Raw genomic sequence first — 166,020 nt, 5'->3', positions numbered from 1 at the left:
GAGGACGAGTTGGTCGCACTTCTCATCCTGCCGCTGAAAGACCCGTCCCTCGTCTCAGACCCTGGCCAGCGTCACCAACGTCATGACCCGCAACAGCTAGTTCTTCCCCGCCAGCTCTTCTTCGCGACGGGTCAGCACGATCGGGTCCCCGTCGGTGATCGCCACCGTGTGCTCCGAATGCGCGGTGCGCGAGCCGTCCGCGGAACGGATGGTCCAGCCGTCCGGGTCGTAGACGATCTTGTCCGTCGTGCGCGCCAGCCACGGTTCCAGCGCGAGCGTCAGGCCGGGCCGGAGTTTCCTGCCGCGGCCTGCCTTGCCGCGGTTGGACACGTGCGGTTCGCCGTGCATGGTGCGGCCGATGCCGTGGCCGCCGAACTCGGTGTTGACCGGGTAGCCGTAGCCGGTCGCGACTGCCTCGATCGCGGCCGAGATGTCGCCGAGCCGGTTGCCTGCCCGGGACGCCTCGATGGCGGCTTCCAGCGCTTCCTCGGTGGCCCGGATGATCCGCTGGTCCGCTTCGGCGGGCGTGCCGACGATGACCGTGCGCGCGGAGTCGGCCGCCCAGCCGTCGATCGTCACCGCGATGTCCGCGGTGAGCACGTCACCGTCACGGAGGGTGTAGTCGTGCGGCAGGCCGTGCAGGACGGCGTCGTTGACCGACAGGCAGATGACGTTGCGGAACGGGCCTTCACCGAACGACGGCGCGTAATCCCAGTAGCACGAGACGGCCCCGCGCCGCTTGATCATGCCGCGCACGTGGTGCTCAAGGTCCATCAGGTTGACGCCGACGTCGGCGAGTTTGCCGACCTCGGTCAGCACCTCGGCGATGAACCGCCCGGTCACGTGCATGCGGTCGATCTCCGCAGGCGTCTTCAGCTCGATCACGACTACCTCGCGTCCTCAGGTTCCGGTATTTCTATACCGGAAACGCTAGCACGGTACCGGGATACAAATACCACCCTGGCCGCTAGTCCGTCCGGCCGAGCACGTGGTCCCGGAACGCTTGAACGGCGGGCGAAAGCGGCTCCCCGGCGCGCCAGGCCATCCCGATCGTCCGGTGGACCGGCGGGTGCAGCGGCACCTCCGCGACCCCGGCCGGGGAACCGGGTTCGAAGCGCGGCAGGAGCGCGACGCCCAGGCCGGCCCCGACGAGTCCGCGGACGGTGTCGGATTCCTGGCCCTCGAAGGCGACCTTCGGCGTGAAACCGGCGGCGGCGCAGAGGTCGTCGGTGATCCGGCGCAGGCCGTAGCCGGGTTCCAGCAGCACGAACGGCTCGTCGGCCAGCTCCGCGACGCGCACGCTGCGCCGTGCGGCCAGCCGGTGCCCGGCCGGGACCGACAGATGGATCGGCTGCCGGTCGAGGACGACGGTCTCCAGTCGTTCGTCCTCGACGACCGGGGCGAGCAGGGCGAGATCGAGTTCCCCGGACACGAGCCGGTCGACCATGTCCCGCAGCGACCCCTGCACGAGGGAAAACCGCGCGCACGGGGCCTGTTCGCGATACGTGCGCAGCAATTCCGGCACCAGCGACCGGCCGAGCAGGTGCAGAAATCCGAGCACGACGCGGCCGCTCGCCGGTTCGATCTCCTCGCGCGCGAGGCGGACCCCGGCGTCGACCACGGGCAGTGCGCGTTCCGCCGCGTCGGCCAGGAGTTCGGCGGCGCGGGTGAGCCGGACGCCCCGGCCGTCGGGCACGGTCAGCGGCGCGCCGAGGGCCTGTCCGAGCGCGGCCAGCCGCCTGCTGACTGTGGGTTGCGGCACGCCGAGGATCTCGGCCGTGCGAGTGACGTTTCCGGTGCTTCGCAGCGTGGCCAGCAAACACAGGTGCGGGACGAGCTGCGCGGTAAGGCTCTCATTCGGCATAGTATGAATAATGGCAGATATGTGTATTGGACGTATTGATTAGCGAAGCTTACTTTCACGGTCATGCTTTCCTCCGCCCGCCGGGTCAAGGTCGCGGTCGCCGCCGCGGGTTTCACGTCGTTCGCCCTGCTCTACGCCCCGCAGGCGGTCCTGCCGCAGCTCGCCGGCCAGTACCACCTCGACCCCGGCGGCGCGGCGCTCGCGGTGAGCGTGGCGACCGGCGCGCTCGCGATTTCCGTGCTGCCTATCGCCGCGCTGTCCGAGGCGATCGGACGGCGGCCAGTGATCATCGCGTCCGTCGTGCTCTCCTCGGTGCTCGGGCTTCTGCTGCCGCTGATGCCGAACTACTCGCTGCTGCTGGTGCTGCGCGCGGTGCAGGGCGTGGCGATCGCCGGATTCCCCGGCGTGGCCACGGCTTATCTGGTGGAACGGCTCGGGAAGACCGGCGTCGCGGCCGCGGTCGGGGCGATGATCGCGGGCAACACCATCGGCGGCATGACCGGCCGATTGGCCACCGGGTTCACCGCCGGTCCGTTCGGCTGGCGGGGCGCGCTGTACGTGGTGGCCGGGATTTCGCTGGTCTGCGCGGTCGTGACCGTGGTGATGCTGCCGCCTTCGCCGGTCCGGACGGGGGAGCGGCAAGGCCTTCGTGACATCGGCGTCGGACTGCTTTCCGCGGTGCGGCGGCCGGTGTTGCTCGCGCAGTACGCCGTCGCGCTGCTGGCCATGGGCGCGTTCGTCGCGCTGTACAACGCGGCCGGGTTCCGGCTGACCGGCGAGCCGCTGAACCTGTCGCCGGCCATCGCGTCGTTGGTGTTCGTGTCGTACGCGCTGGGTTCGGTTTCCTCGGCCACGGCTAACCGGCTGTCCGCGCGGATCGGGCGTCGGCAGGCGCTGGTCGGCGTGCTGCTGCTGACCGCGATCGGTGCGCTGCTGACGATCCCGGATTCGCTGCCGCTGATCGTCGTCGGTTTTCTGGTGCTGACGACGGCGTTCTTCGCCGCGCATTCGATCGCGAACAGTTGGGCCGCGGCTGAGGCACCGGAGAACGCGCGCGGCCAGGTTGGCGGGCTGTACATGCTCATGTACTACCTGGGCAGCAGCGTCGGCGGCGGGGTCGGCAGTGTGGTCTACGGGTCGGCTGGGTGGAGCTGGTTGATCGTGGCTGTCGTGGTGTGGCTGGGGCTGGCTGTGGCGGCAGTGCGGGTGGGCACGCGGGTGCGGAGCGAGAAGCGGGTGTTGGTGGGGTCGTGAGTGCTGATCGCGGTTCTAACCGTGATTGCCGCTCACGAGCACGCCGTGGCCACCAGCAGCCCGCCGCCGACCGGCAGCAGCGCCGGGATCAGCCGACCGTCCTCGCGGACCGCTCGCGCGACCTCGCGCAAGGCCATCGTCTCCGGGTCGCGCCGGGCCGGGTCGGTGAGCCGCCCGCCCGCCAGGACCTGGTGGAACACGATCACCCCGCCGCGGCGCAGCAGGGCCACGCCCTGCTCGTAGTAGCCGGGGTACTCGATCCGCGCGGCGTCGACGAACACCAGGTCGTAGCCGCCCGGCGTGAGCCGGGGCAGCACGTCCAGCGCGCGGCCGACGATGAGCCGCATCCGGCCCGGCGGATAGCCCGCTTCGAGGAAGGTCTTGCGCGCTGCGCGCTGGTACTCCGGTTCGACGTCGATCGAGGTCAGCACGCCGTCGACGGCCATCCCGCGCAGCAGGTACAGCCCGCTCACGCCGGAGCCGGTGCCGACCTCCACGACCGCCCGCGCGGCGACCGTCGCGGCGAGAAACCGCAGCGTCGTGCCTGCTCCGGGGGCCAGCGGGGCGCAACCGAGGTCGACCGCGCGCAGCCGCGCCGCGGTCAGCACGTCGTCGTCGGGCAGGTACCCGTCGACCTGCTCGGCGCCGACCGCCCCGGTCTCGGCCGCCGCCTCTGTCCCCGAACTCACGCGCGAAGGTTAGCGCTGGTTGTCGATAAATCAGCGAAGGCTCCCTGGTAAGCGACCTCCGGCCCCGGGAAAGCCCGCGAAAACCCTGGAAAGGCCCTCGTCCGCCAACTTCTCAGGCTGCTCTCAGATCGGTCTCATGAGTTCCATAAGGAAGCTCGGCAGACTGAGTCTCAACCACACGGGAACACCGTGTGCCCGGCCCGCGTTGGCAGAGGTGAAGAGGAGTTGACCCAGATGGAGGTGCCTGCTCCCCTGATGCAGAACGCCGAACTGCCGGAAGCCGCTCCGGTGACCGTGGACGCAGCCGAGTCGGCTTGGACGCCGCCCTCGTGGGACGAGGTCGTGCGCGAACACGCCGACCGCGTGTACCGGCTCGCCTACCGCCTCACCGGCAACACGCACGACGCCGAGGACCTGACCCAGGAGACGTTCATCCGCGTCTTCCGGTCGCTCGCGTCCTACAAGCCCGGCACTTTCGAGGGCTGGCTGCACCGGATCACCACGAACCTGTTCCTCGACATGGCGCGCCGCCGCTCGCGCGTGCGCATGGAGGGACTGCCCGAGGACACCGACCGGATCGTCGGCGACGACCCGAGCCCCGAGCAGCACTACAGCGACACCCACCTGGACCCGGACCTCCAGGAGGCGCTCGACGAGCTGCCCCCGGAGTTCCGGGCCGCGGTCGTGCTGTGCGACGTCGAAGGACTGTCGTACGAGGAGATCGGCGCGACGCTGGGCGTCAAGCTCGGCACCGTGCGCAGCCGCATCCACCGCGGCCGCTCGGCATTGCGCGCGTCGCTCGAGCGCCGCCGCGCGACCCGGGAGGAATCTGCGAAGGTGTCTGTATGAGCGGCTGGCGTTTCGCCGAATCCCATCTCATGCCCGACGCGGTAGTCGCACTGGTCGACGGCGAGCTGACGCCGGGAGCCCACGACCGTGCCCTCGCGCACCTCGCGCGCTGCCCGGACTGCGCGGCCGAGGTGACCTCGCAGCGGCAAGCCGTCGCGGCGGTGAAGGACGCGGGCGCGCCGTCGATGTCGGCGGGCTTCCTGGCCAGTCTGCGATCCATTCCGGAGCACACTGATCTGCCGGGTTCGCCGGACAATCTCGCGGTCACCGCGGACGGCCAGCTGGTGGCGATCCAGCGGCCGGACCGGGTGGCCGGATTGCGTGACGCGGGAGTGCTCGGGGGTGCCGCGCCGTTGGGAACAACCGCGCCGCTCGGGCAGTCGGCGAACGTGCTCGGCGGCGGCCGGTTCGCCTTCAGCCGGAAGCGGGCGGCGCAAGGAGCCGGGGTCGTGGTGTCCGGGCTCGTGCTGAGCGCACTCGCACTCGTCGGGACCGCGGCGGATAGCGGGGACGGGTCCGGCGGGACCGGGCCGGTTCGAGCGCCTAACGCGGATGTGCTGCCGGCGAACATGAATGTGCCCAGGACGGCTGCCCCCTCTTCGGAGCCGGAGGCTGCGGTGCAAGGGGAGCCGGACGTGGTGCGGGCCGGGGCTGCTGTCGCGGCTCGGTAGGTCGCGTCTCGGTTAGGTCGCGGGCGGCTCGTCGCCTGGCGGCGACATTGCGCGCGGTGGGGCACCCCGAAGCTTGGTGCTGACGGACGGCGGGTGCTTGTCAAGGCGGGAAAGATGCCTTGACAAGCACCCGCCGTCCGCATGGGGGCTTCGTATCGGGGTGCGGGGGTGGTGTGGGTGCACCGCTGGTTGGGTGCGCTGGTGCGGACACGTATCCACAGCGCCCCGCGCAGCGGCGGCACGCTCCGCGTGTGAGACAGCGCGGGGGCTTGGAAAGCCTTCACAGCCGGGGCTGTGGCAGCGGTGGGGGAGTGCAGGCAACAGGCATTTCACTGCGGTCTGGGCACACTTCTCCCCAGGCTTGGGTATCGTCGACTCCCAGCCGAACTGAACCGCATCCCGGGGAATGATGACCGACCAGCCGAACGCTAACTCTGATCAGTCCGGTGCCGTCGGAACGGACCGGTTGGGGCCTCGGCCGCTTGAGCGGCCCGCGGTCGACCAGCAGCAGGCGGCTGTCTTCGGGCGGCCGCACGGGGTCGAGGGGGCGTTCGACAAGCTTTACACCCCGGCGCCCAACGGGAACGGGCAGAAGCTCACTCTCGCGCCGCCTACGCCGGAGTCGCTGGCGGAGGCGTTCAGCCGTCCTGCGGGGGCTGAAGGCGTGCGGTTGCAGCGGCCGCTCGAAGCCTCCGGGGAGACCGGTGCCGCGGAAGATCCGTTGTGGACTGATACCAGCGATCCGTGGCGTGATCCGGCGGCTGGAGCGGTGCTGGCCGGGCCCGCGGTCGTTCCGGAGGAGGACGAGGCCGAGAAGCCGAAGCTGCCCAAGGGCGCGCAGCTGAGCTTGCCTGAGGTGTTGTTCGGGCGGCGGGTGCAGCCGAAGGCGCTGGCGCTGCTCGGCATTGTCGCGTTGGTGATCGGCGCGGTGGGCGGGCTGGTCGGCTGGTGGGTCGCGGACACGGGGTCCGCGTTGACCGGCAGCGCCACGATTTCCGAGGCGGAGGCGGCCAAGGAACGGCCGCCGGGGTCGCTGGCGGACATCGCGCGGCGGGTGTCGCCGGCGGTGGTTTCGCTGGAAGTGGTCAAGCCTGGCGCGGACAGCGGCGAGCAGGGCTCCGGCGTGGTGATCGATCCGCAGGGGTACGTGCTGACCAACGAGCACGTGGTCACGGCGGCGGTCGGCGACGCGGCTGCGAAGATCACCGCGGTGTTCAACGACGGGACGCGCACCGAGGCCAAGATCGTGGGGGCGGATCAGAAGACCGACCTCGCCGTGGTGAAGGTCAACGTGACCAACCCGGTCGTGATGCAGGTCGGGAAGTCGTCCGAGCTGCAGGTCGGGGACGCGGTGATCGCGGTCGGCTCGCCGCTCGCGCTGCAGAACTCGATCACCGCGGGCATCGTCAGCGCGGTCGACCGGCCGGTCACCGCGGGCGGCGACAACGGGGCGGCTCCGGTCACCTATTCGGCCATCCAGACCGACGCGGCGATCAACCACGGCAACTCGGGCGGTGCGCTCGTCGACTCGACCGGGGCGCTGGTCGGGATCAACTCCGCGATCCGCTCCTCCAGTTCCGACGGCGGCAGCATCGGCATCGGGTTCGCCATCCCCAGCGACTACGCCATGAAGATCGCCAAGGCGCTGATCAAGGACGGCAAGGTCAAGCACGCCGACATCGGGATCAACGCGGCTTCGACGGTCGCGGGCTCGTCCACGATGGGCGCGCAGGTGCGCAATGTCGCCCCGGGCGGGCCGGCGGCGTCCGCGGGGGTCAAGGAAGGCGACGTGATCACCAAGGTCGGCGACCACGTCGTGCGCGACTCCGCCGAGCTGACCGTCGCGGTGCGCAGCCACGACCCCGGCCAGGTCGTCCCGGTCCAGCTGGCCCGCGACGGTGCGCTGCTCGTAGTGGACGTCACGCTCGGATCGGACTGACACGGCACAGTAGCTCCCGTGCGACGTTCGGGCCTGCCGGGACGAGAAACGGCCCGGGTAGTCTTGGACGGGGCAGCACCGAGCGGAGGTTCCACGGGTGTTCGACAGTGTCGGCTGGGGCGAGATCCTCGTGATCATCATCGCGGGGCTTTTCATCCTCGGACCCGAACGGCTGCCCGAAGCGGCGGCCTGGATGGCGAGGAGCGTCCGCAAGGCCCGCGATTTCGCGACCGGCGCGCGCGAGCAGCTGCGCGAGGAAATGGGTCCCGAGTTCGACCAGCTGCGCAAACCCCTCGAAGACCTGCGCGGCCTGCGCAATCTCGACCCGAAGCGGGTCGTCGCGCAGCATTTGTTCGACGGGGATTCGGATCCGCTGGGGCTGAACGGCTTCAAGAACGAACTCAACGGGTCCAGCGGCTCGAATGGTTCGAACGGGGCGCCGGCGATCAAGCCGCAGAGCGCGCTGCCGCAGCCGGAGCCGTTGAAGCCGGGCGAGCGTCCGCCGGTCGACCCGGACGCCACCTGACAACCTCGTGCCCGGCGATGCCGGTGAGAACCGGCTTCGCCACTCACGACCGGCGCGCGTAGCGCTGATCAGGCTGGGTAGCCTCGGGGTATCAGCTCACCCGACCCTGGAGGTTCCCGATATGTCACGCCGTGCGGCTGCGCTGGCCGGAACGATCGCTGCGGCCGCCGTCGCCGTCGCCGGGTGCAGTGCCGACGACGAGCCCAGCGCCAAGGCACCCGCCACCTACACCTCCGTGCCCGCCCCGGCGATGCCGTCCGCGACGGTGGCTCCGTCGAGCGGTGCCCCGGCCAGCGAGAACGGCAGTGCCACCGGCGAGCAGCCGAACGTCAAGCGCGGCGCGGAAACCGGTGAGGCAGGCGTGGACGTGCTGGTCACCGTCGCCTACCAGGGCGGCAAGGTCACCCCGCCGGCCGACGTCGTCGACGTCAAGGTCGGCAACAAGGTGAAGATCAAGGTGACGTCCGACCAGTCGCAGAACATCGATGTCGAGGGCCTGCCCGACAAGTCGGCCGACGTGTCCGCGAAGGAGCCCGAGGACATCGACTGGACCGTGACCAAGCCGGGCGACACCAAGGTGACGCTCCGCGAATCCGGCGCGCTCCTGGTGACCGTGCACGCCTCCTGAATGACGTGGTGAGTGGTTTATGCCGGTTCTAACCGGCATAAACACTCACGCGCCCTCACCGTCCGGCGGGACTGACGTTCAGCATCATCCCGGCCAGCCCGCGCGCCCGGACCGACAGCTGCTTCGCCGCGTCCTTCAGCACCAGCGACGCCGGCGCCTCCGGATCGGACAGCACGATCGGCGTGCCCTCGTCGCCCTGTTCGCGCAGGCGCGGGTCCAGCGGGACCTGGCCCAGCAGCGGCACCGTCGAGCCGACCGACTTCGACAGCGAATCCGCCACCGTCTGGCCGCCGCCCGCGCCGAAGACCTCGATGCGTTCGCCGGTCGGGGTTTCCAGCCACGACATGTTCTCGATCACGCCCGCGACGCGCTGCCGCGTCTGCATCGCGATCGCGCCCGCGCGTTCGGCCACCTCGGCGGCGGCCTGCTGCGGCGTGGTGACCACGAGGATTTCCGCGTTCGGGATCAGCTGCGCCACCGAAATCGCGATGTCGCCGGTGCCCGGCGGCAGGTCCAGCAGCAGGATGTCCAGGTCGCCCCAGAACACGTCGGCCAGGAACTGCTGCAGCGCGCGGTGCAGCATCGGGCCGCGCCACACGACCGGGGCGTTGCCCGGGGTGAACATGCCGATCGAGATGACCTTCACGCCGTGCGCCTGCGGCGGCATGATCATCGTGTCGACCTTGGTCGGCTTCTCGCGCGCGCCCAGCATGCGCGGCACCGAGTGGCCGTAGATGTCCGCGTCCACCACGCCGACCGACAGCCCGCGCTCGGCCATCGCCACGGCCAAGTTCACCGTCACCGACGATTTGCCGACGCCGCCCTTGCCGGACGCCACGCAGTACACCCGCGTCATCGAACCCGGCTGCGCGAACGGGATCACCGGCTCCGCCGCGTCGCCGCGCAGAGACTTGCGCAGCTCGGTGCGCTGCTCGTCGCTCATCACGTCCAGCTCGACCCGCACGTCGGCGACGCCGGGGAGCTTCGAGACGGCCTTCTTCGTGTCCGCGGTGAGCGTCGCTTTGAGCGGACAGCCCGCGACCGTCAGGTAAATCCCGACGTCGACCACCCCGTCGTCGCCGATCGCCACGTCCTTGACCATGCCGAGGTCGGTGATCGGTTTTTTGATCTCCGGGTCGTACACGTCCTTCAGCGCGGTGCGGACGTCGTCGACGCTGGGGAGCTGCTGTGTACCAGTCACGCTTCCATCGTACGTACTGCCCAGTTCAGCCTTGTTTCGCCTTGCGTGGCTTGGAGTCCACGTCGAGATCATCGCGCAGCCGGTCGAGTTCGCTGCGCAGGTAGTCACGGGTCGCGACCTCGCCGATCGCCAGCCGCAGCGCCGCCAGCTCGCGGGCGAGGTACTCGGTGTCCGCCTTGGTCTGCGCGGCGCGCGTGCGGTCTTCGTCCAGCGACACCCGGTCCCGGTCGTCTTGGCGGTTCTGCGCGAGCAGGATCAGCGGTGCGGCGTACGCGGCCTGCGTCGAGAACGCCAGGTTGAGCAGGATGAACGGGTACGGGTCCCATCGCAGCGACACCGCGGCCAGGTTCAGCACGATCCAGACGACCACGATGAGGGTCTGCCAGAACAGGTACTTCCCGGTGCCGAGGTAACGGGCGATCCGCTCGGTGAACCGGCCGAAAGTGTCCGGGTCGATGTTCAGCCGCAGACGGGCCTGGCCGCGCGGCTGGTCGAGCCTGCGGCCGGTCCTGAGTTCAGCCACGGTCGGCCTCCTCTAGAACAGCGCCGTCGGCGCCATCAGTGACGTCGTGCAGTCCGGTTTCGCGCCAGTCGTCGGGCAGCAGATGGTCGAGCACGTCGTCGACGGTGACGGCGCCGAGCAGATGGTCCTCGGCGTCGACCACCGGGCCGCACGCCAGGTTGTAGGCCGCGAAATACCGGCTGACCTCGGACAGTGTCGCCTCCGGGCGCAACGCGGTGAGGTCGGTGTCCACCGCGCTGGCCACCAGTTCGGCGGGCGGTTCGCGCAGCAGCCGCTGGAAGTGCACGACGCCGACGAACCGGCCGGTCGGCGTTTCGGTCGGCGGACGGCACACGAACACCATGCTGGCGAGCGCGGCGGGGAGGTCGGCGTTGCGGATGTGTGCCAGCGCCTCGGCGATCGTCGCGTCCGGCGTCAGCACGACCGGTTCCGGCGTCATCAGCCCGCCCGCGGTGTCCGCCGAATACGCCAGCAGCCGTTTGACCGGCGCGGATTCCTCCGGCTCCATCAGTTCCAGCAGCCTGTTCTGCTCGGCCGGGGCGAGTTCGGCGAGCAGATCGGCCGCGTCGTCCGGGTTCATCGCCTCAAGGATGTCCGCGGCGCGTTCCTCGGCGAGGTAGGACAGCAGTTCCTTCTGATCGTCCTCGGGGAGCTCCTCGATGACGTCCGCGAGCCGTTCGTCGTCCATCGCGTCGGCGACCTCGTGCCTGCGCTTCATCGGCAGGTCGCGCAGGGTCGCGGCGACGTCGACCGCGCGCATCGTGTCGAACAGCATCAGCAGCTGGCCCGCGCCCTGGGGCTGTCCGGTCAGGTCGGTGAGCCCGAGCCCGGCGACCTCGTTCCACGGCAGCACCCGCATCGCGGTGCGCCGCCTGCCCAGTGCCAGCCGGGTCGACCGTTCGCGGACGGCGAGTTTCGCCAGCACCCAGTCCCGCGTGCGGGTCGGCTCCATCGCCGCGTCGACCACGGTCACCCGGGTGTCCGCGCCGGTGAGCGTCGCGTGCGCGTCGAGAAGCTGGCCGCACACCAGCACCTCGTTGGGCCGCTGGTGGAAATGCCGCATGTTGACCGAACCAGTGGCCAGCGTCACGGCGTTCGGTTCGATCGAGGTGACCCGCAGCATGGGCACGAACACCCGCCGCCGGGTCGCCAGCTCCACGACCATGCCGAGGATCCGCGGCGGCTGCTGGTCCAGCCGCAGCCCGGCGACCACGTCGCGGACCTTGCCGATCGACTCCCCGTCGGGCCCGAACACCGGCAGACCCGCGAGCTGTGCCGCGTAAACCCGGTTTATGCCTGCCATGGCGCCGACACTATCGGCTGCCGCCCTCGCGCGCTCGGACCGCGACTTGGCGAATTCTCAGCCAGCGATGGCCCACCGGGTGAGCACGGGCAGCGCGTCGGCGGACGGGCCGTCGTCGTCCTCGGGCAATCCGCCGAAATCGACCAGATCCTGGGCGTGCCACAGCCGGTTCTGCACCGCCCGGACGAGCGTCCAGGCCTTGGCGCGGTCGCGGTCCAGACCGCTCGCGGCGAGCTTCGAGTCCAGTGTGGATTCGCTGAACCGGTTCCACAGCAACGAAAGCGCGCCGTATTCGAGGTCGCCGGCGAGCGGCTTCGGGTCGATCACCAGCCACGGTTCGCGGGTGCCGGACAGCACGTTCTCGTAGTGCAGGTCCTCGTTCACCAGCGCGTTTCCCGCCGCCGGACCGAGGTCGCGGCACACTTCCAGTGCCGCGTCCAGCTCCCGGCGGGGGAGCGGTTCGTCCAGCTCCCGCCACGATTTGGGCAGCTCTTCGAGCAGTTCCTCCGCGACGGCGGACAGCGTGCGGGTGAGCCCGGCCGGCGCGGGCACGGCGAGCCGCCGGGCGAGTTCGCTCATGATCTCGACGGCGGGCAGCAGCGGTTCGCCGTCGAGCGTGCGGCTGTCGTCGAGGCGTTCCAGCAGCATCGCACCGTCCTCGGGCACGGATTCGTGCAGCAGCACCGAACCTCGACCGGCCCATGTGGACAGTGCGAGCGGCTCGTCCCGCGATTCCTCCTCTACCCAGCCGAGTTTCAGCACGACGCGGGAACCGTCCGCGCGCCGGGCGGGCTGGACGACGCCGACGTAGCCGTGCCGGGCGGTGTCCTCGAACTCCAGCTCCCACTTCCGGGCGTACCGCTGCGCGAGCGAGGGCAGCGACGCGAGCCACGGGACGGCTTCGGGACCCAGCACCTTGGGGGCGCGTTCGGCGAAGAACGGCGGGATTACCAAAACGGTCACAACACTCATCGTGGTCGGCCGTGCAAGCCGTTTCCGGCGCTGCTGGGCGCGCGTACAGTGAACGGATCAGGGTTTGGCGAACCCGGGAGCTGCCATGATCGTCGAGATTGTCAGCGCGGTGGTCGTCGTGGGCGGGGTGTGGCTCGCCTCCGCGGTGCGCGTGGTCAAACAGTACGAACGCGGGCTGGTGTTCCGTTTCGGCCGGGTGCGCCCGGCGGTCCGCGACCCCGGGCTCGCGCTGCTGCTGCCGGTCGCCGACCGCATGCAGAAGGTGAACATGCAGGTCGTGACGCTGCCGGTGCCCGCACAGGACGGCATCACCCGCGACAACGTCACCGTCCGGGTGGACGCGGTCGTGTACTTCAAGGTGGTCGACCCGGTGCTGGCCGCGGTCCACGTGCAGGACTACCGGTCGGCGATCGGCCAGGTCGCGCAGACCTCGCTGCGGTCCATCATCGGCAAGAGCGACCTGGACGACCTGCTGTCGAACCGCGAACGGCTCAACGAGGGCCTCGAGCTGATGATCGACAGCCCGGCGCTGGACTGGGGCATCCACATCGACCGGGTGGAGATCAAGGACGTCGCGCTGCCGGAGTCGATGAAACGCTCGATGTCGCGCCAGGCGGAGGCCGAACGCGAACGCCGCGCCCGGGTGATCTCCGCGGACGGCGAACTGCAGGCGTCGCACAAGCTCGCCCAGGCCGCCGCGGCGATGGCGGATACCCCGGCGGCGCTGCAGCTGCGGCTGCTGGAGACGGTCGTGCAGGTGTCGGCGGAGAAGAACTCGACGCTGGTGCTGCCGTTCCCGGTGGAGTTGCTGCGCTTCCTGGACGCGCGGACCGACCCCGCGGCTCCGGCCGCGAAACCGCCGGAGCCGCGATCACCCTCGGCCTCAGAAGCGGCCGGCAACGGAAAGGTCGCTCCGCGCGAAGACGAGGCGAGCGACGTGCCGGATCAGCGGTCGAGATAGCCGTTCAGGCCGAGGACCAGCAGAGTCACGAAGAAACTGCCCCACAGCGCGGCTGTGACATAGCCGAGCACGACGGCCGACAGCGCCATGGTGCGGCCGCCTGCTTCGTTGCGGTTGGCCTTGGCCAGCGCGACGTGCCCCATCACGACGCCGGGGATCGCGAGAACGCAGGTCACCAGGCCGAGCACGGAACACACCAGCGCGCCGGTCGCGAGCCCGCTGTCGCTGGTGTTCGGGTACGGCTGGTAGCCCGCGCCGTACGGCGGTGGAGCCGGGAAGCCCTGGTACGCGGGCGGCGGTGCGAACGGATCTGGTTGCGCCGCAACGGGATACGGCGTCGCGGGCGGTGCTGCGGCGGGAGTCGGCTGCTCGCCCGGCAGCACCGCGACCGGGCCAGGGTCGGGTGCGGTCCAGCCCGGCGGCGGAGCCGGCGAGTCAGTCTCCGAAGTGGGCGAGACGGCGTCCGCCGGAGCCCCGTACGGCGCGGGATCGGCGGTGGCCGGCGGCTCGTACGGCGCGGGGTCCGCGGTCGGCGGCGGCTCGTACGGCACCGGATCGCGGTCGGACGGAGTGGTCATCGGGGCTCCCTCACGGTGCCGGGTTCGGAGGACGACGCTACCGGGTTCCGGGGCGGCATCAGCCGAAGACACCGGACTGGGCCAGCGCGTGCACGATCAGCGGGACGGCGATGCCCCAGACGATCAGCGCGGCGTAGCCGATCACGAACCCGGCGACCGCCAGCGCGCCGCCGGTGCCGCGGCCACGGCGGGCCCGGTAGAACGCGAGGTGCCCCATCACGATCCCCGCGACGGCCATCGGTCCGCACACCACGAACCCGGCGATCGAGCAGATCAGGGACCCGATCGCGAGCCCCGCGCCGGGCGGCGGGCCCTGCGGCGGATAGGGCTGGTGCTCGTACGACGGGTGCTCGTAGCTGTCGCGGCCAGCAGGCTCGTCGCTGCCCTCGCTCATCGGGATCCTTCTCGCGGTTTCGGGTGGATCAGCACCTTATCCGCACCTTAACGGGGGAAACCGGGGGCTGGCGTGAGCACCCTCATAGCCGCCCGGACGCGAACCAGTCATACTCCCCGGTAACCCAGCGCCGGGAGCCGGCGTCGCCGCCGAAGGGAGCCCAGTGATGGCCCGTCTTGCCCGGACCGCCGGCCTGACCGACGTGCAGCAGGAGATTCTGTCCACCGTGCGGTCGTTCGTGGACAAGGAGATCATCCCGCACGCGCAGGCGCTGGAGCACGCGGACGAGTATCCGGCGGAGATCGTCGAGGGGATGAAGGAGATGGGCCTGTTCGGGCTCACCATCCCGGAGGAGTACGGCGGCCTTGGCGAGTCGCTGCTGACGTATGCGCTGGTGGTGGAGGAGATCGCGCGGGGCTGGATGAGCGTGTCCGGGGTGATCAACACGCACTTCATCGTGGCGCACATGATCACCCGGCACGGGACCCCGGAGCAGAAGCGGCATTTCCTGCCCCGGATGGCGACCGGCGAGGTCCGCGGCAGCTTCTCGATGTCGGAGCCGGACCTGGGTTCGGACGTGGCGGCGATCAAGACTCGCGCTCAGCGCGAGGGCGACGACTATGTGATCGACGGCGCGAAGATGTGGCTGACCAACGGCGGCTCGTCGAATCTGATCGCGCTGCTGGTGAAGACCGACGAGGGCGCGGAGAAGGCGCACCAGAACCTGACGACGTTCCTGGTGGAGAAGCCGTCGGGGTTCGGCGAGGTCCTTCCCGGACTCACCATTCCCGGCAAGATCGACAAAATGGGCTACAAGGGCGTGGACACCACCGAGGCGGTGTTCGACGGTTTCCGGATCGGTGCGGACAAGGTCCTGGGGGAGGCTCCGGGCAAGGGCTTCTCGTACATGATGGACGGCGTCGAGGTCGGCCGGGTGAACGTGGCCGCGCGGGCGTGCGGGATCGCGATCCGGTCCTTCGAGCTGGCGATCGCTTACGCCCAGCAGCGTTCCACGTTCGGCAAGCCGATCGCGCAGCACCAGGCGATCGCGTTCAAGCTCGCCGAGATGGCCACCAAGGTCGAGGCCGCGCACCTGATGATGGTCAACGCCGCCCGGCTGAAGGATTCCGGCGCGCGCAATGACGTCGAGGCCGGGATGGCGAAGCTGATCGCGAGCGAGTATTGCGCCGAGGTGACCCAGGAAGCGTTCCGGATCCACGGCGGCTACGGCTACTCAAAGGAATACGAGATCGAGCGCCTGATGCGCGAGGCCCCGTTCCTGCTGATCGGCGAGGGCACCAGCGAAATCCAGAAAACCATCATCAGCCGCGGCCTCCTGCGGGATTACCAGGCCTGACCCGCGCTTCGCCGGAGTTCGCGCGCTCCGCCGGTTCTTGACAAGATAGAGCCCTCGGACCGGACGAGCGCAGGTGATGATGGTGAGCAGTCCCTTTGGTGGCGGTCAGAGCCCGGCCGGGCTGCCGCGGCTCCCGACGCCGCCCACCGGCTGGCCGATCGGGTCGTACTCGACCTACGGCGAGGCACAGCAGGCGGTCGATTTCCTGGCCGAAAGCGAGTTCGCGGTCACCGACGTGACGATCGTCGGCGTCGACCTGATGCTGGTCGAACGCGTCATCGGACGGCTGTCATGGGGCCGCGTGCTCGCCGCGGGCGCGATGTCGGGCGCGTGGTTCGGCCTGTTCGCCGGGCTGTTGCTGGGGATGTTCGTCAACCAGGGCGGATTCACGCTGCAGCTGCTGACCGGGCTGGTGCTGGGCGTGCTGTCCGGGCTGGCGTTTTCCGCGATCGGCTACCGCACCTCGCGCGGCCGCCGCGATTTCTCGTCGGCAAGCCAGCTCGTGGCGGGCCGGTACGACGTGCTGTGCCAGCCGCGCAGCGCGGAGCAGGGTCGCGAGCTGCTCGCGAAGCTGGCGCTGCGCCCGCCCCCCGCCACTTTCTCGTGAGTGGCAATCCCGGTTCCAACCGGGATTGCCACTCACGACGCCAACCGTCGCGTCCGCCGCCAGCTTCTGCCCTGCCTGGCTCCGCCCCGCCTGGCCTGGCTCCTCCCGACCCGCCACCGCATAACTACCCACAAGACCCGTCTTCCCGATGGTTCGCGCGCACCTGGCTGAATCGTTACCGACCCTGCTTGCGGCCGGTGATCGCCGGGCATAGGTTGTCCGACACCGGTTGGCCGGTCGTGTCCTCCAGCGCGGCCTGCCGGCAACTGGCACGTCGGGGTGCTGGCTCGGGTCCGCCTCGTCGCGGCGTGCTGTCTGGGGGCGGTGCCGGACGGTGCCGTGTGCACATGGGCGAGGAGGCTTGGATGGGGAAGAAACGGCCCAGCGGAAAGAAACGAGGACCTACCCGCGCGACGGCGTTGCTCGCCGCGGGCTTGGTGGCGGGCGGGCTGATGGCGGGCTGCGGAACGGCTTCCGGGACGACGATCAACGTCTACTACTCCCCGGAGGACCATTTCCAGACGGTCGTTGACAACTGCAACAAGGCCGCCGCCGGGCGGTACCGGATCGTCTACAACAAGCTGCAGCGCGGTTCGGACGACCAGCGGATCCAGATGGCGCGCAGGCTCGCCGCCGGCGACACGTCGATGGACGTGCTCGGCCTCGACGTCACCTGGGTTTCGGAGTTCGCCGAGGCGGGCTGGGTCGACGAGTGGACCGGGCAGAACAAGGCGGCCGCGTCCGAGGGCGTGCTCAAGGGCCCGCTGGAAACCGCGACGTATCAAGGAAAGCTCTACGCCGCACCGAAGAACACCAACGTGCAGCTGCTCTGGTACGACGACCGCATCACCCCGACCCCGCCGAAGACGTGGGACGAGATGATGCAGATGTCGCAGAAGCTCAAGAGCGAGCACAAACCGTATTCGGTCGTCTTCACCGGCGCGCAGTACGAGGGCCTGGTCGTCATCTACAACACGCTGGTCGAATCGCTCGGCGGGCACATCCTGTCCGACGACGGGAAATCCGTCGTGATGGACGAGGGTGCGGTGCAGGCGCTGGACCTGCTGAAGAAGGTCACGTCGTCGGGCATCACGGATCCGTCGCTGACGAACCAGAAAGAGGACGACGTCCGGCAGGCGTTCCAGCGCGGCGACGCCGCGTTCGAGCTGAACTGGCCGTTCGTTTACGCCTCCTACGCCGAGGAAAAGCCGAAGGACCTGTCGCACTTCAAGTGGACGGTGTACCCGCAGGCGAAGGCAGGCATTCCGTCGAAGAGCACGATCGGCGGGTTCGATCTCGCGGTGAGTGCCTACTCGCAGCACAAGCCCGAGGCATACGAAGCGGCGTTGTGCTTGCGCAGCAAGGAAAATCAAAAGGTGTCCGCGATCAACGACGGGGTGCCGCCGACGATCGAGTCGGTGTACCACGACGACACGCCGCTGGATCCGGCGAAGCCCGCGTCGGCGGACAACCCGAACATGGCCGAGAAGTACCCGATGCGCGACTCCATTCTGTCGGCGCTGAAAACCGCCGCGGTACGGCCGCTCACGCCGGTGTACCAGAACCTGTCCACGGTGATGTCGAAGATCCTTTCCCCGCCCTCGGCGATCGATCCGCAGACGACCGCGCAGAAAATGCGGGAACAGCTCGATGACGCGCTCCAGTCGAAGGGAGTGATCCCGTGACCGTCCAGGATCCCGCCGCGGCCACGAAGGAAGCGGCGCACCGCAAGGGAAAGCCCGCGCTTTCCGAGGGCAAGAAGGCGGAACGGCGGCTCGGGCTGTGGCTCTGCGCGCCCGCGTTCCTTGTGATGATCGCGGTGACCGGATATCCGATCATCTATTCGGTCTGGCTTTCGCTGCAGCGTTACGATCTGCGCTTCCCGGCGAAACACGAGTTCATCGGCTTCGACAATTACGCCGCGGTGCTCACGAATTCCTACTGGTGGACCGCGTTCGGTACCACGATGTTCCTCACCGTCGTGTCGGTGGCGATCGAGTTCGTGCTTGGCATGGGTCTCGCGCTGATCATGCACCGCACGCTCGTCGGCCGCGGACTGGTGCGCACTGTCGCGCTGATCCCGTACGGCATCGTCACCGTGGTGGCCGCGTTCTCGTGGTATTTCGCGTGGACGCCCAAAACCGGGTACCTGGCGAATGCGCTGGGCGAGGGGGTCGCGCCGCTGACTGACCAGTGGCCGTCGCTGTTCATCATCATTCTCGCCGAGGTGTGGAAGACGACGCCGTTCATGGCGCTGCTGCTGATGGCCGGGCTGGCGCTGGTGCCCGACGACCTGCTGAAGGCCGCGGCGATGGACGGCGCGACCGCGTGGCAGCGGTTCACCAAGGTGATGCTGCCGGTGATGAAACCGGCGATTCTCGTCGCGCTGCTGTTCCGCACGCTCGACGCGTTCCGCATTTTCGACAACATTTACGTGCTGACCGGCGGCGCGCAGGACACCGGATCGGTGTCCATGCAGACCTATGACAACCTGGTCAAGGGGCTCAACCTCGGGATCGGCTCCACGATGGCGGTGCTGATCTTCATCACGGTGGCGATCATCGCGTTCCTCTTCATCAAGGTGTTCGGCACCGCCGCGCCCGGCACGGACGACGGGGGGAAGCGCTGATGGCTATCGGAGGTGCGGTCACGACCGGCCGCAAGGTCGGCTGGGGCCTGCTGGACATCCTGGTGCTGGTGTTCGCGATCGTCCCGGTGCTGTGGGTGCTGTCGCTGTCGTTCAAGACGAAGGCGACGCTCACCGACGGCAATTTCATCCCGGTGGAATGGACGCTCAAGAACTACGCGGACATTTTCCAGACCACGGAGTTCCTGCACGCGCTGGTGAACTCGATCGGTATCGCGGTGATCTCCACGGTCATCGCGGTGGTGCTGGGCACGATGGCCGCGTACGCGATCGCCCGGCTGGATTTCCCCGGGAAACAGCTGCTGGTGGGGCTTTCCCTGCTGATCGCGATGTTCCCGCAGGTTTCGCTGGTCACCCCGCTGTTCAACATCGAACGCGGGCTCGGCCTTTTCGACACCTGGCCGGGGCTGATCCTGCCCTACATCACGTTCGCGCTGCCGCTGTCGATCTACACGCTGTCCGCGTTTTTCCGGGAGATTCCGTGGGAGCTGGAAAAGGCGGCGAAAATGGACGGCGCGACGCCGGCCCAGGCGTTCCGGAAGGTGATCGCGCCGCTGGCCGCGCCGGGCGTGTTCACCACCGCGATCCTGGTGTTCATCCTCTGCTGGAACGACTTCCTGTTCGCCATCTCGCTGACCTCCACCGAGTCGTCGCGCACGGTGCCGGCCGCGTTGTCGTTCTTCACCGGGTCCTCGCAGTTCGAGGACCCGACCGGCCAGGTGTGCGCGGCCGCGGTCGTCATCACGGTGCCGATCATCCTGTTCGTGTTGTTCTTCCAGCGTCGCATTGTGGCGGGGCTGACGTCCGGTGCGGTGAAGGGCTGACCCATGGCTGAAATCGTTCTCGACAAGGTTTCCAAGCGCTATCCCGACGGCGCGCTCGCGGTGTCCGAAGTGGACATGACGATCGCGGACGGCGAGTTCATCATCCTGGTCGGCCCGTCCGGCTGCGGGAAGTCGACCACGCTCAACATGGTCGCCGGGCTGGAGGACATCTCCTCGGGCGAACTGCGCATCGACGGCAAGCGGGTCAACGAGAAAGCGCCGAAGGACCGGGACATCGCGATGGTGTTCCAGTCGTACGCGCTGTACCCGCACATGAGCGTGCGGGAGAACATGGCGTTCCCGTTGCGGCTGGCCAAAGTGGACGACAAGATCGTCCGGTCCAAAGTGGAGGAAGCGGCGCAGATCCTCGACCTGACCCAGCATCTCGACCGCAAACCGGCCAACCTGTCCGGCGGACAGCGGCAGCGGGTGGCGATGGGCCGGGCGATCGTCCGCAACCCCAAGGCGTTCCTGATGGACGAGCCGCTGTCCAATTTGGACGCCAAGCTGCGCGGCCAGATGCGGACGTCGGTGTCGAAGATCCAGAAGCAGCTCGGCACGACCACGCTGTACGTCACGCACGACCAGACCGAGGCGATGACCCTCGGCGACCGGGTCGTGGTGCTGCGGGCCGGGTACGTGCAGCAGATCGGTTCGCCGCAGTTCCTGTACGACAACCCGGCGAACCTGTTCGTGGCCGGGTTCATCGGCTCGCCGTCGATGAACTTCGTCCCGGCGACGCTCGAAAACGGCGAGCTGCGCAGTTCGCTGGGCACCACCCCGCTGACCGACCGGATCCGCCGGATGGCCGAGACGGCGAACGCCCCGCGCGAGGTGATCATGGGCATTCGCCCGGAACACTTCGAGGACGCCACGCTCGTCGAGCCGGGCCGGGAGGGCGCGTCGTTCACCGCGCACGTGGACGTGCTGGAGTCGATGGGTTCGGAAAAGTTCGCGCACTTCACCGTGGACGGCGAGGCCGCGACCTCGGCCGAACTGGCGGAACTGGCCGCGGACAGCGGTTCGGCCGACGTTCCCGGCGCGGAATCGCTGATCGTGGCCCGGCTGGCGGCCGAATCGGCGGCCGCGGAGAACCAGGACCTGCAAATCTGGTTCGACGCGGACAAGGTGAAGCTCTTCGACCCGTCGGACGGCCGAAACCTCACCTACTCCGACTGAGCTGCCGGTCCGTGAAGGGCGCCTTGACGGAATCAGATTCCCTCAAGGCGCCCTTCACGGACGTTCACGGGATCCGCGAAAAGATCGTCGCAGCGGCGGTGCGAGCGGCGGGGCAAGCCGCTTCCCCGCCCGCACCGCTGGTGTCGACCACGCTCACGGTCGCCTGCTCCGCGCGTCCCGGCGTGGCTGGAGAGGGCTGTACCGTCCGGACCCGGCAAAACGCCCCGTCCGTCGCGACCCGCGCCGTCCGGTTGCCGAGGGTTTCCGGCGGCCCCGCCGGAGCCTGCCGCACCACCGCGAACTCCAGGCTCACCTTGTCGAGGATGCAGGAATGCCCGGCGAGCCCGGCCGTCGCGTCGCCGCCCCGCGCCCCGGCCGCGCTGAGAATCGCGCAGGAATCCACCCGCCCCCAGGAGCGGTCCGGCAACTGCGGATGCCGCACCCGATTGCCGGTCACCGCGTCGAGCAGCCCGCCGACCACGTCGTCCGCCGCGGTGCACCGATCCTCCGCACTGCCGCGGTCGTCTTTGTCCGTGATCGAAACGGCCAGCCGAACCCCGTCGGCGAACGTGACGGCCCGCCCGCACGTCCGCTCGGGCACGAACCCGGCCTGCTGCACGGAAACCCCGTCCGGCACCTGGCCCGGGTACGCGTAGGCCTGCACATTGGGATCGCGATCGGCGGCGAGTGGCCCGATGGTGACCGTCCGGGGCCGCCCAGCCTGGACGAAGTCAGCCTGGCAAGCGGTGAACGAGGAATCGGGTGTGTCGGCGGTGGTGTTCTTGAGCCGCTTCGGGTCGAGAAGACTGCAGTAGTCGAGCGTGGCGAAGTCCCCGAGCGCCGCGATCGCGGTCAAGGGCGCCGGCGTGGACTGCACCTGCTGCGTCGTCGGGGCAGACTCCGCGGAACATCCGGCTACCGCGGCGAGAAGCACCGAACAGCCGACTGCGAGGACTCCGAGTGGGTTACGCACGGGGTGCAGTATCACCGTGGGTGGCGAAAAATCCAGCCCGCGCCGTGAAATCCCACACTTCGCTGTGTTATCACCGCTGGTCGGACGATTGCGGTGAACAAACGGGGAAGTTCGGCTGCTGTCGGCGGGCAGGCCGACCGTGCGTCGGTGGCGAGCGATCGGATTGTGGTCGGCGAACAGGGCTGTATCCGGATTCCATGCCGGGCGGTTTCGCCCGGAGGCGTCCGCTGCGCCCCAACGAGATTGTTGTGTTCGGCCTCTCCGCGACGGTGCGCAGCGCCGACCGGGCTGCGTGGCTTTCTCCGCTCGCGGACGTTCGCACCGGCGGGAAGCGAACGCTGGCCAGGGACAACTTCGCGCACTCCCGCTACTGAACATCCCCATGCCACGTTGGGTGCGTCAGACGCACCCAACGTGGCATGGGGGCGTCGGTTCCGCGTCCGGCCCGCTGGTCCCGCCCGAAGAAGAGCGCTGACCTGCGAGTTCCCGCCACGACCCTGATTCGGTCCCCGTGCCGCGCCCCCACCCCTTAGGGGTCCAGATCGACCCGCGGAGCGATGCGCCCCGGCGCCGGCCGTGGTGACATGGAGCTACGAACCCAAACGGGAGGGGAACACGATGACCGCACCTGTCACTCGCCGGTTGAGCCGGCCGCGGGAGGGGCGCATGATCGGCGGCGTCTGTGCCGGGCTCGCCCGCCGCTTCGGGACCACGCCGGGCAAGGTCCGGGTGCTCGCGCTGCTGTCGTGCCTGCTGCCGGGGCCGCAGTTCGTCGCGTACCTGATCCTGTGGGCCATCATTCCCAGCGACTGAGCAAGCCGCACTAGAGGCCCTCTCCCCTCCATCACCCGGGAGGGGGCCTGCTCATTTCCGCTCGGCGGAAAACCGCTCCCAGGCCGACTGCCGCGTCACTCCGAGCGCCTCACCGATCCGCGCCCACGCCACCCCGCGTGTCCGCAGCAGGTCCACCTGCTCCTGGATCCGCGCGTCCGTCTGCGCGCTGACCTTCGCCATCCGCGGGATGCTCTCCAGGATCTCCTCATCCGATTTCCGCTCCCACAGCGTCACCTCGGGCGTCCCCGGCTCGTGTTTCCCGGCCAGGATCTGGTCGCACAATCCGACGCAGCCCTCGCAGATGTAGACGCCGGAGCCGGCGATCAGTTTGGCCACCTCGCCGGCCGGTTTGAGGCAGAACGAGCAGTACGAAGTCATCACAACCTCCCGGTGTCAGGAACAGCCTGACACGTCAGGGGCTGCCTGACAAGTCACTGCTGGGAGCGCAGTGTCTCGATGACCTCCTCGTCCCAGCGGTGCGTCCGGATCAGCCGGTACCGCTCGCACGCGACCCACAGGTACGCCTCGGCTTCGGTGCGGTCGCCGATCAGATCCGCTTGCCGCAGCATCGCCACGACGGGCGTGAACTCCTCGTCGAACCAGCGTTGCGCGACGGTCGCGCGGTCGGTGAACCGGCCTTCGTCTTGCATGAGCCGGAAACCCCAGGCTTCGACGTGCTCGCCGAGCTGGGCGTAGTTCCACGGATCCGTCACCAGCACCGAAGCGCGGGCGTGCCCGGACAGCGGGACTCGCTCCAGGAACAGCCGCCGGTAGTCCTTCACGATCAGGTCGCCGCGATACCGGATGCCGCTCGGGTCCAGCTTGGTGCGCACGACCGTCACCGAAGCTTCTATTGTGGACAGTCCCTGCGCCAGCGCGACCGAAACCCGGTGGTGGCCATCGATGATGAAGTGCAGCTCGCCGATCCGGTACACCTCGATCGGCGGAATCGCTTCGCCGCGGCGGGCGGCCAGCGCGAGTCGTTCCCAGCGTTGCCGGACGCGGGCGGACGTCGGGCGGAAGCGGCGGTCGAAATCGCGGCTTCGGTCGACAGTGCCGACGATCGAGTCCAATGTGATCACTCGCGTCCCGATCCGCGCCTCGCTGACGTAACCGAGTGCCTGCACCACTTCATGGAAGGGCAGCATGATATTGACGTCGTCGGGTTCGCGGCGCAGCCACGTGGAAAGCCGTGACAGCACCTGCCTTCGGCGGGCTCGCAGGAAGTCGCTTTCGGCGTCGGCACGCGGGAAACCGGTCGGTCGGGTCATCGCGGGAACTCCATCACCTGATAGCCCACCACATTGCGGATCCGGGTACGGCCCGCCACGCGGTCGGGCACCGGTTCGCCGTTCGGGTGGATGTGTCCGTGCAGCAGCCACTGCGGCCGCAGGGTGTCGATCGTGCGGTGCAGACAGGTGAAACCTTGGTGCGGCGGGTCTTCGCGGTCGCCGAGATGCCGCGGCGGCGAATGCGTCAGCAGGACGTCGATCCCATTGCCGTCGCGCCGTTTCCGCCACCGGAACCGGCGCTCCAGCCGCCGGGCCCGGCGCGCCTGCTGCCGCTGCGTCCACTGATTCGGGCCGTCGCGGTAGCGGATCGAGCCGCCGAGCCCGGCGATGCGGAGCCCGGCGACGTCGACGATCCGGCCGTCGGCGTTGACTCCGCCTGCCGGGCCGGGCCACTCGGTCGGGAAACCGTCCTTCATGGACAGTCCGCCGTAGCGGGTGAAGCCGCTCAGGTCCGGGTCGTGATTGCCCGGAACGAACACGCACGGCACGTCGAGCATGCCGGCGAGGAACTCGAGATACGCGAACGGCAGATCGCCGGCGGCGAGGACGAGGTCGACCCGCAGCGAGCGGACCGCGGAGGTCCACAGCCGCTCGTCGGCCTCGTCGGCCACCACCAGCGCTTTCGGCATGCGCCAAGGTTACGGCGCATGCCGCGTCACTTCATGCCGTGCGCGAACCCGGGGTTGAGCGCGATCATCGCGACGATGCCGACGATCCAGATGAGGCAGAGGGCGAGAGCCCAGAACTTGAGGTTGGACAGCAACCGGGACATGGCGAGACAAACCTCCTGCAACCGGGGGAAGAAAGGGGGACCGCGAGGGCGGCTACAGCCAGCCGTTCTTCCGGAATATTCGGTACAGCAGCAGACAGATCGCGAGAATGATCGTGACCACGATCGGATAGCCGAACTGCCAGTGCAGTTCGGGCATGTAGTCGAAGTTCATGCCGTAGATGCCCGCGACCATCGTGGGCACCGTGATGATCGCCGCCCACGCGGTGATCTTGCGCATGTCGGTGTTCTGCTGCAGCGAGATCTTCGCGACGGTCGCGTCGACCAGGGTGCTGAGCAGTTCGTCGAACGCCGCTACGCGTTCGGACACGGTGGCGAGGTGGTCGGCGACGTCGCGGAAATACGAGCGGACCTCGTCGGGCACCAGCCGCGTGTAGCCCTCGGCGAGCCGCGACACCGGCGTGGCGAGCGGGACCACCGCGCGCCGCAGTTCGAGCACTTCCCGCTTCATCAGATAGATCTGCTCGGCGCTCACCGACGAGCGCGGCGCGAACACCTGCGCCTCGATCTCGTCGATGTCCGCCTCGATCCGGCTGGTGACCTCCAGGTAGTGGTCGACCACGTGGTCGGAGATCGCGTGCACGACCGCCGCCGCGCCGAGGGCGAGCCGCTCCGGATCGTCGTCGAGGTCGCGGCGCAGCCGGGCGAGTCCGGAGTGGTTGCCGTGCCGGACGGTGATCACGAAATCGCGGCCGAGGAACACCATCAGCTCGCCGGTTTCCACGATCTCGTTCGCCGTGGTCGGCGACTGGTGCTCGACGTAGCGGACTGTCTTCAGCACCAGGAACAGCGTGTCGTCGTAGCGCTCCAGCTTCGGCCGCTGATGCGCCTCCAACGCGTCCTCGACGGCCAGCTCGTGCAGGCCGAAGGTGTCCGCGATGCCCTGGATCTGGTCGGAATCGGGCTCGTGCAACCCGATCCAGACGAAACCCGTGTGCCGCTTGCGCACCTCGCGGATCGCTTCGGCGTGCGTCCAGCGCCCGGGCAGCCGCTTGCCGTCGACATACACCGCGCAATCGACGACATACGCCGACAGCGGCACCGGGATCGGCCGGTCGAGATTGGCCTTGGCCCGGTTGTTGCCGCGGCCGCGAAGGCCGCCGAGCGAGGGAATGGCAGGCATGGGTTCTCCTGGGCAGACGTCGTGGAACACGAAGACGACGGCCAGGCGGACTGGGTCCGTCCGGCGGCACCGTGGGTTCCCGGACGCGGGCCTACCAGGATCGAGAAGGGCTGGCCGGCGAGGTGGGAACACAGGGCAAAGCTGCGCGGCGCAGCCGCACCGTTGAGGGCGGGGGCGGGGCGGCAGCCGGGCTACTAGGGAGCGGACTATCACCACTGCTCATGGGCGGTTCCTCACCTCCTTTCGGCCGGGGCACGCCAGGGCGTGCGAAGTGGCAGGGGTCGCGTTGACGCGCGATCACCGATGGTCGAGGGTACTCCTCACCACGGATACGTGTCGCACCTGGTTCGGCAGGTGTTACCCGGACAGGAGGCGCAAGCGTGCAATTCGGCCGGTACTACGAGGAGTTCGAGGTCGGCGCGGTCTACCAGCACTGGCCCGGCAAGACCGTCACCGAATACGACGACCATCTGTTCTGCCTGATCACGATGAACCACCACCCCCTGCACCTGGACGCGCACTACGCGGGCGAGACGACCGATTTCGGCAAGAACGTCGTGGTCGGCAACTACATCTACTCGCTGCTGCTCGGCATGTCGGTGCCCGACGTGTCCGGAAAGGCCATCGCGAACCTTGAGGTCGAATCGCTCAAGCACGTGAAGCCGACGTTCCACGGCGACACGATCTACGGCGAGACCGAGGTGCTCGACAAGACCCCGTCGAAGTCCAAGGACGACCGGGGAGTGGTGTACGTCGAGACGCGCGGGTACAAACAGGACGGCACCATCGTGTGCATTTTCCGGCGCAAAGTGATGGTGCCGAAGCGGTCCTACGGCGACACCCGCGGCGGGGAGCAGCCCGGCCGTCCGACGCCGCACGAGTGATCGATCCGCCGCGAAGAGGAGCACGGGTGGCCATCGCCCTGGAAGAGATCAAGCGTCGATTGCGCAGGTTCGCCGAGGTGGAGGCGCGCGGTGTTTCGCCGCTGTACGACCACCTCGCCACGAACGCGGCCGAGGACGACGACGTCGCCGCGCTGCTGACCGACGCCCGTGGCGGCGAAGCGCGCGGGACGTTGCTGTTCGCCGCCGCGCACCGGCTGGTGCAAGCGGACCCGATCCATCCGCTGTCGCGGTATTACCCGTCAGTCGGCGGATTCGACGGTGTGGACAGCGAAACGTGGCCGTTGTTCCGCTCGTTTCTGCTGGAGCGCGCGGACCAGGCCCGTGAGATCATCTCGACCCGCTACACGCAGACGAACGAGGTGCGCCGCGCCGCGCTGCTGTACCCGGGGGTCGCGGCGGCGGCGAAAGAAGCGGGCGGCAAGATCGCGCTGCTCGAGGTCGGCTGCAGCGCGGGGTTGCTGCTGGGGCTCGACCGGTTCGGCTACCGCTACCAATGCGACGGCGGCGAACAGCTCACGGCAGGTCCGGCGAAGGCCGCTGTCGGACTGCACTGCGCGATCGACGTCGAGCCTGGTGCGAAGTTGCCCAAGCTGCCGAAGAAGGTCGCTGTGGCGGCCCGAGCGGGCCTGGACCGGGCTCCCGTGGACCTCTCGGACGAGGACGAGCTGGCGTGGCTGGAGGCGTGCGTCTGGGCCGACCAGGTCGACCGGATCCGGCTGTTGCGCACTGCTGCCGCGGAACAGCGGAAGCACGCGCCGGAGCTGATCGCCGGGGACGCGGTGGACGACCTTGCCTCGGCGGCGTCGCGGGTGCCCGCGGAACTGCCGCTGGTCGTCCTGACGAGCCACGCGCTGGCGTATCTCGGGGACCGGCGGGCGGATTTCGTGGCCGAGCTGGCGCGGTTGTCCTCGGCCCGGCCGGTGTGGTGGGTGAGCCAGGAGTTCTACCGGGCCGGGCTGGAGACCGTGCTGCCCGGCCGGGACGACCTGGCCGCGGACGGCTTGGTGCCCGGCGAGCCCGCGATGGCGGTGCTCGGGCTGACGAGCTGGGTGGACGGGGAACCCGAGGCCCGCGCGCTGGCCCGGACGACGCCGCACGGGCAGCGGATGACCTGGCTGGCGTGAAGGTGTCTCGTGAGTGGCGTCCCGGTTCTCGCCGGGGATCGCCACTCACGACGCCCCGGCACCCTGAGTAACGTGTGTCACACTCACCCCATCAGTCACACCGCCCCGCGCGCGCCCGCGCTGCCGGACCGATGCGCGTCCGGCGATATCGAATACGCGTTCCCCGCATTTTCCGTGCTCATCGCGGACGCTTGAACGATGGGGAAACTTTCCGGCAACTCCGCAATCGGTTCCGAATCGCGGACGCGGCCGGCGGCAATGCGGAAATAGCCGCTCCGGATTACGCGGTGGGCAACTCATTCCAGTCACTCAGGGTCACGAGGAGCTGGTCCACCAGGTGGCCCGCTTCGTCCAAATTGACCAGTTCGGCCGAGTTGACCCACAGTGCGTCGGTGGCGTCGTCGCCCGCGGTGAGGATTCCGCCGGTCCACGTGCATTCGTAGTCGTGGATGTCGTAGCGGCCGCGGACGACCGAACCGGCCAGTGTGTGCGGTCTCACGTCGAGTCCGGTCTCCTCGCGGAGCTCCCGGACCACTGCTTGGTAGTCCGTTTCGCCCGGTTCCGCCCGCCCGCCGGGCAGCGACCACTGGCCTTTCCCCGGCTCGTTCGCGCGCCGGATGAGCAGGAGTCTGCCCTGGTCGTCGAACACAATGCCGCCGACGCAGCGCTCGAGGCCGTCCATGCCGCGACGGTAGCCGACCCCGGCCAGGCCCCCTAGCGTCCGGGAACCTGTACACGGAGAGTAGCCGTACGGTACACTTCGAGCGCCTGGCTGACCCATGCGCGGGACTTTCCTCCCGCGTGAGTGGTCAGTGCGGTACAACGTAGAAAGTCAGTTTTCCGGGTGTCATGGAAGAGACGGGATTGATCGCTGTGAACGCGAAGAAGCTTGCGGGACTCGTGGGTATCGCGTTGGTGCTGTTCTTCGTGATCGCTCAGCCGGGCCATGCTGCTGGTCTTGTCAGCAACATCGTGGACTTCCTCCGCAGCTCGGCCGAATCGGTGATCACGTTCGTCAGCAACATCTTCCACTGACGACAGGGGATACCCTCGAACCATGTTCGCGCCACGCGACCCTGACGAGTACCTCCTCGACACCGAGCGGCGGGTCATCCGGATCCGCCGCCACTGGGCGGTGCTCCTCTGGGACACGTTCGAGGCAGCCGCGCTGCTGATCGTGTGCGTGCTGGTCTCGTATCTGCTGCCGCCCTCGCTGTGGGTGGTGCAGAACATCCTCTGGTACGTCGCGCTGGCGGTGGTGCTGCGGTTCGCCTACGTGATCATCGAATGGTGGGTCGAGCGGCTGGTCGTCACCGACAAACGGTTCGTGATGACCACCGGCGTCTTCACCACCAAGGTGCTGATGATGCCGATCAGCAAGGTCACCGACCTCACCTACCAGCGTTCGGCCTGGGGCCGGATGCTGGGCTACGGCACGATGGTCGTCGAATCGGCGGGGCAGATCCAGGCGCTGAACCGGATCGACTACCTGCCGCGGCCCGAGGAGTTCTACGACACGATCTCCGAGCTCGTGTTCGGCGACAAGCAGAAGCAGGCCGAACGGTTCTCGATGATCAAGGCGCAGCGCGCGGCGCGGGGCAAGAAGCCGGTCGGCTGACCTCGGCGCCCGTCGGCCCTGGTCCCGGTGCCGAGGTGACGCAGCGCATCGTCGAGAATGGGTCCGATGCGCATCGACCTGCACGCCCACTCCACGGCCTCCGACGGTACCGACAGCCCTGCCGAGCTCGTCGGAGCCGCCGCGCGTGCCGGTCTCGACATCGTCGCGATCACCGACCACGACACCACCGCGGGCTGGGAACCGGCCGCCGCGGCCCTGCCCGCCGGCCTGACACTGGTGCCCGGCGCGGAACTGTCGACGGTCTCGATCGACCCGGACACCGGCTACGAAATCAGCGTGCACCTGCTCGCGTATCTCTTCGACCCGGCCGCGCCCGCGATCGTCGCGGAACAGACGCGGCTGCGGATCGAACGGCGCGGCCGGTTGCGGCGGATGGCCGAGCGGATGGCCGCCGACGGCCTCCCGGTCGACGCCGACGAAATCCTGAGCCTGCTGCCGGAGGACTCGCCCGCGGGGCGGCCGCACCTCGCGCAGGCGCTCGTCCGCGCCGGGCTGGTCAGCTCCGTGGACGAGGCGTTCAGCGACTATCTGCACAGCCGCCGCGGCTACTACGTCGCGCGCCGCGACACTCCGGTCGAGGAAGCGATCGACATGGTCACCGCGGCCGGCGGGGTTACCGTGATCGCGCACCCCTTCGCGTTCAGCCGCGGCGCGACGATCAGCGAGGACACCCTGCGTGACCTGGCGGCGCGCGGGCTGACCGGCGTCGAGGTCAACCATCCCAACCACGATCGGGCCACCCGGGCGCGCACCCGCGAACTGGCCGACGAGCTGGGCCTGGTCCGCACCGGGTCCAGCGACTACCACGGCACGAACAAGACCATCGGGCTCGGCCAGGAAACGACCGAACCGGACCAGCTGGAGGAATTGGTGGGGCGGGCGACCGGCTTCTCAGTGGTGAAGGGCTGAGATGGCCGTCTCGGATTTCTTCGACGCGAAGCTCTTCATGAGCGCGACGATCACCCTCGTCGTGATCATGGACCCGCCGGGCACGGTGCCGGTGTTCCTGAGCCTGGTCGGCCGCAAACCGATGGCGACGCGGGTGAAAGCGGCCCGGCAGGCGGTGCTGGTGTCGCTGCTGGTCATCTCGCTGTTCGCGGTGGCCGGGCAGGCGATCCTGGCGTATCTGGGCATCGGCATCCCGGCGCTGCAGGGTGCGGGCGGCTTGCTGCTGTTGCTGATCGCGCTGCAGTTGCTCACCGGCAACGCGGGCAGCAACGAGCCCGAGGCGGCCGAGGATGTCAACGTCGCCCTCGTTCCGCTCGGCACGCCCCTGCTGGCCGGTCCCGGCGCGATCGCGGCGACCATCGTGTTCGTCCGGCAGGCCGACGGCCGGGTGGGCGCGTACATCGCGCTGGCACTGGCGATTCTGACCGTGCATTTCGTGCTGTACACCTGCATGCGCTTCTCCGGGGTGGTCATCCGGCTGATCAAGGAAAGCGGCATCACGCTCCTGGCGAAGATCGCCGGCCTGCTGCTCGCCGCGATCGCGGTCGAACTGGTCGCGAATTCGGTGCAGGGCTTCATCGCGGGCGGCTAGCCCACGCCGGAAAGTGTCGGTGGGGGTGCGTAGCGTGGGCGTCGATGGAAGGGGGCGGCGTGAAAGAACAGATGGGGTTCGACTTCGGCGTCGAGCAACCGCAGCGGCTCACCAAGGTGTCGCCGGCGCGGCTGAGCACCTTTGACGATTGCCCGCGCCGGTACCGGCTGGCTTATCTCGACCGGCCGACGCCGAAGCGCACCGGGCCGTGGGCGCACAGCACGCTGGGCGCGGTGGTGCACAACGCCTTGCGGGCGCTTTTCGACCTGCCGGTGGCGAAACGGACGCCGCAGCGCGGGATCGCGCTGGTGTCCGAGCACTGGAAGGACGCCGGTTTCGCCGACGACGACCAGGCCGCGCGCTACCGTGCGCGCGCGAAAGGCTGGGTCGCGGAGTACGTAGCGGACAACGACGTCAGCGACGACCCGGTCGGCCTGGAACGCTGGGTTTCCGCCCCGGTCAGCACGACCGGCGGCCGCCCGACGATGATCATCGAAGGCCGAGCCGACCGCATCGACCAGCGCGGCGGCGAACTGGTGATCGTGGACTACAAAACCGGCCGCCGAGCCCCGGACGACCATGAGGCCCGCGCGTCGCAAGCGCTGGCGATGTACGCCGTGGCGGCCAGGCGCACCTTGCGCATGCCGTGCACGAAGGTCGAGCTGCACCATTTGCCGTCCGGCACGATCGCCGCGGCGGAACACACCCCGGAAACCTTGAAGCGGCACCTGGAACGCGCCGAGCAGACCGCGGGCGATGTGCGGTTGGCAGCAGATACCCTTGACGCGGGCGGCGACGGAGACACGTTGTTCCCCGCCCGCCCCGACCGCCGCTGCGCATGGTGCGACTTCCGCCCGAGCTGCGTGGCGGGACAGCAGACAGCTCCTGCCGCGCAACCATGGGATTTGCTTGCGCCGTAGGGGATTTCCCGAGATGTGGATTGGACCCGAGGATCGTGGCGTCACCGGACAGTGAGGAAACGGCCCGTGGTGGGCCAGCTGGTGCGCGGGGGCGTGGTGTTGCTGGTGACGGGTCGGGTGCGCACGGCGTAGCGAGGAAGGATTCTGCCGCTGTGGCGACGAATTTTGCTGCGGAACCTGGCGGGGTTCGCGACGGCCGTCGTGCCAAGGACGCCAGTTCTCGCGCTGTCGATGCGGCGGGGGACCGGGAGGTGCGTGGTGCTGCGGCGTCGCATGGTGGGGGTGATGGTGTGGCATTGGGCAGTGGTGCCGCGGTGGGGGATCGGAAGGTGCGTGGTGCTGCGGCGTCGCATGGTGGGGGTGATGGTGTGGCATTGGGCAGTGGTGCCGCGGCGGGGGATCGGAAGGTGCGTGGTGCTGCGGCGTCGCATGGTGGACGCGATGGTGCGGCATTGGGCAGTGGTGCCGCGGCGGGGGATCGGAAGGTGCGTGGTGCTGCGGCGTCGCATGGTGGACGCGATGGTGCGGCATTGGGCAGTGGTGCCGCGGCGGGGGATCGGAAGGTGCGTGGTGCTGCGGCGTCGCATGGTGGACGCGATGGTGCGGCATTGGGCAGTGGTGCCGCAGCGGGGGATCGGAACGTGCGCAGTGCGGCGACGTCGCACGATGGGCGTGAGGGTACGGCAGTGAGCAGTGAGGTCGCGGCGGAGGATTGTGCCCTGGCTGGTCTTGCGGCGAAGCGCACCGCGATGGCCTCGGCGAGTTCAGCGACGGACGACAGCGCCGCGGTCGAGGTCGTCCATGACTCAACCGCCGCTGCTGGTCTTGCACCTGGCGAGGATGCGGTTATCCATGATTCGGTCCTGCCGGACAGCGCGGCCGACGGTGATGAAGCATCAGGTCAAGCGGTGCCAGAGCGTCATGAATCGTCAGCCAGGCGGAAGCCCCGTGGGCGGTGGTGGCGCGGGTTCACCGGGTCGGTCGCCGCGGGACTGGCAGTCCTGGCCGTCGGGGTGCTCGTGGTGGGCGTGTTGTGCCTCGTCAACGGTGCATCCGGGCCGGGCCCGCTCAAACTGGTCGGGCATTCCGTCGCCGCGGTGATCGCGCTAGTGCTGCAACGGGTTGCCGACCGCCGCGTCGGGAAAGCGGCAGTCGGTGCGGGGGTTGGGGTGCTGGTCGTCGCGGGTGTGGCGTTCAGCCTGTTGTGGTGGTTCTGAGGACTGTCAGCGCAGGGCGGCTAGGGTCGGGCCGCGTTGTTCCAGCAGTACCGGGCCTAGCGCGGTGAGGCGGACGGGGCCGGTGTAGGCACCGCGGTCGATGCCGACTGTGCGCAGCGTTGCGCCGTTCATTTCGTTCAGTACCGCCAGGCCGCCGCGGATGGGCACTACCAACTGGGTCGCGAAGGTGATTCCTGGGCCGAGCGTGCCGTCCAGGCTCCAGCGCGGAGACAGGTCGTCTCGGGACAGGGCAACGGTTTTGGAGCCGCTGTACCAGTAGATCCCCGCGGCGGTGCGGGTTGTGGCCTCGGTGCCGCCGACTGGATCGTTCGCGGTGTCCGCAGCGGGAAGGTCCATGGGGTAGGCGGCTTTTTGCGAACCGTCCGCGCCGTAGACGACGTAGAGCTTCTGGTCTGGCAGCAACACGCCGGTGAGGTCGCCTGACATCGCGATGACGCGGGCCCGCTTGCCGGCCAGCAGGGCGGTGTAGGTGACCTTCGGTTCGTCCTCGTGCTCGGCGGTTGCCTTGTAGACGGTCAGGCGGTCCGTGCGGTCGCCGGGGCAACGTTCGATCACGCCGATTTTGTCGGCGGCCGCTGCTACCGTTCCGTAGGTGCAGTCGGGGCGGGGTTGCTTGTTCGCGTTTTGCAGGAACGGGACTTTGCCGTACTCCATGCTCTTCACGAGGTCGTCGCGCCACGTGTCGAGGAGATGTTTGCCGGTCGTCGTGACGTGGCTGCCGTCGTTGACCAGACGGGTGCCCAGTTCGGCGTCGCCGTTGCGCTGAGCGGTGATGCGGCCGGTGGCGGGGTCGAGCTGAGTGACCTCGCTGCAGCCCATGGTCTTGTGGTACACCGCGTTCACCCGGCCCCATGCAGTGTCCACAGTGCACAGTTGCAGGTTTTCGCGGGTGTAGTGCCAGCGGATCTGCCCGGTGAGCGGATCGCGGCCGGCGACCTCGCTGCCGTCCGCGGTGGTGACGGTGTCGGCCTGCCCGATCGGGATCGGCGTCGCGGAACTCGGGGCCTGCCACAGCTGCGTCATCGACCCGGGCACGGAGGTCGGCGGCGTGGGGAGGGCGTGCGGCGGATCCGCCAGCGCGCGGCTGGTGTGCAGATTGTCGCTGTTCACGGCGACGATCGCGGCGACCACCGCGACCACGACGACGATCGCCCCCGCGATCAGCCGATCCCGCCCCCGGTTCCACGGCGAGCGACGGGCTTTCCCCGGCGGTGCAAGGGAATCCGCGGCGACGGGCGGACGGGGGAGGAGGTTTTCGGAACCGTAGGGCTGGGCGGGGGTGCTGCTGACCCCGGCGGGTTCATCGGTGACGCGCGCGATCGGGCCGGTTTGTTCCTCGGGGGTAACCGGTGGGATCGCGGCGTGGGCGCCTGCGGCGGAAGCTCTGTCCGCGGCTGGCGCGGCCGGGTTTCCGGCCTGCGGACCCGGAGCGGCGGGCGTGCTTCCGGCAGAGCCGAGGGCTGCTGCGGTCGATCCCGCGGAGGCTCTGCGGGGCTCGGAACCTTCTTCGGCGGCTGGCGCGACGGGGTCTGCGGTCTGTGGGTCCGGAGTGGTTCGGGCGGAGTCGGAGGTGGTGGGCCGGTGGTGCTCGGCGGGAGATTCTTCGTCGGCTGGCGCGACGGAGTCTGCGGCCTCCGGGCCCGGAGCGGTTCCGGCGGAGTCGGAGGAGGTGGGCCGGTGGTGCTCGGCGGAAGATTCTTCGTCGGCTGGCGCGGCGGGGTCTGCGGTCTGCGAGTCCGGAGCAGTTCCGGCAGAGGTGGGCCGGTGGTGCTCGGCGGAAGATTCTTCGTCGGCTGGCGCGGCCGAATCTGCGGCCTGCGGGCCCGGAGTGGTTCCGGCAGAGCCAAGGGCCGCTGCAGTGGAGTCCGCGGACGGCGGGACCGTGCGCCGGTCAGCGGAAGGTGACTCGCGCGGTTCAACCCCCGCAGCACCCTCGTCCGAGACACGCTCCCCGGCCGGAATATCCGGCCGGGGGCGTTCGTCGGGATTCGCGGGAGTGCCCGCTACGTTCGATCCGGGTTCGGGGGGCGTTTCGTCGGTGCCGTTCCCGTGGTCGTTCACGTAACTGACTCCCGGTGTGTCGCTCAGTCTGCCGACGCAGGTGTATCAGATGCGGACGGGCGGCGGCGACGGCGGCGGCGTGCCGGGCGGTCTCCGGTCTCTCCGGAGTCGGACGTCGTCGCGGGGGTGGCGTTGCCTGCGGAGGTCGCCGGGCCGGTCGCGTCGGCTCCCGAGCGGGTGCGGCGGCGGGTCCGGGGGCGGTCTTCCTGCTGGTCCGCGGCAGCCGAACCGGCGTCAGCGGCTTCGGAGCGGGCACCGCCGCGGGTCCGCTTGCGCGGGGCGCGGTTGCGCTTGCGCGGGGCTTCCTCTTCCGAAGGAGGCGAGGAAGGCCCGGAAGAACCGCGGCGGCCGCGGCGTTTGCCGCCCAGGTCCTCTTCCTTCTCGGCGGACAGGCCGGCTCGCGTGCGCTTCGACAGCGGCAGGCGGCCCTTCGTGCCCTCCGGAATGCCCAGGTCGCTGTACAGGTGCGGGGACGACGAGTACGTCTCCACCGGCTCCGCCAGGTCGAGGTTCAGCGTGTCCGAGATCAGCTTCCAGCGCGGTTCCTCGTCCCAGTCGACGAGAGTGACCGCGACACCCGTGCGGCCCGCGCGGCCGGTGCGGCCGATGCGGTGCACGTAGGTCTTCTCGTCCTCCGGGCACTGGTAGTTGATCACGTGCGTGACGTCGTCGATGTCGATGCCGCGCGCCGCGACGTCCGTGGCTACCAGGACGTCGACCTTGCCCGAGCGGAACGCGCGCAGCGCCTGCTCACGCGCGCCCTGACCGAGGTCGCCGTGCACCGCGGCCGCGGCAAAACCGCGTTCCACCAGGTCGTCGGCGATCTTCTGGGCGGTGCGCTTGGTGCGGCTGAAGATCATCGTGAGCCCGCGGTCCTCGGCCTGCAGCGCCCGCGCGATCAGCTCCGTCTTGTCCATCGAGTGCGCCCGGTAGACGAACTGCGCCGTGCGCTCGTGGATCGCGCCCGCGTCGTTCTCCTCGGCGCGGATGTGCGTGGGCTGGTTCAGGAACGTCCGCGCGAGCGTGATGATCGGGCCCGGCATCGTCGCGGAGAACAGCATCGTCTGCCGCTCGTCCGGCACCATCCGCAGGATCCGCTCGATGTCCGGCAGGAAGCCGAGGTCCAGCATCTCGTCGGCCTCGTCGAGGACGAGCCCGCGGATCTTGCCCAGCACCAGGTGCTGCTGCTCGGCCAGGTCGAGGAGACGGCCCGGCGTGCCGATGACGACGTCGACGCCCTTGCGCAGCGCCTCGATCTGCGGCTCGTACGGCCGCCCGCCGTAGATCGCCAGCGTGCGGATGCCGAGGTGCTTCCCGGCGCCCTTCAGGTCGTTCGCGACCTGGATGCACAGCTCGCGCGTGGGCACCACGACCAGCACCTGCGGGGTGCCGTCGCCGGGCACCTGCACGCGGTGCAGCAGCGGGACGCCGAAGCCGAGCGTCTTGCCCATGCCGGTGCGGGCCTGACCGATGAGGTCGTCGCCGGCCATGGCCAGCGGCAGGGTGAGCGCCTGGATGGCGAACGTGTGCTCGATGCCCGCTTCGGCGAGCGCTTTGACGATTTCCGGCTTCACACCGAAGGACTCGAACGTCGGCGCCTCTTCGGTCACCGGGGCACCGGCCTGAAGCGGGTGCGACGTGTCCAGCGCGGCCGGTCCGTTTTCGCTGTGCTCAAGAGCGACGGCGGCGGTGGCCTGCACGATTTCGGTCTGTTCGGTTGTGGACTGTTCTGCGGTCAGGGTGATCGCCTCTCTCGTGACCAGCGCGCACAGGCCGGTTGTCACTCGACACTCGACCGGGGGCCTGACTCACGCCGCGACCTCGTCTGCGGAGGCCTGTGGCGCCGGAGCCGCCCTCCCGGGAATGCCGCTGGGAGGCGTGCACGCACACTTGCGGCGAACCCCGGCCGCCCTGGTGGCACCGGCCGTTCGCCTGGTTCCCGCCGCTCCTGGGTCCCTCGAAAAAAGGCGGTCCGGCGCGGCGAAGCTTCTGTTTATCCGACCCCACTGTACCTGGTCAGGTGTTTTCCGGGGAATACCGGGAGCGGCCGCGCGGCGTGGGATCGGTCTCTTCACGGCGCGGGCCTGCGGTTCGGCGATACCCTCGTCGCCGTGACCGACCCCGCCGAAGCCAGGCCAGCAGAGACCGCAGCGCCCGCCTCCTCTTCATCCGCGATCAGCGAAGGCGTCGTCGACCTGCTCGGCGTGATCGCCTACCTGGAGCTGTCCGCGTTCGACCGGATGGCCGAGGACGCCCGCAGCGCGCCGACGCTCGCCGGCCGCGCCGCGCTCGCCTCGATGGCGTCCGCTGAGATCGGGCACCTCGATCTGCTCTCGAAGCACCTGGCCGCGAACGGCGTCGCGGTCGAGGACGCGATGGCTCCGTTCGTGTCGCAGGTGGACGCCTGGCACGGCTCCACCCGGCCGAAGTCGTGGCTGGAATCGCTGGTCAAGGCATATGTCGGGGACGGGCTCGCGGCCGATCTGTACCGCGAGATCGCCAACTGGCTCGACCCGGAGACCAAGGACCTGGTGCTGACCGTGCTCGCCGACACCGGGCATTCGGCGTTCGCCGAACGCGAAGTCGCGGCCGGGATCAAAGCCGATCCGAAGGCCCGCGACAAGCTCGCGCTGTGGGGCCGCCGGCTGCTCGGCGAGGCGCTCACCCAGGCGCAGTACGTGGTGGCCGAACGCGACGGCCTGGCCGAACTGATCGTCGCCGGGTCCGGCGATCTCGCGGGAATCGGCGCGTTGTTCCGCCGGTTGCAGCAAGGGCACACCAAGCGCATGCAGGCGCTGGGGCTGGGCTGAGCGAGTGGTCGCGAGTCACCTTCTGGTCGCACGCCACCGCGTCGGCCCGCTTCGGTTAGCCTTGCCGGGCGTAGTCACAACGAGTTTCCAGCGGAGGTCCCACGTGGAGGTCAAGATCGGCATCAAGGACACGCCGCGCGAGCTGGTGGTGTCCAGTGGCCAGACTCCCGAAGAGGTGGAGAAACTGGTCGCCGAGGCGCTGACGGCCGGTGACGGGCTCTTCCGCCTCAACGACGAGAAGGGCCGCAAGTACCTGGTCCCGTCCGACCGCATCGCGTACGTCGAGATCGCCCCGTCCGACGTCCGCAAGGTCGGGTTCGGCGTCGGCGACTGATCCGGCCGAGCTGCAAAGTCCGTGAAGGGCCCCTTGAAGGAATCAGATTCCTTCAAGGGGCCCTTCACAGCTTTCCGGGGTCCGGTCAGGCAGTGGCTTCTTCGACCTCGGCCAGGGTTTTCGGGACCGAGAACGGCGGCGTGGACGTTCCGGTGAGCCGGTAGCGGCCCCACGGGTCCGGATCGGACAGCTCGCCCTCGGCGGTGTGCTCGCCGACCCGCACCTCGCACGCCTTCTTGCGCCCGCCGACCGCTTCGGCCAGCTTCGGGTCCGCGGCGACGCGGCCGTACCAGTGGTAGTAACCGTCGATCGGCTGGAAATAGCCGCGCAGATCGACGTCCGCGGCGATTTCCGCGCCGTCGACGACCAGCGTCGCCGCGCCCGTGTAGCCGTCTTCGTCACTCATCCGGGGTCCTCTCGTCAGCCTGCGTCGCTGTTGGTGTCTTCTTCGGTCCGTCCGAGCTGGACGACCTTGTTCTCCTCGAGCGGCAGGTTCGGGTCGATCACCACGCCTTGCTGGCGGGTGAGCCCGTCGATCGCCGCCCAGATGATCTGGGTGAGGTACTCGACCACCGAATCGCGGCCCATCGAGCGCCGGTCCAGCCACCATTCGCCGGTGCTCTGGACCATGCCGACGATCCCGTGCGCCCACGGTTCGGCCGCGCCGGAGTCCATGTTGAACATCCGCATGTAGTCGCCGAGGAGCGCGGTCAGCGCGGTGGCGATGACCTCCTTGTCCTCCGCGACGACGTCCGAATCGGTGGTTTTGCCCGGCAGCCCGCCGTGTGCCAGCAAGCGGTACAGGTTCGGGTGTTCTTCGATGACGCCGAAGAACGCGTCCAGTGCCATCCGGATCCGCGGCACCGGCGCGAGTTCGGCGTTGATCGCCGGGATCAGCCGTTCGAAAAGGATCTCCGTGCCGCGCTGGCCGAGTGCGACGTACAGGTCGGCCTTGTCCTCGAAATGCCGGTACAGCACGGGTTTCGTGACGCCCGCTTCGGCAGCGACGTCCTCCATGCCGAGGTCTGGACCGTGCGCGTCGAGCGCGCGCAGAGCCGCTTCGACGAACTCCGCGCGACGGGCGATGCGGTGCTTGCGCCAGCGATCGCGGCGCGCGTCCCCGGTGCTCGTTTCGGTGTCCGCTGCCTGCTTGCCGGACTGCTTGCTGGAGCGCTTGACACGTTCGATCACGGCGGTCATGCTACCAGAGGTAACTGTTACCACGGGTTACATGTTCTGTGGAGCAGGCGGGACGCGGCTTCTCGATTCAACGGCGAGTCAGGCGCTGGAAGGGGCTGATGATGACGCGGACGCTCAAGGTGACCGACCGGGAGGCAACGGCACAGCGGTTGCTGAAGTCGGCGGCGAACAAGTTCTACGACCCGGACGTCGACATCGACTGGGACGCGCCTTTGGTCGAGGGCAAGCGGTACATCCTGCCGGAGCGCTCGTCGCTCTACGGCACTCCGCTGTGGGACCGGCTGAGTCCGGAGCAGCGGATCGAGCTGGGCAAGCACGAGATGGCCAGCATCGCGACCACCGGGCTGTGGTTCGAGATCCTTCTGATGCAGATGCTGCTCAAGGAGGTCTACGAACAGGATCCGACGACGGCGCACGCGCAGTTCGCGCTCACCGAGATCGCCGACGAGTGCAGGCACTCCACGATGTTCGCCCGGATGTCCGCGCGGATCGGCTGCCCGACCTACGGTCCGGTGCCGGTGCTGCGGCAGTTCGCGAAGCTGATGCCGACCATTTCCTACGGCCCGGCGCGCTACGGCGCGATCCTGGTCGCCGAGGAGGTGCTCGACCGGCTGCAGCGCGAGCAGATGAACGACGAGGAGATCCAGCCGCTGGTCCGGATGGTGAACCGGATCCACGTGCTGGAGGAGGCGCGGCACGTCACCTTCGCCCGCGAGGAGGTCACCCGTGGGATGGCGAAACTCGGCCGCGCGGAGGTTGCCTACCAGCAGTTCAGCATCGCGCTGATCTCGTACTTCGTGACGCGGGCGTTCATCAACCCGAACGTCTACAAGGCGGTCGGGATCCGGCCGCGCGAGGGCGTCGAGACGGCGCTGAACAATCCGCACTGGCGCGCGACGATCGCGTGGGCCGGGGAGAAGATCATGCCGTTCCTCCAGGAGTCCGGCCTGGTCGGGTTGCCGGGGAAACCGTTCTGGCGCAAGTCTTTCCTGTTGCCGGAGGGCAAATGACCACCGCCGACGTACTTTTTCCCGCGGAGGCGAAATGACCACCGCCGACGTGCTTTTTCCCGCGGAGGCGAAATGACGACCGTCGAGCGGCTGCGCGATCCGGCTCGTGAACACCGTTTCGTGACCAGCGACGGCTGCGCGCTGCACGTCGAACTGAACGGCCCGGCCGACGCCGCGGTGACGCTGGTTCTGGTGCACGGCTGGACGCAGGACCACCGCACGTGGGACGGCGTCATGGACCACCTCGGCCCTGGCGTCCGGACACTGCGCTACGACCTGCGCGGCCACGGCGGTTCCGCGCCCGCGACCAGGGAAACCGGGACGATTCCGCGGCTGGCCGACGATCTGGCCGAGCTGATCGCCGCGCGCGTGCCGTCGGGTCCGCTGGTGCTCGCCGGGCATTCGATGGGCGGCATGACCATGATGGCGCTGGCCGAACGGCATCCGGAACTGGTCGGAGACCGGGTGGTCGGCGCGGCGTTCGTGGCGACGTCCTCGGGGCAGATGGACCGGATCACGTTGGGGCTGCCCGGAATGGCGGGCCAGTTCTCCGCGCGGTTCGAGCGCAGGCTGGCGAAAGCGTTGTCGCACCGCAAGGGCGAGCGGCTGCCGTTGAGCCCGGCGATGGTGCGTTCGGGTGCGCGGTTCCTCGTTTTCGGCGAGCACCCGCGCCGCGCGGACCTTCGGCTGGTCACGGATCAGCTGTTGTGCGCGCATCCGGCGAGTCTCGGCGCGTTCCAGGACGCGATTTCGACGCACGACCGCCGCGTCGCGCTGGCGACCTTGCGCGGTACCCCGTCCGTGGTGCTGGCGGGGGAGCGGGACCGGCTTTGCCCGCTGGCGCACGCGAAAGTGATCGCGGACGAGCTGCCGGACGCGGAGTTCGTCCGGTTTCCCGGTGCGGGGCACATGTTGCCGCAGGAGCGGGCGGGCGAGGTCGCGAACCGGATCGGGGCGTTGCTGCGGGTGTCGTGAGTGTTTGTCCCTGTTCTAACCGGGACAAACACTCACACACCCAGCACCCCGGTAACCGTGCGCGTTCGCCCCTGTCTCCTTGGTACCTGACTGTCGGCTGTTCCCGGCTGCCCGGCGCTGTCACGCTGGGTGGCTGGGATGTCGCCGACAGACAGGACAGGTATGGGGCAGCCGCTGAGCGCGCACGTCAACCGGAGCCTGATGGCGATTTCCCGGCGAGCGGAGAGCGTGGACCGGCACACGCTGGCCAAAACCTTCGTGGTGGCCGGGTCGTTTTCGGCGATGCTGCATTCCGCCGACCACCAGATCCTTTACGGCCGCCGCGGCACCGGGAAAACGCACGCCTTGCTGTACCTGGCCGATCTGGTCGAAGAGACCCACGACGTCGCTGTGTACCTGGATTTGCGCACGATCGGCTCCACCAGCGGTCTCTACGCGAATCAGCAGCTGCCGGTGTCGCTCCGGGGCACTCAGCTGCTGGTCGACACGCTGGAAGCGGTGCACGAACAGCTGCTGACCACGGCGATCGAGACGCGGGTGTCCGATCAAGGAGGCTTGCTGCAGGGCCTCGACGAGCTGACCGAGGCGGCGACGACGGTCGAGGTCGTCGGCAACGTGGAGCGGGAGACGACCGTCGGAGGGTCCGCGGAGCAGGCGACCAGCGCCGGGGCGTCGGCGTCCTGGGGACCGGACGGTCCGCGTGGTCAGGTGACGATGTCGGGCCGCGATCGGCGCTCGGTGACGGCTTCGGATCGCTTGCGGCGCACCGGAACCGAGCATCATCAGGTCATTTTCGGGCCGCTCAGCCGGGCGCTGGCGCGGGTCACGGCCGCGTTGGCGCCGGCCCGGCTGTGGCTGCTGCTGGACGAGTGGAGTTCGATTCCCCTTGACCTGCAACCGTTGCTGGCGGACCTGCTGCGTCGGAGCGTGCTGCCGACGCGCGGGACGACGGTCAAGATCGCGGCGATCGAACGCCGGTCCCGGTTCCGCGAACCGGGCTGCGACGGCGATTACGTCGGCATCGAGGTCGGTGCGGACGCGGCCTCCGCGGTCAGCTTCGACGACGTGCTCCTGTTCGACCACGGCGGAATCCAGTCGAGACAGTTTTTCGCTGAGCTCTTCCTCAATCACGTACGACCGCGGATGCCGGTGACCGACGACGCCGCGGAATTCGTGGCGACGGCGTTCAGCCGCACAGCGTTTCCCGAACTCGTGCGCGCGGCCGAGGGCGTGCCCCGCGACGCGATCAACATCGCCGCGTTGGCCGCGCAGCACGCGAATACGGCGACGATCGGGATCCGGCACGTCCGGCAGGCCGCGCAAGATTGGTATCTGCGCGACAAATACGCCGCGATCGCCGGGAACGAACCGGCCTTGACGACGCTTCGCTGGCTGGTGGACGAGGTTGTGGGCCGACGCCGCTCGCGTGCTTTCCTGCTCGATCACGCCAGCGGCGCACACGACGGGACCATGCGCGATCTGCACGACGCCCGGCTCGTGCACCTGGTGCGGCGCGGCATCGTCAACCGAAAGCGGCCGGGAACGCGCTACGACGGGTTCGCCATCGACTACGGTTGCTACGCCGCCTTGCTGCCGGACGGCGAACCACCGTCCCGGCGAGGAAAATCGGAGACCTGGCTGACCGATCCGCACCGCGCGCCACCGGACAGCGTCCACGTCGAGCAACTGCTGGTCGAACTTCCGGGAGCGGCGAGATCGGTGCCACGCCAGCGAAAACCGCGCGAATGAGCTAGCGAAGCCGTCCGAGCGCGGCGACGGTGGCCGGGACGTCTTCCCAGATCGGCGAGTGCCCGGTCTCGACGGTGACGAGTTCGCTGCCGGGCAGGTGATCGACGAGGTGCTGGGCGTCCGCGAGCGTGCGGGCGCGGTCGTGGATTCCGTGCAGCACCGTGACCGGGCAGCGGATCGCCGCCAGCCGTGGCGTGAGGTCCAGATCCCGTTGGCTCGTCAGGACCTCCAGCGCGGCTTCGGCTGGGACGCGGGCGGCGTAGCCGAGCAGTGCGGCGCGCAGATCCGGTGGCAACGGGGTGGCGAAGGACCGGTCAAGGACGGCCGCGTGCAGGTCGGGACCCCATTCGGCGGCGATCGTGGCGAGGATTCGGTCGACGTCGCCATGGCCGCGCATGTGTGCGCCGGTGTTCGCGAGCAGCAGTGCGGACACCAGGTCCGGCCGGGTGGCCGCGACCATCGCCGCGACGCAGCCGCCGGTGGAGTGCCCGACGAGGGTGACCGGGCCGCCGTGCTGGCCGATCCGGTCGGCGACTCGCGCCGCGATGTCCTCGATCCGCCACGGGCCCGGTGCGGTCATCCAGTCGACCGCGTCCAGCCCGTCGGGCAGCGCGGCCGCCAGCGGTGCGTAGATCCGCGGGCTGCACAACGTGCCCGGCACCGCGACCACGCGCACGGGGTCAGTTGTCCTTGAGCGGAAAACCGCCGCCGATGCCGCGCCACGCGAGGTTCGCGGTGAGCGCCACCGCGTCCTCGCGGCTCATCGACTGGTTGTGCTGCAGCCAGTAGCGCGCGCTGACCTGGCTCATCCCGACCAGGCCGACCGCCAGCAGACGGGCCTTCTCCTCGTCCAGCCCGGCGTCGGAGGTGATCGTCTCGGTGATGGCCTCGACGCTGGCCGAGGTCGCGCGGTCCACCGCCTCCTGCACGGCGGGCTCGCCGCGGAGATCGGACTCGAAGACCATGCGGAACGCACCGGCGTCGTTGTTCACGAAGTCGAAGAACGCGCCGACCGTGGCCGGGACGCGCTGGCGGTTGTCGGAGGTCGAGTTCAGCGCGCCCTGCACGCGGCCGACGAGGTCGTCGACGTGGCTTTCCAGCAGCGCGATGTACAGGTCGAGCTTGCCGGGGAAGTGCTGGTAGAGGACCGGTTTGCTGACCCCGGCCTCCTCGGCGATCTCGTCCATCGCCGCCGCGTGGTAACCGTGCTCGGCGAAGACGCGCTGCGCGGCCGTCAGCAACTGGGCCCGGCGCTCGGTCCTTGGCAACCGGACGCCTCGTTGCAGTCGCGCCATCTCCGTCATTCTTCCTCCGTCCGCAGCCTTCGCCGGGCGGGTTCACCACCGCGTGAAGTGAACCTGACATTACTCGTGGGTACGCCCGAAATGCCAAGGGTCAGGCATCCTGGACTGGTGACGACCACGACCTCCCGCCCCTGCACCGCGGCGGCGGTCCGCCCGCCGGTGACCCAGGTGCCATTGTCGACTACGCCCCTTCCGCCGCTCGACGGGGCGCTGCCAGCCTGGCCGGGCACGGTCGAAGACGGCCTGCACATCCGGCACACGCCGGGCCCGGACGACACGCCCGCGGTGTACGTGCACGGCCTCGGCGGATCGTCCACGAACTGGACCGACCTCGCCGCGCTGCTCGCCCCGACCGCTTCCGGACAGGCCGTTGACCTGCCCGGATTCGGCTATTCGGAGCCCGCGGAAGGATTCGCCTACAGCCTCGACGACCACGCCGCGGTCATCGCGGGCAGGCTGGAGCGGCTCGGCAAGCCGGTGCATCTGCTCGGCAACTCGATGGGCGGCGCGATCTCGCTGCTGGTCGCGGCGCGGCGGCCGGAGCTGGTGAGAACTCTCACCCTGATTTCCCCGGCGATGCCGGACCGCCGCCCGGACCCGCGCCGGCTGTCCGATCCGCTGATGGCGCTGGCCTACCTTCCGGTGGTCGGGGCGAGAGTGCGCCGCCGGATGGCCGGGATGACCGCCCGCGAACGCGCCGCGCAGGTCATCAAGCTGTGCTTTCACGATCCGTCGCGCTTCCCGGACGTCCGGCTGGACGAACTGGTCGAGGAGCACGCCGCCCGCGCCGGGTTCCCGTGGGCGCTGGCCGCGATGGAGCGCAGCACGTTCGGCATCTTCCGGCGCTGGACCGCGCTCGGCGCCGCGTCGCTGTGGTCGGTCGCCAAACAGGTCCAGGCCCCGGCGCTGGTCGTCTGGGGGCTCCACGACCGGGTGATCTCGGTCAAGCGCGCGCCGCGGACCGCGCAGGCGATTCCGCACGCCCGGATGCTGGTCCTCCCGCGCACCGGACACGTTGCGCAGATGGAACGTCCGCAGGTGGTCGCCAAGGCCGTGCTGGGTCTGTGGGAGGGCGCGGACAAGGGCTCCTGGTAGCCCGGACGGGGGACCGCGGATCGCCGGGAAGCCCGCCAGTCGCTGCCGGGAACGTCGCCGCCGTGTGGCACCCTGGGCCGGTGGACCGGCTGAAGCAGGACGCGCGAGCGAAGGACCGGCGGGGCCCGGCCGCCGGGTCGGCCCGGCGTTCAGCGTCCTCCGGATCCGGCGATGCGGAGGACGGCTCTCCGCGCGTCGGCCAGTACCGGCCCGGGCGCAAGCCCGCCCAGCGCGTGGGCGAGGACCGGTACCGGCCGGGCGGACGCCGCACCAGCGCCGAGCCGCTCGCCGCCGCCTGGAAGCCCAAGGACGGCGAGGAGAAGCGTCCGGCGCCGAAGAAGAACCAGTCGCCATTCGGCCGGTTCGTGAAGACCTATGGCTGGCGCGTGTACGCGCTGCCGATCCTGGCCGTGATCACCGTGCTGGTCGCGGTCAACACCGCGTCCGGCCCGTCCGACGCCGGCAGCGGCGGCGAGGTCGCGCCCGGCGACACGTCCTCGGGCGCGATCGACGGCAGCGGCGGCATCCCGGAGAACCCCGCGCAGCCGGTGAACCTCAACGTGCCCACCGCCGACCTGCCCACCGGCGGCCCCTTCACGCAGACGGGCAAGGGCACCTGGCACGTCGTGCCGGGGTCCAGCGACGTCGTGGGCAAGAGCGGGAAGCTCTACACCTACACCGTCGAGGTCGAGGACGGCATCGATCCGGCCAGCTACGCCGGCGAAGACAGCTTCGGCACCGCGGTGCAGGGCATTTTGTCCGATCCGCGCAGCTGGACCTGGAACGGCGAGATCCGGCTGCAGCGGGTCGATTCGAGCTATCCGAATCCGAGTTTCCGGGTGAGCCTCACCACGCCGGACACCACGCACCGGCCGGACGCGTGCGGGTTCCAGATCAAATTCGAGGCCTCCTGCTACCGGCGCAGCATGGGCCGGGTGCTGATCAACTTGTCGCGCTGGGTGCGCGGCGCGAAGGTCTACGGCCCGGACATGACGGGGTACCGGCAGTACGCCATCAACCACGAGGTCGGGCACGCGCTGGGCAACAATCACGTGGGCTGCCCAGGAAACGACCAGCCCGCGCCGGTGATGATGCAGCAGTCGTTCGGCGTCGCCGACGACTACGTCGCGATGCTCAACAACATCCCCGGCGGCGACAAGGGCAAGGTCGCCGCGGACCACCGCGTGTGCAAGCCGAACGCGTGGCCGAACCCGACTCCGCCGGGCCAGTAACAACGTCCCACCATCTGAGAGCAGGGAAGTGTCCCTTGCGGGCGGGCGTTGACCATACTGGGATCGACTACGCGACCCGCGCGAGTATGGAGGACCCGATGTCAGACACGGCACTGCCGCCGCTCGTCGAGCCGGCAGCCGAGCTCACCAAGGAAGAGGTGGCCCGGTACAGCCGTCACCTGATCATCCCGGACGTCGGGGTGGTCGGGCAGAAGCGGTTGAAGAACGCGAAGGTCCTGGTCATCGGTGCGGGCGGCCTGGGAAGCCCGGCGCTGCTGTACTTGGCGGCGGCCGGCGTGGGCACGCTCGGCATCATCGACTTCGACGTCGTCGACGAATCCAACCTGCAGCGCCAGGTGATCCACGGCCAGTCCGACCTCGGCAAGCTCAAGGCCGCGTCGGCACAGGAGTCGATCGCCGAGATCAACCCGCTGGTCAAGGTGTACCTGCACACGGAGCGTCTGGAATCGGCGAACGCGCTGGAGATCTTCGGCCAGTACGACCTGATCCTCGACGGCACGGACAACTTCGCCACGCGCTACCTGGTCAACGACGCGGCGGTGCTGGCGGGCAAGCCGTACGTGTGGGGTTCGATCTTCCGGTTCGAAGGCCAGGTGAGCGTCTTCTGGGAAGACGCCCCGAACGGCAAGGGTCTCAACTACCGGGATCTCTACCCCGAGCCGCCGCCCCCCGGCATGGTCCCGTCCTGCTCCGAAGGCGGCGTACTGGGCGTGCTGTGCGCGTCGATCGGCTCGATCATGGTGACCGAGGCGATCAAGCTCATCACCGGCATCGGCGAGCCCCTGCTCGGGCGGTTGATCTCCTATGACGCGCTGGAGATGAAGTACCGCGAGGTCAAGATCCGCAAGGATCCGGAGACCCCGAAGATCACCGAACTGATCGACTACGAAGCCTTCTGCGGCGTCGTGTCGGACGAAGCCGCCTCGGCCGCCTCGGGCAGCACGCTGACTCCCGCGGAACTGAAGGCCAAGTTCGACGCGGGCGAGAACTTCGCCCTGATCGACGTCCGCGAGCCGCACGAGTACGAGATCGTCAACATCAAGGGCGCCACGCTGATCCCGAAGGACCGCATCCTGTCCGGCGAGGCATTGGCGGAGTTGCCGCAGGACAAGCCGATCGTCCTGCACTGCAAGTCCGGTGCCCGCTCGGCCGAGGCGCTGGCGGCGTTGCACGCAGCAGGCTTCAAGGACGCTACCCACCTGGGCGGCGGAGTCCTGGCCTGGGCACGGCAGATCGACCCAAGCCTGCCGACTTACTGAGCACTGCCCGGCCGTGAAGGGCTCCTTGAGGGACACAGACTCCCTGAAGGAGCCCTTCACGGCTTTTCGCGTACGTGAGGGCCACCCGCACCGGCTCTGATTCCCGCAGGGTTCCCCTCACGACCAATCACCGCTGCTAGCCCCACTCGCACCCTCAGATCGTCAGCACAATCAAGCTTCGGGGTGCCCCACCGCACCCAGCGGGGCGCAATGCCGCCGCCAGGCGACGAGCCGCCCCGCGACCAGCGAGTCTCCCCCATAACCCGCCCAGACCCGGGGTAACCTCCCGCTTTGTGCGGTCAACCCTCGAACGTCCCTCCGAACGCGTCTGCAACGCGTTCGGCAGCGACGCCGACGCCATCACCCTCCTCCCGGACTCCGAAACCTGGTACGCCGGAGACGTGGTCTTCAAACGCGTCACCGACCGCTCCCAAGCCCTGTGGACCGCCCGCGCGCTGGATTTCGCCGAGGACCCGGGCCTCCGCATCGCCAAGCCAGTCCGCTCGCGAGACGGCCGCTGGATCGTCGGAGACTGGTCAGCCTGGCGCTACCTCGCCGGCACCGCCGAGCACCGCTGCGACGACGCGGTTCTCGCGGCGGTACGCCTGCACCGGGCAACAGCGGACCTCCCCCGGCCGGACTTCCTCTCCGCACGCGACGACATCGACGCGACAGCCGACCGAATCGCGTGGGAAGAACAAGACCGCCCCCTCGCCGAGGAAAAAGGCGGCCGCTGGTTCGAAATCCTCGCTCCGGCCCGCCGCCCGGTCAAACTCCCGCACCAGGTCGCCCACGGGGAACTCCTGGCCGGCCTGCTCTTCGACGGCGACGAAGCCCCCGGCGTGGTCGATTTCGTCCCGTACTACCGCCCAGGCGAATGGGGCGCGGCGATCGCCGCAGTCGACTCCCTGATCTGGGGCGGGGCGACCGGAGCCCTCCTGGAACGCTGGGCCCACCTCCCCGAATGGCCCCAGCTCCTGCTGCGCGCCATCCTCTTCCGCCTCGCCTCGCACGCACTCGATCCCAGGTCCACCAATGCCGCATTGGACGGCCTGCGCGCAGCGGCCCGTGAGGTCAGCGCGATCCTCTGACTCACTGCGCGCCTCCGCCATGACGGCGGGCAATGTCAACTCCCCGAAACATTCGGGCATGTTCAGGTAACACGGCGTCCTTACCGTCGGGTCATCGCCGACCCGAGGAGCGCCTGTGCCGCACGTCGACACACATTGCCCGTACTGCGCCTTGCAGTGCGGGATGCGCCTGGACGAGACCCGGGTCACCCCACGGAACTTCCCGGTCAACGCGGGCGGCCTGTGCCAGAAAGGCTGGACCGCCGGCACCCTGCTCGAATCCGGCGCACGCCTGACCTCGCCGCTGCTCCGCCGAGACGGCGAGCTGCAGCCGGTTTCCTGGGACGAGGCAGTGGATTTCGTCGCGGGCCGAGTGCTGGCCGCGCGTCGCGAACATGGCGCGGACTCGGTCGCGGTGTTCGGCGGCGGCGGACTCACGAACGAAAAGGCTTACCTGCTCGGGAAATTCGCCCGGGTCGCGCTCGGAACGGCGCAAATCGACTACAACGGCCGATTTTGCATGTCCGCCGCCGCCGCGGCCGGGATGCGCGCGTTCGGCGTAGACCGCGGACTTCCGTTCCCGGTAACTGATCTTGCGAATGCGGACGTCGTCCTGCTCGCCGGGGCGAACCCGGCCGAGACGATGCCCCCGTTCATGCAGCATCTGGAGAGCGCGGAACTGATCGTCGTCGACCCGCGCCGCACACCGACAGCCGAGCGCGCCGCGCTGCACCTCGCGCCAGCGCCGGGCACGGATCTCGCACTGGCGTTGGGAATTCTGCACGCGGTCGTCGCCGAAGGACACCTGGACAAGTCCTATGTGGATCTCCGGACGCGCGGATTCGACGAAATGTGGCGCATCGCCGCGACCTGGTGGCCGGAACGGGTCGAGCGGGTGACCGGAGTCTCGGCCGCAGCTCAGCGGCAGGCGGCGGAAATGCTGGCTCGGTCGGACAACGCGTATGTGCTTACTGGACGCGGGACGGAACAACACGCCTCCGGCACCGCCACGGTCGGCGGGTGGATCAATCTCGCTCTCGCGCTGGGCTTGCCCGGTCGTGCCGGAGCTGGCTTCGGCTGCCTTACTGGGCAAGGAAACGGTCAGGGCGGACGCGAGCACGGGCAGAAAGCGGATCAACTGCCGGGCTATCGCAAGATCGACGATCCGGCGGCACGTGCGCACGTCGCCAAGGTCTGGGGCGTGCCGGCGGAAAGCTTGCCAGGACCGGGACGTTCGGCGGTCGAGCTGCTCGACGCGCTGGGCGATTCGATCAAGGCCCTGCTGGTGTTCGGAAGCAATCCGGTGGTGTCGGCCCCGCGCTCGTCCCTGGTGCAGGACCGGTTGTCCGGCCTGGATCTTCTCGTGGTGGCGGACTTTGTCCGGTCCGAAACCGCGGAGCTGGCCGACGTGGTCTTTCCGGTGCCGCAGTGGGCTGAGGAGGAAGGCACGTTGACCAACCTCGAAGGTCGAGTCCTCTTGCGGCAACGCTCCATTGAGCCACCGGAGGGAGTGCGCAGCGATCTGTCGCTGTTGCGGGATCTCGCAGTCCGCATGGGACAGCCTGCGGAGAGGTTCCCGGACGACGCGGTGGAGGTCTTCGAGGAGCTGCGTGCCGCGTCGAAGGGCGGAGCCGCCGACTACTCCGGGGTGACTTACCAACGGCTGCGGTCCGGAGAAGCGTTGCACTGGCCGGTTCCGGCCGAAACACACCCCGGCACGCCGCGAATGTTTCTCGACGGATTCGCGCATCCGGACGGCCGAGCACGGTTCGCGGAGGTTGACCACAGTGGACCCGCCGAACTGCCGGATGAAGTGTTTCCGTTGCAGGCCACCACCGGTCGAGTGCTGCAGCACTACCAATCCGGTGCCCAGACCCGCCGGATCGCGGAGTTGACGGCGGTCGTGCCGGAGGTGTTCGTCGAGGTTCATCCGGATACCGCGGCGCGGTCCGGACTGGCCGACGGCGATCGCGCGGTGGTGCGGTCGCGGCGCGGGGAAACTGTCGCGCGGGTGCGGTGTGTGCCGTCGATGCGGGCGGACCTGGTCTTCCTGCCGTTCCACTTTCCCGGTGCGGCGCGGGCGAATCTGGTGACCAACCCGGTGCTCGACCCGGTGAGCCGGATGCCGGAGTTCAAGGTGTGCGCGGTGTCGTTGGCGAGGGCCGAAGCATGAGCGCGCGGAACGTCGTCATCATCGGATACGGGATGGCCGGGGCACGGCTCGCGGACGAGATCCGGCGGCGTGATCCGGAAGGCGACCGGGTAGGGCTGAGCGTGCTCGGCGCAGAGCCGCATCCGGCCTACAACCGGGTGCTGCTGTCCACTGTGGTCGCCGGCGGGATGAGTCCGGACACGGTGCGGTTGCACGATTCCGAGTGGGCCGGGCGGACGCGGGTCGATTTGCAGCTCGGAACGCGGGTGACGCTGATCGACCCGGCGCGCCGGGTCGTCCGCACTGAAACCGAGGATTTTCCTTACGACGCAGTCGTCCTCGCGACCGGAGCCGCGCCTTGGCTGCCGCCGGTCGAAGGACTCGAACTCGGACCGGAGGTCGTGGCGTTCCGAACGCTGGACGACTGCGCGCGCATCGTGGACGCCGCACGTCCGGGCGCGCCGGTCGCGGTACTCGGCGGTGGATTGCTCGGTTTGGAGGCCGCGCGCGGGCTGGCAGGTCGCGGAACGAACGTGACAGTGGTGCATCCGCGGCCGCATGTCCTGGAACGGCAACTGGATTCCGGTGCGGGCCGAGTGCTGGCGCGCCGGTTGGCGGAGCTGGGCGTCACGTTCCGATTCGAGGTGACCGCCGCCCGGCACCTCCCCGGAGACGGTCTCAAACTCGACGACGGCAGCTTCGTTCCCGCAGACCTCGTGGTGGTCGCGGCCGGGGTGCGGCCGGAGACGTCGCTCGCCGAAGCCGCCGGGCTCGCGGTGGACCGCGGCATCCTGGTGGACGATCTGCTCCGGACCAGCGACGGCCGCATCCACGCGTTGGGCGACTGCGCTCGCCACCCTGGCGCGCCACCGGGATTGGTGCAGCCCGCGTGGGAACAGGCAGCGGTGCTCGCGGACCTGCTCACCGGCTCGGACGCCACGGCGCGCTACCGCGGCACCCGCACGGTAACCCGGCTCAAAGCCCGCGGCATCGACCTCGCCGCGCTCGGCGAAACGCAGGTGACCAGCGCGGATGACGCCGCCGAGGTAATGACCTTCGATGATCCGTCCGGCGGCAGGTACGGCAAGCTCGTCGTCCGCGGCGACCGTGTGACCGGTGCGATCCTGCTCGGCCTGCCGGACGCGGCGGCGACCGTGACGCAGCTGCACGACCGAGGCACGCCGGTACCCGAAGACCGCCTCGCGGTGCTGCTCGGCCGTGCACTGCCCGCGGATGCGCCAACGGCCGCGAGCCCGGCGGATCTTCCTTCGTCCACAGTGATCTGCCGCTGCAACGCGGTGACCAAAGGCCGGCTGATCGAAGCCTGGCGGGGTGGCGCCACCGACGTTGCCGCACTCGCCCGCACCACCCGTGCCACCACAGGATGCGGAAGCTGCCGCGAGACGGTCGGCGCGGTCGCGGACTGGCTGGCCGCGCAATGACCGCCCCCGGTAACGAGGAGGACGCCATGACCCGCCGTTGGATCGAGCACTGGGATCCCGAGGACGACGAGTTCTGGGAAACGACCGGCAAGCGCGTCGCCCGGCGCAATCTGTGGTTTTCCGTGTTTTCCGAGCACATCGGCTTCTCGATCTGGACCTTGTGGTCGGTGGTGGTGCTGTTCATGGGCCCGGCCTACGGGTTCAGCGCGGCGGACAAATTCCTGCTCGTCTCCACCCCGACGGTGGTCGGGGCGATCATGCGGATCCCGTACACCTTCGCGGTCGCGCGCTTCGGCGGTCGCAATTGGACAGTCAGCAGCGCCGTGCTGCTGCTCATTCCGGCGGTGCTGACCGCCATCGTGCTGCACCCGGGTACCTCGCTGGGCACGTTCGTGCTGATGGCCGCGCTCGGCGGGGTCGGCGGCGGCAACTTCGCGTCGTCGATGACGAACATCAACACCTTTTATCCAGAACGGCACAAGGGCTGGGCACTCGGGTTGAACGCCGGCGGCGGAAACCTTGGCGTTGCGGTAATTCAGCTCGTCGGGCTTCTCGTCATCGGCACCGTGGGGGCGACCGCGCCACGACTGGTTCTCTACCTCTACCTCCCGCTGATCGTCATCGCCGCGACGTGTGCCGCGTTGTTCATGGACAACTTGGCCAGCGTTCGCGGCGACACCAAGGCCATGCGCGAGGTAGTCCGTTATGGACACACCTGGGTGATGTCGCTGCTGTACGTCGGCACGTTCGGTTCCTTCATCGGCTACAGCTTCGCCTTCGGTTTGGTGCTGCAGAACCAGTTCGGCCGGACGCCGTTGCAGGCGGCCGCGGTGACGTTCCTCGGCCCGCTGCTGGGTTCACTGTCCCGGCCGATCGGCGGATGGCTGTCGGACCGCATCGGCGGCGGCCGGGTCACCTTCGCGACGTTCGGTGCGATGGCGTTGGCGACCGTGGTGCTGGTGCTGGCGTCCTCGGCTGACTCGCTGGCGACCTTTACCGCCGCGTTCATCGTTTTGTTCGTGCTCACCGGAATCGGCAACGGATCGACATACAAGATGATCCCGGCGATCTTCCAGGTAAAGGCGCGGGCCGCCATCCAGGCCGGAGCGGACGAGGCGACCGAATTGCGCAACGCGCGGCGGCTGTCCGGCGCGTTGATCGGATTGGCCGGTGCGGTCGGTGCGCTGGGCGGGTTGTTCATCAACCTCGCGTTCCGGCAGTCGTTCGCCGCCGCGCACAGCGGCGTTCCGGCGTTCGTCGGATTCCTGGTCTTCTACGCGGTGTGCGTGGGCGTGACGTGGTTCGGCTACCTGCGCAAGCCTGTGGTGCGCGCACAGGTGGCGTTGGCGGGAGCGGAGGTCTGAAATGCCTACAGTGGTGGTCGCCGGGCACGGCATGGTCGCGCACCGGTTCGTGGAGGCGCTTCGCGCGGCAGACGCGGCGGGCGAGTGGCGGGTTGTCGTCTTCGGCGAGGAGAGCCGTCCCGCTTACGACCGGGTAGCGCTGACTTCCTATGTGGACAGCTGGGATCCGGCCGCGTTGGCGTTGCCGGGATCGGACTACGCGGACGACGACACGGTCGATCTTCGCCTTGGCGAAGTTGTGGTGTCAGTGGATCGCGAAGCCAGGACGGTGACAACGGCTTCCGGACATGTTGAGCCATACGACTCGCTGGTGCTGGCGACCGGTTCGCGTCCGTTCGTGCCGCCGGTGCCGGGGCGGGATCTGCCGGGCGTGTTCGTGTACCGGACGATCGAAGACCTCGACGCGATTCGAGCCGCGGCTGAACGGCAGGGTCGCGGACGTCGTGCCGCGATGGTGATCGGCGGCGGCCTTCTCGGCCTGGAGGCGGCGAAGGCGTTGCGGGACATGGGACTGTCGCCGCACGTGGTGGAGATGGCACCGCGGTTGATGCCGTTGCAGGTCGACGATGGCGGCGGCGGTCTGTTGCGGCGGCTGATTACGAACCTCGACGTGACCGTCCACACCGGAACCTCGACGGACGCGATCAAGGCGGACGGATCGCGGTTGCTGGCTCGGCTGGGCAACGCTACGGAGCTGGACGTCGACCTGGTGGTCTTCTCCGCCGGTATCCGTCCTCGGGACGACTTGGCCCGGGAGTCCGGTTTGGACGTTGGCGAGCGCGGTGGCGTGCTGGTCGACGCGACGTGCCGGACCAGCGACTCGGCGGTCTACGCGATCGGCGAGTGCGCGGCGGTCGAGGGCCGGGTGTACGGCATCGTCGCGCCCGGGTACGCGATGGCGGAGGTGGTCGCGGCGCAACTCACCGGCACGACGGCGAGCTTCCCCGAACCGGACACCGCGACGAAGCTGAAGCTGATGGGCGTGGACGTCGCGAGTTTCGGCGACGCGCACGCGGCCACCGAAGGAGCGCTGGAAGTCGCGGTGAACGACGCCGTGGCCGGGACGTACAAGAAGCTTGTGGTGACCGGCGATGGCCGGACGTTGCTCGGCGGGGTCCTGGTCGGCGACGCGGCGGAGTACAACACGCTGCGGGCGTTGGTCGGCCGTCCGCTGCCCGCCGACCCGGGCGCGTTGCTCGCCCCGGCCGGCGGCGGTGCGGCGGTCGGCGTGGACGCGTTGCCGGACGAGGCGCAGGTCTGTTCGTGCAACGGGGTTTCCAAGGGCGCGCTGACCCGGGCGATCACCGAGGACGGCCGCGATTCGGTTGCGAAGCTGAAGGCGTGCACGCGGGCGGGAACGTCGTGTGGCTCGTGCGTGCCGATGCTGGCGAAGCTGCTGAACGCGTGCGGGGTCGAGCAGTCGAAGGCGTTGTGCGAGCACTTCGCGCAGTCCCGTGCGGAACTGTTCGAGATCATCCGTGCGACGCGGATGGCGACGTTTAGCGAGATAGTGAGCCGGTACGGCACCGGAACGGGTTGCGCGGTGTGCAAGCCCGCGGTGGCGTCGATCCTGGCGACGCTGGGCAACGGGCACATCCTCGGCGGCGAGCAGGCGGCGCTGCAGGACACGAATGACCGGTTCCTGGCGAACATACAGCGCAACGGCAGCTATTCGGTGGTGCCGCGGATTCCCGGCGGCGAGATCACCCCGGAGAAGCTGATGGTGATCGCACAGGTCGCGCAGGATTTCAGGCTGTATACGAAGATCACCGGCGGACAGCGGATCGACCTGTTCGGGGCCACTGTGGACCAGCTGCCAGACATCTGGCGACGGCTGGTCGACGCGGGCTTCGAGTCCGGGCACGCGTACGGAAAGTCGTTGCGGACGGTTAAATCCTGTGTCGGCTCGACTTGGTGCCGCTATGGCGTCCAGGACAGCGTGGGGTTGGCGATCGATCTGGAGTTGCGGTATCGCGGCCTGCGGTCACCGCACAAGATCAAGGCCGGGGTGTCCGGATGCGCGCGTGAATGTGCTGAAGCGCGCGGCAAGGACTTCGGTGTGATCGCGACCGAGCACGGATGGAATCTCTACGTCGGCGGCAATGGCGGAGCGACACCACGGCACGCGGAACTGCTGGTGTCTGACGTGGACACCGAAACCCTGGTCCGCACGATTGACCGGTTCCTGATGTTCTACGTGCGCACGGCGGATCGGTTGCAGCGCACGGCACCGTGGATCGAGGAACTCGACGGCGGGCTTGGCCATCTGCGTGCGGTGATCGTGGACGACAGCCTCGGCATCTGCGAGGACTTGGACGCGGCGATGGCGAAACACATCGAGGGTTACACCGACGAATGGCGAGGGGTACTGGAGGATCCGGACAAGCTGGCGCGGTTCAGCTCGTTCGTGAACGCGCCGGGGACGCCGGACCCGTCGATCTCGTTCCGCGCGGAACGGGAGCAGAAGATTCCGGTGCTGCTGGGAGTTCCGGAGGTGCGGCGATGACCATGACCTCATCCTGGACCGCGGTGTGCGCGGCCGCGGAGATCCGGGCGTTCTCCGGAGCCGCGGCGTTGATCGACGACCGGCAGGTCGCGGTGTTCCACACCGGCGACGGTTGGTACGCACTGTCCAATTGGGACCCGTGCAGCGGCGCGGCCGTGCTTTCTCGCGGTATCGTCGGCGACGCCGGGGGAGAGCCGGTGGTCGCGTCGCCGGTCTACAAAGAACGGTTCTCGCTCCGCAGCGGCGCGTGTCTCGACGCGGAAGGGGTTTCGGTCCCGGTGTATCCGGTTCGCTTACGGGACGGGGTGATCGAGGTGGGATCGCCGTGACGGACGTCCGGCCACTGGCCGGGTTCACGGTGGGAATCACGGCAGCGCGCCGGGCTGAGGAATTGGGCGCGCTGCTGGTGCGCCAGGGTGCTGCCGTCCGGTATGGACCGGCGATCCGGATCGTGCCGCTGGCCGACGACACTGAACTGCACGCGGCGACGATGCGGTTGCTGGAGTCGCCGGTGGACATGGTGGTGGCGACGACCGGGATCGGCTTTCGCGGTTGGATTGAGGCTGCGGAGGGCTGGGGTCTCGGCGAGAAGGTGCTCGATCATCTGTCGAACGCTTCGCTGCTGACTCGGGGTCCGAAGGCAGCTGGGGCGGTGCGGGCGGCCGGGTTGGCAGAGGACTACTCGCCCGCGTCGGAAAGCAGCGCGGAGCTGTTGCAGTACCTAACGCAGTCCGGAATAGACGGACGACGGATTGCGCTGCAGTTGCACGGTGAGCCGCTGCCGTACTTCGCGCACGCTCTTCGGCAGGCCGGCGCTGAGGTGATCGAGATCCCGGTGTATCGATGGGTGGCTCCGGCAGATCCGGGACCGCTCGACCGGCTGTTGGACGCGGTCCTGGAAGGAACAATCGACGCGTTGCCGTTCACGAGCGCGCCCGCTGCCGCGTCCACTGTCGCAATGGCGCGGCGGACCGGTCGTCTCGGTGCGCTGATCGAGGTGTTGAGCAGCCGCGTGGTCGTGGCGTGTGTGGGTCCGATCACAGCCGCGCCGCTCGCCTCGCTGGGCATCCCGACTGTCCAACCGAGACGGTCGCGGATCGGTGCGCTGGCGAGAACCGTCGCGGACGCGTTGGCCACTGCTTCGCCGACGTTGTACGCCGCCGGTCATGTGTTGCAGATCCGTGGCACTGGCGCGCTGGTCGACGGCGAATGGCGCGAGATCGCTCCAGCCCCGATGGCGCTTCTGCGCGCCCTCGCACGGGAGCCCGGCCGGGTGGTCGCGCGACGGGAGTTGTCCGTCGAGCTTCCGTCCGGCGGCGAGGGGCACGCGGTGGAGACGGCGATCGGCCGGTTGCGGACGTCCCTCGGCGGTACCGGTGTGGTGCAGACAGTGGTCAAGCGCGGTTATCGGCTGGCGGTGAATCCCGGCGACACCCCCGCGTTGATCGGCTAGCCTCGGCACGGTGCGGATGGTCCCGATTCCGCCGGGAAGGGTGCGGCTCACCGACCGGCGGACAGAACGTAGCTGGACAGTCGACGTGCCCGCGTTCGAGCTTGGTGCGTTCCCGGTCACCCAGGAGCAATACAACGGCGGCGATGGTCTGCCTGCCGTCGAAGTGTCCTGGTTGGACGCGGTGCGGTTCTGCAACACACTGTCCGAACGGGACGGACTGGCACCGGCGTATCGGCTTGAAGGCGGCGAAGTGGAATGGGATCGGTCGGCACCCGGCTACCGGTTGCCTGGTGAAGCCGAATGGGAGCACGCCTGCCGAGCGGGCACCGAGGGCCCGAGGTACGGAGACCTGGACGAGATCGCCTGGTACGAAGGGAACTCCGGAGGTCGGCTGCATCCGCCCGGCGAGAAGCGTCCGAATGCCTGGGGCGCTTATGATTTGCTTGGCAACACCTGGGACTGGTGCTGGGATCTCTACGACCCGGCGGTCTACGGCGAGTACCGGGTGCTCAAGGGCGGCGGCTGGGCGGACGAGCACTGGAGCGTCCGGGTGTCGGTGCGTCGCCGGAGTCACCCGACGTTCCGGGTGGACGACGTCGGCTTTCGCGTCGCACGGTCCCGTTAGGACTGTGCCGAGTCCCACCAGGACAGAATTCGGGTGCCGTACAGCGTCAGCCACTTCGAAGGCTCCCCGGCCGGGACGTCGACCTCGAACCACATGTCGCCGCGCGATCGGCCGTCCTGCAACCAGGTTCCGTCCGGCTGTCGGGCGGCGCGAACCCGTTCCACGGCATCGGCGAGACGCGGGTCAGGCGGAATGTCGTCCACGATGGCGGCTTCGCGGAAATATTCGAGGGCGTTGATCGCGCTGTAGTGCCACCGCACGGGGTACGCGAAGTGGTCGACCCAGGACGCCACCTGCTCGCCGGTCGAAAGCCGGTAGAGCAGACGACGCTCCAGCAGATACTCCTCACCGGCGCGGCGGGCGGCGTGCGTCTCGTCGGTGCCGCCGGTCGCGATGTCGTAGGCGAGCAAACCCTTCATCGCGTTCAGCGTCGAGTGGAAGGACGAGCGCTTCGACCCGTCGACCCATTCGCAGTTCCAGCCGCCGTCGGCCAACTGGTGCTCGGGGAACCAATGGGCGAGGCGGGAGACGTCGACGCCGAGCCAGCCGCCGTTCGCGAGCGTCCAGGCATTGATGCAGACGTCGACCTCGCCGTCCCAGTACGGCAGATTGTCGTATTCCCATCGGGAATTCTCGGCGATCAATTCGGCAGTTCGGTTAGCGCGCAGCACCGCCGGATCCATGCCCCATTCGCGCAGCATATTGAGCGACCAGGTGGTGGCCGTCCACGGCTGTCCGCTATCGGGGCCGGGCTCGAATCGCGCGGGGAAGAAAGCGCCGCCCGCCCATTGTCGGTCCGGGTCCTGCCGGGCGAGGAGTTGCGCGCCGAAGCCCTCGGTCGCGATCTGGTGCCGGGTGGCCGTCCAGACCTCGGGCGGCGCGTCCGCTAAGTCCCGTTCGACCTGCCAGCGCAGCGTCGGGTCTGAGTCGAGCAGCCATTTCAGCACGTCCGAACTCTAGCCCGCCGGTCAAGCCCAGGTCACGGAAAAGTCCTGGTAGCCCCGCGCGGACGCGGCACGGCCTGCCTCGTCCTCGGCCGCCGCGCGGTCCGAGCGGCGGAGCGGATCGAATTCGGCCAGCGTGAAAGCCAGCCGTTTGCCGGAAGCCTTCATACGCCAAGTGCCCAGAATTTCGCCGTCGACTAATAACGCGCCAGGGCTGCCGAGAATTTTCCACACCTCTTTCGCCCGCGCTTTGTCCGGAACGAGGACGGCCTTGTCGCGGCCCTGCGTGTACGGATCGAGCGGCGGCAACAGACGTACTCCGGCAGGCGAGGGCGGGTTCTCCAACGCGGCCAACCGATCATCCGGGATGAAGGCCCGTCGGCTGTCCACCTTGACCTCGGTGACCGCGGAAGGCCAAGTCTCGGTTACGCACGTCCTAGCCGTGCCGGCAAAACCAGCCGCGTCACCCGAGGTCGCGGGTCCGTTGAAGCGCAAGTACTGCTCAAGCACCCGCGAAACCGCCGCCGGAACCGGACGGGTGGACATCCGTCCGCGACCCTCCAGCGGCGCGAGTGTCGCGGGACTCTGCCCGGCTTCGAGCCGCGTCCCGCCGTGGAGCGAAGCGATACGCATGAGCTGCTCGTGCACATGAGTGGCGTTGCAGCCGCGGCACCACCGGCTGAACGAGGGCGGCAGCAGCTTCGTGATTTCTCCGCTCACCATGCCCTTGGTCATCGGCTTGGTGACCACCTTGCGGATCGCCCGCGCGGTGGTGAACACAATGTCCACAGGGGACTCGTCAGCCGCTTGGATGTCCTTCTTCTGCCACAACATCCGCGCCAGCGCGTCCGGATCGTCGATCGGTATCAAGGCGGCTGCCAGCTCCGGCAAATCCGCGCGCCGGTGGAAGTGCGGTGCCCCGCGATGCGACCACACCAGTGCGAGCCGCTGGTCGTCCACAAGGGACTCCGGGGTGACCGGATCCGGCATCCGCGCCGCCAGCGAGAGCAGGGCGGTGTCACGCATGCTGTCCTGCAGTCCGAGGTCCAGCAGCGGCAGGTCGTGCGGATCGGCGACAGAGCGGTGCAGTCCCTGCTCGGCGATCCGGTACGCCAGCGCCTGTTCTCGCGGCACCTCCAGCATCCCGGCCTCCTTCAGAGCGTGTAGTCGAAGGTGTAGGACACGGTCGGCTCGCCCAGCACCCCGTGCACTGTGCCGGTGCCGCCGATGGCTGCCAGTTCGCCGGTCCCAGAGCCCGGCACGACCTCGAATTTCGAGCTGATGCTCTTCGGATCGAAGCTCCACTCCTGGCGGACGACGAACGTGCCGCGGCGGCCGTCGACAGTGCCGTCGAACCGGTCGTAGCCCGGCGACGTGGTCGCGCCGCCGTCGTAGCCCTCGCCCGGGTAGTACAGCAGGTAGTCGCCCGTGGCCGCACCCTGGATCACGCCGGAGTACTCCATCGCGGCGTGCACGCAGGCGACGCGCGGGCCGCCCTCCTCGCCGCTCGCCACGTGCTCTTCCCACTTCGTCATGCCAAACGTGTCCATGCCGCTCACCCCATCACCCATACCTGCCATCTTGTGTCAGGTATTTCAGTCATACTTGCCGCATGCGTGCCGGCCGTTTGCTCACCGTGCTTCTCCTGCTGCAGGACCGCGGCCGGATGACCGCCGAGGAACTGGCCGCTGAGCTGGAGGTTTCGGTCCGGACGGTGTACCGGGACATCGAGGCGCTGTCGGCCTCGGGCGTGCCGGTGTACGCCGATCGCGGCCGCAGTGGCGGCTACCAGCTCGTCGACGGCTACCGGACCCGGCTGACCGGTCTGAACGAGGACGAAGCCCAGTCGCTGGCGCTGGCCGGACTTCCGGTGGCGGCCGCGGAGCTGGGGCTCGGCACGGTGCTGGCAGCGGCGCAGCTCAAGCTGTACGCCGCGTTGCCCCACGAGCTGCGCGGCCGCGCCGGTCGTGTCGCCGAACGGTTCTACCTCGACGTTCCCGGCTGGCATCGCGGCATCGAAAGCCTGCCGGCGCTGTCGGCGGTCGCGGACGCGGTGTGGGCCGCGCGGCGGATCCGCGTCCGGTACGAACGGTGGGGTCAGCGCGAGGTCGAGCGAGTGCTGGAGCCGCTCGGGCTGATCCTCAAAGCAGGCAACTGGTACCTCGCCGCCCGGTGCGAGGGGACCGATCGCACCTACCGGATTTCGCGCATCCACGAGCTGACCGACCTCGGCGAGGAGTTCGAGCGACCGGCGGAATTCGACCTCGCTCGTTACTGGCAGGAGTGGTCGGAGCAGTTCGAACGCCGGATGTACCCCCGAAAGGCGACAGTCCGCCTCTCGCCGCGGGCCCAAGCTCTCGTACCGTTCTACGTGGGCAGCGTCGGCGCTCGCGCGCTTCGCGAGGCAGTCGCCGCCGGAGCGGAACCGGACAGCGACGGATGGTTGACGATCGACCTGCCGGTCGAACCGGGCGAAGCGGCGATCGGCGAACTGCTGCGGTTCGGACCGCATCTGGAGGTGCTCGCGCCAGAGGAGCTGCGGATGGAGCTGGCGGCGGCGATCCGGGAGATGGGGCAGGCATATGGATGAGCTGGACGGAGTGGTGTCGCGGCGTAGTGCGTGGGTTCGGCTGGCTGCCCGGCACGTCTTCGCCGGAGATGGGGTGAGCTGATCAGGGTGTTGCTGCGGCGCGGAGATGGCAGTGGCGGGGCTCGGCTGGCCGGCACGGCTTCGCCGGAATGGGACGAGTAGAGAGGTGAGCTGGGCGGGGCGCTGCGGCGGAGTGGCGTGGAGGTTTCTCGGGCGGTGTGCTGTGGGCAGCCCGGCGGGTTTCGTGAGAGATGAGGCAAGCGAATGGGTGAGCTGGACGGCGTGCGGATCGGCGTCACGGCCGAGCGGCGCGCGGACGACCTGATCGGCGCGTTGCTCCGGCACGGCGCGGAAGTGCGGCACGCGCCGACGATCACGATCGTCCCGCTGGCCGACGATCCGGAACTGCGCCGCGGCACCGAAGCCGTGCTCGCCGCGCCGGTCGACCTCACTGCGGTCACCACCGGAGCCGGGTTCCGCGGCTGGCTCGACGCCGCCGAGGGCTGGGGACTTCGCGAGGCGCTGCTGGACGCCCTGGCCGGGTCGCGCATCTTCGCGCGCGGGCCGAAAGCGGTGGGCGCGGTGCGGGGCGTCGGCCTGCGTGAGGAGTACTCCGCGCCCAGCGAAACCAACGACGAGCTGTTCGGCGCGCTCACCGAAGCCGGTGTCGGGGGCGCACGCGTCGCGCTGCAACTGCACGGCGCGCCGTTGCCGGAGTTCACCGAGCCGCTCGCCGCGGCCGGGGCGTCGGTCCTCGCCGTGCAGCCTTACCGCTGGCACACACCGCCGAATCCGGAGCCGGTGTTCTCGTTGATCCACGAGGTGCTGTCCGGAGAACTGGCCGCGTTGGTCTTCACCAGCGCCCCGGCCGCGACGAACTTCCTGACTCTCGCCGACGAATCCGGCCACGGCACGGAGCTGCGCGAGATCCTGCGCGGTGGCACGGTCGTCTGCGCGTGCGTTGGCCCGGTGACCGCGGCACCGTTGGAGACAGCCGGGATCAGCACGTTGCAGCCGGAGCGTCAGCGGCTCGGCGCGTTGGTGAAGCTGGTGGTCGCGAAGCTCGGTTAAGACGCTTCGGCCTGCTGCCGCCCCGCGGCTTCTTCGCTGAGGCCTTGTCGCCAGTAGCCGGTGAAGCAGATGGCTGTCTTGTCGAAGCCGCGTTCGCGGAGAAGGTGCCGCCGAACGAGCTTCACGACGCCTGCTTCTCCGGAGACCCACGCGTACGGCGTGCCGTTAGGCAGCTCGGCCGCGCGTACGGCGTCTACGAGGGCTTCGCCGTGCGTACGCGCACCGCGGACCACCCAGTGCACCTCGACCGCACCGTTGGTCTCGAAGGTCTGTCGTTCCGCGCGGTCCGGAATCTCGACGTACACCGACGCGCGCGCCGACTGCGGCAGCCGCTCAAGGATCCCGCCGATCGCCGGCAGCGCGGTCTCGTCGCCGACCAGCAGTTGCCACGTCGTCCCGTCCGGCACGTCGTACAGCCCGTGCGGCCCGAGGAACGCCACCCGGCCGCCGACCTCCGCCTGCCCGGCCCAGGTCGACGCCGGGCCGCCGCTTTCCTCGTGCAGCACGAAGTCGACGTCCACCTCGCCGCTCTCCGGACGCGCCGCGCGCACCGTGTACGTCCGCATCGGCGGCCGGACGTCGTCGGGCATCGCGAGGTACCGGCGGTACCAGGACAGGACGTCGTCCTCACCCATCTCGGCGGGCGGCAGGTGCGGCTCCTCGTGCCCGGGGAGCGGGAAGAACACCTTCACGTACGCGTCCGGCGCCGCCGGGCCCGCCGCCGCGAGACCCGGGCAGTCGAAGGTGACCCGGGCCATGTGCGGGGTGACCCGCCGGACCGCGGTGACCCTGCCGGGGTGGTAAGTCAGGACGCTCATGAGGTGAGGCTAACCTAAAAATGGCGGGGCGGGCTATGGCTGCGGAGGATGGCGGACGCCACGGTTTCCGGGCCGGAGCCAGGTTGCGCCCCCATACCTCAGCAGACCTCGCCGCATTCCACCACCTCACCCTTGACAACCCAGCCGCATTCCACCACCTCACCCTTTGACAACTGTGAGACTGCCCGGGCGGCCTGGTGGTCACAGGAGCATCATGGGGCGCGCTGGGCGCATCGAACGCCACATTGGGTGCAGCTGAGGCACCCAATGCCGCATCGGCGCGGATGCCTGCAGGGCCGCAGCGCCGCCCGCAAGCCCGTCGTGCGAGAGCGGTCGCTCGGGAGGCGTCGTGCGGAAGCGGTTGTCCGGGAGGCGTCGTGCGGAAGCGGTTGTCCGGGAACCGGAGTACGAGGCTGGTCGCCCGGGAGGCGTTGTGCGGAAGCGGTCGCCTGGGAGCCGTCGTGCGGAAGCGGTTGTCCGGGAGGCGTCGCGCGAGAGCGGTTGTCCGGGAGCCGGAGTACGAGGCTGGTCGCCCGGGAGGCGGCGTCGGCGTGGGTGCGCTGCGGAGGTACGTGAGGGGAACCCTGAAGGAATCAGGGTTCCCCTCACGTACTTCTGCCGGAGTGCGGTCGTGCGGAAGCTCTAGAACAAGCCGGGCGGCTCGTCCTCGCCGGGCTCGTCGCCGTCCGGTCGCCAGCGGTACTTCCGCAGGTCCACCTTCTCGCCGTCCGCGAGCACGCCCTCGGCGCGCAGTCGCTCCAGCTGTTCGTGCAGCAGATGCGGCGCGGGGGTCCCGTTCGCGCGGAGGATGCGGTGCCAGGGCAGGTCGTGGCCGTCCTCGGCGAGGGCGCGGCCGACCATGCGCGGAGAGGGAGCACCGGAGAGCGCTGCGACGTCACCGTACGTCGCGACTGTCCCCGCCGGTACGTCGGCGATGACTGCGCGTATCCGCTCGTGCAGTTCGTCGTTCATGACCCGGCAGATGATAGTCCCGCCGAGGGGTGTGCCGGTGCGCCACCCGGGTGAGCGGGCATGGTTCCATCGCTGATGTGCACGTGCGGAGAGCGGGAAACGGGCAGGCGCGGCTGGTGCGCCCGCCGGTCCCCGCCGCACCCACGTTCACCTGGGACGAGGACGCTCGGCGGCTGCTGTCGGCACCCGCTGGATTCCGCCGTGTGCTCGGCGGGCCGGGAACGGGCAAGACGGCGTTGCTCGCCACCGCTGCCGCGCGCCGGATCGCCGAGGGGGCGGATCCGGAGAGCGTGCTGCTGCTCACGACGTCCCGCCGGGCGGCCGACGCGCTGCGGGCCGACCTCACGCGGCGGCTCACGTCGGACCCGGATCAGGAGTCTCCGCTGCCGCGCACGGTGAGTGAACCACTGGTGCGCACAGTGCATTCGTATGCGTTTTCGTTGTTGCGCCTGGAGGCCCGCGCCGAGGAACTGCCGCCGCCGCGGTTGCTGGCCGGGGCCGAGCAGGACGTCGTCGTGCGTGAGCTGCTGGAGGGCGACCTGGAGGAGGGCGCGACCGGCTGGCCGGAGCAGCTGCGTCCGGCGCTGACCGTGCCCGGGTTCGCCGAGGAGCTGCGCGACCTGCTGATGCGGGCGGCCGAGCGCGGGCTCGGGCCGGAGGACCTGGCCGAACTCGGGCATCGCCAGGACCGCGAGGAGTGGGTCGCCGCGGGGCAGTTCTGGGCGCAGTACGAGGAGGTCACCCAGCTGCAGGGGGCGGGCGGCAACGCGCTCGGCCTGCCTGCCGCTCCCGCGCTCGACGCCGCCGAGCTGGTGACGTCGGCGTTGCTCGCGCTGGAGGACGACGAGGAGTTGCGCGAACGCGAGCGCGGCCGGGTCCGGCATTTGTTCGTGGACGACGCGCACCACCTGGATCCGTTGCAGGTTCAGCTGATCCGCACGATCGGGCACACCGCGGAGGAGTTCGTGGTGGCCGGCGATCCGGACCAGTCGGTGTTTTCCTTCCGCGGCGCGGACCCGAAGCTGTTCGCCGATTCCGACAACGACGGCGACCGGACGGTCCTGCTGACCACCTCGCACCGGCTCGCTCCGACGGTCCGGGCGGCGGTCGCGAAGCTCGGTGCGACGTTGCCTGGTGCCTCGCCGCATCGGAAGTTGGCGACGCCGCAGGGGAAACGCGGCGGCAGAGTGCGGGTCCGGCTGATGCCGACGCCGGCCGCGGAGGCAGGCTGGATCGCTGATCAGCTTCGTCGGGCGCATCTCGTCGACGGGGTGCCGTGGTCGGAGATGGCGGTGCTGGTCCGTTCTCCGGCGCGGACTTTTCTTGTGCTCCAACGTGCCTTGCGTGCCGCTGGAGTGCCGATCGGTTCGGCTACCGAGGAACTGCCGTTGGCGAAGCACTCCGCGGTACGGCCGTTGCTGGCGGTATTGCGGATCGCGGCGGAGCCGGAATTGCTGGACGTCGATATCGCGGAGATGGTGCTGTCCTCCTCGCTCGGCGGGGCGGATCCGTTGGCGTTGCGCCGGTTGCGGCGTGGTCTTCGCCGGCTGGAATTGGCTGGCGGCGGGCAGCGGTCGAGTGACGAGCTGCTGGTGGAAGCATTGCGCGGCGGGGACATTCTCGTCGGTCTCGCTGACAACGAGGCGTTGCCGGTCCGGCGGGTCGGCAAGCTGTTGAGCGTCACGCATCAGGCGGTGAGCCGCGGCGAAGGCGTCGAGCAGGTGCTGTGGGAGCTGTGGCAGGCGAGCGGGCTGCAGGAACGATTGCTGCGGTTGGTGGATCGCGGTGGCTCGCTTGGCGCGCAGGCTGATCGCGACCTGGACGCTGTGGTCGCGCTGTTCGACTCGGCTGGCCGGTATGCCGACCGGTTGCCCAAGGCGAGCGTCGCGGCGTTCGCGGATTATCTGTCGTCGCAGAACATCGCGGGGGACACGCTGGCTCCGGCGGCGATTCCGGGTGAAGGGGTTTCCCTGCTGACGGCGCACGCGTCGGCGGGTCGAGAGTGGACAGTGGTGGCGGTCGCCGGGGTGCAGGAGGGCGCGTGGCCGGACCTGCGGCTGCGTGGGTCGTTGCTGGGTGTCGAGCGGCTGGTCGATCTGCTGTCCGGAGTGGACGAACACGACAAGGTGTCCGCTGTCGCGCCGATCCTCGCCGAGGAGCGGCGGCTGTTCTACCTCGCGGCGAGCCGGGCGCGCCGGACGCTGCTGGTGACCGCGGTGGCCGGGGAAGACGAGCAGCCGTCCCGGTTCCTCGACGACCTTGAGGAGAACGGCGCCGACGACGGCATGCTCGACTCCCGGATGAAGCCGCCGGGCCGGTCGCTCGTACTGGCCGAATTGGTCGGCGAACTGCGCGAGGTCGTGTGCGACGACAAGACCGATCCGGAACGCCGGAAGCGGGCGGCGAAACAGCTCGCCCGGCTGGCCGCGGCTGGGGTTCCGGGGGCGCATCCAGACACTTGGTACGGATTGATGGAAGCGTCCACCGAGGATCCGGTGCACGGTCCGGGCGACCTCATGCGGATCTCGCCGTCCACCGTGGAGATTCTGGTGAAGTGCCCGCTTCGCTGGCTGATCGAACGGCACGGCGGCAGCGATCCGGCGCAGTTGGCAGCGGTGACCGGAACCCTCGTACATGGGTTGGCGCAGGCGATTGCGGGCGGCAGCACTGAGGAGCAGATCCAGGCCGCGTTGGACGAAGCCTGGGTGCGCGTGGACGCTGGCGCGCCGTGGTTCTCCCGGCGCGAACGGTCCAGGGTGGAGCAAATGCTGCGCAACTTCGTGTCGTGGCTGGAAAAGTCCCGGCAGGAGCTGATCGAGGCCGGGGTCGAGCAGGACATCGAGGTCGAGTTGCCGATGGGCGGACAAGAGGTGCGCGTGCTGCTGCGCGGGCGCGTCGACCGGGTCGAGATGGACAAGGACGGCCGTCCGGTGATTGTGGACATCAAGACCGGCAAGGTCCCGGTGTCCGGTGCGGACGCGGAGAAGCACCCGCAGCTCGCGGCGTACCAGCTGGCGGTGCTGCTGGGCGCGGTCGAGGGCAAGAAGACGCCCGGCGGCGCGAAACTCGTGTATGTCGCGAAGGGGAACAACAAAACCGGGGCCACCCAACGGGATCAGCCGCCGATGGACGAGGACAACGGGCGCGAGTGGCTGGAACTGGTGCGTTCGGCCGCGGCTGCCGCGGTCGGCCCGGACTACCAGGCGCACGAGAACGCCGACTGCGACCGGTGCCCAGCGCGCGGTTGCTGCCCGCTGCGTCCGGAAGGCCGTCAGGTGACCGGACCGTGAGCCCGGTGGTGCTCGCCAACCCGGTCGGCCCGGCGGAAATCGCCGACGCACTGGGGCTGCACCGTCCGACGCCCGAGCAGGCGCGGGTGATCGCGTCGCCGGTCGAGCCGTCGCTCGTCGTAGCGGGCGCTGGAGCGGGCAAGACCGAAACCATGGCCGCGCGCGTGGTGTGGCTGGTGGCTAACGGGATCGTGAGCCCGGAACGGGTGCTCGGCCTGACCTTCACCCGGAAAGCCGCGCGTCAGCTCGGGGAGCGAGTACGGGCGCGGTTGCGGCGGCTTGCCGGTTCGGGGCTGCTGGAGCGAATCGATCCCTCGGGTGCGTTGCGGGCCACTGTGGTCGCCGGTGAGCCGACGGTGCTGACCTATCACGCGTATGCCGGGCGGTTGCTGGCGGAGCACGGGTTGCGGCTTCCGGTGCAGCCTGGTGTCCGGTTGCTGTCGGAGACTTCGTCGTGGCAGCTGGCGCATCGAGTGGTGTCCACTTGGGACAATGACCTGGATACTGACCGGGTGCCGCCGACGGTCACCGCGCAGTTGCTCGCGTTGGCCGGTGAGCTTGGCGAGCATCTGATTTCGACGGAGAAGCTCGGGCAGTACACCGAGTGGCTGTGCGAGGTCATCGAGAATGCGCCACGTGCTAAAGGCCAGCGCGCCTCGCTGCCGGTGAAGTTGCAGGAAGTGTTGGCAGCGCAACGGTTTCGGCTGGCGCTGCTGCCGTTGGTCGAGGACTATCATCGCCGCAAACGGGCGGAAGGCGCGCTCGATTTCGCGGATCAGATGTCTCTCGCGGCGCAGCTCGCCGACGGGTATCCGGCGGTGGTGGCGGGGGAGCGCGAGCGGTACGGGGCTGTGCTGCTGGACGAGTACCAGGACACGGGCCACGCGCAGCGGGTTTTGCTGCGGTCGTTGTTCGGCGGCGTTGAGCATTCGCCGATGCCGGTGACCGCGGTCGGTGACCCGGCGCAGGCGATTTACGGCTGGCGCGGCGCGAGTGCGGCGAACCTGCCCCGCTTCACCACGGACTTCCCGCGCCGTGGCGAGGAGCGGCTCGAAACCGCGCACGAATTCGGGCTGCTCACCAGTTTCCGCAACCCGCCGGAAATCCTGGAGCTGGCCAACGCGATCTCGGAACCGTTGCGGCAGCGCGGACTTGGCGTCGAGCGGCTGCGGGCGCGGAACGGTGCCGGTCCAGCGGACATCGCGGTAGCACTGTTGCCGGATGTGCGCGCGGAACGCGAGTGGGTCGCCGATGCGATGGCGCAGCGTTGGCATGCGGAGAAGGAAGAATCCGGCAAGCCGCCGACCGCGGCGGTGCTGGTGCGTCGACGTGCGGACATGGCGCCGATCGCGGCGGAAATGCGGATGCGCGGGCTGCCGGTGGAGGTCGTGGGCCTCGGCGGATTGCTGGACGAACCGGAGGTCGCCGACCTCGTGTCCACGCTGCGGGTGCTCGCCGATCCGCTGGCCGGCAGCGCGGCCGCTCGATTGCTGACCGGGGCTCGCTGGCGGATCGCGGCGGCGGACGTCGCGGCATTGTGGCGCCGGGCCAACGAACTCACCTCGCCCGAGCCGCGTGCGAAGGAGGGCGAAGAGCCGGAATTGGTCGCCGAACGTGCGGAGCAGGCCGGGCTGATCGACGCCGTCGACGAACCCGGTGCGCCCGAGCGTTATTCCGCGGCGGGGTACCGGCGAATTCGCCGGCTGGGTGCGGAATTGACGGCGCTGCGGCGTCGGCTGGATCAGTCGCTGCCGGAATTGGTCGCGGACGTCGAACGCACAATGCTGCTTGATGTCGAATCGCTTGCCCGCCCGGGGTCGGCAGGTCGTGCGCATTTGGACGCGTTCGCCGAAGTCGTCACTGATTACGCGGAGACCGCGCCGACGGCGACTCTTTTGTCCTTTGTGGACTACTTGAACACCGCGGCGCATGCGGAAGACGGACTCACGCCCGGCGAGGTGCAGGTGGTTCCGGACCGCGTGCAGGTGCTCACCGTGCACTCCGCCAAGGGGCTGGAGTGGGAAGTGGTGGCTGTCCCGCATCTGGTTGCTGAGGTGTTCCCGGGCAAGCGTCGTTCGTCGTCGTGGTTGCGTACTTCGACTGCGCTGCCCGCGCATTTGCGTGGTGACGCGGCGGACCTGCCCAAGCTGCAGATCGCGGAAGGCTATGACCGCAAGGAAGTGCAGGAAGCGCTGGAACTGCACGAGGAAGGGTTCGTCGCCCGTGAGGCCGACGAGGAACGGCGGTTGTGTTACGTCGCACTGACCCGTTCCGAGCGGGCGCTGCTCGTTTCCGGGCATTGGTGGAACGAAAGCAGTACGCGGGCTAAGGGACCGTCGATCTTCCTCGCCGAGATCGCCGAGGTGATGAACGAGGCCGATCCGCCGCTGGGCGTGGTGGATGTCTGGGCTGAGGAACCGGAGGAGGGCGAGGAGAACCCGCTGGTCGCGGACTCTCGGACGGCGCAGTGGCCGGTGGATCCGCTGGGCGACCGGCGGTCCGGCATGGCCACCGGGGTGGATCTGCTGCTGGCGGAAATGGCCGCCCTGGAAGAGGAACCGGAAGCCGAGCCGCTTCCGGCCGCTGATGACGACGAAATCCCGTTGCCGCCAGAACCCGAGGAGGGAGAAGACTACCTGCCGGACGACGAATACCTCGAAGACGACGAGGACGTCATCGATCCGGAAGACCCGGACGGCTGGGCCGCGGACACCGACGTTCTCCTCGCCGAACGCGCCCGTTCGCAGTCCACAGTGGATCGCGTTGCGCTGCCCGCGCAGCTGAGCGTGAGCCAGCTGGTGGACCTGGCCTCCGATGCGGACGCTCTCGCACAACGCCTGCGCCGTCCGCTTCCATTGCCGCCCAACACCTTCGCGCGTCGCGGCACCGCGTTTCACAGCTGGCTGGAGCAACGGTTCTCCGGCGACCGGCTGCTGGAGATCGACGACCTCCCGGGCGCGGCCGATGTCGGCGAAGCACCGGATACCGATTTCGATGCCCTGCAAGAGGCTTTCGAGAACAGCGAATGGGCCGACCGGGTCCCGGTCGCGGTGGAGGTGCCGTTCTCCGCGGACGTCGAAGGCATTACCTTGCGCGGCCGGATGGACGCGGTATACGCGGATCCCGACGGAGGCTGGACCGTCGTGGACTGGAAAACCGGCTCCGTCCCGTCCGAAGAACGGTTGCCAGCATTGGCCGTTCAGCTCGGCGCGTACCGGTTGGCGTGGGCGGCGCTGAAGAAAGTCCCGGTGGAACGAGTACGCGCGGCCTTCCACTATGTCCGGCATGGACACACGCTGCGCCCGGCCGACCTGCTGGACGCGGAAGGCCTGCGTGCCTTGCTGCGCAACGTTCCGCAGGAATAAGCGTCAGGCCCGATCGCGCACGGTCAACGCCCAGCTCACCAGTGGCCACTGCAGCGGCAATCGCAACCACGCGACCGCGCGGTCCCGAGCCGGACGGCCGCGCCGCTGGTAATCCAACGCCATTTTCACATTCCCTGGAAAGACCCCGACGAACAGCAGCGCTGCCGCCAGCCCGCCGAGCCGGCGCGTGCGCGGCAGGGCGATCCCGGCGGCGACGCTCAGTTCGGCGACGCCGGACGCGTAGGTCCAGGTGCGCCGGTCACCGGGCAATTCCTTCGGGACCAGTGCGTCGAACGGCTTCGGCCGGGTGAAGTGCAGGACGCCCGCCCCGGCGAGGAGGGCGGCGAGAAGATGCGCCGGACGTTGCGACGCGCGAGACTCGGACATGCGGCCAGCCTGCCACAGCATGATCGCCGCGACGGGTGTGCGGGTGCTCCGATTGGGTTATCCTCCCGGCTGTGAGTGACGCCGAACGCGCGCGGGGAGCCGGTGCATGAAGGCCTTGAAACGGCTGCCCCTCAACGTCCGGTTGAACGACCGGCCCGACCACGAGCTCGTCGGCGTGATCCGGATGCCGGAGCTGACGGTCAGCCCGATGCGGGCGATCGTCAAGCGGATCATCGGGGCCATGCTGGCGCTGCTGGCGACGGTGCTGATCGTCTATCTCGACCGGGACGGCTACCGCGACGCGAACGGCGACGGCCTCTCCCTCCTCGACTCGCTCTACTACGCGACAGTGTCCCTCTCGACCACCGGCTACGGCGACATCGCTCCGGCCACCTCGTCCGCGCGGCTGGTGAACGTCATCGTGATCACGCCGCTGCGGGTGCTCTTCCTCATCGTCCTCGTCGGGACCACCCTGGAAGTGCTCACCGAGCGCTCCCGGCAGGCGTTCAAAATCCAGAAGTGGAGGACGAAGGTGCGTGACCACACCGTCGTCGTCGGTTTCGGCACGAAGGGCCGCTCGGCGGTCAACGCGCTGCTCGGCGACGAGGAGGTGCAGGCCAACCGTGTCGTGGTCGTCGACACCGACCAGCAGGCGCTGGACGCGGCGAGCGCGCTCGGCCTCGTCACTGTGCACGGATCGGCGACGAGGGCGGACGTCCTGCGCGTCGCGGGTGTGCAGCACGCACGAGCAGTAGTGGTCGCGCCGAACCGCGACGACACCGCGGTGCTGGTCACCCTCACCGCGCGCGAGCTGGCTCCGAAGGCGCACATCGTGGCGTCGGTCCGCGAAGCGGAGAACGTGCACCTGCTGAAGCAGTCCGGGGCCAACCAGGTCGTGGTGTCGAGCGAGACCGCCGGGCGGCTGCTCGGGATGGCGACATCCACTCCGCTCGTAGTGGACATGGTCGAGGACCTGCTGACCCCGGAATCCGGACTGGCGATCGCCGAGCGCAGCATCGAGCCGAGCGAGGAAGGCGGCTCGCCCCGGCACTTGGCGGACACGGTGCTCGGCGTGGTGCGCGACGGGGTGCTTTACCGCGTCGACGCCCCGCAGGCGGACGCCCTGGAGCCGGGGGACCGGTTGCTGTACGTCAAGAAAGTCACGCAGGTGGATCACATCGAACGCTGAGGTTCGCCGGGGTTCTCGGCGGTCCGGTGTGGTGTTGGGCGCGTGGGTGCGCCGGATGCCACATTGAGGTCTTCTCGGTCGCACGGTGTGTGGCGGGTTCGGGTTAGCGGTGCTTGCCAGGGTGATGTGGAGCGTCGGGCGACGAGACGCGCCTGGCGGCTTCTCTCGCTGGCCTCGCCAACGCGCGCCGCGGGCGGGCCGGTGTGAATGTCAACGGGAGCGGAGAAGCCACGCGACCCAGCCAGTGCTGCACATCGCGGCGAGCGAGGCCGCACACCATGGCTACCCAGAAAACTTCATTGGGTGCGGGGGACGGGCCCCAGGAAAGTTTTGGGTGTTCCATCCATGCCCTCGCCACCCTCGACGCGGCGCTTGACCAACGCACCCAATGCGGCATCGGGGCAGTTCGGCGCGGGCAGAAGTGCGGGTCAGCGGACGCGGCCCCGGCCGGGGTCCCCCGTGCGCGGGCACCTCACTGGGTTTTGCCCCCGGCATCTGGAAGCATGGCGTCGTGCAGGTTTCCGCCCCCCCGCATAAGAGCCCTCTCCAGCGGTGGCTCCAGGTGGGCATCCCGGTCGCGGTCGGGGTGCTCGTCGTGGTGCTGGTATGGCTCGCCGGCCCGGGGATGCTCGGCATCCGCGCGAAGTCCCCCGGTGCGCCGGTGGACGCCCAGATCACCAAGGCCGTCGACTGTTCGGTCGCCGGGGCGGCCGAATCGGTCTCGTTCCAGCTCGGTGGCAAGCCGCGGCAGGGCACCCTCGACAGCTGCGGGCACGGCAAGGACGAGCATCTCCAGGTGCTGGTCCCGGACGACGCCCCGGCGGACGGCATCGTCCCGGTCACCATGCCGGACACCACGGCGGGTGCGCAGGACCTGCGCGCGCCGATCGCGCTGGCGCTGCTGGTGTTCGCCTGCTTCTGCGGCGGGATGTACGCCTACCTGGTGATCCGCGGTCCGGGCAAGCTCGCGCTGCTCAGCTGACGCGCCCCAAGCGAAACGGGCGAACCACTACATCCGTAGTGCCGGACAGCTCAGCTGACATCCGACGCGGACGCGGCGAAGGTGTTGCAGTCCGCGATCCGGTTGTCCTTCGCCCCGGCCCGCCACCACTGTGCGTAGTGCGCGTTGGTGCCGTGGTCGTGGCTGCGGGAGGTGTTGTCGCCGCGGGTTTCCTGGTCGTTCCAGGCCTTGTTGTACATGTCGCGGGTGATCGTGCCGCCGCGGTCGACGTGCGCGCCCAGGAACATTCCGGAGAAGCACTGCGCTTGTAGTTCTTTGCGGCGCGACATGTCGAGGCCCTCGGGGCTGTTCTGCCCGGCCGCGTAGATCTTCTGCCACGCGGCGTCCATGATGCCCGCGACTTCCTGCACGTGGTGGCCGTACTCGTGGGCGAACAGCGCCAGGTAGACGCCCGGATTGTTGCCGTACTGGTCGGTCTGCAGGCCCTTGAACGGGACGTACAGATTGTTCTCGCAGTAGTACGCCGCGGTGGCGATGCCGACCTGGATGGTGCCGCATTCGGTGTCGAAGCTCGGCCCGGTCGGGAAGTGCAGCGCGGGCGGCGTGAACGGCAGGTTGTAGGACTCGAGGAGCGGGCCCCACGCCGCGTCGAGGCATTTGCTCGCGGCGGTGAAGAACGCTTCCGCGCCGTCCTGCGTGCTCGCCCACGGCGGCAGGTCGCAGACGCGGTTCTGCAAGCCGGCGTTGGGATCTTGCAGGATCGGGTGGTCGGCCAGTTTGAGGATCTTGTGCGGGCCCGCGGTGGCGGAGGTGCTCGGGCTTTCCGACGGACTGGCCGGAGCGCTCGACGGAGCGGACGAACCGCTGGTGGGCGGGAGCTGGTAGGCGGACGACGGCGACGGCGGCGCGGCCTGGTAGCCGGCGTTGCTCGGCCCCGGCCCGCGGTTCAGCGAAACGATCGCCACGACGCCCAGCGCCAGCACCGCGACCGCGCCGAGGCACAGCCCGACGATCAGCCCGGTCGGCTTGCGCGGCGGCACCGGATACGACGGCGGCGGCTGCTGCCACGGCGGCCCCTGCGGCGGCGGACCCTGCGGCGGCGGACCCTGCGGCGGCGGACCCTGAAACGGCGGCTGCTGCCCCTGGTACGGACCCTGTCCTGGCTGGGCCTGGTAGGGGCCTTGCGCCTGGCCTGGGTACTGGCCCGGCGGCACCGGTCCTTGACCCGGCACCGGCGGGGGTTGAACGGTCCCGCGTGGCGGCACCTGGCCGTAGGGCGGTTGCGTCATCAGGGCAGTCCCGGTGGGTCTCGGCGCGGGCCGGGCGTCCCCCGGCTTGCCGTTCAGCATATCGGGGGACGCCGAGCCCGCCGCAGCACTTCGCCGGACTGGTTCCCCGCCCGGACGTCCCCCCAGGTCTGGCCGGGTGCGGACGGCTCTGGAAGAGTGACGGCAGCAACCGCAAGGGCCGTGCAGACGAGGGGCTCCGATGACAAACTCACCCGGTGCGCCCGGGCCGGGGGACGACACGCCTACGCCGAGCCGGGGCTTCGCCAGTCCCGACCCGGACGCGTCCGCCGCCACCCCGCCGGAGACCGGCGAAACGGACACCTCGTCCGGCACCAGCGCCGGAACTTCGTCGCCCGCCGGCGAAAACGCCGCTTCGACCGGGGCGAATCCGCCTGCCGGGACGAACCAGACCGGCGCGGATCCTTCGGCTGCCAGCGAAAACCCGGCTGGTGCGACGCCGCGGACGGGCGGCGAAAGCCCCGCTGGTGCGACGCCGCGGACGGGCGGCGAAAACCCGGCTGGTGCGACACCGCAGCCGAGCGGCGAAAGCCCCGCTGGCGCGACGCCGCGGACGGGCGGCGAAAACCCGGCTGGTGCGACACCGCCACCGAGCGGCGAAAGCCCCGCTGGCGCGACGCCGCGGACGGGCGGCGAGACCTCGGCGGGAGCGTCTTCGTCCACCGGCGCCACTCCGTCGCAGCCCAGCGCGTTCCCGCCGCCCGGCGCGACTCCGCCGCCCCCGGCAGGCGGCGGCCAGTGGCAATCCCCGGGCCAGCAACCGCTTCCGCAGTACCCCGGTGCCGCCCACGGCCGTCCCGGCGCGGGCTGGAACCCGAACGGACTGGGCAAACCGGGCGTGATCGCGTTGCGCCCATTGAACGTCGGCGACATCCTCGACGGAGCGATCACCGCGATCCGCCGGTATCCGCTGCTGATTCTCGGGGTCGCCGCGGTCGTCGCGGTGATCTCGGCGGGGCTCAACCTGGTCGCGTCGCTGTGGCTGGTGCCCGATTTCAACCGGGTCGCCCAGCTCGGCCCGGCCGCGACCCAGCAACAGCAGCTCGACGCGGCCTACAGCGTGCTCGGCTCCACCCTCAGCGCGCTGCTGCCGGTGCTGGTGATCTCCATGCTGACGCAGACCTTCCTCACCGGCTTCCTCACCGTGGTGATGGGCAAGGCGGTGCTCGGCCGTCCGGTCGACTTCGGTTCGGCGATGCGCGAAGCCGCGCCGCGGCTGCTGCCGCTGCTGGCGGTCACCATCCTGTACACGCTGGCCACGATCGTGGCCGCGGCGTTCTGCCTGCTGCCCGCCGTGCTGCCGTATGTGTTCTGGTCGCTCGCCGGTCCGGCGCTGGTGCTGGAACGCGGCACCATCGGACAGGCGTTCACGCGGTCGCGTCAGCTGGTGTCGGGCATGTTCTGGCGGGTGTTCGGGGTTCTGCTGCTGGCGGGCGTGATCAGCTGGCTGATCTCGGCGATCATCAGCGTCCCGTTCAGCCTCGGCTCGGGCGCGTTCAGCGGCATCTTCGATCCGCAGGCGACCCTGCCGAAGGTCACGACCGGCGGCCTGGTGCTGCAGTCGGTGGGCAAGGTGATCGCGGAGACGATCGTCATGCCGTTCACCGCGCTGGTCACCGTGACGCTCTACATCGACCAGCGGATGCGCCGCGAGGGCATGGACATCGAACTGGCCAGGGCGGCGGGCATCCAACCGCCGCAGCAGGCGTGGTGATCGGCTTTCTCGCCGACGTCCCGGTCGACATCGACCGGGACCCCGCCCGGCTGCGGGCGATCCAGGAACTCACCGACCCGGGTTACGCGGCCGCGCGGCCGGGCCTTGCCGAGCGGGTCTGGCAGTGGCTCGGACAGCGGATTTCCGAGCTGTTCGACGCGTTGTCCGGGGTGCCCGGCGGCCCGCTCGGCCTGCTGCTGGTGCTGGCGTTGCTGATCGTGCTGATCGTGGTCGTGCGGCTGCGGGTGGGCAAGGTCGGCCGCTCGGCGAAGACGTCCGGCGAGGTGTTCGACCGGCGACGGCGAACCGCGGACGAGTACCGGAAGGCCGCCGGGGAAGCCGCTGCCCGCGGCGATTTCGCCGACGCGATCCGCGACCGGTTCCGCGCCCTCGTGCGCGGCATGGAAGAGCGCGCGCTGCTCGACGCCCGCTCCGGCCGGACCGCGGACGAAGCGGTCGTCGAAGCCGGGAGGTTCCTGCCGGACCTGGCCGTTGACCTCACCGCTGCCGCGCGGCAGTTCGACGACGTGCACTACGGCGGACGGCCGGGCACCGAAGCCGGTTACCGCACATTGTCCGAAATGGACGAACGCGTCCGGCGTGCCCGGCCGGTTTTGGCGGACGCGTGAGTACGGCTGTTTCGCCGGATCTGCGCCGGATCTGGCGTGGTGCCCGGGTTCCGTTGGCGCTGCTCCTGCTGATCGTGATCATCGCGCTGGCCATTGTGCTCAGTCGCGGCGAACAGACCAGCGGCGAGTTCGACCCCGGCTCGTACGAACCGCGCGGCAGTCACGCTCTCGCGCGCTTGCTGGAGCAGGAAGGCGTTCAAATCCGCGCCGCGCATTCGCTTGCCGAAGCACGCGAGGCCGCTGACGGCGGAACCCTGCTGATCACCAACCCGCAGTTGGTGCCCGCGAACGGGTTGGCCGATCTGCGTCGTCGGGTCGCGCACCTCGTGCTCGTCGCGCCCGGATCGGCCGCGTTGGACACGGCCGCGCCGACTGTCTCCCCGGCAGGGGCGGGAGATGTCCGTACGCTGCAACCGGATTGCACGGTCGGTGCGGCGGTCAGCGCGGGCTCGGTCACGCTTGGCGGCCGCCATTACCGCACGGACGACAAGACGGCGCGTGCCTGTTACCGCGACGGCGGCGATCCGACTTTCGTGCAGCTGGCCGACCGGGCCGGCACTGTGACTGTGCTCGGTTCGGCGGAAGCGTTCACCAACGACCAGATCGCCAAAGAAGGCAACGCGGCGTTCAGCATGCGGCTGCTGGGCGATCACCGGCAGCTGATCTGGTACGTACCGTCCACTGAGGACCCCGCGCTGGACAGCGAAAAGAAGCCGTTCGTCGACCTGATCCCGCCCGGCTGGCGATACGGCGCGCTGACCGCGGGAATCGCGATCGTCCTTTTCGCACTCTGGCGCGCGCGACGGCTCGGGCCGGTGGTGCGGGAACCGCTGCCGGTGGTCGTGCGGTCGGCGGAAACAGCGGAGGGCCGGGCCCGGCTGTACCGGCGGGGCGGAGCGACCGGGCATGCGGCGGAAACCTTGCGCGAGGCGGCAAGGACGCGGTTGCGGAAGAGACTGGGATTGCCGCCCGACGCCGGTCCGCCCGCGGTGGTGGAGACGGTGAGCGCACGGACCGGCCGGGCGCCGAACGAGGTCGGGGCGGTGTTGTACGGCCCGTCGCCGTCCGACGAAGCGGCGCTGGTGCGGCTGGCGGACGAAGTGGACGCGGTGGAACGAGAGGTGGAGCGTTCTTGAGTACCGAACAGATGCAGGACGCGCGGGCGGCCCTGATCGCGTTGCGCACCGAGGTCGGGAAGGCTGTGGTCGGCAACGACGCGGCCGTCACCGGGCTCATCCTCGCGCTGCTCTGCCGGGGGCATGTGCTGCTGGAAGGCGTGCCCGGCGTCGCGAAGACGTTGCTGGTGCGGGCGCTGGCGGCGTCGCTGGACCTGAAGACGACCCGCGTGCAGTTCACACCGGACCTGATGCCGGGCGACGTCACCGGGTCCATTGTGTACGACGCGCACAGCGGCGAGTTCTCCTTCCGCGCGGGCCCGGTGTTCACGAATCTGCTGCTGGCCGACGAAATCAACCGGACGCCGCCGAAGACGCAGTCGTCGCTGCTGGAGGCGATGGAAGAGCGGCAGGTGTCGATCGACGGCACCTCGCGTCCGCTGCCGGATCCGTTCGTCGTGGTCGCGACGCAGAACCCGGTGGAGTACGAGGGCACCTACCCGTTGCCCGAGGCGCAGTTGGACCGGTTTCTGCTGAAGCTGACCATGCCGGCTCCGTCGCGTGAGGACGAGATCGGCATTCTTTGGCGGCACGCACAGGGTTTCGATCCGCGTGACCTGGCCGCCGCGGGGGTGCGGCCGGTCGCTGGTGCCGCGGATCTCGCTGCTGCTCGGGAAGCGGTCGCGAAGGTGACCGTCGGCCCGGAAGTGATCGGCTACGTCGTCGACCTCTGCCGCGCGACGCGGGAACTCCCGGCGGTGCGAGTCGGCGTTTCTCCTCGTGGCGCAACGGCTTTGCTCGCCGTGACGCGCGCGTGGGCCTGGCTGTCCGGCCGGGACTACGCGACGCCTGACGACGTCAAGGCGCTCGCCCGTCCCGCGCTCCGGCACCGTCTGGACGTGCGCCCCGAAGCCGAACTCGAAGGCGTCACCGCGGACGGCGTCCTCGACCGGGTGCTGGCCTCTGTGCCGGTGCCGCGCTAAATGGCAGTCACCGGGCGGCTCGGGCTGCTGGCGCTCCTGGGGGCGCTGGTGGTCGGGCTGCTGTTCCCGTCCGGCACCGGCGTCGCGGTCGTGGTCGCGGTGCTGCTGGTGCTGGTCGTCGTGGACCTCGTCCTGGCCGGGAGCGTGCGAGCGCTGCGGTTTTCGCGCAGCGGCACCGCTTCCGTCCGGTTGGGGGAGCGTGCCGAGGTCACGCTGACCGTCACGAATCCCGGTGGACGCGCCGTTCGCGGCTCGCTGCGGGACGCTTGGCCGCCGAGTGCCGGTGCCGACGACCGGCACCCGCTGGCGGTTCCGTCCGGCGAGCGGCGTGCTTTCGTCACCCCGCTGCTGCCGACCCGCCGCGGCGACCGTATTGCGGCGAGGGTGACTGTGCGCGCAGTGGGGCCGCTGGGCTTGGCCGCGCGGCAGGGTTCGCACGCGGTGCCGTGGGCGGTTCGGGTGCTGCCGCCGTTCCACAGCCGCAAGCATCTGCCTTCGCGGCTGGCTCGGCTGCAGCAGCTGGACGGTCGCAATGCGGTGCTGATCCGGGGCCAGGGAACGGAATTCGACTCCCTGCGCGAATACGTCATCGGCGACGACGTCCGGTCGATCGACTGGCGCGCGACGGCCCGCGCGTCGGAGGTGATGGTGCGGACGTGGCGTCCAGAACGCGACCGGCAGGTGGTTTTGGTGCTGGACACCGGCCGTGTTTCGGCGGGCCGGGTCGGGGACGCGCCCCGGTTGGACGCGGCGATGGACGCGGCGCTTTTGCTGGCCGCGCTGGCTTCCCGCGCGGGGGACCGGGTCGATCTGGTGGCTTACGACCGGCGGGTGCGGGCGTCGGTGCCGAACGCTTCGACGCCGTCTTTGGTGAATGCCTTGGCCACGATCGAACCGTCACTGGTCGAGACCGACGCCCGGGGGATGGTGGCGGAAGTGCTGCGACGGACCCGTCGGCGGGCTTTGGTGGTGCTGCTGACCGGGTTGGAACCGGCTCCGTCGCAGGAGGGGCTGTTCCCGGTGCTGGGGTCGTTGACCGCTCGGCACGAGGTGCTGGTGGCTTCGGTGGCGGACCCGAGGGTGGCGGAGATGGCGGCTTCGCGGGGGTCGGCGGAGGCGGTTTACGACGCTGCCGCGGCTGAGCGGGCGTTGGCGGATCGGGAGTCTTCGGTGGCGTGGCTGACCCGGCACGGGGTCGGGGTGGTGGACGCGGTGCCGGAGGAGTTGCCGCCTGCGCTCGCCGACCGCTACTTGGCGTTGAAGGCGGCGGGTCGGCTGTAGGTGTACCCGGCGGCGACGGGGTGCGGCAGGATGACCGAAGGGACCACTGCGGCTCAGGCGGGGCGCGCACCGGCGCGGAGCTGTTGTTCGTGTCGATCGATCTGGGATCCTTGCCCGCGCTGGGAGCCCTGGATCGGAACACGTTGCCGAGCATGCCGAATGCCGAACGGTACCTGCATTACCGGCAGAAACGGGTACCGAATCGACTGCAGTCACAGCGGGGCAGGTTGCCAGCGCCTGAAGGCTGGACAGCAGATTTGCGGGTTGTCCGTGTCCAGTCCGTGGCGGGTCGTCCTCGCCGAGGTGGCGCGGGCGTCATCACCGGTCGCCTGCACGGGAGCTGCGCTCTTCGCCTTGCAACTGCTGCTCGCGGCGCGACGGTGATGCGGGAGAGCAGCAAGCTCGTCGGCCAGGTCGACTCCGAGGGCGCGGGCTCAGGTGCGAAGGAACAGGTGATGGCCTTGCCCGACGACGTCCAAGCCGCCGAACTGATCCTTCCCGACGATCCTCGCGCGACCGGTCGCTGACCTCAGCCAGCCTCGGGGAGGGCATCCCCGGCCACGCGCCGGTCCACGTCGCCTGTTTCGCCGCCCAGCGCGGCTCGGCGTCCCAGCGTGAACACGTACGTCAGGAACAGCAGCTCCACCACCGCGCCGATACCGATGCGCAGCCAGGTCGGCCAGCCCGACGGCGTCACGAACGCCTCGATCACGCCCGACACCAGCAGCACGCACGCCAGCCCCAGCGCCATCACCACCACTGACCGGCCCTGTTCGGCCAGCGCCGCGCTTCGCGACCGTCGGCCCGGGTCCACCACCGTCCAGCCGAGTTTCAGTCCGGTCCCCGCCGCGATGAACACCGCCGTCAGTTCCAGCAGACCGTGCGGCAGGAGCAGGCCCAGCAGCACATCGCCGCGGCCTGCCGAGGACATCAGGCCGATCGCGACCCCGGCGTTCAGCGAGTTCATCCACAGCGCGGCGATCACCGGCAGGCCGAGCGCGACGCCGAGGAACAGGCACGTCGCCGCGACCCAGGCGTTGTTCGTCCACACTTTCGCCGCGAACGACGCCGCTGGGCCGTTCGAGTAGTACGTCTCGTATTGGCCGCCGGGCGCGGTCATCGCCTTCACCTCGTCCGGCGAGACCAGCGACGCGCGCACCTGCGGGTCGCCCGCGATCCACCCGCCCAGCACCGCCATCACCGCGACCGACAGCAGCGCGGCCGGGATCCACCAGCGGCGGCTCAGGTACACCGCGGCCGGGAAGCGGTGGGTGAAGAAGAGCCCGACCTCGCGCCACGCCGGGCTGTGCGAACCGGCCACCGCCGAACGGCCGCGCGCGACCAGCGCCGACAGCCTGGCCAGCAGGGCCGGGTCGGGCGCGGTCGAGCGAATCATCGACAGATGCGTCGCCGCGCGTTGGTACAGCGTGACCAGCTCGTCCGCCTCCTGGCCGGTCAGCCTGCGCCGTCCGGCCAGCTCGCCGAGCCTGCTCCATTCCGCGCTGTGCGCCGCGACGAACACGTCGACGTCCACCGGCCACCTCCTCTCCCGCCAGGATAGAGGCAGGCGCTCTACGCTGGCCTCGTGCAGGAAGAGTCCGATCTCGTCACCGGTGAGGCTGTCGTCCTCGACCTGCGGGTGGCGAAGCTCGCCAGCCGCGCGGTCGCGATGCTGCTCGACGTCCTCGTCCAGGCCGCGTTGCTGCTGCTCGTGCTCGTCGCGCTGATGCTGACCGCGGGGTCGTTCGACTCGGCGCTCACCATCGCGCTGATGCTGACCACGTTCGTGCTGGTCGTGATCGGCTACCCGGTGCTGTTCGAAACGCTCAGCCGCGGCCGTTCGCTCGGCAAACTCGCACTCGGCCTGCGCGTGGTGCGCCTCGACGGCGGGCCGATCAGCTTCCGGCACGCGCTGACCCGCGCGCTGGCCGGCTTCTTCGTCGACTTCTGGGCGCTCGGCTTCCTCGGCGCGGTGGCCGTCATCGTGTCGCTGACGTCGTCGAACGGCCGCCGCGTCGGCGACTATCTCGCGGGCACCCTGGTGATCCGCGAACGCGTGCCGCAGTCCGCGCGGGCGATTCTCGTGGTGCCGCCCGGTCTGGAGGCGTGGGCCGCGCACTTCGATCTCAGCGGCCTCGCCGACGACCTCGCCATGGCCGCCCGCCAGTACCTCGGCCGCTACCACGAACTGCGCCCGGAAGCGGCCGCGTCGCTCGGCTTCGGCCTGGCGCAGCAGGTTTCCACGGCGATCGGGGTGCCGCTGCCGTACGGGATGCCGCCGTGGGTCTTCCTCACCGCGGTGCTGGCCGAACGCCGCAACCGCGACCACGCCCGGATCGCGCCGATGCACTACGGCCCGCCCTCCTACGCGCCGCCGCCCGTTCCGCCTCCGGCACCGCCGAGGTCCGACAACCCCTTCACTCCGCCGAGCTGAGGACATGCTCGCCGACGACGTCACCGTCACCACTGCGCAGGACGGTCAGCTCACGGTCATCGAGCGCATCGTCACTGACGCCCCAGCCGTTCACCGCATCGCCGAACGTGTGCCGGTCACCGACGACGAGGACCGGCTCTACTCGATCACCGATCTGCAGGTCTCCGGTGCCGCTGCCGCCGACGGAACGACCGTCACCGTCACCGGGCCGGCGACCGTGACGTACACGGTGGACGGTGCGGTCGCGGCTGGGCAGGTCCGGTTTCAGCTCACCGGGGGCTGGGATCGTGCGGTCGACCGGGTCACTGCCGCCTTCAGCGGACCGGATGTGTCCACTGCGGATTGTTACGCCGGTCAGCCGGGATCGTCTCGGCAGTGCACGTTTTCCGAACTCCGGAGCGGGGGAGCGCATGCCGAACAGAACGGTTTGCGCCAAGGGGACCGGATCGATCTGGCGGTCCGGACCGGACCGTTGCCGGAGAACGCCCGGTTTGTCCCGACTGGACCGTTGGCCGCCTTCGCGCCTGGATTTCCGACCATCCTCAGCGGTCTCGCGTTAGTGCTCTACCTGCTCATCGGCGCCAGCGTGCTGCGTCGCCGTGCCAGGCCGCCCGCTCCTGGAGTGCCGCCTGCGTACATCGCGTATGTCGCGCGCGGCGAACTCGACCTCACCGGCACCGTCCTCGACCTCGTCGCGCGGGGTCATCTGCATATCGTCGACGGACAGCTCACCCACAGCGAAGCCGATCCGCTCACGCCGTTCGAGGAGGCGGTCAAGACCGCGTTCCCGCCGGGTCCGCTCGGTGGCGCGCGGCCGGATCAGGCGGAACTGCGCATCCTCCTCGACGCCGAAGCGCATCGCCAGGGCTGGCTGTCGGCAAGGCGATCCCACCTCCGCCGAGCCGGGCTCATCCTGGCCGTTGCGGGCATCGTGACGACAGTCGTGCTCGCCCTCACTGTCGGCGAGGCGCTGATCGGCGTCGCGCTCCTCATCGCTGGACTCGCCACCTTCGTCGCCGCTCCGCTGGTTCAAACCCGCCGTGGCCGCGCGTTGGGGAGCCCGGCGAGGCGGGTCGAATCCCCGCTGGCGGCAGAGATCGACGCGATCCAGGCGATGGCCGAACGACGCTCGGCGGTGTCCGCGCAATGAAACTCGCCGCCCTGCTGTTGATCCCGTTCCTCTCCGTGACACCCGCTGCGGCGCAAGACCAGCCGTCGCTGCCCGGCCTGCCGCAGAGCGTCGAAGTAGCCCTGAAGGTCCAACGCGACGGCAGCCTCTCCGTTACCGAGGCAGTCTCGGTACCGCGCGACACCTCGATGACCCGCACCATCCCGTTACGCGCCAACGACCGCGTGCTCGGCATCCGCGACATCAGCATCGAAGGCGCGGGCAACGCCGAATCCGGCAATGACCAGGTGACCTTCTACCTGCGCGGCGGAACGTCCGTGCTCCGGTACACAGTGGACGGTACGGTCGGCACGAGCCTCGGCGTCGAACACGTGACCTGGGACGTCGCCGGCGGTTGGGACACCCGCCTGGAACTGGTCCGCGCGACCTTCGCCGCGCCCGCCATCCCGGACGCGCTCAGCTGCCTCGCCGGTCCGCCCGATTCGACGACCCGCTGCGGTGTCGCGCAGATCGACCACTCCGGCCTGACCCGCGTCTCGGTGCCGAAGCTCCCGCCCGGCTCCCGCGTACAGCTGACTGCCGAACTCCCCGGCGGTACCGTCGCCGCGACCGAGAAGCTCATCCCCACCGGCCCCTTCGCCGCGACCGCACCAGTGTGGTGGGCATGGCTGGCCTTCGCCGTTCTGTCGATCGCCGGTGCTGTCACGGTGTTCGTACGCCGCCGACGCGACCGACAGCCAGGCCACGCTACCCCCGTACAGCTTCTCGACAATGGCCGCTTCTCTTCGCCAGACGGCGTGCTCCCCGGACACGTAGGACTGCTTCTCACCGGACGCGTCAGCTCCGTCGACCTAGCCGCGACAGTGCTCGACCTATGCGTCCGTAACTACCTATGGGTCAGCGAAGACGGCCCGCGCAACTGGGTCCTCGTGCGCCGCAATCCGCCCGACGAACACCTGACGGCCTTCGAGCGCGCGGTGTACGAAGCCGCCGTGCCCGGCGAAGCCGCGATGCTCGCCGAAGTCCGCGAAGCAGGCGTGCGTGAGCTAGTCACCGACACTGTCCGTCGCGGCTGGCGCTCGCCGAAGCGACTGTCGAAGATCGGCCCGCGGCTATGTGGGTATGGCGTCTTCCTCACCGTCCTGCTGGCCTTCACCGTCGGTTACGCACAACTCGGGTTGGTGCTTCTCGCCACCGGCATCGCGGTGACGGCAGCCGCTCGCTTCCTGCCGGAGCGCACGAAGGCAGGCCTAGACCTTCGGGACCGCCTTCTCGGCCTCAACGCACAGCTGCTCACGACGGAAGCGCCGGACGACGAACTGCTCGTCTCTCGCGTGCTCCCGTACGCGTACGCGCTGGGCGAAGCAGATGCTTGGCTAGTTAACGCTTGTTCGCTGTCGGCGTACTGGTACGGCAGCTCCGGCGAGGACGTCGTGCCGTTGGCGCGGACCAGCGGATTCGTGGTCGCGCTGACCGTCGCGTTCGAGGGCGCGAGGCACCTCCGACCGGACGAGCCCAAGACGCCCGCGCCTGCGTAGGGTGGAGGCATGGCCGATCCCGAGCTCTTCCGTTTCACGATCGACAACGGTCTGCGCGTGGTGCTCGCTCCTGACCCGACCGCGCCGGTGGTCGGGGTCAGCGTGCACTACGACGTGGGCTTCCGTTCCGAGCCGGAGGGGTTGACCGGTTTCGCGCACCTCTTCGAGCACCTGATGTTCCAGGGCAGCGAAAGCCTGGAGAAACTGGCGCATTTCCGGCACGTGCAGTCCAGCGGCGGCACCTTCAACGGTTCCACGCACCCGGACTACACCGACTACTACGAGGTGCTGCCCGCCGCGGCGCTGGAACGCGCGCTGTTCCTCGAAGCCGACCGGATGCGCGCGCCGAAGCTGACCGCGGAGAACCTGGCGAACCAGATCGAGGTCGTCAAGGAGGAAATCCGGCTGAACGTGCGCAACCGGCCGTACGGCGGATTCCCGTGGATCCTGCTGCCGCCGGTGCTGTACTCCACCTTCGCCAACGCGCACGACGGCTACGGCGCCTTCGAAGACCTCGAAGGCGCGACGCTGGACGACTGCGCCGCTTTCTTCGACACCTTCTACTCGCCGGCCAACGCGGTGCTGACCGTCGCGGGCGACTTCGAGGTGGAAGAGGCCAAGGCGCTCGTCCAGAAGCACTTCGGCGACGTCCCGCACCGGCCGGCCCCGGTCCGTCCGTCGTTCGCCGAGCCGCTGCCCACCACGCAGCTGCTCGGCGAGCACACCGACCCGCACGCGCCGCTGCCCGCGCTGGCCGTCGGCTACCGGATGCCGGACCCCGTCAACGACCTCGACGGCTACCTCGCCTACCTGGTGCTGGCGGGCGTGCTCACCGACGGTGACGGCTCGCGGCTGCAGCAGCGGCTGGTGCACGTCGAACCGCTGGTGGTCGACGTCGGCGCCGGAGCCGGGCTGTTCGGCCCGTTCGAGGCCCGCGATCCGGACACGTTCACCATCACCGCGATCCACCCGCCGGACGTGCCGCGCGAGCGCGTGCTGGCCGCGCTGGACGAGGAGCTGGAGAAGCTCGCGTCCACACCGCCGGACGAACAGGAACTGAAGAAGGTCACCGCGCGCTGGGCGGCGAGCCTGCACGCGGAGCACGACCGGCTCGTGTCGCGCACGCTGGCGCTCGGCGCGTTCGAACTGCTCTACGGCGACGCGTCGCTGGTCTACCAGCTCGCCGACCGCCTGTCCGCGGTCTCCGGCGAAGCTGTGTCGGCGGCGGCCAAGGCGCTGCGCCCGGACGCGCGCGCCGTGCTCGTCGTGAAGCCCGCAAGCACCGAAGGGACGGAACAGTGACCTCGGCTGAACAGGTCAAAGCCGCACACCGCAGCGCCGAGGAGATCGGCCGCACCGCCGCCGGACCGCGTCCGCTGCCCGCGCTGGGCCACCAGCGCGCCGCCGCCGATCTGTCCCATGTGGACACCACGCTCTCCAACGGGCTGCGCGTGCTCGCGGTGCGCAAGGCGAGCGTCCCGATGGTCGAACTGCGGCTGTGGATTCCGTTCGCGGGCGAGGACCGGATGCACGCGGCCACCGCGGAGGTGCTCGCGGAGACTGTGCTCACTGGCACCGCGCGGCGCGATCGGGTGGAAATCGACGCGGAGGTCGCGCTGATCGGCGGCGAACTGAGCGCGGGCGTGGACCCGGAGCGGCTGTACTTCGGCGGCACCGCGCTGTCCGAGGGCCTGCCGACGCTGCTGGAGGTGCTCGGCGACGTGCTCACCGGCGCGACGTACAGCGACGCGGAGGTCGCGCGCGAGCGGGAGCGGCTGATCGAGCGCATCGCGGTGTCGCGGACGCAGCCGCGCACCATCGCGCGCGAAGCACTGCAGAAGCACCGGTACGGCGACCACCCGGTGACCCGCGAAGTCCCGCAGGCGGAGGACGTCGCCGAGGTGACCGCCGAGCAGGTGCGCGCGTTGCACACCGCTTCGGTGCTGCCGCGCGGTGCGGTGCTCGTGCTGGTCGGAGACCTTGACCCGCAAGAGGTTCCGGCCGAACTGGAGCGTGCGCTCGGCGGCTGGAAGTCGGATCGTTCGGCCGTGGTGCTGCCGCCGCTGCCCGTGCTGACCGGCGGCAACGTCCTGCTGGTGCCGCGCGCCGGCGCGGTGCAGTCGCAGATCCGGCTGTCCGCGCAGACGGTGCCGCGCGTCGACCCGCGGTACCCGGCGCTGCAGCTGGCGAACCTGGCGTTCGGCGGGTACTTCTCCTCGCGGCTGGTGGAAAACATCCGCGAGGACAAGGGATACACCTACGGCGCGCACTCGGGCTTCGAGTTCACCGGCGACACCGCAGTGGTCAATGTGGACGCGGACACCGCCAACGAGGTCACCGCGGCGGCGTACCTGGAAACCCGCTACGAGCTGTTCCGCCTCGGCACCGTGCCGCCGACGGCCGAAGAGGTCGAATCGGTGCGGCAGTACGCGATGGGCTCGCTCGTCACCGGCACGTCCTCCCAGGGCGGGCTCGCCGGGCAGCTGATGGCGCTGGCGTCGAACGGCCTCGGCATCGAATGGCTGCAGAGCCACCCGGAGCGGCTCGCGGCCGTCACCGCGGAGCAGGTCGCCGAAGCCGCGGCCGAGTTCTTCGCGCCGGGCCGGTTCACCGGCGTCGTGGTCGGCGACGCGGACCTGCTCGCGCCGAAGCTGGCCGCGCTCGGAGTTTCCACCAGCGAGAAGGACTGATGAGCGTTCCGTTCGAGCTAGGGGCACTCCCGACCCTGTCGCGTTCCACAGTGGACCGTCAGGAAACCTTGCGCACCAACCCCGAGCGGCTCGCCGCGAAATGGTCGGAAGCCCGCGTGGTGCTGCTCGACGACACCGGCCGCACGCCGGTCGTCGAGGGCGGCTCCGCGCTGGCCACCCGCAAGGCGATGGACTTCGGCACCGAACCGCCCGCCGACGCGGTGTTCCTCGGCGAGTGGGAGGACGTCGACTACTGGTCGTTGCCCGGCAGCATCGAAGGCGACGTCGACAGTGTGCGGCTGGCGGGCAGCTGGGGCGTGATCGAAGAGGTCCCGCGCGCCAACGGCGAGCTGTGGGTCGAGCTGCGCGGATACGGCGAGCGGTTGGACGACACGTCGGCCGGGCTGTTCACCACCGCGCAGGCACTGCGGCACTGGCGGCGGCGTTCTCGGTTCTGCGCCCGTGACGGCTCGCCGACGCAGCTGATCCAGTTCGGCTGGGCCAGCCGCTGCGAAGCCAAGGGCCACGAGGAATACCCGCGCACCGACCCGGCGGTGATCTGCCTGGTGCACGACCTCGACGGCGTCAACGGTTCGCACGTCCTGCTCGCCCGGCAGCCGATCTGGCCACCGGACCGGTATTCGGTGCTCGCCGGATTCGTGGAGGCGGGGGAGTCCCTGGAGGGCTGCGTCGTCCGCGAAATCCGCGAGGAGGCCGGGATCGAGGTCGGGGACGTGCGGTATCTCGGCAGCCAGCCGTGGCCGTTCCCGCGCTCGATCATGCTGGGCTTCACCGCGCGCGCGGACCGCGACGCGCAGCTGGTCCCGGCGGAGGGTGAGATCGAGGAAGCGCTGTGGGTGTCCCGTGAGGACGTCCGGGCCGCGTTCCGGAACGCCGGGAGCGGCCTGCCGACGCCGATCGCCGGTGGGGCGTCGAATCTGCTGCTGCCCGGGAATTCGTCGATCGCCCGGGTGATGCTGAAGGCATGGGCGGAAGCCGAGGAGTGACGGGCTCGTGAGTGGCGATCCTGGTGAGAACCGGGATCGCCACTCACGACTCTCGCTAGCCCCCGCCCGCACCGGACGCCGGGCCGCCCCTCTCGCTAGCCTCCGCCCGCGCCGGACGCCGGACCGCCCCTCTCGCTAGCCTCCGCCCGCGCCGGACGCCGGACCGCCCCTCTCGCTAGCCTCCGCCCGCACCGGACGCCGGACCACCCGCTCCCTAGCCCCCCCGGCCGCGCCGGACCCCGGACCACCCCTCTCCCCGGTCTGGACCGCGTACGGTCCGCGCTCGCCCGGTCACCCTGCGCCTGGCGCGGACATCCCGCGGTATCAAGCCGTTACCCCGCAGTTTCCCCAGCCCATTGACGCCGTGTGGCCGCGCTCACTACAGTCGCCGAAACCGTCTGTAAAGTTTCCTAATAAAGGAGCGGCCAGGTGCGAGCCGGCAGTCCGCGAACGTTGCGCGAGATGAACGACCGTGCGGCGATTGAGGCGTTGCTGCGGAACGGGCCGCTCACGCGGGCCGAGCTGGAGGCCGCCATCGGGCTGTCCAAACCCGCCACCGCGCAGCTGCTCACCCGCCTTGAGCAGGACAATCTCGTGGGCAAAGCGGGGGAGCGGGCCGGCGGCGGACGCGGGCCGCGCGCGCAACTGTGGGCGGTCAACGGTGCCCTCGCGCACGTCGCGGCCGTCGACCTCACCCCTCGGGTCGCGGACTTCGTGGTCGCCGACGTCGCCGGGGCGGTGCTCGCCGAGTACCGCGTGCAGCTTCCGGTGGCCGAGGACGCGGACGTGGTCGGGTCGTTCGGCCAGGCGCTGCGCCGGGTCACCAAGGCCGCGGGCCTGCGGCTCGACGATCTGGCCAATGTGGTCATCGGCGCGCAGGGCGCGTTCGATCCGCGCACCGGATTGCTGTCCTCGGCCCCGCACATCCCGGGCTGGCTCGGGTTCGACGTGCCGGCGCGGCTGAGCGACGAACTCGGCGTGACGGTCAAGATCGAGAACGACGTAAACCTTGTCGCCGTTGAGGAAATGACGGTCGGCAACGCGCAGGACGTCGACGATTTCGTGCTGGTGTGGCTGTCTGAGGGCGTCGGCGGCGCGGTCGTCATCGGACGGCGGCTGCTGCGCGGCGCGACCGGTGGCGGCGGCGAGATCGACTGGATGCGCGTCCCCGATCCGGCCACTGTGGACACTGGCGACAGCTGGCCCTCGGCCGGGGCCCGGTACGGCAACCTGGTCGACTCCTCGGCGATCGTCCGGCTCGCCAAGGCGCACGGCATCTCCGCGGACAGCGGCTGGGATGCCGTCACGCAAGCGCGTCGCACGGCGCACCAAGGGTTTCTGGACGATCTCGCGCGGCGTGTCGCCAGCGGGGTCGCGAGCCTCGTCGCGGTCGCCGACCCGCAGCTCATCCTGCTCTGCGGTGAGACCAGTCGCGCCGGCGGCGACGAGTTCGCCGGGATCGTCGCGGAGAAACTGCACGAACTTGTCCTGCCTCGCACGCCCGTCGGCGTCGCTTCGGTGCAGGGCAACGCGGTGCGCGCCGGTGCGTTGCAGTCCGCGCTCGCCACCGCCCGTGAGGACGTCTTCGGCGTCGTCACCCCCACGCTCCTCGGGCCGCGTCGGTCCGCCGGAGAGCAAGCCCCGTCCCCGACCGAGTAGACCCACCCGAAGGACAGGAGGGTTCATGTCCGCTCCCACCCGCATCCGGAGAATCGCGCGCAAGCGCGGATCTCTGCTGCTCAGCGCTTTCGCGGCGAGCACGCTGCTGGCGACCGCCGCGTGCGGTGCCGCCGCGCCCGCCGGCGGCGGTGAAGCCGCGGCCCCGCCGAACAAGGACGACAAGCTCACCATTACCGTCTACAGCAAGTTCACCGACCGCGAGTACGGCGTGGTCACGAAGGCGCTGGACAAGCTCAAGGCGAAGTTCCCCACCATCACCATCAAGCACGAGGGGAACCAGGACGACGACAAGCTCACCCAGTCGATCCGCGGCGGCAACCCGCCGGACGTGGCGATCTCGTTCTACACCGACAACCTCGGCGCGTGGTGCTCGACCGGCAGCTTCCAGGACCTGAAGCCCTACATCGAGCGCGACAAGATCGACCTCGAACAGATCCCGCAGGCGGTCCGCGACTACACCTCCTACCAGGGCAAGCGGTGCGCGATGCCGATGCTCGCCGACGTGTACGGGTTCTTTTACAACAAGGCGCAGTTCGCGGCCAAGGGCATCGCCGGCCCGCCGAAGAACACCACGGAACTGTTCGAGGACGTCAAGAAGCTCACCGAGTTCAACCCGGACGGTTCGATCAAGACCGCGGGCTTCCTGCCGTCGATGCCGTTCTACGCCAACCAGGCGCAGTACTGGGCGCCGAACTTCGGGGCCAAGTTCATGGGCCCGGACGGGAAATCGTCGCTCGCTTCCAGCCCTGGCTGGAAAGAGATGTTCCAGTTCCAGAAGAAGCTCATCGACTTCTACGGCGGGCACGAGAAGGTCGAGAAGTTCAAGGCCGGTCTGGGTGACGAGTACTCGAAGGACAACGGTTTCCAGACCGGCAAGCTGTCGATGATCTACGACGGCGAGTTCCGCACCGCGTTCATCAAGGACCAGGTGCCCTCGCTCGACTACGGCACCGCCCCCGCTCCGGTGCTCGACAGCCTGGCCGGGCAGTACGGCGGCGGGTTCGGCACCGGCACGATCATCGCGATCCCGAAGGGCGCGAAGAACCCCGGCGCGGCGTGGGAGCTGATCAAGCAGGCCTCGCTCGACACCGACACCCTCGTCGAGATGGCCAACGGCCTGAACAACGTGCCCAGCACCAAGGATTCGCTGAACTCGCCGAACCTGAAGATGCCGCCGCAGTTCAAGACCTTCACCGACATCTACAACAGCGGCAAGCTGGTCGCCAACCCGACCACGCCGATCGGCGACGCGTTCCTCAAGGCGGTCAACGACTTCGCTGAGAAGTGGCAGGCCGGGTCGGTGCCTGATCTGGACGCGGGCCTGAAGAAGGTCGACGCGCAGATCAACGACGAACTGGCGCAGAAGGGCGCCGGCGGATGACCACGCTGACCGCAGCGGAAACCGGAACCCCTTCCGCGCCGAACCAGGCGCGGAAGGGGTCTCCCCGGGCCAAGCGCAGGCGCACGGTTTTCTGGTTCATGGCGCCGGCGACTCTCGGGTTCCTCGTCTTCTTCGCCTACCCGCTCGGCGCGACGCTGTTCTACTCGTTCACCCGCTACGACCTGATCAACCCTCCACAGTGGATTGGGTTTGACAACTACGTGCGCATGTTCACCAGCGAGCCGCTGGTGAAAACCGCCGCGTACAACACGTTGTGGCTGGTGATCATCCTGACCGTTTGCCGGGTGCTGTTCTCGCTCGGCGTGGCGTCGGTGATCTCGCGGCTGAAGTCGGGCGTCGGCATCGTCCGCACGCTCTGCTACCTGCCCGCGCTCGCCCCGCCTGCGGCCGCGACCCTCGCGTTCGTCTTCGTGTTCAACCCGGAATTCGGCCCGGTGAACCGGTTCCTGCGGCTGGTGGGCATTGACGGCGGATTGTGGTTCAACAGCCCGGAAATGTCGAAGCCCGCGCTGACCCTGCTCGCGCTGTGGGGTTCGGGCGAGCTGATGATCATCATCCTGGCCGCGTTGCTGGACGTTCCGCAGGAGCAGTACGAGGCCGCGGAACTCGACGGGGCCGGTCCGGTGCGCCGGTTCTGGCACGTGACGCTGCCGTCGATCTCGCCGGTGCTGCTGTTCGGCGTGGTCAACTCGATGATCTACGCATTGCAGTTCTTCACCCAAGCGATCGTCGCCGCGTCCGCTTCCGCGGGCACCGCGGACGTCGCGGGGAACTCGAAACTGATCGGTGCGCCGGAGAACTCGACGCTGACCTATCCGATCTGGTTGTACGTACAGGGTTTCCGGTACTTCAACATGGGTTACGCGGCCGCGATGGCAGTGCTGCTGTTCCTGGTGTCGGCCGGGTTCACCTGGATTTTGGTGCGGCAGATGCGGAAGAACCAGCATCAGGAGGAGGGCGCATGACCACGATTTCAGCCCCCGCGCCCCCGGCTCCTCCGGTGCATCCGCGGGAGAAGTTCAAGCGGCGCTGGGACAAAAAACTGTCCTTTGTGGCCACACACGCGGTCGGCATCGCGCTCGGCGTGATCTTCATGCTGCCGCTGCTGTTCGTTTTCCTCACCTCGGTGATGAAGAGCGACCAGGCGATGACGTCCAGCCTGTGGCCGGCCGAATGGCATTTCGAGAACTTCATCGAAGTGTTCAAGAAGGCTCCGCTGCTGGAGTACTTCGGCAACAGCCTGCTGTACTCGGCGCTGGCGACGATCGGTGCGCTGGTCTCGGCGATCCCGGCGGCGTACGGGCTGGCGAAACTGCGGTGGCGCGGGCAGAACCTGTGCTTCATGCTCGTGGTCGTCGCGATGATGCTGCCGCCGCAGGTCACCGTCGTTCCACTGTACGATCTGTGGGTGCGGCTCGGGTTCACCGGCACGCTGGTGCCGCTCATCGTGCCGTACTTCTTCTTCGACGCCTTCTCGATCTTCCTGCTGCGGCAGTTCTTCCTCACCATCCCGAAGGACTATCTCGAAGCGGCGAAGATCGACGGCTGCAACGAGTTCCGGGTGCTCACGCGGGTGCTGATCCCGATGGCGAAGCCGGGGATCGCGGCCACCGCGATGTTCTGCTTCCTGTTCACCTGGAACGACTATTTCGGCCCGCTGCTCTACACGGGCGAGAACAAAGACAACTGGCCGCTTTCACTGGCGATCGCGTCCTTCCGAGGCATGCACCACGTCGAATGGAACCTCACGATGGCCGCCACCGCGCTGATCATGCTGCCGGTGATCGTGCTGTTCGTGTTCGCGCAGAAGTCGTTCGTCAAGGGCATCACGTTCACGGGAGTCAAGGGATGAAACTGGCAGTGGTCGGCGGTGGGTCCACCTACACGCCGGAGCTGATCGACGGCATCGCCGGACGGCGGGCCTCGCTCGACGTCGACGAGATCGTGCTGATCGACCCGGATGCCTACCGGGTCGGAGCGGTCGGCGATTTCAGTCAGCGGCTGCTGAACCACGCGGGGCATCCGGCCCGCGTGCGCACGACGGCGAGTCTGGAGGAAGGCGTCGACGGTGCGTCGGCGGTCCTCATTCAGCTGCGGGTCGGCGGTCAGAAGGCGCGCGCGTCGGACGAGACGTTCCCGCACCTGTGCGGCTGCGTCGGCCAGGAGACGACCGGCGCGGGCGGTTTGGCGAAGGCGCTGCGCACGGTGCCGGTGGTGCTCGACATCGCCGAACGCGTGCGCAAGGTCGCCGGTGACGACACCTGGATCGTCAACTTCACCAACCCGGTCGGAATCGTCACCCGCGCGCTGTTGCAGGAGGGGCACCGTGCGGTCGGCCTGTGCAACGTCGCGATCAACCTGCAGCGCAAGTTCGCGAAGCTGCTCGGCGCTTCGACCGGCGACGTCAAGTTGATCCACACTGGACTGAACCACCTGAGCTGGGAACGCGGCGTCCTGGTCGAGGGCGTCGACCGGCTGCCGGAGCTGCTTGCCCAGCACGCGGAATACCTCGGCGCGGAGGTCAGCGTTCCGGTTGGGTGGATGCAGCGGATGCGGGCCGTGCCGTCGTACTACCTCAAGTACTACTACTCGCACGACGCTCAGGTCGCCAAGCAGCAGACCGAGCGCCCGCGTGCCGAGGTGGTCAGCGACGTCGAGGAAGAACTGCTGAAGATCTATCTCGACCCGGAGCAGGTCACGAAGCCGGAATCGCTGGAGAAGCGCGGCGGCGCGTACTACTCGGAGGCGGCGGTGCAGCTTGTGCACGCGCTCACTTCCGGCGGCGGCGCCGAGGAGCACGTGGTGAACGTCGGCAACAACGGCACGTTCGATTTCCTGCCGGACGACGCGGTGATCGAGGTTTCCTCCACTGTGGATTCCGCGGGCGCGAACCCGATTCCGCAGTCTCCGGTGGACCCGCGATTCGCCGGACTGATCGCCGGGGTCACGGCTTACGAGTACCTGGCTCTGGACGCCGCGATCAAGGGCGGCCGGGACCGGGTCGCGGATGCCCTGCTCGCGCACCCGCTGGTCGGCCAGTACACCAAGGCGGACCAGCTCGCGGACGAACTCGTCGCACGCAACCGGGACTTCCTGCCCTGGGCGCGGGCATGAGCGACACCGTCGTCGCGATCGACGGGGGGAACAGCAAGACCGAGGTGCTGGTCGTTTCGCGGGACGGCGTCGTGCTCGGCGCTTCCCGCGGCCCCGGTGTTTCTCCCCAGCGGGTCGGGGTCGACGGATGCGTTGCCGCGTTGGAAGAATTCGTCCAGAAAGCACTGCACGCTGCTGGGCTGCCTGCGGATCCGCCGTTCGCCGTGCACACCTCGGCCTACCTGGCCGGCCTGGACTTCCCCCGCGAAGAAACGGCGCTGCACAAGGCTTTGTCCGCACGCGGCTGGAGTTCCACTGTGGACGTCGGCAATGACGTTCTCGCGTTGCTGCGGGCCGGAAGTTCCGACGGCACCGGGGTAGCGGTGGTGTGCGGCGCGGGCATCAACGGCGCCGGCTTCGCCCCGGACGGCCGGTCTTACCGTTTCCCCGCGCTGGGCAAGGTGTCGGGCGACTGGGGCGGCGGGTACCGGCTGGGCGAGGAAGCGCTGTGGTGGGCCGTCCGCGCTGAGGACGGCCGCGGTCCGCGGACCGCGCTGGAATCGGCGGTCGCGGAGTACTTCGGTGCCGCGACGCTGCTGGATGTCGTGCAGGGCCTGCACTTCGAGGAGATCGACGCCGCCTCGATCCATGGTCTCTGCCCGCTGTTGTTCGAGGTGGCCGCGGCAGGCGACGAGGTCGCACAGGACGTGGTGACGCGGTTCGCCGAGGAAGTGAGCCTGCTGGTGGCCGCGATCATGCGCCGGTTGGACCTCACGACCTCGGCTCCCGAGGTCATTCTCGGCGGCGGCGTGCTGACCGGGGTAGGCGCTTCCGTGATCGCGGACATCGAACGGCGGTGCCTGAAAGTGGCGCCGCGGGCGCAGGTGCGCGTGGTGGAGGTGAACCCGGTTGTCGGAGCCGCACTGTTCGGTTTGGACAAACTCGGGGCTTCTGACTCCGCGAAAGCCGCGCTGACGGCCGCGACGCAACGCGCGTGAATGTGGGGTGGCTGCTCGAAAGCAGCCACCCCGCCCCCGCGTCAGGCCGTGAGGTTCTTGCCCGTCTCCAAAACGGACTTCAGGTCGGACAGGACCCAAGCCCAGCCGCCGCCCGCGTTCTCGCCCGGGCCGGCGTTGATGTCCTCGTGCACGCCGGACACGAGCGCCGCGTGGTTCGGCGCGCCGGTGACGTCGTGGGTGACCGTGAGCCGGGTGCCCGCGGTCTGCGTTTCCTCGATGTCGTAAGTGAGCGTGGTGTACGGCTCGGCGACGAGGCTCGGGTCCATCTGCAGTTTCCAGGTGATCACCAGCTTGCGCGGCGGATCGGCCTCAAGTACCTCGCCGTCGAGGAGGTCGCTGGTGAAACCGGAGTCGATGAACTCCTGGGTCGGCTTGGTGCGGTGCTTGCCGCCGCGCTTGAGGTCGAAGTCGGCAAGGCCGGTGTAGCCGTACTTCGCCGTCCACTCCGGCTTGGTGATGGCGTCCCACACCGCCTGCGGGGTGGCCTTGATGTAGACGCGGTTGACCTGCACGGTCGTGGTGTCGCTCATGTTCCGGGCTCCTTCTGCGATTCTTCGGCTTCGAGCTGGGCCTTGAGGTCCAGCAGCGCCGAGGTGTGGTGTGCGGTGTACTTGTCGATCCAGCGGTCGTGGATCCGGCGGATCGGGACCGGGTTCAGGAAGTGCCGTTTCTCCCGCCCCTCCCTGCGCGAGACGACCAGCTCGGCCTCCGCGAGCAGCTTGAGGTGCTTCATCACCCCGAACCGGGTCATGTCCACTTCGGACTCCAGCTCGGTGAGCGTGCGGCCGTCGCGCTCGTAGAGCAGGTCGAGCAGGAACCGGCGGGTCGGATCCGCCAGCGCCTTGAAAACCAGGTCCTCGTCGGGCACGCACCGAGAATAGGTGACCAAAAGGTCACATGTCAACCGAAGAGAACGGCCGCCGGGCTCGAAACCCGGCGGCCGTCGAAGGGTTCGGCGCTAAAGCAGTGCGCCCAGCGGCAGGATCAGCGCGATCGCCACCACCGAGATCACCGTTTCCATCACCGACCAGCTCTTCAACGTCTGGCCGACCGACATCCCGAAGTACTCCTTGACCAGCCAGAACCCGGCGTCGTTCAGGTGCGAGAAGAAGAGCGATCCGGCACCGATGGCCAGCACCAGCAGGGCGTTGTGCGTCGGGTCCAGCGTCGCGGCCAGCGGGGCGACGATGCCCGCCGCGGAGACCGTCGCGACGGTTGCCGAGCCCGTCGCCAGGCGGATCGCCACCGCGACCAGCCAGCCGAGCAGCAGCGGGGAGAGGTGCGCGCCCTGGGAGAGGCTGGTGATCACGTCGCCGACCCCGGCGTCGACCAGGGTCTGCTTGAATCCGCCGCCCGCGGCCACGATCAGCACGATCCCGGCGATCGGGCCGAGGGAATCCCCGATGATCGACGAGAGGCGTTCCCGGTTCAGTCGCGCCGGGCGGCCCAGCACGACCATGCCGACCAGGACCGCCAGCAGCAGTGCGACGAGCGGGTCGCCGATGAAGTCCAGGATGCGGCGGGCCGGGTTTCCCTTGTCCGCCAAGATGTCCGCGAGTGCCTTGGCCAGCATCAGAACGACCGGCAGCAGCACCGTGGACAGCGTCGCGAAGAAGCTCGGGCGGTGCTTTTCGTCGGTGCCCTCGGACTCCGGGACCAGCCGGGCGGGCGGCGCGGCGTCCGGCACCATCTTCGCGGCGAGGCGGCCGAACAACGGACCGGCGATGATCACCGTGGGAAGGCCGACCAGCAGGCCAAGCCCCAGGGTGAGGCCGACGTTGGCGTTCAGCGAACCGGCGGCGGCCAGCGGGCCGGGGTGCGGCGGGATCAGGCCGTGCAGCACCGACAGTCCGGCCAGTGCCGGAATTCCCAGCAGCAGCACCGGTTTACCGCTGCGCTTCGCGACCAGCAGCACCACCGGGATCAGCATGACGAGGCCGATTTCGAAGAACATCGGCAACCCGATCAGCGCGGCGACCAGCGCCATCGCCCACGGCAGCCCGGGGCCGCGGACCCGGCCGAGCACGGTGTCGACGATCCGGTCCGCGCCGCCGGAATCGGCGAGCAGTTTGCCCAGCATCGCCCCGAACGCGATCAGCACGCCGACGGACGCGACGGTGCTGCCGACGCCGTTGGTGAAGCTCTTCAGCAGCTTGTCCACCGGCATCCCGGCGACCAGGCCGAGCACGCCGGAACCCAGCGTGAGCGCGAGCAGCGGATGCAGTTTGACCTTGCTGATCAGCACCACGATCACGGCGATGGCGAGCACCGTGGCGAGGATCAGGCGGGTGTCGTGGCCGGTCCAGCCGGCGGCGAGGGTGCTCATGCGCGCTCCCGGAACGCGGTCAGCGCCGACTCGACGAGTTCGGCGGGGGAGAGACTGGTGTCGAAGGTCGCCCCCGGCTCGTCCGGCTCAAGCGGTTCGAGGTCGGCGAGCTGGGAATCGAGCAGCGAGACCGGCATGAAGTGGCCGCTGCGGGTCTTCATCCGCTCGGCGAGCAGGTCGCGCGAGCCGTGCAGGTGCAGGAACCACACGTCTCCGCCGCCGCGCAGCACGTCGCGGTAGCGCCGCTTCAAGGCGGACGAGCTGACGACCGCGCCGTTTTCGTGGTGCTTCCCGATCCACTCCGCGATCGCGGCCAGCCACGGTGCCCGGTCCTCGTCGTTCAGCGGGTGCCCGGCGGTCATTTTTTCGATGTTCGCCTGCGGGTGGAAGGTGTCTGCTTCGGCGTACACGGTTCCGAGTTCCTTCGCGAGCGCCGTGCCGACTGTCGTCTTGCCCGAGCCCGATACGCCCATCACCACGATGACCGTCATGCGCACCTCCCACGTCTTTGTGCCCTGGAGAGTCAAACTCAAAAGTACTACTTAATCAAGAAGAAGTAGTACTTAATCGAGTCAGCGCGCTACGTTAACCCGGTGGGGAACGATCGGCACGAGGACATGCTCGACGAACTCGGCGCGGCCATCGCGAGCGGTGAGCTGGCACCGGGCGCGGTGTTGCGGTCGGAGGAGCTGCAGGAGCGGTACGGGGCTTCGCGGACGGTGGCCCGCGAGGTGGTCCGGGTCCTTGAGACGATGGGGTTGACCAGCAGCCGCCGCCGCGTCGGGGTCACCGTCCGCGAGCCGGCCGAGTGGAACCACTATGACCCGAGGCTGATCCGCTGGCAGCTCGACGGTGCCGACCGGCCGACCGCGCTGCGCACGCTGACCGAGCTGCGTTCGGCCGTCGAACCGTGCGCCGCCCGGTTCGCCGCGCTCCGGGCGACCCCGGAGGAACGCGGACGGCTGCGCGCGCTGGCGGTGCATCTCCAGCGCACGGCGCGCGCCCGCGACCTGGATGCCTTCCTCGGCCACGACGTCGCATTCCACGATCTGCTGCTGTCCGCGTCGCGGAATCCGATGTTCGCGCAGCTGTCCTCAGCGGTCGCCGAAGTACTCGCCGGTCGCACCGGACACGGCCTGATGCCGGACGAACCGCAGCCCGAGGCGGTCGCGCTGCACGTCGAGGTCGCCGAAGCGGTCGACCTCGCCGACGCGGCTCGCGCCGAACGCGCGATGCGCGACATCGTGGACCAGGCACGCGAGGAAATCGCCGCCGCGGTGTCGAGTAATCTCGGCGGCTGAATCGTCCACGTTCGGGGGGCTACAGGTGAGCGCGGCGCGCGCGATCGGCTTGATTCTCGGTTTGGCCGCCGACGGAGCACTCGGCGACCCGCGGCGACGTCCGCCGGTCGCCGCCTTCGGTCAGGTGGTCGCCGCCACGGGTTCGCGACGCGCGGCAGGCTTGGGAATCGCCTGCGCGGCAGTCGCGGCCGGAGTGCTGGTCGAGCGCACCGGCCGCCGCAGCCCGGTGCTGCAAGCCACGACGACGGCAGTGGCGACCTGGGCGGTCGTCGGCGCGGCCGGGCTGGCTACCCAGGGGACGGAGCTGGCTCGCGATCTCGAAGAAGGCCGTCTCGAACCCGCACGCGACACACTGTCCGAACTGGACCCGCGCGTCACCGGCGGGCTGAGCACGATCGGGCTTTCCCGTGCTTCGGTGGAAACTCTGGCTGAGAACACGTCCGAAGTGGTCGTGACCCCGCTGCTGTGGGGCGCGGTCGCGGGCGTGCCCGGGCTGCTCGCGGCGCGGACCGTCGGGCTGCTGCGCCGGTTGCTTCCCGGGCACTGGGTTATTGACCGGCTTGACGAACTTGTGCACCTCTTGCCGACTCGGGCCGCCGCCGCGCTGACTGTCTTGGGTGCGCCGGTGGTCGGCGGTTCGGCCGGTGGTGCGTGGCGCGCTTGGCGGCGGGACACGATCGCGCATCCGAGCCCGAATGCGGGTCGGGTCGAGGCGGCTTTCGCTGGGGCGCTGGAGATTCGCGTCGGCGGGCGGACTGAGTATCCGCAGGGTGTGGTGGAGTTGCCGGTGCTCGGGGTTGGCCGGAATCCGGACGCCGGGCACGTGACGCGCGCGGTGGAGTTGTCCCGGGTGGTGGGGTGGCTGGCTGCGGGGACGTCGGTACTCGTGGCCGCGGTGGCGAGCGGGGTGCGCCGGGAAAGGTCGTGAGCGCCTCTCGGTTCTCACCGTGATAGGCACTCACGAGTCCGTCAAGTGCGCGATGGCTTCCGCGTCATTGAACCCGCCCCTCTCGGCCAGCCGTGCCCCGATCCGCTGCCGGTCCTCGGAGTTCTTGTTCCCGCCGTACTTGAACTTCGCCCGCACCTCGGTCACGGCCAGCTCGACGCCGCGAATCCCGGGCAGCAGCCGCCGATCCGGAGCGTCCACAGCGGACACTGGGGTGCGCTGGCCGTCCGGTTCGAAGTGCGCCAGCTGGTGGTTCAGCAGCGCGGCCTTCTCCTCGGGATCGTCGACGAGCCGGACGTCGCAGGCCAGTTGCACGCTCGCGTAGTACGACGTGGGCACGCCGAGTGCGGGATCGCCGTCGGTGTTCCAGTCCGAGCGGACGTAGGTGTAGTCCCCGGTCACCGTCAGCAGGGCGCGCGGGTGTTCCTCCAGCAGCGGCCACACCGGATTCGGCCGGGCTAGGTGCAGCCGGACGGTCGCGTCGCCGTCGAAGACGAAATGCGTCGGCACCACCACCGGGAGATCGCGGCCGCGGCCGCCGGCGACCAGTTCGCCGAAATCGTGTCCGGCGAGCCATTCCCGCCATTCGTTCTGGTCCGCGGCGTCCCAGGGGTGGATCAGCATGCCGCCAGTATCAGTGCGGCAAGTGGCCCGGGCAAAGAGCCATCTTCCCGAGAAACGACCAGGCCACTCAGGCGGTCGGCGTGTACTCGTCCTCGTCTTCGGCGAGCATCTCCGCGACGGACTTGCGCCGGCCGCGCTGCGGACGCTCGGTCGTCAGCGCGCCGCCCGGACGCAGTTCGCGGATCGTGAAGTACAGCCAGCCCAGCAATGCCATCGTGCCGAACGCCAGCCACTGCAGCGCATACGAGAAGTACGGGCCCGATTCGAGCTGCGGCAGCGGCAGCGGGCTGAGCACGCCAGGCTGGTTCTGGTCGAGCTGGAAGTACCCGGGCCGGATCGTGAGCCCAGAAGACTTCGCCACCACGCGCGAGTCGACGGTGTAGCTCTGCAGCTTTCCGTTCGTCGACGCGTCGGCGAACGCTTCACGGTTCTTCGGGTCTGTCTCGTCGCTTCGCACGCGCGCGACGACCGTCACCTGTCCGCCCGGCGCTGCCGCGTACGGGAGCAGGCCGGAGTCACTGCTGAGTCCCACGTAGCCGCGGTCGATCAGGTATACGGTGCCGTCAGTAGCGCGAAGCGGCGTGAGGACCTCGTACGCACCTTGGCCCTGCACAGTGCGCAGCCGCGCGACAACCTCGGCCGAAGGCAGGTACGTGCCGGTGATCGACACGAGGTGCCACTCGGTGTTCTTGTCCGGCTTCGCCCCGGACGGCAGCAGCTGCGCCGCGGGCGCGGGCTTCGCGGTGAATGACGTGGTCAGCGCGTTGTTCTGGGTGACCTGTTCGCCGTCGCGGCGGAACTGCCACGGGGCCAGCAGCGTGTAACAGCAGATGGCGAAGGTGAACACCACCACTGTCAACGCCAGCCATCCCGGCCGGAGCAGAAACCGCAACCGCACCCCTCTACGGTAGGCCGTCGCGTTCCGTGCGCGCACCCGGACCGGACGTCACGCCTGTTCGCGGACCCAGTCCAGCAGTCCCGGCACGCTCCGCTCGATCATCCCGAGCACGTCCTCGAAGCCGTCGCCGCCGCCGTAGTACGGGTCCGGCACCTCGGCGCCTTCCGGGGCGGACGGGTCGAAGGAACGCAGCAGCCGCACCCGCGAAGGGTCCTCGACGCGGGACTGCAGAAAGCCAAGATGACTCTCGTCGGCGGCGAGCAGCAGGTCGGCTTCGAGGTCTTCGTCGCTGACCTCGGCCGCGATGTGCTCGGTGGGGTAGCCGTGCGCCTTCAACGTGGCGCGCGCCCGCCGGTCGGCCCTCTCGCCGACATGCCACGGACCGGTGCCCGCGCTGGACACGCGCACGGCGTCAGCGAGACCCGCGTCGGCGAGCTTCTTGCGGAAGACGAGCTCTGCCATGGGGGAGCGGCAGATGTTTCCGGAGCAGACAAACACCAGCGTGGGCATGGTTCGCAGTGTTCCAGAGCGACCGTGCGAGGATCCCCGGGTGCCTGCATTAGCCGAGATCATCGCCGTCCTCGAACGCAGTTACCCGCCCCGGCTGGCGGAAAGCTGGGATGCGGTCGGGCTCGTCTGCGGAGACCCGGCCGAGGAGGTCCGCCGCGTGCTGTTCTGTGTCGACCCGGTCGAGGCGACGCTCGCCGAGGCCGAGGAATCCGGTGCGCAGCTGATCGTCGCGCACCATCCGCTGCTGCTGCGCGGCGTGCACGGCGTCCCCGCCGACACCGCAAAGGGCTCGCTCGTGCACCGCATGATCCGCGGCGGCATCGCGCTCTACTGCGCGCACACCAACGCCGATTCGGCCGACCCCGGCGTGTCCGACGCGCTCGCGCAAGCCATCGGCCTCGAAGTCGACCGGCCGCTCGACCCGCACGAACCCGGCGGTGCCACCGGGATCGGCCGCATCGGCCACCTGCCCGCCGCGGAGCCGTTCGCGCAGTTCGTCCAGCGGATCGCCGACGCGTTGCCGGTCACTGTGCCGGGCGTTCTTGGCGCCGGAGACCCAGACCGGCTGATCCGCACCGTCGCGGTGTCCGGCGGCGCTGGCGACTCGTATTTGGCGAAGGCGACGGCCGAGGGCGTCGACGCGTACGTGACCGCGGATCTGCGCCACCATCCCGCTGGCGAACACCTCGCCGCCGCGGCCACCGTGCCCGCGCTGGTCGGTCTCACGCACTGGGCCAGCGAGTGGCCGTGGTGCGGACAGGCCTCGGCCCTTGTCGGCGCGGCCTTTGCGGGTACCGTCGAAGCTCACGTCTCCACGCGGTGCACCGACCCGTGGACCATCCGCGCTACCGCCCAGTAACTAAATCAGGGAGCACAGTGAAGGCCGACCCCGCCGTCCAGCGTCAGCTGCTCGAACTCGCGAAGGTGGACGCCGAGCTTTCGCGCGTCGCGCACCGCCGCCGCACTCTGCCCGAGCTCGCCGAGATCGAGGCCGGGGAGAAGACCGCCCGGGAGAAACGCGACGCCCTCGTGTCGGTCGAGACCGCGACGTCCGACCTCGACCGGGAGATCGCCCGGCAGGAGAAAGAGGTCGAATCGGTGCGGGCGCGCGAGGACCGCGACCGCAAGCTGATGGAATCCGGTTCGGTCGGGGCCAAGCAGATGACCGACATCGAGCACGAGCTGCAGACGCTCGGCCGCCGCAAGGGCGCGCTTGAGGACGACCTGCTGGAGCTGATGGAGCAGCGCGAGGCACTGGGCCTTGACGCGCAGCGCACGAGCGCCGAGGCCGACAAGGCGGTGCAGGCGGTCGAGGCCGCCGTGGGCCGGCGCGACGAGGCGTTCAAGGACCTCGACACCACCGAGGCCCGGCGCAAGGAAGACCGCGCGAAGCTGCTGCCGCGCTTCCCGGAGCCGCTGCTCAAGCTGTACACCCGCGTCTACGACCACAAGGGCATCGGCGCGGCGCTGCTGCGGGCCCGCCGGTGCGGTGCCTGCCAGCTCGAACTCGACCGCAACACCATCTCCGAGATCAAGGCCGCGGCCGAGGACAGCGTCGTGCAGTGCGACAACTGCGGCGCGATCCTGGTCCGCACGCTGGAGTCGGGCCTGTGACCGAACGGGCGATCGTCGAGGCCGACGGCGGATCGCGGGGAAACCCCGGCCCGGCAGGCTACGGCGCGGTCGTGAAGGACGCGGCGACCGGCGAGGTGCTGGCCGAACGCCACGAATACCTCGGCATCGCCACGAACAACGTCGCGGAGTATTCCGGGCTCGTCGCCGGGCTGGCCGCGGCCGCCGAACTCGGAGTGTCCATTGTGGACGTCCGGATGGATTCGAAGCTCGTGGTCGAGCAGATGTCCGGGCGCTGGAAGATCAAGCACGCCGCGCTGCAGCCGCTCGCCGCGCAGGCGCGCGAGATCGCGGCGGGCTTCGAGCGGGTCGGCTACACCTGGATCCCGCGCGCGGAGAACTCGCACGCGGACCGGCTCGCGAACGTCGCCATGGACAGTGCCGGGTCCGGCGCGACCTCGCCCGCCCCGGTCGCCGAGGTACGGCCTCGGGCGAAGGCCGCCGAACCGGACCGGGTGTCCCCGGCGGGCTGGACCGGGGCCAGCGGCACGCCGACCAAACTGCTCCTGCTGCGCCACGGACAGACCGAGATGTCGGTCGACCGCCGCTACTCCGGGCGCGGCGACGTCCCGCTCACCGAGCACGGCCGGGGCCAGGCCGCCGCGGCCGCCAAACGGCTGGCCGCGATGCCCGGCCTGAGCGGCGAGGACGGCGAACCGGCCCCGATCGTTTCGTCGCCGCTGATCCGCACCAAGCAGACCGCGCAGGCGGTCGCCGACGCGCTCGGCGGCCGGGTCGAGACGCACCCCGGGCTCATCGAGACCGATTTCGGCGAATGGGAGGGCCGCACCTTCGGCGAGGCCGCCGAGCGGGACCCGGAACTGCACCGCTGCTGGCTGAGCGATTCGTCGTGCCCGCCGCCCGGCGGCGAGAGCTTCGACGCGGTCCACGAGCGGGTCGGCAAGGCCCGGCGCGACCTCATCGAGCAGTACGACGGGCGCACGGTGCTCGTGGTCAGCCACGTGACGCCGATCAAGACCCTGCTGCGGATGGCACTCGACGCCGGGCCGTCGCTGCTGTTCCGGCTGCACCTTGACCTGGCGTCGCTGTCGATCGTCGAGTTCTATCCCGACGGCAACGCCTCGGTCCGATTGGTCAACGACATCTCGCATCTGTCCTGAACCGGACAAATGTGAGGTGGATCACGGTCGGGGATGACGTGTGAACCGGCCCGGATGAGGTATTGGCTAGAGTGCGGTGTCGACCGCGGCGCCGCGGCGCAGGTCCCGGCCGGGACTTCAAGGGGGGCGCAGGCTCGTGCGTTTCTTCGGCAGCATCCGCAAGTGGAAACAGTGACGAGGACATGACGGCTAGCGCACTCACCGCAGTATCCGAGCCCGACCTGCCGGGGGAGGAGACGACCGATCCGCCCTCGCGGTTCAAGCTCAGCTGGCTGGCGTCGACGCTGGCGGTGCTGGCCGGAGTAGCCGCGGTCGCCTGGCACGCCACGCGCTACGGGCACTGGATCGTCGACGACGCGGCCATCACGTTCTCCTACTCGCGCAGCGTCGCCGAAGGACTCGGCCCGGTGCTGGCCCCCGGCGCGCCGCCGGTGGAGGGCTTCTCCGACCCGACCTGGATGATCCTGCTCGCGCTGGGCAAGGTCGCCGGGCTGTTCGACAAGGGCCTGCTGTTCGGCATCCCGGACTACGTGCTGTTCCCCAAGCTGCTCGGCCTGTTGTTCACCGCGGGCATCCTGGTGCTGTGCCACCTGGTGGCCCGCCAGGTGTTCCGCAGGCACGCGTGGGCGATCACGCTGGCGACCGGCCTCGGGCTGGCGGCGATCCCGTCGTTCGTGATCTGGGTGGTCTCCGGCCTGGAGAATTCGCTGTTCGCGTTCTTCACCACCGCGCTGGCCGCGCTGCTGTTCACCGCGCTGCGCAAGGAAAACTCGCTCTCGTTCAAGGTCGCGATCGTCGCCGGCGTGCTCGTCGCCGCGGCCGCGCTGACCCGGCCGGAAGGCCTGATCTACGCCAGCGCGTACCCGATCGTCCTGCTGTTCGGCGTGAAGCGCGAGGGATTCTGGCCCAGCTTCCGGTCCGCGCTGGTGTCCGTCGCGGCCTTCGCCGTGCTGTTCGGCGGGTACGTCGTGTGGCGCTACACGGAATTCCACCGGCTGCTGGCCAACCCGTCGGTCGCCAAGAAGCAGGGCTTGCCGACGTTCGCCTCGATCATCCGGCCGCACCAGCTGGTCGAGTACCTCGGCATCGCGCTGACGCTCGTGCTGGTCGCCGCGGTCGTGTGGGCGCTGGTCAAGGCACCGTGGCGGCGTCCGTTGATCGGGCTGGTCACGCCGCTCGTGCTCGGCGTGATCGCGTACGGCGTGATGGTCCCGGACTGGATGGCGCAGTACCGCTTCGCGACGCCGGTGTGGGTGCTCGGCACGCTGTGCGGCGTCATGGCCTTCGCCGAGCTGCTGCGTTCGCTGCCGAAGGTGCAGTGGCGAGCGGTCGCGGCGCTCGTGCTGGTGGCCGCGTCGATCCCGTCGGCGATCGGCTTCGCGGGGCACGACGAGGAATTCGTCAAGAGCCCGACCGTGCCGGCGTGCCTGATCGCCGACCGCTTCGGCCGCGGCTTCAACACCTACGCGGACATGCTCGGCCTCCAGCACGCGTCGCTGCTCCTGCCGGACCTCGGCGGCTCGTCGATGACCAGCAGGCTCGAACTGGTCGACATGGCCGGCCTCGTCAACGCGCCGATCGCGGACCTCACGCACAAGGAAGACATCGCCGGCCTGCGCGACTACGTGTTCGACACGGTCAAGCCGACTTTCATCCACTCGTGGGGCCCGTGGGCGGACGGCAACGGCATCACCGTCGACCCGCGCATCGACCGGGACTACCTGCCGATCCTCGTCTACCCCGGCCCCGGCAAGCGCAACGGCGACTTCGTCCGCAAGGACGCGGTGACCGATCCGGCGAAGCTCGCGGCGGTTCAGCACTACGCGCAGGTGACGATGATGGACGTCGAGGCGCAGCGGTTCGGCGATGGGCTGGATGACTGTGGTCCGACGTTGTCGCGGGGGAGCACGATCGCGCCTCGGGGTTAGAGCACCGGCCATAGCGCGCATGTCGCCGCTGCCAGCGAGAGTGGTGTGGTGAGTGCGCCGAGGTTGAGGAATTCGCCTACCGGCCAGGAGCAGCGTGCGCGAACTGCGAGTCACGATGGTGAGCGTGGAGGCGCGGCGGTTCGGCGACGGTCTCGGCGGCGTGGCCCGACGTTGCCGCGCGGCGCGGCTAGAACACCAGCCACAGCGCGCACGTCGCCACTGCCAGTCAGCGGTGTCGTGAGTGCGCTGAGCTTGAGGAATTTCCGCACGGGCGGATGGCGTCCGGGCAGGAAGGTGACGCGTCGCGGCAGAAGCGCCGTGTCGCGCGGCAGCACGATCGCGCCTCGGGGCTAGAACACCAGCCACAGCGCGCACGTCGCCGCTACCAACGACAGCGGTGTCGTGAGTGCGCCGAGCTTCAGGAATTCCCGCACCGGCGGATGCTGCCCATGCCGGACGACAACCCGTCGCCACAACAGCGTCGCCAGCGAACCGAGGTACGTCGCGTTCGGGCCGATGTTCACGCCCAGCAGCACCGCGAGCAGCACGCCCTGGTTCGGGTGCGGGCCGAGGACGGACAGCAGGATCAGCGTCGCGGGCAGGTTGTTGACGAGGTTCGCCAGCACGGCCGCGATGGCTGCGGCGAGGAGCAGTTCGGGCAGCCCGGCGGTTGTCGGCAGGAGAGTGCGCAGCAGGCCGCCGAGGACGTGTTCGTCGACCGCTTCGACCACCACCGCCAGCGCGAGCACGAAGAGGACCAGCAGCGGAGAGGCTTCGGTGAGCACCTGCCAAGGCCGGATCTTCCGCTTTGCCAAGGCTTTCGCGGCCAGGACGAGCGCGGTCAGTGCGGCGATCCAGACCGGCTCGACGTGCACCAGTTGTCCGGTCGCGAAGCCGGCCAGCATGACCGCCAGCACGATGAGGGCGAAGACCGGCGCTTCCCGGTGTTCGGGCTGACGAGTGCTGGCCGGTTCGCGAAGATCCTTGCGGAAAAACCAGGCGAACGCGGCGAGTTCGACAGCGAGGGTGACCAGCCAGGGCAACGCCATCAGCGCGGTGAAACCGGCGAAGGTGAGGCCGGAAGCGGTGAAGGCGAGCAGGTTCGTCAGGTTCGAGACGGGGAAGAGCGTGGACGCCGAGTTGGCCAGGTGCGCGCACGCGTAGACGTGCGGCCGCGCGGTGAGTTCCAGTTCGGCGGCGGTGGCGAGGATGACCGGGGTCAGCAGGACGACAGTGGCATCGAGGCTGAGCACGGCGGTGACGATCGCTGCCGCGGCGAAGGTGAGCAGCAGGAGCCGAGGTTGCCGTCCGCGGCAGATCTCGGCTAGCTCGGCACCTAGCCAGGTGAAGACGCCTTCCGTCGCAGCAAGGTGGCTGACCAGCAGGATCGCGGCGAGAAAGCCCATCGTCGGCAGCATCTGGACGACCCGCTCGCCTGCTTCGTGCGGTGAAATCAGGCCGAGCGCGAGGACGACACCGGCGGCGGGGACCGCGACGACAGCTTCCGGCAGACCGCGCGGACGCGCCATGGCGAACCACAGCGTTCCGGCCAGAAGCAGCAGCGAGAGGGCACCGTTCACCCCCGAACGCTAGCCGCCGCGAGAACTCAGATCCCCGCCGGTTCCGGGACTCCCGCGCCGCGGTCGAGCACCCGCTCCTTCTCCCGGATCACCGGCAGCACCACCCGGCCGAAGTGCTCGACGTCCTCCAGGTAGTGCAAAAACCCGAGCAGCAGCAGGTTCGCGCCGCGCTTTTTGTACTCGATCGCCCGGTCCGCGATCTGTTCCGGCGTCCCGATCAACCCGGTCCGGAATCCGTCGTTGTACTGCACCAGGTCCGCGAACTCCGAATCCGCCCACATGCCCTTCGTGTCCGAAGTGGACTTCCCGGCCTGGTTGACCGCCGAGCGGAATCCTTCGACGGCGGGCACGTTCGCCTTCGCCACGATCTCCCGCAAAACCTCGCGCGCCTCGGCTTCGGTCTCGCGGGCGATGACGAAGCCGTTGAGCCCGAACCGCACCGCGTGGTCGTTCTCGGCGGCATACCCGCGCACCTCGTCGACCTGTTCACTGAAACCGTCGAAGTCCTTGCCGTTGCTGAAATACCAGTCCGAAACGCGCCCGGCCAGCTTGCGCGCCGCGGTGGAGTTGCCGCCCTGGAAGACCTCCGGATGCGGCCGTCCGGGACCGGCGACCGGTTTGGGTTTGAGGTCGAAATCGTGGATCCGGTAGAAATCGCCGCCGAACTCGGCGTGGTCGTCGGTCCACAATTCCTTGAGCACGCGGATGAATTCTTCCGAGCGGCGGTAGCGCTCGTCGTGTTCGAGCCACGGTTCGCCGAGTCCGGTGAACTCGTCTTTGAACCAGCCGCTGACCACGTTCACCGCGGCCCGGCCGCCGGAGATGACGTCCGCGCTGGCGATGAACTTCGCGAGCACGCCGGGCTGCCACAGTCCGGGATGGACGGCCGCGATGACCTTCAGCCGCTGGGTCGCGAGCAGCAGCGCCAGGCTGAAACCGGTGGATTCGTGCTGGTATGCGGCACCGTAGCTGGCGGTGTAGCGGACCTGGGTGAGCGCGTATTCGAAGCCGTTGTGCTCGGCGAGCACGGCCAGATCGCGGTTGTACTCGTAGCCCCAGTCGGTGCGCTGTTCGATGTCGCTGGTGACCAGGCCGCCGCTCACATTCGGGACCCAGTAGGCGAATTTCAGGGGTTCGGGTGCGGTCATGCCGGGGAGTGAAACAGCGGCCGGGCACCGGGCCAAACGCGTCCACGCGGTGGAATGTGCCAGCCGGTGCCCGGGGCCGCGCGGTCTTCCGGGTACGCTGCTCCGGCGGACGAGCTGGCAGGACGGTCGCGGCCCGGGTTCTCCCGGTCCGAGGAAAGTCCGGACTCCGCAGGGCAGGGTGGTTGCTAACGGCAACCCGGGGCGACCCGCGGGACAGTGCCACAGAAAACAGACCGCCCCCGTCTCGCGACGGGGGTAAGGGTGAAACGGTGGTGTAAGAGACCACCAGCATCCCGGGTGACCGGGATGGCTCGGTAAACCCCACCCGGAGCAAGGCCAAGAGGGAGTTCGCTCCTGCGCAGGCGATCGAGGGCGGCCCGCCCGATGCCTGCGGGTAGGCCGCTGGAGCCTGCCGGCGACGGCAGGCCGAGATGGATGACCGTCGCCCGGTCCGCCGCGAGGCGGCCCGGGAACAGGATCCGGCTTACATGCCAGCTCGTCCGCCCGATCGCTACGATCGGGCGCATGGGTCAAGCCGTCGCCGCCGCTGTCGCCTTCCGGACCACCTTCGACGCTCTGCACGCCCCCGTCTACTTCGCGCCAGAGACTCAGCAGCGGCTCGCCGCCGCCGGGCTCAAGCCGGGGTCGATGACCTACTTCGCCAGCCGCGCCGCGGCGATGGGCCGGGTGGGAGCGGGCACGGTCACCGCCACCTTCTACAGCTTCAGCCCCAGCCTAATCGCCCACTTCGTCCCGCGCGTCTGGACGATCGCCACTCCCGAAACCGTGCTGGAAGCCCGGCTCGCCGCCGTCGACGAGATCTACCGCAGGCTGTTCGGCGACGAGACGCTGGCGTCCGCGGAGGTCGCCGAAGCCGCCGAGCTTGCCCGGGAAGCCACCGAGGGCTGCCGTCCGGAAGGGCGTCCGCTCTACGCCGCGCACGCGGACCTGGATTGGCCCGAACAGCCGCATCTCGCGCTCTGGCACGCGATCACCCTGCTGCGCGAGCACCGCGGAGACGGGCACGTCGCGGCGTTGACCACGAACGGCCTGCCAGGCCTCGAAGCACTGGTCACGCACAGCGCGACCACGAACGGCACCCCGCCGGACACCGCCAAGCGCACCCGCGGCTGGAGCGACGAGGAGTGGGCCGCCGCCGCGGCCCGGCTGACCGCCGACGGAATCCTCGACACCGGCGGCGCGCTCACTGAACACGGGCTGGCGTTCCGCGAACGCGTCGAGCTGGCGACGAACGCGGCGGCACAGGGTCCGTGGCAGCACCTCGGCGAGGAGAAGACGGCCCGGCTGGAGCAGCTGTGCGCCCCGCTCAGCCGCCGGGTGATCGAAGCGGGCGCGATCCCGAGCGCGGCGTTCCGGCCCTGATCCGGGAGACGGTCCGGAACTGCCCGGCATCACGCTTTGTAGTGAACAAATGCGCAGATCGGACGCGACGGTGACCGTTATCGCATCGGAGAGTGATCAATTCCAAAGTGTTTTCCAGTCCGGTTGTCACTCACCGGACTCGCGGCGGAACGCCGATCGGGGCATGCCACACTGGTGCCTGCCCGACACGCCGGTCCGGGGCGCACCGAGAGTGAGCGCCGCACGATATGCGGAGCCGCACCGCCGGAACACTGCGCAATCCGGGTGGCTTGGGTTATTCCGAAGCACCCTTGCCACGATGATGGAGGGCGAGGAATCCTGACCATCGGACCGCAGTACCCGCCCATTGACCACAAGTCGACAGCTACCGACTATCTACGCAGCGCGCTTTGACCATTACCCCTTGTAACGCCATGATGGTGTTCGTAGCTTCGCCGAAGCCAGAACAGCGCGGCACCCGCCGTGCACCGGGAGTATCGCGATGACCAGCATGACCGCCCTCGAGACGTTTGTGGCCGAAGGGATCAGCACCGGCAACGTCCGGACCTGGCTGCTCGACAACATCATCCCGCTCGTGCTGCTCGCGGTGGCCCTGCTGCTGCTGTGGCTCGGCGGCGGCAAGGGCGACAACGCGGGGGTCATGCGGCGGCTCGCCGGCGTGGTCATCGCGCTCGCGATCATCGGGCTCGCGGTCAGTGGCGCGGGCGTGAACGTGGGCCAGTGGATCGCCGGCCTGTTCACCGGCTGAGGCGGGGCAGGCGTGCGGATCAGGACCGATGACGAGGTGTACCGGGTCGATGCCGTGTGGCTCGGCCCGCCGAAGGCGACTTTTCCCTGGCGAGCCCGATATGTGGCATGGCTCGTCGGCATTCCGGTCTTCCTGGTCGTGCTCACCGTGGAGCGGTGGCTCGGCTGGAGTTTCGGGTTTTTCTCCACGGCGTGGGCGTTCGTGGCCACGATCGTGATCACCAGGCTGATCACCGCCAAGATCAGCCACGAGCGCCCGCTGGGCGCGGTGATCGCGATGATGGGCCAGGAACTGCGCGCGCCGAGAGAACGGACCTCGGGCGCGGGCGGCGCGGTGAGCGCCAGCCGGGTCCGGGTGCGGGCGCGGCGCCCGCTGCCGAAGCACAAGAGAAGGCGGCAGTACCAGCACCGCGACCCGCGTCGCGGTGCTGGCACGAGTGCCGGGAAACAGGGAGCACCACGAGCGCGCCGGAGCCGCCCCGCGGCTCGGGCCGGGAGGTAGTCGTTGTTCGGTCGCGGCGGAAGCCGAGGGAAGCGGGAGCAAGACGTCCCTGCCGGTGCGTGGAACGCGCCTCCGCAGGGCCGTCCGCCGTCCGGCGGCAGCAAGTCCGGCGGCAAGGGCCGCAGGCTGCCCGGTGAACAGGCGATACCGGCGTACACGCCGTCGATCGCCGCGCGCAGCATCGACGGGCACCTGCTGCGGACCGGGTACGAGGTGTACGCCTGGTACCGGCTCGCGCCGCAGCGCTGGTCGTTCCGTTCCGATTCGCAGCGCCGCGACCTGATCGCGGCCATCGCGGGCCAGTACGCCGAACTGCAGGGCCGCTGGCTGCACCTGCGCGTCACGAACCGGCCGTACCCGATCCGGATGTGGGCCGAGGCGCACGTGTACAACGCGGTCGGCAGGCCGAACGACGTGCCGGGCGCGCTGTCGTTCGACGACTACCTGATCGGCGAGCAGCAGCAGCTGATGGGTCGCTCGATGGCGGAAAAAGAGGTCTACCTCGGCGTCCAGGTGCAGACCCGGCGCATGGTGGACCGCGCGGTCGAACGCGCCGCGCCGGTGCTGCGCCGGATCCTGCCCGAGGCGGTCGACGCCGAACTGGCCGCGCTCGACTCCGAGATCGAGCACCTCGACCAGGTCATCGGCAGCGCCGGGCTGGAAGGCCGTCCGGTGCACGCCGAGGAGATGTCCTGGCTGATGCACCGCTCGTGCTCGCTCGGCCTGCCCGCGCCGCGGAACATGCCCGCGGTGCCGGGCGCGGCGTGGGAGCCCGAGGACCTCGCCAGCTTCACCGACGCGGCTGATTTCCACGCCGACCCGTACGCGCCCACGGTCACCGTGCGCGGCCGTACCGGGTCGAATGCGGGCGTGTCGCGGCATCTCGCGGTGCTCACCGTCGGTCAGATGCACGGGCTGCAGATCCCCGAGGTCGACGACCCGTGGATCCAGCACGCGGACCGGCTGCCCGCGGCGGTCGAGGTGTCCGCGCGGATCTACGTGCGGCGTCCCGAAGAGGTGTCCGGGGAACTGCAGCGGCAGATGAACAAGGTCCGCTCGCAGGTCAAGCACTACACCGACGAGCACGAGCTGGAGCCGCCGCAGTCGCTGGCCCGGCAAGCGGGCCGGGTGCTGGAGATCGACGACGAGATGACGTCGGGCTTCACCGCGCTGGCCACGCGCGTGCGGTCGTGGTGGCGCCTCGCGGTGTCCGGTCCGACCGAGCGCGACGCGCTGCGGCTGGCCCAGCAGCTGCTGGACCTGTACAAGCCGAAGATCGCCATCGAACATCCGGAAGCGCAGTACGCGATGGCCAGGGAGTTCATCCCGGGCGAGCCGCTGGCCTCGGGCGCGTACATGCGCCGCGGTTCGGTGGTGTGGACGGCTTCGGCGGTGCCCACCGCGACCGCGGAGGTCGGCGACCGGCGCGGCATCCTGCTCGGCGAAACCGTCACCGCGACGCGGCGGCCGGTGGCCTGGGACCCGTGGATGGCGCAGGAAATCCGCGACGGATCGGGTCTCACCGCGATGGTCGCCGGGCTCGGCGGCGGCAAGTCGTTCCTCGGCGGCGGCATCGTCTACAAGACGCTGCGGGCCGGTGCGCACTGGACGATCCTCGACCCGTCCGGCCCGCTGTCGCGGCTGTGCGACCTGCCGGAGATCCGGCCGTACGCGCGCCCGATCAACCTGCTCAACGCCCAGCCGGGCATCCTCAACCCCTACCGCGTGGTCGCCGATCCGCTGATCGAGCACTTCATGGACGAGGAGGACCCGGAACGCTCGTGGCGGCGCGAGAAGGCGCTGGCCGGAGCCACCCGGCGGCGGCTCGTGCTCGACGTGCTCACCGGGGTGCTGCCGTACGAGGTGTCGCGGATGGCGCAGACCCGGATCGTGCTGCTGCGCGCGGTCCGCGCGGTCGGCGGCCGGTTCGACGCCGACCCCGGCCAGGTTATCGACGCGCTGCGGCGGGATTCGAGCGAGCACCACGAGCACGCGGTCGTGGTGGCGGACTTCCTGGACGAGATGCGCGAGCGGATGGCGCTGCTGATCCCGGAAACCGACGCGGACCCCTACGCCGAGACCCGCGACGACCGGATGACCGTGCTGACCATGGCGGGGCTGACCCTGCCGAAGGACGGCGTGCCGCGCGAGTACTGGACCGACGCCGAATCGCTCGGCGTGGAAATGCTGAACCTCGCGGCGTGGCTGACCCAGCGGTCGGTGTATGAGAAGCCGAAGGAACTGCGCAAGGGCGTCTGGATCGACGAGGCGTTCTTCCTGTCCGAAGTGCCGACCGGGCGCGTGCTGATGAACCGGTTCGCGCGTGACTCGCGGAAGTGGAACGTCCGGGTGCTGCTGTCCTCGCAGATCCCGGCGGACTTCCTGAAGATCCAGGGTTTCGTGGCGCTGCTGGACTCGGTGTTCGTCGGCCGTCTCGACGACGACGACGCCCAGGCGGACGCGCTGCGGCTGCTGAAGGTCCCGGTCGGCGTGGGCTACGAGCAGGTCGTCGCCGCGCTCGGCCGCCGCCCCGGCGCCCAGCGCGGGCTGGAACGCGACATGGAGCCCCGGCAGTTCATCTTCGGCGACGGAGCCGGCGGCGTGGAACGCATCCGCGTCGACTTCTCCGGCCCGCATCTCGACCCGTTGCGCGCGGTCATGGACACCACCCCGGGCTCGCCCGACGCGCGCGGCAAACCCGGCGGCGAACTCGTGGTACCCCACGACGACGAGGCCAAGCCGTACGTCCCCGCCCCACCGGAGGACGAAGAGCTGGAACACGACTTCGAACTCCAGGCGGAACTCGAGGTCGGGCTCGCCGACGAGCAGCTGCTGGGCTCGCCGGACCCGCTCGCGTCGGAAACCGGCGAGGTGGAGGGTGCAGTGCGCAACGGAGAGCAGGAGGACCGGCACGCCCGCGCCGGCGGCAAGGGCGGCGGAACCGGCAGGGATGCCGCATGACCGCCGGTGATCCGGCCCGGCCCGCGCCGGCCGTGAGGAGGCCTGCGTGAACACCGTCTTCACGCTGGCGTTCGTCCTCGCGTTCGCGGCCGGCTGGCACGCGCTGCGCAAACGCGTCAAGGAAGGCCCGAAACCGGGCGGTCGCCGTCCCAGCAGGCGTGCGTCGCTGCTGGCGGTGGTGGCGGTGATCGGGCTGCAGACGGTGCTGTTCGCCCCATCGGCCAATGCGGCCGCCTGCGGGGAATCGCCGAACCCGGAGCGGCCGGGGGCGGGCATGGTCGGCGCGCTCGACCCCGCCGAGGGCCACGGCGAGGCGGGCAGTCCGTACATCGATTACAGCTACGCCGGATTCGTCTGGAACACCTATCAGACGAACTGCACGGCGTTGTCGGCCATCGCCTCGCCCAGCTCCACGATCGACACCTGGGCGGGCAACCAGCTTTTCAACGTCGGCAAGAACATCGTCGGTGCCACCAACTCGCTGCACTACACGGTGCTCGAGGGCGGTCTGCTCAACCCGATCTACAACGCGGTGAAGTCGGGCGCGGAGAAGGTCTACAACAACATCTACGCGCAGCTGTTCGGACTGGTCGCGCTGATTCTGTCGATCATGTTGTTCCGCAACATCTGGCGTGGCGACCTGGCCGGGGTCAGCAAGCGGGCGCTGTACGCGCTGGCGGGCGTGTGGCTCGCTGCCTCCTCGCTCGCGATGCTGCGATATTTCGATCCGATCGACAAAGCGATCGTGCAGACCACCACGAACATCCAGGCCGGGTTCGTGGACGAGTCCGAGAACCGGGTCGTGCGGCACATCCTGCCGACCGACCTGCACAACGAAGTGGTCTACAAGAACTGGATGCGCGGGGAGTTCGGATCGCCGGACGCGCCCCAGGCTGCCCAGTACGGCCGCCCGCTGCTCGACGCCCAAGCTTTCACCTGGGAACAGCTGCGCAACGGCGACGACGGCAAGCAGAACGTCGTCGACGCCAAAAAGGCCGCCTTCAAAGACATCTCCACCAAACTCGGCCCCGCCACCGGCTACTTCACCGGCGAGTCGGGCGGCCGCACCGGTGCCGGGTTCCTCGCGCTGGGCCAGAGCCTCGTCTACTCGCTCTTCCAGCTGCTGGCCAAGGCTTCCGTGCTGCTCGCGCAGGTGCTGATCCGCCTGTTCGCGCTCACCGCGCCGCTGATCGGGCTGGTCGCGCTGCTGAACCCGGAGATCCTGCGCCGCGTGCTCAAGGTCGCCGGCGGCATCGCGTTCAACCTGGTCGTGCTGTCGGTGCTGGCCGGTGTGCACGCGCTGCTGCTGCAGGCGATCTTCGCCGCGGGCGACGGGCTCAACCTGCTCACCAAGATGGTCCTCGCCGGGCTCATCACGGTGCTGCTGTTCCTCGTCGGCCGCCCGGTGCGGCGGCTGTGGCAGATGGTCGAGATGTCGGTCAGCATGGTCGGCGGCGCGGTGCCCTCGCCCGGCGGCGGGCTGTTCTCCCGGTTCCGCCGGAAGAACGACCCGACGCCGCAGGACCAGTTCTGGCAGAACGTCCGCGACACCGACGACGTCGTGGACGGCGATCAGCGCGGACCGATCGGCGCGACCGTCGGCGGCGGCCGGTACCGGCCCGAGGCGGCGGTTTTCGCCAGCTCGCAGCGGCTCGACAACGGTTCTCGGGCGGCTCGGCCCGCCGCGGCCTGGTCCGGTGCGCCGTGGCCGGGCGCGGTCGGTCCCGCGCAGTCCGCCGCGGGTGCGTTGCCCGCGGGCGGCGGGGGCGGTGCGCCGGTGTTCGGCCAGTACCACCCGGTCGCCGGTGCGCCCGGCGACTACGTGATGGCCGGCGCGCGGTGGCCGGTCAAGGAAAGCCGCCAGGTCGACACGTCGCCGGTGGCCGACCGGCGGTGGAGCGACGAGCCGGAACCGGTGGTCGTCCCGTCGCGGATGAGCGCGCCGGACCGCGGGTACTCGGCTCCGGCCCCGGACCAGCCGGGGTTCACCGTGCCGACGCAAGGCATCCGGGCCCAGCCGCGCCGGGTGGATCCCGAGGTCGTGGCCGGGAAACCGGTATTCGTGCTGTACCGCCCGTCGCGCGGCATCGAGGTCCGCGACACCGACCAGGCCATGGGGCGGTGACCGATGCCGATCCGCACCAACCGCGGCCGGACCGCGGTCTACCGCCGCCTGTGGGGGTTCCCGCTCCGCTCGCCCCGGCATCTCGTGGGCACGCTGGTGTTCCTCGCCGTGGTGATCACCGCGCTGGGCGTCGGCCTGCCCAAGATCCTGGGCAAACCGGCGTCCGCGCATCCGGGAGCGACTCCGCCGAACTCTTCGGCCGGGCCGCACACCGGCGTCGCGGCCCCGGTGCCGAGCACGGAAACGCTGCCGACCCGGTTGTCGCAACCGCTGGTCACCCCGACGTCGGCGGCACCGAGCCCGGAGGCGCTGAACGTCGCGAAGCAGTGGGCGACGGCCTGGGTGCGCCATCCGGCGGGAATCTCGAACGCCAACTGGCTCAACGGGATGCGCGGGCTCACCACCGACGAGTACCTCCCCGTCATGTCCACTGTGGATCCCGCGAACATCCCGGCGACCAAGGTCACCGGCGATCCGACAGTCACGCAGTCCTACTCCAGTTCGGTCAAGGTCGTGGTCCCCACCGACGGTCCGAAACTCAGCATCACCGTGGTCCTCACCAGCGCGGGGTGGCGAGTGTCGGACTATGACCAGGCGAGCTGACCGTGAAGCTGGCCATTCTCGTCTCGGTGGTGATCGCCGCCGTTTTCGCCACGGTGCTCACCACCAACGTCGTGCAGAAGGCGGTGACCGACCAGCAGCAGGCGGCGGCCGGCGGGATCGCGCTGACCTCGTGCGACGCCGCGATCGGCCCCACCCAGCCCGGGCAGCCGGAGCAGGGCGGGGCGGATGCCGCCGAGCTCGACCAGGAGTCGCGCAACACGGTTTCGCTGATCATTTCGATCGGCAAGCAGCGCAGCCTCGCGCCGCGCGCGTGGCAGGTCGCGATCCAGGCCGGGATGACCGAATCGCGGCTGCACAACGTGAGCTACGGCGACCGCGACTCGCTCGGCATCTTCCAGATGCGCCCGTCGATGAACTGGGGCAGCCCGGCCCAGGTCACCGACCCGAACTACGCGATCAACAAATTCTTCGACGTCCTGCTCGGCGTCCCGGACTGGGAAAACCTGCGCCCCGGCGACGCCGCGCAGCGGGTCGAGCGGTCCGGCTTCCCGGACCGTTACCACCGGTGGGAGGCCATGGCGGCCTCGCTGGTGCAGAACCTGGGCCAGATCGCCGACGTGGCCGGCTGCGGGCAGGGCATGGGAGCCGCGCTGCCGCCGAGCCAGGCCGCGGCGCAGGCGATCAAGTTCGCGCTCGGCGAGCAGGGCAAGCCCTACATCTGGGGCGCGACCGGCCCGGATTCTTATGACTGTTCCGGCCTGATGCTGCGCGCCTACGAGTCGGCGGGCGTGATCCTGCCGCGCGTGTCGAAGGACCAGTACAAGGCAGGCGCGATGCTGCCGGTGCGCGAAGCACAGCCCGGCGACCTGATTTTCCTCGCCACCGACCCGGCCGACCCGACGACCATCCACCACGTCGCGATGTACCTGGGAGACGGCAAGATCGTCGAGGCCCAGCAGACCGGCGTGCCGGTGCACGTGCGCCCGTTCTCGTTCGACGAGCACGAAGTCGTGCCGCAGGCGGTGCGCCCCGGCGTCTAGCATGGGTGCGGGAGGCACCGGCTCTTGACCCGCGGGCGCCCAGTACCGCGGGTCCGGATTCACCCCGAAGTCGCGGCCTGTCCACGAGCACGTGGCCGCGCGCTGGCAGAGGATGGCACACGTGGCACGGAAATTCGGCAAGCGAGGCAAGACCGGCCAGAGCGAGCCCCAGGACCCGGCGGCGCTGTTCGGCGCACCGCAGCCGCCGCGCCAGTCCGCGCACCCCGCGTCCAGCACCCCGCTGGCGGACCTGCTGAACCAGGGAATGCCCGGCGTCGACGGCGGGTACGTCGTCCTGCCGCGCTCCCTGGCCGAGGCCATGTCGCTCCCGTGGCAACAGCAGATGGCGGCTTTGCTGGCCCAGTTCCACGCCGAGCACGCCCGGTTGTCGTGGCCGGTGTACCGGGTGGTCCCGTCCCGCTACGAGCGCCTGGTGGATCTCGACGAGGAGCAGCTCGCGGAGGCGGGTTACCTGGTGGAGATGGACGCCGAGGGGGAGATGGTCTACCGGGAACGGAGCGGCCGCAAGGTCAAGGACCCGGACCGGACGACGGTGCTGGTGTCCTGCCTCGACCCGATCCCGCGGCCGGCTGCGGCCGGCCCGGCGCCTTCGGGGGAGGCGCCGCCGGCGGGGCCGTTGGCCGCGGCGGTGCCGATGAACATCGGACCGGCACCGGTGTGGCGGTCCTCGGCTCCTCCGGAAACCGAGGGCGCGGTACGCCCTTCAGAAGCCGCGGCAGCTCATGGCCAGACCAGCTCGACCCAGGCTCCGCCCGCGGTGCCTTCGCCGCCAGAAGAGCCGATTTCGCCCGCGGCGGCTGACCAGGTTCCGGAGCCGGCTTCGATCTCCGCGGATGAGACCCCCCAGCCCGGCCCGGACCTGGCTGCCGAGGCGTCAGCCACCGCGGACTCGGTCGAGACCGCCCCTCAGCCCGCGGCGGACGAGCCAGCACCGGCCATTCCGGACTCTGCCGCGCCCGATGTCAACGTGACGGCGGCGGTGCCGCCACCCGGGCAGCCCAGCGCTCCCCGGCAAGCCCCCGCTGGCGGTACGGCCCCAGCACCGGTCGATCCGCAGTTGCAGGCGAGGCAGGCGTGGCAGCCGAAGCCGTACGTGCATGAGCCGCGTCAACCCGCACGCCCGGCGGAACCGTTGCCGCAGCAGGGAAATCCGGTGGCTCCGCCGCACGGCCGGCATGAGGCAGCCCCGCCGTCCGGATGGCATGGCCAGAACCCGGCGGTCCAGCAGAGTCAGGTTCCGCAGTCCGGGGCGCAGCAGCATGGCCCGGGTTCGCCCCCCGCGCAGCCCGTACCGGCGACCCGGCCGATGCCTGCGGCGCAGACCTCGCCCGTGCCGCAACCCCCGGTTCAGCCAGCGACGCCACACCCGGTCACTTCGCCGGTGCCCAATGCGGAGCCGGTAAAACCGCCTGCACCTGGTGTGGCGCAACCGGTTCCGCAGCAGCCTGCTCCTTCCGTGCCCAGTGCGGAGTCGGCGAGTCCGTCTGCACCTGCCGCGCCGCAACCGGTTCCGCAGCAGACGCCGGCGGCCCCTGTCGTGCCCGGTGCGGAGTCGGCGAGTCCGTCTGCCCCTGCCGCGCCGCAACCGGTTCCGCAGCAGCCGCCGCCTGCTCCTTCCGTGCCCAGTGCGGAGTCGGCGAGTCCGTCTGCCCCTGTCGCGCCGCAACCGGTTCCGCAGCAGACGCCGGCGGCCCCTGTCGTGCCCGGTGCGGAGTCGGCGAATCCGCCCGCCCCTGCCGCACCGCAACCACCCCCGTCCACGAATTCCCCGGCCCAGCCGCCGCCAGCACCTCCCGCGGCGGGCGCACCGTTCCAGTTGCCGCAGCCCAGCGGTCGCCGTCGGCCGGGCGAGACCGGGCCAGACGGGCGGCCGTTGCCGGTCTTCCCCGGGCAGGAGACCGGTCCGTCCGGGCTGCCGCCGTCGCGGACGTATCGGGATGATCGGCCGGTCTTTCCGGGCAAGGAATCAGCGGTGCCGCCGGTGCCGGATTACGGCGCTCCCTCCCCGGCGGACGACACGGCGACCCCGCCCCGCGGCATTCCGGTCGGGGACCCGCGCGGCTGGTTCGACGAGCACCCCGACCACGAGGACGACGGACCGGCCGACTTCGGGCCCACCGGGCATCCGACGGAGGTTCCGTTCCGCTGGCGCAAGTGAGCGGGCAGGTGTCAGGCTGAACCCATGTCTGACGACCCGAGCCCGGACCAGGGCTGGTACTACAACACCCGCACCCACGAAGTCGAGCACCTGGAACGCAGCCGAGGGGTCGACCTCCTCGGCCCGTACCCGGACGAGGCCACGGCCCGCCGCGCGCTCGACATCGCCCGCGAACGCACCCGGCAAGCCGACGCCGCCGACCGTTCCTGGGACGGCGACTGACGAACCGGGCCGGTCTGGCGAGGGGCGGAGCCGCGGCTTGCTGCGGGGCTGCCCCCACAGCTGCAGCAGGCAGCCCGGATCCGCGGCGTGGAAGCGGATCCGGTAGTCGCCGTGCCCGGCGGGCAGCGGCGGCAGTTCCCGTTCCCGTCCGGCCAGCTCCCGCACGACGACGTTTCCGGAGTGAAAGTGGCAGCTCAGCTCAGCGATCCGGGGATAGGACCGGTCGGGGCCCGGGTCCGCGGGGCAGAGCAGCAGGGTCAAGGCAAGCTCGCCGTCGTGGATCGGGGGCCAGAACAGCGCCGCGCCGGGGACCGCGTCGATCAGGTCCGCGGACTCGGCCGACGGCGGTACCGGCAGGATGTCGCCGAGCGGACGGCCTCGGTCGAGGAGCATGAACTGGCCTGCCCGGACGTGCAGGACAAAATCGAGGCGTTCGATCTGCGCGGTGGCGAGCCGGTAGGGGGCGAAGCCCTCGGGGACGCCGTCCGGGAAGCCGTTCTCGGCAAGGAATTCGGCGAGTTCGGCGTCGGTCACCTGGCGGGCGCGATCGGCGAGGCCGGGCACGTCTCCCGGCTCTGGTCGCTCGTATGTGCTGACGACCGCGATCTGGCCGGGGCCTTCGGGCAAGGGGCCTTGCCATTGGGTTACCGAGACGGTCCCGCAGGTTCGGCAGGCGACCCGCCTGAAGCAGACGGTTCCGCCGGAGGCGTCGGTCCGGGTTTCGGTCGCTTCCAGGGCGAAGTCGGGGAAGTCGTGGGGGCTGCCGCAGGCGTGCAGGATGCGTTCCATCGCGACGTCTTCCCGGGTCGGGACGGGTCTCATCGGTCACCTCGGGGCTGTGTCGGCAGTGCGCGGCCGCGCTCGGGGGTGAGCGTCGCGGCCAGCACCGGGTCGGCGAGCAACACGACCGGCGCGACGTGATCAGCGCTTCGCGGCCGCCAGCGCTCCATTGCCGCCAGCACGGCCCGCCACAAGGCGTCCGGGTCGCCCGCATGGTCGTCCAGGACCTTCCTGACCAGCCGATCGAACGCTGGGTCGCCGAAGTTCGGCCGCGGGCTTGGCCCTCGCCGATGGCGAGCTGGATCTCCGGCCGTTCGCGGATCATCGCCGTCCGCAGTACCGAGCGGCGGTAGTTCGTCGCCGAGCTGGCGTGCTCGGCGAGCAACCACGGCAGGAATTCCTCGGTGAACAGCGGATCGGCGAGAAAGCCTTCGGGCGCATCCGGCAGCAGGCCGCTGAGCGACTGGCTGGCTTGATACTCCCGGCCGAGAAGCGGGTAGAGCTGGGCGAGCAGAATCGCGGCCGAATTCCCCGGCCTCATCGAGAACCGCCGCGACGGCGTCGACTTCGCCGGCGAGCGCGTCGAGCCTGGCCTGCTCGCCCTTGGCGTCCCACGAGTCGCGAGTTTCGCCTCCCGGCCGACACCTCCGGTGAAATTCGGCGTACCGGCTTTCCCTCAGCTCGGCGAACGACACGAACCGGGTGGGCGGCTCAGCTCTCCAGGAGAACAAGCTGTAAGCCGCCCACTCGCCGGACTCGTCGACGTCGCCAGGATCGAGGAACAGAATCCCGGCGTCGGCCTCGCGCGAGATCAGCAGTCCTCGGCTGAATTTGCTGGTCTCGGCCGGTTCCTCGTCTCCGGAGAGGTCTTCTCACTGCTCCCAGTGCGGTTCGAGGTCCCGCAGCCAGCCGCGAGTGGCGGTGTCCCGCATGCGCCAGACGAACGATCCGGCGTCGCGCCAGCCGTCTGTCGTCAGCAGGAAATCCCGGTAGGACGGCGGCAGCGGCAGGCCCAGCCGCCGCGACCGCCGCCGCGCTCGCCGGGGCGAAGCCGAGCCATCGAGCGCGCAGCACCTGTGGGTCGAGGTCGGCGGGCTTTGAGCTTTGGACCCGCTCCGCGCTCCACCGAGACAGCCATGGTCCCCAGTCCATGGCCGCCATTACGTCGGCGCGTCTCCGCCTCAGGCGGCCAATTCGGCGAGGTTTCCGGTTATCCCGCCACCAAGGCCGGATCCAGTACGAATTCCGGATCCACCTGCTCCTCCAGATCCGCCCCCGTGCGCCCGTTGCCCCACGCCCGCGCGTTCCGCAGGTGGAACTCCACGCCCTGCCGCTGGTACCGCGCCCAGTCTCGTGGCGTCGTGTCCACCAGGTCCCGCATCGCGGCCAGCGTCGCCAGGTTGCGCGGTTCCAGTTCGCCGATCGGCCGGGCCGTGCCGCGTTCGGCGGCTCGGACGTGGCCGGACGTCGTCATCCAGCCCAGCAGTGCCGAACCCAGCTGCTCGGTCAGAAAGTCGACGTCGTCGCCGTCGGTGACCTTGTTTCCGACCGCTACCAGGTGAACTCCGAAATCCCGGGCGTGATCCGCGTACTGACGGTAAACGCCGACGCTGCGCAGGGTCGGTTCGCACACCAGGAACGTCACGTCGAAGCGCGTGAACAGGCCCGAGGCGAACGCGTCGGCACCGGCGGTCATGTCCATCACGACGTACTCGTCCGTGCCGTCGACCAGGTGGTTCAGCAGCAGTTCCGCCGCGCCGACCTTCGAGTGGTAGCAGGCCACGCCGAGGTCATCCTCGTCGAACTGGCCGGTGACGCCCAGCCGGACGTCGCCGAGCGGGCGGAAGCAGGTGTCGAAGATCGGGTTGTCCTCAAACGGCCGCACGAGCCGCGAGCCGCGGCCGGGCGGGGTCGTTTTGATCATCGCGTCGGCTGACGGGATCCGCGGGTTGTCGCCGCGTAGGTATTCCTTGATCAGCGGCATGTTGTCGCCGAGGGTCGGCCACGCGAGCGCCTGTTCCTCGGTCGCGCCTAGGGCCACCGCCAGGTGCTGGTTGATGTCGGCGTCGATCGCCAGCACCGGTTTGCCCGCAGCGGCCACATAAGAGACGAACAGCGACGAGAGCGTGGTTTTCCCGCTGCCGCCCTTGCCGACGAACGCGATCTTCACCGATCCGGCCCCTTCTGAAAATGAAGACGATTATCAATGTCAGGCAGGCTACACCCGACCGGCCCGCGCCCGAACGGGCGATCACCGGCGGTTCGGCGGGATAGTGTTGGACCGTGCCGCCACTCGTGCTGAGGACGCCAGCGTCGGGAGGGGACTTCGGTCGTCTCCGGGCGGAGTTCGCGCTGCCGGAGTCGTTCGGGTCCGCGGTGCTTGCGGAGGCCGAAACGGCGGTGCTCGATCCGCTCGCGTCGGCGGGCGGTCGCGAGGACGCCACCGACCTGCCGTTCGTCACGATCGATCCGCCCGGGTCCAAGGATCTCGACCAGGCGATGGTGATCGAGCGCAGCGGCAGCAGGTTCCGGGTGCAGTATGCGATCGCGGACCTGGCGGCGTTCGTCCCGCCGGGCGGGGCGCTTGACCACGAGGCGCGGCGGCGGGGGCAGACGCTGTATCTCCCGGACGGCAACGTCCCGCTGCATCCGCCGGTGCTGTCCGAAGGCGCGGCCAGCCTGCTGCCCGGGGAAATCCGGCCCGCGGTGTTGTGGACGATCGACGTCGACGAGGCCGGAGAAATCGTCGCCACCCGGGTCCGGCGGGCGCTGGTGCGCTCGACTGAGCAGCTTGACTACGAAGGGGTCCAGTCGTCGCTGGACGCGGGACGGCCGCATCCCTCGGTGGCGGCGCTGCCGGAGCTCGGCCAGTTGCGGCGCGGCCTCGCGGTGCAGCGCGGCGCGGTCGAGTTGCAGTTGCCCGAGCAGGAAATCAGCGGCGACATCGACGGCGGCTGGATTCTCGCCCGCCGCCCGCGGACGGTCGTCGACGCGTGGAATGCCGAAATCTCGTTGCTGACCGGGATGGCCGCGGCGCGGATCATGATCGACGCCGGAATCGGGGTGCTGCGGACGCTGCCGTCGCCGGAGCCGGACGCGGTGGAATGGCTGCGCCGGTCCGCGGCGGCGACCGGGCTGGCCTGGCCGGTCGAGCTGACGGTGTCCGAGTTTCTGTCTACTTTGGACCCCGGGCAGCCCGCGTCGATGGCGTTGTACGCGGATACCACGCGACTGTTGCGGGGTGCGGGTTACACGGCCTTCGCCGGGGAATTGCCCGCGGTCACTACGCACGCCGGGATCGGCGGGGCGTACGCGCACGTCACGGCACCGATTCGGCGGCTGGTCGACCGATTCGGCACCGAGGTGTGCCTGGCGGTGACGGCTGGCCGCGAAGTGCCGGATTGGGTGCGTGAGGCGTTGTCCGAGGTGCCGGCACAGATGTCCGCTTCGGACAGTCTGGCCGCGCGGGTCGAGCGCGCGTGCATAGATCAGGTCGAGGCGTGGGTACTCGCAGAGCATGTCGGTCATGAGTTCACCGCGGTGGTGCTGCGCGCGGACGAGGCGCGGGCGGAGATCCTGGTCGAGAACCCGCCGGTGATGGCGAAGTGCTCCGGCGAGAAGTTCCCGGAGGGCGAGCGGATCGCGGTGCGGCTGACCGAAGTGGACGTCGAGCAGCGGAAGGTGTCGTTCGAACGAGTATGAGGAACGCGGAACTGGTCGATGATCTCGGCGAGCCGGTGCCGATCGAGGGCTCGCCGCGGCGGGTGGTGTCGCTGGTGCCGTCGCTGACCGAAGCGGTCGAGGTGAGCGCGCCCGGGCGGCTGGTCGGGGCGACGGATTACTGTACGCATCCGGCCGATCTGGACGTGGAACGGGTCGGCGGGTCGAAATATCCGAAGCTCGACCGGGTGCTGGCGCTCGAACCGGACCTGGTGCTGGCGAACTCCGAGGAGAACCGGCCCGACGACGTGGAAACCCTGCGTGCCAACGGGATTCCGGTGTTCGTGATGGCCGCGGCGGAGTCCGTGCCCGCCGCGCTCGGGTCGTTGCGGCGGATTTTCGGCCAGGTGTACGGCATCGACGAACCGGAATGGCTCGACACCGCGGACGAACTGTGGCGCGAAGTGGCACCGGTGCGCCACCGCGCGGTGATTCCGGTGTGGCGCAAGCCGTGGATCGTCCTGGGCCGCGACACCTTCGCCGGAGACGTGCTGCGCCGCGTCGGGGTCGAGAATGTCTACTCAGGACACTCCGAGCGGTATCCCCGGCCTTCGCTGGAAGAACTCCAGAAGACCGGGGCTGACCTGGTCGTACTGCCCGACGAGCCGTACGAATTCACCCAGGACGACGGCCCCGGCTTCTTCCCGGAGATGCGCCCGGTACTGCTCTCCGGGCGCTACCTCACGTGGTACGGACCGTCTCTCGTCGACGCCTACGCGGCGCTCAGAGAGTCAGTCCGGTAAGGACAGTCACGCGCTCCTCGGTGAAGTCCGCCATCGCCGCGGCCGGGCCTTCCCGGCCGACACCGGAGTCCTTCACGCCGCCGTAAGGCATCTGGTCGGCGCGAAAGCTCGGTGCGTCGCCGACGAGCACGCCGCCCACCTTGAGCCGTGCCGAAACGTCGAACGCGGTCGGCAGGTCGCGGGTGAAGACGCCGGTCTGCAAACCGAAGCGGGACGCGTTGATCCGCTCGACCCCGTCGTCCACAGAGGACACGCGGACCAGTGAGACCACGGGGCCGAACACCTCGTCCGCCATCACCGAAACGTCCTCGGGAACTTCGGAGAGCACGGTCGGCTCCACCGTCGCACCCGAACGGCCGCCGCCGGCCAGCAGCTTGGCACCGGCGACAACCGCGTCGGTGACCCAGGTTTCGACCCGCGACGCGGCCGCCTCGTTGACCAGCGGACCCACGTCGACGCCGTCCTCGCGCGGGTTTCCGGTGCGCAGCGCGGCGACCTGCTCCAGCACCTTCTGCTGCAGCTCGTCGTAGACGTCGGTGTGCGCGTACACTCGCTGCACCGAAATGCACGACTGTCCGGCCTGGTACATGGCGAACGTCGCGATCCGCTGCGCGGCGAAGTCCAGGTCGGTCCAATCCGGACAGACAAGCACCGCGCCGTTGCCGCCGAGTTCCAGCGCGACATGCTTGCGCGGCACGGTGTCGCGGATCGTCCAGCCGACCGGCACCGAGCCGGTGAACGACACGACCGGCAGCCGCGGGTCCTTGACCAGTTCGGCGGTGGCCTCGTTGCCCAGCGGCAGGATCGACCAGCTGCCCGCCGGAAGATCGGTCTCGGCGAGGATTTCGCCGAGCAGCAGCGCGGTCAGCGGCGTCGCCGGGGCGGGCTTGAGCACGATCGGCGCGCCGACCGCGATCGCCGGGGCGACCTTGTGCGCCACCAGGTTCAGCGGGAAGTTGAACGGCGTGATGCCCAGCACCGGACCGCGCGGCACGCGCCGGACGAGCGCGAGCCGTCCGGTGCCGCCCGGGTCGGTGTCGAGGCGCTGCAGTTCGCCGGAGAACCGGCGGGCCTCCTCGGACGCCCAGCGGAACGTCGACACCGCGCGGCCGATCTCGCCGCGCGACCACTTCAGCGGCTTGCCCGATTCGGCGGTGATCAGCTGCGCGATCTCCTCCGCCCGCTCGGAAAGCCGCCGCGAGATGTGGTCGAGCGCGCCCGCCCGGACGTGCGCGGGCAGCGTCGCGAACTCGTCGGCGACGTCGGCGGCGGCCTGGACCGCAGCCTCCACTTCGGACGGTCCGGGCACGTAGTGCGAACCGGCTTCGGAACCGTCGAACGAATGCCGGACGACGGTCGTTTCGCTGCTGGTTACCGGCTTTCCGGCCACCCAGAACGGAAAAGTCACTTGCGGGCCTCCGTGGCGATCGCGTACTCGAGAACGGCGAGGCCTTCGTCGAGCAACTCGTTGGACAGGGACAGCGGGGGAAGCAGCCGGACGACGTTGCCGTACGTGCCGCAGGTCAGCACCACGACGCCCTGTGCGTGACAGGCCGCGGCGATGCGCTTGGTGAGATCGGCGTCGGGCTCGTTCGTGCCCGGCTTGACGAACTCGGCCGCCAGCATCGCGCCGCGCCCGCGGATGTCGCCGATCACGCCGGTTTCCGAGGCCAGCGCCCGAAGTCGCGGCAGCACCAGTTCCTCGATGCGCTTCGCGGAACCGGTCAGGCCGTCACCCCGCATGGTCTCGATCGCGCCCAGTGCCGCGGCGCACGCGATCGGGTTGCCGCCGTAGGTGCCGCCGAGCCCGCCCGGGCCGACCGCGTCGAGCAGGCCCGCGCGACCGGTCACCGCGGCGAGCGGCAGACCGCCCGCGATGCCCTTGGCCGTGCACACCAGGTCAGGGATGACGTCCTCGTGCTGCGAGGCGAACCAGGTTCCGGTGCGGCAGAAGCCGGTCTGCACCTCGTCGGCGACGAACACGACGCCATTCGCCTGGCACCACGTGGAAATCGCGGGCAGGAAGCCGGGTGCGGGCTCGATGAACCCGCCCTCGCCCTGGATCGGTTCGAGCACGACGGCCGCGACCTGGTCGCCGCCGATCTGCTTCTCGATCCGGTCGATCGCCTGCCGCGCGGCCTCCGGACCGGCCAGCCCGTCGCGATACGGGTACGAGCCCGGCACGCGGTACACCTCGGGCGCGAACGGGCCGAAACCGTGCTTGTAGGGCACCGATTTCGCAGTCATGCCCATGGTCAGGTTGGTGCGGCCGTGGTAGGCGTGGTCGAACACGACGACAGCCTGGCGGCCGGTCGCGGTGCGGGCGATCTTCACCGCGTTCTCGACCGCTTCCGCGCCGGAGTTGAACAGCACCGACTTCTTCGCGTGGTCGCCCGGCGTCAGTTCGGCCAGTGCCTCGCACACCTCCAGGTAACCCTCGTACGGGGTCACCATGAAACAGGTGTGGGTGAACAGCGCCGCCTGCTCGCGCACCCGGTCGACCACCTCGGGCGCGGAATGCCCGACGCTCGTCACCGCGATCCCGGAACCGAAGTCGATCAGCACGTTGCCGTCGGCGTCGGTGAGCAGGCCGCCGCTGGCGGAGGTGATGTAGGCGGGCAGCGTCGACGCGACCCCGGCGGCGACCGCGTTCGCGCGGCGTTCTTGCAGCGCGCGGGAGACGGGCCCGGGGATCTCGGTCTGCAGCCTGCGCTGCCGGGGTGCCGGAGCCTGCGGCTCGGCGGCGGTGCTGGTGGTCACGGGCGCTCCTGCGTCGCGGGTCGTGAGTGCTGATCCCGGTTGGAACCGGCGTAGGCACTCACGAGCTTTCAGGTGGGTCGCCCTCAGGATGGGGCCTGCGCCGCCCGCCGTCAGCTGGCCATTCTGTCCAACTTGGCAGCTACACTTGGCCGTTATGGCACTCACCCTGCGCGCACTGGCCGCCGAACCCGCGCTCGGCCTGCGCGTGGTCGCGGGCGAGGCCGGGCTGGACCGCCCGATCGGCTGGGTGCACCCCACCGAGCTGACCGACCCGCAGAGCTTCCTCGAAGGAGGGGAACTGCTGCTCACGACCGGTCTGACGCTCTACAGCGCCACGTACGCGGCGTACATCCGGAGGCTGGTCGACGCGGATGTCGCCGGCCTCGGCTTCGGTGTTGGGCTGAGCCACGCGAAGGTGCCGGATGCGTTGGTGGCGGTCGCCGACGAAGTCGGATTGCCGGTGCTGGAGGTGCCGCGGAAGACGCCGTTCATCGCGATCACACGCGCGGTCTCCCGGTCGGTCGCGGCTGACGAGTACGCCGCGACGGTGCGGATCGGCCGGGCTCAACAGGAGCTGACCCGCACCGCGGTCGGGAGCAGCGGTGCCGGGGGAGTGGTGCGTCGGCTCGCGCGGCTTATCGACGGCTGGGTCGTGTTGTACGACTCCGCCGGACGTGTGCGCGAGGCGTCGTCGGCCAAAGCGCGCAGTGTCGAACTGGACGTCACCAGTCTTCGCGCGGGCACGCGTGTGGTGTCTCGTGGCGACGACGAGGTCGTGATCCAGACTCTGCACACGCGGGGCGCGCTGGCGGTCGGTACCGCAGAACCGCTGGACAGCGCCGGACGGCACATCGTCAACACCGCGGTTTCGCTGCTTTCCCTTGCCCTGGAACAGGATCGCGCGCAGCGACGTTCGCTTTCCCAGCTGCATACCGGCGTGCTGGAGCTGCTCGCCGCCGGACACGACAAGCTGGCCCGCGAGGTGGTACCGGATCTTCCGCGGGAACCGTGGACGGTGCTGGCGGTAAAAGGGAGCAAGGCTGCCCGGAACACGCTGTACGAACGGCTGGAAACCCTTGCCGGGCAAGTGTTCCCCGCGCATCGCGGGGACAAGCTGATCGTCCTGGCGGAGAACGGCGAGGTGGGCGCGATTGTCGCGGAAACTGGAGAGTTCCACAGTGGACTGTCAACGGGGGAGTTCCCGGCGGCGTTAAGGCAAGCGGAAGAAGCGGCCGAGGCGGCACGGACCCAGCGCGTGCCGTTGCTGCGCTATGCCGACCACGCCGGGGCCGGATTGCTCGGCCTGGTCGATCATCAAGCCGCGCAAGCTTTTTCCGGCCAGCTGCTCGCTCCGGTAAGGGAATTCGACCGGACCGGCCGCGGCGACCTGGAGCTGTCGCTGCGTTGCTGGCTCGAACACCACGGCCATTGGGACCTCGCCGCGACGAAGCTCGGCGTACACCGGCACACCTTGCGCAACCGGGTCACCAAGGCCGCCGAACTGCTGGGCCGGGACCTCGACGCACCAGGCGTCCGCGCGGAACTGTGGTTCGCTCTCCAGATCAGGTCGTGACCAGCAGCGTGATCGGCGAATCCCCGCACCGCCGCAACGTCATCCCGCCCGGCGCGGTATACGGTTCCGCGCCGGACGCCCACCAGGCAGGCACGTCGATCTCGCGCACCAGCGACCCGGTCGCCTTCCGCACGCTGTTCGACACGATCACCCGCCCCTGCGCGTTGAGCAACGCGGCGGTCCGGCCGAGCGCGCGCAGCCGGCGACTCACCGTGCGCTCGAACTCGCGCACATACACGTCCGCACCAACGACTCCGGCGAATTCCTCACCGCGGGTAACAGGAACGGTGAAGGTCAGCGTGTACTCGTCGGTGCAGAGATAGTCCACGTATGGCCCATTGACATGCCGCCGCCCGCTGTCGCGCGGGACGGTGAACCAGGATTGCCGCGTGTAGTCAAGGAAATTGGGGCTCTCCGGGTCGAGGCTGATGAACAGCTGTTCCGGCGAACCGTCGTCGGTGCGGCAGGAGGTCCACCATTCGAAGCCGAGTTCCTGATCGGCAAGGACATTCGGCGCGGTCACGAAGCCCGCGCCGACCACGAGGCCGCCGAGCGCCTCGACGACCTGCGGCCGGATCGTGTGCAGCGCCTCGGCGGACGGGTCGGCGGACTCGGCGAGCAGCGTCTCGGCGGCGGCCAGAACCGGCTTCAGGCGCGCGAAAATCTCCTCGACGAGGGCGGAAACCTGGGTCACTACCTCTTCGCCGGTCAGCGTGTGGGTGTCGGTCACGATGCTCACCTCGTGATGCGGGTCATCGGAGCTTACGGCGTTTCGAGGGTCAGGTGCAGATCTGCGAGCCGATCAAGCGCGCCGAGGAGGTGCTCTTCGGTCAGGGCGCGCGCCCGATCGCCGTCGGCCGAGGCGATCGCCGAGACGATCGCCTGGTGCTCAGCGTAAGACCCGCGGCAGGTTTCCTTGTCGCCGAGGGGCGCCCAGAGCAATACGCCGTGTTCGCTCTGCAGCTGAACTTCCTGGTTGGTGAGCCGCGGGGACTGCGCGGCGGCGGCGACTTCGAGGTGGAAGTGCCGTTCCGCGCGGGTCGCGTCGGGGCCGCTCGCGCCGAGGAGGTCTTCCGCGGTGAGCCGCAGCCGTTCGAGATCTTCGGGAGTGCTGCGTTCCGCGGCGAGTTTCGCGGCCGAGCCCGCGACGGCGAGGTAGTGGTCGCCGAAGTCGCGAAGTTCAGCCATTGAGACCAATCGCAGGCGTTCGGCCCAGGAACTCTGCGCGGGCCAGTCCGGGGTGCGCACGAAACTGCCGCCGCCGCGCCCGCGCCGCGTTTCGACGAGACCCTGCTGCCGCAGCACCGCGAGCGCCTCGCGCACGGTGACCGTGGAGACGCGGAACTGCGCGGCGAGTTCGGCCTCGCTCGGCAACTGCTCTGCGTCGTCGAGGAGACCGAGCGTGATGGCGTCGAACAGCCTCGCCGCGACTGCTTCCGCGCGCCCCACCTGTTCCAGCGGGGCGAACATCGCCAGTCGTGCGCTGTTCGACATCTCCTTGCGCATCGTTGGTCCACCCGTCTCGGCATCCGTTGGAGCCAATCCTGCCCCAGGGCCTTGTCATTTGAAATATGGAGTTATATGTTTCATCCTGCCACGGAGAGTCAGGAGGCGCACGCGTGCAGGAGTTGAAGCACTACGTCGGCGGGACCTATGTCGACTCGCTGTCCGGAAAGGTCGCGGAGATCGTCGACCCGGTTACTGGACGTGCGTACTGCACCGCGCCGGTGGCCGGCGCCGAGGACGTGGACCGCGCACTGAAGGTCGCCGCGGAAGCGTTCGAAAGCTGGCGCGAGACCACCCCGGCGCAGCGGCAGCTCGCACTGCTGAAGATCGCTGACGCGCTTGAGGCGCGCGGCGAGGAGATCATCCGCGTCGAAGCGCGGGACACCGGCAAGCCGTTCGCGCTGACCATGGAGGAGGAGTTGCCCGCGGTCATCGACCAGGTGCGCTTCTTCGCCGGTGCCGCGCGCGTGCTCGAAGGCCGCTCGGCCGGCGAGTACATGGAAGGCCACACGTCGTTCGTCCGCCGCGAGCCGGTCGGCGTCTGCGCGCAGGTGACGCCGTGGAACTACCCGCTGATGATGGCGATCTGGAAGATCGCGCCGGCGCTCGCCGCGGGCAACACCATCGTGCTCAAGCCGTCCGACACCACACCCGCCTCCACACTGCTGCTCGCCGAGATCTGCGGCGAGCACCTGCCCGCGGGCGTGTTCAACGTGATCTCCGGCGACCGCGACACCGGACGGGCGTTGGTAGAGCACGACATCCCGGCGATGGTGTCGATCACCGGCTCGGTGCGAGCGGGCATCGAGGTCGCCGGTTCGGCGGCGCACGACGTCAAGCGCGTGCATCTCGAACTGGGCGGCAAGGCCCCGGTGATCGTGTTCCCGGACGCCGATCTGGAAGCGGCCGCCGAAGCCATCGCCGCGGCTGGCTATTTCAACGCGGGCCAGGACTGCACGGCCGCCACTCGCGTGCTGGTGCACGACGACGTGCACGACACTTTCGTCAACGCGCTCACCCGGCAGGCCGAGGCGAACAAGACCGGCACGGACTCCGACGCCGCGTTCGGGCCGCTCAACAACGCCGCACAGCTGGAAAAGGTCTCCGGCTTCATCGACCGGCTCCCGGAGCACGCGACTGTCCACTGTGGAGGACGGCGGGCCGGCGACGAGGGCTATTTCTACGAGGCCACCGTGGTTTCCGGTCTCCGGCAGGACGACGAGATCATCCAGAACGAGGTCTTCGGCCCGGTCATCACGGTCCAGCGGTTCACTGAGGACGACGAAGCGCTCAAGCACGCCAACGGGGTTCCCTACGGCCTCGCCTCCTCGGTGTGGACCAGGGACCACCAGCGAGCCATGAAGTTCTCGGCGAAACTCGACTTCGGATGCGTGTGGATCAACACGCACATTCCGCTCGTGGCCGAGATGCCGCACGGCGGGTTCAAGCGGTCCGGCTACGGCAAGGACCTCTCGCTGTACGGCCTTGAGGACTACACCCGCGTCAAGCACGTGATGAGTGCGCTGTAGCCGTCGTGACCAGATTCATCGGAAGGCCTGTCATGCCCCATCAAGCCCCCGCCGAGACCCGGCCGCCGGGAAAGCGTCCGCATACCGGACAGCCGGCGATCCGGCTCACCGGACTGGAAAAGCACTTCGACAAGGTGCGCGCCGTGGACGGGGTCGACCTCGACATCCCGCCCGGCGAGTTCTTCTCGATGCTCGGCCCGTCCGGTTCCGGCAAGACCACGGTGCTGCGGATGATCGCCGGGTTCGAACTGCCCACCGCGGGCACGATCGAACTCGAAGGCAAGGACGTGAGCCAGCTGGCTCCGTTCGACCGCGACGTGAACACGGTTTTCCAGGACTACGCGCTCTTTCCGCACATGACGGTGCAGCAGAACGTGGAGTACGGCCTGAAAGTCAAGCGGGTCGGGAAAACCGAACGCCGGGACCGCGCGAAGGAAGCGCTGCGCACGGTGCGGCTGGAGGATTTCGGCGACCGCAAGCCGACGCAGATGTCCGGGGGACAGCGGCAGCGCGTCGCGCTCGCTCGCGCTCTCGTAAATCACCCGAAAGTGTTGCTTTTGGATGAACCTCTTGGCGCACTTGACCTGAAGCTGCGCCAGACCATGCAGGTCGAGCTCAAGCAGATCCAGCGCGAGGTCGGCATTACCTTCGTCTTCGTCACCCACGATCAGGACGAAGCGCTCACCATGAGCGACCGGATCGCCGTGTTCAACGCGGGCCGCATCGAACAGGTCGGTACTCCGGTGGAGGTCTACGAACGCCCGGCTAGTGCCTTCGTGGCAGGGTTTGTCGGCACCTCGAACCTGCTCAGCGGGCGCAGCGCGGAGGCGGTGATCGGCAGGCCGGGCGTGTACAGCATCCGGCCGGAGAAGATCCGCATCGACGGAGACCTTGCGTCGCCGGCCGGTCCCGGAGAGACTTCGGCGACCGGTTCGGTCACGGATGTCGTTTATGCCGGTTCGACGGTGCGCTACGCTGTCGCGCTCGATGCCGGGGGCCAGTTGTCCGTTGTCCGCCAGAACACCAGCGAGCCGACCGAGTTCGCCGACGGTCGCGTCCGCCTGCGCTGGCGCCGCGAACACAGTTTCCGGGTCCCCGAAGCCGGCTAGTTCCTCACGGGAAGGTTTCTCTCGCTATGAAGAACAGGAAGACGCTGCTCGCAGGGCTGTGCGGCGTGAGCCTCCTGCTCGCTGCCTGCGGCACCTCGGGCTCTGACTCCAAAGCGGGGTCGGCGCCAGGCGCACAGGGCTTCACGCCGCCGAAGCTGAACGCGCTGACGCAGCTCGGTCAGCCGGAAGGCCAGCTGAACGTGCTCGCGTGGCCCGGTTACGCGGAAAACGGCTCGAACGACTCGAAGGTCAACTGGGTCACGCCGTTCGAGCAGCAGACCGGATGCAAGGTCAACGTCAAGCCGTTCGGCACCTCCGACGAGGCCGTGACGCTGATGAAGACCGGGCAGTACGACGTGGTTTCCGCCTCCGGCGACGCCTCGCTGCGGCTGGTCGCCTCGGGCGACGTCGAGCCGGTCAACACCGCGCTTGTCCCGAACTACAACGACATTTACCCGTTCCTCAAGAACAAGTCGTGGAACAGCGTCAACAACGTCGCCTACGGCATCCCGCACGGCTGGGGCGCGAACGTGCTGGCCTACCGCACCGACAAGGTGCAGCCGGAGCCGAAGTCGTGGTCGCCGATGTTCGACGAGAAGTCGCAGTTCAAGGGCAAGGTCATCGCCTACGACTCGCCGATCTACATCGCCGACGCCGCGCTGTACCTGATGGCGCACCAGCCGGACCTGGGCATCAAGAACCCGTACGCGCTGGACGACAAGCAGTTCAAGGCGGCCACGGACCTGCTCAAGAAGCAGCGCCCGCTGGTCGAGGAGTACTGGTCGGACTACCTCAAGGAAACGCAGTCGCTCAAGAGCGGCGACGGCGTGATCGGCACGGCCTGGCAGGTGACGGTGAACCTCGCGAAGAGCGAGGGCGCGCCGATCGCGGCCACGGTGCCGAGCGAGGGTGCGACCGGCTGGTCGGACACCTGGATGGTGTCCGCGAAGTCGCAGCACAAGACGTGCGCGTACAAGTGGATGGACTACATCACGAGCCCGAAGGTGAACGCTCAGGTCGCCGAGTACTTCGGTGAGGCCCCGGCGAACTCCAAGGCCTGTGCGGAGTTCAAGGACAAGTCGCTGTGCGACACCTACCACGCCAACGACGCCGCGTACGCCGCCAAGATCCAGTACTGGACCACGCCGATCCCGCAGTGCCTCGACGGCCGCACGGACGTCAAGTGCAAGGACTACGGCGACTGGACCCGGGCCTGGACCGAGATCAAGGGCTGAACTGGCTCTCGCGGATGCCGGTACCCACCGCGCTGGCGTCCGCGAGTCCGCCGGGGGCTGCGGGCCCTCCCCAATGTTCCCGCAGCCCTCGGCTTTTCTCCCCTCCACACCCGAAAGCGCTAAGACATGACCGCCGTGAGCCCGCCGAGCCACCGCATCTCGGCTTTCTTCCACCGCAAACCCAAGCTGCGCCTCGGACTTCTCCTCACCGCGCCGATGCTCTGGCTCGGCCTGGCCTACCTCGGCGCGCTCGCCGCCCTCTTCATCACGGCCTTCTGGTCCACCGACGTCTTCACCGGCAAGGTGGTCACCGACTGGTCCTTCGACAACTTTGTCACTCTTTTCAGTGATTCTGTTTATCGCACGATCACGTTCCGCACCGTCGGCATCGCGCTGCTGGTGACCGTGATCGACGCGGTGATCGCGTTCCCGATGGCGTTCGCCATGGCCAAACTCGCGTCGCCGCGGGCGCAGCGGCTGCTGGTGATCATGGTGATGACGCCGTTGTGGGCGAGCTACCTGGTGAAGGCCTACGCGTGGCGGACCCTGTTGTCCGGCAACGGAGTGCTGAACTGGCTGCTGGACCCGCTCGGCCTGTCCGGCCCGGGATACGGCGTCGCGGCGACCGTGATCACGCTGTCCTACCTCTGGCTGCCGTACATGATCCTGCCGATCTACGCGGGCCTGGAAAAGCTTCCGACGTCCCTGGTGGACGCTTCCGGCGACCTCGGCGCGAAATCGTTCCGCACGTTCCGTTCGGTGATCCTGCCGCTGACCTTCCCGGCGATCGTCGCGGGATCGATCTTCACCTTCTCGCTGTCGCTCGGCGACTACATCGCGGTGAAGATCGTCGGCGGCACCTCGCAGATGCTCGGCAACGTCGTGTACGACAACATCGGCGCGGCCAACAACCTGCCGTTCGCCGCGACCGTCGCGACGGTTCCGGTCGTGATCATGCTCGTCTACCTGGCCGCGGTGCGTCGCACCGGTGCGCTGGACAACCTCTAGGAGACCGCCGTGCGGATGTCGAAACCCGCCCGGGTGCTGTTGTGGACCGCGCTCGGCGCCGGATTCGCGGTGATCTATTTCCCGCTGCTGGTGGTCCTGCTGAACTCGGTGAACGCGGACACCACGTTCGGCTGGCCGCCCAAGAGCTTCACCCTGGAATGGTGGGGCCGGGCGATCACCAACGAGGGCGCCCTGCACGCCTTGTGGACCAGCGTCATCGCCGGGCTTTCGGCGACCGCGATCGCTTTGGTGCTCGGCACGATGGCCGCGTTCGCGTTGCAGAAGTACCGGTTCTTCGGGCGGAACTCGTTGTCGCTGCTGGTGATCCTGCCGATCGCGCTTCCCGGCATCGTCACCGGCATCGCGCTGAACAACGCGTTCCGGACGATCTTCGGCCTCGACCTCGGGCTGATGACGGCGATCATCGCGCACGCCACGTTCTGCATCGTGGTGGTGTTCAACAACGTGGTCGCCCGGTTGCGCCGGATGGGCGGGAATCTCGAAGAAGCGTCCATGGATCTCGGCGCGGACGGCATGACGACGTTCCGCCTGGTGACCTTCCCGATGCTGCGCTCCGCTTTGCTGGCAGGCGGATTGCTCGCCTTCGCGCTGTCGTTCGACGAGATCATCGTGACGACGTTCACCCTCGGCACCGGCATGGAAACGCTGCCGATCTGGATCTACAACAACCTGTTCCGGCCGAACCAGGCCCCGGTGGTCAACGTGGTCGCGGCGGTGCTGATCATCGTCTCGACGGTGCCGGTTTACCTGGCGCAGCGGCTTTCCGGCGGCGACAGCTCCAGCGGCGGCCGGATCTAGCTTCGCACAAGTCCGTGAGGGGAACCCTGAGGGTTCCCCTCACGGCTTTTAACGGAAGCTGTCGGTGGCCTCGCGGAGAGCGGCGAGGATGCCCGGATCGGTGACGGCGTGCCCCGCGGACTCGGTGAGCTTCAACGTTGAATCGGGCCAAGCCCGATGCAGCTGGTACGCCGTGATCGGCGGGCACACCGCGTCGTAACGCCCCTGCACCAGCACGCCCGGGATCCCGGCGAGCTTCTCCGCGTCCCGGATCAGCTGTCCCTCTTCCAGCCACGCGTTGTTCCGGAAGTAGTGCACCGCGAGGCGAGCGAACGTCAGCGCGAACTGCGGGTTCGCGTATTGGTTCACAAAGGACTGTCGCGGCAGCAAAGCCACCGTCGCGCCTTCCCAGACGCTCCAAGCGATCGCGGCCCGTTCGCGTACCGCCGGGTCAGAGGAGTGGAGCAGTTCGGCGTACCCGGCTAGCGGATCGTCCGGGTTGTCCAGCGGCTCCAGGAAAGCGTCCCACTCCGCGGGGAAGAGATTCGCCGCTCCGCCGCGATAGAGCCAGTCCAGTTCCCGCTGCCGCACGGTGAAAACCCCGCGCAACACCATCTCGGAGACCCGCGAAGGATGGGTTTCGGCATATGCCAGCGCGAGCGTCGAGCCCCACGATCCGCCGAACAGCTGCCAGCGCTCGATGTTCAGCCGTTCGCGCAGCAGCTCCATGTCGGAGACCAAGTGCCACAACGTGTTCGCCGACAGGTCGTCGCCCGCGTTGGGTGTACTGCGGCCGGCGCCGCGCTGATCGAACAGAATGATCCGGTATGCCTCGGGGTCGAAATGCCGCCGGGTCATCGGGGCGGTGCCGCTTCCCGGCCCGCCGTGCAGCACCACCACCGGTTTCCCCTGCGGGTTCCCGGCTTCCTGGCAGTAGATCCGGTGGCCGTCGCCGACGTCCAGCACTCCGTCGGCGCGCACCGGGGTCGGCGGGTAAAGCTCGTCCATGCCGGACACTCTTCCCGAAGCCAGGTGCCGTCGCTCCACCTGGGGGTCGTGAGTGCTGGTGCCGGTTCCAATACTCCAGCACTGACGAGGAGGGTGGGTGGGGGCCCGCCCCCGCCGCCGGGCTGAGCGGGCCCCCGTCTGTGATCGCGGTCAGCAGCCTGGTGTCGCGGCTACGTTCGCGAAGCCCTTCCCGGCATTCGTCACCTTGTTGCTGGCACAGACCTTGTTCCCGGTGGCCGCCTTGACCACGTAGAACCCGTAGGCCGAGGGCGCCTGCACGTCCGCGGTGTTGTCGGAGAAGGTGTTGTCCTGGCCCCAGCCGTCGAGCTGCACGTGGACCTCGAACGAGCCGTAGGTCGCGTCGTGCGCGAAGACCTTGCTGCCCTTGTTGCCGGTGACCAGGTATCCGTTGCCCTTCACGTCGACCCAGCTGTCGGCGTAGTTCTCGCCGCTCTGCCCGGTGCCGTCGAAGGTGTTGCCGCGCAGTTCGCCGCCGGTGGTGCCTTCCTTGACGTCGATCGATTCCGCGCGCACGTCCGGCCCGATCTTGTTGCCGACCGCCTTGTTGCGGTCGCTGTGATCGGGCTTCCCGTCCGGCCAGTTGCTCTTGGCCGAACCGAAGTAGATGCCCTCACCGAATCCGCCGTTTTCCTTGCCGGTGTCGGAGATCTCGGAGTTTTGCACCACGTTGTCGCTGCTGCCGTGCTGGAAGTGGATGCCCTCGTTGCCGATGCCGGTCACCTTGAGCCCGTCGACCAGGGTGTGGTTAACGCCCAGCGCCATCACGCCCTTCTGGCCGCCGGTGACGGTGAATCCGGACAGCGTCCAGTAGCTGCCGGTCAGCTCGATGGTGCGGCCGCCGGATGCCTGCACGACTGCGCTGCGCGGGCCGGTGAGGGTGATGCGCCCGTTCGCGGTGCCGCTGGCGGCGGCCTTGAAGTTGCCGGTGTAGGTGGTGTTCGCCGCCAGCTGGATCATGGTGCCCGGCTTGGCCGAGGCCAGCGCGGTCTTCAGCTCGGCGGAATTCTTCACCGGGACGGTCCCGGCGGACGCCGCGGGTGTGGCGAGTGCGAGCAGTGCTGCGGCTCCGGTGGTGGCCGCCAGAACTCGGTCGCGGACGCGCATTCCAACCCTCCTCGTCGAGGCTCGATGACTTCGGATGCGGCGTGCGCTCACGCTAAGACATCGAGGGAACACTGGTCAAGTACATGATTGATGTTCATGTATGTGAACGTCATGAACAACGGATGGCCGGAAAGTGTCGCCTGCGAGGTGTTCCCGCCCGGCTTGCCCGGAGTTAACCCGGTCCTCGGTAGCTTTTCCGCGGAATGCCCGAACTGCGGCGAGAAAGGCTTCGTGAATGTCCGCGGTCAGCTACCTTGAGTCCATTGTCGTCGGCGCTTTGCAAGGCGTGTCGGAATTGTTTCCGGTGTCCAGTCTCGGGCACAGCGTCCTGTTGCCCGCGCTCGTCGGCGGAAGCTGGGGACGCGACCTGAGCATCGGGAAGGATTCGCCGTATCTCGCGGTGCTGGTGGCGATGCACGTCGCCACCGCGATCGCGCTGATCCTCTTCTTCCGGCGCGACTGGGTGCGCATCGTCGCCGGCCTGTGGACCTCGGTCCGCGATCGTGAGGTCCGCACGGCCGACCAGCGGCTCGCGTGGCTGCTCATCCTCGCCACGATCCCGGTCGGGATCGCCGGGCTGCTGCTGGAAAGCCTGCTGCGCGACGTCCTCGGCAAACCGGTGCCCTCGGCGATCTTCCTCGCGCTCAACGGCGGGGTGCTCTACGCCGCGGAGAAGTTCTCCCGGAAGCCCAAGACCGGGCTCGCGCGCGAGGAGGAGACCATCGACTTCAGTGCCGAGGAGACGATGGTGATGCGCGCGGTGACCGTCGACGAGGCCACCGACCTCCGGCTGTCGAAGCTGAGCGTGAAAGAGGCCGTGCTGATCGGTTCGGCGCAGATTTTGGCTCTGTTGCCCGGAATCAGCCGCTCCGGCATCACCATGGTGGCCGGTTTGCGCCGCGGGCTCGACCACGAGGACGCCGCCCGCTTCGCCTGGCTGCTGGCGACGCCGGTGATCCTCGCCGCGGGCGCGCTGAAGATGCCGTCGCTGTTCACGCCGGAGAACAAGCCGTCGCTCGGCCCGGCGCTGGCCGGCAGCGTGGTGGCGTTCCTCGCGTCCTACATTTCTGTCCGTTTTCTGACGAAATACTTTGAAACGCGCACCTTGACCCCCTTCGCCATCTACTGCGCGGTCGCCGGAATCGGCAGCCTGATCTTCTTCGCGGTGTCAGGGGCGGCGTAAGGCGCAATTTCGCCGGGTGCACACTGAACGCATCGAAATCGTGCCTGACCTGCCGCCGCTGAGCGGATCGACGCTGTTGACGGCCTGGACCTTCGACGTCCCGGCCGTGCTCGTCGCGCTCGCGCTCGGCGTCGGATACGTCGCCGCGGCCCGCCGTCAGGAGTGGCCGGCAGGGCGCACCACGGCGTTCCTGGCCGGGCTGGCCACGCTTGTCCTCGTCACGTGCTCGTTCCTCGGCGTGTACGACACGACACTGTTCTGGGTCCGCGCCACGCAGAACACCGTGCTCCTGATGGTCACGCCGCTGCTACTCGCGCTCGGCGCGCCCGTGACGCTGCTGATGCGCACCGCGCCGCCCAGGCTCGCCACGTGGCTGCGTACGCACGGCCGTGGCCGCTTCGCGCAGTTCATCACCTTCCCGCTGTGCGTCACCGTGGTGCTGATCGTGCCGTTCCTGCTCATCTACCTGACACCGCTGTACGAGCTTTCGCTCGACTCAGCGGTCGTCGGTGGCCTCGTGCGTGTAGCGCTCGTGCTGGCTGGCTTCCTGTACTTCTACAGCCGTGTGCAGCTCGATCCGACGCCGCGCAACGGTTCGCACCTGGTGTCGGTGTGGATCTCGTTCACCGAAGTGGTGTTCGACGGCGCGCTCGGCCTCGTGCTGTGGCTCGGCCCGTTACTGGCGCCCGTGCACTACGACGCGGTGCACCGAGACTGGGGACCGGACCGGCGCACGGACCAGATCATCGGCGCGGGCGTGCTGTGGATCGGCGGAGACGTCGCCGGGCTGCCGTTCGTCGGCGCGCTCTTCATCAGGTGGGCGCGCGACGACGAGAAACGGGCGAAACGGCTCGACCGGAAATTGGACGAGGAGGCAGTGGCAGGCGAGGCGCCGGCGAAGGGATTGTGGTGGGAGAACGATCCGGAACTCGCCGAACGGTTCCGCCGCTCGTGAGTGCTGATCACGGTTCTCACCGTGATCAGCACTCACGACGCCACCGCCTAGTGGAACGCGTGCTCGGCCGCCGGGAACTCGCCGCGCCGGACATCCTCGGCAAACGCCGCCGCCGCCCCCTGCAGCACCCCGGCGACGTCGGCGTACCGCTTCACGAATCGCGGTGCCTTGCCGCGGCGCAGCCCCGCCATGTCCTGCCAGACCAGCACCTGGGCGTCGCAGTCCGGACCGGCGCCGATGCCGACCGTCGGGATCTTCAGCTCGTGCGTGACGCGCTTGGCCGCCTCGGCGGGCACCATCTCCATCACGACCGCGAACGCGCCGGCTTCCTGCAGCGCCAGCGCGTCGGCGAGCAGCTTCTCCGCCGCTTCGCCGCGCCCCTGCACCCGGTAACCGCCGAGATTGTGCTCGCTCTGCGGGGTGAAGCCGATGTGGCCCATGACCGGGATCCCGGCCGAGGTGAGCGCTTCGACGTGCGCCGCGAACCGGTGCCCGCCTTCGAGCTTGACCGCGTGCGCGCGGCCCTCCTTCATGAACCGGACGGACGTGGCCAGCGCCTGTTCCGGGGAAAGCTGGTAGGAGCCGAACGGCAGGTCGGCCACCACGAGCGCCCGTTTCGCCGCCCGGGTGACCGAGCGGACCAGCGGGAGCAGCTCGTCGACGGTGACCGGCAGCGACGTGTCGTACCCGAACACGTTGTTCGCCGCGGAGTCGCCGACCAGCAGCACGGGGATGCCTGCTTCGTCGAAAAGCTCGGCGGTATACATGTCGTAAGCGGTGAGCATCGGCCACGGTTCGCCGCAGTCCTTCAGCTCGCGCAGATGATGAATCCGGACTTTTCGCGGTTTGCTCGGTCCCGCGCTGGTCGCGGGGCCGGTTCCGTAAGGGGCGGCCACCTCGCCGGCGGCGCCGTCGGGTTGGGCAGACTGGGCAGACATCGTCGTCGACCGTCCTTCCCTCGAGGCCTCGCAGAGGTCCCCGGGTCGTGGAGTCAGTACCGGAGACAGCGTGACACGCGCGCGGGAGGGCCCCAAGGTCGTGCGACCAGCTTCACACGGCCGAGTAGCGACAACCGTTTTGCCTCCTGTGACGTCTTGATAGGCACCGGGCCGATTTGCGCCCGGCGGGTGAGAAGGTCCGGCGCGTCGCGCCGCAAGAAAGGTACCCATGGGAACCGCAGTGAGCGCCCGTCCGCGCAGCCTCGGCTGGAAGGCCCGCGCCGGTGGCCTCGTGGCCACTGTCGTGCAACTGGCGGCGCTTTTCTCGGTCGTGCTGCTGCTCGCCGGCGGGCGGCACGGGCACTTGCTGAACGGCATCGACATGGCGTTCGGCGTGCTGAGCGTGCCGACCAGCTCAAGCCTGGTGATGGTGCTGCTGCTCGTCGTGCTCGGTGCGGCCCTGCGCAGGCGCAAAAAGGCCGCACTGTACGTGCTCGTGCTGTTCCAGGTCGCCGGCCTGGTGACCACGCTGGTCCTCCAGGGGCTGCTGCTGTGGGCTCCCGATCTGCTCACCCTCAACGCCCGGCAGATGCGGCACATCCCGACCCAGGTGGGCGCGCTCGCCATCGCCGACGTGATCTCGATCCTGCTGATCGTGTTCCTGCTGTCGCTGCGGCCGGCGTTCCCCGCCCGGCTCGCCCCCGGTGCCTGGTGGAACGGGCTCACTGTGCTGTTCGTCGGGTTCCTCGGGGTGATCGTGCTCGGCTGGGCGCTCACCGAGGTGTTCCCCGGCCATCTCGGCGACACGTGGGAGCGATTCGCCTGGGTGGTCAACCACGCCACCGGCGAAAACCTGCAACTGCGCCGGATCGGCGTCGGCGAAGGCCCGGCGTGGATTGACGTCGTCCTCGACCTCGGCGCGACCTTCGTGTCCACAGCCGCGCTGTACACGCTCTTTCGCGGCGTACGCAGCCGTCGCATTCGGACAGACGACGAAGAGCTGCGGTTGCGCCGTCTGCTGGGGGAGTTCGGCGAGGACGACTCTCTCGGCTACTTCGCCACGCGTCGCGACAAGAGCGTCATGTTCGCGCCCAACGGCCGCGCCGCGGTGACGTACCGGGTGCTCGCCGGGACCACAGTGGCGAGCGCGGACCCGATCGGCGACCCGGACGCGTGGCCGGACGCGGTGCAGGCGTGGCTCCACGAAGCGCGTACGTACGGCTGGACGCCAGGTGTGCTCGGCGCGAGCGAGAAGGGCGCGAAGGCGTACGCCGCCGCGGGGCTGCGCGCGCTGCAGATCGGCGACGAAGCGGTCCTCGACGTCCGCGAGTTCTCTCTCACCGGCCCCGAGCGGAAGTCTGTGCGGCAGGCGGTGAAACGGATCCAGCGCGCCGGGTACACCGCGCAGGTCCGGCGGCACAGCGAAATCCCCGAAGACGAGATGGCGCAGCTGCTCGCTCGCGCGCAGCAGTGGCGCGTCGACGAGACCGAACGCGGCTTCTCGATGGCGCTCGGCCGGCTCGGCGACCCGAGCGACGGCCGCAGCGTGATGGTCGAGGCGTACGACGCGCGCGGCGAACTGCGCGGCCTGCTGTCGTTCGTTCCGTGGGGCCGCCGGGGCCTTTCTCTTGACTTGATGCGCCGCGACCGGGACGCCGAAAACGGGCTCAACGAGTTCATGGTCGCCGAGGTCGTTTCGGCCGCCCAGCACATCGGCGCACAGCGGATCTCGCTGAACTTCGCGATGTTCCGCGCGGTGTTCTCCGAAGGCGAGCGCATCGGCGCCGGCCCGGTACTGCGCGCGTGGCGGGCGGTGCTCGGTGTCGCGTCGCGGTTCTTCCAGCTGGAATCGCTGTACCGGTCGAACGCCAAGTACGGCCCGGATTGGGAACCGCGGTTCCTCTGCTACTCGTCGGCGCGACGGCTCCCGCGGGTTGGCATAGTCGCGGGCGCCCTGGAGGGCTTCGTGCCCACCGGACGCGCGCGGTCGCTGCGGCTGGAGAACGTGGGGGAGGACTTCGTCGCCCAGGTCCGGCGGATCGACGAAGAAGCCGCGCAGGTCGTGCCGCGCGCCAAGCGCCGTCCGGAACAGGTCCGCGTGCGAGTGGCCAAAGTGGGCAAACTGCGGGAACTCGGCGTGGACCCGTACCCGGTCGGCTTCTCCCGCGAGGACCACCTCGGCGACATCGTGCACGCGTTCACCGGACTGGAACCGGATTCCCGCACCGGAAAACGCGTTCGGGTGGCGGGTCGGGTGCTCGCCCTGCGCACTCTCGGCGGGCTGTGTTTCGCGCGGATCAAGGACTTCTCCGGCGAACTGCAGCTGATGCTCGACGCGAAGGTCCTCGACCTGACCGGCTGGCGCACCGGCGTCGACCTCGGCGACCACGTCGGCGTGAGCGGCGAGGTCATCACCTCCCGCCGCGGCGAGCTGTCGGTGCTCGTGGACGAATGGACCGTCACCGCGAAGTGCCTGCACCCGTTGCCGGACAAGCGAAAGGGCCTCACCGACCCCGAGACGCGCGTCCGTCAGCGCTACCTGGACCTGGCGGTCAACCCCGACTCCGCGAACATGCTCCGCCTGCGCTCGACGGTCGTCCGCGCCGTCCGCGAACGCCTGCACCAGGGCGACTTCCTCGAAGTCGAAACCCCGATGCTGCAAACCATCCACGGCGGCGCCAACGCACGGCCGTTCGTCACGCACATCAACGCGTACGACATGCGGATGTACCTGCGCATTGCCCCGGAGCTGTATCTCAAGCGCCTGTGCGTGGCCGGCGTCGAGCGGGTCTTCGAGCTGAACCGGAACTTCCGCAACGAGGGCGTCGACGCGACCCACAACCCGGAATTCACGATGCTGGAGGCGTACCAGGCGTACGCGGACTACAACGCGATGCGCCACCTGATGCGCGACCTGATCCAGTACGCCGCCGAAGCCGCGTACGGCGCACAGATCGTGCGACGCCCAGACGCCGACGGCCGCATCGTCGAACACGACATCTCCGGCGACTGGCCCGTGATCCCGGTACACAAAGCCGTGTCGGAGGCATTGGGCGAGGAAGTCGACTCGGGCACGCCGGTCGCGACGTTGCGAAAACTCTGCGCCGCCGCCGGAGTCCCGGTGCCGGAAGAGGCCAGCGCGGGCGACCTGGTCCTGAAGGCACACGAGCACCTGGTCGAGGGCTCGACGGTCCTGCCGACCTTCTATACGGACTACCCGACCGAGGTCTCCCCGCTGACCCGCCAGCACCGGACCGACCCGCTCCTGGCCGAACGCTGGGACCTGATCGCGTTCGGCTCGGAAGTAGGAACCGCGTACACGGAACTGACCGACCCGCTGGAGCAGCGCCGCCGGTTGGAAGCACAGTCGCTGCGCGCCGCGAGCGGTGATGTCGAGGCGATGGAGTTGGACGAGGACTTCCTCCTGGCACTGGAACACGGAATGCCCCCGACCGGCGGACTGGGCCTCGGAGTGGACCGGCTGCTGATGATGCTGAGCGGGACGTCCATTCGGCAGACCGTGCTGTTCCCGTTCGTCCGCCCGCAGGGGTGAGGGCTGGTTCTGGGCCCCTTGCCGACTGCTTGTGCGGCGAGGCCGCGGCTTGTGCACAGTTTGCGGGTCCGGGCCGATCTGCTCGCGCGAGCGGCGTCGGCAACCGCGGATGCCGTGCCAGCTTGTCGCGGACTGTGGTCGGTGGAATCTGCTGCTCTCGCTGGCCGTGGTGGTCGGCGTCTGCGAGACGCCGTGCCGGTTCGTTGCGGAACTGCGGTCGCGGGAGTCTGCTGGCCCCGGTTGTTGGCGTCTGTGGATGCCGTGCCAGCTTGTCGCGGACTGTGGTCGGTGGAATCTGCTGCTCTCGCTGACCTGCGGTGGTCGGCGTCTGCGAGACGCCGCGCCAGTTCGTCGCGGAACTGCGGCCGCGGGAGTCTGCTCGCCCCGGTTGTCGGCGTCTGTGGACGCCGTGCCAGCTTGTCGCGGCCCGCGATCGCAAGAATCCGCTGCTCTCGCTAGCCCGCGGGTGTCGGCGACTGCGAGACGTCACGCCGGTTCGTCGCGGAACCGCAGTCGCGGGAATCTGCTGCCCCGGTCGCCCGCGGAGGCCGGCGCGGCCAAGCTGCTGCGGCCGATCACCGACCGCCTCGGCCGTCTCCCGCCGCGAGCAGCTCCGAGCAGCGCTCGCGGCAGCCGCACCGGCCGTTCCCGCGACCAGCCGTAGTCGGCTGCCGAGACTCGCCACCACCTTCCCTCCCGGCCCGGCCGAAGCCGAAGCCCGGCACCGAGGCGGGTATTGGCCGTCCGCCAACCATGATCCGGTAACCTCCACCAGGGATTCGGTGCGTGAGTTCGTGGTAGCGGATGGTGTCCGGAACCTCCGGGAAGTCACGGGTGTGACACCATCCGGCACTTCGTCGCAGAGATTCGCTTAGGGTGGGCAAGTGCGTGCTGCGCGGGTGGCTTTGACAGTCCTGCTCGGACTCGGTTTGGCGGGGTATTCCGCGTGGCTGCTGGAGTTCTTCATGCAGACCGGGGTTTCGCTGACCGAACAGCCGGTCTGGGATCTGTTCTACGCGCAACCGGTCTTCTCGGTCGCGACGGGCCTCGGCGGCCTGGCCTTTTTCTTCACCGGACCCGCCCTCATGCGGCTCGCGCCAGCGCGCTGGAGCGGGCGGCTGACGTCGGTTTCGGTGTCAGCGTTCGGGATCATGCTGATGGTGTACGCCTGGGTCCCGGAGACCGTGGTGACGCCGAACCTGCTGAGCGCGGCCGTCGCGGTCGGGGCGCTGAGCCTCGTCTTCTGGTGGCCGCCCGGCTGGCGGGCCTGCGCGGTGGGTTGCCTGGTGGCCGTGCTGGTCGCGTGGGCGCTGGTGGTGGTGTCGACGCTGGCCGGGCATCTGGAAGGCGTGTTCACCCGGGTGCAGCTCGTGGTGCACGCGGTGCAGGTCGTGATCGGCGGCGCGTACGTCGTGCAGACCCCGGTTCCGGTCAGCGGCCGCAAATTGTCGGTGGCGGGTGCGATGCTGCGGAGCACCAGACACCGGAAGTGAGGCCACCATGGCTGGCAAAGTCTCCCCGACTCCCGACGAGCGCGGCGGGTTGCTCGGGTTCCTGGCACAACAGCGCCAGGCGATGAAGGTCGCCGCGTATGGCTTGACCGACGACCAGGCGCGCGCCGCGCCCAGCGCGAGCGCCCTGAGCGTAGGCGGCCTGCTGAAACACGTGTCGTCCACCGAAAGCGGCTGGATAGACCTGGTGCTGAAAATCGAGCCGAAGCCCTTCGCCGAAAGCGTGGCGGCCTATCAGGAGAACTACCGTCTCGGTCCGGACGAAACGCTGGACTCGGCGATCGCCGCCTACGACCGGGTCGCCGCCCGCACCGAAGAGGTCATCGCCGGGATCGCCGATCTGAACCAGGAAGTCCCCATCCCGAAGGACGTGCCCTGGTACCCGGACGACGCGTCCGCCTGGTCCGTTCGCTGGGTGCTGCTGCACCTGATCGAGGAAACCGCCCGGCACGCAGGCCACGCCGACATCGTCCGCGAATCCCTGGACGGAGCCACCGCTATGCCCTTGCAGGCCGCGGCAGAGGGCTGGCCGGAGACGAACTGGCTGAAGCCGTGGAAACCCGGCGTAATGAGCTGAGTATCGCGCCAGGGTCGGTCGCCGAGCTGTGCCGGAGTCGTCCGGGGCGGGTTTTCTCGGACAGCCGTTGGCGAGTGCGGGCTCGTTTGGCTGCCGGGCTGGGCTGGACCGTGGCTGCTGGGCCGGACCGGCTCGGCTGGGTGGCGGACTGGCCGATCGCGTAGCGGTGCCCGAGCCCGTCCGGGGTGAGTTTTCCGGATGACTGCTGGCGGTCGGGCTGGCTTGGCCGCTGAGCAGGCTGGACTGGTTTGGTTGCTGAGCGGGACTGGTCCGGACGGCTCGGTCGGCAGGCTGGTCGCTCGGGCAGCCGCGCCGGAGTCGCCCGGGCTGGGTTGCTCGGACGGCTGTTGGCAGTCGAGGGACCTGGCGACGCCGCCGAGCGGGGCGGACTGGAGCGGCTCCGTCGGTCGGCGGGCCGCAGCGGCCACCCGCTTGGTCCGGGAGTGTGGAGTGGCCCTCGGCGGCTGTCGGTTCGGCTGCTCCGGCTGCCTGCCGCCGTTCGGCCGAGATCGCCGGATTAGGCGGCCTGGCCTGGCCGCTCTCGGGAGGCTGGCGGCTGGGGTTGGGCGGCCGGGTCGTTCGGCTGCCTGGAACAGCCGGTTGGGGTGGTGCGCTCGGTTGGCGTCCAGCGGCACTGGGGGTGTCGCTGGAATCCGGCCGAGCGCGCCAAAGCTTCAGGCAGGCCACGACATTCGCCGAGATTTCCGTAGCCGACGCGTCAGAACAACGTCGGTTCCTCCGGAAACGCCCCTTCGATCACCAGCATCCGCCGTTTGGTCTCGACCCCGCCCGGTGCCGAAAAGCCACCGGTGTTCTTGCCCGCGCCCAAAACCCGGTGGCATGGCACGATGATCGGAAACGGATTGCTCCCCATCGCCTGCCCGACAGCCTGAGCGGAGCCCGGCGCGCCGAGCTGATGCGCGATGTCCCCGTACGTCAGCACCTTCCCCGGCGGAATAGCACGCGCGACGTCGTACGCGCGCCGGTTGAAGTCCGGCACATCCCGGTAATCCAGCGGAGCCGCGCGCAGATCGCGAGCCTCACCCGACAGCAGCGCGACGACATCGTCCACCACCGCACGCAACTCGTCCGGCACCGGTGATTCCACCGCGTCCGGGAAACGCTTCGCGAGGTGCGCGCGCGTCCGCTCCGCCGTGCTCCCCGGCAGCGCGGTTCCGATCACCGCACCGTCCCGCCAGGCGAGTCCGCACGCCCCGATCGGGGTGTCGAACACCGTGTACCCAACTGTCATACGGCCAGCGTACGAGCTGGCACCGACAGAAACTGGCGAGAAAACGACACGACCCTGGAACGGCGGTGAACTCGCCCGGCCGCAGCAAGGAAAGCCGCGGACCGACCCGCGGAGCAGCCGTTCGCCGTCGTGGCCGAAGGCGAACATCTGCTTGCGGCACCCGGAGACCGAGTGAGCCGTGTCGAGCCCGCGGTCGCCACTGTCAGCAACGCGGCGGATCGTCGTCGTGGCCGAAGGCGAACATCCGCTCGTGGCACCCGGAGACCGAGTGAGCCGTGTCGAGCCCGCGGCCACCACTGTCAGCAACGCGGCGGATCGTCGTCGTGGCCGAAGGCGAACATCCGCTCGCGGCACCCGGAAGCCGAGCGAGCCGTGTCGAGCCCGCGGCCACCACAGTCAGCAACGCAGCGGATCGTCGTCGTGGCCGAAGGCGAACATCCGCTCGCGGCACCCGAAGACCGAGCGAGCCGTGTCGAACCCGCGGCCCCCACTGTCAGCAACGCAGCCGATCACGCCCGGCGAGACTGATGACGCCTGAAGCCTCAGCCAACCGACCCGAACCTAGGCCGTCGAACCGGAAATCCCGGTCGGCTGGGGTTCGTGCAGCCAATCGCGCCAGGCAATCGCCCATCGCGCGGCTGATCCAGGCGGCCGGAGCCCGGCAGCTTGGCAAAGGAGACTCCGGTCGCCTAGCCGAGCGCGCCTGGCGCTCCCGCCCATCGCGGGGGAACCCAGCCCTCTGCCGCGCGGCAAACCGCCAAGGCATGCTCGAAGCCCAGCATCCCACCCGGCAGCCCTCGCCGGACCACCTCGCCAGAAACCCCGATCAGGACTTCCGTTCCCGCCACCCGTTGGTCATCGGGAGCCGCCGGTCCCGCCCAAATGCCTTGAACGTGATCTTCGTGCCCGGCGGGTACTGCCGCCGCTTGTACTCCGCCCGGTCGACCATCCGCACCACCCGGTCGATCGTCTCCGGGTCGAACCCCGCCTCGATCAGATCCGCGTACCCGCGGTCGTTCTCGACGTAATCGTCCAGGACGTCGTCCAGCAGTTCGTAGTCCGGCAGCGAATCCGAGTCCTTCTGGTCCGGCCGCAGCTCCGCCGAAGGCGGCTTCGTGATCGAGTTTTCCGGGATCGGCGGCGTTTCCCCTCGCTTGGCCGCCTCCTCGTTCCGCCACCGCGCCAGCTGCCACACGTGCGTCTTGAACAGGTCCTTGATCGGCGCGAACGCTCCGACCGCGTCGCCGTAAATGGTCGAATAGCCGACGGCCAGTTCGGTCTTGTTGCCGGTCGCCAGCACCAGGTGTCCGTCCAGATTGGACAGAGCCATCAGCAGCATCCCGCGCACCCGCGCCTGGATGTTCTCCTCGGCGAGCCCGGTCAGCCGCAGCTGGTTGACATAGACATCGACCATCTCGCCGATCGGCTCGACCCGGTAGTGCGCGCCGATCCGCTCCGCCAAGTCCGAAGCGTCGTCTCGCGAGTGCGAGGACGAGTACTTCGACGGCATCGAAACGCCGTACACGTTGTCGCCGCCGAGTGCGTCCGCCGCCAGCGCCGCGCAGACCGCCGAGTCGATTCCGCCGGAGAAGCCGAACGTGACCGTCGAGAAGCCGTTCTTGTGCACGTAGTCGCGCAGCCCTACCACCAGCGCCGACCACACCTCGGCCTCGTCCGACAGCGGTTCGCTGATCGTCGGAGCCGACAGCGGTTCGTACGCGGGCAGTGGGACATCGTCGAGCACTCGCCGGTGCACTTCCAGCCCGTCGAACGAGCCCGTGGCGGCCGCGCTGGCAGCGGGCAGGTCCAAGTCCAGCACCAGCAGATGCTCCACGAACTGCGGCGCCCGCGCGAGCAGCGTCCCGTCCGCGCCGACCACCAGCGAGTCGCCGTCGAAAACCAGGTCGTCCTGTCCGCCGACCTGGTTCGTGTACACCAGCGGCGCGCCCGCCTCGGCCGCCCGGCGGGCGATCAGCGGCAGCCGCTGTTCGTCCTTCGACCGCTCGTACGGCGACGCGTTCGGCGCGACCACCAGGTCGACCCCGGCCTTGCCCAGTGCGGAGATCGGGCCGCCGTCCTGCCAGATGTCCTCGCAGATCACCATGCCGATGTCGACGCCGTGCAGCCGCAGCACCTCGAGTTCGGTACCCGGTTTGAAGTACCGGTGCTCGTCGAACACGCCGTAGTTCGGCAGGTGGTGCTTGAACTGCCGGGCCACGACCTCGCCGCGGTAGAGCGCCGCCGCGGCGTCGCGCGGGCCGATCTCGTCGTGGTCGAGGTAGCCGACGTACGCGAGCACCTCGCCGCAGCCCGCCTCGTCGAGCCGGCGCGCCAGTTCGGTCACCGAGCGCCGGGACGCGTCGGCGAACGTGCGCCGGAGCGTGAGGTCCTCGACCGGGTAACCGGTCTGGGACATCTCCGGGAACACGACGACGCGCGCGCCCGCCTCGGCGGCCTTGCGGGTCCACTCGACGGTGAGCGCGGTGTTCCCGTCGATGTCGCCGACGGTGGTGTTGACCTGGGCCAGTGCGATGCGCAGTTGCGGCATGCCGCCATTCTGTCCCACCGCACCGACAGAAACTACGCAGAGGTGAGCCAGAGAACGGCGAAGGGCCCCTCGCCCGAAGCGAGGGGCCCTTCGGACGAAGGAATCAGGACTTCTTCATCCGCATCATGCTGCGCACCTTCTTGACCGTCTGCTCGAAGTCCGAGTCGAACGGGTTGTCGTGCACCAGGTACGTCCACGTCGTGTTCGCGCGCCGCACGCCGACCTCGGCGAGGTCGAGGCCGTCGTCGGTGATCTCGGCTTCCTCAAGCGTCTTCGCCGCGCGCGAGGCGGATTCGGCGATGATCTTGTGGAACTCCGGGATCGCCGCGCGGTGGAACTCGTCCAGCGGCGTCTCGCGGGCCAGCGCGCGCAGGTGGATGCTCTCGCGCACGTCGGTGAGGTACGCCAGGTGGTCCGACCACAGCTGGTCGAGGTGGAACAGCCGGACCTCGCGGCACACCTGCTCAAGCCGGTCGGAGTCATCCAGCTTTTCCTTCAGCTCGGCGAACTTCTCCGGCTGCGCCTTCTCCAGTTCGTCCGCCGCGAGCCCGGTGTGCAGCACCTTGTCGCGGTGTTCCAGCAGCTCGGCGCGCTGCCGCTCGATCAGCCGGGTGTAGCGCCAGGTGTTGCGGTGGATCTCCAGGTCGACGCCCTCGGCGACGCGCTGGGCGTGGTTGAGCTGCCGGTGCGCGGCCGGGTCGGTGATCTCGCCGGTCTCGGTGTCCGCGTCGATGCCGTCCGGCAGGTCCGGCGCGTTCGACAGCACGAGGTCGTCGTTGAGGCTCGCGAAGAAGATCGCGCTGCCCGGGTCGCCCTGTCGCCCGGACCGGCCGCGCAGCTGGCCGTCGAGACGGCTCGACGGATACCGCGCGGTGCCGATCACGTGCAGGCCGCCCAGCTCGGCGACCTCTTCGCGGGTCGTGCCGTCGCTGCCGCCGAGCCGGATGTCGGTACCGCGACCGGCCATCTGCGTGGACACGGTGACCGCGCTCTTCTTGCCCGCCTCGGCGATGATCGCGGCCTCTTCGGCGTCGTTGCGCGCATTCAGCACGACGCACGGCAGGTCGGCCTTCGCCAGCTTTTCCGCCAGCTCCTCGGACTCGGCGACGTCCTGGGTGCCGACGAGGATCGGCCGCCCGGTCTCGTGCACCGTGCGGATCTCCTCCTCGATCGCGCGCAGTTTCTGCGACGGCGAGGCGAAGACGCGGTCCTGCTGGTCCTCGCGGACGTTCGGGGTGTTCGGCGGGATGACCGCGACTTCGAGCTGGTAGAACTCGCGCAGCTGCTCGGCGACCGCGACGGCGGTACCGGTCATGCCCGCGACCTCGGGGTAACGCGCGAGCAGCGCCTGCACGGTGATCGAGTCGAGGATTTCGCCCCGGTCGGTGGCCGTGACCTGCTCTTTCGCCTCGACCGCGGCCTGGAGGCCGTCCGGCCAGCGCTGCAGTTCGGCGACGCGGCCGCGGGCGGCGTTGATCAGCTGCACCTTGCCGTCACGGACCAGGTAGTCGACGTCCCGGGTGAGCAGGGCGTGCGCGTGCAGGGCGACGTTCACCGCGGCGAGCCGGTCCGAACCGGACTCGTCGTACAGGTCGACGCCGCCGAGCGACTTCTCCACGACCGACGCGCCGGCGCTGGTCAGCCACGCGTTGCGGCCCTCGGAGTCGGTTTCGTAGTGCAGGCCGAGCCGCAGCCGCCGGACGATCTTGGCGACCTCCTCGTCGGCGTCGTTGTGGTCGATCGAACCGGCCATGACCAGCGGCACGCGCGCCTCGTCGACCAGCACCGAGTCGGCCTCGTCGACGATCGCCACCTCGGGAGCCTTCTGCACCAGATCGTCGGGGTGGGTGACCAGGCGGTCGCGCAGCACGTCGAAGCCGATTTCGGCGACCGCGCCGTAGGTGACCTCCTTGCCGTAGGCCTCCTTGCGCTCCTGCTTCGAGTGCGCCGGTTCGACCCAGCCGACGGTGACGCCGAGCAGGTCGTACACCGGGCCCATCCACTCCGCGTCGCGGCGGGCGAGGTAGTCGTTGACCGTGACCACGTGCACGCGGCGGCCGCGCAGCGCGTACCCGGCGGCGGCCAGCGCACCGGCGAGCGTCTTGCCCTCACCGGTCTCCATCTGCACGACGTGGCCGGTGAGCAGGCCCATCGTGCCGAGCAACTGCACGTCGAAGGCCCGCTCGCCGAGCTCGCGCCGGGCGGCCTCGCGGCCGAGCGCGCAGATCTCGATCAGCTGGCTGTCGGTGAACGAGGCGGCCCCGCCGATGGCGTCCCGCAGCTTGCCCGCGCGCTCGGTGAGCTCGGCGTTTTCGAGTTTTTCCAGCTCCGGTTCGAGCTTCTCGACGGCGGGCAGCAGCGCTTCGTAGCGGGTCAGCTCGACGCTGCCCGGCCGCTGGATGATCCGGCGGAGCCGTTTGCCCACTCGGCTGATCAGTGCCACCCCTGGTCTCCTCGTGTCGATGTGTCTCCGGTCGCACCCGCACTGCCCAACGCGCCGACGGTGCGTTCGAGTTCCGCGCCCGGATGGCACGATCAAACCGTGTCCCGTCATCCCAGCGCCAGCCCGAAAGTCCATCCGATAGTCGTGTTCGCGGCTGCCGGCCTGCTCGCGACCACGCTCGCGGCGTGCACGTCCAAGCCCGACCAGGCCGCGTCCGCGCCGACCGTCGAATCGCACGCGCCGGTGGGTCCGGTGCCCGCCGGACTGGAGCGCTTCTACGGGCAGAGCATGACCTGGTCCGCGTGTGCACCCTACGCGACCTCGGCCGACGCCCGGTCGGCGTTCAAGGCGCAGGGAATCGAGTGCGGACGCCTCACCGTTCCGTTGAACTATGACAAACCGGACGGGCAGACGATTACCGTCGGCGTGCTGCGGCATCGTGCGAGCGATTCGGGCGAGAAAATCGGTTCGCTCGTGGTGAACCCGGGCGGACCGGGCGCTTCGGGCATGGTCGCCGCGGCGGGCCTGCTCGACCAGGTGTCCAAGTCCGATCTCGGCGACCGGTTCGACCTCGTCGGCTTCGACCCGCGAGGCATCGGTGCGAGCGAACCGCAGATCAAATGCCTGACCGGGCCCGAGCGTGATGCGGACCGTGCGGATGACAGCGAGACTGACGGTTCTCCTGCGGGCGTGGCGAAGCAGGAAACGGAGCAGAAAGACTTCGCCGCGAAGTGCACACAGCGGACGAAGTACGGCGACGACATGCTCGCGCACGTCGGTACGCGCGACGTCGCCAAGGACATGGACGTGCTGCGAAGCGTCCTCGGCGACCAGAAGCTCACGTACCTCGGCTACTCGTACGGCACGCGCATTGGGTCCACGTACGCGGAGACCTTCCCGAAGAACGTGCGCGCGCTCGTCCTCGACGGCGCTGTCGACCCGACACAGAGCCCGGAAGACTCGCTCGTCGCGCAGGGCCAGGGCTTCGGCGGCGCGTTCAACGAGTTCGCGAAGTGGTGCGCGGCGCGTCAGGACTGCGCGCTCGGCAACAACCCGGCCGACGCGACGAAGCAGTTCCAGGACCTCACGCGCCGGCTGATCGACTTCCCGGTTCCGGTCGGCGACGGCCGCAAGCTGTCGTACGACGACGCCACCACAGGTGCCATACAGGCCCTCTACCAGCAGAATCTCTGGGAGTACCTGAACACCGGGCTGAACGAACTGAAGCTGCAGCGCGGTGCCACGCTGGAGAAGCTGGCTGATATCTACAACGAGCGCAATCCGGACGGCAGCTACGGCACCACGCAGGACGCCTTCGTCGCGATCCGTTGCGTCGACGACCCGCGAGTCACCGATCCGAAGCAGATTCTCGAAGGCCAGGAGAAATACGAAAAGGCCGCACCCTTCCTTGACGACGGCCGCCAACCCAGCTCTGCCCGTGACGCGTGCGCGTTCTGGCCGGTGCCGAACACGTCGAAGCCGCACGAGCCGAACGTCGAAGGCCTGCCGAAGACGCTGACGATCTCGACGACGAACGACCCGGCTACGCCGTACCAGGCGGGCGTGAACCTCGCGAAGGCGCTGAAGGGGTCACTGCTCACCTTCGAGGGGACGCAGCACACGGTGTTCTTGCAAGGCAACGCGTGCGTCGACAAGGCGGGCACTGCCTACCTGATCGACGGCACGACGCCTCCGGACGGCACTCGCTGTAAGGCCAGTTGAGATTGCGCTGGCTCGCGACGGTTGTGGCAGTGGTGATGCTCGCTGCCACGGCTTGCGCGAGCCAGCGGGCAGCGCTCGACTGGGGACCGTGTGCGCCGTACGCGCAGACCCCTTCCGAGAAGGGCTTGTACGCGGACGAGGCGGTCGACTGTGCCCGGTTGACGGTGCCGCTCGACTACGCGAACCCGCAGGGCCGGACAGTGTCGATCGGTTTGCTGCGGCATCGGGCCACCGATCCGGCACACCGGATCGGGTCTCTCGTGCTCAACCCCGGTGGGCCGGGCAGTTCAGGGATGAATGCGGCGGCCACGTTGGCGAGACCTGCCGGAAAGCTTGCCGAGCAGTTCGACTTGGTCGGCTTCGACCCTCGCGGGGTTCACGCGAGCGAGCCGCGCATCCGCTGCCGGTCGGATGCCGAGCAGGACGCCGCTCGTACGTCAGACGTCGGAAGTGCGGTTGGCTGTCTCAAGAAGACCGGCGCGGAGTTCCTCGCGCACGTAGGCACGCGAGAGGTCGTACGCGATCTCGACGCGCTTCGTGCCGCCCTCGGCGACGCGAAGCTCACGTACCTCGGCTACTCGTACGGAACGCAGATCGGTTCGGCGTACGCAGAGGCGTACCCGGACAAAGTGCGCGCCATGGTCCTCGACGGTGCCATCGACCCCGCACAGGACTTGCCGCAGACACTGATCGCCCAGACCGCCGGGTTCCAGGACGCTTTCACCCGCTTCGCGCAGTGGTGCGCGAAGCGAGCTGGATGCCCGCTAACCGGCGACGCGACCGCAGCTTTCCAGCGAATCGCGCGTCCTTCGGTCTCTGCACTGCCCGGCCGCGCACTGGCCTTCGCCGACGCTGTCACTGCGACAGAAGCCGCGCTCTACTCCCGCGCGAAGTGGCCGAATTTGCGGCAAGCACTGGAAGAACTAGCGACCACGCGTAGCGGCGCGAAGCTGCTTCAGATGGCCGATGACTATTACCAACGCGATCAGAACGGCCACTACAGCGGAGCCTTCGACGCCTACTACGCCATCCGCTGCGTCGACTACGACCGTGTCACCAACCGCACGACCATCGACGCCGCGCATCGCCAGATGCTCACCGGAGCACCCTTCCTCGCCGGCAACTCGCCCGACGCGCACGAACTCGACACCTGCTCGACCTGGCCGGTACCGCCAACCTCACGGTCGCACCGTCCATTCGCACCCGGCCTGCCGAAAACGCTCGTCATCTCGACCACGCATGACCCGGCTACGCCCCACCGCCAGGGCGTAGCGCTCGCGAAAGGCCTCAACGCCGCACTGCTGACTGTCGACGACGTACAGCACGCAGCGTTCCTCAAAGGCAACGCCTGTGTCGACAAAGCCGCAACGACCTACCTCAGCAGCGCCATCGCCCGAGACGGCAGCTGCTAGGGCTGCTGATCCGTCAACAGCACCTCGTACATCACCGGGCTGTCGCGTTCCGTCGCAGGCGGCACTTGCAGCCACATCCGCGCGAAGCGGCGCGGTTCGGCGACTGTCACCCAGATCTTCACGTTCACGTCTGCGTGGATCTGCGGCACCAGCTTCGCCGCGACCGCTTGGGGCACGGTTCCGCCGACGCGGTAGCCGTCGACGTGCTGGATGGTCTCGCGGATTTCGGTTTTCGGCTGCTGGAGCGAGTCGAGGAGCCGGGTCAGGCCGCCGCGCGGACCGAGGAACCGGTCGACGGTGAAGGGCGTGGGGCCGTTGGTTTCGCGACCCTTCGTGTCCTTCGTAGTCGCGGTGTGCCCGGCGACGGTGAACGAGAACGACCGATCAGTGAATTCCGCGCTGCCGCTCGCCTGTCCGCCGCGCTTGAGGGTCGCGTTGCCGACGAGCTTGGTCATCGGCAGGCCGGGCAGCACCCCGTTGACGCCGACCGAGAAGTGCAGGCTGGCGACTTTGGCGAAGTTCGCCCTGGCGGCGGCGAGCAACCCGTCCGCCGCGGGCAAGGGGGGTGCCGCGGTGCAACCGCCGACCAGCCCGAGGAGCAGCAGGGCCGGCAGGACACGTCGGCTGAGCATGGCCGAGAGCCTACTTGGCTGGCCTGATCCTTACGCATAGTGTCCTTCCGGCCACTGTCGACTCCGCTCCTGGTCCATCAGACTGACTGCTCGTGACCGTTGAGACTCGTCCTGCCCGCCGCCTGCATCGCGCCTGGTTCGTCGCCGCGGCCGCGTTCGTCGCCCTCCTCGCCGCCGCCGGCTTCCGCGCCGCGCCGGGCGTCCTGATCGATCCGTTGCACGAAGAGTTCGGTTGGTCCCGGGCCACGATCGGGTCCGCCGTCTCGGTCAACCTCGTCCTGTATGGCCTCTTCGCGCCCTTCGCCGCCGCGCTGATGGAGCGGTTCGGTATTCGCCGAGTCGCGGCCACCGCGCTGTGCGTCGTCGCTCTCGGCGCGGGCGGCACCGTCTTCATGAGCGCCAGCTGGCAGTTGATCCTCTGCTGGGGTGTGCTCGTCGGCCTCGGCACCGGCTCGATGGCGATGAGCTTCGCCGCGATGGTCGCGACGCGCTGGTTCATCCGCCACCGCGGCGTCGTAACCGGCGTGCTCACCGCCGCCGGGGCGACCGGACAGCTGATCTTCCTGCCCTTGATCGCGTCGCTCGCGGCGGGCGACGGCTGGCGGACAGCGTCCATGGTCATCGCCATCGCGGCTCTCGCGGTGGTCCCGGTCGTGCTGTTGGCCGTACGCGACCACCCGGCCGACATCGGCACTGTCGCGTACGGAGCGCCCGAAGACGCCGAAGTGGCGCGTCCGGCACCGAAGGTCGGCACGGTCCGGCGCGGGCTGTCTGTGCTGTTCCAAGCCGCGCGCACCCGGACGTTCTGGCTACTCGCTGTCGGGTTCGCGATCTGCGGGGCGACCACCAACGGGTTGGTCAGCACGCACTTCGTCCCGGCCGCGCACGACCACGGCATGCCGCAGACGACCGCGGCGAGCCTGCTCGCGCTGGTCGGCGTCTTCGACGTGGTGGGAACGATCGCGTCGGGATGGCTCACCGACCGTGTCGACCCGCGGATCCTGCTCGGCGTCTACTACGCGTTGCGGGGAGTTTCGCTCGCCCTGTTGCCGCAGCTGTTCACGAACTCGGTCCAGCCGAGCATGTGGGCGTTCATCCTCTTCTACGGTCTCGACTGGGTGGCGACCGTTCCGCCGACGGTCGCGCTCTGCAGCCGCTCCTTCGGGGAAGCCGGTCCGATCGTGTTCGGCTGGGTTTTCGCCTGCCACCAGCTGGGCGCGGCGTTCGCCGCCTCCGCCGCCGGCGCGGTGCGGGACCAGTTCGGCGATTACGCGATCGCCTGGTACGTCGCCGCCGGGCTCGCGGTCATCGCCTCGGTCGCGTCGTTGTCGATCACCCGGTCGAGGGAATCCCAGCTCGCCGTCGCGGCGTGAATCGAACTCCCACGGGGGTGACCCGTGAAACATGGCGTTAACACGTGCTGGTTAGGGTTCGGCCATGGATCGCCAGCAGGAATTCGTGCTCCGCACCTTGGAAGAGCGCGACATCCGTTTCGTCCGCCTGTGGTTCACCGACGTGCTGGGATTCCTGAAGTCCGTCGCGGTCGCGCCCGCCGAACTGGAGGGCGCGTTCAGCGAGGGCATCGGGTTCGACGGCTCGGCCATCGAGGGCTTCGCGCGCGTCTACGAGTCGGACATGGTCGCCAAGCCCGACCCGTCCACGTTCCAGGTGCTGCCGTGGGAAACCCCCGACGGCGGTCCGTACTCCGCGCGGATGTTCTGCGACATCGCGATGCCCGACGGCTCGCCGTCCTGGGCCGACCCGCGGCACGTGCTGCGCCGCCAGCTGTCGAAGGCCAGCGAAGCCGGGTTCACCTGCTACGTGCACCCGGAGATCGAGTTCTTCCTGCTCGCCAACCTCCCCGACGACGGCAGCGAGCCCGAGCCCGCCGACAACGGCGGCTACTTCGACCAGGCCAGCCACGCCACCGCGACGCACTTCCGGCGGCACGCGATCGAGACCCTTGAGGCGATGGGCATCTCGGTCGAGTTCAGCCATCACGAGGGCGCGCCGGGGCAGCAGGAAATCGACCTTCGCTACGCCGACGCCCTCACCATGGCCGACAACGTGATGACGTTCCGTTACGTCGTCAAGGAGGTCGCGCTGACCCAGGGCGTGCGCGCGACCTTCATGCCGAAGCCGTTCACCGACCAGCCCGGCTCGGGGATGCACACCCACGTGAGCCTGTTCGAAGGCGACCGCAACGCGTTCTACGACGCGGAGGATCCGCACGAGCTTTCCGAGACCGGCAAGGCGTTCGTCGCCGGTGTCCTGCACTACGCCAAGGAAATCTCCGCCGTCACCAACCAGTGGGTCAACTCCTACAAACGGCTGATCAGCGGCAGCGAGGCGCCCACGACGGTGTCCTGGGGGAGGGCGAACCGCTCGGCGCTCGTGCGCGTGCCGATGTACTCGCCGGGCAAGGCCTCGTCGCGGCGCGTCGAGATCCGGACGCTCGATTCGGCGTGCAACCCGTACCTTGCCTACTCGGTGATACTGGCCGCGGGGCTGAAGGGCATCGAAAAGGGCTACGAGCTGCCGCCGCCCGCCGAGGACAACATCTGGCAGCTGTCGGACTCCGAACGCCGCGCCGCCGGTTACTCGCAGTTGCCGCAGAACCTCGGCGAGGCGCTCGCCGAGATGGAGAAGTCGGAGCTGCTGCCGGAAGCGCTCGGCGAGCACGTTTACGACTTCTTCTTGCGCAATAAGCGGGTTGAGTGGGACAACTACCGGAGCGCGGTCACCCCGTACGAGCTCCGGACCCTGTTGCCGATGCTCTGAACCGGACCCCGGGCCGTGCTCCGAGGTTGGGGAGGCATCGGAACATGGGAAAAAGACTGCCCGCCGTACTCGCCGCACTGGTCGCGGCGGCGGGCTTGGCCACCGCGCCGCCGGCGGTCGCGATGCGAGGTGACCACTCTGACCCGGCCGAGCCGCACTTCGACCTCGACCGCGCCGACATCCCGTCGCTGCAGCACCGGATGGCGACCGGTCAGCTCACCGCGACCCGGCTGACCAGCGCGTACCTCGCGCGGATCCGGGTGCTGGACCCGAAGGTCAACGCCGTCCTCGCGCTCAACCCAGCCGCGCTCGCGCAAGCCGCCGCCAGCGACGTCCGGCACCGGACCGGCCGCACCCGCGGTCCGCTCGACGGGATCCCGGTGCTGGTCAAGGACAATGTCGACACCCACGACCAGCAGACCACCGCCGGTTCGCGCGCGCTGCGCAGCCGCCCGGCCAAGGACGCCACGCTGATCACCCGGCTGCGCGACGCGGGCGCGGTGATCCTCGGCAAGGCGAACCTGTCGGAATGGGCCAACTTCCGCGCCGCGAAGCCGACGTCCGGCTGGTCCGGCGTCGGCGGGCAGACCCACAACCCCTACGTCCTGGACCACAACCCGTGCGGTTCGTCCGCCGGATCCGCCGCAGGCGTCGCAGCCTCGCTCGCGCAGGTCGCGATCGGCAGCGAGACCGACGGGTCGATCGTGTGCCCGGCCGGGATGACCGCGACTGTCGGGCACAAACCGAGCCTCGGGCTCGTCAGCCGCACCGGCGTCGTGCCGATCTCCGCGGAACAGGACACGGCGGGACCCATCGCGCGCAACGTCGTCGACACCGCGCTGACGCTCTCGGTACTGCAGGGCCGCGACCCGTCCGACCCGGCGACTCTGCGCTACCCGTCGACCCAGCCGGCCGACTACGCGAAACTTCTCCGCCCCGGCGTCCTGCGCGGTGCCCGGATCGGCCTGTGGCGGCTGCCGGTGCTCGGCCCGGACACGGACGCCGTGGTCAGCAAGACGAAAGCTTCGCTGGAACGCGCCGGCGCGACCGTCGTCGAGGTCAACCTGCCGTACCAGGACCGGCTCTCCGCGCTGGAGTTCCCGGCGCTGCTGACCGAGTTCCACCGCGACATCGACGCGTACCTCGCCACGCGGCCTACCGGCCCGCGGAACCTGGCGGACCTCGTCGCGTACAACCGCGCTGACCCGCTGGAACGCACCTGCTTCGCTGGTCAGGAGCTGTTCGAACAGGCGCTCGCCGCGCTTGGCCCGCAGGATCCGGCCTATCTGAAGAACCGGGCGGAGCTGACCGACTTGTCGCGCCGGTCGCTGGACGAGACCCTCGCGAAGTACGACCTGGACGCCATCGCGTCGCCGACGAACCCGCCGGCCTGGAAGACGGACTGCGAGACCGGCGACAACGACGTGATCCCGTCCTCGACACCGGCCGCGGTGGCGGGCTACCCGGACGTCACGGTCCCGGCCGGTTCGGTCGGACCGCTGCCGGTGGGGATTTCGTTCATGGGCGGGCAGTGGACGGACGGGAAGATGCTGGCGCTGGCCGCGGACTACATGCGGGTCGCGCCGGTCCGGGTTCCGCCCCGGTATCTGCCCAAGTTGCCCGGGTGAGCCGTTCGGGGTTGCCCGGAGCGGGCGAAGGTTCGTGGCGGCCCCCGGTCAGCGCCTCGCGACGGCCGGAGGGCTTGCGTTGCAGGCGGGCTGGCTTGCGGCGGGATGGCCGGGCAGTGCGCTGACCTGCCGCATTGGGCCGGGTGCCCGGGTCTTCGACCGCAAGAGGGTCGTCCGATGGGGGAGACCTGGGTCACTCGGGGCCTCTCCAGTGCGCCTCCGAGCACCGTCCGCGGCCCCCGAACCGGTCGAATCAGTCCGCTGTCAACGCTCTGACCAGGGGCGATGCCGTTAAGTGACCCCCCTGTTTTCGGGTGGTTGGAAGGCATGTAATCTTCTCTTCGTCGCCAGGAACACCGGGTCGGCGGGGCCGAAAGCCTCACCGACCAGGAGCCAGGGCCGAGCGGGTTGACACCGCGAAACGGACCAGGTAATGTTCAGCGTCGGCCCACGAGCGGCCGCCGACTCCCTACGACTAGCCTTGTAGGTAGCGGCATGCTCGACCAAAAGCTTGAAATAACGCATCGAGCGTGGCCTGGTTGGTTCTGGGTGTGGTTCGGGGTGTGTTGCTTGAGAACTCAACAGTGTGCTAGTGAACTAAGCCAGTAGAGCTTAATTTGAAACCCCTCGTCGGGGTTTC

At 69.3% G+C, this 166,020-nt stretch carries 148 protein-coding genes and 1 other RNA gene; 99 read left to right on the top strand and 50 right to left on the bottom strand.

What is annotated here, in order from left to right; genetic code table 11:
• Positions 1-96: 96 nt before the first annotated feature.
• Entirely contained in the window at positions 97-885 is a 789-nt protein-coding gene (gene map / locus BM362_RS40650; RefSeq protein ID WP_067585764.1) for a type I methionyl aminopeptidase, read from the bottom strand.
• 82 nt (positions 886-967) lie between these two features.
• Positions 968-1,864, bottom strand: coding sequence for a LysR family transcriptional regulator (locus BM362_RS40645; protein ID WP_093576748.1), 897 nt, complete (start codon positions 1,862-1,864; stop codon positions 968-970).
• Positions 1,865-1,927: 63 nt separating this feature from the next.
• Between BM362_RS40645 and BM362_RS40640 the strand changes: the two genes are divergently transcribed.
• The gene (locus BM362_RS40640; protein WP_093576747.1) at positions 1,928-3,118 is read left to right on the top strand and encodes an MFS transporter; all 1,191 of its coding nucleotides are present in this window, start codon (positions 1,928-1,930) and stop codon (positions 3,116-3,118) included.
• 32 nt (positions 3,119-3,150) lie between these two features.
• Here BM362_RS40640 and BM362_RS40635 read toward each other — a convergent pair whose 3' ends face one another.
• A complete protein-coding gene (locus BM362_RS40635; RefSeq protein WP_067585772.1) occupies positions 3,151-3,807 on the bottom strand; it encodes an O-methyltransferase in 657 nt (218 codons plus the stop codon).
• A gap of 234 nt (positions 3,808-4,041) precedes the next feature.
• Between BM362_RS40635 and sigE the strand changes: the two genes are divergently transcribed.
• The 5 genes from sigE to BM362_RS40610 all read left to right on the top strand — a co-directional run bounded on the left by sigE (position 4,042) and on the right by BM362_RS40610 (position 8,420).
• Positions 4,042-4,656 carry an RNA polymerase sigma factor SigE gene (sigE, locus tag BM362_RS40630; RefSeq protein ID WP_067585775.1) on the top strand — a complete coding sequence of 205 codons (615 nt, stop codon included), beginning with the start codon at positions 4,042-4,044 and terminating at the stop codon, positions 4,654-4,656.
• Positions 4,653-5,327, top strand: coding sequence for an anti-sigma factor family protein (locus BM362_RS40625; protein ID WP_067585777.1), 675 nt, complete (start codon positions 4,653-4,655; stop codon positions 5,325-5,327). Before sigE ends, BM362_RS40625 begins: the two co-directional genes overlap by 4 nt.
• A gap of 409 nt (positions 5,328-5,736) precedes the next feature.
• The gene (locus BM362_RS40620) at positions 5,737-7,266 is read left to right on the top strand and encodes a S1C family serine protease (protein ID WP_093576746.1); all 1,530 of its coding nucleotides are present in this window, start codon (positions 5,737-5,739) and stop codon (positions 7,264-7,266) included.
• A gap of 97 nt (positions 7,267-7,363) precedes the next feature.
• A complete protein-coding gene (gene tatB, locus BM362_RS40615; protein ID WP_067585780.1) occupies positions 7,364-7,792 on the top strand; it encodes a Sec-independent protein translocase protein TatB in 429 nt (142 codons plus the stop codon).
• Between the two features lie 121 nt (positions 7,793-7,913).
• Positions 7,914-8,420 carry a hypothetical protein gene (locus tag BM362_RS40610; RefSeq protein ID WP_067585782.1) on the top strand — a complete coding sequence of 169 codons (507 nt, stop codon included), beginning with the start codon at positions 7,914-7,916 and terminating at the stop codon, positions 8,418-8,420.
• Positions 8,421-8,475: 55 nt separating this feature from the next.
• Here BM362_RS40610 and BM362_RS40605 read toward each other — a convergent pair whose 3' ends face one another.
• Genes BM362_RS40605 through BM362_RS40590 form a run of 4 tightly spaced genes read right to left on the bottom strand, consistent with a single transcriptional unit; the run spans position 8,476 to position 12,410 of the window.
• On the bottom strand, positions 8,476-9,621 hold the full coding sequence (locus BM362_RS40605; RefSeq protein WP_067585786.1) for an Mrp/NBP35 family ATP-binding protein: 1,146 nt from the start codon (positions 9,619-9,621) through the stop codon (positions 8,476-8,478).
• A gap of 25 nt (positions 9,622-9,646) precedes the next feature.
• Positions 9,647-10,144, bottom strand: coding sequence for a DUF1003 domain-containing protein (locus BM362_RS40600; protein WP_067585789.1), 498 nt, complete (start codon positions 10,142-10,144; stop codon positions 9,647-9,649).
• Positions 10,137-11,447, bottom strand: a complete 1,311-nt coding sequence (locus BM362_RS40595; RefSeq protein WP_067585792.1) for a magnesium transporter MgtE N-terminal domain-containing protein — start codon at positions 11,445-11,447, stop codon at positions 10,137-10,139. Before BM362_RS40595 ends, BM362_RS40600 begins: the two co-directional genes overlap by 8 nt.
• A 57-nt stretch (positions 11,448-11,504) precedes the next feature.
• Entirely contained in the window at positions 11,505-12,410 is a 906-nt protein-coding gene (locus tag BM362_RS40590) for an aminoglycoside phosphotransferase family protein (RefSeq protein WP_067585795.1), read from the bottom strand.
• Positions 12,411-12,504: 94 nt separating this feature from the next.
• On the opposite strand from BM362_RS40590, the gene BM362_RS40585 reads away from it, so the two are divergent.
• The gene (locus tag BM362_RS40585; RefSeq protein ID WP_093576744.1) at positions 12,505-13,380 is read left to right on the top strand and encodes an SPFH domain-containing protein; all 876 of its coding nucleotides are present in this window, start codon (positions 12,505-12,507) and stop codon (positions 13,378-13,380) included.
• Here BM362_RS40585 and BM362_RS40580 read toward each other — a convergent pair.
• Positions 13,365-13,958, bottom strand: coding sequence for a DUF4190 domain-containing protein (locus BM362_RS40580; protein ID WP_067585799.1), 594 nt, complete (start codon positions 13,956-13,958; stop codon positions 13,365-13,367). The two genes, BM362_RS40585 and BM362_RS40580, sit on opposite strands and share 16 nt — an antisense overlap.
• A 58-nt stretch (positions 13,959-14,016) precedes the next feature.
• Positions 14,017-14,352: a DUF4190 domain-containing protein gene (locus BM362_RS40575; protein WP_067585801.1), complete on the bottom strand. Its 336-nt coding sequence runs from the start codon at positions 14,350-14,352 to the stop codon at positions 14,017-14,019.
• A 166-nt stretch (positions 14,353-14,518) separates the two neighbouring features.
• Here BM362_RS40575 and BM362_RS40570 point away from each other — a divergent pair, with 166 nt between their 5' ends.
• The 6 genes from BM362_RS40570 (at position 14,519) to BM362_RS40545 (ending at position 20,966) form a co-directional block, all read left to right on the top strand.
• Positions 14,519-15,709, top strand: coding sequence for an acyl-CoA dehydrogenase family protein (locus tag BM362_RS40570; protein WP_093576743.1), 1,191 nt, complete (start codon positions 14,519-14,521; stop codon positions 15,707-15,709).
• A gap of 76 nt (positions 15,710-15,785) precedes the next feature.
• Entirely contained in the window at positions 15,786-16,316 is a 531-nt protein-coding gene (locus BM362_RS40565) for a YflT domain-containing protein (RefSeq protein WP_067585805.1), read from the top strand.
• 365 nt (positions 16,317-16,681) lie between these two features.
• Positions 16,682-18,001, top strand: coding sequence for an ABC transporter substrate-binding protein (locus BM362_RS40560; protein ID WP_067585807.1), 1,320 nt, complete (start codon positions 16,682-16,684; stop codon positions 17,999-18,001).
• Complete coding sequence (locus BM362_RS40555; protein ID WP_093576741.1) at positions 17,998-18,945, top strand: carbohydrate ABC transporter permease; 948 nt, start codon at positions 17,998-18,000, stop codon at positions 18,943-18,945. The genes BM362_RS40560 and BM362_RS40555 overlap by 4 nt, the downstream gene beginning before the upstream one ends.
• Positions 18,945-19,787 carry a carbohydrate ABC transporter permease gene (locus tag BM362_RS40550; protein ID WP_067585813.1) on the top strand — a complete coding sequence of 281 codons (843 nt, stop codon included), beginning with the start codon at positions 18,945-18,947 and terminating at the stop codon, positions 19,785-19,787. Before BM362_RS40555 ends, BM362_RS40550 begins: the two co-directional genes overlap by 1 nt.
• Before the next feature lie 3 nt (positions 19,788-19,790).
• Positions 19,791-20,966, top strand: coding sequence for an ABC transporter ATP-binding protein (locus tag BM362_RS40545; RefSeq protein WP_093576740.1), 1,176 nt, complete (start codon positions 19,791-19,793; stop codon positions 20,964-20,966).
• Between the two features lie 64 nt (positions 20,967-21,030).
• On the opposite strand, the gene BM362_RS40540 is transcribed toward BM362_RS40545, so the two are convergent.
• On the bottom strand, positions 21,031-21,939 hold the full coding sequence (locus tag BM362_RS40540) for a hypothetical protein (RefSeq protein ID WP_244287441.1): 909 nt from the start codon (positions 21,937-21,939) through the stop codon (positions 21,031-21,033).
• A 618-nt stretch (positions 21,940-22,557) separates the two neighbouring features.
• Between BM362_RS40540 and BM362_RS40535 the strand changes: the two genes are divergently transcribed.
• Positions 22,558-22,752 (top strand): PspC domain-containing protein, encoded by a 195-nt coding sequence (locus tag BM362_RS40535; RefSeq protein ID WP_067586103.1) that lies wholly within the window; start codon positions 22,558-22,560, stop codon positions 22,750-22,752.
• A 51-nt stretch (positions 22,753-22,803) separates the two neighbouring features.
• Here BM362_RS40535 and BM362_RS40530 read toward each other — a convergent pair whose 3' ends face one another.
• The 4 genes from BM362_RS40530 to corA form a co-directional block, all read right to left on the bottom strand.
• Entirely contained in the window at positions 22,804-23,151 is a 348-nt protein-coding gene (locus BM362_RS40530; RefSeq protein ID WP_067585822.1) for a ClpX C4-type zinc finger protein, read from the bottom strand.
• Between the two features lie 53 nt (positions 23,152-23,204).
• Positions 23,205-24,044, bottom strand: coding sequence for a chromosome partitioning protein ParB (locus BM362_RS40525; protein ID WP_093576738.1), 840 nt, complete (start codon positions 24,042-24,044; stop codon positions 23,205-23,207).
• Positions 24,041-24,694 (bottom strand): metallophosphoesterase family protein, encoded by a 654-nt coding sequence (locus tag BM362_RS40520; RefSeq protein ID WP_067585828.1) that lies wholly within the window; start codon positions 24,692-24,694, stop codon positions 24,041-24,043. The genes BM362_RS40525 and BM362_RS40520 overlap by 4 nt, the downstream gene beginning before the upstream one ends.
• A gap of 195 nt (positions 24,695-24,889) precedes the next feature.
• Positions 24,890-25,978, bottom strand: coding sequence for a magnesium/cobalt transporter CorA (gene corA, locus BM362_RS40515; protein WP_067585831.1), 1,089 nt, complete (start codon positions 25,976-25,978; stop codon positions 24,890-24,892).
• Between the two features lie 380 nt (positions 25,979-26,358).
• Here corA and BM362_RS40510 point away from each other — a divergent pair, with 380 nt between their 5' ends.
• The gene (locus tag BM362_RS40510) at positions 26,359-26,862 is read left to right on the top strand and encodes a MaoC family dehydratase (RefSeq protein WP_067585834.1); all 504 of its coding nucleotides are present in this window, start codon (positions 26,359-26,361) and stop codon (positions 26,860-26,862) included.
• Positions 26,863-26,888: 26 nt separating this feature from the next.
• The gene (locus tag BM362_RS40505) at positions 26,889-28,007 is read left to right on the top strand and encodes a DUF2332 domain-containing protein (protein WP_167545617.1); all 1,119 of its coding nucleotides are present in this window, start codon (positions 26,889-26,891) and stop codon (positions 28,005-28,007) included.
• A 280-nt stretch (positions 28,008-28,287) separates the two neighbouring features.
• On the opposite strand, the gene BM362_RS40500 is transcribed toward BM362_RS40505, so the two are convergent.
• On the bottom strand, positions 28,288-28,689 hold the full coding sequence (locus BM362_RS40500; protein ID WP_093576737.1) for an NUDIX hydrolase: 402 nt from the start codon (positions 28,687-28,689) through the stop codon (positions 28,288-28,290).
• Between the two features lie 167 nt (positions 28,690-28,856).
• Here BM362_RS40500 and BM362_RS40495 point away from each other — a divergent pair, with 167 nt between their 5' ends.
• From BM362_RS40495 to BM362_RS40465, 7 genes are all read left to right on the top strand, one after another.
• Complete coding sequence (locus tag BM362_RS40495) at positions 28,857-29,042, top strand: hypothetical protein (protein ID WP_037815868.1); 186 nt, start codon at positions 28,857-28,859, stop codon at positions 29,040-29,042.
• Between the two features lie 22 nt (positions 29,043-29,064).
• On the top strand, positions 29,065-29,625 hold the full coding sequence (locus BM362_RS40490) for a PH domain-containing protein (RefSeq protein ID WP_037353298.1): 561 nt from the start codon (positions 29,065-29,067) through the stop codon (positions 29,623-29,625).
• A gap of 66 nt (positions 29,626-29,691) precedes the next feature.
• Positions 29,692-30,555 (top strand): PHP domain-containing protein, encoded by an 864-nt coding sequence (locus BM362_RS40485; RefSeq protein ID WP_425285767.1) that lies wholly within the window; start codon positions 29,692-29,694, stop codon positions 30,553-30,555.
• Between the two features lies 1 nt (position 30,556).
• Positions 30,557-31,186: a MarC family protein gene (locus BM362_RS40480; protein WP_067585846.1), complete on the top strand. Its 630-nt coding sequence runs from the start codon at positions 30,557-30,559 to the stop codon at positions 31,184-31,186.
• 71 nt (positions 31,187-31,257) lie between these two features.
• On the top strand, positions 31,258-32,106 hold the full coding sequence (locus tag BM362_RS40475) for a RecB family exonuclease (RefSeq protein ID WP_067586106.1): 849 nt from the start codon (positions 31,258-31,260) through the stop codon (positions 32,104-32,106).
• A 258-nt stretch (positions 32,107-32,364) separates the two neighbouring features.
• Entirely contained in the window at positions 32,365-32,796 is a 432-nt protein-coding gene (locus BM362_RS40470) for a hypothetical protein (RefSeq protein WP_143132613.1), read from the top strand.
• A gap of 218 nt (positions 32,797-33,014) precedes the next feature.
• Positions 33,015-33,323 (top strand): hypothetical protein, encoded by a 309-nt coding sequence (locus tag BM362_RS40465; protein WP_167545616.1) that lies wholly within the window; start codon positions 33,015-33,017, stop codon positions 33,321-33,323.
• Positions 33,324-33,329: 6 nt separating this feature from the next.
• Here BM362_RS40465 and BM362_RS40460 read toward each other — a convergent pair whose 3' ends face one another.
• The gene (locus tag BM362_RS40460) at positions 33,330-34,664 is read right to left on the bottom strand and encodes an Rv3212 family protein (protein ID WP_208865484.1); all 1,335 of its coding nucleotides are present in this window, start codon (positions 34,662-34,664) and stop codon (positions 33,330-33,332) included.
• Between the two features lie 764 nt (positions 34,665-35,428).
• Positions 35,429-37,189, bottom strand: a complete 1,761-nt coding sequence (locus BM362_RS40455; RefSeq protein ID WP_093576734.1) for a DEAD/DEAH box helicase — start codon at positions 37,187-37,189, stop codon at positions 35,429-35,431.
• A 390-nt stretch (positions 37,190-37,579) separates the two neighbouring features.
• Between BM362_RS40455 and BM362_RS40450 the strand changes: the two genes are divergently transcribed.
• Entirely contained in the window at positions 37,580-38,215 is a 636-nt protein-coding gene (locus tag BM362_RS40450; protein WP_093576757.1) for a ferritin-like fold-containing protein, read from the top strand.
• A 103-nt stretch (positions 38,216-38,318) separates the two neighbouring features.
• Positions 38,319-38,549, top strand: a complete 231-nt coding sequence (locus BM362_RS40445; RefSeq protein WP_009072973.1) for a DUF3107 domain-containing protein — start codon at positions 38,319-38,321, stop codon at positions 38,547-38,549.
• Between the two features lie 85 nt (positions 38,550-38,634).
• Here the strand turns inward: BM362_RS40445 and BM362_RS40440 are convergent, their stop codons facing one another.
• On the bottom strand, positions 38,635-38,955 hold the full coding sequence (locus tag BM362_RS40440; RefSeq protein ID WP_093576733.1) for a DUF4873 domain-containing protein: 321 nt from the start codon (positions 38,953-38,955) through the stop codon (positions 38,635-38,637).
• Positions 38,956-38,969: 14 nt separating this feature from the next.
• A complete protein-coding gene (locus BM362_RS40435; protein ID WP_067585856.1) occupies positions 38,970-39,749 on the bottom strand; it encodes a TetR/AcrR family transcriptional regulator in 780 nt (259 codons plus the stop codon).
• Positions 39,750-39,850: 101 nt separating this feature from the next.
• On the opposite strand from BM362_RS40435, the gene BM362_RS40430 reads away from it, so the two are divergent.
• From BM362_RS40430 to BM362_RS40420, 3 genes are all read left to right on the top strand, one after another.
• Positions 39,851-40,759: an AurF N-oxygenase family protein gene (locus tag BM362_RS40430; RefSeq protein WP_067586114.1), complete on the top strand. Its 909-nt coding sequence runs from the start codon at positions 39,851-39,853 to the stop codon at positions 40,757-40,759.
• Positions 40,760-40,831: 72 nt separating this feature from the next.
• Entirely contained in the window at positions 40,832-41,734 is a 903-nt protein-coding gene (locus tag BM362_RS40425; RefSeq protein ID WP_067585859.1) for an alpha/beta fold hydrolase, read from the top strand.
• Between the two features lie 162 nt (positions 41,735-41,896).
• Positions 41,897-43,483, top strand: a complete 1,587-nt coding sequence (locus BM362_RS40420) for a P-loop NTPase family protein (RefSeq protein ID WP_208865480.1) — start codon at positions 41,897-41,899, stop codon at positions 43,481-43,483.
• A gap of 1 nt (position 43,484) precedes the next feature.
• Here the strand turns inward: BM362_RS40420 and BM362_RS40415 are convergent, their stop codons facing one another.
• Positions 43,485-44,159 (bottom strand): alpha/beta fold hydrolase, encoded by a 675-nt coding sequence (locus tag BM362_RS40415; protein ID WP_232791773.1) that lies wholly within the window; start codon positions 44,157-44,159, stop codon positions 43,485-43,487.
• Positions 44,160-44,163: 4 nt separating this feature from the next.
• The gene (locus tag BM362_RS40410) at positions 44,164-44,787 is read right to left on the bottom strand and encodes a TetR/AcrR family transcriptional regulator (RefSeq protein WP_067585865.1); all 624 of its coding nucleotides are present in this window, start codon (positions 44,785-44,787) and stop codon (positions 44,164-44,166) included.
• A gap of 81 nt (positions 44,788-44,868) precedes the next feature.
• On the opposite strand from BM362_RS40410, the gene BM362_RS40405 reads away from it, so the two are divergent.
• The 11 genes from BM362_RS40405 to BM362_RS40355 all read left to right on the top strand — a co-directional run bounded on the left by BM362_RS40405 (position 44,869) and on the right by BM362_RS40355 (position 59,006).
• A complete protein-coding gene (locus BM362_RS40405) occupies positions 44,869-45,882 on the top strand; it encodes an alpha/beta fold hydrolase (protein WP_208865479.1) in 1,014 nt (337 codons plus the stop codon).
• Positions 45,883-45,962: 80 nt separating this feature from the next.
• Entirely contained in the window at positions 45,963-47,114 is a 1,152-nt protein-coding gene (locus BM362_RS40400) for a DUF3152 domain-containing protein (protein WP_093576730.1), read from the top strand.
• 98 nt (positions 47,115-47,212) lie between these two features.
• The gene (gene moeZ, locus BM362_RS40395; protein ID WP_067585875.1) at positions 47,213-48,394 is read left to right on the top strand and encodes an adenylyltransferase/sulfurtransferase MoeZ; all 1,182 of its coding nucleotides are present in this window, start codon (positions 47,213-47,215) and stop codon (positions 48,392-48,394) included.
• Positions 48,395-48,687: 293 nt separating this feature from the next.
• A complete protein-coding gene (locus BM362_RS40390) occupies positions 48,688-49,485 on the top strand; it encodes a TIGR02569 family protein (protein ID WP_093576729.1) in 798 nt (265 codons plus the stop codon).
• Between the two features lie 115 nt (positions 49,486-49,600).
• Complete coding sequence (locus tag BM362_RS40385; RefSeq protein ID WP_093576728.1) at positions 49,601-51,637, top strand: molybdopterin oxidoreductase family protein; 2,037 nt, start codon at positions 49,601-49,603, stop codon at positions 51,635-51,637.
• Positions 51,634-53,058 carry an FAD-dependent oxidoreductase gene (locus BM362_RS40380; RefSeq protein WP_093576727.1) on the top strand — a complete coding sequence of 475 codons (1,425 nt, stop codon included), beginning with the start codon at positions 51,634-51,636 and terminating at the stop codon, positions 53,056-53,058. Before BM362_RS40385 ends, BM362_RS40380 begins: the two co-directional genes overlap by 4 nt.
• A 26-nt stretch (positions 53,059-53,084) precedes the next feature.
• A complete protein-coding gene (locus BM362_RS40375; RefSeq protein WP_244287440.1) occupies positions 53,085-54,422 on the top strand; it encodes a nitrate/nitrite transporter in 1,338 nt (445 codons plus the stop codon).
• A 1-nt stretch (position 54,423) separates the two neighbouring features.
• Complete coding sequence (gene nirB / locus BM362_RS40370) at positions 54,424-56,928, top strand: nitrite reductase large subunit NirB (RefSeq protein WP_093576725.1); 2,505 nt, start codon at positions 54,424-54,426, stop codon at positions 56,926-56,928.
• Positions 56,925-57,257, top strand: coding sequence for a nitrite reductase small subunit NirD (gene nirD, locus BM362_RS40365; protein WP_425285766.1), 333 nt, complete (start codon positions 56,925-56,927; stop codon positions 57,255-57,257). The genes nirB and nirD overlap by 4 nt, the downstream gene beginning before the upstream one ends.
• A complete protein-coding gene (locus BM362_RS40360; RefSeq protein WP_093576723.1) occupies positions 57,254-58,381 on the top strand; it encodes a uroporphyrinogen-III synthase in 1,128 nt (375 codons plus the stop codon). Before nirD ends, BM362_RS40360 begins: the two co-directional genes overlap by 4 nt.
• Before the next feature lie 10 nt (positions 58,382-58,391).
• The gene (locus BM362_RS40355; protein WP_208865478.1) at positions 58,392-59,006 is read left to right on the top strand and encodes a formylglycine-generating enzyme family protein; all 615 of its coding nucleotides are present in this window, start codon (positions 58,392-58,394) and stop codon (positions 59,004-59,006) included.
• Here the strand turns inward: BM362_RS40355 and BM362_RS40350 are convergent.
• The 3 genes from BM362_RS40350 to BM362_RS40340 are packed head-to-tail and all read right to left on the bottom strand — an operon-like array spanning position 59,003 to position 61,500.
• A complete protein-coding gene (locus BM362_RS40350; protein WP_093576721.1) occupies positions 59,003-59,953 on the bottom strand; it encodes a squalene cyclase in 951 nt (316 codons plus the stop codon). The genes BM362_RS40355 and BM362_RS40350 overlap by 4 nt on opposite strands.
• Before the next feature lie 21 nt (positions 59,954-59,974).
• Positions 59,975-61,093, bottom strand: coding sequence for a winged helix DNA-binding domain-containing protein (locus tag BM362_RS40345; RefSeq protein WP_093576720.1), 1,119 nt, complete (start codon positions 61,091-61,093; stop codon positions 59,975-59,977).
• 11 nt (positions 61,094-61,104) lie between these two features.
• Positions 61,105-61,500 carry a DUF3224 domain-containing protein gene (locus BM362_RS40340; RefSeq protein WP_067585897.1) on the bottom strand — a complete coding sequence of 132 codons (396 nt, stop codon included), beginning with the start codon at positions 61,498-61,500 and terminating at the stop codon, positions 61,105-61,107.
• A 62-nt stretch (positions 61,501-61,562) separates the two neighbouring features.
• On the opposite strand from BM362_RS40340, the gene BM362_RS40335 reads away from it, so the two are divergent.
• Positions 61,563-62,540 carry a helix-turn-helix transcriptional regulator gene (locus BM362_RS40335; RefSeq protein WP_067585900.1) on the top strand — a complete coding sequence of 326 codons (978 nt, stop codon included), beginning with the start codon at positions 61,563-61,565 and terminating at the stop codon, positions 62,538-62,540.
• 264 nt (positions 62,541-62,804) lie between these two features.
• The gene (locus tag BM362_RS40330) at positions 62,805-63,611 is read left to right on the top strand and encodes a uroporphyrinogen-III synthase (protein ID WP_093576719.1); all 807 of its coding nucleotides are present in this window, start codon (positions 62,805-62,807) and stop codon (positions 63,609-63,611) included.
• On the opposite strand, the gene BM362_RS40325 is transcribed toward BM362_RS40330, so the two are convergent.
• On the bottom strand, positions 63,608-64,429 hold the full coding sequence (locus tag BM362_RS40325; protein WP_093576718.1) for a siderophore-interacting protein: 822 nt from the start codon (positions 64,427-64,429) through the stop codon (positions 63,608-63,610). The two genes, BM362_RS40330 and BM362_RS40325, sit on opposite strands and share 4 nt — an antisense overlap.
• A gap of 642 nt (positions 64,430-65,071) precedes the next feature.
• Positions 65,072-65,401, bottom strand: a complete 330-nt coding sequence (locus BM362_RS40320) for an MGMT family protein (RefSeq protein WP_067585909.1) — start codon at positions 65,399-65,401, stop codon at positions 65,072-65,074.
• Between the two features lie 116 nt (positions 65,402-65,517).
• On the opposite strand from BM362_RS40320, the gene BM362_RS40315 reads away from it, so the two are divergent.
• Positions 65,518-68,691, top strand: a complete 3,174-nt coding sequence (locus BM362_RS40315) for an ATP-dependent helicase (RefSeq protein ID WP_093576717.1) — start codon at positions 65,518-65,520, stop codon at positions 68,689-68,691.
• Entirely contained in the window at positions 68,688-72,056 is a 3,369-nt protein-coding gene (locus BM362_RS40310; protein WP_093576716.1) for an ATP-dependent helicase, read from the top strand. Before BM362_RS40315 ends, BM362_RS40310 begins: the two co-directional genes overlap by 4 nt.
• Positions 72,057-72,059: 3 nt before the next feature.
• On the opposite strand, the gene BM362_RS40305 is transcribed toward BM362_RS40310, so the two are convergent.
• Positions 72,060-72,443, bottom strand: coding sequence for a DoxX family protein (locus BM362_RS40305; protein ID WP_067586121.1), 384 nt, complete (start codon positions 72,441-72,443; stop codon positions 72,060-72,062).
• A gap of 106 nt (positions 72,444-72,549) precedes the next feature.
• On the opposite strand from BM362_RS40305, the gene BM362_RS40300 reads away from it, so the two are divergent.
• Positions 72,550-73,632 (top strand): potassium channel family protein, encoded by a 1,083-nt coding sequence (locus BM362_RS40300; RefSeq protein WP_067585919.1) that lies wholly within the window; start codon positions 72,550-72,552, stop codon positions 73,630-73,632.
• 562 nt (positions 73,633-74,194) lie between these two features.
• On the top strand, positions 74,195-74,614 hold the full coding sequence (locus tag BM362_RS40295) for a hypothetical protein (protein ID WP_093576715.1): 420 nt from the start codon (positions 74,195-74,197) through the stop codon (positions 74,612-74,614).
• A 50-nt stretch (positions 74,615-74,664) separates the two neighbouring features.
• Here BM362_RS40295 and BM362_RS40290 read toward each other — a convergent pair whose 3' ends face one another.
• Entirely contained in the window at positions 74,665-75,882 is a 1,218-nt protein-coding gene (locus BM362_RS40290) for a neutral zinc metallopeptidase (protein ID WP_244287439.1), read from the bottom strand.
• A gap of 199 nt (positions 75,883-76,081) precedes the next feature.
• On the opposite strand from BM362_RS40290, the gene BM362_RS49660 reads away from it, so the two are divergent.
• From BM362_RS49660 to BM362_RS47935, 6 genes are all read left to right on the top strand, one after another.
• Complete coding sequence (locus BM362_RS49660) at positions 76,082-77,614, top strand: DUF7847 domain-containing protein (protein ID WP_244287438.1); 1,533 nt, start codon at positions 76,082-76,084, stop codon at positions 77,612-77,614.
• On the top strand, positions 77,608-78,243 hold the full coding sequence (locus BM362_RS40280; protein WP_167545615.1) for a DUF4129 domain-containing protein: 636 nt from the start codon (positions 77,608-77,610) through the stop codon (positions 78,241-78,243). Before BM362_RS49660 ends, BM362_RS40280 begins: the two co-directional genes overlap by 7 nt.
• Positions 78,240-79,379, top strand: coding sequence for a DUF4350 domain-containing protein (locus tag BM362_RS40275; RefSeq protein WP_093576713.1), 1,140 nt, complete (start codon positions 78,240-78,242; stop codon positions 79,377-79,379). Before BM362_RS40280 ends, BM362_RS40275 begins: the two co-directional genes overlap by 4 nt.
• Before the next feature lie 11 nt (positions 79,380-79,390).
• The gene (locus tag BM362_RS40270) at positions 79,391-80,341 is read left to right on the top strand and encodes an AAA family ATPase (RefSeq protein WP_093576712.1); all 951 of its coding nucleotides are present in this window, start codon (positions 79,391-79,393) and stop codon (positions 80,339-80,341) included.
• Positions 80,342-81,622: a DUF58 domain-containing protein gene (locus BM362_RS40265; RefSeq protein ID WP_093576711.1), complete on the top strand. Its 1,281-nt coding sequence runs from the start codon at positions 80,342-80,344 to the stop codon at positions 81,620-81,622.
• Between the two features lie 383 nt (positions 81,623-82,005).
• Positions 82,006-82,149 carry a hypothetical protein gene (locus BM362_RS47935; RefSeq protein ID WP_167545614.1) on the top strand — a complete coding sequence of 48 codons (144 nt, stop codon included), beginning with the start codon at positions 82,006-82,008 and terminating at the stop codon, positions 82,147-82,149.
• 2 nt (positions 82,150-82,151) lie between these two features.
• On the opposite strand, the gene BM362_RS40260 is transcribed toward BM362_RS47935, so the two are convergent.
• Positions 82,152-83,156, bottom strand: a complete 1,005-nt coding sequence (locus BM362_RS40260) for a stage II sporulation protein M (RefSeq protein WP_067585939.1) — start codon at positions 83,154-83,156, stop codon at positions 82,152-82,154.
• Positions 83,157-83,207: 51 nt separating this feature from the next.
• Here BM362_RS40260 and BM362_RS40255 point away from each other — a divergent pair, with 51 nt between their 5' ends.
• The 12 genes from BM362_RS40255 (at position 83,208) to BM362_RS40200 (ending at position 97,593) form a co-directional block, all read left to right on the top strand.
• The gene (locus BM362_RS40255) at positions 83,208-84,056 is read left to right on the top strand and encodes an RDD family protein (RefSeq protein ID WP_067585942.1); all 849 of its coding nucleotides are present in this window, start codon (positions 83,208-83,210) and stop codon (positions 84,054-84,056) included.
• Positions 84,057-84,060: 4 nt separating this feature from the next.
• The gene (locus BM362_RS40250; protein WP_093576710.1) at positions 84,061-85,206 is read left to right on the top strand and encodes a DUF2207 domain-containing protein; all 1,146 of its coding nucleotides are present in this window, start codon (positions 84,061-84,063) and stop codon (positions 85,204-85,206) included.
• The gene (locus tag BM362_RS40245) at positions 85,203-86,723 is read left to right on the top strand and encodes a DUF2207 family protein (protein ID WP_093576709.1); all 1,521 of its coding nucleotides are present in this window, start codon (positions 85,203-85,205) and stop codon (positions 86,721-86,723) included. The genes BM362_RS40250 and BM362_RS40245 overlap by 4 nt, the downstream gene beginning before the upstream one ends.
• 9 nt (positions 86,724-86,732) lie before the next feature.
• Positions 86,733-88,025, top strand: coding sequence for a M16 family metallopeptidase (locus BM362_RS40240; RefSeq protein WP_067585951.1), 1,293 nt, complete (start codon positions 86,733-86,735; stop codon positions 88,023-88,025).
• The gene (locus tag BM362_RS40235) at positions 88,022-89,413 is read left to right on the top strand and encodes a M16 family metallopeptidase (RefSeq protein WP_067585954.1); all 1,392 of its coding nucleotides are present in this window, start codon (positions 88,022-88,024) and stop codon (positions 89,411-89,413) included. Before BM362_RS40240 ends, BM362_RS40235 begins: the two co-directional genes overlap by 4 nt.
• Positions 89,413-90,420, top strand: a complete 1,008-nt coding sequence (gene nudC, locus BM362_RS40230) for an NAD(+) diphosphatase (protein WP_067585958.1) — start codon at positions 89,413-89,415, stop codon at positions 90,418-90,420. The genes BM362_RS40235 and nudC overlap by 1 nt, the downstream gene beginning before the upstream one ends.
• A 429-nt stretch (positions 90,421-90,849) precedes the next feature.
• Positions 90,850-92,079, top strand: coding sequence for an ROK family transcriptional regulator (locus tag BM362_RS40225; protein WP_425285765.1), 1,230 nt, complete (start codon positions 90,850-90,852; stop codon positions 92,077-92,079).
• A 25-nt stretch (positions 92,080-92,104) separates the two neighbouring features.
• Positions 92,105-93,481 (top strand): extracellular solute-binding protein, encoded by a 1,377-nt coding sequence (locus tag BM362_RS40220; protein WP_093576708.1) that lies wholly within the window; start codon positions 92,105-92,107, stop codon positions 93,479-93,481.
• Complete coding sequence (locus tag BM362_RS40215) at positions 93,478-94,467, top strand: carbohydrate ABC transporter permease (protein ID WP_067585961.1); 990 nt, start codon at positions 93,478-93,480, stop codon at positions 94,465-94,467. Before BM362_RS40220 ends, BM362_RS40215 begins: the two co-directional genes overlap by 4 nt.
• Entirely contained in the window at positions 94,464-95,354 is an 891-nt protein-coding gene (locus tag BM362_RS40210) for a carbohydrate ABC transporter permease (RefSeq protein ID WP_093576707.1), read from the top strand. The genes BM362_RS40215 and BM362_RS40210 overlap by 4 nt, the downstream gene beginning before the upstream one ends.
• Positions 95,351-96,616 carry a 6-phospho-beta-glucosidase gene (locus BM362_RS40205; RefSeq protein WP_093576706.1) on the top strand — a complete coding sequence of 422 codons (1,266 nt, stop codon included), beginning with the start codon at positions 95,351-95,353 and terminating at the stop codon, positions 96,614-96,616. The genes BM362_RS40210 and BM362_RS40205 overlap by 4 nt, the downstream gene beginning before the upstream one ends.
• A complete protein-coding gene (locus BM362_RS40200) occupies positions 96,613-97,593 on the top strand; it encodes an N-acetylglucosamine kinase (RefSeq protein ID WP_093576705.1) in 981 nt (326 codons plus the stop codon). The genes BM362_RS40205 and BM362_RS40200 overlap by 4 nt, the downstream gene beginning before the upstream one ends.
• A gap of 41 nt (positions 97,594-97,634) precedes the next feature.
• Here BM362_RS40200 and BM362_RS40195 read toward each other — a convergent pair whose 3' ends face one another.
• From BM362_RS40195 to BM362_RS40180, 4 genes are all read right to left on the bottom strand, one after another.
• Complete coding sequence (locus BM362_RS40195) at positions 97,635-98,144, bottom strand: SRPBCC domain-containing protein (RefSeq protein WP_067585970.1); 510 nt, start codon at positions 98,142-98,144, stop codon at positions 97,635-97,637.
• The gene (locus BM362_RS40190) at positions 98,141-98,482 is read right to left on the bottom strand and encodes an ArsR/SmtB family transcription factor (RefSeq protein ID WP_067585973.1); all 342 of its coding nucleotides are present in this window, start codon (positions 98,480-98,482) and stop codon (positions 98,141-98,143) included. Before BM362_RS40190 ends, BM362_RS40195 begins: the two co-directional genes overlap by 4 nt.
• 90 nt (positions 98,483-98,572) lie before the next feature.
• Positions 98,573-99,940, bottom strand: coding sequence for a GntT/GntP/DsdX family permease (locus BM362_RS40185; RefSeq protein WP_093576704.1), 1,368 nt, complete (start codon positions 99,938-99,940; stop codon positions 98,573-98,575).
• Positions 99,937-100,431 (bottom strand): gluconokinase, encoded by a 495-nt coding sequence (locus BM362_RS40180; RefSeq protein ID WP_067585979.1) that lies wholly within the window; start codon positions 100,429-100,431, stop codon positions 99,937-99,939. Before BM362_RS40180 ends, BM362_RS40185 begins: the two co-directional genes overlap by 4 nt.
• A gap of 126 nt (positions 100,432-100,557) precedes the next feature.
• Here BM362_RS40180 and BM362_RS40175 point away from each other — a divergent pair, with 126 nt between their 5' ends.
• Positions 100,558-101,241, top strand: coding sequence for a FadR/GntR family transcriptional regulator (locus BM362_RS40175; protein WP_067586139.1), 684 nt, complete (start codon positions 100,558-100,560; stop codon positions 101,239-101,241).
• A 25-nt stretch (positions 101,242-101,266) separates the two neighbouring features.
• Complete coding sequence (locus BM362_RS40170; RefSeq protein ID WP_067585982.1) at positions 101,267-102,169, top strand: cobalamin biosynthesis protein CobD/CbiB; 903 nt, start codon at positions 101,267-101,269, stop codon at positions 102,167-102,169.
• A 30-nt stretch (positions 102,170-102,199) separates the two neighbouring features.
• On the opposite strand, the gene BM362_RS40165 is transcribed toward BM362_RS40170, so the two are convergent.
• The 3 genes from BM362_RS40165 to BM362_RS40155 all read right to left on the bottom strand — a co-directional run bounded on the left by BM362_RS40165 (position 102,200) and on the right by BM362_RS40155 (position 104,219).
• Entirely contained in the window at positions 102,200-102,811 is a 612-nt protein-coding gene (locus BM362_RS40165; RefSeq protein WP_093576702.1) for an FMN-binding negative transcriptional regulator, read from the bottom strand.
• Between the two features lie 67 nt (positions 102,812-102,878).
• The gene (locus BM362_RS40160; protein WP_067585987.1) at positions 102,879-103,709 is read right to left on the bottom strand and encodes an SURF1 family cytochrome oxidase biogenesis protein; all 831 of its coding nucleotides are present in this window, start codon (positions 103,707-103,709) and stop codon (positions 102,879-102,881) included.
• 48 nt (positions 103,710-103,757) lie between these two features.
• A complete protein-coding gene (locus BM362_RS40155; protein WP_067585990.1) occupies positions 103,758-104,219 on the bottom strand; it encodes a low molecular weight protein-tyrosine-phosphatase in 462 nt (153 codons plus the stop codon).
• Positions 104,220-104,259: 40 nt separating this feature from the next.
• Here BM362_RS40155 and BM362_RS40150 point away from each other — a divergent pair, with 40 nt between their 5' ends.
• The 4 genes from BM362_RS40150 (at position 104,260) to BM362_RS40135 (ending at position 108,900) form a co-directional block, all read left to right on the top strand.
• Positions 104,260-105,078: a Nif3-like dinuclear metal center hexameric protein gene (locus BM362_RS40150; protein ID WP_067585992.1), complete on the top strand. Its 819-nt coding sequence runs from the start codon at positions 104,260-104,262 to the stop codon at positions 105,076-105,078.
• Positions 105,079-105,095: 17 nt separating this feature from the next.
• Entirely contained in the window at positions 105,096-105,833 is a 738-nt protein-coding gene (locus BM362_RS40145) for a zinc ribbon domain-containing protein (RefSeq protein WP_067585995.1), read from the top strand.
• Positions 105,830-106,972, top strand: coding sequence for a bifunctional RNase H/acid phosphatase (locus tag BM362_RS40140; protein ID WP_167545613.1), 1,143 nt, complete (start codon positions 105,830-105,832; stop codon positions 106,970-106,972). Before BM362_RS40145 ends, BM362_RS40140 begins: the two co-directional genes overlap by 4 nt.
• A 182-nt stretch (positions 106,973-107,154) precedes the next feature.
• Positions 107,155-108,900: a hypothetical protein gene (locus tag BM362_RS40135; protein ID WP_067586001.1), complete on the top strand. Its 1,746-nt coding sequence runs from the start codon at positions 107,155-107,157 to the stop codon at positions 108,898-108,900.
• A gap of 350 nt (positions 108,901-109,250) precedes the next feature.
• Here the strand turns inward: BM362_RS40135 and BM362_RS40130 are convergent, their stop codons facing one another.
• Both BM362_RS40130 and sfnG read right to left on the bottom strand, forming a co-directional pair.
• Positions 109,251-110,480: an SLC13 family permease gene (locus tag BM362_RS40130; protein WP_093576701.1), complete on the bottom strand. Its 1,230-nt coding sequence runs from the start codon at positions 110,478-110,480 to the stop codon at positions 109,251-109,253.
• A gap of 26 nt (positions 110,481-110,506) precedes the next feature.
• On the bottom strand, positions 110,507-111,628 hold the full coding sequence (sfnG, locus tag BM362_RS40125; protein ID WP_093576700.1) for a dimethylsulfone monooxygenase SfnG: 1,122 nt from the start codon (positions 111,626-111,628) through the stop codon (positions 110,507-110,509).
• A gap of 110 nt (positions 111,629-111,738) precedes the next feature.
• Here sfnG and rnpB point away from each other — a divergent pair.
• From rnpB to BM362_RS47930, 12 genes are all read left to right on the top strand, one after another.
• An RNA gene (rnpB, locus tag BM362_RS40120) (RNase P RNA component class A) lies at positions 111,739-112,131 on the top strand.
• A gap of 22 nt (positions 112,132-112,153) precedes the next feature.
• Positions 112,154-113,011, top strand: coding sequence for an SCO6745 family protein (locus BM362_RS40115; RefSeq protein ID WP_093576699.1), 858 nt, complete (start codon positions 112,154-112,156; stop codon positions 113,009-113,011).
• Positions 113,012-113,492: 481 nt separating this feature from the next.
• Complete coding sequence (locus BM362_RS40110; RefSeq protein WP_009073098.1) at positions 113,493-113,759, top strand: hypothetical protein; 267 nt, start codon at positions 113,493-113,495, stop codon at positions 113,757-113,759.
• A gap of 12 nt (positions 113,760-113,771) precedes the next feature.
• Positions 113,772-114,260: a hypothetical protein gene (locus BM362_RS40105; protein ID WP_067586010.1), complete on the top strand. Its 489-nt coding sequence runs from the start codon at positions 113,772-113,774 to the stop codon at positions 114,258-114,260.
• A 3-nt stretch (positions 114,261-114,263) separates the two neighbouring features.
• Positions 114,264-117,221 carry an ATP-binding protein gene (locus BM362_RS40100; RefSeq protein WP_093576698.1) on the top strand — a complete coding sequence of 986 codons (2,958 nt, stop codon included), beginning with the start codon at positions 114,264-114,266 and terminating at the stop codon, positions 117,219-117,221.
• A gap of 46 nt (positions 117,222-117,267) precedes the next feature.
• Positions 117,268-119,346 (top strand): hypothetical protein, encoded by a 2,079-nt coding sequence (locus BM362_RS40095; RefSeq protein WP_093576697.1) that lies wholly within the window; start codon positions 117,268-117,270, stop codon positions 119,344-119,346.
• Between the two features lie 3 nt (positions 119,347-119,349).
• Positions 119,350-119,949: a hypothetical protein gene (locus BM362_RS40090; RefSeq protein ID WP_067586013.1), complete on the top strand. Its 600-nt coding sequence runs from the start codon at positions 119,350-119,352 to the stop codon at positions 119,947-119,949.
• A gap of 2 nt (positions 119,950-119,951) precedes the next feature.
• Complete coding sequence (locus tag BM362_RS40085; RefSeq protein WP_093576696.1) at positions 119,952-120,950, top strand: C40 family peptidase; 999 nt, start codon at positions 119,952-119,954, stop codon at positions 120,948-120,950.
• 121 nt (positions 120,951-121,071) lie between these two features.
• Positions 121,072-123,129 (top strand): hypothetical protein, encoded by a 2,058-nt coding sequence (locus tag BM362_RS49655; RefSeq protein WP_244287437.1) that lies wholly within the window; start codon positions 121,072-121,074, stop codon positions 123,127-123,129.
• Between the two features lie 24 nt (positions 123,130-123,153).
• On the top strand, positions 123,154-123,351 hold the full coding sequence (locus tag BM362_RS40075; RefSeq protein WP_067586015.1) for a hypothetical protein: 198 nt from the start codon (positions 123,154-123,156) through the stop codon (positions 123,349-123,351).
• 87 nt (positions 123,352-123,438) lie between these two features.
• Positions 123,439-124,272, top strand: a complete 834-nt coding sequence (locus BM362_RS40070) for a hypothetical protein (protein ID WP_093576695.1) — start codon at positions 123,439-123,441, stop codon at positions 124,270-124,272.
• Between the two features lie 71 nt (positions 124,273-124,343).
• Positions 124,344-124,484, top strand: a complete 141-nt coding sequence (locus tag BM362_RS47930) for a hypothetical protein (protein ID WP_157905005.1) — start codon at positions 124,344-124,346, stop codon at positions 124,482-124,484.
• Between the two features lie 857 nt (positions 124,485-125,341).
• Here BM362_RS47930 and BM362_RS40065 read toward each other — a convergent pair.
• Positions 125,342-126,301, bottom strand: coding sequence for an ATP-binding protein (locus BM362_RS40065; RefSeq protein WP_093576694.1), 960 nt, complete (start codon positions 126,299-126,301; stop codon positions 125,342-125,344).
• Positions 126,302-126,414: 113 nt separating this feature from the next.
• On the opposite strand from BM362_RS40065, the gene BM362_RS40060 reads away from it, so the two are divergent.
• Both BM362_RS40060 and BM362_RS40055 read left to right on the top strand, forming a co-directional pair.
• Complete coding sequence (locus tag BM362_RS40060; RefSeq protein WP_425285764.1) at positions 126,415-127,833, top strand: RNB domain-containing ribonuclease; 1,419 nt, start codon at positions 126,415-126,417, stop codon at positions 127,831-127,833.
• Positions 127,830-128,594, top strand: a complete 765-nt coding sequence (locus BM362_RS40055) for a helical backbone metal receptor (protein WP_067586026.1) — start codon at positions 127,830-127,832, stop codon at positions 128,592-128,594. Before BM362_RS40060 ends, BM362_RS40055 begins: the two co-directional genes overlap by 4 nt.
• On the opposite strand, the gene BM362_RS40050 is transcribed toward BM362_RS40055, so the two are convergent.
• On the bottom strand, positions 128,575-130,002 hold the full coding sequence (locus tag BM362_RS40050; RefSeq protein ID WP_093576693.1) for an aldehyde dehydrogenase family protein: 1,428 nt from the start codon (positions 130,000-130,002) through the stop codon (positions 128,575-128,577). The genes BM362_RS40055 and BM362_RS40050 overlap by 20 nt on opposite strands.
• Positions 129,999-131,354 (bottom strand): 4-aminobutyrate--2-oxoglutarate transaminase, encoded by a 1,356-nt coding sequence (gene gabT, locus BM362_RS40045; RefSeq protein WP_093576692.1) that lies wholly within the window; start codon positions 131,352-131,354, stop codon positions 129,999-130,001. Before gabT ends, BM362_RS40050 begins: the two co-directional genes overlap by 4 nt.
• 154 nt (positions 131,355-131,508) lie before the next feature.
• On the opposite strand from gabT, the gene BM362_RS40040 reads away from it, so the two are divergent.
• On the top strand, positions 131,509-132,927 hold the full coding sequence (locus BM362_RS40040) for a PucR family transcriptional regulator (RefSeq protein WP_093576691.1): 1,419 nt from the start codon (positions 131,509-131,511) through the stop codon (positions 132,925-132,927).
• Here BM362_RS40040 and BM362_RS40035 read toward each other — a convergent pair.
• Together BM362_RS40035 and BM362_RS40030 are read right to left on the bottom strand one after the other, a co-directional pair.
• Positions 132,917-133,657, bottom strand: a complete 741-nt coding sequence (locus tag BM362_RS40035; RefSeq protein WP_067586148.1) for a cache domain-containing protein — start codon at positions 133,655-133,657, stop codon at positions 132,917-132,919. The genes BM362_RS40040 and BM362_RS40035 overlap by 11 nt on opposite strands.
• 32 nt (positions 133,658-133,689) lie before the next feature.
• Positions 133,690-134,433 (bottom strand): FadR/GntR family transcriptional regulator, encoded by a 744-nt coding sequence (locus BM362_RS40030; protein WP_037815737.1) that lies wholly within the window; start codon positions 134,431-134,433, stop codon positions 133,690-133,692.
• A gap of 113 nt (positions 134,434-134,546) precedes the next feature.
• Here BM362_RS40030 and BM362_RS40025 point away from each other — a divergent pair, with 113 nt between their 5' ends.
• From BM362_RS40025 to BM362_RS40005, 5 genes are all read left to right on the top strand, one after another.
• Positions 134,547-135,962, top strand: coding sequence for a gamma-aminobutyraldehyde dehydrogenase (locus tag BM362_RS40025; RefSeq protein WP_093576690.1), 1,416 nt, complete (start codon positions 134,547-134,549; stop codon positions 135,960-135,962).
• A gap of 32 nt (positions 135,963-135,994) precedes the next feature.
• Positions 135,995-137,071 (top strand): ABC transporter ATP-binding protein, encoded by a 1,077-nt coding sequence (locus BM362_RS40020; protein WP_093576689.1) that lies wholly within the window; start codon positions 135,995-135,997, stop codon positions 137,069-137,071.
• Positions 137,072-137,097: 26 nt separating this feature from the next.
• On the top strand, positions 137,098-138,306 hold the full coding sequence (locus BM362_RS40015; protein WP_067586043.1) for an ABC transporter substrate-binding protein: 1,209 nt from the start codon (positions 137,098-137,100) through the stop codon (positions 138,304-138,306).
• A gap of 126 nt (positions 138,307-138,432) precedes the next feature.
• On the top strand, positions 138,433-139,314 hold the full coding sequence (locus BM362_RS40010) for an ABC transporter permease (protein ID WP_067586046.1): 882 nt from the start codon (positions 138,433-138,435) through the stop codon (positions 139,312-139,314).
• Positions 139,315-139,329: 15 nt separating this feature from the next.
• On the top strand, positions 139,330-140,133 hold the full coding sequence (locus tag BM362_RS40005; protein ID WP_202506820.1) for an ABC transporter permease: 804 nt from the start codon (positions 139,330-139,332) through the stop codon (positions 140,131-140,133).
• A gap of 48 nt (positions 140,134-140,181) precedes the next feature.
• Here BM362_RS40005 and pip read toward each other — a convergent pair whose 3' ends face one another.
• Both pip and BM362_RS39995 read right to left on the bottom strand, forming a co-directional pair.
• Complete coding sequence (gene pip, locus BM362_RS40000; protein WP_093576688.1) at positions 140,182-141,120, bottom strand: prolyl aminopeptidase; 939 nt, start codon at positions 141,118-141,120, stop codon at positions 140,182-140,184.
• 150 nt (positions 141,121-141,270) lie between these two features.
• The gene (locus BM362_RS39995; protein ID WP_093576687.1) at positions 141,271-142,245 is read right to left on the bottom strand and encodes a right-handed parallel beta-helix repeat-containing protein; all 975 of its coding nucleotides are present in this window, start codon (positions 142,243-142,245) and stop codon (positions 141,271-141,273) included.
• Between the two features lie 235 nt (positions 142,246-142,480).
• Between BM362_RS39995 and BM362_RS39990 the strand changes: the two genes are divergently transcribed.
• Both BM362_RS39990 and BM362_RS39985 read left to right on the top strand, forming a co-directional pair.
• Positions 142,481-143,428, top strand: coding sequence for an undecaprenyl-diphosphate phosphatase (locus BM362_RS39990; RefSeq protein ID WP_093576686.1), 948 nt, complete (start codon positions 142,481-142,483; stop codon positions 143,426-143,428).
• A 16-nt stretch (positions 143,429-143,444) separates the two neighbouring features.
• A complete protein-coding gene (locus tag BM362_RS39985; RefSeq protein ID WP_093576685.1) occupies positions 143,445-144,383 on the top strand; it encodes a cytochrome c oxidase assembly protein in 939 nt (312 codons plus the stop codon).
• A 47-nt stretch (positions 144,384-144,430) separates the two neighbouring features.
• Here the strand turns inward: BM362_RS39985 and panB are convergent, their stop codons facing one another.
• Complete coding sequence (gene panB / locus BM362_RS39980; RefSeq protein ID WP_093576684.1) at positions 144,431-145,321, bottom strand: 3-methyl-2-oxobutanoate hydroxymethyltransferase; 891 nt, start codon at positions 145,319-145,321, stop codon at positions 144,431-144,433.
• A 229-nt stretch (positions 145,322-145,550) separates the two neighbouring features.
• Between panB and lysX the strand changes: the two genes are divergently transcribed.
• The 3 genes from lysX (at position 145,551) to BM362_RS39965 (ending at position 150,962) form a co-directional block, all read left to right on the top strand.
• Positions 145,551-148,874 carry a bifunctional lysylphosphatidylglycerol synthetase/lysine--tRNA ligase LysX gene (lysX, locus tag BM362_RS39975; protein ID WP_093576683.1) on the top strand — a complete coding sequence of 1,108 codons (3,324 nt, stop codon included), beginning with the start codon at positions 145,551-145,553 and terminating at the stop codon, positions 148,872-148,874.
• An 884-nt stretch (positions 148,875-149,758) separates the two neighbouring features.
• A complete protein-coding gene (locus BM362_RS39970) occupies positions 149,759-150,367 on the top strand; it encodes a hypothetical protein (RefSeq protein WP_093576682.1) in 609 nt (202 codons plus the stop codon).
• Between the two features lie 7 nt (positions 150,368-150,374).
• The gene (locus BM362_RS39965; RefSeq protein ID WP_093576681.1) at positions 150,375-150,962 is read left to right on the top strand and encodes a DinB family protein; all 588 of its coding nucleotides are present in this window, start codon (positions 150,375-150,377) and stop codon (positions 150,960-150,962) included.
• A gap of 718 nt (positions 150,963-151,680) precedes the next feature.
• On the opposite strand, the gene BM362_RS39960 is transcribed toward BM362_RS39965, so the two are convergent.
• The 3 genes from BM362_RS39960 to secA2 all read right to left on the bottom strand — a co-directional run bounded on the left by BM362_RS39960 (position 151,681) and on the right by secA2 (position 157,205).
• On the bottom strand, positions 151,681-152,214 hold the full coding sequence (locus BM362_RS39960; protein ID WP_067586075.1) for a methylated-DNA--[protein]-cysteine S-methyltransferase: 534 nt from the start codon (positions 152,212-152,214) through the stop codon (positions 151,681-151,683).
• Positions 152,215-153,040: 826 nt separating this feature from the next.
• Positions 153,041-154,762: an NAD+ synthase gene (locus BM362_RS39955; protein ID WP_093576680.1), complete on the bottom strand. Its 1,722-nt coding sequence runs from the start codon at positions 154,760-154,762 to the stop codon at positions 153,041-153,043.
• Positions 154,763-154,865: 103 nt separating this feature from the next.
• Complete coding sequence (secA2, locus tag BM362_RS39950) at positions 154,866-157,205, bottom strand: accessory Sec system translocase SecA2 (protein ID WP_067586081.1); 2,340 nt, start codon at positions 157,203-157,205, stop codon at positions 154,866-154,868.
• 144 nt (positions 157,206-157,349) lie between these two features.
• On the opposite strand from secA2, the gene BM362_RS39945 reads away from it, so the two are divergent.
• Together BM362_RS39945 and BM362_RS39940 are read left to right on the top strand one after the other, a co-directional pair.
• Positions 157,350-158,927 carry an alpha/beta hydrolase gene (locus tag BM362_RS39945; RefSeq protein WP_425285768.1) on the top strand — a complete coding sequence of 526 codons (1,578 nt, stop codon included), beginning with the start codon at positions 157,350-157,352 and terminating at the stop codon, positions 158,925-158,927.
• A gap of 35 nt (positions 158,928-158,962) precedes the next feature.
• Positions 158,963-160,339, top strand: coding sequence for an alpha/beta hydrolase (locus tag BM362_RS39940; protein ID WP_093576750.1), 1,377 nt, complete (start codon positions 158,963-158,965; stop codon positions 160,337-160,339).
• On the opposite strand, the gene BM362_RS39935 is transcribed toward BM362_RS39940, so the two are convergent.
• The gene (locus BM362_RS39935) at positions 160,336-160,971 is read right to left on the bottom strand and encodes an LppX_LprAFG lipoprotein (RefSeq protein ID WP_093576679.1); all 636 of its coding nucleotides are present in this window, start codon (positions 160,969-160,971) and stop codon (positions 160,336-160,338) included. The two genes, BM362_RS39940 and BM362_RS39935, sit on opposite strands and share 4 nt — an antisense overlap.
• A gap of 92 nt (positions 160,972-161,063) precedes the next feature.
• Here BM362_RS39935 and BM362_RS39930 point away from each other — a divergent pair, with 92 nt between their 5' ends.
• The 3 genes from BM362_RS39930 (at position 161,064) to BM362_RS39920 (ending at position 165,380) form a co-directional block, all read left to right on the top strand.
• Positions 161,064-162,344: an MFS transporter gene (locus BM362_RS39930; protein ID WP_093576678.1), complete on the top strand. Its 1,281-nt coding sequence runs from the start codon at positions 161,064-161,066 to the stop codon at positions 162,342-162,344.
• A gap of 64 nt (positions 162,345-162,408) precedes the next feature.
• Entirely contained in the window at positions 162,409-163,752 is a 1,344-nt protein-coding gene (glnA, locus tag BM362_RS39925) for a type I glutamate--ammonia ligase (protein ID WP_037368721.1), read from the top strand.
• A 44-nt stretch (positions 163,753-163,796) separates the two neighbouring features.
• Positions 163,797-165,380 (top strand): amidase, encoded by a 1,584-nt coding sequence (locus tag BM362_RS39920; protein ID WP_093576677.1) that lies wholly within the window; start codon positions 163,797-163,799, stop codon positions 165,378-165,380.
• The last annotated feature ends 640 nt before the right edge of the window (positions 165,381-166,020 follow it).

Origin of the sequence: Amycolatopsis rubida (assembly GCF_900115345.1) — a bacterium.
Lineage (GTDB): Bacteria > Actinomycetota > Actinomycetes > Mycobacteriales > Pseudonocardiaceae > Amycolatopsis > Amycolatopsis rubida.
This window is presented reverse-complemented; position numbering and strand designations above follow the sequence as displayed.

Coding starts and splice junctions, on each gene's coding strand:
- BM362_RS40645 (WP_093576748.1), bottom strand. CDS start 1,864: ATGCCGAATGAGAGCCTTACCGCGCAGCTCGTCCCGCACCTGTGTTTG.
- BM362_RS40640 (WP_093576747.1), top strand. CDS start 1,928: ATGCTTTCCTCCGCCCGCCGGGTCAAGGTCGCGGTCGCCGCCGCGGGT.
- sigE (WP_067585775.1), top strand. CDS start 4,042: ATGGAGGTGCCTGCTCCCCTGATGCAGAACGCCGAACTGCCGGAAGCC.
- BM362_RS40625 (WP_067585777.1), top strand. CDS start 4,653: ATGAGCGGCTGGCGTTTCGCCGAATCCCATCTCATGCCCGACGCGGTA.
- BM362_RS40620 (WP_093576746.1), top strand. CDS start 5,737: ATGACCGACCAGCCGAACGCTAACTCTGATCAGTCCGGTGCCGTCGGA.
- BM362_RS40610 (WP_067585782.1), top strand. CDS start 7,914: ATGTCACGCCGTGCGGCTGCGCTGGCCGGAACGATCGCTGCGGCCGCC.
- BM362_RS40595 (WP_067585792.1), bottom strand. CDS start 11,447: ATGGCAGGCATAAACCGGGTTTACGCGGCACAGCTCGCGGGTCTGCCG.
- BM362_RS40585 (WP_093576744.1), top strand. CDS start 12,505: ATGATCGTCGAGATTGTCAGCGCGGTGGTCGTCGTGGGCGGGGTGTGG.
- BM362_RS40580 (WP_067585799.1), bottom strand. CDS start 13,958: ATGACCACTCCGTCCGACCGCGATCCGGTGCCGTACGAGCCGCCGCCG.
- BM362_RS40575 (WP_067585801.1), bottom strand. CDS start 14,352: ATGAGCGAGGGCAGCGACGAGCCTGCTGGCCGCGACAGCTACGAGCAC.
- BM362_RS40570 (WP_093576743.1), top strand. CDS start 14,519: ATGGCCCGTCTTGCCCGGACCGCCGGCCTGACCGACGTGCAGCAGGAG.
- BM362_RS40565 (WP_067585805.1), top strand. CDS start 15,786: ATGATGGTGAGCAGTCCCTTTGGTGGCGGTCAGAGCCCGGCCGGGCTG.
- BM362_RS40560 (WP_067585807.1), top strand. CDS start 16,682: ATGGGGAAGAAACGGCCCAGCGGAAAGAAACGAGGACCTACCCGCGCG.
- BM362_RS40550 (WP_067585813.1), top strand. CDS start 18,945: ATGGCTATCGGAGGTGCGGTCACGACCGGCCGCAAGGTCGGCTGGGGC.
- BM362_RS40545 (WP_093576740.1), top strand. CDS start 19,791: ATGGCTGAAATCGTTCTCGACAAGGTTTCCAAGCGCTATCCCGACGGC.
- BM362_RS40535 (WP_067586103.1), top strand. CDS start 22,558: ATGACCGCACCTGTCACTCGCCGGTTGAGCCGGCCGCGGGAGGGGCGC.
- BM362_RS40530 (WP_067585822.1), bottom strand. CDS start 23,151: ATGACTTCGTACTGCTCGTTCTGCCTCAAACCGGCCGGCGAGGTGGCC.
- BM362_RS40525 (WP_093576738.1), bottom strand. CDS start 24,044: ATGACCCGACCGACCGGTTTCCCGCGTGCCGACGCCGAAAGCGACTTC.
- BM362_RS40520 (WP_067585828.1), bottom strand. CDS start 24,694: ATGCCGAAAGCGCTGGTGGTGGCCGACGAGGCCGACGAGCGGCTGTGG.
- corA (WP_067585831.1), bottom strand. CDS start 25,978: ATGCCTGCCATTCCCTCGCTCGGCGGCCTTCGCGGCCGCGGCAACAAC.
- BM362_RS40500 (WP_093576737.1), bottom strand. CDS start 28,689: ATGGACGGCCTCGAGCGCTGCGTCGGCGGCATTGTGTTCGACGACCAG.
- BM362_RS40495 (WP_037815868.1), top strand. CDS start 28,857: ATGGAAGAGACGGGATTGATCGCTGTGAACGCGAAGAAGCTTGCGGGA.
- BM362_RS40490 (WP_037353298.1), top strand. CDS start 29,065: ATGTTCGCGCCACGCGACCCTGACGAGTACCTCCTCGACACCGAGCGG.
- BM362_RS40485 (WP_425285767.1), top strand. CDS start 29,692: ATGCGCATCGACCTGCACGCCCACTCCACGGCCTCCGACGGTACCGAC.
- BM362_RS40480 (WP_067585846.1), top strand. CDS start 30,557: ATGGCCGTCTCGGATTTCTTCGACGCGAAGCTCTTCATGAGCGCGACG.
- BM362_RS40475 (WP_067586106.1), top strand. CDS start 31,258: ATGGGGTTCGACTTCGGCGTCGAGCAACCGCAGCGGCTCACCAAGGTG.
- BM362_RS40440 (WP_093576733.1), bottom strand. CDS start 38,955: ATGAGTGACGAAGACGGCTACACGGGCGCGGCGACGCTGGTCGTCGAC.
- BM362_RS40435 (WP_067585856.1), bottom strand. CDS start 39,749: ATGACCGCCGTGATCGAACGTGTCAAGCGCTCCAGCAAGCAGTCCGGC.
- BM362_RS40430 (WP_067586114.1), top strand. CDS start 39,851: ATGACGCGGACGCTCAAGGTGACCGACCGGGAGGCAACGGCACAGCGG.
- BM362_RS40425 (WP_067585859.1), top strand. CDS start 40,832: ATGACGACCGTCGAGCGGCTGCGCGATCCGGCTCGTGAACACCGTTTC.
- BM362_RS40420 (WP_208865480.1), top strand. CDS start 41,897: ATGGGGCAGCCGCTGAGCGCGCACGTCAACCGGAGCCTGATGGCGATT.
- BM362_RS40410 (WP_067585865.1), bottom strand. CDS start 44,787: ATGACGGAGATGGCGCGACTGCAACGAGGCGTCCGGTTGCCAAGGACC.
- BM362_RS40405 (WP_208865479.1), top strand. CDS start 44,869: ATGCCAAGGGTCAGGCATCCTGGACTGGTGACGACCACGACCTCCCGC.
- moeZ (WP_067585875.1), top strand. CDS start 47,213: ATGTCAGACACGGCACTGCCGCCGCTCGTCGAGCCGGCAGCCGAGCTC.
- BM362_RS40380 (WP_093576727.1), top strand. CDS start 51,634: ATGAGCGCGCGGAACGTCGTCATCATCGGATACGGGATGGCCGGGGCA.
- BM362_RS40375 (WP_244287440.1), top strand. CDS start 53,085: ATGACCCGCCGTTGGATCGAGCACTGGGATCCCGAGGACGACGAGTTC.
- nirB (WP_093576725.1), top strand. CDS start 54,424: ATGCCTACAGTGGTGGTCGCCGGGCACGGCATGGTCGCGCACCGGTTC.
- nirD (WP_425285766.1), top strand. CDS start 56,925: ATGACCATGACCTCATCCTGGACCGCGGTGTGCGCGGCCGCGGAGATC.
- BM362_RS40345 (WP_093576720.1), bottom strand. CDS start 61,093: ATGCTGGAGGTGCCGCGAGAACAGGCGCTGGCGTACCGGATCGCCGAG.
- BM362_RS40340 (WP_067585897.1), bottom strand. CDS start 61,500: ATGGACACGTTTGGCATGACGAAGTGGGAAGAGCACGTGGCGAGCGGC.
- BM362_RS40335 (WP_067585900.1), top strand. CDS start 61,563: ATGCGTGCCGGCCGTTTGCTCACCGTGCTTCTCCTGCTGCAGGACCGC.
- BM362_RS40330 (WP_093576719.1), top strand. CDS start 62,805: ATGGGTGAGCTGGACGGCGTGCGGATCGGCGTCACGGCCGAGCGGCGC.
- BM362_RS40325 (WP_093576718.1), bottom strand. CDS start 64,429: ATGAGCGTCCTGACTTACCACCCCGGCAGGGTCACCGCGGTCCGGCGG.
- BM362_RS40320 (WP_067585909.1), bottom strand. CDS start 65,401: ATGAACGACGAACTGCACGAGCGGATACGCGCAGTCATCGCCGACGTA.
- BM362_RS40305 (WP_067586121.1), bottom strand. CDS start 72,443: ATGTCCGAGTCTCGCGCGTCGCAACGTCCGGCGCATCTTCTCGCCGCC.
- BM362_RS40300 (WP_067585919.1), top strand. CDS start 72,550: ATGAAGGCCTTGAAACGGCTGCCCCTCAACGTCCGGTTGAACGACCGG.
- BM362_RS40290 (WP_244287439.1), bottom strand. CDS start 75,882: ATGACGCAACCGCCCTACGGCCAGGTGCCGCCACGCGGGACCGTTCAA.
- BM362_RS49660 (WP_244287438.1), top strand. CDS start 76,082: ATGACAAACTCACCCGGTGCGCCCGGGCCGGGGGACGACACGCCTACG.
- BM362_RS40270 (WP_093576712.1), top strand. CDS start 79,391: ATGCAGGACGCGCGGGCGGCCCTGATCGCGTTGCGCACCGAGGTCGGG.
- BM362_RS40265 (WP_093576711.1), top strand. CDS start 80,342: ATGGCAGTCACCGGGCGGCTCGGGCTGCTGGCGCTCCTGGGGGCGCTG.
- BM362_RS47935 (WP_167545614.1), top strand. CDS start 82,006: ATGCGGGAGAGCAGCAAGCTCGTCGGCCAGGTCGACTCCGAGGGCGCG.
- BM362_RS40250 (WP_093576710.1), top strand. CDS start 84,061: ATGCTCGCCGACGACGTCACCGTCACCACTGCGCAGGACGGTCAGCTC.
- BM362_RS40245 (WP_093576709.1), top strand. CDS start 85,203: ATGAAACTCGCCGCCCTGCTGTTGATCCCGTTCCTCTCCGTGACACCC.
- BM362_RS40240 (WP_067585951.1), top strand. CDS start 86,733: ATGGCCGATCCCGAGCTCTTCCGTTTCACGATCGACAACGGTCTGCGC.
- nudC (WP_067585958.1), top strand. CDS start 89,413: ATGAGCGTTCCGTTCGAGCTAGGGGCACTCCCGACCCTGTCGCGTTCC.
- BM362_RS40220 (WP_093576708.1), top strand. CDS start 92,105: ATGTCCGCTCCCACCCGCATCCGGAGAATCGCGCGCAAGCGCGGATCT.
- BM362_RS40215 (WP_067585961.1), top strand. CDS start 93,478: ATGACCACGCTGACCGCAGCGGAAACCGGAACCCCTTCCGCGCCGAAC.
- BM362_RS40210 (WP_093576707.1), top strand. CDS start 94,464: ATGACCACGATTTCAGCCCCCGCGCCCCCGGCTCCTCCGGTGCATCCG.
- BM362_RS40205 (WP_093576706.1), top strand. CDS start 95,351: ATGAAACTGGCAGTGGTCGGCGGTGGGTCCACCTACACGCCGGAGCTG.
- BM362_RS40200 (WP_093576705.1), top strand. CDS start 96,613: ATGAGCGACACCGTCGTCGCGATCGACGGGGGGAACAGCAAGACCGAG.
- BM362_RS40195 (WP_067585970.1), bottom strand. CDS start 98,144: ATGAGCGACACCACGACCGTGCAGGTCAACCGCGTCTACATCAAGGCC.
- BM362_RS40185 (WP_093576704.1), bottom strand. CDS start 99,940: ATGAGCACCCTCGCCGCCGGCTGGACCGGCCACGACACCCGCCTGATC.
- BM362_RS40180 (WP_067585979.1), bottom strand. CDS start 100,431: ATGACGGTCATCGTGGTGATGGGCGTATCGGGCTCGGGCAAGACGACA.
- BM362_RS40175 (WP_067586139.1), top strand. CDS start 100,558: ATGCTCGACGAACTCGGCGCGGCCATCGCGAGCGGTGAGCTGGCACCG.
- BM362_RS40165 (WP_093576702.1), bottom strand. CDS start 102,811: ATGCTGATCCACCCCTGGGACGCCGCGGACCAGAACGAATGGCGGGAA.
- BM362_RS40155 (WP_067585990.1), bottom strand. CDS start 104,219: ATGCCCACGCTGGTGTTTGTCTGCTCCGGAAACATCTGCCGCTCCCCC.
- BM362_RS40135 (WP_067586001.1), top strand. CDS start 107,155: ATGACGGCTAGCGCACTCACCGCAGTATCCGAGCCCGACCTGCCGGGG.
- sfnG (WP_093576700.1), bottom strand. CDS start 111,628: ATGACCGCACCCGAACCCCTGAAATTCGCCTACTGGGTCCCGAATGTG.
- BM362_RS40115 (WP_093576699.1), top strand. CDS start 112,154: ATGGGTCAAGCCGTCGCCGCCGCTGTCGCCTTCCGGACCACCTTCGAC.
- BM362_RS40110 (WP_009073098.1), top strand. CDS start 113,493: ATGACCAGCATGACCGCCCTCGAGACGTTTGTGGCCGAAGGGATCAGC.
- BM362_RS40090 (WP_067586013.1), top strand. CDS start 119,350: ATGCCGATCCGCACCAACCGCGGCCGGACCGCGGTCTACCGCCGCCTG.
- BM362_RS40075 (WP_067586015.1), top strand. CDS start 123,154: ATGTCTGACGACCCGAGCCCGGACCAGGGCTGGTACTACAACACCCGC.
- BM362_RS47930 (WP_157905005.1), top strand. CDS start 124,344: ATGGTCGTCCAGGACCTTCCTGACCAGCCGATCGAACGCTGGGTCGCC.
- BM362_RS40055 (WP_067586026.1), top strand. CDS start 127,830: ATGAGGAACGCGGAACTGGTCGATGATCTCGGCGAGCCGGTGCCGATC.
- BM362_RS40040 (WP_093576691.1), top strand. CDS start 131,509: ATGGCACTCACCCTGCGCGCACTGGCCGCCGAACCCGCGCTCGGCCTG.
- BM362_RS40030 (WP_037815737.1), bottom strand. CDS start 134,433: ATGCGCAAGGAGATGTCGAACAGCGCACGACTGGCGATGTTCGCCCCG.
- BM362_RS40020 (WP_093576689.1), top strand. CDS start 135,995: ATGCCCCATCAAGCCCCCGCCGAGACCCGGCCGCCGGGAAAGCGTCCG.
- BM362_RS40015 (WP_067586043.1), top strand. CDS start 137,098: ATGAAGAACAGGAAGACGCTGCTCGCAGGGCTGTGCGGCGTGAGCCTC.
- BM362_RS40010 (WP_067586046.1), top strand. CDS start 138,433: ATGACCGCCGTGAGCCCGCCGAGCCACCGCATCTCGGCTTTCTTCCAC.
- BM362_RS40005 (WP_202506820.1), top strand. CDS start 139,330: ATGTCGAAACCCGCCCGGGTGCTGTTGTGGACCGCGCTCGGCGCCGGA.
- pip (WP_093576688.1), bottom strand. CDS start 141,120: ATGGACGAGCTTTACCCGCCGACCCCGGTGCGCGCCGACGGAGTGCTG.
- BM362_RS39995 (WP_093576687.1), bottom strand. CDS start 142,245: ATGCGCGTCCGCGACCGAGTTCTGGCGGCCACCACCGGAGCCGCAGCA.
- BM362_RS39990 (WP_093576686.1), top strand. CDS start 142,481: ATGTCCGCGGTCAGCTACCTTGAGTCCATTGTCGTCGGCGCTTTGCAA.
- panB (WP_093576684.1), bottom strand. CDS start 145,321: ATGTCTGCCCAGTCTGCCCAACCCGACGGCGCCGCCGGCGAGGTGGCC.
- lysX (WP_093576683.1), top strand. CDS start 145,551: ATGGGAACCGCAGTGAGCGCCCGTCCGCGCAGCCTCGGCTGGAAGGCC.
- BM362_RS39965 (WP_093576681.1), top strand. CDS start 150,375: ATGGCTGGCAAAGTCTCCCCGACTCCCGACGAGCGCGGCGGGTTGCTC.
- BM362_RS39960 (WP_067586075.1), bottom strand. CDS start 152,214: ATGACAGTTGGGTACACGGTGTTCGACACCCCGATCGGGGCGTGCGGA.
- BM362_RS39955 (WP_093576680.1), bottom strand. CDS start 154,762: ATGCCGCAACTGCGCATCGCACTGGCCCAGGTCAACACCACCGTCGGC.
- BM362_RS39940 (WP_093576750.1), top strand. CDS start 158,963: ATGCTCGCTGCCACGGCTTGCGCGAGCCAGCGGGCAGCGCTCGACTGG.
- BM362_RS39935 (WP_093576679.1), bottom strand. CDS start 160,971: ATGCTCAGCCGACGTGTCCTGCCGGCCCTGCTGCTCCTCGGGCTGGTC.
- glnA (WP_037368721.1), top strand. CDS start 162,409: ATGGATCGCCAGCAGGAATTCGTGCTCCGCACCTTGGAAGAGCGCGAC.
- BM362_RS39920 (WP_093576677.1), top strand. CDS start 163,797: ATGGGAAAAAGACTGCCCGCCGTACTCGCCGCACTGGTCGCGGCGGCG.